The sequence below is a fragment of the Streptomyces radicis genome (assembly GCF_003626575.1).
Lineage (GTDB): Bacteria > Actinomycetota > Actinomycetes > Streptomycetales > Streptomycetaceae > Streptomyces > Streptomyces radicis.
The window spans coordinates 227,598-451,595 of sequence record NZ_RBDY01000002.1 but is presented as its reverse complement, the minus strand read 5'-3'; the positions used below and the strand labels follow the sequence as shown (position 1 = coordinate 451,595).

The window sequence follows — 223,998 nt, the reverse complement described above, 5'->3', positions numbered from 1 at the left end:
TCCCCGGGTCCGACGTCCTCACCTCCCTCGACAGCTCCGTCCAGCAGGCCAACGAGAAGCTCCGCACGATGGTCGCGGACGACCCGCGCCTCGACGGCATGGGCACGACGTTGACCGCCCTGCTCTGGACCGGCCAGCGCCTCGGCCTCGTGCACGTCGGCGACTCCCGCGCGTATCTGCTGCGCGGCGGCGAGCTGACCCAGATCACCCAGGACCACACGTGGGTGCAGCGCCTGGTCGACGAGGGCAGGATCACCGAGGAGGAGGCCACCACCCACCCGCAGCGCTCGCTGCTGATGCGGGCGCTCGGCAGCGCCGACCACATCGACGCCGACCTCTCCATCCGCGAGGTCCGCGCGGGCGACCGTTACCTCCTGTGCTCGGACGGCCTGTCCGGCGTGGTCAGCGCCGACACCCTGCGCGACACGCTCGGCGCGTTCGCCGCCCCCGACGACACCGTTCGCGAGCTGATCGAGCTGGCCCTGCGCGGCGGCGGCCCCGACAACATCACGTGCATCGTCGCCGACGTCCTCGACGTGGACACGCAGGAGGGCGACACCCTCGCCCGCCAGCTCTACGACGCCCCCCAGGTCGTCGGCGCGGTCGCCGAGCCCCAGAACCAACGCTTCGGCAACACCCCGGAGACGCCCGCGTCGCGCGCCGCCGAGCTGGGCCGTCCCCAGGCCCCCGGCGGCCCCACGCCCGGCGTCGCGGGCCCGCCCACCGGCGTCTTCGGCTCGTTCTCCGACGGCGAGTACGTCCAGCGGCCCGCCCCGCGCCACCGCGGCCTGAAGCGCACCGCCCTCATCGTGCTGGCCCTCGCCGTCGTGGGCGGCGGCCTCTACGCCGGGTACCGCTGGACGCAGACGCAGTACTACGTCGCGGCCAACGGCGACCATGTCGCGCTCTACCAGGGCGTCAGCCAGGACCTCGGCCCGCTGAGCCTGAGCAGCGTCGAGCGCGACCACCCCGAGATCCCCCTCGAGTACCTGCCCGCCTACCAGCGCTCCCAGGTCGAGGGCACGATCTCCGCGGGCAGCCGGGACGAGGCCGAGACCCGCATCAGGGACCTGGCCGAGCAGGCCGAGGCGTGCGAGCTGCTCGCCGGCCAGCGCGAGGCCCCCGAGCAGGAGGAGCCCGACCCCACCGAGAACATGCCCGACGCCCCGCCGCTCGAGGACGGGCAGGAGCCGGGCCAGGAGAGCGAGCAGCCCGCCGAAGAGGACGGGAGCAACGCCGACGTCCCGCCCATGACGGACCGCCAGAAGGAGTTGGCCCAGCAGTGCGCGACGTGACGCGCCGCGCGCGCCCCTGACCGCCGACCAGCCAGCAGCGAGCGACCAGCGAGCAGAGACCCGGATATGAGCAGCACCAGCACCACCACCGTCTCCACCGGAGGGCTCCCGAGCCGCCGGAACACCGAGCTGGCGATGCTCGTGTTCGCCGTGGTCATCCCGATCCTCGCGTATGCCAACGTCGGGCTCGCCAAGGACGAGACGATCCCCGCGGGCATGCTCGGCTACGGGCTCGGGCTCGGCCTGATGGCGGGCGCCGCGCACCTCGTGGTCCGCCGCTGGGCGCCATACGCCGACCCGTTGATGCTGCCGATCGCGACCCTGCTCAACGGCCTCGGCCTCGTGCTGATCTGGCGCCTCGACCAGGAGCCTGAGATCACCACCTCCGCGCTCGGCGGCCCGATGGCCGCGGACCAGCTGATCTGGTCCACCGTGGGCGTCGCGCTCTTCCTCGCCGTGCTGATCTTCCTCAAGGACCACCGGATCCTCCAGCGTTACACCTATATCTCGATGGTCGTCGCGCTGATCCTGCTCGCCTCCCCGATCTTCATCGGCGAATCGGTCAACGGCGCCAGGATCTGGGTGCAGATCCCCGGCGTCGGCTCCCTCCAGCCCGGCGAGTTCGCCAAGATCGTCATCGCGGTGTTCTTCGCCGGGTATCTGATGGTCAAGCGCGACGCCCTCGCCCTGGCCAGCCGCCGCGTGATGGGCGTCTACCTGCCGCGGGGGCGCGACCTCGGGCCCATCCTGGTCATCTGGGCGATCAGTCTGATGATCCTGATCTTCGAGACCGACCTGGGCACGTCGCTGCTGTTCTTCGGCATCTTCGTCGTGATGCTCTACGTCGCCACCGAGCGCACCAGCTGGATCATCTTCGGCCTGCTGCTCTCCGCGAGCGGCGCGGTGTTCGTCGCCAGCACCAACGCCCACGTCGGACAGCGCGTCGACAACTGGCTCAACCCCCTCGCCCTGGAGAACGACGGCGTCACCGAGACCGCGCAGTCCATGTACGCGTTCGGCTCGGGCGGCCTGTTCGGCTCGGGCCTCGGCCAGGGGTACTCCCGGCTCATCGGCGGCATCGCGGCCAAGAGCGACTACATCCTGGCCACCGTCGGCGAGGAGCTGGGCCTGGCCGGGCTGATGGCCGTCATCCTCCTGTACGCCCTGCTGATCGAGCGCGGCATGCGCACCGCGCTCGCCGCGCGCGACCCGTTCGGCAAGCTGCTCGCGGTCGGCCTGTCCGGCATCTTCGCCATCCAGGTCTTCGTGGTCGCCGGCGGCGTCACGGGCCTGATCCCGCTGACCGGCATGACGATGCCGTTCCTCGCGCAGGGTGGCTCGTCCGTCATCGCGAACTGGGCCCTTATCGCCCTCCTACTGCGCATCAGTGACACTGCTCGCAGGCCCGCGCCCGCGCCCGCACCGTCCCCCGACGCAGAACAGACTCAGGTGGTCCGCGTATGAACAAGCCGATGCGCCGGGTGGCGGTCTTCTGCGGCCTGCTCGTCCTGGCCCTGCTCCTCCGGGTGAACTGGGTGCAGTTCGTCCAGGCCGACGACCTCCAGAACGACGAGCACAACCGCCGGGTGAACATCGAGCGGTACGCCAACCCCCGCGGCGACATCATCGTGGACGGCGAGCCCATCACCGGCTCGGAGGAGACGGACAACTCCGACTACCGGTACCAGCGCACCTGGGTCGACGGCCCGATGTGGGCTCCGGTCACCGGGTACTCGTCGCAGGCGTTCGGCACGACCCAGCTCGAGCACCTGAACGACTCGATCCTCACCGGCGACGACGACCGCCTCTTCTTCAACAACACGATCGACATGTTCACCGGCGAGGACCAGCGCGGCGGGAACGTCGTGACGACGCTCAACGCCGACGCCCAGCGCGCCGCGTTCGAGGGCCTCGGCGACTCCAAGGGCGCGGTGGCCGCGATCGACCCGCGCACGGGCGAGATCCTGGCGATGGCCTCCACCCCGTCCTACGACCCCTCGTCCTTCGCCGGGAACGGCGGGGAGGACGAGGATGCCTGGGTGGCGCTCAACCAGGACGAGGACAAGCCCCTGGTGAACAGGGCGCTCCGCGAGACCTACCCCCCTGGCTCCACGTTCAAGGTCGTGACCGCCGCCGCCGCCCTCGAGGCCGGTGTGGTGGACGACGTGGACACCGAGACCGACAGCCCCGAGCCGTACTACCTCCCCGAGACGGAGAACGTCGAGCTGGGGAACCAGGTGAACGACGGCCGGTGCGAGGACGCGACCATCCGCACCGCGATCCAGCTCTCCTGCAACAGCGTGTTCGCCAACCTCAGCGACCGCCTGGGGAATGAGGAGATGCGCGAGACGGCCGAGGCGTTCGGCTACAACGAAGAGCAGTTCATCCCGGTCCGCGCCGACGCCAGCGCCTACCCCGAGGACAACCGCCCGCAGAACGCCCAGGCGGGCATCGGCCAGGCGTCGAACCGAGCGACCCCCCTCCAGATGGCGATGGTCGCCGCGGCCGTGGCGAACGACGGCACGCTCATGCAGCCCTACATGGTGGACCAGCTCATCGCCCCCAGCCTGAACGTGATCGAGCAGCACGAGCCGGAGGAGATGAGCGAGCCGATGTCGTCGGACACGGCTCAGCAGCTCCAGTCCGCCATGGAGACCATGGTCGACGAGAGCGTCATCGACACCGGCGAGCTCAGCGACGTCCGGGTCGGCGGCAAGACCGGCACCGCCCAGCACGGCGAGAACAACGAGGAAACCCCCTACGCCTGGTTCATCTCCTACGCGATGACCGACGAGGGCTCGCCCGTGGCCGTGGCCGTGGTGGTCGAGGACGCGGGCGTGGCCAGGGACGACGTCTCGGGCAGCGGCCTGGCCGCCCCGATCGCGGTCGACGTGATGGAGGCCGTTCTCGCCGGCGAGAACGAGGGGTAAACGGCCGGGGAAGCAACCGGCCCTCGGTGCTCACACGTCATACACAGGACCGGCCTCCGATGACCGGTCGCGGTACGCAGGGATACCGGTTGGATATCGGCCGGACACCGCCGTCCGGTGGCCCTTGTGGCGCCAGGTACCGTAAGCCAGGGCTTGGACCCTTGGCCCACGGGCCGACCAGGGGGTGTGGCCCGGGACCGAAGGAGAGGGCTGGATAGATGGATGAGCCGCGTCGCCTCGGCGGGCGGTACGAGCTGGGCCAAGTGCTTGGCCGCGGGGGGATGGCGGAGGTCTACCTCGCCCATGACACACGCCTCGGCCGCACCGTCGCCGTCAAGACGCTCCGTGCCGACCTGGCCCGCGACCCCACGTTCCAGGCCCGCTTCCGCCGCGAGGCGCAGTCCGCCGCCTCGCTGAACCACCCCGCGATCGTCGCCGTGTACGACACCGGCGAGGACTACGTCGACGGCATCTCCATCCCCTACATCGTGATGGAGTACGTGGACGGCTCGACCCTCCGCGAGCTGCTGCACTCGGGCCGCAAGCTCCTGCCCGAGCGCGCCCTCGAGATGTGCATCGGCATCCTCCAGGCCCTGGAGTACTCCCACCGGAACGGGATCGTCCACCGCGACATCAAGCCCGCCAACGTCATGCTGACGCGCACCGGCCAGGTCAAGGTGATGGACTTCGGCATCGCCCGCGCCATGGGTGACTCCGGCATGACGATGACGCAGACCGCGGCCGTGATCGGCACCGCGCAGTACCTCTCGCCCGAGCAGGCCAAGGGCGAGACGGTGGACGCGCGTTCCGACCTCTACTCCACGGGCTGCCTGCTCTACGAGCTGCTGACCGTGCGGCCGCCGTTCATCGGGGACTCGCCGGTCGCCGTCGCGTACCAGCACGTCCGCGAGGAGCCGCAGTCGCCGAGCGTCTTCGACCCCGAGATCACGCCCGACACCGACGCCATCGTGCTCAAGGCGCTGGTGAAGGACCCCGACTACCGGTACCAGTCCGCGGACGAGATGCGCGCCGACATCGAGGCGACGCTCGACGGCCGCCCCGTGGGCGCGATGGCCGCGATGGGCGCCGCCGCCTACGGGTACGACGACCGGCCGACGACCGCGCTGCGCCCGACCGACCCGGCGACGACGATGCTGCCCCCGGCGTCCGACCCCGACGGGTACGACGACTACCCCTCGCGCGCCGACCGCCGCCAGCGCAACCGGAACACCTCGACGATCCTGCTGGTGCTCGCCGGGGTGCTCGTGCTCGTGGGCGCGATCTTCATCGGCCGCGCCCTGTTCGCGAGCGACCCGCCCGCGGGCGAGCTCACCGTCCCCGACGTGGCGGGCGAGACGCTGGAGGAGGCGCAGGACAGCCTGGTCAACGCGGGCTTCCAGCCCGTCGAGAGCGGCGAGACCGCGCCGTGCGAGCAGGAGGCGGACACCGTCTGCCGGACGGACCCCCCGGCGGGCGAGGAGCACCCGCGGGACACCGAGGTCTCGATCATCATGTCCGAGGGCCCCGAGCCCGTCGAGGTGCCCGACGTCGTGGGCGACCCGTTCGACGAGGCGGAGGCCGAGCTCGAGGAGGCGGGCTTCGAGGTCGAGCGGGAGGAAGAGGTCACCGCCGACGAGACGCCCGAGACCGTCCTCGACCAGAGCCCGGGCGCGGGCGAGGAGGCCGACCCCGAGTCCGTGGTCACGCTGACCGTGGCCGTGGAGCCCGACGGTGTGCAGGTCCCCGACGTCATCGGCGACCACATCGACCAAGCGCGGGCCGAGCTGGAGGCGGCGGACTTCATCGTCGTCACCCAGAACCAGACGGACGACTCACGCGACGAGGGCGAGGTCATCAGCCAGGACCCGACGGCGGGAAGCACCCAGGCCCCGGGGACGACGGTCACGCTGACCGTGGCGATCCGCTCGGAGACGCAGCCGCCGCCGGTCACGCTGCCGAACGACATGGTCAACAGGCCGCTGGCCGAGATCAGGCCGCAGCTCCAGGGCATGGGCCTGAACGTCGTGGTGAACGGCCCCGACACCGTGACGGCCATCGTCACGGCGACCGACCCGCCGCCCGGCTCGCAGGTCCAGCCGCAGTCCACCGTGACCCTCACCACCCAGGAGCTGGGCGGCGGTCCGGGGGGCCCGGGCGGCGGGGACCAGGGCGGGGACAACGGCGGCCCGCTCGGGTTCCGCGAGGACGACTAGAGGACGGCCAGCGTCCGCGACCGGGGTCCGCCCCCTCCGGCGTGCTCAGCCCTTCGAGCCCTCCTCCGCCTCCGGGTTCACCTCGGTGGCGGGGGAGGGCTCCATCGTCCAGTCCTGGTCGTTCTGCCCGCTCCACCACTTCCAGGCGGCATAGGCGCCACCCGCGGCGAGCCCGAGCATCCCCAGGCGCCTGACCATCCGGCCGGCGCGCTGGCGCCTGGCCTTGCGGCGCAGGGCGCCCCTGATCTCCCGGGCCGAGATGTCGCCGCGCAGCGCGGCCATCGCGGCCTGCGAACGCGCCGCCGCCTGCTCCTTGGCCGGACCCGCCGCGGCCACCGCCCGCCCCATGCGGGGCGCGACCTGGGTCGCGTATCCGGTGCGGGCCTTGACCGCCGCCCTGCGGGCCCTTGGCCCGAAGTAGGCGCCGGCCTGCTGCGCGTACTGCACGGCGTTGTCCTTGGCGCTCATCGCGTACGGCGTCACCATGTCCGCGGCGTGCCGCACGCCCGACTTCCCGTTGTGGCTCACTGATTACCCTCCTTGTGGTTCGGTGGCGGCGTTGCTCCGCTGCAATCTCGGTTGTCCATTCGCGGGTGAATCATGCGCAAATCATGCCGGTTGCGGAGGGGTACGGCGCGGTAAAGGGCCATCCGGGGGCACGTCGTCCGGGGCACCCGTGGCAGGATCGTGAACCGTCACTGACGTAGACGGAAGGTACATCGTGGCCGAGCAGCTCTATGCCACCCTGAAGACCAACCGAGGCGACATCGAGGTCCGGCTCTTCCCGAACCACGCGCCGAAGACGGTCAAGAACTTTGTCGAGCTCGCGGAGGGCTCCCGCGAGTGGACGCACCCGTCGACGGGCCAGAGGTCCTCCGAGCGGCTGTACGACGGCACCGTGTTCCACCGGGTGATCAGCGGCTTCATGATCCAGGGCGGTGACCCCCTGGGCAACGGCACCGGCGGACCCGGGTACAAGTTCGAGGACGAGATCCACCCCGATCTCGCCTTCACCCGCCCCTACCTGCTGGCGATGGCGAACGCGGGCCCCGGCACCAACGGCTCGCAGTTCTTCATCACGGTCGCCCCGACCACGTGGCTGACCGGGAAGCACACCATCTTCGGCGAGGTCAGCACGCCCGTGGGGCAGCAGACGGTGGACCAGATCGCGAACGCCGCGACCGACGGCCGCACCGACCGCCCGGTGCAGGACGTGGTGATCGAGTCGGTCACCATCGAGACCCGCAACGCCTGAAGGCCCTCCCCTTTCGGGAACCATTCCGGCACCCTGTCCGTAGGACCAGGGGGCCGGAATGGGCCCGGGAGAGCACGAGCGGCGTCGAACGCCGGGGAAGGGACGCCATGACGGAGCAGCAGGGACCGCCGCAGCCGCAGTCGGGCCTGGCGCACTGCTATCGCCACCCCGACCGGGAGACCGGCATCCGCTGCACCCGCTGCGCCCGGCCCATCTGCCCCTCGTGCATGATCTCGGCGCCCGTGGGTCACCAGTGCCCCGAGTGCGTCCAGGGCGGCGCCGCCGCGGCGCGGGCCGCGCGGCCGAGGACGGTGGCCGGTGGCGTGGTCGCCGGGGGGAATCCCCGGCTCGTCACCGTCGTCCTGCTGTCGCTCAACGTCGCGGTGTTCCTCGGCGTCCTGCTGGCGATCGACGCCTTCGGGATCGTCGACGACCAGCTCGAGGTCCGCACCCACTTCGCGATGCTCGGGTACGCGTTCGACGTCGAGTCGTTCACCTGGGTCGGCGTCGCGGACGGCGAGTGGTATCGGATGCTCACGGCCGCGTTCCTCCACGAGGAGCTGTGGCACCTGGCGTTCAACATGCTGGGGCTCTGGTTCCTCGGGCCCGCCCTGGAGGCGGCGCTCGGCCGGGCCCGTTTCCTGGCGCTCTACCTGATCTCCGCGCTGGCGGGCAGCACCCTGTCGTATCTGCTGGCCGCGCAGAACCAACCGTCGCTCGGCGCCTCGGGCGCGATCTTCGGCCTCTTCGGCGCGACGGCCGTGCTCGCGCGCCGGACGCGGACCGACATGCGGTCGATCGGCGTGCTCCTGGGGATCAATCTGCTGATCACGTTCGCCTGGGCTGACCAGATCGCGTGGCAGGCGCACCTCGGTGGCCTGGCGGCGGGCGCGGCCGTGGCGTACGCCATGGTCAACGCGCCGCGCGAGCGCAGGACCACGGTCCAGGTGGCGACCTGCGTCGGGCTGCTCGTGGTGATGGCCGTCGCGTGCGCGATACGGACCGCGCAGCTTCTCGGCTGACGCGGCCGCCCCGGCCGTCGCGGTCGCCCGCCGGGGCGGGTTATCCACAGCCGGTGGTGGATCTTGTGCGGGTTGTGGATGACCCGTCCCTGACCTGCGTCGACCGGCGTTTCCGCAGGCGAGCAGGGGTTCGAGGGCATGCGCGGCTCGGACGGACGTTCCCGTGTTCGCTCAGTTATCCACAGATCTTGTGATGTTCGGGCGAGCTGTGGATAACGTGCGCGACGACCCGGGCGCGGGCCCTACTTCCACTGGGTCGAGACGACGAACCCCACGGCGATGAAGCCGAAGCCGACCACGATGTTCCAGTCCTCGAGGGACTCGATCGGCAGATCGGCCTGGGTGACGTAGTACACCACGATCCAGGCGAGGCCGATGACGAACATCGACAGCATCAGCGGCGCCACCCAGCGGCGCCCGGAGCCCATGTCGATCTTCGTCGTCGTCCGCTTCTCTGGCTGGGCGTACGAGTCGTCCTTCTTCTTCCGGATCCTGGACTTCGGCACGAGGAGGTCTCCTGTCGATCGCGCTGCCTGTATCGCGCTGGACAGCGCGTAGCTGTGGGATCGTCCGTTAGCGTAATGCTTCCCGCGCCAGGAAAGGAGACCAGGGGTACGGTGAACGGTTTCGGATCGCGCCCCGCGCGGCTGTGCACCCTCGCCGTCTTCGCCCTCGCGGGTCTCATCTTCTGGCTGAGCTCGGACGTCTCCGGGGGCAACAACATACGCACCGACGACTCCCTGCTTCAGATGTCCGACCTGATCCGCGAGCGGGCCCGGGACAACGCCGCCCTCGAGGCCGCCACCGCCGAGCTGCGGGCCGAGGTCGACGCCCTGGCCCGGGAGGACGCGCCCGCCGACGAGGAAGGCGACGGCCGCCTCGAAGCCCTCGAGGCCCAGGCGGGCCTGACCGACCTCACGGGCCCCGGGCTCACGGTCACCCTGACCGACGCGCCGCCCGACGCGACGGCCCTGGTCCCCGGCGTTCCCGACCCCTCGCCCAACGACCTCGTCATCCACCAGCAGGACCTCCAGGCCGTGGTGAACGCCCTGTGGGCGGGCGGCGCCGACGGCGTCCGCGTCATGGACCAGCGGCTCATCTCCACGAGCGCGGTCCGCTGCGTGGGCAACTCCCTGATCCTCCAGGGCCGCCTCTACTCCCCGCCCTACACCGTCACCGCCGTCGGCGACCGCGACGCGCTGCGCGCCGCCCTCGACGCCTCGCCAGGCCTCGCGAGCTACCGGCAGTATGTGACGGCGTACGGCCTCGGCTGGGACGTCGCGGAGCACCGCTCGGTGACCCTGCCCGGCTGGTCGGGATCCACGGCACTCGGCCAGGCCGAGCCGGTCGCGCCCACGAGAACCCGCCAATGACTCTGACCCCCTCCGACCCCCTGCCCCCGCGTCGTACGCTTGGGGCACGCGGCGTCGCATGAAGGGGAGAAAGCAGAAGCCATGTACGGGTGGATCTGGCGTCACCTGCCGGGCAACGTGCTGGTGCGCTCGCTGATCTCGCTGGTGCTGGTGCTGGGCGTGGTGTACCTCCTCTTCCAGTACATCTTCCCGTGGGCCGAGCCCATCCTGCCGTTCAACGACGTCACGGTGGACGAAGGGGGAGAGGAGACCGGCGGATGAGCCGCACCCGGGTACTGGTCGTCGACAACTACGACAGCTTTGTCTACAACCTGGTCCAGTACCTCTACCAACTCGGCGCCGAGTGCGAGGTCCTGCGCAACGACGCGGTGCGCCCCGAGCGCGTCCAGCAGGGCGGCTTCGCGGGCGTGCTGCTGTCCCCCGGCCCCGGTACCCCCGAACGGGCGGGCGTCAGCGTGGAGATGGTCACCCACTGCGCCGCGACGCGCACGCCCGTCTTCGGCGTGTGCCTCGGGATGCAGGCCATGGCCGTCGCGTACGGCGGCGTCGTCGGCCGCGCGCCCGAGCTGCTGCACGGCAAGACCTCGGACATCCGCCACACCGGCGAGGGCGTCTTCGATGGCCTGCCGACGCCGTTGACCGTGACGCGTTACCACTCGCTCGCGGCCGAGGAGCCCACGCTGCCCGAGGAGTTGAGGGTGACGGCCTGGGCGGGCGAGGTGCCGATGGCGCTGCGCCACCGCGAGCTGCCGGTCGAGGGCGTGCAGTTCCACCCGGAGTCGGTCCTCACCCGCGGGGGCCACCGGATGCTGGCCAACTGGCTCGCGGTCTGCGGCGACCCCGACGCCGTGGCCCGCTCGCACGGACTCGCCCCCGTCGTGGAGTCGGCGGCGTGACCGCGGGGCCCCGCGAGGGCGACGCGTACTACGAGCCCGGGGCCTACCAGGCGGCGGTCGAGGCGCTCCACGACCCGCTCAACGACCCGCTGCCCGGCCAGTCCCCCGACCCCGGCGGGCTCGGCGGCGGCTACGACGAGGCGTACCACGGCCATCCCGCGCCCGACGCGGGCGCCCAGCGCCCCGACCCCGAGACGGTGGGCCTGCGCCGCCCGCACGACCTCGGCACCACGCCCCCGGCCACCGGCGGCAGGGCGGCCAGGCGCAGGGCCGCACAGGCGGCGGCCCAGGCGCAGGCGGCTCAAGGGGAGTCCTACGCAGGGGAGTTGACGGAGGGCGCCGAGCCCGCCGCCATCCCCGCCCCGACGGGCGGGCGCGCCGCGCGGCGCAGGGCGGCCCAGGGCAGGCCCCCGGAGGACGGGCCGTCCGAGGCCGACGCCGTTCCTGGCGGCCGCGCGGCCCGCCGCAGGGCGGCGCAGGGCAGGGGCGGCGGCCGCAGGCCCGCCGCGCCGACGCCCGCGCCCGGCCCCGATGAGCTGTCGGGCGGCAGGGCGGCCCGCCGCAAGGCGGCGAAGACCGCCGCGCGGGCGGCCCGCCAGACCGGGACGGCCATCAGCAACGTCATCGGCGAGCTGTTCATCACCACGGGCGCGTTGCTGCTCCTCTTCGTCGTCTACCAGCTGTGGTGGACCAACGTGGAGGCCAGGGCGCACGCCAACGGCGAGGCCGACCGCCTCACCGAGCAGTGGGACGGGTCGGGCGGCGAGGACGGCGAGAGCCGCGACCCCGGCGTCTTCTCCGCGGGCCAGGGCTTCGCCATCCTCTACATCCCCACCCTCGACGTCCGCGTCCCCGTGGCCGAGACGGTCGACCCCGCCACCGTGCTCGACAACGGCATGGTCGGCCACTACTCGGAGGCGGACCGGCTGCCGACCGCGATGCCCTGGGACGACGAGGGGAACTTCGGGATCGCGGGGCACCGCAACACCCATGGGGAGCCGTTCCGTTACATCAACCAGCTCGACCCCGGCGACCCGATCGTCATCGAGACGGCTGACGCGTTCTACACGTACGAGATGACCAGCCGCCTGGACGAGACCTCACCGTCCAACACCGAGGTCCTCGACCCCGTTCCCGAGCAGGGCGGCTTCACCGAGCCGGGGCGTTACATCACCCTGACCACGTGCACCCCCGAGTTCACCTCGACCTACCGTCTGATTGTCTGGGGCCAGATGATTGAGGAGCGTCCCCGGAGCGAAGGGAAGCCGGATGCCCTCGTCGACTGATCGGAGACCCCCGCCGGTGCCCAGGAAGAGCAGCAACGCGTCCCCCGCCGACGACGCCGAAGTGACCGCCGACGAGCGCGAGGACGAGCGCGAGGACGACGAGGAGAGCGGCGCGGAGAAGGCCGAGGAGAAGGACGGGGAGAAGGACGAGGCCCCCAGGCCCGCCCCCTCGCGCGGCCGCCGCCGTCTGGCCGCCACCGTCAGCGTCTTCGGCGAGCTGCTCATCACCGCGGGCCTCGTCCTCGGCCTCTTCGTCGTCTACTCCCTCTGGTGGACCAACGTCGTCGCCAACCAGGAGGCCAAGCGCGACAGCGACGCCGTCCGCGAGCAGTGGGCCGCGTCGGACGACGACGCGACGGGCGGCGACGACGCCGCGGTCCCGCCGGAGTACGACCCGGAGGACGGCATCGGCTTCCTCCACGTCCCGACGATGTCGGGGGACGAGATCCTGGTGAAGAAGGGCATCGACCTCGACATACTGAACGGCGGCGTCGCCGGGTACTACGACGAGCCCGTCGAGTCGGCCCTCCCCTGGGACGACGAGGGGAACTTCTCGCTGGCCGCCCACCGGGACGGCCACGGCGCCAAGTTCCACGACATCCAGCGCATCGAGGAAGGCGACCCGATCGTCTTCGAGACCGAGAACACCTGGTACATCTACCGCGCCTACGCGATCCTCCCCGAGACCTCGAAGTTCAACACCGAGGTCCTCGACCCCATCCCCGAGGAGTCGGGCGCGACCGAGGCGGGCCGCTACATCACGCTCACCACCTGCACCCCGCTCTACACCTCGCGCCACCGTTACATCGTGTGGGGCGAGCTCGAGCGCACCGAGCACGTCAACGCCGAGCGCACGCCGCCCGAGGAGCTACGGGCGAATTGACCGCATTGCGAGTACCCTGCCACTCATCTCCAGTGGGGGTGTTCCCATGCACGCACCGACCGGCCCAGCCACCCGCTCCACCCCGTGGTCCCCTGATCACCCGGTGCTCGCGGCGCTGCGCAACCGCCGGGCCAAGGGGCACCGCCCCGACGCCCCGGCGGACGACCTGAAGATCGGACTCGCCGTCGAGGGCGGCGGCATCAGGGGCGTCGTCTCCGCGGCGATGCTCACGGCGATCGAGGACCTCGACCTCATCCGCGCGTTCGACGCCGTCTACTCGGCCTCGTCCGGCGCGATCAACAGCGCGTACTTCCTCAACGGCGACACGTGGTACCCCCTGTCGATCTACTACGACGACCTCGCCACGCGCCGCTTCGTCGACTTCCGCAGGGCGCTGCGCGGTCAGATCCTCGACCTCGACTACGCGTTCGACGTCGTGGACCACGTCAAGCCGCTCAACTACCAGTGCGTCCTCGACTCCCCCACCCGGCTGCACGTCGCCGTGACCCTGGTCGACGAGATGCGCACCGTGTCCGTCTCCGACTTCACGACGCGCGCCGATCTGCGCGCCGCGCTCGTCGCCAGCGCCTGGCTGCCCGTCGCGCTGCGCGGCACGACGGACTTCCGCGGCGAGCGGGCCGTGGACGGCGGCGTGCTGACCCCGCACCCCTACCGGCTCGCGCTCCAGGACGGCTGCACGCACGTACTGTCGCTCAGCACCCGGCCCATCAGCCCGCCGAGCCCCAAGCTGACGCTCTCGCAGCGCTATGCCATCCGCCACCTGAACCGCATCCGCGAGGGCCTCGGCACCGCGTACGCCGCGGCCATCGCCCGCTACCGGACCGAACGCCGCACGCTCCAGCGGCGGATGGCCGAGCCGGGGCGCGCGCCGTTCGTGCTCGACCTGGCGCCGCTGCCGTGGATGCCGCGGGTGAAGCGGCACGAGGTGGACCCGGGGCGCATCCTGACGGGCGCGCGCGGGGCGTACGAGGTGTTGTACTGCGCCATCGAGGGGCGCGACCCGGAGCTGATCCGCGCCGGGCGGCTCCGCGCCGTTCCCCAGCTGACGATGGTCGCCAGGGACTGAACCGCGCCAGGGACTGAACGGTGCCCGGGCCCGGGCACCCGCTACTTCCCGAACACCCCGTCGAGCACGGCCAGATCGGTCGGCACGATCGTCGTGGACATCAGCAGCTCGCGGATCAGGTTGTCGTTGAGCGCGTTGCCCACCGGCTGCTGGACCTCAGCCGCGGTCAGGCCGCGCACGCCATCGGCCGACAGCCGCCGCCGCACGTCCTCGACCATGTGCTGAAGGATCGGCACCGTCCACCCCGCGCCCGGCTGAAGGGCGTTGAGCTCGTGGAACGCCTGGAGCCAGGTGAGCGGCTGGGGGTTGGCCTCGTGCAGCAGATAGCGCCGCGCCAGGATGATCAACGCCAGCCGCTCGTCGGCCTCCAGGTGCCACGTCCTCGGCGGCTGCGTCGGGTCGTCGGGCTCGGGCCCCGGGCGCGCGGAGTCCTCGCCCGTCACATAGAGCTCGAGCAGGTGCTCACGGCCGCTCGAGCCGCGCAGGAAGACGGGCGTGTAGCCGGTGCCCAGCGGGACGGGGTCCTCGCGCGTGAACAACAGCATCGAGTCGGGCAGCCGGATCGGCAGCCTGCCGAGGTTCGTGAGCCACCAGCGGCGTTCGCCGTGGGTCAGCGTGCCCTGGCGGCGGCTGACGCGGCGGTCGTCGCCGCCGATGCAGACCTGGACGTCGCCGCTGTTCCTGCCGAAGGTGATCCGCCGCCCCTCGCGCGGCAGGAAGGCGATGTCGCTGCCGATGGTGCGCGCGTGGATGGTGCCCGAGGGCGAGGGGGGCACGCCCCGGGCCAGGCTGCGGTGGTTCGTCGTGATCGCCATGCCGACTCCCGTCTCCTCGACGTCTCCCGCCCATGGTCCCCCCGCGGCCCGTGACCGGTCCCGAGCGGCGCCGCCTAGGAACGCCCTGGGGGCGGCGGCAGGACCGCGGACGCGGTCGTCATCAGCGCGCCCGCCGCGGCGCACGCGGCGTCCTCGCCGTCCGGGCTGCCCACCACGAGGAACAGCTTCTCCACCGCGGGGTTGCCCTCCTCGTCCGTGTAGTGCCGGTACTCCAGGATCACCCGGCACGTGCCGGGGCCCTCGACCTCGGGGCCCACGGCGGCGTCGTAGCCGTTGAACTGCGTGGCGTGCCCGTGCTCCGCCGTCAGCGGCTCGGCGCGGTCGAAGCGGAGCATCACCGTGGCGTCGTCGGCCATCCCGTACCACTCGCACTGCCACTCGGCGAACCCGGTGTTGGGGCTCCCCGTGTCGAGCCCGGGCACGGCCGCGGTCAGCGTCGCGGTGTCGAGCAGCGCGCAGGCGCTGTACCGGGCCAGCGACCCCGGCGGGAACTCGGCGGGGCGGCGCGGCAGCGTGCCGTGCTCGTTGACGACGTCGGCCGCGTGGCGGGCGCCCGCGTCGGCGATCGCGCACAGGTCGGGGGCGCCGTCGTCCCAGTACTTGGCCGCGACGGTGAGCCAGTTGCCGTCGGGGAGCAGCACGAAGCGCGTGCAGTCCTCGCCGGTGGACGGGTGGGACACCACGCGGACGTCGCCGACCTGCTCGGAAGGGGACGAGATCTCGGGCGCGGGCGCGTTGTTGAGGTCCACCATCAGGACGACCTCACCGCCCTCCGGCGGCAGGAGGCGGATGTCGCAACGGTCGAAGTTGCCGTAGTCGCGGTCGAGTTCGGTGTCGCCGAACGCCGCGAGCCCCGCCGGGTCCACCAGCGCGCACGGGTCGGCGCTCGGGGCGTGGCCCACCACCTCGCCCACCGCGCGGTCCTGGGGCCGCAGGGCGTCGGGGACGGGCGGGGGATCGGCGGGCGGCGCGTTCCCGTTTCCTTCGCCCTCGAAAATCCGGAGCCCGACCACCACTGTGGCGGCCAGCGCGACCAGCCCCACCCCGGCCCACGCGGCCCACGCGAGGCGGCGCGAACGAGGCGGCGCGGAGGGCGCGTTCACCGCGTCGACCGGCTCGGGTCCCGAACGCGCCCCCGCGGCCGTGGAGTCGGCCGCCGGGGTGGGCAGCAGCCCGCGCAGCAGCGCGACCGCCTCGGCCGCGTCGGGCCGGTCCTCGGGGCGCGGCTCGAGCAGCCGGTCGAGCACAGGACCGAGGCGCCCGGCGCGCTCCGCCCCGACGAACGCCCCCGCGCGCGCCCGCATCTCCATCTCCGCCTCGGTGGCGCGCGGGCCGTACAGGGAGTGGCCCTCGACGACGCGGAAGAGCGTGGCGCCGAGCGAGAACACGTCGGAGGCGCGGCTCGGCACCCCGCCCCTGTGCACCTCGGGCGCGGCATACGCGGGGGTGCGGGGGATCGGCCCTTCGCCCTGGGTCTCCTCGGGGTCGCCCGCCCCGCAGTTCCCGAAGTCGCCGAGCTTGACGAACCAGTTGTCGGCGACCAGCACATTCCCCGGCTTGACGTCGCGGTGCACCACGCCCTTGGCGTGCACGGCCCGCAGCGCCTCGGCGAGCTGCACGCCGATCTCCGCCGCCCGCCGCCAGGCCTCGACCCCGTCCTCGTCGGCGAGCCTGCGCCCGGGAAGGGCGTTGACGAGCCCCGCGAGGCTGCGCGACGTGACGTACTCCATCACCAGCCAGTGGTCGCCGCCGCCCGCGCCCCCGGGGATCACGTCGTGCAGCGTCACCACGTGCGGGTGCTGCGTCTCGGCCAGAATCGCGGCCTCCTGGAGCACCGCGCGCTGCCCGCGCTCGCCGTCGATGAGCGTGCGCTTGAGCACCACGGTGCGCGGCACCAACTCGTCGGTGGCCCGCCAGACCTGGCCCACCGCGCCCTCGGCGAAGCGCTCCCGCAGCCGGTAACGCCCTCCGACCAGGTCGCCCACATCCATGGGGCACGCCTCCCTCATCGCGTCGCTGCGTAACCGCACCCTTGACTATCAGCGACGCGACGGGGAGCGAGTGCCCCTCACAAAGACTTCACGTGTGGAGCCTAGGAGAGTCGAACTCCTGACATCTGCCATGCAAAGACAGCGCTCTACCAACTGAGCTAAGGCCCCTGGCGACTCCCGTGAGGAGCCAAGGTCAAGGTTACCCAATCTTCTCCCCGGATACCGACCGGGTATCGCCCAGGGCACCGGTCGCTCCGTAGGATGACGCGCAACTTCGCTCACGTGAAGCGATCAGGGGAGAACAGGGGAGAGACGATGGACGCAGCACAGCAGGAGTCCACCGAAAAAGCGAGAGAACAACAGACGACCTGGTACGGGGAACCGCTGGGGACGCTCTTTCGCCGCCTCATCGCGGACCTCGGGCTGAACCAGGCCCGCCTGGCGGTCGTCCTCGGCCTTTCGGCACCGATGCTGTCCCAGCTCATGAGCGGGCAACGCGCGAAGATCGGCAATCCCGCGGTCGTCCAACGGGTCAGGTCTCTCCAGGAGTTGGCCGCCGAGGTGCGCGGGGGCCGCATCAGCGCCGCCGAGGCCACCTCGGCGATGGAGGAGATCCGCCGCACGTCCGGGGGGAACGTGCTCGGCACCCACTCGACCGCCGCCAGGTCAAGCTCCATCGGGGTCCCCGCGAACCCCACCAAGCGGGTCGTGCGCGAGATCCAGGCGCTGCTCCGCTCGGTCTCGGACGCCACCGAGATCCAGAGCGCCTCGCGGCTGCTCGCGGACACCCACCCGGAACTGGCCGAATTCCTCAGGGTGTACGGCATCGCGCGCACCCGCGAGGCGGTCGAGCACTACGAGAGCCACCAGGGCTGAGCGCCGCCCGAAGCGTTCGCATCCGCACATCGGAACAGCACACGGGCCCCCGGCCGCGCATCGCGGCCGGGGGCCCGGAACACAGTCTGTCGCGCCGTCCGGCGTCGGGTCAGGCGCCCGAGGAACCACTCGGAACGGCGTCCGTGGCCTCCGTCCACAGGTCCTGCTCAGCCTTGTCCGCCTGGATCTGGCGGTACACGAGGAGGCCACCGATGGCGGCCAGGGCGACCAGGAGGAGCTTCTTCACCGCGCTACCTCGTCCTTCTTGCAGATACGTGATCGGACCATCTGGCGCCCGATGATACCCATGATGTCAGCCGCGGATGTCAAACGCCCCCGGCCATCTCGGGCCGGGGGCGATGCGACCGGTGGGGCTAACAGGACTTGAACCTGTGGCCTCATCCTTATCAGGTCGATTCACCGGAAAATCTCGCCCCGGGTGACCAGCCGTAACCGTTGCGCACCTTGATCGGAGCGCCTTCCGTTGGCCCCTGGGCGTATTCCGCTGTCCGCCGCTGTTGATGTCAAAGATGGCTGTCAATGGATGTCAGGGCGTCCGCGAGCGGAAGCAGCGATTCGACCACCGCGACGGCCCCTGCGGCGGTCAGCTTGGCTGCCTTCCCCGGCTTGTTGGCGTAGCCGATGGTGGGCACTCCGGCCGCGTGCCCCGCCTCCACATCGCGCACGGCATCACCGATGAACACACACCGCGCGGCCACCGTTTCCCCCATCGCGTCGAGCAGCAGCCGCGGGCTCGGCTTCATGGATGCGGGCTCCCCCGGCACGCGCCCGACGACCCGCTCCACCTGGCCTGTCAGCCCCTCGCGCCGCAGGTAGAGGTCTATGGCCTGCCCGGAGTTGTTGCTGACCACCAGAACGGTCCGCCCTGTGCCGACGCAGGCGTCGAGGACGGGCTTGATGTCGGGGTTGGCCCGCGCCAGCCGCGCGGCGTCCGTCTCCAACTCGGTGAGCACCGCGTCGGCTTGCTCGGCCAGCCCCGGCAGCGCCCTGCTGATCCGGCTCAGCAGCGCGAGCGGATCGTTCTCCTCTTCCCACTCCGGCGTGATCGACTGCCCCGCGTCCCGAAGCCGCTGCCGCATCCGGTCGGCCACTTCGGCGGCGGACAACCCCGCGAAGACCGAGCAGACCGGCCCGTCGAAGTCGAGCAGCACGTGCGTCCTCCCGCGCAGCGCGGGCTCAAGTGCGGCGTTCACGGCTGCCGCTCGAAGGCGATGCTGTTCCACGCGCTCTCGAACCACATCTGGGACTGGCGCACATACTGCGACCCGAGCGACGTCTCATCCGGCCCGGCCGAGTGGTGGAAAAGGGTCGTGTCCTTGCCGGTGATGTCGAAGAACGTCTTCTCCGCCCCGGCGACTTTCATCGTCCGCTGACGCAGGGGGTAATAGCCGAAGAACGCCTCTTCCCCGTTGATGATGTAGAGCTTGAACAGCGGCGACGCCCGGTAGAAGCGCGTTTCCACGCGGGCGGATTCGACCAGGCCGAGCTCGGCGAGCACCTGCACGGAGTGGGTGATCCCCCCGGCGTTCGTCGCCCCGATCTGCCCCGCCCGCTGCCTCAGGTCGGCGTCGTCCCGCAGCTCGTCCACCAGCACCGGCACCGCCATGGGCGCCGTGCTGTCCGGCAGCAGCAGCCGCACGGCGATCGACTGCGGAGTCAGGCGGCCTGACCGCACCTTGTCGAGGGGCTCCTGAATGGCGTTGTGCAGCGTCTCACTGGAGAAGCCCGCGAAGTCGATGGTGACCTGAGCTTCCTCGAACGCCGCCTCGAGGTGCGGGCGCAGGCCCACGGGACGTTCGGTCCGCTGCCGGACGAAGGACCCCTTGCCCTTGCGCGTGACGATCAGCCCTTCGTCGCGAAGCTGGTCGAGCGCCTTTTGGACGGTCGCCTTTGCGACGCCGTACCGCTTCACCAGCTCGGGGCCGGACGGAAGCTGATCTCCCGGCACGTACTTCCCGGTCAGGATGTCGGCCCGCAATGCACTGCTGACCTGCTGGAACGCCGGTCGCGTGTCGTCAGGGTCAAGGCTCATCCCGCCATCGTACGGCCACCTCCCCACCAATCCCAGGATGGCCATCCTTCCCAGCCTGGTTGACCTACCTAGGAAGGATGGGTACGTTAGGCATGTCGAACCGAGCGAAAGCGAGGGGAGACCGGAGGGCCTTCTTCGGGCTGCTCCGAGCTGAGGGCGGGGACGCTGCGATCCCGCCAAAGGCCAGGTGGAACAGGGTTTCGGCCCGTACTGGCGAGGTGGCCCGGCGACCGCGAGCAACGGCCGGAGAGTGGGACCACGAGAGCCCCTTGCAGTGCACAGCCCTTGCCCGCCGACCTGAGAGGAGCCCCTGTTGATCCGCCGACGAAGACTCAAGGCGCGCACCTGAGCAGGACCAGCACAGGTCGCGAAGCCAACGCGTCACCTCGGGCCACACGAACTCGCAGACGCCTGAGCTGCTCGTCGTCGCCCCCGGCCAGCCTCCACGGAGGAACGGCTCCGGGGGCGGCGCGCGAGGGGCGCCAGGCCCCACAACGCCGGACCCGAACCGAGGGAGAACGTCGTGCCGAAGTACAGGTTCACCGCCGAGACGCTCGTCGACACCCTCTACCCCGGGGAGACCGCGAGCGCGAGCGGCACGCTGACCGCCGCCTCACCGCAGGCCGCCAAGGCGATGGTCGAGGACGCATCGCACGACAGGGGATACGAGCCGACCGGCAACATCACGATCACCCAGATCACCGAGAAGTAGGCGTACCTGTCCGCCTCGACGAGGACTTCGATGCTTCGACGACATACCGGGGCGTAGAGCTGCTGGCACTGGACCGGTACGGCAGCCCATGCCCATCGCGTCACCCCGCGCGCCGCGCACCCGAGCCCACGGGCCCGAGGTGGTGCCGCTCGGGAGAAGCCACCCTGCGCTGCCCGTCACCGCCGCGCCCGCCCCCACGAGAGGGCGGGCGCGGCGGTGCGCGGGGAGCCCGGCAGGGCTCCGAACGAGTCGTGACCCGGGGGTGCGACCCCGGGCCACGACCACCGGACCTCGGCATGAGGCCGGAAGCGATCAACACCTACCTGCATAGGAGTGATCCCGTGGATCGTATCGACTTCGCGGCGTCCCGACCGTGGGAGTGCCGTACGTGCGGCACCTGCAACGGCTGGGGGACCTGCACGGACCGGACGAACGGCGGTTACAAGACCTGCCCGACCTGCAACGGGAACGGCCAGTGACCGCGAGCGTGATTGCCGCGCTGCGCACCGCTGCGGCGCGCCACCTCTACCACCGCTGAGCGGCCCTGACGGCTGCCCCCGCCCTGAGCTGCGGCACTCCGGCCAAGAGATCCCGCAGCTCAGGGTCCTTCCCTCATCCCCTTGCGAGAGAGAACAGGACTTGATCATGCGATCGTTCATCGGCGCCCATGAGGTGCTGGACGACACCGACTTCGTCGACTTGGCGCTCGGGTTGGGCACACCGCCCGAGTTGTGGCTCGGTGAGTCCGGCGAGAGCGGGGAGGAGCGGGCGGCCCGCCTGGACGCGGGCGCCGACATCCTCGCCTACGACCCCGACCTGACCGCTTCGGTCACCGTGCTGGCCGTGCTGGCCATCGAGGAGTACGCCCACCACCTCGCCACCACCCGCCACCTGGCCGCCGCCCGCCGCGTCGGCGCGGGGGGTGTGCGGTGAGCTTCGGAGAGCACACCCACGGGCCGAACTTCGGCAAGAAGGTCGACGGCTGCCCGCGGTGCGAGGAGCTGAAGGCGGGCGCGGAGCCGGTCCGCCAGGAGTGGCGCAGCAAGGCCGCCCGTGACGAGGAGATGCGGCGGCGCTCCCACGAGGCGCACTTCGCGCCCGGCGGCCCGCACGCCACCGGCCGGTGCGGCCCGGTCTGCACGGTCGGGGACTGGTGACCATGGCGACGACGAGTCCCGGGCCCCGGGCCCGGCAGATCACCCGTGACGTGGATGCGGCGTTGGGTGAGGCGTTCGGTGAGGTTCAGGGGCAGATCGCCCGGACGGACACCAAGGCCAGCATTCTGCTGGCGGTGATCGGGGCGAGTCTGGCGGTGCTGGGCAGCGCGGGGAGCGCGGTCACCCTGCCGCTCGTGGGCGGGATCGCCGCGGGGCTGGGCACGGCGCTGCTCGTCGCGGCGGCCGGGCTGCTGCTGGCGGTCATCCGCCCCCGCCTGCTGCCCGCCGCCCCCGGCACCCTCACGCACTGGGCCACCCTTGACGCGGAGGCGTTCCGCGCCGAAGTCGTGGTCGACCACCGCGCGGCGGCCGTTCCGGCGCTGGCCCGCATGGCGGTGGCGAAGTACCGGGCGCTTCAGCGGGCGATCGACTGCATCCGTGCTGGTGGCGCGCTGCTGGCCATCGCGGCCCTGACCGCGGTCGGAGGTGCGCTGTGAGTCTGGCGCCTTTGCCCGCGGACGTCCGCGCGCTGCTGACGGCGCTCATCGAGGCGCTTGACGTGCCGCTGTCCGCGGACCCCGGTGACGACGGCCGGGCGGTCGAAGGGCTGCTGCGGTCGCGGGCCGCGTGGCTGTCCGGCTACCTCTCTGGGGCCGCCCAGGGCGGGGAGACCCTGCCGCTGGAGCGGCTGGCCACCGGGGTGCGGGACGTGATCGAGCACTTCCCCGTCACCTACACCCCCTACGAGAGCCCCGAGGGCTCGATGCGCGGCGGGAGCGGGCGGTGTGCGTCGGCGCACCCCGAGGACGCCTCGCCGTGCGTCGGTCCCCACGAAGCCGTCACCGTGCTGGACCCCAGCGGCACCCGGGTCACCGGCTGCGAACACCACGCCACCCGCCTGCTCGCCTCACTGGAACGGGCACAGGTCGTCTCCGGAAGCGTCCCTGGCGCGGCGATCCGCGTGTTCAAGGCCGCCTCTTCGCTGCCCCCGTTCGCCTGGCGCGAGGGGGACACCCCGCCCCGGACCGCCGTTCACGCCTCCCCCGACCGTGTTCACGGCGACGCTCCGGATGTTCACGGCCGGGGTTCGGGTGTTCACGGCGCCCCGCAGGGGGGTGGCCGGGATGGATGAGCGGACGTTGCGGCAGGTCGACCGGACGCTGTCGGCGGGGACGTGGCTGATCGTGGCCGGGGCGGTGGTCTTCTCCGTCCTGACCGTCACGCCGCTGGTGCGCGGGGTGACCCCGGCCGGGTGGGAGTGGACCGCGCCGATCCTGCCGGTCGTGGTGGACGCCGCGGTCGTCATCGTGGTCCGCCTGGACGCCGCCCTGGCCCGCGTCGGCGGCCGTGCAGGCGGCTGGCCTGTGCTTCTGCGGTGGATGACCGGCCTGATGACCCTCGGCCTGAACACCGCTGGATCAGCCCTGACGGGCGACATGGTGGGCGTGGCGGTCCACGCGGTCGCGCCGCTCCTGCTGATCGTCAGCTCCGAGGCCAGCCTGGCCTACCGCCGCGCCCTGGCCGACGCCCTCACCGCACGCGAAGCCCGCGAGCAGGCCGCCCGTGCGGCCCGTGAACAGGCCGCGCGGGAGCGTGAACAGCGTGAGCGCGCCGACCGCGAAGCCCTCGCGGACCGCGAGGAGCGCCGCGAACGCGAGCGCCGCGAGCACGAGGCACGCCTCGCCCGGGAGGAGCGTGAGCACGCCGCCGCGCTGGCCCGTGAACAGCGGGAGACCGCCCGTGAACAAGAACGCCTGCGCCTTGAACACGCCGACCGCGAGCGTGAACGCGAGCACCGCGCCCGTGAACAAGCCGAGCAGGCCCGCGCCCAGGCCGCGCGGGAACGCGAGGCCGAACAGGCCCGGGAGCGGGCCCGGAAGGAAGCCGCCGCCCGAGCCGCGCGGGACCAGGCCGCGCGGCGGCGCGCGGCACTGCTGACCGCCGAACCCGCCACCGAGAAGCAGCCCGAGCCCACCGCGCGCGAGACCGTGGCCGCCGCGTACGAGGCCGACCTGACCATCCGGCAGGCCGCCGAGCTGTGCGGCTGGTCCGTCGGATGGGTCACCGCCCGCTACGCCGAACACCGCCAGCAGGAGGTGAGGGTGTGAGCCTGACGATCGTGCCGTTGACGCTCGCGGACGCTGCCGAGGTGGTGGACCGCTGGCACCGGCACCACAAGCGCCCGCAGGGGCACCGATTCAGTCTCGGGGTGCTCGACATGGACGGGCACTTGCGCGGTGTGGCGATCACCGGACGGCCCGTCGCCCGTGCCCTGGACAACGGCTGGACTGTGGAGGTCACCCGCGTCGCCACCGACGGCACCCCGAACGCCTGTAGCGCGCTGTACGGCGCGGCCTGGCGCACGGCGCGCGAGTGGGGATTCACCAGGATCATCACTTACACGCAGGACGGGGAGTCCGGCGCGTCCCTGCGGGCGGTGCAGTGGCGCCAGGTCGCCGAACTGCGCCCGCGAACCGGCTGGGACACCCCGTCCCGGCCGCGGGCCGGACGCGGCACAGACAGGGTGGCGCGAACGCTGTGGGAGCAGACCACCAAGGACGCCCCACCGCTGCCACCGATCTCCGTACTCCGTGACGAAATCCGTGACGAAATTCGGTGCGCGTGCGGGCGCCCCATCCCCCTGCCACGCGGCCGTGGCCGCCCGCCCCGCTACTGCACCCGCGCCTGCCAGCAACGCGCCTACCGCGGCCGCACTGCTGAGGCGGCCAGGGAGGTGGCCCCGTGACCACCGCCTACGCCGAGGTCTACGACCCGACCGGCGCCGTGCACGGCATTCCCACCTACCCGTGGCGCTGGGCGCCCGAAGGGCTCGCCACGCGACGGCAGTTACGCGCCCTGGGATTGCGCCCTGGCGGTCAGGAGCCGGTCGCGCAGGTCATGCGCCTGCGTCGCCGGGGCCGGGCCCCGCTGGTCGGCTACCTCTACCGCACCGCGTCCGCGCTCCCCGTCAGGCCGATGACGGCCGCACGGTGGCGCGCGATCGAGGCCGCCCTGAGGGCCCGCCGCACCTGCCCCGACTGCGGGCGGGAGCAGGCGTACTGCATCCCCCGCTCCCTGGGCTGCTGCCTCACCTGCCACCACCGCCACGAGCACGGACACGGCGGTGGCCGGTGACCTCTGGCCGGGCCCCAACTTCCCGGGCCTGCGGGTAAGGGCCCCGGCCAACCCCAACAACCCCTATTCACCGAGGCCGTTGGAGACCCCGCAGGGCGCCTACTGGTGCCGCTGCGGGGCCCACCGCGCCACCACAGGCCACCACGCCGTGGCCGAACTCGTCGCCGAATGGCAGGCCCACCAGCCACAATGCCCCGCACGCGCCCCGCGCCCGTGCCAGCACTGCGGCCAGCCCACCACCGAACGGGCACCCGGCAACTGGCCCGCACACAACGCCTGCCACCACGCCTGGGCCGCGCGCCCGGTCGAACAACGCCGCCGCCAACAGGCCGCCGACCGCATCCAGGCCCGGCAGGCACAACGCCGCAAAGCCGCGGTCCTCCGCGCCCAGCTGCGCCGCGACGGCACCCCCGAGCACGTCATCAACGCCATCGTCAGCGGCGGCATCACCGCCGCCCCCGAATGACCCGACCCCGAGCAGACCAGCTTGTCCGACCGTGACTTCGAGGAGGAGAAGCCGGATGGATGACGACTTCGAGTGCTACGCGGAGTTCATCGACGGGTCGTGGACCTACTGCGGCTGCCCCGACTGTGACCAGCGCGAGTACGACGACATCGAGCGCGACATCGAGATGGGCTGCGGCCCCGACCTGTTCTGACACACCCCCAGGGCCCGGCCGCTTGCTTGGCGGTCGGGCCGCCCTCACAGGAGGAGATCAGTGAGTACCCCACCTCGCACCCGGCCGGTCGTCGTCCCGCCGCCTCCGTCGTCCCCGCCGAGGATCGAGCCGTCCGCGAAGCGGTCGGTCCCGGTGGACCGGGGCGCGGCTGCCGCGCTGCGGGCGGAGCGCAGGCGGGTGGCCTTGCAGCCGTTCGTGCAGCAGCGGTCGCGGTCCACCCACCGCACGCGGCAGAAGAACCGCAGCCTGACGATCAACATCAACAAGAACTCCGGGCGTCCGGCCGGTACGGCGATCGGCCAGAAGTCCTCGGGTGAGACGACCGGCACGCCGGGGGCGGAGTTCATGACGAACGAGGACATCCGCGCGTTCTCCGAGCACCTGCGCAAGCAGGGCCGGAACAGGGCCGTGGAGCGGTCGATGGACTACGAGCACCTGGTGCAGGTGCTGCGCCACATCCCCGCGTCGGACGGCTCGCTGTCGGGGGCACGGATGCGTGCGCGTCGGGTGGCCAAGCACCTGAAGGCCATCGCGTCGGCCGAGAAGGTCATCGCGAAGCAGGCCGCCGCGCTCTACGCGAGCTTCGAGCGCGAGTTCGAGTCCGACCTTCGGAAGGTCGGCAAGGCCCGCCCCACGCAGGCCCCGCGCGCCCCGTTCACTTTCAACTGACAGGAGCACCTCGGTGACCGACACTCCCAAGATCGCGAAACTGTTTCTCACCCCGCACACCCGGCCTTGGGCGGCGCTGGCCGCCGAGGTCCCCGCCAGCGTCGCCACGCACATCGTGTGGGGCGACTCCCCGGCCGCCGCGGCGGCGATGACGCTGGCGGCGGGCGGCTTGACGGTGGCCACCTGGGTGGCCAGCAAGGGCACCGCGGCGGTCCGCCGGGCCCTTGCGACGCTCTCCACTGGCGCCGGTACCGGCTACCTGCTGGTGGCCACCGTCACCGACCCGTTCGACCCCGCCTTGATCTCCACGCTCGGTATCGGCGGCGCCGCGCTCGCCGGGACGTGGAACGTGGTCACCGCCCTGAAGGTCCGCGACGCCGCGTCCGGTGGCCCCAGCGAGACCGGCGTGCTGGTCAAGTCGATCGGCCAGGCCCGCGCCAAGCTCCGCAAGAAGCCCGAGGTGGAGCCCAACAAGGTCACCGCGCCGCTCCAGTTGGACGGCATCACCCCGGGCGAGTTGGGCAACCGGATCGAGGCCATGGCCGTGGAGCTGGGCATCTCGCCCACCAGCATCCGTATCCTGCCCGACCCGGAGCGGGCCGACCGGCCCGAGCTGGTGATCGTGCCGACCGACATGCTCAAGGAGTCCACCCCGTGGCCGGGCCCCTCCAACCTCGGTGGCTCGATCACGGACGCGATCCCGATCGGCCCCTACGAGGACGGCCAGATCGCCGAACTGTGGCTGCCCGCCGACCCGGCCACCGGCCGCAACGCCACGCACTTCGGCGTGTTCGGCATGAACGGCTCGGGGAAGTCGGCCGGGTGGTCGGTCGTGGTGACCGAGGTGCTGACCAGGCGGGATGTCATCGTCTGGGGCGCCGACCCGAGCAAGGGGCAGCAGACCTTCGGTCCGTTCATGCCGTACATGGACTGGTGCGAGACCACGATGGCCGGGGCCGAGGCCATGGCCGCCGCGCTCCCGCAGGTGATCACCGCGCGGGCCGACCTGATGGGCCGCCACGGCTTCAAGAACTGGACCCCCGAGGTCTACGAGAAGCTCGGCATGCCCTACATGGTCGCCTGGTTCGAGGAGTCCGCGAAGCTCTTCCGCGCAGGCGACGTCGAGATGGAGGGCATCGTCCAAGAGGCCCGCTCCGCTGGGATCACCGTCGAGCTGAGCCAGCAGCGCCCCTCCAGCACCTCGATGCCGACCGACGTCCGCGAGCAGCTGGGCGGAATCCTCTGCTTCGGCGTCAAGGGCTCGACCACGGCGGACATGGCGCTGCCCGAGGACGTCCGCGACGCCGGAGCCCGCCCGGAAGCCTGGGAGAACCGGCGCCCGGGCTACGCCTACCTCGTGGCCCCGGGCGTGCCGGAGGAGCGCTACGTCATGCCCCTGCGCACCTACAACATCACCGACGAGCAGATCGCCGGAACGCTCGCCATCGCCCCACGCCCGGTCGCCGACCAGGTCACCGCCCGCGCGGCCGGTGAGGCATACGCCAACCGCCCCCGCCACACCGCCGACACCACCACCATCCGGCAGGAGGGGCACACCGTGCGCACCCGCGACGACGAAGAGGAGGAGCGCGAAGCCGCCCTGGACCGACACGTCGAGCGGACCATCATGGAGGCCGCCGGCATCACCCACGACGGCACCCCGGACCCCGACGTCGACCCCGACAAGGAGATCCCCGCCGTCCCCACCGACCGGGTCTGGTCGCTCGGGCAGCCGCCCACCGGACGCACCCCCCAGCGGCGCCTGACCCCCGGCGAAGCCGAGGCCGAACTGCTGGCGATCCTCGAGGAGTTCCGCGAGGAGAACCGCGAGCTGATCGGCCCGCGGGACTTCTCCCCGTTCTGGGGCAAGGACGGCCGCCTCAACCGGAGCAGGGCCTGGCTCAGCGAACAGCTCGGCGAGCTGGCCGACGCCGGACTCCACCTCGCCGAGACCGGCGACGAAGGCACCTACCGCCTGCTCCACCCCGAGCCCGCCAACGCCTGACACCCCCACTGACCTGCACTGACACCTTCTGACACCCACCTGGGGTGCCGGAAGGTGTCAGAACGGGGCGTCAGCGGTGTCAGAACGGGTGTCAGAAGTTCTGACACCCCCATCCACCTATAGCAACGCGTGTGCGCGCACGAAGCCGCGCACGTTCTGACACCCCGTTCTGACACCGCCCGGCCGGAGAGGAACGGAACCCCCGTGAAACCCCGCGCGGCGCGCGTCCTGGCCGCCGCCCTGCATGCCTGGACCACCCCCACCCCCCACCCCGACAAGGCCGCCGCCCGGCTCGACATCCGGGAACCCTCCCGGTGGGAGCACACGGCCACGATCAACCTCACCCACGGCCACACCGACCGGCTCATCGGACTCATCCGCGCCGACGTCGCCGACCGGCTGCCGCGCCACTGCTCGCCCGAGCAGACAGCACAGGCCATCGAGCAGCACCTCGCACACCGGACCGCCGCCGGACACCGCACCGTGAACCACCGCGACCTGCTCGACATCGCCCGCCGCACAGGCCAGACCACCCACTGGCTCGCCCACCACCTCATCGCACTCCTCGACACCGGACGGCTGCGCGAGACCTGGTGGCGCCCCCACACCTACCGCATCACCACCCCACCCCCCTGGGCCATCCGCCCCGGCATCACCGCAAGGAGCACACACCGGTGAACCACCCCACACCCTTCCACCCCCAGCACGAGCCAGACCGCCACGACCAAGCGCCGCCGCACGACCTCCCGGTCAACCCAGGCGCCATCGAACTGGCCACCGAGCGCCGCGTCGTGTGGGTCCCCGACGCCTACGGCACCGGCATGGTCCCCATCACCCGCGACCTCGCCCCCGCCATGCCCCAGCCCACCGAGCCCCGCGACCTCACCCCCCGCCCGGTCATCGACCCCCGCGCCCAAGTCCTCGTCGCCGCAGGCGCCGGAGCCGGACTCGCGGGCGCCGGACTCGCCCAGCTCGTCAACGCCCTCGCCGCGTTCGGCACCGCCGGACTCCTCGCCATCGGCCTCATCCTCGCCGCCGCCAAGATGCCCAGCCGCCAAGCCCCCACGAGCGACACCCACGTCCACATCACCAACCACAACCGGCTCTGGGGCCGGTCCGCCACCCACACCAACCTCTGAAGAGAAAAGAGACCCGATGACGAACCACACCCCCAGGCCCAACCTGCCGCCCTGGACCACGGTCCCTCTGGACACCCGCGAACACCTGGCCGAACAGACCCCGGCCCGGCTCCAGCGAGTCATGTACGGCACCGACACGGACATCCCGCCTGAACACTTCGCGCGAGACGTCGCCTGGGCAGACGCCCGACTCCGCGAGCTCTGCTCCGACCAGCCCACTGCGGCAACTTGGTTCGGCGATCTCACGTTCGCCGGGGTTGCGCAGGAGCCGGACCGAATGCTGGCCGCCGAACGCGAGTACTACCTCTGCGACGCGCTGATCGAGTACGCCGCCAAGTACTACACGCACGTATGGGTCGACTTCCCCGTGATCGACCCCGAGTGGTTCGGGAAGTTCACCGACTGACACACCCCGGGGCGACGGCACTCCGGCCAGAGATCCCGCCGCCCCGGGGCCCTTGCCCATCCCCTTGCGAGAGAAGGACACCCCCAAGCATGGCACCTGACGTGCGAACGGCGCTGCTGAACGCCGCACTTCACGCCACCGAACACCAGTGGCCCGTCTTCCCCCTGCGCCCTGGCGGGAAGCGCCCGGCCGGGCACGGCGCGGACGACTGCCCCGGCACCGGCCGTTGCTCCAACGGCCACCTCAAGCCCGAGCAGCGCGCCACCACCGACCCCAGCCTGATCCGGGCATGCTGGCAGCACCGCCCCTACAACGTCGGCCTCGCGACCGGCCCGGCCGGACTCCTCGTGGTCGACCTCGACACGCTCAAGCCCACGGACGAAGAAGGAACGCCTGACGGCGTGACCGCCTTCACGGCGCTCTGCGAGCGCGCCGGACAGCCCGCCCCCACCACCCGCCGCATCCGGACCCCCAGCGGCGGGGAGCACCTGTACTTCGCCACCCCGGACGGCGCGCGACTGCCCAGCAGCAAAGGCAAGCTGGCCAGGAAGATCGACACCCGGGCCTGGGGCGGCTACGTCGTCGCCCCCGGCAGCACCGTGGACGGCCAGGTGTACGAGGTCATCGACCCCGCGCCCGTCGCACCGCTGCCCGACTGGCTCAGGCAGACGCTCACACCCCCGCCCCCGCCCCGCCGAACCACCATCCCCACGGCGACCGGCGCCAGCCGCGCCGGACGGTACGCCCAGGCCGCGCTCGACAACGAGACCGCCACCGTCGCCGCGACGACCGAGGGCGGGCGCGACGAAGCCCTGCTGCGCGGCGCCCGCGCCCTGGGGCGCTTCATCGCCTGGGGCGACCTCCCCCGCCACGTGGTCGAACAGGCTCTTCAGGAGGCGGGGGAGACGGCCGGACTGCCACCGAGCCAGTGCCGCAGCACCATCCGATCCGCCCTGAACTGGTCCATCGCCAACAACCCGCGCAGGGGAGTGACCGCATGACCTCCCCACCCCCACCCCGCCTGAAGAGCAACACCACCCCCACCGACCCGAACACCGCCGACGCACCCCAGCCCCTGGCGGCCGAGGGCGACCCGAAGGGCGCCGCCCGACAGGGCGTCCCCTCTGCTGTTCGCCCTGACCCGCAGGCCGAGAACGGCGCCACCCTGCTCAACGAAGTCGAGCACTTCCACCGCCGCTTCAACGCCTTCCCCTCCGAAGCCGCCTACGTCGCGGTGGTGCTGTGGGAGGCACACACCCACCTGCTCGATGCCTTCGACAGCACGCCGCGCCTGGCGTTCCTCTCCCCTGAGCCCGGGAGCGGAAAGACGCGTGCGTTGGAGGTGGTCAGCACGCTGGTGCGGCGCCCCATGCACGCCATCAGCGCGAGCCCGGCCGCGTTGTTCCGCACCGTCGCCGACCAGGAAGGGCGGCCGGTCGTTCTCTTCGACGAGATCGACACGGTGTTCGGCCCCAAGGCAAAGGATCACGAGGACCTGCGGGGCCTGATCAACGCAGGGCATCGCAGGGGCGCCACGATCCCCCGCTGTGTCGGGGACGGTGGGGCACAGACAGTGGTGGAGTTCGCCACCTACTGCGCGGTGGCCGTCGCCGGACTCGGGGGACTGCCCGACACCATCAGGGCGCGGTCGGTCATCATCCGGATGCGCCGCCGGGCTCGCAACGAGAAGGTCGAGCCCTACCGGTACCGCGTCCACGAGCCCGAGGGGCACGCGCTGCGCGACCGGCTCGCCGAGTGGGCGGACAGCGTCCGTGCGCAAGTGGAAGGCGTCTGGCCAACCATGCCCGAGGGCATCACCGACCGCCCGGCCGACATCTGGGAGCCGCTGCTCGCCGTCGCCGACGCGGCCGGTGGTGACTGGCCGGAACGGGCTCGAACCGCCTGCGTCCACCTGGTGAATGCCGCGGCCGACGACGACCGCGCATCCCTTGGCGTTCGGCTGCTGACCGACCTGCGTGACACGGTGTTCTGCGGCGCCGACCGTATGCCCACCGCCGTCATTCTCGAACGTCTCAACGCCATGGACGACTCTCCCTGGGGAGACCTCGACGGGCAACCACTCAATGCCCGCCGACTCTCCCGCCTGCTGCGCGAGTACGTCACTGCGGACAACAAGCCCATCGCGGCGCGGAACATCCGCACGGGCTCCGGGGTCATCAAGGGCTACTGCGCCGCCGACCTCGACGACGCGTGGAACCGGTACTGCCCCCCACCCCCCGAGAATTCCGCTACATCCGCTACATCGGCCACTGAACCGCTCCTGACCAGCGCATAGGCCGTAGCGGAAAAGCACACCGCCAGCCGCTACACACCCGCTACACGCGCCACAGCCGCTACACCGGTCAACGGCGCGTGTAGCGGAACCAATCCGCTACACGCGAGCAATCCGCTACACCCGGCAGACCCGTGACCTGGGCTGTAGCGGATGTAGCGGAAGTAGCGGACCTGACAGGACCCCGGCACCGCATGCCCGAAGGGACTTCCGCATGCCCGCCCCCAGAACCACCACCGCCGCGCCCGGCCCGATCGAGGTTCTGACCGTTCCCGAGGCCATGGCCGCGCTCCGCATCAAGCGGGGCAAGGTCTACGACCTCATCCGCACCAAGCAGTTGACCAGCTTCACCATCGGCCGCGCCCGCCGCATCACCGCCGACTCGGTGCGCGCCTTCATCCGCAGGCAGATCGAGGAGAACGACTGAATGGCCAAGCGTCGCCCCAACGGCCAGGGCACCATCACCCAACGCACCGACGGCCGTTACCAGGGTGCCGCGTACGTGACCGACACCGATGGGTGCCGCGTCCGCAGGTACCGGTACGGCGACACCTATGACGAGGTGGCGGAGAAGCTGGCCAAGCTCCAGGAGCAGGAGCGGAACGGCGTCCCCGTCCCCTCCAAGGCGTGGAAGGTCGGCGAGTGGCTGACCTACTGGCTCGACGAGATCGTCAAGCCGAGCACCGAACACAACACCTACGCCAAGTACGAGGGGAAGGTGCGGCTCTACCTGATCCCTCACCTGGGGAAGAAGTCGATGGTCCGCCTCACACCGACCCAGGTCCGCACCGCCCTCGCCACGATGAAGAGGGAGGAGGTCCCCCCGCCGACCCGGGCCGAGACCCTGCGCGTCCTGCGGAACGCGCTCAACCGAGCCCGCCGCGAGGAGCTGCTGACGCGGAACGTCGCCGAGCTGGTGGACATGCCCAGGGTGGACAAGCAGGAGAGGAAGCCCTGGTCGGCGAAGGAAGCGATCACTTTCCTCAGCGCGGTGCGACAGCACCGGCTCTACGCCGCCCTCGTTCTGCTGCTGACGCTGGGCCTGCGGCGCGGGGAGCTACTGGGCCTGCGCTGGCAGGACATCGACTTCGAGAACGAGCAGTTCACCCCGGTCAGGCAGGTGCAACGGGAGAAGGGGGAGCTGATTCTTAAGAAGCTTAAGACGGACTCCTCCCAGGCCGCGTTGCCCCTGCCCGCCTTCTGCGCCGACGCCCTTCGTGAGCGGAAGCGCGTCCAGAACGAGGAGAGGGCGAAGGCCGGACCGCGCTGGCACCAGGAGCCGGGGGAGGATCTAGTCTTCACCGAGCGGCACGGCGGGCCGATCGAGCCGCGCGGCTTCTCCCGGACGTTCGAGACGCTGGTGTCGAACGCGAAGCCGATCCGCCGGATCACGGTCCGGCTGGCCCGGCACACCTGCGGGACCCTGCTCGCCTTCCTCAAGGTGCACCCCAAGGCGGCGCAGGCGATCCTTCGGCACAGTCAGATCAGCATGACGATGGACATCTACACACACGTGGTGGATGACGACCAGCGGGCCGCCGCCGCGCTGCTCGCGAAGCTCTTGGAGGGCGGAATCCACACCGGTTGATGTCAAAGATGGATGTCAAACGCCCCTGGTCGCAGATGACCGGGGGCGTTTTGGCTGGTGGGGCTAACAGGACTTGAACCTGTGGCCTCATCCTTATCAGGGATGCGCTCTAACCATCTGAGCTATAGCCCCGCTGTGCACGGAAAGGCTAGCGCATGGGCGCCCCGCCGCCCAAATCGCTATGGCCGCTCCGCCTATTCGTCCTCCGCCAGGGTCACCTCGACGCCGCCGACGAATCCCGCCGACAGGTTGTACATGAACGCCCCGAGCGTCGCCAGCGCGGTGGCCAGCACCACGTCGATCACGGCGATCACCGATGTGAAGATCAGCACCCGCGGCAGCGACAGGAACGCCTCGAGGTCGAACCCGCTCTCGGAGTCCGTCTCGGTCGCCTCGGTGATGGTCTCGCCGATGGTCGAGAAGACGCCCATCGCGTCCATCACCATCCACAGCACCGACACCGCGATGATCGTGCAGATCCCCAGGGCGATGGAGAGCAGAAAGCTGACCTTCATCACCGACCACGGGTCCGCCTTCGCCACCCGCAGCCGCGCCTTGCGGGTGCGCGGAACGGTACGCGCGCCGGTGCGCGCGACCCGCACGCCGCTTCCCTGCGTCCCAGGGGACTGCGAGGCCGACGGCGGGGGCGACTGGGGCGGCGGCGGGCCCTGCTGCGGCTGTGGGTACGCCTGCGGGGGGTGGTAATGCTGCGCGTCCTGCCCGTACGGGTCGACGGGTCTGGCACTGGTCATCGTGGTCCCCCCACGCGTCGGGTCATTCGGGGTGTCACCCCGGGGGCCGGTGCCCCCGGGGCCTTGGCCAGGGGCGGCCGCGCCCTGCGGCGGGCCCGAGGGTGAACGGCCGGGCGGCTGCCCATCGTTCCCCGGGACATCCCCGGGAGCTCCCCTGGAACCGCTCACGCCCTACTCCTCATCGCCCGGGGCCGCCGCCTCTTCCACGGACTCGGCCTCGACTTCCTCGGCCTCGCGGCCCGCCTCGGCGTTGCGGGCGATGCCGACCACGGCGTCCCGCTTACCGAGGTTGATCAACTGGACGCCCATGGTGTCACGGCCCGTCTCCCTGACCTCGTTGACCCGCGTACGGATCACCCCGCCGCCGAGCGTGATGGCCAGGATCTCATCAGTGTCCTCGACAACCAGCGCGCCCACCAGTGAGCCCCGGTCCTCCACGATCTTCGCGGCCTTGATCCCGAGGCCGCCGCGCCCCTGGACGCGGTATTCGTCCACCGGCGTCCGCTTGGCGTACCCGCCGTCCGTGGCGGTAAACACATACGTGCCCGCGCGCACGACGTTCATCGAGAGCAGCTCGTCGCCCTCGCGGAAGCTCATCCCCTTGACCCCCGACGTCGCCCGGCCCATGGGCCGCAGCGCGTCGTCGGTCGCGGTGAAACGGATCGACTGCGCCTTCTTGCTGATCAACAGCAGGTCGTCGGACGCGGAGACCAGCTCGGCGCCGATGAGCTCGTCGTCCTGGCCCTGCTCGGTCTGGCGGAGGTTGATCGCGATCACGCCGCCCGAGCGCGGGGAGTCGTAGTCCTTGAGCGCGGTCTTCTTCACCAGGCCCGACTTGGTCGCCAGCACCAGGTAAGGCGCCGCCTCGTAGTCCCTGATGGCCAGGATCTCCGCGATCCGCTCGTCGGGCTGGAACGCCAGGAGGTTCGCCACGTGCTGGCCGCGGGCGTCGCGCCCCGCGTCCGGCAGCTCGTACGCCTTGGCGCGGTAGACGCGGCCCTTGTTGGTGAAGAACAGCAGCCAGTGGTGGGTGGTGGAGACGAAGAAGTGGTCGACGATGTCGTCCTCCTTCAGCTTGGTGCCCCGCACCCCCTTCCCGCCGCGCTTCTGGGCGCGGTAGTCGTCCGTCCTGGTGCGCTTGACATAGCCGCCGCGGCTGATCGTGACGACGATGTCCTCCTCGGCGATCAGGTCCTCGATGGACATGTCGCCCTCGAACGGGATCAGCGCCGTCCGCCGGTCGTCGGCGAACTTGTCGACGATCGCCGTCAGCTCGTCGCCGATGATGGTGCGCTGGCGCTCGGGCGAGGCGAGGATGGCGTTGTACTGCTCGATCTTGGCCTGGAGGTCGTCGTGCTCGGCGGTGATCTTCTGCCGCTCCAGGGCGGCGAGCCGCCGCAGCTGCATCTCCAGGATCGCGTTGGCCTGGATCTCGTCGATCGAGAGCAGCGCGATCAGGCCCTCGCGCGCGACGTCGACCGTGGCGCTGCGCCGGATCAGCGCGATGACCTCGTCGATCGCGTCGAGCGCGGCGAGCAGGCCGCGCAGGATGTGGGCGCGCTCCTCGGCCTTCCGCAGCCGGTAGCGGGTGCGGCGGACGATGACGTCGATCTGGTGCGCGACCCAGTTGCGGATGAACGCGTCGAGCGAGAGCGTGCGCGGCACCCCGTCGACGAGCGCCAGCATGTTGGCGCCGAAGTTCGTCTGGAGGTCGGTGTGCTTGTACAGGTTGTTGAGGACGACCTTGGCGACCGCGTCGCGCTTGAGGACGATCACCAGGCGCTGCCCGGTGCGCGACGAGGTCTCGTCCCGCACGTCGGCGATGCCGCTGACCCGGCCGTCCTTGACCAGCTCGGCGATCTTCTGCGCGAGGTTGTCGGGGTTGACCTGGTAGGGCAGCTCGGTGACCACGAGGCACTGGCGGCCCTGGATCTCCTCGACCTCGACGACCGCGCGCATCGTGATCGAGCCGCGGCCCGTGCGGTACGCCTCCTCGATGCCGGTGCGGCCCACGATCAGCGCGCCCGTCGGGAAGTCGGGGCCCTTGATCCGCTCGATCAACGCGTCGAGCAGCTCGTCCGGGGTGGCTTCGGGGTGCTCCAGGTACCAGCGGGCGCCGGCGGCCACCTCGCGGAGGTTGTGCGGCGGGATGTTGGTGGCCATGCCGACCGCGATCCCGGCCGAGCCGTTGATCAGGAGGTTCGGGAAGCGGGCGGGCAGGACCGTCGGCTCCTGGTTGCGGCCGTCGTAGTTGTCCTGGAAGTCGACGGTCTCCTCGTCGATGTCCCGCAGCATCTCCATCGCGAGCGACGCCATCCGGCACTCGGTGTACCGCATGGCGGCGGCCGGGTCGTTGCCGGGCGAGCCGAAGTTGCCGTTGGAGTCCACGAGCGGCATGCGCATCGCCCAGGGCTGGGCCAGGCGCACCAGGGCGTCGTAGATCGAGGTGTCGCCGTGGGGGTGGTAGGTCCCCATGACGTCGCCGACGACGCGCGCGCACTTGTAGTACCCGCGCTCGGGCCGGTACCCGCCGTCGTACATCGCGTAGAGCACGCGGCGGTGCACGGGCTTGAGCCCGTCGCGCACGTCGGGCAGGGCGCGCGAGACGATGACGCTCATCGCGTAGTCCAGGTAGGACCGCTGCATCTCCGTCTCGAGCGTCACCGGCTCGATGCGCAGGGCACCCGACGAGTTCAGCGGGGAGTTCTCGCCGCCGGGGAGATTGGGGTTGTCGTCGGCCATGACGTTCGTCCGATTCCTTTCGAGCCGCTGTGGGGGTGACCGGGGGGCCGGTCGGCCTTCAGATGTCCAGGAACCTGACGTCCTTGGCGTTGCGCTGGATGAACGACCGCCTGGCCTCGACGTCTTCGCCCATCAGGATGGAGAACAGGTCGTCGGCCGCGGCCGCGTCGTCCAGGGTCACCAGGCGCAGCACGCGGTGCGCCCGGTCCATCGTGGTCACCCGCAGCTCCTCGGCGTTCATCTCGCCCAGGCCCTTGAAGCGCTGGATCGAGTCCTCCCTGATCCGCTTGCCGCGCTCGCGGCCGAGGCGGATCAGGCTGTCGCGCTCGCGGTCCGAGTAGGCGTACTCGAACTCGTCGCGGCCCCACTTGATCTTGTAGAGCGGGGGCTGGGAGAGGTAGACGTGGCCCGCCTCGACCAGCGGGCGCATGAAGCGGAAGAGCAGGGTCAGCAGCAGGGTGTTGATGTGCTGGCCGTCGACGTCGGCGTCGGCCATGAGGATGATCTTGTGGTACCGCAGCCGCGAGATGTCGAAGTCCTCGTGGATGCCCGTGCCGAACGCCGAGATCAGCGCCTGGACCTCGGTGTTCTGGAGGACCTTGTCGATGCGGGCCTTCTCGACGTTCAGGATCTTGCCGCGGATGGGCAGGATGGCCTGGTACTGCGGGTCGCGGCCCGACTTGGCGCTGCCGCCGGCCGAGTCGCCCTCGACGATGAAGATCTCGCACTGCGCCGCGTCGTTGGACTGGCAGTCGCTGAGCTTGCCCGGCAGCGACGCCGTCTCGAGCAGGCCCTTGCGGCGCGTGAGGTCGCGGGCCTTGCGGGCGGCGACGCGCGCGGTGGCGGCCTGGATGCCCTTGCGGATGATGTCGGCGGCCTCCGCGGGGTTGCGGTCGAGCCAGTCCGACAGGTGCTCGTAGACGATCCGCTGGACGAACGTCTTGGCCTCGGTGTTCCCGAGCTTGGTCTTGGTCTGGCCCTCGAACTGCGGCTCGCCCAGCTTGACGGAGATGATCGCCGTCAGGCCCTCGCGGATGTCCTCGCCCGTGAGGTTGTCGTCCTTCTCGCGCAGCAGCTTCTTCTCGCGCGCGTACTTGTTGACCAGCTGGGTCATCGCCGCGCGGAAGCCCTCCTCGTGGGTGCCGCCCTCGTGCGTGTGGATCGTGTTGGCGAAGCTGTAGACGCCCTCGCTGTACTGGTTGTTCCACTGCATCGCGATCTCGACCGAGATGTGGCGCTCGGTGTCCTCGGCCTCGATCTCGATCACGGAGGGGTGCACCAGCTCGCCCTTGCGGGAGTTCAGGTGGCGCACAAAGTCCGAGATGCCGCCCTCGTAGTGGTATGTCACGGAACGCGGCTGATGATCGCCGTCGCCCGCGGCCGTGTCGGCGCCCGAGGTCTGCTTGGCCGCCTCCCGCTCGTCGGTGACGGAGATCGTCAGGCCTCGGTTGAGGAACGCCATCTCCTGGAAGCGGCGCGAGAGCGTCTCGAACGAGTAGTCCGTCGTCTCGAAGATGTCGCCGTCCGCCCAGAACGTCACGGACGTGCCGGTCTCCTCCGTCGGCTCGTTGCGCTTCAGGGGCGCGTCAGGAACGCCGAGGGTGTAGGACTGCGTCCAGCGGTACCCGTCGCGGCGCACCTCGACGGCGACCCTGCGGGAGAGGGCGTTGACGACGGAGACGCCCACGCCGTGCAGGCCACCGGACACGGAGTACCCGCCGCCGCCGAACTTACCGCCCGCGTGCAGGACCGTGAGCACCACCTCGACGGCCGGCTTGCCCTCCGACTCGACCATGTCCACCGGGATACCGCGGCCGTTGTCGATCACCCGGACCCCGCCGTCGGCCAGCACCGTCACGTTGATCGTGTCCGCGTGCCCGGCGAGCGCCTCGTCCACGGAGTTGTCGACGACTTCGGTGACAAGGTGATGCAGGCCACGTTCGCCCGTGGACCCGATGTACATGCCCGGGCGCTTGCGGACCGCGTCAAGACCCTCGAGCACCGTGATCGCGCTGGCGTCGTAGGAGGGCAGCCCGTCCGTGGGCGCGGAGGGGGTGGGAATGTTGTTGTTGGCATCGCCGGAATCGGCCACGAAGCGCCCTTTCTGGCACAGCACGAGCCTGCTCCCGCTGGCTGGGAGCGGCTGTGTCGTTCGACATGGTCCGCAACGGGGCGGTTGCCTCCCAGTCTACCGGTAGCGCCGACCGTAATGACGGTTTGCTGGGCTCTCAGTCCGCATGTGCCGCCCTGAACTGCCATCCGGTGACTCCCTATATGCGGGCCGGGTCCCTGATCCGCTCACAACGGCGCTCAGCGCTTCTGTCTGTCAACCTCTGCGAAAGTGACCGGCATCACTCCCGCACCGCCCGTCCCACCCACTCACCCGTAGGTGTCGCCCGGCCCCCTGCTGCCGGGAGCGCGCAGCCGCCCGGCGCCACGGCCAGGGCCCGCGGGCCCGAACACCTTGAGCGAACGCACCGTGCCCTGGCCGAGATCGGCGTTCAGCCTGCGCAGCAGCTGGGGCGCGAGCAGCCGCAACTGCGTCGCCCACGCCGTCGAGTCGCACCGCACGGTCAGCACCCGCGACTCCTCGTCGTAGCTCTCGGGCACCGCGTGCTGCGCCACCTCGGGACCCACCAACTCCGGCCAGCGGCCCAGCACCCCGCCCACCGCGAGCGGCATCTCCCAGCCCCGCTCGACCGAGAGCCGCTCCACCGCGGCGCCGAGCGGCAGCGGATCGCGCCCGCCGGGGCGCGCGCCGGAGCGCAGACCACCGCGCCGCGCCTGCTTGCGCTGCTGCGCCACCGCGCCGCGCGCCCGCGCCTGCTCCTTGGCCGCCCGCAGCGCGACGCGCGCCAGGTCGACGCCCGAGGGCTCGGCGCCGGGGGCGTCGCCGCTGTCAGCCATCGACGGTCACCCGCCCCTCCGCCACCGTGAACCGCGCCCCGGCCAGCACCTCGGGCACATCCTGCTCCACCGCCGCGGTCACCAGCACCTGCTCGCCGCCGGCCACGAGCTCCGCCAGCCGCTCCCGCCGCCGCGCGTCGAGCTCGGCGAACACGTCGTCCAGGACCAGCACCGGCTCGGGACCCTCCTCCTTGAGCAGCTCGTACGACGCGAGCCGCAGCGCGAGCGCCAGCGACCACGCCTCGCCATGGCTCGCGTAGCCCTTGGCGGGCAACGCGCCGAGCCGCAGCACCAGATCGTCCCGATGCGGGCCGACCAGCGTCACCCCGCGTTCGATCTCCTGGGTCCGCACGGCGGCCAACGCGCCGAGCAGCGCCTCGTACCACTCCTCGCGCGACGCCCCTGGCGCGACCTCGGCCGGGCCTCGGTACTCGAGGCCGACGGGGCCGCCGCCAGGCGCCAGGCGCTCGTACGCCTTGTCGGCCAACGGGCCGAGCGCCACGATCAACGCGAGCCGCCGCGTCAGCAACTCCGCGCCTGAGCGCGCCAGATGCTGGTCCCACACGTCGAGCGTGGACAGGTCGACGCCGCGCCCGCCGTGCCGCCTGGCCATCGCCGCGGACTTCAACAGGGTGTTCCGCTGCTTGAGCACCCGCTCGTAGTCCGCCCTGACCCCCGCGAGCCTGGGGGCGCGCGCCGTCACCAGGTCGTCGAGGAACCCACGCCGCTCACCCGGGTCGCCCTTGACCAGGCGCAGGTCCTCGGGCGCGAACAGCACCGTCCGCACCACGCCGAGCACGTCGCGAGGGCGCACGTGGGTGGAGCGGTTGAGGCGCGCTCGGTTGGCCCGGCCAGGGTTGAGCTCCAGCTCGACCAGCTGCTCACGGCCGCCCTCGGTCACCGCGGCCCTGATCACCGCGCGGTCGGCGCCCATCCGCACCAGCGGCGCGTCCGACGAGACGCGGTGGCTGCCGAGCGTCGCCAGGTAGCCGATGGCCTCCACGAGGTTCGTCTTGCCCTGGCCGTTGGGGCCGATGAACGCCGTCACCCCGGGGGTCAGCGCGACCTCGGCCGTGGCGTAGGACCGGAAGTCGGCCAGCGACAGGCGTGTGACGTGCAACGAAGCCGACCCTCCCCGACCGTGTGACGCGTCCTACTCGGAGCCCTCGACCGCGTGGCCGCCGAACTGGTTCCGCAGGGCGGCCACCATCTTCATCTGCGGGGAGTCGTCCTGCCGCGACGAGAACCGCGCGAACAGCGACGCGGTGATCGCGGGCAGCGGCACGGCGTTGTCGATCGCGGCCTCGACCGTCCAGCGGCCCTCGCCCGAGTCGGCGGCGTACCCGCGCAGCTGGTCCAGGTGCTCGTCCTGGTCGAGCGCCCTGACCGCCAGGTCGAGCAGCCAGGACCTGATGACCGTGCCCTCCTGCCAGGAGCGGAAGACCTCGCGCACGTCGGTGACCTCGTCGGCCGCCTCGAGCAGCTCCCAGCCCTCGGCGAACGCCTGCATCATCGCGTACTCGATGCCGTTGTGGACCATCTTCGCGAAGTGCCCCGCGCCGACCCTGCCCGCGTGGACCGAGCCGAACTCGCCCTCGGGCTTGAGGGCTTCGAAGATCGGCTTCACCTTGGCGACGTGCTCGTCGTCGCCGCCGTACATGAGCGCGTAGCCGTTCTCCAGGCCCCAGACGCCGCCGGAGACGCCGCAGTCCACGAAGCCGATGCCCAGCTCGGCCAGCTGCTCGGCGTGCTTGGCGTCGTCGGTCCAGCGGGAGTTCCCGCCGTCGACGATCACATCGCCAGGGGCGAGGAGCCCGGACAGCTCGTCCACGACCGACTGCGTGACCGCACCGGCCGGGACCATCAGCCAGACCACGCGCGGGGCGGCGAGCGCGTCCACCAGATCCCGCAGGCTGTGGACATCGGCGCCCGGGGTGTCGGGCGCGTAACCCACGACCGTGTGCCCGGCGCGGCGGATGCGTTCACGCATGTTCCCGCCCATCCTGCCGAGACCGACGAGACCGAGCTCCATGGGGACTCCTTTGTGACGAAAGACCTGGAGCCGAGCCTAGCGACCGCCCTCAGCCACTCAGCCTGACGGGCATGATCAGGTACTTGTACGCCTCGTCGGGCTCCGCGTCGACCGCCGGACGGCCGCTCAGCAGCGCGGGCTTGGTCGAGGTGGTGAACGACAGCTGCGCGGCGGGGGAGTCGATCGCGCTCAGCCCCTCGAGCAGGAAGCCGGGGTTGAACGCGATCGAGATGTCGTCGCCCTCGAGCTGCGCGTCCACGCGCTCCACAGCCTGTGCGTCGTCGCTCGACCCGGCCTCCAGGATCAGCACGCCCTGCTCGAAGCTCAGCCTGACCGGGGTGTTCCGCTCGGCGACCAGGGCCACGCGCTTGACGGCCTCGACGAACGGCGCGGTCTCGATCACGGCCACGGAGTTGAACTCGGTCGGGAACAGCGTCCGGTACTTCGGGAGGTCGCCCTCGAGCAGCCGCGTCGTGGTCCGCCGCCCCGCGCCCTCGAAGCCGATCAGGCCCTCGCCCGCGCCCGCGCCGGAGAGCGCGAGCGACACCGTGTCGCCGCCGCTCAGCGACTTCGCGGTGTCGAGCAGCGTCTTGGCCGGGACGAGCGCCACCGCGGACAGGTCGGCCGTCTCCGGCTTCCACAGGAACTCCCGCACCGCGAAGCGGTATCGGTCGGTCGAGGCGAGCGTCACCAGGTCGCCCTCGATCTCGATGCGCACGCCCGTCAGCACCGGCAGCGTGTCGTCGCGCCCCGCGGCGATGGCCACCTGGGAGACGGCGGCCGCGAACACCTCGGCGGAGACCGTCCCCGTCGCGGTCGGCATCTGCGGCAGCGCGGGGTACTCCTCGACGGGCAGCGTGTGGAGCGTGAAGCGGGAGGAGCCGCAGAGAACGGTGACCCGCACGCCGTCGGACGAGATCTCCACCGGGCGGTTCGGCAGGGCGCGGCAGATGTCGGCGAGCAGGCGCCCCGAGACGAGGACCGTGCCGCCCTCCTCCACGTCCACCTCGACCGACACCCGGGCCGAGACCTCGTAGTCGAAGCCGGAGAGGCTCAACGTCCCCTCATCGGCCTTCAGCAGCAGCCCCGCGAGGACCGGCACCGGCGGCCGGGCCGGCAGGCTGCGGGCAGCCCAGGCCACCGCCTCGGCGAGCACGTCGCGTTCCACCCGGATCTTCACTTCAGCCGCCTCCCGCTGTCGCTGGCTGCCCTGCCTGCTGGCCTCTTGAGGGCCACCAGTCTGACGCACGGCACTGACACTAGGCGCTTCCGCGAGTCAAATCGACGCGGAGCGGGTAGATCGCCGAGAGGCCCGGTTGTGCACAGCCCCCGCTTTTGAACGGATCGGCCCTGTTCTCTAGGTAGTGGTAGTAGTAGGGCCTGTGGAAACGGTGGAAAAGTGCGTTTGCGCAGGTCAGACCCCGTTTTTTATACACAGGGCCTGTGGGTGGAGCGGTGGATGAACAGGGGGGTCCTGTGGACAGCCGAAAGTTGTGCACAGCTCATCCCCAGGTGAGGGCCAGTTCTCCCCAGGTCTGTCCCCAGTTTCCGCGAGGTTCTCAACAGGCTCAGTGGCACGCCACTGTGACCTGATTCACTCGTCCCGGTGAGAGGGCGCGTTGCGTTGCCGAACAGTGGACAACCCTGTGGATTACCTGTGCACAACGGCCCTTTGCCTGTGGGCGAGCGGTGGACAACCGCTCGGCGGCCCCTGGGCACCCCCTCGGCGTCCACAGGGTGTGGATCGCGTTCCTCCACATATCCACACCCACCTGACCTGCGGCAACACCCTTTCCCGCGGGGCCCTGTGGATCAAGATCTGGACAACTTCCGCTTCCCACAGGGTGTGGACGCGAAAAAGTCGGCGGATCTGTGGAGAACGCCCGATGGCGCGGGGGTAATCGAACGGCGCCCCCGAGGTGTCCTCGGGGGCGCCGGATGCTCGAAGAGCGGGGAGAGGGGCCGGGGAAGGGCTGCCGGGGCCAGCGGGGGCCGCTCAGCCCGCCTTGATGCGGTTGGTGAGCTCGGTGACCTGGTTGTAGATGGAGCGCCGCTCGGCCATCAGCGCGCGGATCTTGCGGTCCGCGTGCATGACGGTCGTGTGGTCGCGCCCCCCGAAGTGCTGCCCGATCTTGGGCAGCGACAGATCGGTGAGCTCCCTGCACAGATACATGGCGATCTGGCGGGCCGTGACGAGGATGCGGCTGCGTGACGTGCCCGCGAGGTCGTCCACGGTCAGGCCGAAGTAGTCGGCGACGGCCGACGTGATGGCGTCGGCGGTGATCTCGGGGGTCGCGTGCTCGCCGCCGGGGATCAGGTCCTTGAGGACGATCTCGGTGAGCCCCAGGTCCACCGGCTGCCGGTTGAGGCTGGCGAACGCGGTGACCCTGATCAACGCGCCCTCGAGCTCCCTGATGTTGCGCGAGATCCGCGAGGCGATGAACTCGAGCACCTCGGGAGGCGCGTTGAGCTGCTCCTGCACGGCCTTCTTGCGCAGGATCGCGATGCGCGTCTCGAGCTCGGGCGGCTGGACATCGGTGATCAGGCCCCACTCGAAGCGGTTCCGCAGCCGGTCCTCCAGCGTGATCAGCTGCTTCGGCGGCCGGTCGGAGGAGAGCACGATCTGCTTGTTCGCGTTGTGCAGGGTGTTGAACGTGTGGAAGAACTCCTCCTGCGTCGACTCCTTGCTCGCCAGGAACTGGACGTCGTCGACCAGCAGGATGTCCATGTCCCGGTAGCGCTTGCGGAACGCGTCCGCCTTGCCGTCGCGGATCGAGTTGATGAACTCGTTCGTGAACTCCTCCGAGCTCACGTACCGCACCCGGGTCCCCGGGTAGAGGCTGCGGGCGTAGTGCCCGATGGCGTGCAGGAGATGCGTCTTGCCCAGGCCCGACTCCCCGTAGATGAAGAGGGGGTTGTACGCCTTGGCCGGGGCCTCGGCCACCGCGACCGCCGCCGCGTGGGCGAAGCGGTTGGAGGCGCCGATGACGAACGTGTCGAAGAGGTACTTGGGGTTGAGCCGCGCCGTGGGCTCGGCGGGACCCTGCCCCTGACCCTGCCCCGGCACGGTCGGCAGCGGGCCGCCGCCGCGCTGGTCGTAGGACTCGGGCAGCCGCTCCGGCACCCCGTAGGTCGGGTAATCGCCGTGCGGCTGCTGCCAGTTCACCGGCGGGGGCACCTGCCGCTGCCCGGCCTCGGCGTGCTCGGGGTAGGCGGCGCGCGCGGTCGGGAGCATCCCGTTGCCCGAGCGGTGGCTCTCGTCCCTGGCGTAGAACGGCGCCGAGCCGTCGCCGTTCAGCTGGCCGTGCTGGCCGTGCTGGCCGTGTTGCGGGTGCTGCGGGTGCTGCGGGTGCTGTCCGTGCTGGTCATGCCGCTCGTGCGAGGGCGGCGGTCCCGGCTGGCGCTGCCGCGGCGGCCCCTGCTGCGCCGGGGCCGGGAGGGGCGGCGGCTCGGCGACCGGCGCCGTGACCGTGATCGCCAGCCGGATGGGCTGCCCGCACTCGCGGCTGAGCACGTCGCTGATCAGCGGGGCGAGCCTGCCCTCGAGCACGCTCTTGGCGTACTCGTTGGAGACGCCGAGCAGCGCCGTCCCCGAGACGAGGGCCAGCGGCTGGCAGTCCTGGAGCCATCGGTGGTCCTTGGCCTCGAGGCGTTGGCCGTCCGACAGCATGGAGGTCAGCGCGCGTGGCCAGACCGCGGAAAGGTCTGCTGGAAGGTCAGCCACGAGGCACGCTTCTCTCACTCGCAGGGGTTGGTGCTGGCTTCGGTGACCCCCCGGTGGTGTGACGGCGAAGGGGTCGGGAAAGGATTCCGAGTTCAGCAACGGTAGTCAGCGCGGCGTCTGCGCATCAAGTCATTGTCCACAGGGTGTGTACAACGCTGCGCCGTCCGGGTTTGACCCGGGGTGCGCCTCGCGCGTACCGTTGCGAGGTCGAGTCGTCGACGGCTGCTGCCGCCTGCCTCCGATGGTCCACCTCGAAAGGCGGCTGACTCGGGCGCCGCGGGCTCCTCGTGGGTGCACGGTGACAGCTGTCGGCGGTCCACGCCCCTGTCCCGACCACCCCGTGGCGGAACACCGAAGACCCCTGGAGCCTCCGAGTGAGCAAGCGCACTTTCCAGCCGAACAACCGGCGTCGGGCCAAGACCCACGGCTTCCGTCTGCGGATGCGGACGCGTGCCGGCCGCGCCGTCATCGCGAACCGCCGCAGCAAGGGCCGCGCACGCCTTTCGGCCTGACCGAGCGCGACCAGGTCCATGCGGTGCTGCCCTCCGAGAACCGGCTGAGGCGGCGCGAGGACTTCGCGACGGCGATGCGCCGAGGGCGCAGGGCCGGACGCCCGCACCTCGTCGTCCATCTGAGCAGCGGAACGGACCCGCACCCGGCGGGAGAGCCTGGCTCTCCGCCGCGTGCGGGTTTCGTCGTGAGCAAGGCCGTGGGCAACGCCGTCGCCCGCAATCGTGTGCAGCGTCGGCTGCGCCACCTGATACGGGACCGGCTGTCCCGGCTGCCCGCCGGTAGCCTGGTTGTCGTACGGGCTCTGCCCGGCGCGGACGGCGCCGCCTACGAGCAGCTGGCCCGGGATCTCGACGCCGCCCTGGAGCGGCTGCTGGGAGGGGTACGGACATGAAGTACCCACTGCTGCTGCTGATCAAGCTGTACCAGTGGACCATCAGTCCGCTGCTGGGGCCGGTCTGTCGTTACTATCCGTCGTGTTCCCACTACGGATACGGTGCGATCGACCGGCACGGCGCCCTCAAGGGGACGGTCCTGACCGCCTGGCGCATCCTGCGCTGCAACCCCTGGTCGCGCGGCGGTGTCGATCATGTGCCGCCTCGGAAGCACCCGGTCTGGCACCAGCGTCTGCGCGCCCGTCTGCGGCCACGGACCCTCTCCCCCGCCTCGCCCGGTGGTGCCCACAACAATGCCCAAGGAGCCTGATCCGTGGACACGATCAACTCGATCCTCAGTCCCCTGTACTGGGTGGTCACTCAAATCATCATCTTGTTCCACAGGGCGTACAGCCTCGTCTTCCACGAGGACAGCGGCTGGGCGTGGGGCCTGTCGATCGTCTCCCTGGTGGTCGTGATCCGGATCGCCCTGATCCCCCTCTTCGTGCGCCAGATCAAGGCCACGAGGAATATGCAGGCGCTCCAGCCACGGATGAAGAAGATCCAGGAGCGCTACAAGAACGACCGGCAGCGTCAGTCCGAAGAGATGATGAAGCTGTACCGGGAGACGGGCACCAACCCGCTCGCCAGCTGTCTGCCGATCCTGGCGCAGTCGCCGTTCTTCATCGCGCTCTTCCAGGTGCTGAACCACATCGCCAACCGGGACACCGTCGGCACCCTCACGCAGGATCAGGTCGACAGCGCCCGTGAGGCCACGATCTTCGGGGCACCGATCGCGGCCCGCTTCCTCGACAGCGCCAGCCATCTCGCGGACCTCGGCGCCTCGGTGGGCACCGTCAGGACCGTCACCGTCATCATGATCGTCCTGATGTCGGCGTCGCAGTTCTACACCCAGCGCCAGCTGATGACGAAGAACGTCGACCTCACGGTCAAGACGCCGTTCATGAATCAGCAGAAGATGCTGATGTATATCTTCCCGATCATGTTCGCCGTCTTCGGCATCAACTTCCCGGTCGGTGTCCTCATCTACTGGCTGACCACCAACGTCTGGTCCATGGGCCAGCAGCTCTATGTGATCAACCGCAACCCCACCCCCGGCAGCCTCGCCTACAAGCAGCGCCAGGAGAAGCTGCGGAAGAAGGGCAAGCTCACGGAGGAGCAGCCGGTCGAGACGGAGGCCAAGAAGGCCACCGACGCCGCCCGCGCCAACCGGACGCAGCCCAAGCGGCAGAGCAAGTCCCAGCGGCAGAGCCCCCGCCAGGCGCAGCAGCGCCAGACCTCGCAGCAGGCGAAGAAGCAGACCCCTCCGCGGAACCGGCTTGAGAAGCAGGACTCGTCGGACGGGCCCTCCGACACCGCCGACGGCAGCCGGAACGGCACCCGGCCCGCCTCGGGCCAGGGCGGCGGGGGCCAGGGCGGCGGGAAGTCCGCAGGGGCGAAGAAGGCCCAGCCCCGCAGGCCCAAGCCCTCCGCCAAGAGCAAGAAGTAGGAACTCAGAAGGAGCCCGACCTGTGACGGACACCACCTCAACCGCCACCAAGGACACCGACGTCTTCTCTCGTCTGGAGCAGGAAGGCGAGATCGCGGCCGACTACCTTGAGGGGCTCCTCGACATCGCGGACCTCGATGGCGACATCGACATGGACGTGGAGGGCGACCGGGCGGCGGTGTCGATCGTCTCCGACGGCCCCTCGCGCGACCTCCAGAAGCTGGTCGGCCGCGACGGTGAGGTCCTGGAGGCGCTCCAGGAGCTCACCCGCCTCGCGGTGCACCGGGAGACGGGCGAACGCAGCAGGCTGATGCTGGACATCGCCGGTCACCGGGCCCGCAAGCGGGAGAAGCTCACCGCTCTCGCCATCGAGGCCGTGCAGCAGGTCAAGGACTCGGGTGAGCCGGTCAAGCTCAAGCCGATGACCCCGTTCGAGCGCAAGGTCGTGCACGACGCCGTCGCGGCCGCCGGTCTGCGCAGCGAGTCCGAGGGCGAGGAGCCGCAGCGCCGCGTGGTCGTCCTGCCGTGACGCGAGGTGTGACGCCCGAGGGGCCGCCGGCGGAGCTTCCCGAGCCTCCGCCGGCGGCCCGCGAGATCTTCGGCGACCGGCTGCCGGACGCCGTGCGCTATGCCGAGCTGCTCGCCGAGGTCGGCGTCGGCCGCGGCCTCATCGGACCGCGTGAGGTGCCCAGGCTCTGGGAGCGCCACCTCCTGAACTGCGCGGTGCTCGCCGAGGTCGTCCCCGAGCAGGTGACCGTCTGCGATGTGGGCTCGGGGGCCGGACTGCCCGGCATCCCCCTGGCGTTGGTCCGCCCGGATCTGCGGATCACGCTGCTCGAGCCGCTGCTCCGCCGCACCAACTTCCTCAACGAGGTCGTCGAGCTGCTGGGGCTCGACCAGGTGACCGTGGTGCGGGGCAGGGCCGAGGAAGTGATGAGCGAGCTGACCCCCGTCCATGTGGTGACGGCCCGGGCCGTCGCCCCGCTGGACCGGCTCGCAGGCTGGGGCGTTCCCCTGCTGCGTCCCTATGGGGAGATGCTCGCGCTCAAGGGCGACACCGCGGAGCAGGAGCTCAAGGGGGCACGAGCCGCCCTGGCGAAGCTCGGCGTGGTGAGCAGCTCGGTGCTCCAGGTCGGCAAGGAGCTGCTCGACCCGCCCTCCACGGTGGTCAGGGTGGAGGTTGGCGAGAGCCCCGGCGGTGTGCGGTTCGCGGCCAAGCGCGCCAAGGCCGCCCGACGCGGCGGGCGGGGCAGCCGACGCTCGCCCTGAGCGCCGGGCTCGGCTGACCCGTTCATCCGGTTCGCCGGTCTGATACGTCGTTACTGGCCAAAAGAGCCGAATATATCCCCGATGCGGAGTGTCGGTCCGTTCGTCGACCGCGCCAGTGGGCATCGTGTTTCACGTGAAACGCCGCTCACTGCTCCAGGGAATCATCAGTCGGGGACGCGCGGCCGCCGAGCCGCGCGACCGTCGTTCTCGAGCTACCCCCGAAAGTGTGTCGCCGGTATCCACAGAGGGCCCTCTCTCCACAAGTAGGGGGTCTTCGCTGGTTCGTGACCCCCAGGGCATGGCAGGCTTTGAGGCGACGAAGGCTGCACATGTCGAGGAGAGTGAACCATTGCGGTCCGACGCCAATATCGCTGGGCCGACGGCTGATCCGGTGCCCGGCCCTCGGTCCGAATCCACCGATGCCCCCGGCGGTGCCGTGGACATCGCCCCCGCGGCCCCGGCGCCCTCAGGCGATTCGCCAAGTCGCGCCGCACAGCAGGCGGTTGAGGCGATGTACCGCACCGGGGGGAGTCTCCCCAGGCCGGAGGAGACCCGGGTCATGATCGTCGCCAATCAGAAGGGCGGCGTCGGAAAGACCACCACCACCGTCAACCTCGCCGCGTCGCTGGCCCTGCATGGCGCCCGCGTGCTGGTGATCGACCTCGACCCCCAGGGCAACGCCTCCACGGCGCTCGGCATCGACCACCATGCCGAGGTGCCCTCCATCTATGACGTCCTCATCGAGAGCAGGCCGCTCTCCGAGGTGGTGCAGCCGGTTCGTGACATCGAGGGACTTTTCTGCGCCCCCGCGACGATCGACTTGGCGGGCGCCGAGATCGAGCTGGTCTCGGTGGTGGCCAGGGAGAGCAGGTTGCAGCGGGCCATCACCGCGTATGAGCAGCCGCTCGACTATGTCTTCATCGACTGCCCGCCCTCCCTGGGACTGCTCACCGTCAACGCCCTGGTGGCCGGGGCCGAGGTCGTCATTCCGATTCAGTGCGAGTACTACGCCCTTGAGGGCCTGGGCCAGCTCCTGCGGAATGTCGAGCTGGTCCGGGGCCATCTCAATCCCCGGCTCCATGTCTCCACCATCCTGCTGACGATGTATGACGGACGGACCAGGCTCGCCTCGCAGGTGGCCGACGAGGTGCGCAGCCACTTCGGCAAGGAGGTGCTGCGGACCAACATCCCGCGTTCGGTCCGCATCTCCGAGGCACCGAGCTATGGGCAGACGGTCCTCACCTATGACCCGGGCTCCAGCGGATCGCTGTCGTATCTGGAGGCGGCCCGAGAGATCGCGCTGCGCGGCGCCGGTACCCAGCAGGGGCTCCCGCAGCAGGAACAGCACAGCCCGGTGAAGGGGGCATAGTGAGTGAACGACGGAGAGGGCTCGGCCGAGGGCTTGGCGCGCTGATCCCGGCCGCGCCGACAAGCTCCGACGAGTCCAGTGCGGCGACGGATCGCGGGGTATCGGTATCGCCCGCCGCGGTTCCGGTGCTGGCACCGGACCGGGGGGTCGTGATCCCCACGGGACCGGGATCTCCGGAGGACGGCGGCTCCAACGGCGTTTCACGTGAAACGGCTCCGGTCGAGGAGCCGCCCGCCGCGGTGCAGGGGGGCGAGGTGGCGGGGGCCCACTTCGCGGAGCTTCCGCTGGACTCCATCACCCCCAACCCCCGGCAGCCGCGTGAGGTCTTCGACGATGACGCGCTGGCGGAGCTGGTCACCTCCATCAAGGAGGTGGGGCTGCTCCAGCCCATCGTGGTACGGAAGTTGGGGTCGGAGCGCTATGAGCTCATCATGGGGGAGCGCCGCTGGCGCGCCTGCCGTGAGGCGGGTCTTGAGCTCATCCCCGCGATCGTCCGGGCCACCGAGGACGACAAGATGCTCCTGGACGCGCTCCTGGAGAATCTGCACCGTGCTCAGCTGAACCCCCTGGAAGAGGCGGCTGCCTACGACCAGCTGCTCCGCGACTTCAAGTGCACGCACGATGAGTTGGCGGACCGGATCGGCCGCTCCCGGCCCCAGGTCTCCAATACGCTGCGGCTGCTGAAGCTCTCCCCCGCGGTGCAGCGCCGGGTGGCGGCGGGCGTGCTGTCCGCCGGACACGCTCGGGCGCTGCTGTCGGTCGAGGACCCCGAGGAGCAGAACCGGCTGGCCCATCGGATCGTGGCCGAGGTGCTCTCGGTCCGTGCGGTGGAGGAGATTGTCGCGCTTCAGAGCGCTCCCGCGAAGAAGAGCACCGCGCGGGGCAAGGGCCCCCGGGCCGGGCGGCGGATCGCTCCCGCGCTGGATCATCTGGCGGGTCGGCTCTCGGACCGCTTCGAGACCCGGGTGAAGGTCGATCTCGGCCAGAAGAAGGGGAAGATCGTCGTCGAGTTCGCCTCGATAGAGGATCTGGAGCGGATCCTGGGCCAGTTGGCGCCGGGCGAGGGTCCGGTGCTCGACCAGCAGGGCCAGCAGTCCGAGGACGAGGACGCCTCCGAGGACTGAGCGTCGGCGGCGTTCCGCGGTCAGGGCGGCGCAGGCCAAGGAGAAGGGGCCCGGCTCGTTTCACGTGAAACGAGCCGGGCCCCTCGTCGTTCTCGGGATTGCTGTCGTTCTCCGAGGTGGGGTCAGCCCTTGTACGAGTCGGCGATGAAGTCCGCGAGGTCGCGCTCGATGGCGGCCTTCGGCTTGGCGCCGACGATCGTCTTCACGACGTCGCCGCCCTGGTAGACGTTCATCGTCGGGATCGAGAGGATGCCGTACTTCGCGGCGGTCGCGGGGTTCTCGTCGATGTTGAGCTTGACGACGGTCAGCTTGTCCGCGTGCTCGGCGGCGATGGCCTCGAGCGCCGGGGCGACCTGACGGCAGGGGCCGCACCACTCGGCCCAGAAGTCGACCAGGACCGGCTTCTCGCTCTGGAGGACCTTCTCCTCGAAGTCAGCGTCGGTGGCGGTCACGGTGGCACCGGCCATGGTGTTCTCCTTCACTTGCGATGGGGTTGAGACGGTGGGACGGGATGGTCAGGCGGAGACGTCGGAGGCGATGGACTCCGCGTCGGAGAGGGCGGCGAGATAGCGCTCGGCGTCCAGGGCGGCCGCACAGCCGGTGCCCGCGGCGGTGATGGCCTGGCGGTAGGTGTGGTCGACCACGTCACCGGCGGCGAAGACGCCGGGCACATTGGTCCGCGTCGTCGGGGAGGCCACCTGGAGGTAGCCCTCGTCGTCCAGGTCCAGCTGGCCCTTGAAGAGCTCGACGCGGGGATCGTGGCCGATGGCGACAAAGAGCCCGGTGACCGGCAGCGCCGAGGTCTCCCCGGTCTTCCTGTTACTGAGGGTCAGCCCCGAGAGCTTGCCGTCGGTGCCATGGATCTCGGCGACCTCGCTGTCCCAGACGAACCTGATCTTCGGGTCGGCGAAGGCGCGCTCCTGCATCGCCTTGGAGGCGCGCAGGGCGTCGCGGCGGTGAACGATGGTCACGGTCTTGGCGAACCGGCTGAGGAAGGTGGCCTCCTCCATGGCGGTGTCGCCGCCGCCGATCACGGCGATGTCCTGCTCGCGGAAGAAGAAGCCATCACACGTCGCGCAGTAGGAGACGCCGCGCCCGGAGAGCTCGTCCTCCTGGGGGAGGCCGAGCCTGCGGTGCTGGGAGCCGGTGGCCACGATGACGGCCTTGGCCTGGTGCACCACGCCCGCGGTGTCGGTGACCGTCTTGATCTCCCCGCTGAGATCGACCGAGACGATGTCGTCCGCGACGAGCTCGGCACCGAAGCGCTCGGCCTGGGCCCTCATGTTGTCCATGAGGTCCGGGCCCATGATGCCCTCCTTGAAACCAGGAAAGTTCTCGACCTCGGTGGTGTTCATCAAAGCGCCGCCCGCGGTGACGGCACCTTCGAAGACCAACGGGTTGAGCGAGGCGCGTGCGGTGTAGAGCGCGGAGGTGTAGCCCGCGGGTCCGGAGCCGATGATGATCACGTTGCGGACGTCGCTCACGGGAATCTTCCTTGTCTCGGGGTGTCTCCCCCGGTGGGGGCCCATAGTCCAGTAACGGATCCTAGGGTCCCAGACATTCCCGGCCCGGTAGCGCCTCAGCCGCGCGGGTAGCTCTCCTGGAGGAGGACCTCTCCCGTGGCCGCGGGCGAGGCGGTCGCACAGCTCGCGGCGACCATGTAGGCGTCCACCTGATCGGGGTCGACCTCGTGCTGGAAGACGACCAGATAAGCCTCGATGCCCTCGTAGTCCTCTTCACCGGCGGCCAGCGGGTCCTCGCCCCGGCCGATCGCCGCCTCGACACACGCGGGCACCTCGTCGACCGGCTCCACATCGGGCTCGGCATCGCCGCCACCGGCCTCGGGCTCCGCGCCCTCCGGGGCGTCGGAGCTCTCCGGCGCCGCGGTGTCCTCGACCCCCGCGTCGGACTCGGCGGACTCGCTGGATCCGCTGCCGCTGCTGTCCCCGGTGATGAACGGGTCGACGCTCTCGACCTCGTCCAGCAGCTCCTGGACCTGGGTCGCCACGGGCTCCTCGACCGCGGCCTCGGCGCTGCCGTTGGCCGGTGCCGAGGAGTCCGCGCTCTCGGCCAGGTCCTGATCGCCGTCCCCGCCGAGCGAGGAGAGCGTCATCACGCCCAGGCCGAGCACCACCATGGCCCCGACGGCGGCCAGGCCCAGCCGGAGTGGCCGCACCCAACGGGGTCCGGGCACCGGTCGACGGACGGCCCCCTTGTCGGAGGAGGCCGTGGCGGAGGCATCGGCTCGCGGGGGGGCGTTCTTGGGGAGGTCCGTCGCTGTTTCACGTGAAACAGTGATCGCCGCCGCCTCGGCGGCGAGTGCCGCGTCGATGCGGGCGGCGATGTCATCGGGGAGAGGACCCGGATCGGGGACGCGGGCCAGCTCGTCCGAGAGCGCGGCCAGATCGGCCTGGATCGCTGCGCAGGAGACGCATCCGGCGAGATGCTCGCGCAGGGCGGCCGCCTCGGCGGGCGGCAGCAGGTCCACATCGAGCGCCGCGATCTCGGCGGCCTCTGGGTGGTTCTCCCTCATGAGTGCGTACCTCCTCCCCGCACGGCCCCGGCATCTCCCGAATCTCTTGGTGGTGGGACGGGAGTACCGGGTGCCCGGTTCCTTACGGGGGCGTCCCCGGGAGGCACGGGACGCAAATGCCGGAGGAGGGGCAGGAGGCGTGCGCGTGCGCGGGCGCAGCGGCTTTTCACGGTGCCCACCGGGGTTTCGAGGATGGAGGCGGCCTCGGCCACGGGATAGCCCTGCATGTCCACGAGGACAAGGGCCGCGCGCTGCTCGGCGGGGAGCTTGTCCAGCGCCTCGCGCAACTCACGGCGCAGATCCGTCCGTTCGGCGGGGGCCTCGGCGGACTCATGTGGGTCGAGCAGGGTCTCCAGACGTTCCTGCTCGGGCATGGGGTAGGTCCTGCGGCTCTTGGCCTTGCGGGCCCGGTCGAGGCAGGCGTTCACGGTGATGCGGTGCAGCCAGGTGGTGACGGCGGCCTGGCCGCGGAAGGTATGGGCGGCGCGGTAGGCCGATATCAGCGCGTCCTGAAGGGCGTCGGAGGCCTCCTCCCGATCGCCCAGCGTCCGCAGCGCGACGGCCCACAGCCGGTCGCGATGCCGGTGGACCAGCTCGGTGAAGGCATCGGGATCGCCGTCCACATGTCGCTCGAGGAGCTCCTTGTCGGTGTAGACGACAGGCTCGCGTGGCACACCACTGCCCACGACGGGACCTCTCCTCCTCTGCGCCTCTACTGGACGACGCCGATGTCGGCGATGGCGCCACGGTAGTTGCCATCGTCGCCCTGTGGCAGCTCAGTAAGCCACAGAAGCACGAACTGTGTCTCGATCGACTCCTCCGCCTCCAGCGTGAGGGCGGTGCCGGTGTCGGAATCGAGCGTGGTGAACGCGTCCAGATCGTTGGGCATGGCGCCGGCGTCGGCGGGGGCCGCGCGGAACTCGACCGTGGTGTCGCCGAAGGCCTGCACGGAGAGGGACGAGATCTCCCTGACCTCGCCCAGGTCGAGGATGAGGCCGACGCCGCTCTTGAGGTTCCCGAACGAGGGGCCGAAGTAGTTCTTGGTCTGCCAGGCGGACTCCATGTCGCCGTCGATGGCCCGGGGCGCCATCTCGGGGTTCTGGCCGCCTCCCGTGCCCTCGGGGTCGAACTCGGTGATGTCGACGACCTCGACGGGCGCCGGCGGGGGCGCCTCCTCCTCTTCCCCGGCGGGCGGGCCGCTGGGCGAGGGCTGGTCGGTGGGGGCGTCGCCCTTGAGGAGGGCGTCGGCCAGCTGCCAACTGCCCAGGCCGAGCGCGGCGATGAGCAGCGCCGAGACCCCCCACTTGAGCGCGGTGCCGGTGCGACCCGGCAGGGCGGGCGGTGCGGGGGAGCCGGGGGCGGGGCGCGTGGGCGGCGCGGCCGGGGGCTGCCGCCCGGTGGCCAGGGTGCCGCGCTGGAAGGTGGTGTGCTGGAACCCGACCATGGCGCTCGGCGTCGGGTCGGGCGGGGGGATGCGCGGCAGGGCGGCAAGCGCCTTGCCCAGCTCCTCGGGCGTGGTGAACGGCGGGTCCTGACTCGCGGCGGTGGCGCCGTTGTTGTCGAGGGCGCGCATGGTGAGCTCGGACAGCCCGCGGTGAATGCCCGCCCGCACCTGCTCGGGAGTGGCCAGGGAGTCCCTGTAGCCCTTGCTGAGGCCCGCTACTCCATTCAGGCCATACGCGCCATCGCCGTAGGGCCAACGCTGCGTCAGAGCGGCGTACAGCAGCGCTCCGATGGCCTCGGTGTCGGCCCGCCTCGGGGCATCCGCCGTGATGCCGCGCAGCGCCGCGTCGACGGCGAGGCCGCGGATGCGGAACTGGCAAGGGCCGGTGCGGAGCACGGTGGCGGGGGTGAGCCTCAGATGGGCCAGGTCCTTGCGGTGCGCGGCCGCCATCGCCTGGGACACCTGGCTTGCCAGGGCGTACGCCTCGTGCGGGTCCAGGGGCCCGGTGTGCAGCACGGTGCTCAGGGGCACGGCGTCGGGCAGCCACTCGTGGATGACGTGGACGAGCCCGTTCTCCTCGGCGGCGTCGAGGACTTGGACGAAGCGCAGGTCGCCGAGCAGCGCGGTGGCGCGGGCCGCGGACAGCACGGCCCTGGCCCGTTCGTGGTCGGCGGGCAGCACATGGATGCCCACGGCCCGGCGCAGCTTCTCGTCGACGGCACGCCAGCTGCTGAAGCCGTCCAGCCGGGTGATGCACTCCTCGAGGCGGTACCGCTTGGTGAGTCTGTGGCCGCTGTGCAACTCGTGGTGGGCGGAGGGCTGCTTGGCGCCCCCGGTGGCCGGGGCCACCGGCTTGTCCGCCCGGGACACCGGCTCGGGGTCCGTGGCCTCCTGGGCGCTCGTCGGATGCTGCGAAGAACTCGTCGCCGTGCTCCGTTCGGCCACCGTCGTTCCCGCCTCCCCGTTCTCGGCTCTCGGGTGCTTGACACTGCCAGACTCATTGTGCCGGTAGTCCGTCACCCTGCACGACATGTGAGTACGGCCTCAGGTTGTACGGCGTGTGGCGCGACGGTGTCGGGTGCGCGCGCGTCATGGGTCGATTCCCGGCCAGGGGCGGATCTCAGCGTCCGAGGCGCGCCCTGACCATGCCGACGAGCGCGGTGAGCTCCTCGACGCGCATCCTGCGAGCGGCCACGTAGAACACCGCGAGCAGCAGCAGGCCGCCGACGGCGAGCGCGGCCACCGAGCCGATCGCGCCCTCCCCCAGGGCCCGCAGGACGAGGAAGCCCGTCCCGCCGCCGATCACCGCGGCGGGGATGCTCGCCCCGGCCAGCCTGATGTAGGTCCGCACGACGCGGGCGCCGTCCAGGTCGACCCGCATCCGGCCCTTGAGTCGCCGCCACGCGACGCGGACGCCCACGGCGTAGGCGACGCCGTAGCCGAACGCGATGCCCGCGACGACCCAGCGCTCGGGCAGCAGCACGAAGCTGAGCGCGGAGAGCAGGATCCAGGTGGCCGAGACGATCACCGTGTTGTAGAAGGGCGTGCGGGTGTCCTCGTAGGCGTAGAACGCGCGCAGCACGACGTACTGCGCGGAGTACGGGATCAGGCCGACGCCGAACGCCATGAGGACGTAGCCGAACGAACGGGCGCCGCTCTCGCCCGCCGTGCCGAACAGCAGGGTGCACATCGGCACGCCCAGGGCCACGAAGGCGAAGGCGATGGGCACGATCGCGACGGCCGATGTGCGCAGCCCGTGCGAGAGGTCGTCGCGCACGGCCGCGGTGTCGCCGTCGGCGGCGGAGCGGGAGAGCCGGGGGAGCAGCGCCGCCATGAGCGAGACGGTGATGATGGCCTGCGGCATCTGCCAGATCAGCAGGGCGCTGCTGTAGGCGATGAAGCCGGCGCCGCTGTGGCCGTCCTCCAGGGCGTTGGCCCCGGCCCAGGTGGCGATCTGGGTGACGACGATCAGGCCGACCTGGTTGGCCAGGACGAAGAGCACGGTCCACTTGGCCATGGTGGCGGCCTTGCCGAGGCCCTTGCCGCGCCAGTCGAAGCGGAGCCTGACGCGGAAGCCCGCGGCGCGCAGATAGGGAAGCAGGGCGACGGCCTGGACCACCAGGCCGAGCAGGGTGCCGGCGCCGAGCAGGCGCAGCCCCTCGTCGCTGATGGTGGTGACGCCCATCCCCGAGGTGGCCTGGGTGCCGTAGACCCACAGGAACATGCCGAAGGTGAAGATGACGACAATGTTGTTGAGGACCGGGGTCCACATCATCGGGCCGAAGCTGCCGCGGGCGTTGAGGATCTGGCCGAGCACCACATGGACGCCCATGAAGAAGATGGTCGGCAGGAAGTAGCGGGTGAAGGTCACGGTGACCTCGTTGGCCGCCGGGTCGTCCGCGAACGTCGGGGACATCAGGCGGACCAGGAGGGGCGCGGCGAGCACGGCGGCGACGACGAGCGCGCCGAGCAGGACCATGACCAGGGTCAGCAGACGGTTGGCGTAGGCCTCGCCGCCGTCGCTGTCGTTCTTCATGGCCCGGACGAGTTGGGGCACGAAAACGGAGTTCAGGCCGCCGCCGATGATCAGGATGTAGATCATGTTGGGGAGGTTCCAGGCGACGGTGTAGCTGTCGCCGAGGACGGCGGCGCCCAGCGCGGCCACCAGGACCAGCTGGCGGACGAAGCCGGTGACGCGGGAGACCAGGGTGCCGGCGGCCATTATGGCGCTGGACTTCAGCAGCCCCGCGGCCTTGCTCGTCTTGCCCGATGGGGCGGCGGCCTGAGGCTCGGGGCGCGCGGCGGGTCCCGGCTCCGGCGTCTGCCTCGGCGGCTGGTCGCCGCCCCCGGCCGGGGGCTGACCCGGGCCGGCCTGCTGGTCGCGGAAGAGGTGGGCGAAGGCGTCGTCGGGGCCGGGTCTCTGGCCCTGGGGCCCCGAACCCGCCGTCTCGCCCGCCCGGTTCATCAGGCCGTCGATGCCGGTGAACTCGGTGGTCGCGGCGCGGTCCCCGTGCGGCAGATGGCGCGAAAGGGCGTCCGGCTCGGGCGCGGGCGTGGGCGCCCAGCGCTGCGCGTCGGGGGCGTGCGGCCCTGGCGGCGGCTGCTGGTAGAGGCCCTGGGGGTCGGGAACGCCGCTGGCGGGCGGTGGTGGGTGCGCGGCGCGGTCGTAGAGGGCGTCGCCGACCGGGTCCTGTGCGAGGGGGTCACGCCCGGCGTACGGGTCGTGGTGGTAGCTGTCGGCGAGGTAGGGGTCGTCGGGGCCCTGGTAGCCCGCCGAGTCGTAGGCGCCGGGGTCATAGGCCGGCGGGTGGTACTCCGGCGGTCCGGCGTAGCCCTGGCCTCCCGCGGGCGGGCCTGGGTGGCCGGGGCCGTAGCCGGGCGGGGGGTAGGGCTGGCCCGGGTAGCCGCCGGGGGCCTGGCCGTGCGCGGGGCCATAGGGGTCGGGCGCCCCGGGGTCGTGGCCGCCGGGCTCGTACGGGTACGGCTGCTGACCGGCGTACGGGTCGTAGCCGGGGGGGTAAGGGCCCTGCTGCTCGGGATGCCCGTGCTGGTCCCCCTGCCAACCGGATTGGTCGCCACCACCCGGCGCCCGGCCGCGTTCACGGTCGTACGGCGCTTCCATCGCTACAACCCCACCTTATGTACGGGCCGGCGGTGCCCCTCCGGCTGGCGGCTCACTCGTCGGGGTCCAGCCTCTCACTCCCCGAGGGGGTGCCGTGGGTGTCGCCGCCGGTGTCGGAAGCCCTCTCACCCACCAAGGCGTCCGCCTTCTCGCCCGGCTCGGCGCCCTGCCTGGCGGCCCTCTTGCGCTGGGTGTACATGCGGATCCCGGCGAGGACGACCAGCAGCAGGCCGCCGGCGATCACCATCATGACGGCCGAGGTGATCGAGGTGACGTCCGCCCTGAAGTGCATGGGCTCGCCGAAGGGCTTGCCGTCGGCGGTGTAGAGCTGGGCCTCGAGGAACGTGATGCCGTTGGCGCGGGCGTCGGCCGAGAACTTCACCGACTGGCTGTGTCCCCCGCTGACGACGATCTCCTGTGGATCGCTGACCTCGAGGCCGAGCGTCCGGCTGGACTTGAGGTGCAGCGTGAGGCCCTCGACGTCCTGCACCAGGTTGTTCTGCACGGTGACCGGGATGGTGGCGCTGCGTCCTGAGAGGGTGATCTCCGACTTCTGGATCAGGTGCACTCGTTCGGTGAGAGCGACCAGGCCGTCCTGGACGGCCGTGCGGTACTCGGCGGCGTCGGCCGCGAGGCCGCGCCACGACGTGGACATCTCGCGGCGGATCGCGTTCCCGAAGGGGGTCACCACGCGGTCGTCCTGGGTCAGGATCACCTGGAAGTCGTCCAGCGTCCGCTGGGTCTCGCGCATCGACTGGAACGCGCTGGTGGGCATCTCCTGCTCGCGCAGGTCCTGGGGGTAGGCGTCGGCGTCAGGGACGCGCTGGTTCGCCGCGGGGTCGGGCTCGGCGGCGGCGGTCTCGGAGAGCTGGGCGAAGTCGATCCAGCCGCCCTCGTCCCTGAGCGCGGTCACGGCCTGGGCCATCGCCCGCGCCTGGTCGGCGGTGGGCATCCGCTGGGGGGCCAGCAGGAGGTCGCGCTCGGCGGGGGCGTCCTGCCGGGCGATCGCGTAGGTCTGCGCCAGCAGCTGCTGCTGGGCCAGCGACGCGTCCTTGGTGCGGGACATGTCGCCCTCGAAGAGGGTGGACAGCCGGGCGTCGGCGACGAGCGCCGTCGTGCCGCCGCCGATGGGGCGGACGGCCCCTGGCGTGTAGGACAGGGAGTCGCCGGGGCGGAGGCTGTCGCTGCGGGCGATGACGTGGTGGGCGCCGGCCGAGGTGGCCACCGACACGATGGACGGGTCGATCGCCCCCTCGACGGGCCACGCGAAGTCGGTGGTGGGCGGCTCGTTCAGGATGGTCTCCACGGTCATGCCCGCGGTCTCGGTGGCCGTCGCCAGCTGGCCGAGCGCGCCGGGGACATCCTTGCCGTGGTGGGCCAGCGACGCCAGGTCGGGGTCGCCGAAGGGGAGGGCGACCACCTCGTTACCGCGCACCGCCTCCTGGAGCTTGGCGAGCCACGCCCTGGCGACGTCCTGGTCCTGCCCGTTGACCAGCTCGTCGCCCTCGTAGACCTGGTACTCCTCGGTCATGGCGTCCACCGAAGCCAACAGGTCGGGGTCGACGACCCAGGTGACCGGGAGGTCGGCGCCGAGCGTCACGAGCTGGTCGAGCCGGCCGCCGGGGGAGATCTCGGTGAGCAGGGTGTCGTCCTGGAACGCGGGCGTCTGCTCCTCGTCCGCGCCCGTCTGCGCGGTCAGATGCGTCGTGGAGATCAGCGGCCACAGCACCGTCAGGCGCGTCGCGGGGCCGTCCACGCCGCCTCCCGCCGGCTGCCACGGCAGGACGGTCCTGCCCATGCCGAGCACCTGGTCCCAGCGGGCGTCCTCGCGCTGGCCGGTGAGGCCGACGGCCAGCTGGTAGACGCCGTCGGCGCCGAGCGCCAGCTCGGAGACCGGCACCTCGAGCGAGAAGGTGCGGGACATGCCGGGGTCGATCGTGCCGATGTCCTGGCCGTGGCCGCGCACTATCTCGCCGTCGGCGGCCTGGTCCCAGCCGGTGCGGGCCAGGGACTCGTCGATGGCGGTGCGCCCCGGCAGCGGGACGCCGCGGCGGGCGTCCACCGAGCCGTCGACGATGGGGGAGCCGCCCTTGTTGGTGACGGTGCCGCGCAGCACGACGGTGTCGTCCTCGCCTGGCACGGTGGGGTCGATCTCGGTGATGGAGACGGCCGCGGAGCGGCTGCCGGTCCCCGCGTCCTCGCCGGGGGCGGCCGCAGCCCCGCCCTGGGGCGCCGCGGTCGCCTGCGTCGGTACCAGCCCGGTGAGCAGGGGGAAGCCCATGACCACGGCAAGCAGAGGACCCACCCGCCGCCCGTGGCGGCGGGATGCCACCCGTCCCCGGATCCCGGACACTGCCACGCCTCGCCCCGTTCCCTCGTCCTCAACCCGCCTTCATGGTAACGATGATCGCTCTGTCCCCGTGCCGGGGACCGGGCGCCCCCGGGGGAACCCCCGGCCCCCCTGTGGCACGTACGCTGTGCTGTTGTGCCGAACGACAGGAAAGACACTCAGCCTCGCCAGCCCGCCACCGATGTGAGCCGGGTCCAACGGCAGGCCGTGGGGGAGTTGCTGCGGGTCTCCCCCATCGCCGACGACCTCGCCCGACGCTTCGAGCACGCGGGATTCTCCCTCGCCCTGGTCGGCGGCTCCGTGCGGGACGCGCTCCTGGGGCGCCTGGGCAATGACCTGGACTTCACCACGGACGCCAGGCCCGAGGACATCCTGCGGATCGTCCGGCCCTGGGCGGACGCCGTGTGGGACGTCGGCATCGCGTTCGGCACCGTCGGCTGTCTCAAGGCCGCACCCGCGGAGGTGGGCAGCGCGACGGGCGCCAAGGACTACCAGCTGGAGATCACCACCTACCGCTCCGAGGCGTACGACCGCAGCTCGCGCAAGCCCGACGTGAGGTATGGCGACTCGCTCGAGGACGACCTGCGCCGCCGTGACTTCACGGTGAACGCGATGGCCGTCGCGCTCCCCCGGCGCGAGTTCGTCGATCCCCATCAGGGGCTCGAGGACCTCGGGCGGCGGGTGCTGCGCACGCCCGGCACCCCCGAGGAGTCCTTCTCCGACGACCCGCTGCGCATGATGCGCGCCGCGCGCTTCACCGCCCAGCTCGACTTCTCGGTGGCCGAGCCGGTCCGGAAGGCCATGGTGGACATGGCCGACCGGATCGAGATCGTCTCCGCCGAGCGCGTTCGGGACGAGCTGAACAAGCTGCTCCTCGGCGACCACCCTCGCAAGGGGATCTCGCTGCTGGTCGAGACGGGCCTGGCGGACCGCGTGCTGCCCGAGGTCCCGGCGCTGCGGCTGGAGCGGGACGAGCACCACCGGCACAAGGACGTGTACGAGCACAGCATCACGGTGCTGGAGCAGGCGATCGACCTCGAGGAGGGCGGCGAGCGGGACCTGATCCTGCGGCTGGCCGCCCTGCTGCACGACATCGGCAAGCCGAGGACGCGGCGGTTCGAGGACGACGGCCGGGTCTCCTTCCACCACCACGAGGTGGTGGGCGCCAAGATGACCAAGCAGCGGCTGAGCAAGCTGAAGTACCCCAACGAGATCATCAAGGATGTGTCGCGGCTCGTCGAACTGCATCTCCGCTTCCACGGCTATGGCACCGGCGAGTGGACCGACTCCGCCGTGCGTCGCTATGTCCGTGACGCGGGCTCTCTGCTGGGGCGGCTGCACAAGCTCACCCGCTCCGACTGCACCACGCGGAACAAGCGGAAGGCGCAGGCGCTGTCCCGGGCGTACGACAGCCTGGAGGAGCGGATCGAGCGGCTCAAGGAGCAGGAGGAGCTGGACGCCATCCGCCCGGATCTCAACGGCAACGAGATCATGGAGATCCTGGGCATCGGCCCCGGCCCCGAGATCGGCAAGGCATACCGCTACCTCCTCGAGCTCCGTCTGGAAGAGGGCCCCCAGGACCGCGACACCGCCGCCGCCGCCCTCAAGGAGTGGTGGTCCCGTCAGGGGCGATGATCTTCCTCCGTTTCACGTGAAACATCGCCCGGCGCGGACTTCGGGTGCCGTGCCTCGCCGGAGGCGGTGTATCGCCGCGGCTGTGAGGGCGTAGAGGGCGGCGATGATGAGGAGGAGGGGGGCCGACCTGCCGTCGGGGGGCAGTATCAGCGCCGCGAGTCCGGCGGCGCTGACGAAGGCCACGTTGAACAGCATGTCGTAGAGCGCGAAGACGCGTCCCCGGAAGGCGTCGTCCACGGATGACTGCACCACGGTGTCGGTCACGATCTTCGACCCCTGGGTGACCAGGCCGAGCAGGAACGCCGCGACCATCACCGGCACCGGCTCGAACGACAGGCCAAGCGCGGGCACCAGCGGGGCCGCCAGCGCGGCGCAGGCGGTGAACCAGCCCAGCGGGGTGAGCCGGGCCACCGTCCAGGGGCTGATGACCGCCGCGACGAAGAAGCCCGCTCCCGAGACGCCGATGGCCACGCCCAGCCAGGCGAGCCCGTCCTCGTTGTCCGAGCCGCCCCAGGCGTGGCGGCAGAGCATCAGCACCGTCACCAGCAGGGCGCCGTAGCAGAAGCGCATCATCGCGAGCCCGCCGAGCGTCCAGGCCGCCGTTCGGCGCTCGCCAAGGTGGTGGAAGCCCGCCACCAGACCCCGGACCGTGCTGGCGATCGCCTCGCCGAGCCGGGGCACCACCGCGTCCTCGTCGGGGCCGAGCATGCCGCGGTCCATCGGAAGGGCGGAGAGCCCCGCCAGCAGATAGAGGAGGGCGGCGAGGCCGAGCGCCACCGCGTTCTCCGCGCCCTGTGAGGTCGCGAGGAGTTGGACGACGAACGCCGCTCCCCCGCCCAGGGTGGCCGCGAGGGTGCCCGCGGTGGGGGAGAGCGCGTTCGCCACGACGAGCCGCTCCCGGTCCACGACGCGGGGCAGCCCGGCGGAGAGCCCGGCGAGGATGAAGCGGTTGACCGCGGTCACCGAGAGCGCGGAGAGATAGAAGAGCCAGTCGGGCACGTCGGCCACGACGAGGAGGCACGTTCCGGCGGCGAGGACGCTCCGCAGGGCGTTGCCATGGAGCAGGACCTGGCGGCGGCGCCAGCGGTCGAGGAGGACGCCGGCGAACGGGCCGAGCAGGGAGTAGGGGAGAAGGAGCACGGCCATGGCCGCGGCGATGTCGGTGGCCGAGGTCTGCTGCTCCGGGGAGAAGACCACATAGGTGGCCAGCCCTACCTGGAAGACACCATCCGTGAACTGGGAGAGCAGGCGGACGGTGAGCAGCTTGCGGAAGCCGGGGAAGCGGAGCAGGGTCCGTAGATCGCCGACGACCGAACTGCGCGGGGGCGTGGCGTCGGATGGGGGTGCCTCAGGGGTGGGCGTCTCACGTTTCACGTGAAACATCATCCGGTGGCGTCGGCAGCGTGCCGCCGGGGAGTCCCCAGTCGACGAACGCGGTGGCCGTCGGCTGCGGGGTCTGCGCGCGGCGGCGCAGGGTGAAGACATCGGGGGCGCCATCCAGTACGCCGCCCCCGGGGTCGTCGGAGCCGTCGCGCCGGACGGGGTCGTACTCGGGGCGCAGCACATCGCGGATGACCACGCAGCAGAGATAGAAGGTCCCCAACAGGTGAAGGATGATGGCCAGTTGGTATCCGCCGGTGGGGAGGCCCTGCTGGTTCTCGCTGTTGAGGAACGCCAGATACATCCAGATGCCCAGGAAGTAGAGCACCTCGCAGCACTGCCAGACGAGGAAGTCGCGCCAGCGGGGGCGGGCGAGGACGGCCAGCGGGATCAGCCAGAGCACATACTGCGGGGAGTAGACCTTGTTGGTGAGGATGAACAGCGCGACCACGAGAAAGGCGAGCTGGGCCAGCCGGGGGCGGCGCGGGGCGGCGAAGCCGAGCAGGGCGATCCCGGCGCAGCCGAGGACCACCAGGCCCGTGGCGTAGGTGTTGACCGACTCGAGCTGCGCGTCGGTGCGCTGGGCGATGATCAGCCAGAGGGAGCCGAAGTCGACCGGGCGTTCCTCGCTGAAGGTGTAGAACTTCGCCCATCCCTCCCGCGCCGCGATCAGCACGGGGAGGTTGACCGCGAGCCACGCGATGACGGCGCCCGCCGTGGCGGTGAGGAACGCGCGCCACCGCCCGGCCCGCCAGCACAGCACGAGCAGGGGGCCGAGCAGGAGGACGGGGTAGAGCTTGGCCGCGGTGGCCAGGCCCAGCAGGATGCCCGCGCCGAACGAGCGGCCGCGGGACCAGAACAGCAGCGCGGCGCAGGTGAGGGCACCGGCGAGCAGGTCCCAGTTGATGGTGGCCGTCAGGGCCAGCGCCGGGGCGAGGGCGACCAGGAGGCCGTCCCAGGGGCGATGGCGGTGGATGCGGGTGACGCAGACGGCGATGATCACCGCGCAGATCATGAGGAGCGCGGCGTTGACCAGCCAGTAGATCTGGGCGGGGCTGGGGTCGGTGGTGCCGCCCGGGGTGAGCCAGGCGGCGACCTCCATGAAGAGACCGGTGAGCACCGGGTATTCGAGGTACTCCATCCCGCCGGACACCTCGGCGGGGATGCGGTCGAAGTAGGGGACGAGTCCGTCGGCGAAGCCGCGGCCCTCGTAGAGGTGGGGGATGTCCGAGTAACACGCGTGGGTGTACTGGGCGGCCGGGCCCCGGAACCAGCCGCTCTCGTAGCAGGACACCTTCTGGGCCATGCCCAGGGCGAACATCCCGATCATCACCAGGGCGATGACCCGCGCCGGCGACCACCAGGGGTGGCCCGAGGCGGCCCGGCGCCCGGCGGGGCCGCCGATCAGCTCGCTGCCGGCGGCGGCCACTTCGTCCTGGGCGGTGGGCCGTACGGCCGCTCGCGGAGGGGGATGCGCCATGGGAACATCCTGCCGCACGGGCCCACCGCCGGGGCCTCAGGGCGCGGCTAGAACGCCCAGGCGGTGTCCCCCTCGGGGTCGCCCTGCTCGCCGTCCGCGCCCTCGGGATCGCCGGGCTCACCCGTGGTTCCCTGGGGATTGCCCGGATCGGGGTCGCCGCCCTGCGGGTCGCCGTTCTGTCCGCCCGGGTCCTCGCACATAGGGTCAAGCGGCGAGCAGGGATCGGTCGGGTCGTCGGTCGGGTCCTCGGAGGGCGGCGGCGAGCTCTCGGTCGGCTCCTCGGTCGGCTCCTCGGTCTCCGGGGCCTCGGGCTCCTCGGTCTCCACCGGCGGCGGGGGCGGGCTCTCGGCGCCGCCACCCCAGATGGTCTCGCCGAGCGAGCCGGGCGGGTCGGGGAACTCCTCGACCGACTCGCCTTCCAGGGCCGCCTCCATGAAGGCGATCCATGCCTCGAGGGGCAGGGAGCTACCGTTGATCCGCTCCGAGCCCGCCGTGTTGAACATGGAGAGGAAGCCCATCTCCTCGTCGCCGACCAGCTCCTCCTCGGAGTCGGCCGAGCGCCACATGCCGATGGCGGTGGACAGCTGGGGGGTGTAGCCGACGAACCACGCGCTCTTGTTGTCGTCGGTGGTACCGGTCTTGCCGGCCACGGGGCGCTCCAGGACCTGGGCGTCCTGGCCGCTGCCCTCGTCGCCCTCGACCACCTCGGTCAGCACGTCGGTGACGGTGTCCGCCACCGAGGATTCGAACGCCTGTGTGGTCTCGCTCTCGTGCTCCCAGGGGAGGCTCTCCTTGGCGCCCTCGACCCGGGTGACCGAGTAGGGCTCGGCCTGCTCGCCGCTCGCGGCGAAGGTGGCGTAGGCGGAGGCCATCCGGATCGGGCCGGGGTTGGAGACGCCGAGCGCGAAGGCGGGCACGGTGTCGTTGGCCGGGCCGAGGCTGTCCTCGTGCAGGCCGGCGTCCATGGCCGCCTGGGCGACCGTCGCAGGGCCGACGTCCATGCCGAGCTGCACGAAGGGCACGTTGGCCGAGACCTCCATGGCCTCCCGCAGCGTGATGTCGCCGTGGTCCCTCTGGAGGAAGTTCTCCTGGTGCCACTCCCCCTCGTCGCCCGAGCCCTCCTCCTCGATGACGACGGGATCGCCGTTGTAGTTGTTGATGCGCTGGCCGTTCTCGGAGTGGTACACGCTCTCGGGGGAGAGCTGCGTCCGCTCCTCGCGGTCCTGCTCGGCGTCGCCCTCGGGGTCGCGGACGCCGTCCCGCATCGCGGCCGCCAGCACGAACGGCTTGAAGGTGGAGCCCACCTGGGCGCGGGGGTTGTCGGCGTTGTTCAGGAAGTGCTCGGTGAAGTCCGCGCCGCCGTAGATGGCCCGGATCGCGCCGTCGCCCGGCTCCACCGCGGCCCCGCCGAACTGGACGTGCCGGTCCTCGGCGCGCTCCTCGGGGTCGATGTTCGCCTCGATGACGTCCGAGACGGCGGCCTCCATCTGGTCGACCATGGTCTCGTCGAACGTCGTGTGGATCTGGTACCCGCCCTTGGCCAGCTCCTCCTCGGTGAGGATCCCCTGGTTGATGACGTATGCCTCGGCCAGGTTGGTGAGGTAGCCGATCTGGCCCGCCATCTCCATGGCCGGGGTCGGGGGGTCGGGGGTGGGGAAGCCTTCGGCGATGATCGCCTCGTGGGCGTCGGGGGCGAGGGTCCCCGTCTCGACGCGGCGGTTGAGGACGTACTCCCAGCGCTCCGTCGCGCGCTGGACGTTCTCCTCGGTGACGATGTCGACCTCGCCGCTGCCGCCCTGGAACGGGTCGTGCAGCGCGGGCCCGTTGAGCAGCGTGGTCAGGAAGGCGCACTCGCTGTCGGTCAGCTCGCTCGCGTCCTTGCCGTAGTACGCCTGGGCGGCGGCCTGGATGCCGATGGCGCCGCGGCCGAAGTCGGAGGTGTTGAGGTAGCCCTCGAGGATCTCCTCCTTGTCGAACTGGGCCCCGACCTTGACCGAGAGCAGCAGCTCGCGCGCCTTGCGCTCCAGCGTCTGCTCCTGGGTCAGATACATGTTCTTGACGTACTGCTGGGTGATGGTCGAGCCCGACTGGGTGTCACCTCCCCTCGCCATGTTGAGCACGGCGCGGCCGATGCCCATCAGGTCGATGCCGGGGTCGTCGTAGAACGTCTCGTTCTCGGCGGCGATCACGGAGTTCTGCATTTCCATGGGGATGTCCGCCAGCCCGAGCTCCTGCCGGTTCACCCGGGACTCGCCCGAGACGACCATCCGCTCGCCGCTCGCCCAGTAGAAGACGTTCGACTGCTGGTTGGCGATGTCGGCCTGGTCGGGGATCTCCGTCATGGCGTAGGCCAGGCCGACGAGGCCGAGCATGAGGGCGAAGAAGGTGAGCACCGAGCCCAGCATCTGCCGCCACGACGGCAGCCAGCGGCGCACGCCTCGGTACCCCGACCGGGGGTAGTCGATGAAACGCTTCTTGCCCGCCGTCGTGTCCCGGCGGCGCCGTGCCGCCCTGCCGCCTTCCTCGGCCGCCGCCGAGGCACTCGCGGCCCGTCGGTGGCCTCCGCGCTGCGCGGCCCGTCGAGCCTCGGCGCGGCTGCCGTAGGGCCGGTCCGGCGTCGCTCCCGGTGGGCCCTCCGCGCCGGCGGGCGGCACCGGCGGCGGCGCGGCGCGATGGCCGGAGGACCCCGCGGCTCGGCGGCCCCGGGACTGCGGCTGCTTGCGACGGTGCTCGCTCATGGGACAGCTACTCCTCGGACAGACACAATCGCCTGGTGACGGAAGGGACTTCTGAATGACTCCGGTCCCCCGATGTGCGATCCGTCCACGCGTCCGGGCGCACCTCACCTAGAACGAGGACGCCGTTCGGCGTCCCAAGGTTCCCGGTCGCGGTCGTCTGCACGGGCCAAGACTACGCAGCCCTCAATAGCCATCCTTCGCCCCATGATTCACAATTGGTGCATTACGGCTCGGGCGAAGTGAAGATGTGACCCCCTTCACCGAACCCCCGCTTGCCCGGCCCGGCGGCCCGTTCTATCGTGGCGATGTATCGGACTGATACATCGGTCCAATGCATCGCGGCGGTATGGCGTCGCGGCGGCAGAGCAAAGGGACGGAGGTGGCTTCGGGATGAGCAGGCGCTCGGGTGTCCTGGAGTTCGCCGTCCTCGGCCTGCTGCGCGAGGCTCCCATGCACGGGTATGAGCTGCGCAAGCGGCTCAACAGCTCCCTGGGCGTCTTCAGGGCGTTCAGCTACGGCTCCCTCTACCCCTGCCTCAAGACCCTGGTCGCCCAGGGCTGGCTGGCCGAGGAGCAGGGCGGCGGCGGTGCCGACGATCCGCGCACCCCGCTGACCAACCGCCGGGCGAAGATCGTCTATCGGCTCACCGCCGAGGGCAAGGAGCGCTTCGAGGAGCTGCTGGGCCAGACCGGCCCCGACGCGTGGGAGGACGAGCACTTCGGCGTCCGCTTCGCGTTCTTCGGGCAGACCTCGCGCGATGTGCGGATGCGGGTGCTCGAGGGGCGCCGCAGCCGCCTCGAGGAGCGGCTCGCCAAGATGCGCGGCTCCATGGCCCGCACGCGCGAGAAGCTGGACGCCTACACCCTCGAACTCCAGCGCCACGGAATGGAGTCCGTGGAGCGCGAGGTCCGCTGGCTCAACGAGCTGATCGAGAGCGAGCGGGAGGGCAGGGACCGCGGGGAGCGCTCCGATCCCGAGGGCACACAAAAGCGCCACGGGGCCGATCCGTCCGACGGCATCACCACCTGATCACCTCAATCGATCACCCCAATTCACCCCGCGATGGTGCGGGGTCACGTCGAGAACACACACAGGGAGCAACCGGAATGGGTTCGGTTCGTGTAGCCATCGCCGGCGTGGGCAACTGCGCCGCATCGCTGGTACAGGGCGTCGAGTACTACAAGGACGCCGCCCCGGACAGCCGGGTTCCGGGTCTCATGCACGTCCAGTTCGGTGACTACCACGTCTCCGACATCGAGTTCGTGGCCGCGTTCGACGTCGACGCCAAGAAGGTCGGCATCGACCTGGCCGACGCGATCGGCGCGAGCGAGAACAACACCGTCAAGATCTGCGACGTGCCCCCCTCCGGCGTGACCGTCCAGCGCGGCGAGACCCACGACGGCCTCGGCAAGTACTACCGGGAGACCATCGTCGAGTCCGACGAGGACCCGGTGGATGTCGTCCAGGTCCTCAGGGACACCCGCGCCGACGTCCTCGTCTGCTACATGCCGGTGGGCTCGGAGGCGGCGGCGAAGTTCTACGCGCAGTGCGCCATCGACGCCGGGGTCGGCTTCGTCAACGCCCTCCCCGTCTTCATCGCGGGCACCAAGGAGTGGGCCGACAAGTTCACCGCGGCGGGCGTCCCGATCGTCGGCGACGACATCAAGTCCCAGGTGGGCGCGACGATCACGCACCGCGTGATGGCCAAGCTGTTCGAGGACCGCGGCGTCATCCTCGACCGCACCATGCAGCTGAACGTCGGCGGCAACATGGACTTCAAGAACATGCTGGAGCGCGACCGCCTGGAGTCCAAGAAGATCTCCAAGACCCAGGCCGTCACCTCCCAGATCCCCGACCGCGAGCTCGGCGAGAAGAACGTCCACATCGGCCCGTCCGACTACGTCGCCTGGCTTGACGACCGCAAGTGGGCCTATGTCCGCCTCGAGGGCCGCGCGTTCGGCGACGTGCCGCTCAACCTCGAGTACAAGCTGGAGGTCTGGGACTCGCCCAACTCCGCCGGCGTGATCATCGACGCCCTGCGCGCCGCCAAGATCGCCAAGGACCGCGGCATCGGCGGCCCGATCCTCTCCGCCTCGTCGTACTTCATGAAGTCCCCCCCCGTGCAGTACTTCGACGACGTCGCCCGCGACAACGTCGAGAAGTTCATCCGCGGCGAGGTCGAGCGCTGAGACCGCCTCCGGGCACGGCGCGCGCACTCCACGTACGACGCACAACTCCACACAGCACAGCGGCGGCAGCCCCGGTCCGGTCCCGGGGCTGCCGCCGTTCCATGATCTCCTGGCGGGGCCTCAGTGATGATCTCCTGGCAGGCCTCAGTGATCCACCAGGCGGTCCACCTGCGTCGTGGTGTGCCGCAGGATCGCCTTGAACTCGTCGCCCACCTTGGGCCCCTTGGACTCCGCGGGCACGAACAGGATCGACACCTGCATGTGCGGAGGCTCGGCGAACCAGCGCTGCTTGCCGTCCCAGACGAACGGCGAGAGGTTGCGGTTGACCGTGGCCAGGCTCGCCCGCGCCATCCCCTTGGCTCGCGACGTCATCCCGTGCAGCGCCTTGGGCGCCTCAAGGCCCACGCCGTGCGACGTGCCCCCGGCCACCACCGCCAACCAGCCGTCGCCCGGCGCCTTCTGCTGCCGGTACCCGAAGCGGTCGCCCTTGCCCACCGGCGTCACGTCGAGCACCGCGCCCCGGTACTCCGTCGCCCCGTGGTCCCCGAGCCACAGCCGCGTCCCGATCCGCGCCCTGAACGTCGTCTGCGGGAACTGCTGCCGCAGCCGCAGGAGTTGCTCCGACGTCAGATGGCTCACGAACATCGTGTCCAGCGGCAGCCGCGCCGCGCGCAGCCGGTCCATCCACTCGATGACCTCCTCCACCGCGTCCGTCCCGTCCGTGCGGTCGAGCGGCAGATGGATCGCGAACCCCTCGAGGCGCACGTCGTCGAGCGCGGCGTGCAGCTTTCCCAGGTCCTGCGGGGCGACGCCGTGGCGGCGCATCGAGCTCATCACCTCGACCACGACGCGCGAGCCCACGAGCCCGTAGACGCCGTCCACCGACGAGGCGGAGCGCACGACGCGGTCGGGCAGCGGAACGGGCTCCTCCGTGCGCCGGTACGGCGTCAGCACCAGGATGTCCCCGCTGAAGCGGTCCTTCATGGCCTGGGCCTCGTAGGTCGTGCCCACCGCCAGCATCTCCATGCCCAGCAGCGACACCTCCTCCGCCAGCCGGTCATGGCCGAAGCCGTAGCCGTTGCCCTTGCAGACGGGGACCAGTCCGGGGAAGTCGGCGACGATCGACCGCTGGTGCGCCCGCCAGCGGTCGGTGTCGACGTAAAGGGTGAGCGCCATGGCCGGGGAGAGCCTTTCTGTTGTGAACCCTGGTATGTCCGGAGGAGGGTCAGCGACGTGACATGTAAATGTCGAGCGCCTTGTGCAGCAGCTTGTTGAGCGGGAAGTCCCACTCGCCGAGATACTCTGCCGCCTCGCCGCCCGTTCCCACCTTGAACTGGATCAGGCCGAAGAGATGATCGGTCTCCTCCAGCGAGTCACCGATGCCCCGCAGGTCGTACACGTCCGCCTTGAGGGCGTGGGCGTCCTGGAGCATGCGCCACTGCATCGCGTTGGACGGGCGGACCTCGCGCTTGTGATTGGCGGAGGCACCGTACGAATACCACACATGGCCGCCCACGATCAGCATCGTCGCCGCGGCCACCGCCTCGCCCTCGTGCGTGGCGAAGTACAGGCGCATGCGGTCGGGGTCCTCCGCGTTCAGAACGCGCCACATCCGTTCGAAATACATGAGCGGACGCGGACGGAACTTGTCACGTTCCGCCGTGATCTCATACAGGCGCTGCCACTCCGGCAGATCGTCGAACCCCCCTCTCACCACCTCGACGCCGGCCTTCTCCGCCTTCTTGATGTTGCGCCGCCACAGCTGGTTGAAGCCCTTGTGGACCTCGTCGAGCGACCGGCCGCGCAGCGGGATCTGGAAGACGTAACGCGGCTGCACGTCGCCGAACCCGGCGCCCTCGTCCTCGCCCTGCTGCCAGCCCATGCGGCGCAGCCGGTCCGCGACCTCGAAGGCGCGCGGCTCGATGAACGTCGCCTCCACGTCGCGCAGCCGCTTGGCGTCCTGGCTCTGGATCCCGGCCTTGACCGCGGCGGCGTCCCACCGCCTGATCACGACGGGCGGGCCCATCTTCACGGAGAACGCGCCCTGCCGCTTGAGGTGGTCGAGCATCGGCTTGAGCCACTCGTCGAGGTTGGGCGCGTACCAGTTGATGACCGGGCCCTCTGGAAGGTACGCCAAGTAGCGCTTGAGCCGCGGCAGCTGACGGTAGAGCACCAGGCCCACGCCGACGAGCTGGTCCGTGCGGTCGAACCAGCCGAGCGACTCGGAGCGCCACTCCGCCTTGACGTCGCCCCAGGCAGGCACCTGCATATGGCTGGCCGATGGCAGCGAGCCGATGTACGCCACATGCTGCTCGCGACTGATGGTCCTCAGGGTCAGGCTCATTCGGGGGGCTCCTCCGGCATCCGTCGCGGGGTATGGCCGGAAGCCTAACGGCGCGGCCGGTCCCCCGGGACGCCGCGGTGCCGCCGCGGGCCGCGCGCCGCCGGGGCCCCGGGGTGCCCCCGGGGGGTCGGCGCTAGCCGAGCCAGCCGCCGAAGAGGCCGCCGTGGGCCATCCCGAGGTAGAAGCCGGGGCCCGCCGCGCCCAGGCCGAGGACGGTGACGATGCGCTGACCCGTGGTGGCGGAGATCATCTGCGACCAGCCGCCGATCAGCAGGGCGACCAGGCCGACCCAGCTGCTGGTCAGGTAAAGACCGGGCGAGATCGAGGTGGCCGCGGAGACCAGGCCGAGCACGAAGGTGACGACGGCCGCCGTGTTCTGCACCGGGTGCGGCCGCCCGTTGGTGTTCAGCAGACTGATGGGGTTCGTCGTGAGTGCCATGGGTACACCTCCGGCCGCCGAGTACCCGAGGTGTCCGGGTTGCTACCTCATCGGCCCGGATCCACCCGGATTTCAACGCGGCGGGCCGGTGCGGGTACGGTGTACTCTCCGCGCCCCGTGCAGGCGTACCGCCCGTACGGCCCCCGCGGAAAGCGCATCACGACCCTCCTGCCACGGATCGCCCGTGGCCGCCGAGTCCAGAGGAGGTGGGTTCTCGCATGCGTCACTACGAGGTGATGGTGATCCTCGACCCCGACCTGGAGGAGCGCGCCGTCGCTCCGCTGATCGAGAGCTTCATGTCCGTCGTCCGCGAGGGCGACGGCAAGGTCGAGAAGATCGACACCTGGGGTCGCCGCCGTCTGGCCTACGAGATCAACAAGAAGCCCGAGGGCATCTACTCCGTGATCGACCTCCAGGCGGCGCCCGACGTCGTCAAGGAGCTCGACCGGCAGATGAACCTGAACGAGTCGGTCATGCGGACGAAGGTCCTCCGCCCGGCCACCCACTGAGCCCGGGGGCCGGTCCGGTCCCGGGACACCGAGTAGCACTGTCAGTGCCATGCGTCATCATCGCAGCAACAGCAGTTAACCCCCGCCGAGGAGTTCCCCAATGGCAGGCGAGACCGTCATCACGGTCGTCGGCAACCTTGTCGACGATCCCGAGCTGCGCTTCACCCCGTCAGGCGCGGCCGTCGCGAAGTTCCGCGTCGCGTCCACCCCGAGGATCTTCGACCGCCAGACGAACGAGTGGCGGGACGGCGAGAGCCTGTTCCTGACCTGCTCGATCTGGCGCCAGGCGGCGGAGAACGTCGCCGAGTCGCTGACCAAGGGCACCCGCGTCGTCGTGCAGGGCCGCCTCAAGCAGCGCTCGTACGAGGACAGGGACGGCGTCAAGCGCACGGTCTTCGAGCTCGACGTCGAAGAGGTCGGCCCGAGCCTGCGCAACGCGACCGCCAAGGTCACCCGCGCCGCCGGTCGCGGCGGCCAGGGCGGCGGCGGTGGCGGCTGGGGTGGCGGCGGCGGCCAGGGTGGTGGCGGTCCGCAGGGCGGAGCCCCGGCGGGCGACCCCTGGGCGACCAGCGCCCCCGCCGGTGGCGGCGGCGGCGGGTCGCAGGGCGGCGGCGGTGGCGGCGGTGGCGGCTGGGGCGGAGGCTCCGGCGGCGGCTACTCGGACGAGCCGCCCTTCTGACGGGCGCGCTCGGCACAGCACGCACTTCTTTGTGAATCATCGAGAGAGACAGACACCATGGCGAAGCCGCCTGCGCGCAAGCCGAAGAAGAAGGTTTGCGTCTTCTGCAAGGAGAAGATCTCCTACGTCGACTACAAGGACACGAACCTGCTGCGGAAGTTCATTTCCGACCGCGGCAAGATCCGTGCCCGCCGGGTCACCGGCAACTGCACCCAGCACCAGCGTGATGTCGCGACGGCCGTGAAGAACAGCCGTGAGATGGCGCTGCTGCCCTACACCTCGACCGCTCGCTAGGAGAGGGTGACCACAGCGTCATGAAGATCATCCTGACCGGTGAGGTCGCCGGCCTCGGCACGGCCGGTGACGTCGTCGAGGTGAAGGACGGGTACGCCCGCAACTATCTGCTGCCCCGCGGTGCCGCGATCCGCTGGACCAAGGGCGGCCAGAAGGACGTCGAGCAGATCCGCCGCGGCCGCAAGATCCGCGAGATCGCCACGATCGAGCAGGCCAACGACGTCAAGTCCCAGATCGAGGGCGTGACCGTGCGCCTGAAGGTCCGCGCCGGCACCGGCGGTCGCCTCTTCGGCTCCGTCACCCCGGCCGACATCGTCTCCGCGGTGAAGACCGCGGGCGGGCCCGATGTGGACAAGCGCCGCATCGAGCTGACCACCCCGATCAAGAGCCTGGGCACGCACCGGATCTCCGTCCGGCTGCACCCCGAGGTCGTGGCCAACGTCGGCGTCCACGTCGAGTCGGCCAAGTGACGGCCGGTAACGTTCGGTAAAGGGTCGCGCGTCGAGCGCGTCCCGCACCGGGCCGTTCCGCGTCCTCACGGTCCCTCTCGGTCCCGTCAGGCGCGGACGGCCCCGGTGACGACCCAGCGGCCCGTCCTGGCCCGCAGTCCCAGGGTCGCCAGGCGGGTGGCCATCATCAGCCCGGCGATCGCCCACCACAGCGCGGTGACGCCGCCCCCGAGCGTCGGCACGAGCAGCGCGACGGGCGCGAACATCGCGAGCGTCAGCAGCATCGCCCAGGCCAGATAGGGGCCGTCGCCCGCGCCCATCAGCACCCCGTCGAGCACGAACACCACGCCCGCGATCGGCTGCGTCACGGCGATCACCCAGAGCACGGGCAGGAGTTGGTCGCGCACCTCGGGGTCCCCGGTGAACAGCCGCAGGATCAGCGGCCCGGCCGCGACCACGAGCACGGCGAGCACCGCGCCCGAGGCCACGCCCCAGAACACCATGCGGCGGCAGGCGGCCCGCGCCCCTTCGGCGTCGTTCGCGCCGAGGCGGCGGCCGATGATGGCCTGGCCCGCTATCGCGATGGCGTCGAGGCCGAAGGCCAGCAGCGTCCACAGGGTGAGCGCGATCTGGTGGGCCGCGATGTCGGCGTCCCCGAGGCGGGCGGCGACGGCGGTGGCGATCAGCAGGACCCCGCGCAGCGACAGGGTGCGCACGAGCAGGGGCACTCCGGCCCGCGCGTTGGCGACGATCCCCGCCCTGCTGGGGCGGAGCACCGCGCCATGGGTCCTGGCGCCGCGGACGACGACCACGAGGTAGACGGCGGCCATGCCCCACTGGGCCAGCACCGTGCCCCAGGCCGAGCCGGCGATCCCGGCGTCGAGGCCGTAGATGAAGAGGGCGTTCAGCGCGACGTTGGCGGTGAAGCCGCCGATGGCGACGGCGAGCGGGGTGCGGGTGTCCTGGAGGCCCCTGAGCACGCCGGTCGCCGCGAGGACGACGAGCATCGCGGGGATGCCGAGGGTGCTGATCCGCAGATAGGTGACGGCGTGCGGGGCAGCGGTGGCCGAGGCGCCGAACGCGTCCACCAGCGCGGGCGCGGTGGGGACGACGGTGACGACCAGGGCGGCGCCGAGCAGGATCGCGAGCCATATGCCGTCCATGCCCTGCCGGATGGCGGCGGCGTGGTCGCGGGCTCCGACGCTGCGGGCGACCGCGGCGGTGGTGGCGTAGGCGAGGAAGACGAAGACGTTGACGAACGTGGTCAGCAGCGCGGCGGCCACCCCGAGCCCCGCGAGCTGCGGGGTGCCGAGGTGGCCGATCATCGCGCTGTCGGCCATCAGGAACAGCGGCTCGGCGACGAGCGAGCCGAGGGCGGGGAGGGCCAGGACGAGGATCTCGCGGTCCTGCGCGCGCCGGGCCCGCCTGCGCGCGCCCCGGTCGTCGGCGGGCTCGGCGGGACCTTCGCGGCCTGTCGGCGCGGTGGCTGGTGACGCTGGGGACATGGCTCGATCCAAACATCCACAGGTAATGGACGCAAGGCCTTATGGGCCCTTACTCGACGCGGGGTGCGGTGTGATGTTCTGCGGGCGTTGTCGTGATCTCGGCGAGGGGGAACGGCGGCTGTCGCTCCGTCATATGCGCGGGGAAAACGGCAGGTCAGCGCGGGTGTGAGCGGACCGGTGGCGAGGGGTCACGGGGTGTGTCCCGACGTTCGTCCACAGATGGGCCCCGGTCATCCACAGGGTGTGATCTGAAATCCACATAGCCTGTGGATAACTTGGGTTGGTCCTCCCTCCGCGGACCCGTACCGTAGGCCCCGCCCGGTGCGGAATGTCAGAGCTGTGGCGTAGGAAAGAGACGGAGCACGGCGGTTGGAGCCGGGAGGAGGCGGGGTCGGTGTCCGATCTCGACGAGCACGCTGGACCCTGGGACGGACCGGGCGAGGACGACCGGCTGCCGGTCTCGAGGCCCCGCCGGGAGATGGAGCCGAGTGACCCCGAGCGGGCGGCGTTCGAGCGGCTGCCCCCGCAGGACCTGGCCGCCGAGCAGTCCGTGCTCGGGGGCATGCTGCTCTCCAAGGACGCCATCGCCGACGTGGTCGAGGTGCTGCGCGGGGCCGACTTCTACAAGCCCGCGCACGAGACGATCTACGGCGCGATCATCGACCTCTACGCCAAGGGTGAGCCCGCCGACCCGATCACCATCTCGGCCGAGCTGACCAAGCGCGGTGAGCTCGCCAAGGTGGGCGGCGCGGGCTATGTGCACTCGCTGGTCCACATGGTCCCGACCGCGGCCAACGCCGAGTACTACGCGGAGATCGTGCACGACCGCGCGGTGCTGCGCCGCCTGGTCCAGGCGGGCACCAGGATCACGCAGATGGGATACGCGTCGGACGGCGACGTCGACGACATCGTCAACACCGCGCAGGCCGAGATCTACGCCGTCACCGAGCAGCGCACGACCGAGGACTACCTGCCGCTCGGCGAGATCATGGAGGGCACGCTCGACGAGATCGAGGCCATCAGCAACCGCAGCGGCGAGATGACCGGCGTGCCCACGGGGTTCACCGACCTGGACTCGCTGACCAACGGTCTGCACCCCGGCCAGATGGTGGTGATCGCCGCCCGCCCCGCGATGGGCAAGGCGCTGGCGCTCGACACCCCGCTGCCCACCCCGACCGGGTGGACCACCATGGGGGAGGTGCGTCCCGGCGACCACCTGCTCGACGCGTCGGGTAAGCCGACGCGGGTCGTGGCCGCCACCGACGTGATGACGGGGCGACCGTGCTACGAGGTCGTGTTCGACGACGGCACGACGGTCATCGCGGACGCGGATCACCAGTGGCTCACCGACACGCGCGCTTCGCGCAGGGCGGCCAAGGCGGCCGTCGTCGATCGCGAGGAGCAAGGGCGCCAGGGCGTCCTCGCCTCGGTGAAGACCACCAAGGAGATCGCCGAGACGCTGCACTGCCACACGGCCGACGCGCGCCGGAACCACTCCGTGCGGACCGCGGCTCCGCTCGACCTTCCGCACCGGGATCTCCCCATCGCGCCGTTCGTCCTGGGTAGCTGGCTCGGCGACAGCCACAGCGACGCCGCCAGGATCACCTCGGCCGATCCGGAGATCGTCCGGCGCATCGCCGACGACGGCTTCGAGGTCCGCCGGGCCGGGGGAACGTCGATCACCCACGCCGTCGGGCTCTCCGTCGCCGAGCGAGAGCTGACCGAGCGGCCCCGCGTCGTCTGTTCCAGGAGACACGACGGTCTCCTCGCGCGGCTGGAGGACTTGGGTGTGCTGGGGAACAAGCACATTCCCCAGGTCTACCTGCGCGGCTCCATCGCCCAGCGGAGGGAGCTGCTCGCTGGGCTGCTGGACACCGATGGCACGGTCACGAGCACCGGCTCTGTGCGGTTCGCGGTCACCGACAAGGCTCTTGCCGACGGGTTCCGCGAGCTGGTCACCAGCCTCGGCTATCGCTCCGGCGTGCGGACGAAGCCGGTCAAAGGGCGTTCCGGGCGGTCGTCCACCGCGTACCTCGTCACATTCACGCCGACTGACGAGGTGTTCGGGCTCGAGCGCAAGCGGCGCGCGCTCGCGGAGCGCGGGCGCCCCGCCACTCCCGGGCTGCGGCAGCGGTTCATCACCGACGTTCGCGAGGTCGCGAGCGTCCCGGTCCGCTGTGTCCAGGTGGACAACCCCGACCACCTGTACCTGGCCACCCGATCGATGATCCCCACGCACAACTCCACCCTCGCCCTGGACTTCGCGCGCGCCTGCTCGATCAAGCACAAGCTGCCGAGCGTCATCTTCTCGCTGGAGATGGGCCGGAACGAAATCGCGATGCGACTGCTCTCGGCCGAGGCGCGGGTGGCGCTGCACCACATGCGGTCGGGCAGCATGACGGACGAGGACTGGAACCGACTGGCCCGCCAGATGGCCGAGGTGAACGAGGCGCCGCTCTACATCGACGACTCGCCCAACCTGTCGATGATGGAGATCCGCGCCAAGTGCCGTCGGCTGCGCCAGCGCAACGCGTTGCAGCTCGTCATCATCGACTACCTCCAGCTGATGCAGACCGGCGGCAGTCGGCGCCCCGAGTCCAGGCAGCAGGAGGTCTCGGAGATGTCGCGGAACCTGAAGCTGCTGGCCAAGGAGCTCGAGGTGCCGGTGGTGGCGCTCTCCCAGCTGAACCGAGGCCCGGAGCAGCGGACCGACAAGAAGCCGATGATCTCCGATCTCCGTGAGTCGGGTTCGATCGAGCAGGATGCCGACATGGTCATCCTGTTGCACCGGGAGGACGCGTACGAGAAGGAGTCGCCCCGGGCCGGCGAGGCGGACCTGATCGTGGCCAAGCACCGCAACGGCCCGACGGCCACGATCACCGTGGCGTTCCAGGGCCACTACTCACGCTTCGTCAACATGGAGGGCGGCTTCTGACCTCGTCGGCCTGCTGACCTGGCCATCTCGCCCCGGCGCCAGGGTTGTTAGGGTCGGGGCATGGGTTCGGCGGATGATCGTGTTCCGGTTCGCCTGCTGGAGGCGCCGAGCTGGCTCCTGGCGCAGGTCGCGACGCACGCGGGCCGGGTGGTGGGTGAGGCGTTCGCCGGGGTGGGCGGTCGCAGGTACCACTACGCGCTGCTGGCGGCGCTGGTGGAGTTCGGCCCGGCGAGTCAGGCCGCGCTGGCGCGCCGGTGCGGCATCGACCGGAGCGACGTGGTGGCCGCGCTGAACGAGCTGTCCGCCGCGGGCCTGGTGATCCGCGCCCCCGACAGCGGCGACCGCAGGCGCAACGTCATCACCCCGACCGACGAGGGCAGGGCGTCCCTGGCCCGGGCCGACGCGGCCCTCGCCATGGCCCATGGCGCGCTGCTCGACCCTCTGACGGAGGAGGAACGGGCGACACTCGTCCGGCTGTTGGGCCGCCTGGTGGCGTCGTGAGGGGTGAACGGGCCGCGGCGGTACGGGAGATGGCCGCGCGGCTCGGGGTGGCGGCGGACGCGGTGCGGCCCGCGGCGTTCCAGGGGGTGGCAGGGGAGGTGCACCTGCTGGGCGCCGACCTGGTGCTCAAGGTCGCCAGGACCGGCTTCGCGGCCGATCTCCGCAAGGAGGCGCTGGTCGTCCCGCACGCGGTGGCCGCCGGGGTGCGGACGCCCGAGGTCGTGGAGTTCGGGGCGGGCGGGCCACCGTTCGGCGCGCCCTACCTGGTGCTGCGCAGGGCGCCAGGGGTCGCGGTGGCCGAGCCGGGGCCGCGGGCGCGGCGCGAGCTGGGGCGTGAGCTGGCGCTGCTGCACGCGGCGCCCGTTCCTCCGGAGGTGCGGGCGGGCGTCCCCGCGGATCCGGTGGGGGACCCGGGGCCCGGCGTGGAGCGTTTGGTGGCCGAGGGGTGGCTGAGCGCGGACCTGGCCCGCTGGCTGCTCGGCTGGCTCGGGGCGCTGGCCGCGCTGGCGCCGCCGTTCGACGCGCCCGTGCTCATCCACGGCGATGTGTCGGCGGCGAACCTGCTGGTGGATCCGGGCCCTGACGGGCGGCTCGTGGCGCTGCTCGACTGGGGGGACGCGGCGTTGACCGAGCCCGCGGTGGAGTTCGCGAAGGTGCCGATGCGGGCGCTGCCCGAGGTGCTCGACGGCTATCTGGAGGGCCGCGGCGAGAGCGGGGCGGCGGCGTGGGCGGCGCGGGCGCTGTGGCACCACGTGGTGTGGGCGGTCGGCGCGGTGGCCAGGGGCCCCGAGCCGGAGGCGCGGCACTGGTCGGCGCAGCCCGTGAACCGGCTGCTCGAGCTCGTGCGGGCGTGCGCGGAGGGGCTTCCCGAGGGGTGGCAGGCGCTGCGCCCGCCGCGGTGATGAGGGGTGAACGGCTTGGCCTGGGGCGGGGGGTCGGGGGCATGCTGGGGGTGTGTATCGGGAGCGGGGATCGCGGCTCGGCGGTGGGGCCGTCGTATGGGGTGTGCGTTCCGAGGCGGCCGGGGTGGGCCTTGTGCTGCCCGACGGGTGCATGGATCTGCTGTGGTTCGACGGGACGTTGCAGGTGGCGGGCCCCGACACGCGCGCGTATGCCGTCGAGCGGGTGCCGGGGACGCTGACGGTGGGGGTGAGGTTCGCGCCGGGGACCGGGCCCCGCGTGTTCGGGGTGCCCGCGTGCGAGCTGACGGATCGGCGGGTGCCGCTGGCCGATCTGTGGCCCGCGTCGGCGCGGGTGGCCGAGCTGGGCGAACGCGTCGCGGCGGCCGCGGACCCGGGCGCGGCGCTCGAGGCGGTGGCGGCGGCGCGGCTGGCCGAGGGTGAGCCGGACTCGGCGTGGCGCCGGGGCGCGGTGGCGGCGTTGGCGCGCGGGACGGGCGTGCGGGAGACGGCCGAGCGGCTGGGGCTGAGCGAGCGGCAGCTGCGGCGGCGGAGCCTGGCGGCGTTCGGCTATGGGCCGAAGACGCTGGCCAGGGTGTTGCGGATGCAGCGGGCGCTGGCCCTGGCCAGGGGCGGGAGGCCGCTGGCCGAGGTGGCCGCGGTCGCGGGGTACGCGGACCAGGCCCATCTGGCGCGGGAGGTGAAGGGCCTGGCCGGGGTGCCGATCTCGGCGCTGTGAGGCGGGGGGGCGGCGCGGTGGGGCCGACGGTCGGCGTCGGCCCAGGGTCAGCCGAGGGGCGCGAAGAGGTCGACGGAGTTGCCGTCGGGGTCGTGGACGACGGCGTAGCGCTGGCCCCAGTACGCGTCCCACGGCTCCTTCTCGCCCGCGTAGCCGGCCTGGACGAGGTCGGCGTACTGGTGGTCCACATCGGCCGCGTCCTCGCAGCGGAACGCCAGGCTCAGTCGGCTGCCCTCGGGCTTGGGGGACCACTCAGGGTCGATGGCCGAGGCGGTCTCCGCGGTGTCCCAGGCCAGCCTGATGCCGCCGGGCAGCACGGCCTCGACGTGCGGGTCGCCCTCCACGCCGGTCGGGATGTCGAGGCCGAGGCGGCGGTAGAAGGCGAGGGAGGCGGCCATGTCGTCGGTGATGATGCCGATCAGGTCGAGTCGAGGTGTCATGTCCCGCAGCCTAGGCAGCGGTGCCCGCCGCGGGCTTGAACGAATCGGACGCGTCCGAACGCCCTGTGGTCCGGCCGTCGATGACGTGGGGGGTCATGCGCGGTCATGGGCGATCGTCGTCGGTCACCGACGGCCGGAGGTGATCAGGGGACGGTCAGGCGCGGAGTGCCTTCAGGACCCGCCAGAGGCGGACCTGTTCGTCCTCGACGACGGTGACCCGCCGCAGCAGCTCCCCCGTGGTCTCGTGGGAGGCGTTGAGGAGGGGGAGCACGGCGCGGCCGATGACCTCCCGCACGGCGTCGCGCGCCAGTGCGATCGTGTGGGCGTCGGAGAACCGCGCCGTGCGCCGGTCGACCTCGGAGACGATCCGGTCGGTGACCCACTCGGCGAAGCCGCGGACAAAGTTGTCCACAGGGGCGTTCAGCGGGTCGTGGGAGTTATCCACAGGCGGATCTGTGGCCCCCGCGCGGCTCGCCTCCTCGGTGTCGAGGAGGTAGGTACGCACCTGACGTGCGACAACGCTGTCGCGGAGCAGCATTCCGACGTTCAGCACGGCCCGCCGGGTGAACAGCGCGAGCGCCGACGCACGCGACGAGATCCCACTGACTCGCTTGAAGTGACTCAGTGGGGCGCCGGTCAGGACGAGATATCCACAGGCCTCCATCTCCTCCCGGTGGTCCTCGATCAGCGAGGTGAGCACGGTGATCCCCACCTCGTAGTACTCGGCCACCATGGCCGTCGTCAGGTGCAGGTCGTCGGGCAGCATGCGCAGCGCCTTGACCTTGTCGAGCGCGTGGACCCGATCCCCGTAGTGGTCGCGCAGGGCGCGCGACTCCAGGAGATCGGCTTCGTGGTTCGGTGTCATCCTTCGTTCCTTCGATCGTTCGCGGACTCGGGTTCGAGTTCCGCTGATCGGGTTAACGATGGATATTCCGTGAAGATACGGATGGATATCTGATGTCCGGACGTGTCATCCCATGGCGACCGAGTACGGGGCGAAGCGGCGGGTGATGTCGCCGGGGAGATCGGGGGAGCCGGTGACCATCAGGGCGCAGCGGCCGCGGTCGGCGAGGCCGCGTTTCCGCAGCCAGTCGGCCAGGTCGGGGTGGCGGTCGTCCGCGTCGAAGCGGATCGGCAGGGGCGCGGCGGCGCCGAGGCGGGCGAGCAGGGCGCGGGCGGTGGCCTCGTCATCGGCGAGCAGGGGGCCGATGACCGTCGTGGTCACGTTCGGCCAGGAAGCGCCATACCCGATCAGGCGGCCCGCCCGCTCGGCGACCAGGAAGCGGTCGGCGAACGACGGGAGGCGGGCGAGCAGCTCGGTGCGGTCGGCGCCGAAGACGGGCCGGTCATAGGAGAGGACCGCGGGCAGGTCGCCCGCGGTGGCGGGGCGGACGGTCACGGCGGGCCCCGCGTCCTCGGGGCCGCCGGTGAACCGGCCGGTCAGCGTCGTGAACGCGCCCACCGCCTTGAAGCCGAGCTGCTCGTAGAGCGGGCGCCCGTTGTCCGTGGCGCTGAGGAAGACCGCCGCGGTCCCGCACTCGGCCAGCGCGTGCCGCATGAGCGCGCGCCCGATGCCCTGGCGCTCCCTGCGCTCGGCGACGACCATCATGCCGATGGCGCGGTGCGTGTCCGCGTACGGCGTCACCACCACCGAGGCGATCAGCCCGCCGCCCTCTCCCGGCGGTGCGTCGACGCCATAGCCCTGGCCCGCGGTCAGGAGCAGGCGCCACTTGTGCGCCTCGCGGGGCCAGCCGCGGTCCACGGCGAGGTCGAGGCAGGCGGGCAGGTCATGGACGGTGAGGCGGCGGATGGGGGGCACCGGCGGCGTTGAGGTCACCGGCTCAGACTGGCTGACGCGCCGGACGCGCGGCGACCGCTTTTCCGCCGCGCGCGCTGCCCCGCTCACCACCGTGCTCACCACCCCGCTCACCACCATGGCGCCGCGCCGCCGCCTCCTGTCGCGCCCGCCGCCCCCAGCGGGTCGTGCCCCAGGGCTTGAGCACCGAGATCGCGGTCATGAAGAGGTAGCACGCGAGCGCCACGGAGGGCGGGACGACCAGCCCCGCGCCGTCGGTCACCCGCCGCCCCGCGGCGACCTCGCCCGCGGCGTCGTCGATCCCGCTCCGCAGCGCGAACAGCGACGCGGCCGTCGTGATCAGGGTCAGCACGAACTTGATCAGCACCCAGCGGTGGCGGACGAGCCCCCAGTGGGTGCCCAGCGAGAGCACGACGCCCGTGCCCAGGGTGAGCAGCGCGAGTGGCGCGAGCAGCCAGTCGCCGAAGATCTTCATCGAGCGGTAGGCGGCCTCCGCGGTCGCCTCCGAGCCGCTGACCGCTCCGGTGACGCCCAGGACCAGCAGGCACAGCGTGAGCCCGAGCCAGCCGACCGATACGACGACGTGTGTGACGAGGAGGCCCCGGCGAACGGGGCGGGCGAGTGGTTTCATGCCCCTCACGGTCCCGTCGGGAGACCGCCGCGGCGTCTGACGGGGGGAGTATCCGAGGCTACTCGCGCCCGAGTACGCCGGGGGCGCGCGTGGTATGAGTGGGCGCCATGACGGATCCTGAACGGCGGCCTGCCGCCGAGGCGTTCCCCACCGCCGAGACGTTCCCCGCCGACGAGGCGCTTCCCACCCCCGAGGTGCTTCCCGCGACCGCACGCGCCCTGGGCCACCGCCTGGCCGTGGCCCAGTCCGAGAGGCGCGCGCCCTCGGTGGTGGCCGGGCTGGTGCGCGACGGGCGGCGCGTATGGGCCGGGGGCCGGGGCGAGGTGGGCCCGGGGGGCGCCGGGGCCACCCGGTACCGCATCGGCTCGATCACCAAGACCGTGACCGCCGTGCAGGTCATGCGGCTGCGCGACGAGGGGCTCATCGACCTGGGCGACCCGCTGGGCGCGCACCTGTCGACCCCGCACGGCGGCGGCGCCACCATCGCGCAGCTGCTCGCGCACACCGGGGGGCTCGCGGCGGAGGCGCGCGGGCCGTGGTGGGAGCGCACGCCCGGCTCGTTGCGCCCCGAACTGGCCGATGTGTTCGGTGAGTCGCCCCGCAAGCACCCCGAAGGGCGCCGCTTCCACTACTCCAACCCCGGCTACGCGCTGCTCGGCGCGCTCATCGAGAAGCTGCGCGGCGCGCCCTGGTTCGACGTGCTCCGGGCGGAGGTGCTCGGCCCGCTGGGGATGACGCGGACGACCGCGCTGCCGGTCGAGCCGTACGCGCGCGGCTGGGCGGTGCATCCGTTCGCGGATGTGCGGCAGCCCGAGCCCATGGTGGACACCGGGCGGATGGCCCCGGCCGGGCAGCTGTGGTCCACGGTGGACGACCTGTGCGCGTTCGCGGCGTTCCTGCTCGCGGGGGACGACCGGGTTCTCGGCGCGGAGAGCCTCGCCGAGATGCGGCGGGCCGCCTCGGGCCCCGAGGCCGCGTCGTGGGAGACGGCGTACGGCCTGGGAACGCAGCTGGTGCGGCACGAGGGGCGGCTGCTCGTCGGGCACGGCGGCTCGATGCCGGGCTTCGTCGCCGGGCTGTGGGCGAGCCCGGACGAGGGGATGGCCGCCGTCACGCTGGCCAACGCCACCTCGGGGACCGGGCCGCTCGCGTGGGACCTGCTCGCCCTGCTCGCCGAGCACGAGCCGTCGGAGCCGCCCGCGTGGCGCCCGCTGGCCGAGGCGGACCCGGATCTTGTGGCGTTGACCGGGCACTGGTACTGGGGGACGTCGGACGACGTGCTGCGGCTGCACGAGGACGGGTATCTGTCGCTGCGGCCCGTGGGGAACGCCGGGCGCGGGTCGCGCTTCAGGCCCGAGGCGGACGGGACATGGACCGGGCTCGACGGGTACTACGCGGGTGAGACGCTGCGGGTGGGCCGCCGCGACGACGGCACGGTGACCCATCTCGACCTGGGCACCTTCGTCTTCACACGGCGGCCGTACGACCCGGAGGCACCGGTGCCCGGCGGGGCCGACCCCGAGGGCTGGCGCTGAGCGGGCGGCGGCGGGCGGGAGGCGCCGTGCGCGTCGTCGGCGAGGAGCGCGCCGATCCGCGGGATGTCTGCCGATGTTGCGGTGCGCATGGCGATATGGGCGGAAGACATCCGAGAAAGCGGGAAGAACCGCGCGAACTTCACGTTTCCGGAAGGGGCTTGTGTCTCAGCCGCGTAACGGTAGGGTCAGTCGAGCATCCGAGCGGTGTGAAACCGTTGTGCCAGTGGGATGCGGGGGGCTCGGTGGCCGGGTCCCGGTGTGATCGCCGGGAGTTGATCGAGGCGAGGCAGAGTCATGACCGCGATATCCGCCGACGACGGCGCCACCACCACGGGGGGCGTACCCGCCCCCCGGGAGAAGACTGAGGTGCCATCCCCCGACGCGGTCGTGATCAGACGGACTCTCGCCGAGATCGAGCCGATCGCCGACGAGGTCACCTCCTATTTCTACGCGCTGCTGTTCGTCCAGAACCCCTGGCTGCGGGACATGTTCCCGCCCGCGATGGACGCCCAGCGCGACCGCCTCTTCGGCGCGCTGCTCACCGCGGCCGAGCACATCGACGACACGGTGACGCTCACCGACTACCTGGCCCATCTGGGCCGGGGCCACCGCAAGTACGGCACCAGGTCCGAGCACTACCCGGCGGTGGGCGAGGCGTTGATGTACGCGCTGGAACGTTACGCCCCGGGCACGTGGGGCCCCGAGGCCGAGGCGGCGTGGGTGCGGGCGTACACCGCGATCTCGCAGACCATGATCGACGCGGCCGCCGCCGACGAGCTGCGCGCCCCGGCGTGGTGGGACGCGGAGATCGTCGGGCACGAACGCCGCACGAGCGAGGTCGCCGTGGTGACCGTCAGGCCCGAGCACCCCTACCCCTACCGGGCCGGGCAGTACGCCAGCCTGGAGACGCCCTGGTGGCCGCGGGTGTGGCGGCACTACTCGTTCGCGTCGAGCCCGCGCAGCGACGGGCTGCTGTCGTTCCATGTCAAGGCCGTGCCCGCGGGCTGGGTTTCGCGGGCGCTCGTGCACAGGGCGCGGCGCGGTGACGTCATCAGGCTGGGGCCGCCGGGCGGCTCGATGACCGTGGACCACGCCTCCGACCGGGGCCTGATCTGCGTGGGCGGCAGCACCGGGATCGCGCCCATCAAGGCGCTGGTCGAGGACGTGGCGCAGCACGGCAGGCGCCGCCCCGTCGAGGTGTTCTTCGGCGCCAACCGCGACGCCGACCTCTACGACCTGGACTCCTTCCTCGACCTGGAGCGCCGCCACCCGTGGCTCGCGGTGCGGCCCGTCGTCGAGCACTTCGCGACGCGCGGTCTCACGGGCCGACTGCCCGAGGCCGTCCGGCAGTTCGGGCCATGGCAGGAGTTCGACGGCTATCTGTCCGGGCCGCCGCAGATGATCCGCAAGAGCGTGGACGCGCTGGTGTCGTGCGGCATCCCGGCCGACCGGATCCGGCACGACTTCACGGGAACGCTCGTGCCGCCGAAATAGCCCACGCCCCCGCCGTACCCCCGAGCACATCCGACGACGACGATCTGACGCACGACACCGAGAAGTGAAGCGACGCATGACAGGGATGCCAGGCACAGGAAGTGAAGGGAACGGCCCGCTGCCGGTCAGGCCCGTCCGCCCGGAGCGGCCGCCGCTGCCGGTGCGGACCGAGCGGACGGACAGGGGCGTGGTCGCCCCGTTGCCTCCCGCGCGCCCGCCGGTCGCACCGAGCGCCCCCGCCATACCACCCGCGCCCCCGCTCGCGCCCCCGCCCCAGGCCGAGTGGCAGGCCGCGCCGGACCGCTCGGGCCGCCCGGGCAGCGACGGCGAGCACGCGTGGCAGCGGAGGCTCGGCACCGAGCAGCGCGCCGACCGGTTCTACGACGAGCAGGTGCTCGACCATCTCAACGAGCGCATGCGGGAGTTCGTCGCCAGGCAGGAGATGTTCTTCCTGGCCACGGCCGACCGCGACGGCGAGTGCGACAGCTCCTTCCGCGCCGGGCCGCCCGGCTTCCTGCACGTGCTCGACCCGCGCTCCCTCGCGTATCCCGAGTACCGGGGCAACGGCGTGCACGCCTCCCTCGGCAACATCTCGGAGAACCCCCACGCGGGCCTGCTGCTGATGGACTTCGACCGGGCGAGGATCGGCCTGCACATCAACGGCCGCGCCCGCGTCGTCCCCGACGCCGAGCTGCGCGCGATCCACCCCGAGCTGCCGCGGGAGACGGTGCCGGGGCGGCGGGCCGAGCTGTGGGTGCGCATCGACGTGGTCGAGGCGTACATCCACTGCGCCAAGCACATCCCGCAGCTGGTCAAGGCGGCACGGCGCACCGCGCGCGACTGGGGGACCGACGACTACAAGCGCAAGGGCGGCGACTTCTTCGGCGCGGCCAGGGACGCGCAGGTGCGGCGCACGCGGGAGCTCAACGGGCGTTCCGCGCCGGCGCGCGCGCTCCCCCCGGCGGGGGCGCCCGCGGTCGAGCCGCCGCCCCCGCCGGACGCGGAGGCGTGGCGCGAGGAGGCGCGCCGCGCCCTGGAGCGCGCCCAGCGCACGACGCCGGGCGGCGGGGGGCGCGCGGGCGGCTGGTTCGGCTGAGCGCGGGGCGCACGCCGGGCGGCGCGTTCACGCCTCGCGGCGCGTTCAGACCAGGTCGCGCGCCAGCAGCGTGTGGATGCCGGGGATGTTCCGCGTGAGGTAGGAGCGCAGCGAGAGCGGCACCAGGTCGACGGAGTCGAGGCCCTCGGGCGTGAACGGCAGCCGCACGATCTCGTAGGTGCCGCACGGCGCTTCCACCTCGGGCCCGTGCCGCAGCGACGGGTCCATCGACAGCAGGCGGCACACGAAGAAGTGCTGCACCTTGAGCCCGGGGGGACAGCCGTCGCCCGGCTCGGGGACGTGCGGCACGGTGTCCACGAACGCGGGCACCACATCGGTGATCTCCGCGCCGAGCTCCTCGGACACCTCGCGGTGCAGGGCGTCGAGCACGGTGGCGTCCTCGGGCTCGACGCCGCCGCCCGGGGTGATCCAGTACGGCGGGCGGCCCGGCTTGGTGCGCTTGATGACGATCAGGTCGTACCCGTCGAGCAGGATGGCGCGGGCCGTGCGCTTGACCACCGGTTGTGCGTGGGCCATGGAGAGACTTGTGGCCCGGGGGCCGCCCCGTGAAACCTCACGGGCGCGCTTCACTCGCCGTGTCGAGGGCGGCACACAGGTCGGCGATCAGGTCATCGGCGTCCTCCACGCCGACCGAGAGCCTGATGAACCCCTCCGCCACCGGGTCCCCGCCCCACCGCGCGCGCCGCTCCGCCGTGGAGCGGACGCCGCCGAAGCTCGTGGCGTCGCCCACGAGCGAGAGCGCGGCGAGGAAGCGCTCGGCGCGCTCCCGGTCGGGCAGCGTGAACGACACCACACAGCCGTAACGCCGCATCTGCGCCGCCGCGGTGGCGTGCGCGGGGTCGTCGGGCAGGCCCGGGTAGCGCAGCCCGGTCACCTCGGGCCGCTCGCGCAGGGCGGCGGCGACGGCGAGCGCGTTGGCCTGCTGCCGGTCGGTGCGCAGGTGCAGCGTGGCCAGGCCGCGGTGCGCGAGCCACGCCTCCATGGGGCCGAGGATGGCGCCCGTGGTGGTGCGCCACGCGCGGATCTCGTCGGCCAGGCGGTCGTCGCGCGTCGCGACATAGCCGAGGAGGACGTCGCCGTGGCCGTTGAACGCCTTGGTGCCGCTGGCCACGGACAGGTCGGCGCCCAGGTCGAGGGGGCGCTGGCCGAGGGGGGTTGCGAGGGTGTTGTCCACGGCGACGAGCGCGCCCCCGGCGTGCGCTGCGGCGCAGAGGCGGCGGATGTCGCACACGTCGAGCCCGGGGTTGGACGGGGTCTCCAGCCAGAGCAGCCGCACCCCGCCGTCCAGCGCGGCGAGTTGGGCGTCGCCGCCGGTGGGCGCGGTGCGGAAGGTCACGCCGAACGCCTCGAGGCGCGCGCGGACCCGCGGCAGCAACTGGTAGCCGTCGGACGGGAGCACGGCGGTGTCGCCTGGGCGGAGCAGGGCGAACAGCACGGCCGCGGTCGCCGCGATCCCCGAGGGGAAGACGGTCGCGTGGGCGGGCGCGGTGGGCGACTCGAGATCGGCGACGGCCCGTTCGAGCAGGGTCCAGGTGGGATTGGCCTCGCGGCCGTAGCCGTAGGGGGCGGCGGCCGGGTCGCCCGGCAGGTGGTAGTGCGCGGCGAGCACGGGGCCCGGCATCGGCGGCCTGTACGGCTCGGCGTCGGGCAGCCCGGCCCGCACGGCCCGCGTCCCCTCGCCGACCCCGTCGAGTCCGCCGAGGCCACCGACCCCGTCGATTTCCGCCCCGTTGTGCCCGATCATGCGCGTGCGCCCCTTTCCACGCCCCCAGGGTAGGGCGCGGCTCAGGAGGTCCCCGCGGCGGCCAGCGCCGCCCGGGCCGCCGCCGCGCTCTGCGGGCCGTAGGAGCCGCCGAACAGCGCGGCGTGGATGAGGATGTGGTGCAGGCTGTGCAGCGGCGCGCGGCCCGCGCGGCCCGGCAGGGGGCGGATCTCCTCGTAGGCCGCGAGCAGCCGGTCGATGTGCGGGCAGCGGGACAGCTCGAGGAACGCCAGGTCCTGCTCCGGGTGCCCGCCCTGCGCGGCCGGGTCGATCAGGTGCGAAAGGGTCTCGCCCCACAGGACGTTCCCGGCCCACAGGTCGCCATGGATCACCGCGGGCGGCTGGGCCTCGCCCGCCACCTCGTCGATCGCGGCGCAGAGGCGTTCCACCACCGCCGCGTCCCCCGGCGCGATCCCGCCGCTGTCCCTGGCGAGACGCAGCAGCGGCAGCAGCCTGAACTCCGCGTGGAACGCGGGCCAGCCACCAGGGTCGGCGACCGGAGGCACCGGGGTCTCGAGGGGCACGGGTCCCAGATACAGCGGCCCGCGCGTTCCGTAGTGCGGCGCGGGCGTGGCGTGCAGCGCGGCCAGCTCGCGCCCCAGGCGCTCGGCGCGCGCCGGCGTCGGCTCCTCGGCCGTCACCCACTCCAGCACCAGCAGGTCGGGAACGGCCGCGAGCACGCCGGGGATCGCCACCGCGCCCGTGGTGCGCAGCAGGTCGAGCCCGGCGGCCTCGGCGGCGAAGAAGTCGGGCGCGGCGTCGGCCAGCGTCTTGGCGAACACCGTTCTGCCGTCGTCCAGTTCGACCCGGTAGGCCGCGCAGATCTCGCCGCCGCCGACCGGGTGCGCGGCCCCTGAGCCCGCGCCGGTCAGGGCGGCGACGCGGCGGGCGAGACCGTTCGCGTTCACGTCGGACCCACCCGCCCCGCCAGCCCCCGGTCGATCGCCTCGAGCACGTCCGGCATGCCGCCCTCGATGATCGCGAGGCAGGCCGCGAAGCCCGCGTCGTCGCCGTAGTACGGGTCGGGCACGTCGGGGGCGCCCGCGTGCGCGGGCCCGGCCAGCAGCAGCCTGACCTTCGCCGCGTCGGCCGCGGTCGGGGCGAGCCGCCGCAGGGCGCGTTCGTGGCCGCGGTCGAGCGCCACGACCAGGTCGTAGCGCCCGAACCAGCCGGGGTCGAAGCAGCGCGCCGCGTGGTCGTCGGGACCCACGGCGTAACCGGCCTCGTCCAACGCCGCCCACGCGCGCGCGTCCGCGGGGTCGCCCGCGTGCCAGTCGCCCGTGCCCGCGCTGTCCACGGCGACCCGCCCGCCCAGGCCGCGCTCGTCGAGCCGCGCCCGCAGGACGACCTCGGCCATGGGCGAGCGGCAGATGTTCCCGCTGCACACGAAGCACACGCGGTAGGTGCCTGGGCGGGGCTCAGTCGTCATCGGTCACCAATCGTTCGTCATCAGTCGTCGTCGTCGCGGTCCAGGACCATGTTGACCGCCCACGAGACGATCGAGATGATCAGACCGCCAAGCACGGCGGCGCCGAAGCCGTCGACCTCGAAGGAGTCCCCCACGATCCAGTCGGTGAGCAGGAGCATCAGGGCGTTGATCACCAGCGTGAACAGGCCCAGGGTCAGGATCAGCAGGGGCATGGAGAAGAACTTCACGATGGGCTTGACGATGAGGTTCACCAGCCCGAAGATCAGCGCGACGAAGAGCAGCGTGCCCGTCTTGCTTGCCGTGCTGGCGTCTTCCTCGCCGAGGGAGATGTCGCCCAGCAGCCATACGGCGACGCCGAGGGCCACCGCGTTGGCGACGAACCGGATCAGGATGCTTGTCATACAGGAGATCGTTTCAGATGGCACCGGTGGCGCAAGGGGGATGAGCCGATGAAGGAGTTCCGGCTGGATCGCCTGGAGGCGGAAAGGCTCGCCCACAATGGCGCGTACCTGCGCTTTCTTCGCGAACGCAACCTGTCCGTCGGCCTCTACGCGCTCGACGCCGGGGCGCAGGACACCCAGCGCCCGCAGCGCCAGGACGTGCTCAACTTCGTGGTCAGCGGCCGGGCGTCGATGACCGTGGGCGAGGAGACGACCATGGTGGCGCGCGGCAGCGTGGTCTATGTCCCGGCCGGGACCCCGGCCCGCTTCCACCACATCACCGAGGACCTGCGGGTGATGGTGGTCTTCTCGCCGCCCGAGGGCTGATCCGGGCGCCGGCCCGAGGGTCGAGGGGGCCGCTTCTCAGGGTCGTGTCAGGGAACGGTCAGGGGCCGACGGGGGCCGGTGGGGCTCCCGGCGGGGCTCCCGCGCGCTTAAGCTCAAGGTGTCGGGTACGTGTGGAACAGGAGCCGTGGCAATGAAGGAAGCCTTTATGACACTGCCGTGGTGGGTGCGGTGGATCGCCATCCCCACCATCGCGCTCGCGGTCTTCGGCACCCTGCTGATCGGCGTGATCACCTGGCTCATCGGGATGCTCTTCCGCGTGCTGCTGTTCGCGGCCCTGGTCGCGATCCTGATCTTCGTGGTGCGGAAGTTCACCTCTTCCTCCTCCTCCGGTGGCGGTTGGTAGCGGCCCGCCCCGCCCCGGCCGCCGCCACCTGGGCCGTCGCCTCCCGCCCCACCCGTTCCCGCTGTCCCCGGTCGGCGCTCACCACGAGCGCGGCCAGCACCGTCGTCACCGGCACCGAGGCCACCAGGCCGATCGAGCCCACCAGCGTCCTGACGATCTCCTCGGCCACCAGCTCGCTGAACGCCACGGTTTCCACCCCGCTCTGTGCGATGGTGAACAACAGCAGCAAAGGCAGCGCCGCCCCCGCGTACGCGAGCACCAGCGTGTTCACCACCGACGCGATGTGGTCCCTGCCGATCCGCATCCCCGCCCGGTAGAGCTTGAGCCAACTCGCGCCCGGCTCCGCCAGCTTCAGCTCCCACACCGCCGATGTCTGCGTCACGGTCACGTCGTCGAGCACGCCGAGCGAGCCGATCAGGATCCCGGCGAGCAGCAGCCCCTTGATCTCGATCCCCGGATAGAGGCTGTGCACGAGGCCCGTCTGCTCGTCGGTGTTCCCCGTCAGGTGCGCCCAGCCCATGAACGCCGAGCCCAACAGCCCGATCAGCAGCAGCGACACCAGCGTGCCGAGGACGGCGACCGAGGTGCGGGCGTTGATCCCGTGGCACAGGTACAGCGTCACCAGCATGATCACGCTGCCCCCGATCACCGCCACGATCAAGGGATTCGAGCCGCGCAGGATCGCGGGCAGGATGAACAGCGTCAGCACCGCGAAGCTCACCCCGAGGCCCGCGAGCGCGAGCAGCCCCCGCAGCCGCCCCACCGCGACCACGGCCAGCGCGAACACCGCGGCCAGCACGAGCATCGGCACGGTGCGTTTCACATCCGTGACGCGGTACTGCAACTCCGTGGGGGCGTCCGGCGCGTGGGCGACGACCACGTCCTGGCCCGTCTCGTAGCGCCGCGTCGCGTCGGGCGGCACCAGCTCGGTGAACGTCCGCCCCGCGTCGGGCCCCGACGTCACCTCGACCGTCGCCTGCTCGCACGTCCCGCCCAGCCCCTCGGGCACCACGACGCCGACCTCGTCGCACGCGACCTCGGTGACGCCCGTCACCCTGGCCTCCTCCAACTGCTGGTCGAAGCCCACCCCGGTGTGCTCGTGCCCCTCGGGCGCACCGTCGGGCCACAGCAGCGCGACGCCCGCCACCATGGCGACCGCGAACGGGATCAGCACCGCGGCGATCAGCCGCCGCAGCTGTCCCGAGACGGGAGCGACGGGGCCGTGCGCATGGCCGTGCGCGGGCTCGTGCGCCGGGGCGCGTGGCGGGGGCGGACCGTCCGGCGGGGCGTGGTGTTCGGGTGCCGTCACGCTCCGATCATCGCGTAAGAATCACGGCCCTCTGTTCAGCCCGCCCGGTGTGCCGTTAGCGTGGAAGGGCGAGTTTGCACATCGCGGGAGCTCCGAGCACGGGGCTGAGAGGGCGCTGGGGCTGCGCCGACCGCCGAACCTGTTACCGGGTAATGCCGGCGTAGGGAGTAGGTCACATGACCACGCACGACAGCACACGCATGCCGGTCATCGGCTCACACAAGGCATATGTCACCGGATCCCGCCCCGATCTGCGCGTCCCCGTGCGGCGGGTCCACCTCACCGACGGGAGCGCGGTGACGCTCTACGACACCTCGGGCCCGTACACCGACCCCGGGGTCACCACGGATGTCACGCGCGGCCTGCCGCCGCTGCGGAGCGGGTGGATCGCGGAGCGCCGCCGCGACGGGACGCCCGCGGTCACACAACTGGCGTACGCCAGGCGCGGGGTGGTCACCCCCGAGATGGAGTTCGCCGCGCTCAGGGAGAACGTCGACCCCGCCTTCGTGCGCGACGAGATCGCCGCGGGCCGCGCCGTTCTGCCCGCCAACGTCCACCACCCCGAGTCCGAGCCGATGGTCATCGGCAAGCACTTCCTGGTCAAGGTGAACGCCAACATCGGCAATTCCGCCGTCACCTCGTCCATCGACGAGGAGGTGGAGAAGATGACATGGGCCACGCGCTGGGGCGCCGACACGATCATGGACCTCTCCACCGGGCGCGACATCCACACGACGCGCGAGTGGGTGCTGCGCAACTCCCCGGTCCCGGTGGGCACCGTGCCGATCTACCAGGCGCTGGAGAAGACCGGCGGCAGGGCGGAGGAGCTGAGCTGGGAGATCTACCGCGACACGGTGATCGAACAGGCCGAGCAGGGCGTGGACTACATGACCGTGCACGCCGGCGTGCTCCTGCGCTACATCCCGCTGACCGCGCGCCGCAAGACGGGCATCGTCTCGCGCGGCGGCTCGATCATGGCGGCCTGGTGCCTGGCGCACCACCGGGAGAGCTTCCTGTACACGCGCTTCGAGGAGCTCTGCGAGATCTTCCGCGCGTACGACATCACGTTCTCCCTTGGCGACGGGCTGCGCCCCGGGTCGATCGCGGACGCCAACGACGCGGCGCAGTTCGCGGAGTTGCGCACGCTCGCCGAGCTGACCCGCACGGCCAAGGCGCACGATGTGCAGACGATGGTCGAGGGCCCCGGGCATGTCCCGATGCACAAGATCAAGGAGAACGTGGACCTTCAGCAGGAGCTGTGCGATGAGGCCCCGTTCTACACGCTCGGCCCGCTGACCACCGATGTCGCGCCCGGGTACGACCACATCACGTCGGGCATCGGCGCGGCGATGATCGCGTGGTGGGGCACGGCGATGCTGTGCTACGTCACGCCCAAGGAGCACCTGGGCCTGCCCGACCGCGACGACGTCAAGACGGGTGTGATCACCTACAAGATCGCCGCCCACGCGGCCGACCTCGCCAAGGGCCACCCGGGCGCACAGGTGTGGGACGACGCGCTGTCGGACGCGCGCTTCGCGTTCCGGTGGGAGGACCAGTTCAACCTGGCCCTCGACCCGGACACGGCCCGCGCGTTCCACGACGAGACGCTCCCGGCCGAGCCCGCGAAGACGGCCCACTTCTGCTCGATGTGCGGCCCGAAGTTCTGCTCGATGAAGATCAGTCGGACGGTCATGGACACCTATGGGCCCGAGGGGGCCGAGGCGTTGGGGGACGCGGAGATCGAGGCCGGGATGCTGGCGAAGTCCCGTGAGTTCGCGGAGGCGGGGAACCGCGTCTATCTGCCGCTCGCCGACTGACCCGGTGCGACGCGGGCCCCGCCGTTCGCCCGGGGTGCTAAGCATCCGCCCGGCGCGGCGGGGCCCAGCCGGGGTGGCGGCCGCTGAGGCCCACCGCGCGGTCGAGGGGCGAGGCGCCGTCGGGGACCGGCACGACGCGGCCGAATCCCGTGCCCTCGCGGGCGGCGTCGTCCGCGTCGGCGGCGAGCAGCGCGATCGACACCTCGGCGCTCGCCTCGTCGGCCGCGTAGGGCTGCCCCGTGGCTCTCGCCAAGTCCCAGCCGTGCAGCAGGACTTCGTTCAACGCGACCTGTCCGGCGATCGCCCCTGGCAGCGTGATGCCGCCCGCCTGGGTCTCGCCCTCCCACGCGCCCGGGTCGCGCCACGCCTCGGCCAGCTCGGTCAGCTGGGCGCGCAGCCGCTCGCGCCAGTCGGGGCCGAGGGAAGGCACGGGGGCGTCGGGGGACGCGGGGTCGGTGGCGGTCAGCGGCCCGAGGTCCTTGCGGGCGGCGTCGCGGAAGGCGAGCGTCAGGCCCATCAGGTGGTGCAGCAGGTCGGCGACGCGGTAGTCCTCGCAGGGCGTGGGGTCGGCGAAACGGGAGTCGTCCACGCCTTCGAGCAGCGCGGCGACGGCGCGGGTGGCCGGGCCCAGGTCGGGGAGCGGTGCGGGTGAGTTCGTCATACCGGTGCTGACCGCGCCCGGCGGGTCAACTCATCGGTTCCCGGCCGGCGCGTTCCCGGCCAGGGCGGCGCGGAAGACGGCGGACGCGCCGGGGTTCGCGCCGCAGTGCCACACGCCGTGCGGGCAGTAGTCGCTGATCGTGTGGTAGAGCGGCTGGTGCTCCTCGATCCACGCCAGCATGCGGCGCATGTAGGCGGGGTTGTCGCCGTTGCGGAAGAGCCCCCACTCGGGGAACGACATCGGCTTGCCGTGCGCCGCCGCGAACTCCGCGTGGAAGGCCAGGCCGTACGGCTGGGTGACATGGTCCTCGAAGTCGTGGCCCGGGGGCTGGTCGTAGGAGTCCATGCCGACGATGTCGACCACGTCGTCGCCGGGGTAGCAGCGGTCCCAGCCGATCGCGTCCCTGCCGCGGCTCGGCGCGAAGTCGAACCGGAGGCGCTGCCCCTCCACGTCGCGCATCGTCTCCACGATCCGCCGCCAGTACGCCTTCCACGCGTCCGGGTCGGGGGCGCAGCGGTGGCTGTAGGTGGTGCCGTTCATCTCCCAGCCGAGCACCAGGATCGTGTCGGCGAGCCCGTGCCCCACCAGGTTCTCGGCCAGGGCGCGGAAGTGGTGGTCGAACTGCCCTTCCGCGCCCCTGGCCAGCTGGCGGGCGACCTCGCGGTCGCTCAGCCCGGCCTCGTTGCGCTCCAGCATGGGGACGTTGAGGACGAACAGCCGGTCGGCGTCGGCCCGGCGCCACTCGGCCCACGGGCCGAGGAAGCCGGGCCCGCCGCGGATGTTGGACCACAGGTCGCCGGGGAGATAGGTGTGGCCGACGGTCGGCTCGGCGCCGCCGAGCCAGTGCGTGAGCCCGGTGGCGCGGTGCACGCCCTCGGGGCCCGAGCCGAGGAACGCGCCGAACGCCGGGACGACGCTCGGGGCCGAGGGCGGCGCCGGGTCGGGGGCGAGCGTGGCGGCCGTGGAGACCGAGGCCGCGAGCAGCAGGCCGGCCGCGGCCGTGCCGAGTCCGAACGGCATCGGGCTCTCCTCTCGCCGGTGCCCTCCGTGGGCACCGTGATCCGAGATTAAGCACACGATCATCTGAATGAGCTGGGCGAACGCTTTCCGCTGGGCCGATCGAGGACCGCGCTCGCCGTTCCGGGGGACCGCGCGCCTCGCCGTTGAAGATCGTTCCATGTCATCGCTGGACACCCGGGTGCCCGCGCTGCTGCTGCGGCTCGATCGGAACCCGTTCCACCATGGCTCGCTGGGCGCCGTACGGTCGCTCGGGCGGGCGGGCGTCGAAGTGCACGCCTTTGTGGAGACGGCGCGCACGCCCCTCGCGCGCTCCCGCTATCTGCGCCGGGCGCATCTCTTCGACGGCGACCCCTGGTCCCCCGCCGAGGTGGAACGCGCCCTCGTCGCCGCGGCCGAGCGCATCGGGCGCCCCGCCGTGTTGATCCCCATGGACGACGTCGGCGCCATCACGGCCGCCGCGCTCGCCGACCGGCTCGCCGGTCGCTTCCTGCTGCCCGCGCTCCCCGAAGGGCTGGCCGAGCGCGCCGCCGACAAGGCCGAACTGGCCGCGCTCTGCGCCAGGTTGGGGGTGCCCCACCCGCCGACCGCCGTTCCGACGAGCGAGCAGGAGGCGGCCGACGCGGTGCGCGCGCTCGGCCTGCCCCTGGTGGCCAAGTGGAGCCGCCCCTGGCTGCTGCCGAGGGACGGCGCGGGCCTGCGCAGCACCACCGTGGTGACGAGCCAGGCGCAGGCGCGGCGGCTGTTCGCGGCCGCGCCCCGCGCGGGCAGCAGGCTGCTGCTCCAGCGCCTGGTGCCGGGGCGCCCTGGCGCCGACTGGTTCTTCCACGGCTGCTTCGGCGCGGACGGCGCGTGCCTGCTCGGCGGCACCGGGCGCAAGGAGCTGTCCTGGCCGGTGCCCGCGGGGCTCACCGCGGTGGGCAGCTGGCTCCCCAACCCGGTGCTCGGGCGCCTCGCGCGCCGGGTGGCCGAGGGGCTCGGCTACCGCGGCGTGCTCGACATGGACTTCCGGTTCGACGCCGCGACCGGCGCGTACCACCTGCTCGACTTCAACCCCAGGCCGGGCGCGCAGTTCCGGCTGTTCACCGACCGCTCGGGCCTCGACGTGATCCGCGCGCTGCACCTTGACCTGACGGGGCGCGCCGTGCCGGGGCCGCGCTCGACGCGCCCCGGGCGGGTGTTCGTGGCGGAGAACTACGGGGTGCTCGCCGCACTCGCCGCGCGGCGGCGCTGGCGCGCGGGCGGCAGGGGCGTCGAGTGGGCCTGGTTCGCGGCGGACGACCCGGCGCCGTTCCGGGCGATGGCGGGGGGAGCGCTGCGGCGCGGGCTGCGGACAGCACAGCGGGGGCGAGAGAAGAGAGCGGTGGCGTGATGCGCGATTTCGTACACGACCTGGCGGTGGTGGGCGCGGGCCCCTACGGCCTCTCGATCGCGGCGCACGCCGCGGCGGCCGGGCTCGACACCCGGGTGTTCGGGCGGCCTATGGCGTCCTGGCGTGACCATATGCCCGAGGGCATGTTCCTCAAGTCCGAGCCCGGCGCGTCCAACCTGTCGGACCCGGCGCGCCGCGACACCCTGGCCGCCTTCTGCGCGGGGCGTGGCCTGGTCGCCGAGCACGGTGGCGCGCTGCCGCTCGACACCTTCACCGACTACGGCCTGTGGTTCGCCGAACGGCTGCCGCTGCCCGTCGAGGAGCGCACGGTCACCGGCGTCGCGCCCGCGGGCCTCGGCTTCGTGGTGACGCTCGAGGGCGGGGAGACGCTGTGCTGCCGGGCCGTCGCGCTCGCGGTGGGCGTGCTCCCGTTCGCCCGCCGTCCCGCGCCGCTGCGCGGCCTGCCGCCCGAGCTGGCCAGCCACAGCAGCGACCACCGTGACCTGAGCCGTTTCCTCGACACCGAGGTGGCGGTCGTGGGCGCGGGGCAGGCGGCGCTCGAGACCGCCGCGCTGCTCGCCGAGGCGGGCGCCCGCCCGACGGTGGTCGCGCGCGCGGGCGCGTTGCGTTGGAACGCGCCCCCGAGCCCGCTCCGGCGCGCGCCCTGGGCGTCGCTGACGGCCCCGCACAGCGCGCTCGGCACCGGGTGGCCGAGCTGGGTCTGGTCCGAGCTGCCCTGGGCGGTGCGCCACCTGCCGGAGTCGGCCCGCGTGCGCGTCGTCGGGCGCGCGCTCGGTCCCGCGGGCGCGTGGTGGCTCAGGGAGCGCTTCGAGTCAGCCGTCCCTGTCCGGCTCGGCCGACGCCTGCTGCGCGCCGTGCCCGCCCCCGGCGGCGGGCTGCGGATGGAGCTCGCGAAGGGCGCGGGCGCGGGCGGCGTCGAGGTGGTGGAGGCGGGTCATGTGATCGCCGCCACCGGGTTCGAGCCCGATCTGCGGCGCCTGACCCTGCTCGACCCGGCGCTGCGCGAGCGGGTCACGACCGTGCGCGGCACGTGGGCCCCCGCGCTCGGCGCGGGCTTCGGGGCGAGCGTGCCCGGGCTGTTCTTCGCGGGGCTGCCGACGGCGCCGTCGTTCGGCCCCGCGATGCGCTTCGTCGCCGGTGCGCCCTTCACCGCGGAGCGGCTGGTGCGGGGCGTGTGCCGGTGGCTCGAACAGGGCGCGCGCCCGGCGCGCGGCACCATGCCGCGTCCCGGGCGCGTGCGCTCGGCTCGGGCCGTGATCCGGCGCTGACTCCGCCGTTGATCAGGCGCTCAGCTGGGTGGCCAGCGTCTTCGCCCGGTTCTTGGCGTCCTCGTGGGCCCTGTCCCGCGAGTCGTCCGAGAGGCCGATGAGGTCCTTCATCGCGGGCACGGACCTGGCCAGCGTCAGCTCGGGAACGATGCAGTGCAGGTCGGTCTTGAGCTGGTCGCGCAGCACCCAGGCCAGGTAGGGCTCGATGTAGTCGTGCCCCTCGTTGGGCGTGCCCGGCGCGTACGAGCCGCCGCGGCTGGCGATCACGGTCACCGGCTTGCCCGCGACGGTGTCCCCGCCCATGGTGCGCCCGCCGAGGATCACATGGTCGAGCCACGCCTTGAGCGTCGAGGGGATCGCCCAGTTGTACATGGGGGCGCCGATCAGCACGGCGTCGGCCGTCTCGAACTCCTCGATCAGCTTCTCGCGCCGCGCCCACGCCTCCCGCTGCTCCGGGGTGCGGTCGCCCTCAGGCGCGAAGCCCGCGCCATTGGTGACGACATCCAGGTGCGGAATGGGGTCGGTGGCCAGGTCGCGGTGGATGACCGTGCCGTCGGGATGCTGCTGCTCCCACGCCGCGCGGAAGGTGACGCCGACGGCCCTGGAGACCGAGTTGTCGCCGTTCAGCGAGGAGTCGATGTGCAGAAGCGTTGCCATGAGGGTGTCCTCCGGTGATTGAATAAGGGACTAGAACTTCGTCTGTAGCTATTGATACCACACCCACTTACTTTTCTGCACCAGCTTCCTCGGGCGGATGTTCCAGTAAGGTGGAGACATGCTGGAAGCACAGGGAAACCAGGACAAGTCGCTCCTGGGCGCCGCCGGGAAGCACGGTGACGGCGGCCTGTGCACCGAGCCCGACGCCGCGGTGACCCGGGTCTTCGAGCTGCTCGGCAAGCGCTGGACGGGCCTGCTGATCGCGGCCCTGATGGGCGGCCCAGGGCACTTCACCGAGCTGAAGCGGGCCGTTCCCGGCATCAGCGAGCGCATGCTGTCCGACCGGCTGAGCGAGCTGGTCGCCGAGGGCCTGGTCAGCCGCCATGTCCAGGAGGGCCCGCCGCTGCGGGTCTCCTACCGCCTCACGCGCGCGGGCGAGGAGCTGCGGCCCGCGCTGACCGCGCTGTCGAGCTGGGCCGAGGCCAACCTGGACGGCGCGGCTGGCCGGTGCCCCGAGGAGTTCCACGCGCCCCCGGCGCGGAAGCCTCCGGCAGAGCCCGACGCCTGACGAGGGCCTGCCCGGCGGAACCGGGCGCGGAGCGAGGAGCCGGTGGACGGGCCGCTCCGCCGCTTCGCTCCTTGGCTGCTGAGCCCGCCCTGGCAGGGCCTAAGCTGTCCGGGTGGCCGACGACCAGGATGTGACGGAGCGGCTCGAACGGGCGGTGCGCGCCGCCGAGACCGCCTTGATCGAGTTCGAGATCGCCGTGGAGACCTTCCGCATCGAGGTCGAGAACTTCTCGCGGCTCCACGAGCAGCGCCTCGGCCCCCTCTACGCCCGCCTCGAGGAGCTGGACGCCCGGATCGCCGAGGCGGTCGCCGCCCGCACCGGCGACCCCGATGACGAGCGCAGGGCCGCCGAGGCGCGGGCGGCGATCGCGCCGATGCCGCAGGTCTCCGACCTGTTCCAGGGGTGGCTCGACTCCGAGGGCTTCAGCCCCGAGGGGTACGCGATGCTCACCGGGCAGACCGTCCAGGAGCCACCCCGGGTGCGGCCCGGCGAGGAGGCGCGCAAGGTCTACCGCGAGCTGGTCCGCCTGTGCCACCCCGACCTCGCCGTGGACGCGTCGGAGCGCGACCGGCGCGACGCGTTCCTCTCCCGCGTGAACCAGGCGTACGCCCGCGGCGACGCCGACGCCCTGCGCGCCCTGGCCGACGAGTGGGAGCGCGGCGGCCAGGGGCCCGAGAGCGCCGTGGGGCGCGGCGAGGAGCTGTATGCCCGCCTGGAGTGGCTGGCCAGCCGCAAGGAGCTGCTCGCGGACGCGGCCAAGGCGCTCGAGGACAGCGCGATCGGCTCGATGCTGCGGATGGCGGGCGACGACCCCGACGGGATGCTCGCCGAGATCGCCGAGGGGCTGCGCCGCCGCGTGGCCGAGCGCGAGGCGGAGCTGGCCGGGCTGCTCGCGGGTTAGCCGGCGGGGGTCGGCGGCGCGCGGCGGCCCGTTAGGGTCGGGGGCATGAGCTTCTCACTTCCGAGCGTGACCCCCGACGGGGTCCCCGCCGCCGCTCCGCTCCTCGACGTCAGGGAGCCCGACGAGTGGGCCGCGGGCCATGTGGAGGGCGCGCTGCACATCCCGATCGGCCAGGTCGTGGAGCGCGTCGGCGAGATCAGCGAGCACGCGGGCGGCCAGCCGCTCTATGTCCTGTGCAAGGTCGGCGGCCGCTCCGCGCAGGTCACCGCGTATCTGACCCAGCAGGGCATGAACGCCGTGAACGTGGACGGCGGCGTCCTGGCGTGGCAGTCCTCGGGCCGCCCGCTGACCAGCGACAACGGCGAGCCGTTCGTCCTCTGAGCGCGCTCGCCCCCCGGACGCCCCCGGACGCCCTCACCCGGCGAGCGCGGAGAGGCGCGCGACCGCCTCGGTGAGCGAGTCCTCGCGCTTGCAGAAGGAGAAGCGGACCAGCCAGGGCGTGGTGTCGACGCCCTGCTGGAACGCGGAGGTCGGGATGGCGACCACGCCGGCGCGCCCCGGCAGCTCGCGGCAGAAGCGCAGCCCGTCGGTGAAGCCCCAGGGGCGGATGTCGGCCTGGAGGAAGTACCCGGCGTCGGCGCGGTAGGGGCTGAGGCCCGCCGCGCGCAGCCCCGTGGCCAGCATGTCCCTGTGGGTGGTCAGGGTGGCCCGCAGCTCGGCCGCCCAGTCCTCCACCGCGTCGAGCGCGTGGGCCAGCGCCTCCTGGTAGGGCGCGCCCGACGTGTAGGTCAGCCACTGCTTGACGGAGTTCGCGGCGGCGATCAGGTGTGCCGGGCCGCAGGCCCAACCGACCTTCCAGCCGGTCACGTTGAACGTCTTGCCCGCCGACGAGATCATCAGCGTCCGCTCGCGCATCCCGGGCAGCGTCGCGATCGGCACGTGCCGCGCGCCGTCGTACACTAGGTGCTCGTACACCTCGTCGGTCACCACCGTGAGGTCGCGCTCGACGCACAGCTCGGCGATCCGCTCCAACTCGTCCGGGGTGAAGACCTTTCCGGTCGGATTGTGCGGCGAGTTCAGCAGAAGAAGGCGCGTGCGATCGGTCATCGCCGAGCGCAACGCGTCGGAATCCAGCACGAATCCATCGCCGTCGATCGCCAGCGGGACGGTCACCAGCGTCGCGCCCGACAGGCGCGCCCCCGCGGGGTAGGCGTCGTAGCACGGGTCGAACGTCACGATCTCGTCGCCGGGACCGGTCAGGCCGAGACAGGCCGAGGCCAGCGCCTCGGTCGCCCCCGTGGTCACGAGCACCTCACCGTCGGGGGCGTACTCCAGGCCGTAACGCGCCCGCGCGTGCGCCGCGACCGCCGCGCGCAGCGCCGGGACGCCGACGGCGGGCGGGTACTGGTTCCGCCCGGCGAGCACCGCGTCGGCGACCTCGGCGAGCAGCGCGGGCGGGGAGTCCAACTCGGGAACGCCCTGGCCGAGGTTGACCGCGCCGGTGCGGTGGGCCAGCTCGGTCATCTCGGTGAAGATGGAGACTTCGGTCGCGCGGCTCATGGCCCAAGCCTAGGGGCCCCTCCCGGGGACCCGCAGGGCGATCACGCCATCGGGGTCCGGGTCACGCGTCGAAGTCCAGGTCCACCCGGTCGGTCAACGGGCGTGCCTGGCAGGCCAGGACGTATCCCGCGGCCAGCTCGGGCTCCTCGAGGGCGTAGTTCCGGTCCATCCGCACCCTGCCGTCGGTCAGCCGCGCGCGGCACGTGCCGCAGACCCCGCCGCGGCAGGCCCAGGGCGCGTCGGGGCGGTTGCGCAGCACCGCGCTCAGCAGCGTCTCGCCGGGGACCACGGGCCATGAGGCGCGGCGCCCCTCGAGCGTCGCGGTGAGCGTGGCGCCGGTGTCCCCCGCGGCCGCGGGTGCCCCGGCGGCGACGGGGGGCGCGTCGCCCACGTGGAACAGCTCGGTGTGCACCCGCTCCCGGCGCACGCCGAGGGCGCGCAACGCCGCGCGCCCCGCGCCGGTCAGCCCGAGGGGCCCGCACAGATACCAGCCGTCGACGTCGGCGACGTTCAGCAGGGCGGGCAGCAGCTCCTTCAGCCGCGCCTCGTCGAGCCGCCCGGTCGGCAGCCCGGCGTGCCGCTCCTCGCGCGTGAGCGCGTGCAGCGCCTGGAACCGCCCCGGGTGCCGGTCCTTCAGGTCGGCCACCTCGTCGAGGAACATCGCGCTCGCCGCGCTGCGGTCGCTGCGCAGCAGCGTGAAGCGGGCCCCGGGCTCGGTGGCGAGCAGCGTCGCGGCCATGGAGAGCACGGGCGTGATGCCGCTGCCCCCGGTGATCGCGGCGAAGTGCCCGGGGCGGGGGCGCAGCGTGAACCGCCCGGCGGGCGGCAGCACATCGAGGGCGTGGCCCGCGGCCAACGCGCGGGTCGCGTGCGTGGAGAACGCGCCCCCAGGGACATGCCGCACTCCCACCGTGAGCGCCTCCGCGCCGACCGGGCTCGCGATCGAGTAGGTGCGGCGGATGTCGCCGTGCCGCACGGTCACGTGCTGCCCCGGCACGTGCGCGAACGCGGCCCGCAGCGCGTCGGGCAGTGCGAGCGTCACGGCCACCGCGTCTTCGGCGGCGGGCGCGACCCGGGCCACGGCCAGCCGGTGGAAGCGGGCCATCAGCGCTCCTTGACGTGGTGGAACGGCTCGCGGCACGCCTCGCAGCGGCGCAGCGCCATGCAGGCGGCGCCCGCGAACCGGCTGAGCAGCGTGGTCTCGTCCGCGCCGCAGCGCGGACACGGCACGGGCCGGGACTCAGGCGCGGGCGCCGCGCGGCCCAGCTCGACGAACACCGGCCCGCGCGCCCCGGCGCGCGGGGGCGCGATGCCCGCGTCGGCGAGCTTGCGGCGGCCATCGGCGCTGATGTCGTCGGTGGACCAGGGCGGGGACAGCACGGTGGTGACCACCGCGTCGGCGACGCCGCGCCCGGCGAGCGCCGCGCGGATGTCCTCACGCATGACCTCGACGGCCGGGCATCCGACATAGGTGGGCGTGAGCTCCACCTCGACCCGGCCTTCCGCGCCCCGCCGCACCGCGCGCAGCACGCCCAGGTCGGCGAGCGTGACCACCGGGAGCTCGGGGTCGGGCACCGCCCCCGCCACGGCGGTCAGCTCGTCGAGGGACGGCGCGCGCGACGCCCCGTCCACGCCACTCACCCCGCCCACGCCACTCACCCCGCCCACGCCACTCACCTCGCTCACCAGCTCGCCGCCGGGTGCGCGCGGTGCAGGGACTGCATCTCGTCGAGCAGCGCGGCGAGATGGGGCGTGTGCTCGCCCGCGCGCCCCGACCCGGGGAGCCGCGCGCCCCCCGGCACGGGCACGGTCGCCCGGGTCAGGACGTCGGAGACGCGGGCGCGCCACCTGCGTTCCAGCGCGCCCAGGTCCACCTCGTCCAGGCCCTCGACGGGGTCGAACAGCTCGCCGGTGTACGGCCACAGCGCCTCGGCCGCCGCCCGCGTGCGGGCGTGGCTCTCGGCGGTGCCGTCGCCGAGGCGCAGCGTCCAGGTCACCGCGTGGTCGCGGTGGTAGGCCGTCTCGGGCAGCGCGGCCGCGGCGATCGGGGCGAGCGGCGAGGCGCCGGTGGCCAGCCGTTCGTAGAGCAGCTCCTGCCACGTGGCGACGCACAGCTGGCGGACGACCGTGTGCGCGAAGTCGCCGCGCGGCAGCTCGACCAGCCGGACATGGGTGAACGCCTCGGGCCCGCGCGTGAACGCCAGCGCGTCCTCGTCGCCGACGAGCGACAGCAGGGCGCGGGCCTGGCCGAGCAGGTCGAGGGCGAGGTTGGCCAGGGCCACCTCCTCCTCGAGCACCGGGGCGTTCCCGGCCCACTCCGCGAGGCGGTGGGACAGGATCAGCGCGTCGTCGCCGAGCGCGAGGGCGGCCGTGGCCCAGGGGGCGCCGCCCGGCGCGTGCTCCGGCGCGCTCACAGGTGCCGCACCCCCTCGGGGACCTCGTAGAACGTGGGGTGCCGGTAGGGCTTGTCGGCGGCAGGGCGGAAGAACGGGTCGCGCTCGTCGGGCGAGGACGCGGACACCGCGGCGGCCGGGACGACCCAGATCGAGACGCCTTCGCCGCGCCGGGTGAACAGGTCCCTGGCGTTGCGCAGCGCCAGCTCCGCGTCGGGGGCGTGCAGGCTCCCCGCGTGCGTGTGGGCGAGCCCGCGCCGGGGGCGCACGAAGACCTCCCACAGGGGCCAGCCGCGCTCGGCCTCGCTCATGCCGCGGCCCCCACGCCGGCGCGCTTGTCCGCGTAGGCCGCCGCGGCCTCGCGCACCCACGCGCCCTCGTCGTGCGCCCGGCGCCGACGCGTGAGCCGTTCCTCGTTGCACGGGCCCTCGCCCCGCAGCACCGCGTGGAACTCGTCCCAGTCGATCGCGCCGAAGTCCCAGTGGCCGCGCTCCTCGTTCCACCGCAGGTCGGGGTCGGGGAGGGTGAGGCCGAGGGCGGCGGCCTGGTCGACGCAGATGTCGACGAAGCGCTGGCGCAGCTCGTCGTTGGAGTGCCGCTTGATCTTCCAGGCCATCGACCGCGCGCTGCGCGGCGACGCGTCGTCCGGCGGGCCGAACATCATGAGCGAAGGCCACCACCAGCGGTCCACCGCGTCCTGCGCCATCGCGTGCTGCTCGGGGGTGCCCCTGCTCAGGGTCAGCAGCAGCTCGTATCCCTGCCGCTGGTGGAACGACTCCTCTTTGCAGATGCGCACCATCGCGCGGGCGTAGGGGCCGTAGGAGCAGCGGCACAGCGGGACCTGGTTGGTGATCGCGGCGCCGTCGACCAACCAGCCGATCGCGCCCACATCGGCCCACGTGGGCGTCGGGTAGTTGAAGATGGATGAGTACTTGTGGCGCCCGCTGTGCAGCTTGTCGAGCAGCTCATCCCTGTCGACGCCCAACGTCTCGGCGGCGCCGTAGAGATAGAGGCCGTGGCCCGCCTCGTCCTGCACCTTGGCGATGAGGATCGCCTTGCGCCGCAGTGAGGGCGCCCGGGTGATCCAACTCCCCTCGGGCTGCATGCCGATGATCTCGGAGTGCGCGTGCTGCGCGATCTGCCGCACCAGCGTGGCGCGGTACGCGTCCGGCATCCAGTCCCGTGGCTCGATCCGCTCGTCAGCGGCGATGGTCCGCTCGAAACGCTCGCGTCCAGGCTCCACCGTCCCGCCCTCCGCTCCCGATCACGTGCCGACCGGCTCCCGACCGATCGTTCGGTTCGTCGCTTCGATGGTCGTCCTGCGGCACCGGCGTGTCAAGGCGGCGGGGGGACAGGTACGGTGCTCGGGTCACAGCGGAAGCAGTCCAGGGGGAACGGGCCGAGCATGCTGCCACACGACACGGCACCGGAAGACGGGGAGCGCGACGAGGGTCAACGCGCCGAGGGCAAGCGGGCGCTCACGGCGCACGCCGTCGACGCGGTGACGGTGACCGAGACGGTCAGCCTGCGCGCGCTCTCGCTGCCCGCCCGCGCGATCATCGCCGTGGCCGTCGGCGCGCTCGCGGCGTTCTTCACCTGGCACATGGCCGCGGTCTTCCTCTTCGTCTCCCCTTCCAACACGGTCCGCGAGGAGAACTTCGATCGCATCCGGGGCTATATCTACCCGGAGTTCGAGCAGAACTGGAAGCTCTTCGCCCCCAACCCGCTCCAGCGCGACGAGGCCGTGCACGTTCGCGCCCAGGTCACGGAGCCCGACGGCTCACTCCGCACGACCGACTGGATCAACCTCACCGCCACCGACATCGACAACATCAGGCACCACCTGCTGCCGAGCCACTCCGCGCAGAACCTCCTGCGCCGCGGCTGGGACTTCTACGACGGCGCGCACGACGACGAGGGCCGCCCGATCGGCGAGCGCGGGCGGCTCTCCGAGCTGTATGTGCACCGCATCGCGCTCCAACGCCTCCAGGACGAGCACGACATGGACCTCGACACGGTGCGCCGCGTCCAGCTGCGCTCCGCGGTCTCCCGCGTCCCCGCGCCCGAATGGCGCGAGGAGGAGATCGACACGTCGACGTACTACGACGAGATCGACTGGTGGGTGGTCACGTCGGACGACCTGGAAGGAATCGCCCGATGAGCATCCCCTCCCAGCGCACGGGCAACGCGCCCGCGCCCGGCGCGAGTCCTGGCGCCCCCGCGCCCGCCCCCTCCTCCCCCTTCCGCGGCCTCGGCCGCTCCTTCGACGCGGCGCTCGCGCGCGGCCTCGGCCATGTCACGCGCCGCGCGCTCGGCCCGTACCAGACGGCGATCGTCCGCATCGGCTTCGCGGTCACCGTGCTCGGCTTCCTGCTGCACGAGTGGCCCAACCGCCACCTCATGTACGGCCAGGACAGCGCGTGGAGCTTCGACATGGCCTCGCGGTTCGCCGAGAACAGCGGGGCGTTCACGCTGCTGCTCTGGTCGGACTCGGGGCTGTGGTTCGAGCTGGTCTACCACCTCACCATCGCCGCCGCCGTGGCGATGCTGCTCGGCTGGCGGACGCGCGCCGCCACGATGCTGTTCATGATCGGCGTCCTGTCCGTGCAGAACCGAAGCATCTTCATGGGCGACGGCGGCGACAACGTCATCCACCTGATGTCGATGTACCTGGTCCTCACGCGCTGCGGCCAGGTGTGGTCGCTCGACGCGCGCCGGCGCGCGCGCCGCCCCGATCTGGAGCCCACCGAGGACCGGGTCGGCATCGCGCTGTGGGCGGTCCTCGGCGTCGCGCTGCTCGCCGCGCTCGTCACCGGGAGCGTCGACAGCTGGATCTGGAGCCTCTTCCTCGGCGGGATGTGGCTCGTGCACGGCTACTGGTGGCTGATCCGCCGCTACGCGCCGGGCGAGCCGCGCGTCGTCTCGGACATCGTCGCCAACCTCGTGCACAACGCCGCCCTCCTGGTGATCATGGCCGAGGTGTGCGTCATCTACGCCACCGCGGGCTGGTACAAGATCCAGGGCAGCCGCTGGCAGGACGGCACCGCCGTCTACTACCCGATGAACCTGGACTACTTCAACGTCTGGCCCGAGGTCAGCGAGCTGCTGTCGAGCAGCGGCATGGTGATCATGGCCCTCAGCTACGGAACGGTCATCGTGCAGGTGGCGTTCCCGTTCGCGCTGCTCAACCGCCGCGCCAAGAACATCCTGCTGGTGCTGATGATGGGCGAACACATCGGCATCGCGCTGCTGATGGGCCTGCCGTTCTTCTCGCTCGCCATGATCGCGATGGACGCCGTCTTCCTGCCCACCGCGTTCCTGCTCTGGATGGGCGCCAGGGCGACCGGACTGCGCGCCCGGCTCACGCGGCGCAGGCCCGCGCCCCCCGAGGCGCCGCCCGCGCCGGCGCCCGCCGAGCAACGGTCCCCCGCGTGGGCGGCCAAGGGGTGACCGGCGCGTGAGCGAGCGCGTGGGCGAGGACCGGGGCGCGGCCGAAGTCGCCGCGCGCTGGCGGGCGTCGGCCGCGGGGGACACCGTGCTCCTCGACGGCTTCCACGCCATCAAGCACGCCCTGCGCTTCGGCGCCGACATCCCGCTCGCGCTCGCCGCCGACCGGGACGCCGCGCTCGGCCTGGCCGAGCGCCTCGCGCCCGACCTCGCCGAGCGGCTCGCCGCGTTGCTCACCCCGGTCCCCGCCGCGACGCTCGCCGCGCTCGTCGCGCGCCCCCACCCCACCGGGGTCGCCGCCCTCGCCGTCCCCGCGCGCCGCGCGCCCGCGCACGGACCGGCGCCCGCCGTTCTGCTGGACAACCCCCGGCACCTCGGCAACATCGGCGCGGTCATCCGGGTCGCCGCGGGCGCCGGGGCGCGCGGCGTGCTCACCACGGGCACGGTGGACCCCTGGCACCCGTCCGTGGTGCGCGCCGCCGCCGGGCTGCACTGGGCGACCGCGGTGCACCACGTCGAACCCGGCGAACTCCCGTCGCACGGGCCGTTGTTGGCCCTCGACCCCGAGGGCGCCGACCTGCGCGACATGACCGTCGACGACGGCGCCCTGCTGGCGTTCGGCTCCGAACGCGCGGGGCTCTCCCCCGGGACGAGACAACGCGCCGACGCGCTGGTGGCGTTGCCCATGCGCCCCGGCGTCTCCAGCTACAACCTCGCCACCAGCGTGGCCATGACCCTCTACCACTGGCTGGCGAAAGGCCGTTGAGCCGTGGCAGGACCGCCACGGCTCAACGGCCTCCCGCCCGGCCCTCACCCGCGGAACGACGTCGCGGAGCCGAATCCCACCTGCGTCGCGATGCGCTCGATCGAGTGACCCGTGGTCTCGAGCAGGTGCTGCGCCCTGCGCACCCGCGCCCGGTGCGGCCACCGCAGCGGCGTGGTGCCCGTTTGCTCCCGAAAACGGCGATTCAGGGTGCGCGTGGAGAGGTGGGCGTGCCCGGCCGAGCGCCCGAAGACCTCCACGGGCGTCACCGGGGCGAAGGGGATGACCCCTTCGAGTGCCAGTACGGCGACGGTGTGCATCGGCGCTCCCCCCGGCGGAGACCTGCGGACCGCCCCGCGGATCCGGCCACGTCCGCCCGGTCTCGCACCCGCGCCCACCCACCCGGAGGGTGACTTTCGTTGCGCAATGCGGTGCATATGTGTATCGAGCTGAGACGTCCGCCCGGCACAGTGGAACCCGAGGATGGCGAGAGCACTGCGAGGGAGCCGTGATGTCCTGGGCAGACGGCGCGTGTGTGGTCGACAAACGAACCGGCAGGATCGGTCGCGTCACCGGTCGGGTCGGCACTCGCCTGCGCCTGCGCCCGCTGCACGGCGGCCGCGCGTGGGAGTGCCCGCCCGGGTCCGTCCGCGCGGCCACCGAGTGGGAGCAGCGCAACGCCGATGTCCTGGACGCCTCATGGCGCTTCTGGCGGCCCGCGTCGCCCGGCGCCCCTGGACCCGTGCGATTCGACCACTGACCTTCGACCACTGACCGGGGACACGGCCCGGCGCCTACGCGGGGTCGGAAGGGCGCGGCTCCACCTGTGTGTCGATACCGCGGCCTGTGACGGAATCCGGGGTGGGATCTCCCGGACGGGGTCTGGGGTGTGGGACCGTGCGCGTGGCCGGTTGGTCCCCCGTCACGCGGGGCGCCTGATCTCCACCGTGCGGAAGCGTGGGGTGATGAACGCCCCGTCCACCAGCGCGGAGTTGGCCGAGGGGTTGCCCCCGGTGCCGTGGAAGTCGGAGAACGCCGCGGTCTGGTTGACGAAGACGCCGCCCGTCAGGTTGAGCGACAGGGCGGCGCACGTGTCCAGGCACGCCTCGACCAGCGCGGCCTCGACCGCGGCTGATGTCGTGTGCCCGAGCACGGTCATCGCGCCCCGCTCGCGCACCGTCCGCCGCAGCAGCGCGAGCGCGTCGTCCGTGGAGTCCACCGCGACGGCGAAGCTCACCGGGCCGAAGCACTCGGCCAGGCACGCCTCCACGGCCCTTGGGTCCCCGCCGTCGAGCCTGACGATCACCGGGGTGCGGACGGTCGCGTCGGGGAAGTCGGGGTGGGTCAGCGCGCGCGAGGCCAGCGCGACCTCGCCCCACTCCCCGGCGTCCGCCGCCGCGAGGCGCTCGCGCACCCCGGGGTTGACCAGCGCGCCCAGCAGGCCGACGGCCCGCTTGTCGTCGTCGAGCAGTCGGCTCACCGCGGCGGCCAGGTCGGCGACCACGTCGTCGAACGCCTTGTGCCCGCCGTCCGTCGCGATCCCGCCGCGGGGGATCAGGACGTTCTGCGGGGTGGTGCACATCTGGCCGCTGTAGAGGGCGAGGGAGAACGCGAGGTTGCCCAGCATGCCCCGGTAGTCGGCGGTCGAGTCGACCACGACGGTGTTGACCCCGGCCTTCTCGGTGAAGACCTGCGCGTGCGTGGCGTTGGCCTCGAGCCACTCGCCGAACGCGCTCGAGCCGGTGTAGTCGATGATCCTGACCTCGTCGCGCAGCGCGAGCGTCCGTGCGACGCCCTCGTCCTCGCGCTCCACGGCGAGCGTCACCAGGTTGGGGTCGAACCCCGCCTCGGCCAGGGTCTCGCGCGCGACGCGGACCGCGAGCGCGAGCGGCAGGACCGCGCGCGGATGGGGCTTGACCAGCACGGGGTTCCCGGTGGCCAGGGACGCGAAGAGGCCGGGGAAGCCGTTCCAGGTGGGGAAGGTGTTGCACCCGATGACCAGCGCGATCCCGCGCGGCACCGGGACGAACTCCTTGGCCAGCTCGAGCGCCGGGCGCCTGCCCTGGGGCTTGACCCAGCCCGCGCGCGCCGGCGTGCGCGTCTGCTCCTCGTAGGCGTACGCGACCGCTTCGAGCCCCCGGTCCTGCGCGTGCGGGCCGCCCGCCTGGAACGCCATCCCGTACGCCTGCCCCGTGGTGTGCATCACCGCCTGCGCGAACTCCTGGCTGCGGGCGTTGATCCGCGCCAGGATGTCCACGCACAGCACCGCGCGCGCCTCGGGCCCCGCGTCCCGCCAGGCGGGCAGGGCGTCCCGCATGGCGGGCAGCAGCACGTCGGGGTCGGTGTGCGGATAGGTGATCCCCAGCGGGAAGCCGTACGGCGACACCTCGCCGCCCACCCAGCCGTCCGTGCCGGGCAGGTCGAGCTCGAACGGCGCGTCGCGCAGCGCCCCGAACGCCGCGGCGCCGTCGCCCTCGTACGCCTTGGGGTGCTCGGGGTGGGGCGTCCAGAACGCCCGGCTGCGCAGGGTCTCGACGGCGGTGTCGAGCGTGGCGCGGTGGGCCGTGACGGGGGAGGAAGAGGCCATGGCACGATAGTGCTACCGAACGATCGGTCGGGGCAAGGGCGCGGCCGCCGCGGCAACGCACCGCCCCCCGCCGCACGACCAGGCCGAAGAAGCCAAGGAAGCCCAGGAAGACCGATGCCCGCTCGCCGCGACGCCACCGCACCCCACACCCCTTACACCCCCGAGACGCTGCTCGAGGTGGCGGTCGGGGTGTTCATCGAACGCGGCTACGACGGCACGTCGATGGAGCACCTCGCCAGGGCCGCCGGGATCTCCAAGTCGTCGATCTACCACCATGTCCCTGGCAAGGAGGAGCTGTTGCGCCGCGCGGTCAGCCAGGCGCTCGACGGCCTCGACGCGGTGCTTGACGAGCCGGGCGCGCGCGCCGGGCGCTCGGTCGAGCGACTCGAGCACGTCGTGCGCCGCACGACCGAGGTGCTGATGGAACGCCTGCCCTATGTGACGCTCCTGCTGCGCGTCCGCGGGAACACCGCGACCGAGCGCTGGGCCCTGGAGCGCCGCAGGAAGTTCGACCACCGGGTGGCCGAGCTGGTGCGGAGGGCCGAGGCGGAGGGCGATCTGCGGCCCGGCGTTGACCCGCGCCTGGAGACGCGGCTGCTGTTCGGCATGATCAACTCGATCGTGGAGTGGTATCGACCACAGCGCGGCGGCCCCCAGGTGTCCCCGAGGGTGGTCGAAGCCGTCATATCGACCGCTTTCAACGGCCTTCGCGCGCCCGGGCGTTCATGACCCCGCGCCGATCCCGTCACGCGCGGTCGCCGATTGCGCCGCATCAACTACCCTGACCCCGGCGGGGGGTGACGCAGCAGTCACACCAGACGCACGCGAACCCGGGAAGCCCATGAACTCCGATCGTCCTCGCGGCCCCCTCGCGCCCGCCCCCCGCCGCCCCACGCCCGCCAGGCGGCTCGTGTCCGACTGGAAGGTCCCGGACTGGACCGAGGCCGAGGACTTCCTGCGGCTCTTCCACTCCGAGCACCCCGACCAGCCGATCCCGCTGGCCATGCGGCTGCGGCAGATCCGCGAGCACCTTGAGCAGACCGGCACCTACCGGCACACGCGCGCCGAGCTGGAGTTCGGCGCCCGCGTGGCCTGGCGCAACTCGAGCCGCTGCATCGGCCGCCTGTACTGGAAGAGCCTGCGGGTCCTCGACCGCCGCGACGCGACGACCCCCGACGAGATCCACACCCACCTGCTCGACCATCTGCGCCAGGCGACCAACCAGGGCCGCGTCCGCCCCATGATCTCGGTGTTCGCGCCGCCGACGCCGTACCGCGAGGCGCCCCGGGTGTGGAACGGCCAGCTGGTCAAGTACGCCGGGTACCGCGCGGCCGACGGCGGATTCGTGGGCGACCAGGGGCAGGTGGCGTTCACCGACGCCGTGCGCCGCCTCGGCTGGCAGGCGCCGGGCGGCTGGTTCGACGTGCTGCCGCTGGTCATCGAGGTGCACGGCGACAAGCCGCAGCTCTACGACGTGCCGCGCGACCTCATCCTCGAGGTGCCCCTCAAGCACCCCGACCACCCGCGCTTCGGCGGGCTCGGCCTGCGCTGGTACGCCGTCCCCGCCATCTCGAACATGCGTCTGTCGATCGGCGGCGTCGACTACCCGCTCGCGCCGTTCAACGGCTGGTACATGGGCACCGAGATAGGCGCCCGCAACCTCGTCGACCCCGACCGCTACAACCTGCTGCCGCTGGTCGCCGAGGTGCTCGGCCTCGACACGGACGACGACACGCTGCTGTGGCGTGACCGGGCGCTGGTCGAGCTGAACGTCGCCGTGCTGCACAGCTTCCGCGCGGCCGGGGTCAAGATCACCGACCACCACACCGAGTCCGAGCGCTTCCTGACCCATCTCGCGCGCGAGGAGGGCGAGGGCCGGATGGTGCCCACCGACTGGAGCTGGATCGTTCCGCCCGTCTCGGGTGGCCTGACCCCGGTGTTCCACCGCTACTACGAGGACGCGGACCTGCGCCCGAACTTCTACCTGGACGACGAGGCCCGCGCCCGCGCCACGGGCGGCTGCCCGTTCCCGCATTGAGTCCCCCGTTGAGTCCCCCGGGGAACGGACTCCCGGGCCGACTCAGTCCGGCGCCGGGAACGCGCCGTACCGCGGCGTGCCGAGCGGCTCGTAGGTGTGCAGCACGACGCCCGAGCCCGTCGTCGCCGTGCCCGTGAGCTTCAGCGCCGCCGGGGTCACCCCGCCGTCGCGGGTGTCGAACAGCCGGAGGCCCTCGCCGAGCACGACCGGGTGGATCAGCAGCCGCAGCTCGTCCACCAGGCCGAGCCCGAGGAGCGAGCGCGCCAGGGTGGCGCTGCCCCAGATCTGGAGCTCGCGCCCAGGGCGCCGCCGCAGCGCGCCGACCTCGTCGGCGAGGTCGCCCGTCAGCGCGGTGGCGCCCTCCCACCCGGTGGTGAGCGGCGTGCCGGTGACCACATACTTCGGCAGGCCGTTCAGCGCGGACGCCACCGGGTCGTCGGGGTCGGTCATCCGCGGCCAGTGCCCCGCGAAGATGTCATACGTCCAGCGCCCCAGCAGGAACGCGTCGGCCCGCCCGAACCACCCCGCCACAAGGCGCCCGAAGTCCTCGTCGGCGTAAGGGAACTGCCAGCCGCCGTGCCGGAAGCCGCCGCGCGTGTCCTCGTCCGGCATGCCGGGGCTCTGCACGACGCCGTCGAGCGTCAGGAACTCCGTCAACGTGACCCTCATGGCCGTCTCTCCTCGTGTCGCCGCTCACCGGCCGCTCCCGGCGGCCGCTCACGAGGGGTGGACCGCGATCCCGCCCAGGACTCATCGCTCGGACGGACTCATCGCTCGGACGGACTCATCGCTCGGGCAGCAGGTCACGCTCCTCGAAGACCAGCAGCGTGCGCGTCGAGAGCACCTCGGGGATGCCCTGGAGCCGCGTCAGCACCAGCTCGCGCAGCGCTCTGTTGTCCTCGGTGTGCACCAGGAGCAGCACGTCGAAGTCCCCGCTGACCAGCGCGATGTGCGCCGCGCCGGGCAGCTCCTCCAGCTTGGCCCGCACGGTGCGCCAGCTGTCCTGGACGATCTTCAACGTGATGTACGCCGACGCGCCACGCCCCGCCCGCTCGTGGTCCACCCGGGCCGAGAACCCCCGGATGACCCCCTCGTCGATCAGCCGGTTGATCCGGGCGTAGGCGTTCGCCCGCGATATGTGCACCTGGTCGGCGACCGACCGCACCGAGGCCCGCCCGTCCGTCCGCAGCAACCGCAGGATCGCGTCGTCGATCGGGTCGAGCGGGCGCACCGGGTGCGACGGCGCCGAAGTCAACTGGTCCTCCCGCATGCCGAGAAGCCTCCCCTTTCTGGACATCCTGCGCCCATACCACGCCACATCGGGCCAGTTGTCCACAGCGCATGAGGGGCCGTAGCCAAGCTGCGTCATCGACCGAACAATCGGTAGGGAGGCGAAGCTCGCCGCGAGGAGGTGCCCGCCGTGACCGTGTCGGAGCTGCCCGCCCATCCCCTGTCCCGCACCGCCGTCCCGCCGCCGCCCGACCCCGAGCCCTACCGCGTGCTCGGCACGGGGCGCCCCGACCCCGAGCTGTGGCCGCTGCTGTACCGGGAGCTGGTGCGTGGGCGGCGTTACAACACCCAGGCCACCGCGCTCACCCGGCAGGGCAGGCTCGCCGTCTACCCGTCGTCGACCGGGCAGGAGGCGTGCCAGGTGGCCGCAGGCCTCGCGCTCGGCCCACGCGACTGGCTCTTCCCCAGCTACCGCGACACCCTCGCCGCCGTCGTCCGCGGCCTCGACCCGGCCGTCGCGCTGACGCTGCTGCGCGGCGACTGGCACACGGGCCATGACCCGCGCGTCCACCGCGTCGCCCCGCTGTGCACCCCGCTGGCCACCCAGCTCCCGCACGCCGTCGGCCTCGCCCACGCGGCCAGGCTGCGCCGCGACGACCTCGCCGTGCTCGCGCTGGTCGGCGACGGCGGCACGTCGGAGGGCGACTTCCACGAGGCCCTCAACTTCGCCGCGGTGTGGCGCGCCCCCGTGGTCTTCCTGGTGCAGAACAACGGCTACGCCATCTCCGTCCCGCTCGCCAAGCAGACCGCCGCCCCCTCCATCGCCCACAAGGCCGTCGGCTACGGCATGCCGGGGCGGCTCGTGGACGGCAACGACGCGCCCGCCGTGCACGACGCGCTCACCGGCGCGCTCGCCCGCGCCCGCGCCGGGGAGGGCCCGACGCTCATCGAGGCCGTGACCTACCGCCTCGACGCGCACACCAACGCGGACGACGCGACCCGCTACCGCACCGAGGCCGAGGTGGCCGCGTGGCGGGCGCGCGACCCGTTGACCCTGATGGAACGCGAGCTGCGCGCGCACGGCCTGCTCGACGACGCGGGCGCGGCCGAGGCCCACGAGGCGGCGGAGCGGACCGCGGCGGCGCTGCGCGAGGCGCTGTCGGGCGATCCCGAGCTGACGCCGGACGACCTGTTCACCCACGTCTACGCGGAGCCGACGTCCCAGCTGCGCGAACAGGCCGAGCGGCTGCGGGAGTTCTCATGACGACCGCGACCCGGGGCCGGAGTGGCACCGCCGAGGTGTCACTCGCCAAGGCGCTCAACCGGGCGCTGCGCGACGCGATGGCCGACGACCCCACCGTTCACCTGCTGGGCGAGGACATAGGGGCGCTCGGCGGCGTGTTCCGCGTCACCGAAGGGCTCGCGGCCGAGTTCGGCGAGGACCGCTGCACCGACACGCCGCTCGCCGAGGCGGGCATCCTCGGCGCCGCGACCGGCATGGCGATGTACGGGCTGCGGCCCGTGGTGGAGATGCAGTTCGACGCGTTCGCCTACCCGGCGTTCGAGCAGCTCGTCTCGCACGTCTCCCGCATGCGCAACCGCACGCGCGGCGCCATGCCCCTGCCGCTGACCGTCCGCATCCCCTACGGCGGCGGCATCGGCGGCGTCGAGCACCACAGCGACTCGTCCGAGACGTACTACATGGCGACGCCTGGCCTGCACGTCGTCACCCCCGCGACCGTCGCCGACGCCTACGGGCTGCTGCGGCGGGCCATCGCGTCCGACGACCCCGTGGTCTTCCTCGAGCCCAAGCGCCTCTACTGGGCCAAGGAGCCCCTGCCCGAACGGCCCGCCGATGTCCCGCCGTTCGGCCGCGCCGTCATCAGGCGCCGCGGCGACTCGGCCACCCTCATCACCTATGGCCCCTCGCTCCCCGTGTGCCTCGCGGCGGCCGAGGCGGCGCGCGCCGATGGCTGGGACCTGGGCGTGATCGACCTGCGGACGCTCGTGCCGTTCGACGACGAGACGGTGTGCGCCGAGGTGCGGCGCACCGGGCGCGCGGTGGTGGTGCACGAGGCGGCGGGGTTCGCGGGGCCAGGCGCGGAGATCGCCGCGCGCGTCACCGAGCGCTGCTTCCACCACCTGGCGGCGCCCGTGCTGCGCGTGACCGGCTTCGACATCCCGTACCCGCCACCGCTGCTCGAACGCCACCACCTCCCGGACGTCGACCGCGTGCTCGACGCCGTCGCCCGCCTCCAGTGGGACCTCGGATGAGCGGCGAGACACGGGAGTTCCTGCTGCCCGACCTCGGCGAGGGCCTGACCGGGGCCGAGATCGTCCGCTGGCTGGTCGAGGTCGGCGACGAGATCGCCGTGGACCAGCCGGTGGTGGAGGTCGAGACGGCCAAGGCGCGGGTCGAGGTCCCCTGTCCCTACGCGGGCACGGTCACCGCCCGCTTCGGCGAGCCGGGGGCGGAGATCCCGGTCGGCGACCCGCTGATCCGCGTCGGCGCGGCGGCGCCCGCCACCTCGTCGGGGGCGGGGCCCGTGCTGGTCGGATACGGCCCCGAGCACCGGTCCCCGGCGCCTACCCCCACCCGCGCCCGCCGCGGAGGCCCGGGGACCGGACCCCCCGCCGCGCCCAACGGCGTCGCGTCGCCACTCGTGCGGCGGCTCGCCAGGGAGCGCGGCATCGACCTGCGGAGCGTCGACGGCTCGGGCCCCGGCGGCCTGATCGTCCGCTCCGACATCGAGCGTGTGGGTGCTCAACGCGTGGGTGCTCAACGCGCGGGCGGCGAACGCGTGGACGGCGAACGCGTTCCGCTGCGGGGCGTGCGGGGCGCGACGGCCGACAAGCTGACCCGCTCGCACGCGGAGATCCCCGCCGTCACCTGCTGGGTCGACGCCGACGCCACCGAACTCCTGGCCGCGCGCCGCGCCACGGACCTGCCGCTGCTCGCGCTGCTCGCCAGGATCAGCGTGGCGGTCCTCGCCGAACACCCCGCGCTCAACGCGTCCTTCGACGCCGCGACCCGCGAGATCGTCACGCACGAGGCGGTGCACCTGGGCTTCGCGGCCCAGACGGAACGCGGCACGCTCGTCCCCGTCGTGCGCGACGCGCAGGCGCTGACGACGCGGCGCCTTGGCGAGGAGCTGGGGCGGCTGACCGCCGAGGCACGGGCGGGCACGCTTCCGCCCGCGGCGCTGAGGGGGTCGACGTTCACCCTGAACAACTACGGTGTCTTCGGCGTCGACGGCTCCACCCCCCTCCTGAACCACCCCGAGGCCGCGATGCTCGGCATCGGCCGCGTCACGGAGAAACCCTGGGCGCACAACGGGCAGTTGGCGCTGCGCCATGTGGTGCAGCTGACCCTGACGTTCGACCACAGGGTGTGCGACGGCGCGACGGCGGGCGGCGCGCTGCGGCGGGCGGCGGACATCGTCGAGAGTCCCGTCCGCCTGTTGGCGGACGTATAGCGGCATGCTCTGCGAGCAGCCCGGCCGCCCCCGCGCCTGCGGCGCGGGGGTGTGCGCGCTCGCGCGCGACGGCGTGCGCCTGCGGCGGGCTTTCGCACTGCCGCGCGGGGCGCGCTCCGCGCGGGGGGCGGTTGTGGTCAACGGTGGCTGTCGGGTGGGGCGTTGCCTGCGCCAGGCGCTCCGCGCTGCCGCGCGGCGGGTGTTCCGTGCGGGGGTTGGGGCAACGGTGACCGTGCGGTGGGTTGTGCCTGCGGCGAGCGATGCGCGCTGGCGCGCTGCTGGCGCTCCGCGCCGGGGCCTCGGGGCCTCGGGGGACGCCGCCCTTGGCGGCTGGGCGGTGTGCGCTGCCGCGCGGCGCGCGGCGACCGCTCCGCGCCGGGGCGTTCGTCGTAGGGGTGGCTCAATGCCCGGTGTGCCGGGCTCCGTTGGTGCCTGCCTGCGGCGCGCGTAGCGCTGGGTTTCGTCGGTGTCCGTCCGCCGCGCGCGCAGCGCCCGGCTTCGCCGGGGCTTGCGGTCCTCGGGCGCTGGGCGTCGTTGCTCAATGCCCGGTGCGCCGGGCTCTGTTGGTGTCCGTCCGCCGCGCGCGCAGCGCCCGGCTCCGTGCCGGGGGGGGCCACAGTCGTCGTTCCTCCCCGGAGGGGAGCCTCGCTCCCTCCCCCGAGGGGGAACGGTAGCGTAGTGGGCATGGCACTCTACGACGCCGTCGTGCTGGCCGGGGGTGGGGCGCGACGGTTGGGGGGCGCCGACAAGCCCGCCGTGCGCGTCGGGGCCCGCACGTTGCTCGATCGTGTCCTCGCCGCCTGCCGCGACGCGGACCGCACCGTGGTCGTCGGGCCCGAGCGCCCCACCGCGCGGACGGTCCTGTGGGCGAGCGAGGACCCGCCGGGCGGCGGCCCGCTCACCGCCCTGCACGCCGGGCTCGCCCACACCACCAGGCCGCTCGTCGCCGTGCTCGCCGCCGATCTGCCGTTCCTCGGGCCCGCGACCGTCCACCGGCTGCTCGCCGTTCCCCCCAGGGCCGAGGGCCAGCTGCTCCGCGACGGCGAGGACCGCGACCAGCCGCTCACCGCCGTCTACCGCGCCGCGCCGCTGCGGCGCGAACTCTCCGCGTTGGACGCCGAGTTCGGCACCCTCGCCGGGATGCCGCTCAAGCTGCTGCTCCAGGGCCTGACCCTGCACCGGCTCAGGGCGCCCGGCAGCCTCGACTGCGACACCTGGGCGGACATCGCCGCGGCCCGCGCCCGGATCAGGGACCATGGGACGGTGCTGGACGAATGGATTGCCGCCGTGAAGACCGAGCTCGGCATCGACCCCGACGTGGACACCGCCGCGCTGCTCGACACCGCCCGCGACGCCGCCCACGGCGTGGCCCGCCCCGCGGCCCCGCTGACGACGTTCCTCATCGGATACGCCGCGGCGCTGCACGGCATCTCGCCCGCCGAGGCGGCCCGCAAGGTCTCCGCGCTCGCCGAGGTGTGGGAGCAGGAGCAGCGCCACCAGGAGCAGGCGCAGGCAGAGCAGCGCACATGATCGATGAGTTCGACGACGCGCTCGCCCTCGCCAACGACCCGCGGCTCGCCCCGCCGCGCCCCGCCCCCCGCGCCGAGGCCGACCCCGCGTGGGAGGCCGCCCGCGCCACCGCGCACCGGGCCGTCGCGCCCCTGCCGCCCCGCAGGCTGCCGCTCGACCTGGCCCTCGGCCACACCCTCGCCGCGCCGCTGACCGCGCTCACCGACCTGCCCGCGTTCGACACCTCGGCCATGGACGGCTGGGCCGTCGCGGGGCCCGGGCCCTGGACGCTGACGTGCGCCACCGGCGCGCTCGCCGGGGCGCCCGCCGCGGGGGCGCTCACCGACGGCGAGGCCGTGCCCATCGCGACAGGGGCCCGCATCCCCGATGGCGCCACCGCCGTGCTGCGCGCCGAGCACGGCAGCGCGCGGGCCGGGCGCCTCACCGGGGCGACGCCCCAGCCGGGGGCCGACGTCAGGGCCAGGGGCCAGGAGTGCCGCACCGGGGCCGAGCTGCTGCCCGCGCGCACCCCGTTGACCCCGGCCGCCCTCGGCCTCGCCGCCGCGGCCGGGTACGACCAGCTCGCCGTCCGCCCACGCCCGCGCGCCGAGGTGCTGGTGCTCGGCGACGAGCTGCTGTTCCGCGGGCTCCCGCACGACGGCCGCATCCGCGACGCGCTCGGCCCGATGACCGGGCCCTGGCTGACCGCGCTCGGCGCGCAGGTGCTGGTCACGCGCCGCCTCGGCGACGACGCCGACGCGCTGCGCGAGGCGCTTGCCACCAGCCGCGCCGACCTGATCGTCACCACGGGGTCCACCGCCAAGGGGCCCATGGACCACCTGCGCGGCGTCCTCGCGGCGCTGGGCGCCGAGCTGCTGATCAGCGGCGTCGCCGTGCGCCCAGGGCATCCGATGCTGCTGGCCGAGCTGCCGGGCGGCGTTCCCCTCGTCGGCCTCCCGGGCAACCCACTGGCCGCCGTCTCCGGGCTGCTCACCCTGGCCGAGCCCCTGCTGCGCGCCCTGGCCGACCGGCCGCCCGTGCCCGAGCGGGCCGCCGCGCTCACCGGGCCCGTCACGGGCCACCCCAGGGACACCAGGCTGGTGCCCGTGGAGACTCCGGATCCCGGCGGCGCCAGGCCGTTGAGCTACGCTGGCCCCGCCATGCTGCGTGGCATCGCCGCCGCTTCGGCGCTGGCGGTCATCCCGCCCGGAGGCGCGGAGGCCCGTCAACGGGTCCGCCTCCTCGACCTTCCGCACCCATGAGATTTCCCGCCTCCCACCCCGCACGAGCCCGGGCCGACGACCTGTCGCACGGCGCCAGCCTGCCGCGTTACGCCCCTGGGCCGCTGGCCCAGGTGATCCGGCGCCTCCTCATGGCGCTCGCGGTGCTCGCCACCGCCGTCGTCCTCGTCTACTTCGACCGCGCCGGGTACCACGACAACCAGGGTGGCGAGGTCGGGTTCATCGACTCCCTCTACTACGTCACCGTCTCGCTCTCCACCACCGGCTACGGCGACGTCGTCCCGGCCACGGACACCGCGCGCCTGATCACGACGTTCCTGATCACGCCGCTCCGCGTGCTGTTCCTGATCATCCTGGTCGGCACCACACTCGAAGTGCTGACCGAGCGCACCCGCGATCAGTGGCGGCTGTCCCACTGGAGGAAGAACTTGCGTGATCACACCGTCATCGTCGGCTTCGGCACCAAGGGCAGGTCGGCGGCCGAGACGCTGATGAGCGCGGGGCTCGCCCGCGACCAGATCGTCGTCGTGGACCCCAGCACCAAGGTCGTCGAGCTGGCCAACGTCGACGGCTACGCCGGGGTCGTCGGCGACGCGACCCGCAGCGACGTCCTGATCAGGGCCCGCGCCGACCGCGCCAAGCAGGTCGTGATCTCCACCCAGCGCGACGACACGGCCGTGCTGGTGGCGCTCACCGTGCGGCAGTTGAGCACGACCGTGCGGATCGTGGCGTCCGTGCGCGAGGAGGAGAACGTCCCGCTGCTGCGCCAGTCGGGCGCGGACGCCGTCATCACGAGCGCGAGCGCGGTCGGCCGCATGCTCGGCCTGTCCGTGATCAGCCCGAGCTCGGGCGCGGTCATGGAGGACCTGATCCAGCACAGCAAGGGCCTGAGCCTGCGCGAGCGGCCCGTCACCAAGGCGGAGGCGGGCCGTTCGCCGCGCGAGACGGATGACCTGGTCGTGTCCGTCATACGGGGTCACCAGCTGCTGCCGTTCGACGCCCCCGACGCGGCCACGCTCGAGCTGACCGACCGCCTCGTGGTCATCCAGCGGGCCAGGCCCGAGGACGCCAAGGTCCTCGCGGACAAGGAGAAGCGCGAGCGCGGCCCCGGCTCGTGGCGCATCCCGCGCCGCTGACGACGATGCGCCTCGACCGGCCCGGCCCCGACCAGCTCGGCTTTGACCAGCTCGCCGCCGGGCTCGCGCCCTCGGCCGCCGCCGCCGAGCCCGTGGTGCTGGCCGACCGGCCCACCGGCACGGTGATCCGCGTGGGCGACGCGGTCGCCAAGGCCCACCCGGAGACGGCGGACGTCGAGGCGCTCGCCGCGCGCGTCGCGACCGCCGCCCACCCCGCGCTCGCCGGGATCCTGCTGCCGCCGCTGCCCCCCGCCACCGTCGCGCGCCTCGCCGACGGGCGCGCGGCGACCCTGTGGCCCTACGGCACCCCCGTCGATCCCGACGACGTGCCATGGGAGGCGGTCGGCACCCTGCTGGCCCGGCTGCACGCCACCGACCTCGGCCCGCTCGGGCCGCTGCCCCCTGCGGGATGGCCCGCGCGGGCGGCCGAGGCGCTCGCTCGGTTGCGCGCCACCGAGACCGACCCGGCGCACGCGCCAGCGCGTTCCGCCGTGGAACGCATCCTGTGCGCGCCGCCGCCCCCCTTTCCCGCGCCGGGCGCCGCCGTGCTGTGCCATGGCGACTTCCACCTGGGGCAGCTGGTCAGCCACCCGGCGGGGAGCGGGAGTTGGCGCCTCATCGACGTGGACGAGCTGGGGCTCGGCGACCCGGCCTGGGACCTGGCGCGGCCCGCCGCCTGGTTCGCCGCCGGGCTGCTCCCGCCCGCCGACTGGCACCGGCTGCTCGGCGCGTACCGCGCGGCGGCGCCCGGGTGGGGCGGGGCGGACCCCTGGGCGCTGCTCGACGGCCCCGCCCGGGTGATGACCGCTCAGGCGGCGGCCCGCGCCCTGGTACGCGCGGCGGAGTCGGGACGTTCCCCCTCGGACGAAGATGAGGCTCTTCTCATCTCCTGTCTCCGGATCGTGGCGCTGCCGTAGGGTGAGAAGGCCACGCGATTCGACCATGGAGCCGATATGCAGTGTCCCAAGTGCCGTGCGCCGATGCACACGTTCACCCGTAGCGGGGTCCAGATAGAGCAGTGCAGCGGCTGCCGGGGGCTCTTCCTCGACTACGGGGAGCTCGAGCACATCACGCAGCTGGAGTCCCAGTGGGCGCCGCAGCAGCACGCCGCCCCGCCGCCGCCCCCCGCGGGGCAGCCCTACCCCGCGGGTGGCCCGGCCTGGGGCGCTCCGCATGGCGGTCACCACGGCGGTCACCACGGGCACCACGGCCACCACCGCAGGGGCGGCCTGTCGGGGCTGTTCTTCTCCTCCTGAGCCGTCTCCTCCTGAGCCGTCTCCTCCTGAGCCGTCTCCTCCTGAGCCGTCTCCTCCTGAGCCGTCTCCTCCTGAGCCGTCTCCGCCCGAGCCGCCGGTCCTCAGCCGCCGATCCGCGGGCTCGCGCCGACTTCCGTGCGTCGCCCCGCCGTTGCCAGCACGGTGGGGTGGCGCCGCTCCCCGGTTCGCCCTTCCCGAGGAGGGACCACCGCCGTGGAGGCCCGCGTCCAGCGGCACATCCGCGCCCTCGCCGCCCGCTCGCCAGGCCCTGTGCGGGTGGGTCCCTTCACCGTGCGCCACAGGCCCGACTGGTCGAGCCCTTACGCCAACTACGCCATTCCCGACGATGGCGCCGAGCCGTCCGCGGCCGATGTGCTGGCGCTGATCGAGGCGTTCGAGGCGCGCGACCGGCTTCCGCGCTGTGAGTTCCTGCCGGCGTGCGCCCCCTCCGTCGAACGGGCCCTGCGCGCCGCGGGGTTCGCGCCCGAGAGCCGCGCCCCCGTCATGGTGGGCACCCCCGACACGCTGCGCGCGCCCCCGCCCGTGCCGGGGCTGACGATCGGCACCCCCGACGGCGAGGCCGGGCTGCGCTGGGCGGCCGAGATCCAGCACGAGGCGTACGGGCGGGCCGGGGCGGTGGGCGAGGGCGCGATCGCCGCGCTGCGCCGGACCCTGGCCGAGGGGGGCGTGGTGGCGCTCGCCGCCTTCGGCACCCCCGGCGTGCCCGCGGGTTCAGGCGCCTGCACGCCGCCCGCCGAGGGGCTCTCCGAGCTGATCGGGCTCGGCGTCGTGCCCGCGCTGCGCCGCCGCGGCATCGGCGCCGCCGTCACCGCGCACCTCGCGGCGGGCGCGCTGCGGCGCGGCGCCGATGCGGTGTGGCTCGAGCCCGCCGACGGTGGGGCGGCCAGGCTCTATGCCGCGCTCGGCTTCCTCGCGGCGGGGGAGAAGGTCGCCTACACCCGGTCAACGGGCCGTGTGCCCGCGCTTCCCTGACCTCACGTCCGAAACGGCCGCCGCTCGGCGCGTTCGCGCGCCGGTCCCCTGAGTTCGCGCCGCCCGGGGGCGCGTTGCCCCGGCCCCGCGCGTGGTCCCATGGCGATGGGCGCGGGCGGCGGCGGGCGGTCGCGCCCTGATCCCCGCGCCGACCGAAGGGCTGACGTGAGTGTCGAGGTGCACATGACCCTGGAAGGCATCGTCTTCTCCGGCATCAGCGGCTGGCCGGTGCCGAGGAGCGCGCCCGAGGGCAACCCCTGGGTGCCGGGCCGCTGTTGGCTCTGGTGCCGCAGGGAGAACGTCAGCGTGCTGTGGATCGGCCCGGTGCGGACGCCGTCCGTCGCGGGCGAGCTGTACGCGTGCGGGCAGTGCATCGCCGAGCTGGTGCACCTCGTGCGCGAGGAGCAGCGCCGCCGCAGCCTGCCGCCCGAACGGATCTGTGAGCACCGGGAGTTGGAGCGGCGCGCCGGGGGAACGTTCTGCGCGGGGTGCCAGCGGCCCATCCACCTGTGAGGCGTGTCCCCCGGGCCCGAGGCGTACCGTGCTGGTCATGCGTGCGATCACGATTTCCGAGCCCGGCGGACCCGAGACATTGACCTGGGCGGAGGTGCCGGACCCGGTCGCGGGGCCCGGCGAGGTGCTGGTCGAGGTGGCGGCGGCCGGGGTGAACCGAGCCGATGTCCTCCAGCGCCAGGGCAACTACAGCCCCCCGCCCGGCGCTTCGCCCTATCCGGGGCTCGAGTGCGGGGGCCGGATCGCGGCGCTCGGCGAGGGCGTGACCGGCTGGGCGGTGGGTGACGAGGTGTGCGCCCTGCTGAGCGGCGGCGGCTACGCGGAGCGGGTCGCGGTGCCCGCGGGCCAGCTGCTGCCGATCCCCGCGGGCTGCGACACGGTGACGGCGGCGGCGCTGCCCGAGGTGGTGTGCACCGTCTGGTCCACGGTGTTCATGGGCGCGGGGCTGCGCGCCGGGGAGACGCTGCTCGTGCACGGCGGCGCGAGCGGCATCGGCACGGTGGCGATCCAGCTGGCCAAGGCGTTCGGGGCGCGGGTCGCGGTCACGGCGGGCAGCGCGGAGAAGCTGGAGCGCTGCGCCGAGCTGGGCGCGGACGTGCTGATCAACTACCGCGAGCGGGACTTCGCCGAGGAGCTCGCGGACGGCGCCGACGTCGTGCTCGACATCATGGGCGCGAAGTATCTCGCCAGGAACATCAGGGCGTTGGCCACCGATGGGCGCCTGGTGATCATCGGCTTCCAGGGCGGGGTCAAGGCCGAGCTCGACCTGCGCTCCCTGCTGGTGAAGCGCGCCACGATCACGTCGGCGTCCCTGCGGGCGCGCCCGCCCGAGGGCAAGGCGGAGATCGTCGCCGCGGTGCGCGAGCACGTGTGGCCGCTGCTCGCCGACTCCCGCCTGAGCCCGGTCATCGACCGCACCCTCCCCCTCGCCGACGCGGCCGAGGCCCATCGCGCGCTGGAGTCGAGCGCGCACACCGGCAAGATCCTGCTGACGCGCTGAGGCCGCCCGGCGCGTGACGCCCCCCGCCCGAGATGCCCCCTTTGTGGATATGTGTGACGCTGGTTACGTCGTCGGAGCAGCGTGTGTGCGAAGGGTCGGGACCGTGAGGGTGTGGGTGGGAATCGCGTTGGCCGTGGCGGCTGTCATAGCCCTGTTCGTCCCGGCAGCCGTGGCGAACGGAGAGCCGGATGACGGGCGCGCGGACGCCGTGGTCGAGGAGCGGCGGGAGCGCAGGGACGCGGAGTCCCACGCCGCCCGCCCCGGAGGCGAGGTGCTGCCCGTGCTGCCGCTCGGCGCCGGGCTCGCCTGCCTCGGCCTCGGCATCGGGGCGTTGGGGCTGAGGCTCCGCAACAGTTGAACGGCGCCCCCGCGGCGTCGGTTGCCCGAAGCGGACATATCGGTACGCATACTCGGTATGTCCATCCGCTTCGGGCTTCTCGCCCTCCTCGAGAGCGGGCCACGCCACGGCTCGCGGCTCCGCGCTGGACAGGTCTATACGACGCTCGGCCGTCTCGAGAGGGACGGCCTGATCGTCCCCGAGGGCGGCGGCGACGCCAAGCGGCAGCTCTACGCGATCACGCCCGAGGGCCGCGCCCAGCTCGCCGAGTGGTACGCGCGCCCCGCCGACCGCACCCAGCCCTCGCGCCTGCGGCAGCAGCCGGTCGGTCCGGCGTCCGTTGAATAGGGCCAGTTCAACGGCGCGACGGCCCGAGGGGGGACCTCGGCACGACCGCGGCCACCCCTGCCCCCGCCACCACGCCCGTGGTCGCCGCCGCCAGCAGGACCTCCCTGGGCACCCGGGCCGCGACCCCCTCGCGCGGCGGGCGGGGTGAGGGGCGTTGCATGATGGGGGTATGACTCAGCCGAGGAATGAACCACCGCAAGAGAACGCGCAGATCCTCGTCGTGGGCCCCGACGGGATGGCGCTCAGCAGCCCAGGGGGGCGCGGCAAGGGCGAGGGCGACGAGGAGCAGTCCGAGACGCCCGTGACCGAGATGGTGGAGCAACCGGCGAAGGTCATGCGGATCGGCAGCATGATCAAGCAGCTGCTCGAGGAGGTCAAGGCCGCGCCGCTCGACGAGGCGTCCAGGGCGCGGCTGCGCGAGATCCACGCCAGCTCCGTCAAGGAGCTGGAGGAGGGCCTCGCCCCCGAGCTCGTGGCCGAGCTCGGCCGCCTCTCCCTGCCGTTCACCGAGGACTCCGTGCCGACGGACGCGGAGCTGCGGATCGCCCAGGCACAGCTCGTGGGGTGGCTCGAGGGTCTCTTCCACGGCATCCAGACCGCGCTGTTCGCGCAGCAGATGGCGGCGCGGGCGCAGCTCGAGCAGATGCGCAGGGCGTTGCCGCCTGGCGCGCTCGCCGACGAGGGCCCAGACCAGGACGACTCCCGCGGCGGGGCGCGCTCGGGGCCCTATCTGTGACGCTCCGCTCGGTGACGCTCCGCTCGGTGACGCTCCGCCTCACGACCGACGGCGGGGACGGGCACCTGGCCCGTCCCCGCCGTCGTGCGTGTCACCCGTTCAGCCCCAGGTGAACAGCCTCTTCGGGTGCTCGAGGACGGCCGCCACGTCCGCCAGCACGCGCGAGCCGAGCTCGCCGTCCACCAGCCGGTGGTCGAACGACAGGGCGAGCGTCGTCACCTGGCGGATCTTGATCCTGCCCTTGTGCACCCAGGGCTGCTCCCTGACGGCGCCGAGGGCGAGGATCGCGGACTCGCCGGGGGTCAGGATCGGCGTTCCCGTGTCGATGCCGAAGACCCCGATGTTGGTGATGGTGACCGTGCCGTCCCGCATGTCGGCCAGGGACGTCCTGCCCTCCCGCGCCGTGGTCACGAGATCGCCGAGCGCGCGGGACAGCTCGGCGAGCGTCCTGGCGCCCGCGTCCTTGATGTTGGGCACGATCAGGCCGCGCGGGGTGGCCGCGGCGATGCCCAGGTTCACATAGTCCTTGATGACGATCTCCTGGCGCTCCTCGTCCCACGAGGCGTTCACCTCGGGGTGGCGCCGGATCGCGATCAGGAACGCCCTGGCGACCAGCAGCAGGGTGTTGATCCGCAGGCCCGCCAGGTCGGGGTCCGCACGCATCCGCTCGACCATGCGCACCGTGCGGGTCACGTCCACCGTGACGAACTCGGTCGCGTGCGGGGCCGTGAACGCGCTGGCCACCATCGCCTGCGCGGTCGCCTTCCGCACCCCCTTGATCGGCACGCGCCGCTCGCGCGACGCGTCGGGCGCGGGGGAGGGCGCCGCGGCGGGCTCGTCGAAGGACACCGGCGCGGGCGCGGGCGCCGCGGCGGCGTGCACGTCGTCGCGGGTGACCACGCCGTTCGCCCCCGAGGGGATCACCGTCGTCAGGTCCACGCCCAGGTCCTTGGCCAGCTTGCGCACCGGCGGCTTGGCCAGCGGCCGCGCCTGCGCGGGCGCGGGTGCCGGGGCGGCGGCCTGCGGGGGAACGGCGGCGCTGGCGGCGTTCTTCCGTGGCCGCCGCCGCGTCGCGCCCGTCGCGACGCCGTACCCGACGAGCACGGGCTCCCTGCGCTCGGCCGCCTCGGCCCGCCCGCCGCCCGCGGAGGCCTCGGCGGCGCCGTCGCCGCCCTCGTCCCCCCCGTCGCCCGAGGGATCCGTGTCGATCCTGATGATCGTCGTGCCGACGTCCACCGTCGTGCCCTCGTCGAACAGGATCTCGCGCACCCGGCCGTCGTAAGGGATGGGCAGCTCGACCGCGGCCTTGGCGGTCTCGACCTCGACCACCACCTGCCCGTCGCAGACCGTGTCGCCCGCCTTGACCAGCCACTTCAGGATCTCGGCCTCCGTGAGCCCCTCGCCCACGTCAGGCATTCTGAACTCGCGGTAGCGCTGTGCCTCAGCAGTCATCGTCACGGCTCTCCTCAGCCTCTGCCATCACTCAGTACGCCAAGGCGCGGTCGACACTGTCCAGCACCCTGTCGAGCCCGGGGAGGTACTCCTCCTCCAGGCGCGCCGGCGGATACGGCGCGTGGAAGCCACCGACCCGCAGGACCGGGGCTTCCAGATGGTAGAAGCAGCGTTCCGTGATACGGGCGGCCACCTCCGCCCCCGAGCCGAAGAAGACCGGCGCCTCGTGCACCACCACAAGACGGCGGGTCCTCTCCACCGACCGCTGGATCGCGTCGAAGTCGATCGGCGAGACCGACCGCAGGTCGAGCACCTCGAGCGACGTCCCGTCCTCCTCGGCCGCCGCGGCGGCGGCCAGGCACGTCTTCACGCTCGGCCCGTACGCGGCGAGCGTCAGGTCGCGGCCCTCGCGCACCACGCGCGCGGCGTGCAGCGGCCCCGGGATGCCCGAGGGGTCCACCTCGCCCTTCTCCCAGTAACGGGCCTTGGGCTCGAGGAAGATCACCGGGTCGTCGCACTCGATCGCCTGGCGCAGCATCCAGAACGCGTCCGACGCGTCCGAAGGCGTCACGATCTTCAGGCCCGCGACATGCGCGAACAGCGACTCGGGCGACTCGCTGTGGTGCTCGACCGCGCCGATGCCGCCGCCGTAGGGGATGCGGATGACGACCGGCAGCTTGACCGTGCCGAGCGACCGCGCGTGCATCTTCGCCAGCTGCGTCACGATCTGGTCGTACGCGGGGAAGACGAAGCCGTCGAACTGGATCTCCGCGACCGGCCGGTACCCGCGCAGGGCCAGGCCGATCGCCGTGCCGATGATGCCCGACTCGGCCAGCGGCGTGTCGATCACGCGCTCCTCGCCGAAGTCCTTCTGGAGCCCGTCCGTGACCCGGAAGACCCCCCCGAGCTTGCCCACGTCCTCGCCCATCACCAGGACCTTGGGGTCGCTGTCCAACGCCGTGCGCAGCGAGGACGTCAGCGCCTTGGCGAGCGCCATCTTCTCCGCGGCCATGTCAGTTCCCCTCGTGATCGGCGAAGGACGCCAGATAGGTCGCGTACTGGGCGCGCTCCTCGTCCACCAGCGTGTGGCCGTCGGCGTAGGTGTGCTCGAACATGGCCATGCCATCAGGGTCGGGCATGGTGCGGATGGACTCCCGCACGCGCTTGGCGAGCGCGTCGCTCTCCGCGTCGAGGTCGGCGAAGAACGCCTCGTCCGCCGCGCTCTCCCGCTCGAGCAGCCGCCGCAGACGCAATATCGGGTCCTTGCCCTCCCACGCCGCCAGCTCCTCCTTGTCGCGGTAGCGCGTGGGGTCGTCCGACGTGGTGTGCGCGCCCATCCGGTAGGTGAACGCCTCCACCAGCGTCGGCCCCTGCCCCGTGCGGGCGTGCTCGGCGGCGGCGCGCGTCACGGCGAGGACGGCGAGGACGTCGTTCCCGTCCACGCGGATACCGGGGAAGCCGTAGCCCGCGGCGCGCTGGTAGAGCGGCACCCGGGTCTGGCGCTCGATGGGCTCGGAGATGGCCCACTGGTTGTTCTGGCAGAAGAAGACCACGGGGGCGTTGTACACGGCGGCGAACGTGAACGCCTCCGCCACGTCGCCCTGGCTCGACGCGCCGTCGCCGAAGTACGCGACCACGGCCGTGTCCGCGCCGTCCTTGGCCACGCCCATCGCGTAGCCCGTGGCGTGCAGGGTCTGGGCGCCGATGACGATGGTGTAGAGGTGGAAGTTGTTGCTGTTGGGGTCCCAGCCGCCGTGGTTCACGCCGCGGAACATCCCGAGCAGCAGCGTCGGGTCCACCCCGCGGCACCAGGCGACGCCGTGCTCGCGGTAGGTCGGGAAGACGTAGTCGGAGTCGCGCAGCGCGCGCCCCGAGCCGATCTGCGCGGCCTCCTGGCCGAGCAGCGAGGGCCACAGGCCGAGCTCGCCCTGGCGCTGCAACGCCGTGGCCTCCGCGTCGAAACGGCGGGTGAGGACCATGTCCCGGTAGAGATCGCGCAGTTGCCCCGGGGTGGTCTCCACGGCGTAGTCCGGGTGCTCGACCCGCTCGCCCTCGGGCGTCAGCAGCTGCACCATCTCGGGCGCCTGCGCCGACTGTCCCGCCTGTGCCGTCCCGGGGGCCGCGGCCGTCTTCGCGGCCTGCTTGGTGCCCGTCTTCTTCGCGGCCGTCCTCTGTGCCGCGGCGCGGCGTGGCTTCCCGCGCGCGGCGGTGCTTTCCACGGTCACTCGTGCTCCTCCGTCGGTCCGGCCCCCGGGGTCCACCGGGTGACCAGTGCGGCCGGTCCGGTCACGTGCGGCGCACGGGGGTGTGTGCGCCGCGGAGGTGACCGGTCGGTCATGGCTCCCGCTCTCGTCCCTGTCGACGGCCCCATAAGAGCACGGTACCCAGTGGGTCCACAAGCCGTGAAAGCGCCCCTGACCTGCGGATTTACCTGGAAATCCAAGTACTTGGGGACGGCGTGCCTCGTGGTGCTTGTCCCAGCCTCGCAGGGCCCGAGAACACCTGCACGTTAACCCGGCCAACCAGGGCACGGGAAGAGTGCGGCAGCGCGCGGAAGCCGCTCCTGTGTGAGACTGACCCCGTGTCCGAAGAGGGAAAAATCACCGTATTCCTCCTCGATGACCACGAGGTCGTCCGCCGCGGAGTGCGCGAACTCCTCGTCGGGGAGCCGGACATCGAGGTCGTCGGCGAGGCCGGGACCGCGGCGGACGGCATCGCCCGCATCCCCCCGGCCCGCCCCGACGTCGCCGTGCTCGACGTCAGGCTCCCCGACGGCAACGGCGTCGAGGTGTGCCGCGACATCCGTGCGCGGGACGAGTCGATCAAGTGTCTGATGCTGACGTCGTACGCCGACGACGAGGCGCTGTTCGACGCGATCGTCGCGGGCGCGTCCGGCTATGTCCTCAAGGCGATCCGCGGCACCGAGCTCCTCTCCGCCGTGCGGGACGTGGCCGCGGGCAGGTCGCTGCTCGACCCCGACGCCACGCGGCGCGTGCTGGCCAGGCTGCGCGGCGGCCCGGGCGAGGGCGACGAGCGGCTGTCCCAGCTCACCGACCAGGAGCGCCGCATCCTCGACCTCATCGGGGACGGCCTGACCAACCGCGCGATCGGCGAGCGGCTGCACCTCGCCGAGAAGACCGTCAAGAACTATGTGTCGAGCGTGCTGGCCAAGCTGGGCATGGAACGCCGCTCGCAGGCCGCCGCGTACGTGGCCCGCCACCAGGCCGAACGCCGCCGCTTCTCCGCGTAGCGCCTGTCCGGCGCGTCGTCCGGGAGGTGCCCCCAGGGAGGTGCGCCCGGTCCGCGAGCTGCTGTCCGGCTCCCCGAAGTCCGCCCGGACGGGGCTACTCGCAGAACGCATCCGTGACCGCGCGGGCGTTGCGCGTCCACCACACCACCAGGGCGGCCGCGGCGGGGAACTGCGGGTCGGGGCGGAGGTCGCCGCGTTCGTAGTGCCAGCGCAGCATCCAGAAGTCGTTCAGCCGCTCCCACCACACCCGGCGCACGGCCGCGGCCAGTTCGGCGGGGGACGCGCCCGTCGCCTCGCGGTACGCGCGGGCGTACGCCCGGATCTTCGCCAGCTCGAGGCTGCCGTCGGGGAGCAGATAGAAGATCACGGCGGCGCGCACCGTCTCCTCCGCGCGGGGGCGCACGCCCAGGCGGTCCCAGTCCACGATGGCCACGGGCTCCACGGGCCCCTCGGCGCGGTAAAGCAGGTTGAGCGGGTGGAAGTCGCCGTGCACCCAGCCGCGCGCGGGCACCTCCTCGGCCCCTGGCCGCAGATGGGCGAGGTCCCGCAGCAGCGCGCGGCGTTCGAGCAGCCGGTGCTCGGCCAGCTCGTCGAAGCAGCTGCGCCGCGCCAGGCCGCGGACGCGGGAGAGCAGCAGGTCGATCACGGCGTCGGTGTGCGTGGGCGTCGCCGCGTCATACGCGGGCGCGCGCCGCATGGGCGAGCGCGCTATCACGATCTCGAGCGCCCGGTGCACGCGCCCGAGGAGCGCGCCGAGGCGGCGGCTCTGGCCCCCGTTGAGCTGGCGGCCGTCACGGTGGCGGCCCTCGACCCAGGGGTGCAGGGCGTAGCAGCGCCCGCCGTGGACGGCGACGGTGCGGCCCTCGCGGTCGGCGAGCGGCGGCGCGACGGGCAGGCCGAGCGCCGCGAGCTCGGCGGTGGCGCGGTGCTGGGCGACCAGGGGTATCACGGTCTCGGGGTCGCCGCCGATGTGGTGCTTGAGGAAGAAGTGGCCGCGTGTGGTGGCCAGCCGGTAGCCGTGGTTGAGCAGCCCCTCGGCGACGCGCGCGCACGCGACGGGCTCGCCCACGCCGTAGCGGCGCAGCAGGTGGTGCAGCGTACGCGGGGAGAGCGCGGTCGCCGGGTCAGCCACCCAGCCCCGTCGTGGTGTCGATGCCGCCCTCGGGCCCCTCGATGTCGCCGCCGGGGCCGCCCGGGTCGCCCGGGTCCTCCGGGTCGGTCGGCTCGGTGGGCTCCTCGGGCTCGGTGGGCTCCTCCGGGTCGGTCGGCTCGGTGGGCTCCTCGGGCTCCGTGGGCTCCTCGGGCGAGCTCGGCTCCTCCGACTCGCTCTCGGACGGCGTCTCCGAGCCCGTCTCGGTCGGGTCGCCGTCGTCGTCGTGCGGCGGGGACCAGTCGTCGTCCTCGTCGGTCGGCGCCTCGCTGCCCTCGGTCTCGCTCGGCTCGGGCCGCGACGCGTCGTCGCTCGGCTCCACGCTCTCGCTCGTCTCCGAGCCGCCGGGCGACTGGTCGTCCGTGTCGCCGCCGCCGAGGTTCGCGGCGATGAGCACGCCGGTGCCGATGGCGACCACCGCGAGCAGGGCCACGAGCAGCATCCGGCCGCGCCGCCCCCTGCCCTCGGCCCTGTAACCGTCGTCGGGGTCGCCGCCGCCCGGGCCGCCCAGCGTCATCGGCGCGGGGTACTGGCCCGTCGCGCCCATCCGGGTCGCCGCGGTGACGCCCGCGCCCGCCGTGCCCGCGGTGCCCATGGGCGGCGTGGCGCCACCGGTGACCGAGCCGGTGTTCCACAGGCCCGCGGTGTGGCCGCCGTGCTCCTCCAGCATCCGCAGCGCGTACTGGACGAGCCCGCGCATCTCCTCGGCCGACTGGAAGCGGTCGTCCGGGTCCTTGGCCAGCGAACGCATCACCAGCCCGTCGAGCTCGGGCGGCGCGCTCGGCGACAGCTCGGACGGCAGCCGCGGCATGTCCTGGACATGCTGGTACACCACGGCGAGCGGGCTCTCGCCGATGAACGGCGGGCGCAGCGTCAGCAGCTCGAACAGCAGGCAGCCCACGGCGTACAGGTCGGACCTGGTGTCGATCGGCTTGCCCAGCGCCTGCTCGGGGGAGAGGTACTGCGGGGTGCCCATCACCATGCCGGTCTGGGTCATGGTCTGCGCGGCGCCGTGCAGCGCGCGGGCGATGCCGAAGTCCATCACCTTGACCGTGCCGGTGTCGGTGATGATGACGTTCGCGGGCTTGATGTCCCGGTGCACGATGCCGTGGTGGTGGCTGTAGGCCAGGGCCTCCAGGACGCCCGAGACGATGATCAACGCCTGGGTCGCGGGCGGGCCTTCGGCGTCGATCAGCAGGTCCCTGATCGTCTTGCCGTCGACCAGCTCCATCACGATGTAGGGGACGAGGCTCGTGCCGACGGGCTCCTCGCCCGAGTCGTAGACCGCGACGACCGCGTGGTGGTTGAGCCCGGCGACCGACTGGGCCTCGCGCGTGAAGCGGGCCTTGGAGACGGGGTCCTGCGCCAGGTCGGAGCGGAGCAGCTTGACCGCGACGGTCCGCCCGAGGCGGACGTCCTCGGCGGCGAAGACCTCGGCCATGCCGCCGCGGCCCAGGCGGTGGGTCAGCCGGTAACGGCCGTCGCCGACCAGGCCGTTGTTCCCCCAGCGCTCCGGGGAGTCGGGCCCTTCGCCGCCGGCTCCGGACTCCTCGTCGCCGGGGCCCCTGGGGCCCTGGTCCTGTGCCATCGATCCTCGCCGGTAGTCGCCTGCTCCCCCGGCCATCAAACCCGTTCGGAGGGCACACTGACAAGTTGGGCCCTCGGGGGCCGGTCACGGAAAGGACAACGTGCTTGACGTGCCTGGACGCTGCGGCAGACTTGAGGCGGACAACCGGGTCCGTATTATGCGCGGCGTGGACCTGTGCTCGGGACCGGCGCACAGGCAGGACGTCGCCTAGGGGGAACAGTCGGATGAGTGACCACGCGCGGCCGCCTGGTGACCACAGCGGGCGCTCCGTGGGGGGCGGCCGTTACGTCTTGCAGGATCTGCTCGGGACGGGCGGCATGGCGTCGGTCCACCTGGCCTACGACACCGTTCTCGAGCGGCACGTCGCGATCAAGACGATGCACTCGGAGCTGGGGCGCGAGGACGCGTTCCGCGACCGCTTCAAGCGCGAGGCGCAGTCGGTCGCGAAGCTCTCCCACACCAACATCGTCTCCGTCTTCGACACGGGCGAGGACCGGATAGGCGACGGGCCCGTGCCGTACATCGTCATGGAGTACGTCGAGGGTCGGCCGCTGCGCGACGAGTTGGAGCGCGACATCGCCCAGTTCGGCGCGATGCCCGCCGACAAGGCGCTGACGATCACCGCCGATGTGCTGGCCGCGCTCGACATCAGCCACGAGATGGGCCTGGTCCACCGGGACATCAAGCCCGGCAACGTCATGCTGAACCGCAGGAACGTCGTCAAGGTCATGGACTTCGGCATCGCCCGCGCGATGCAGTCGGGCGTCACGGCGATGACCCAGACCGGCATGGTGGTCGGCACCCCGCAGTACCTCTCCCCCGAACAGGCCCTGGGCCGCGGCGTCGACGCCCGCTCCGACCTGTACTCGGTGGGCGTCATGCTCTTCGAGCTGCTGACCGGGCGGCTCCCGTTCGACGCGGACTCCCCGCTCGCCATCGCCTACGCGCATGTGCAGGAGGAGCCGCCCGCGCCCTCGTCGATCAACGCCGCCGTGCCGCCCGCCGTGGACGCCCTGGTGGCCACCGCGCTCAAGAAGAACCCCAACGAGCGCTTCCCCTCCGCCGAAACGTTCCGCGCCGAGTGCCTGCGCGTCGCCGGGTCCCTCACGGGCACCGCGCCGCGGATCGTGCCGGGCGCGCAGACGCCGACGAACAGCGGGGCGGCCGTTTCGCACGCCGTCTTCCCCGAGTTCGGCGGCCCGACGCCGCCGGGTGCCGCGCCAGGCACCGCCCCCGGGGCGCCGATCGCGTCGCCGTACGCGCCCACCCCGCCCGCGGGCGGCTACGGCTATCCGCAGAGCGGGGCGCCGAGCACCCCGCCGCCGTTCGGCCCGGGGCACGCGACGGTGACCTCGAACGGCGGCGGGCAGGGCGGCGGCGAGGGCCGCAGCGCGTGGATGGTGGTGACCGCCGCGGTGGTGGCGATCGCGCTGGTCGCCGCGGTGGCGATCGTCGTGGTGCTCAGCCAGGGCGGCGACGACGGAGGCGCGGAGGCCGGGGAGAGCACGGGCGGGACTGTCGGCACCGAGGATCCCGAGGGGGGTTCGGGCGGCGACGCGCCGACCGACGCGCCGACGCGCCGCCATGTCGACGGCGACCCCGAGCAGGTCATCAACCCGGACATGTGCGTCAACGCCCCGCAGCACTGGAACCAGGACGAGTACCCGGGCGCGATCTCGATGCCCGACTTCTACGACGTCCACATCGACTCGGTCAAGGCGTGCATCCAGGCGGCCGGTTGGTACTACGACGAGCAGGTCCAGTACAAGGACGAGGTCATCAAGGGCGAGGGCATGGTCGTCGAGCAGAGCCCGCCGAGCAACGAGCCCTACAACCCCGACGACGAGGAGCAGGAGGACATCGTCCTCACCGTCTCCACCGGCGACGAGCCGCTGGCCGACTGACGACGCCGACCGACGACAGGGCTTGACCGGCGACCGGCCGGGGGTGCGGGCCCCGCGCGTCCGGCCGGCGCGCTCAGTGCGCGGGGGTGAAGCTGGCGAGGATCCGCTCGGCCAGCGCGGCGTCGCCCTCGATCTTGACCTTGTCACCGATCCGCCGGGCCTTCGCGCGCCCCGCGGCCAGCCGTGTGAACGTCTCCCAGTCCATGGTGAAGGTCACGATCGGGCCGAGCGAAGGGCTGCTGTCCACCGTGCCGTTGCCGTTCTCGTCGACGCGGACGGTCCTCAGGAACTCGATCGGGCCGCCGACGTCGAAGACCACGGCCGACTTCTTGGGCGCGCCCGCGTCCTCGGCGATCACCTTGGGCAGCCGCTTGAGCAGCACGTCGCGCGCCACGTGGGCGGCGGGGCTGTCGAGGCCGCCCGGCTTGCGCAGCGCGCGGCGGATGTCCTGCTCGTGGGTCCAGATGTCGAAGACGCGGGTGTCGAGGAACGCGTGCAACGGCAGCTGCCCGTAGAGCGGATGGGAGACGTTGTCCTCGGGCTTGCGCCGCTCGTTCCGCAGCTGGCGGGCGCGGCGGATGATCGTGTACTCGAGCTCGCTCGTCATCTCGGGCCCGGTGTGGTGGCGCCTGACGTCGACCTGGACCTCGAGGTAGCGGGTGGTCTCGTCGATGACGTGGTACAGGTCGCGGGGCAGGGTGTGGATCGGGCGCGGGTCGCCGAGTGCCTCGCACTCGCCGCCGATCACATGGGAGACCACGTCCCTGATCGACCAGCCCGGGCACTCGGTCGGGCGGTTCCATTCGCCGTCCACCAGCGAGGAGACGAGCTCGGATATCGCCTCGATGGTGTGGGTCCAGGCATCGATGGACGGCTGAAGGCTCGGGTGCACGGTCACGGGACCCCTCGTGGCGGTTCGTCGCTGGGTGGGAGTTCACACGTTACGCCGCGCGGGCGTGGCCGGTGAATCCTTCTGGAGACGAATCCTAGGGGGCCGGTGCGGTCCCCAGCCACCAGCGGTGCGGTTGACGGGGCCGGTCGGCACCGCCGTGCAGTGCGGTGCCGACCGCCCCCGTGAACTCCACGATGGCGTACGGGTTTCACGGGAGCGTGACAGGCTGTCGTCGGATCGGCGACAGAGAGAGCGACGGAGACGGCCGAGGAGAGGGCGAGGAGAGAGGGCCCGACGCCGCGTCAGGGCAGCAGGAACGCCGTCATCGCGTTGGCGAGCAGATACGGGTCGGCCGCCCCGCACAGCTCGCGCGCCGAGTGCATCGAGAGGATCGCGGCGCCGACGTCGACGGTGGCGATGCCGTGCCGGGCGGCGGTGATGGGCCCGATGGTGGTGCCGCACGGCATGGCGTTGTTGGACACGAACGACTGCCAGGGCACGCCAGCCCGTTCACACGCGGCGGCGAACTCGGCGCGGCCCCGCCCTTCGGTGGCATAGCGCTGGTTGACGTTGACCTTGAGGATCGGGCCGCCGCCCGCCCTGGGGTGGTGGTCGGGGTCGTGCCGCTCGGGGTAGTTGGGGTGGACGGCGTGGCCGGTGTCCGATGACAGGCAGAACGACCCGGCAAGGGCGCGGGTCCGCTCCTCGTAGCCGCCGCCGCGCGCGTGCACGGAGCGGTGCAGCACGGTGCCGAGCAGGGGCCCTTCGGCGCCGGTGTCGGACGTGCTGCCGTTCTCCTCGTGGTCGAACGCGGCGAGCACCGGGATGTGGCGTGGCTCGCCCGCCGCGGCGGCGGTCAGCGCGGCGGTGGCGGCGTGCACGGACATGAGGTTGTCCATGCGCGGGCCCGCGAGCAGCTCACGCCCCCGGCCCAGATAGGCGGGCGGCTCGACGCTGTGCGCCATGAGGTCCCAGCCGAGGACGTCGCGCGCCTCGAGCCCCGCCTCGGCGGCCAGGAACTCGATCAACTCGCCCTCGCGCGGCGTTCCCAGGCCCCAGATGGGCGTCATGTGGCGCTGGCGGTCCAGGGTGAGCCCGTCGTTGACCCCGCGGTCGAGGTGGATGGCGAGCTGCGGGACGCGCAGCAGGGGGCGGTCGATGTGGATGAGGACGTCGGAGCCGTCGCGCAGGGCGAGCCGCCCCGAGAGGCCGAGGTCGCGGTCGAGCCAGGTGTTGAGCAGGGTGCCGCCGTAGATCTCGACGGCCAGCTGCTTCCAGCCGAGGCGGCCCGTGTCGGGCACCGGCTTGATCCGGAGGTTGGGGGAGTCGGTGTGGGCGCCCAGGACGCGGAACGGGGTGGCGGGCTCGGCGCCCTCGGGGACGAACCAGGCGATCAGCGCCCCGCCGCGCAGCACGAACCTGCCGCCCGCCGCACCGTCCCACGCGGCCGTCTCGTCGACCTGCCGGAACCCCGCCTTCTCCAGCCGCCCCGCGGCGTTGGCCACCGCGTGGTACGGCGACGGCGAGCCGGAGAGGAAACCCATGAGGTCATCCGTGTGGGCACGGTCGAACGGTGCAGTCATGTCTTCAGCATACGAACGTGCGCCAGAGCCCCACCCGTGCCCACGCGCCGCCGCGGCCCCGCCCGGGGGGGTGTGGGCGGGGCCGCGGCACCGGGGGGTGGGGGGAACGGGTCAGAAGGCGGCTTCGTCCAGGTCCATCAGGGAGAGGTCGGTCGTCTGCGCGACGGTCCTCGCCACCGCGACGGCGGGCAGCACGGTGGCCGCGAAGTGCCGGGCCGCGGCGATCTTCCCCTGGTAGAACGCCGTGTCCTTCGGGCTCGCGCCCGGCAGCTTGGCGGCGGCCACGGCGGCGCCGCGCAGCAGCAGGTAGCCGACGACGACATCGCCAGAGGCCAGGAGGAACGACGTGGTGTTGAGGCCCACCTTGTAGAGGGCGCGGACGTCCTTCTCGGTGGCGGCCAGGTCGGTCAGCAGCACGCCGACGGTGGCCTCGAGCTCGCCCACGGCCTTGCTGAGCTGGTCCCGCGCGGCGGCCAGCTCCTCGCCGCCTGGCGCCTCGGCCAGGAACTTCTTGATCTCCTCGGCGAGCGCGGTGAGGGCGGCGCCCTCGTTCCGCACGATCTTGCGGAAGAAGAAGTCCTGGCCCTGGATCGCGGTGGTGCCCTCGTAGAGGGTGTCGATCTTGGCGTCCCTGATGTACTGCTCGACGGGGTACTCCTGGAGATACCCCGAGCCGCCGAACGTCTGGAGGGAGTGCGCCAGCTGCTCGTAGGAGCGCTCGGAGCCGTAGCCCTTGACGATGGGGAGCAGCAGATCGTTCAGCGCCTCGGCGGCGGCGGCGTCCTCGCCCGCGGCGCGCTTGAGCAGGATCTCGTCCTGGACGCTCGCGGTGTACAGCGCGAGGGCGCGCATGCCCTCGGCGTACGCCTTCTGCGTCATGAGCGAGCGGCGCACATCGGGGTGGTGCGTGATCGTGACGCGCGGGGCGGTCTTGTCCGCGAACTGCGTGAGGTCGGGGCCCTGGACGCGCTCCTTGGCGTAGGCCAGGGCGTTCAGGTAGCCGGTGGAGAGGGTGGCGATCGCCTTGGTGCCGACCATCATCCGCGCGAACTCGATGATCTTGAACATCTGGCGGATGCCGTCGTGCTTCTCGCCGAGCAGCCAGCCCTTGGCCGGGCGGCCATGGGCGCCGAAGGTCATCTCGCACGTGTTGGACACCTTGAGGCCCATCTTGTGCTCGATGTTCGTGGCGTACACGCCGTTCCGCTCGCCGAGGGCGCCGGTGTCCCAGTCGAAGTCGAACTTCGGGACGATGAAGAGCGAGAGCCCCTTGGTGCCGGGGCCGTGGCCCTCGGGGCGGGCCAGCACGTAATGCACGATGTTCTCCGTCAGGTCGTGCTCGCCCGACGTGATGAAGCGCTTGACGCCCTCGATGTGCCAGGTGCCGTCCTCCTGGCGGATCGCCTTGGCCCGGCCCGCGCCCACGTCGGAGCCCGCGTCGGGCTCGGTGAGCACCATCGTGGAGCCCCACCGGCGGTCCACCATGAGCCGCGCGATCTTCCGCTGCTCCTCGGTGCCCTCGTCGTACAGCACGCGCCCGAACGTCGGCCCCGACGCATACATCCAGATGGCCGGATTCGCACCCAGGACCTGCTCGCCCGCGGCCCAGATCAGCGAGCGCGGCGCGGTGAGGCCGCCCAGCTCCTCGCCGATGGACATGCGCCACCACTCGGCGTCCATGTACGCGCGGAAGCTCTTCCTGAACGCCTCGGGCACGGGCGCGGTGTGCGTCTCGGGGTCGAAGACGGGCGGCGTGCGGTCCGACTCGGCGTACGAGGCCGCGAGCTCGCCCTCGGCCAGGCGCGCGATCTCCGTGAGCATGCTCTTGGCGGTGTCGGTGTCGAGGTCGCCGAAGGGACCCGTCCCGTACACCGCGTCGCGGCCGAGGACCTCGAACAGGTTGAACTCGATGTCGCGGAGATTCGACTTGTAGTGCCCCATGGCGACGACTCCGTACGTGTCGGGTACCGGCTGGTAACACCATGATGCTACCCATCGGTAATAAGAAGCAAGCTGAATCAGGCCACCTGTGGGTCAGTACTCTTTCTCACATGTACGGCTACGACCAGTCCGGGTACGCCGGACAGCAGCCCTACGGGGGCCAGCAGCAGCCCGCGGCGGCCGGATACGGCGGCCAGCAGCTCTATCCCGAGCAGTCGGCGCCCTCGGCTCCGCCCGCGCCCCCCTCGCTGGCGGACGCGCTCAGGGCGTACACCTCGGGCGCGATGGCGAGCGACGAGTTCCACGACATCTTCCTGGGCGCCAAGATCTACTGCCCGCGCGGCGAGAACCCCGGATTCCTCGCGCTGCACAACACCCAGCAGCCGGTGATCCCGCTGTTCACGTCGCTCAAGGAGCTGCGCCGCTACGCGGGCAAGGAGTCGCGCTACTTCACGGTGACCGGCGGCGAGGTGCTCGACCTGCTGCCGACGGGCTACGGCTTCGCGCTCGACATGGAGGGCGAGCACCGGATCGTGCTCGACGCCAAGTCCGTGGAGGAGATGGTCGACTACACGATGCGACGGCTGTACGGGTAGCCCGCGGGGCGGCCCTGGGGCGGGGCGGGGAATGCGGGCCCCTCGACCACTGTTCACCGTTCAACTATCCTGTTGGCATCCGCCGAGGAGGACGCCATGCCCGCGATCACCGTCGAGAACCCCCTGACCCTGCCGCGCGTCACCACGCCCGCGCTCACCACGGCGGCCAGGCCGGTGCGCGCCGTGACCACCGCGCCCTCCGGCTACGAGGGCGAGGGCTTCCCCGTGCGCAGGGCGTTCGCGGGGATCAACCACCGCGTGCTCGACCCGTTCATCATGATGGACCAGATGGGCGAGGTGGAGTACGCGCCGGGCGAGCCCAAGGGCACTCCGTGGCATCCGCACCGCGGCTTCGAGACCGTCACCTATCTGATGGACGGGACGTTCGTGCACCAGGACTCCCAGGGCGGCGGCGGCGTCATCGGCGACGGCGACACCCAGTGGATGACGGCGGGCTCGGGGCTGCTGCACATCGAGGCGCCGCCGGAGTCGCTCGTCATGTCGGGCGGCCTGTTCCACGGCGTGCAGCTGTGGGTGAACCTGCCGTCCGCCGACAAGATGACCAGCCCCCGCTACCAGGACATCGGCGGCGGCAACATCACGCTGCTGACCAACGAGGACGGCGGCGCGCTCCTGCGGCTCATCGCGGGTGAGCTCGACGGCCACGGTGGGCCCGGCATCACGCACACGCCGATCACGATGATCCACGCGACGGTCGCCCCTGGCGCCGAGGTCACGCTGCCGTGGCGGCAGGACTTCAACGCCCTCGGCTACGTGCTCGCGGGCCGCGGCGGGGTCGGCCCCGACCGCCGCCCGATCGCCACGGGTCAGACGGCGGTCTTCGGGTCCGGCGGGTCGGTGACGTTCAGGGCGGACCCGAGCCAGGACGCGCACACGCCGTCGCTCGAGCTGCTGCTGCTCGGCGGCCGCCCCATCGGCGAACCGGTCGCGCACTACGGGCCGTTCGTGATGAACACGCACGCGGAGCTTGTGCAGGCCTTCGAGGACTTCCAGGCGGGGCGCCTCGGGCGTGTCCCGGAGTGACCCATCTCTGCGAGTAGCCTGCGCGCGGCGCTTCGCGCCGGGTTCTTTTCCCCACCCACCCACCCTTCCCGGACGCTCCGCGTCGGAACACGGGGTCGCGGGGCTGCGCCCCGCTCCCCGGGAGCCCTCGCCCCCTCGGCGCTCCGCGCCTCGGCGCGAGCCCGGCGCGGCGAAGCGCGTGTTCCGGTGGCGGGCGTAGCTCGCGCACGGGCGGTCCGGCGGGCGCGCGCCGGGCCCTCGGCCCTCGCGCGCTCGGCGCGAACCTCTCCGGGCGCGCCCCCCGGCGCGGGAGCGCCTCATCGCACCGCCCGGCGCGGCGAAGCTCGTGTTCCGGCGCCGAGGCGCGGAGCGCCGATAGGCGCACGTCCCGGCGCGGAGCGCTCGGGAAGGGCGGGTGGGTGGGGAAGAAACCCGGCGCGAAGCGCCGCGGCTCAACCGCCGGAGGCCGCCTCGTGGAGTTCGAACCACGTCGTCTTGCCCGCGCCCCTCGGCGCATAGCCCCACGCGTCGGACAGCGAGTCCATCAGCAGCAGGCCCCGCCCCGACGAGGCGAGCTCGCCGGGGTCGCGGCGGTGCGGGGGCTCGTCGCTCGGGTCGCTGACCTCGACCCGTAGCAGGCGGTCGCCCGTCGACCCGCTCAGCTCGGCGACGAGCAGCGCGTCGCCGTCCGTGTGCGTCAGCACGTTCGTCACGACCTCCGACAGCATCAGCACCGCGTCCGAGAGCCGTTCCTGATGCGTCCAGTCGTGCAGCAGCGCCGCGAGCTGGTCGCGCGCCTCCGCGATCCGCGCGGGCTCCGACTGCGCGATCGTCAGCACCACGCGCCGCACCGGCGCGCCCCCGGGGGGTCCCGCCCGCGCCGCCGAAGTCCGGCGCAACAGCACCAGCGCGATGTCGTCCAGGTCCCGCTCCCCCGACGGCGCCGCGTCGCCGGGCCGTGGCGCGCGCCCGCCCTGCACCGTTTCGACGAGCGTGTCGGCCAGGTCGTCGAGCTTGAGCCCGCCCGCGCCTTCGACCGCCTTGCGCAGCCGCGCCCAGCCGGTCTCCATGTCGTGCTTGCCCGTCTCGATCAGCCCGTCCGTGCACAGCAGCAGCGTCTCGCCCGGCTGGAGGATCAGCCGCGTCGTGGGGTAGTCCTCCTGGCCCGTGACGCCCAACGGCAGCCCGCCCGCCGTCGGCCGCGTCACCATCGTGCCGTCCTCGAGCACCATCGCCGGGTCCAGGTGCCCGGCGCGCGCGATCTCCAGCGTTCCCGTCGAAGGATCGACCTCCGCGTACAGGCACGTCGCGAACCTCGACTCCCCGAACGCCGGATCCGGCTCCGCCGTCAGCCCCGAAAGGAACCGCGACGCGCGCGACAGCACCGCGTCCGGGTGGTGGCCCTCCGACGCGTACGCCCGCAGCACGATCCTCAGCTGCGCCATCACCGCCGCCGCCCGCACGTCGTGCCCCTGCACGTCGCCGATGATCAGCGCCACCCGCCCCGAGGGCAGCGGGATCACGTCGTACCAGTCGCCGCCGACCCGCAGCCCCCCGCCGGTCGGCACATACCGCGTCGCGATCTGCATCCCCGGCACGCCGGGCGCGGGCCCGGGCCGCATCGTGTGCTGGAGGTCCGCCGCCAGCTCGCGCTCGGTGTCCTGGAGGAACGCGCGCGACAGGGCCTGCGCCAGCAGCCGGGCGATCGTCGACAGGAGCGACCTGTCCTCGATCGTGAACCCCACGGGCGTCGAGAACGCCACCAGCCACACCCCGGTCACCCGGCCCGCCACCACGAGCGGCAGATACGCCCACGAGCAGCGTTCGAAGTGCCTCACCCACTGAAATGTCTCGGGGTACTGCCGCTCGTACTCGTCGGGCGTGGCCAGATACACCGCGCGCCCCGTGCGCAGCACGTCGGCCGCCGGGTAGGAGCGGTCGATCGGCATGGGGTAGCGGTCCTCCATGCCGTCCAGGTACGCGCCGTGGTAGTCGGCGAGCTGGATCTCGTCGCCCTCCTGCACGAACACGGCGACCCCGTCGGGCGTGAAGCCCGGCATCGCGAGCGAGCCCGCGACCCGCATCACGTCCTTGCTCGTGTGCGCCTCCGACAGGGCCTGGCCCGCGTCGAGGACGAACGCCTCCCGCGCGCGCCGCCAGTCCCACTCCATCGAGGCGGGGCGCCCAGGGGCGGCCGGGACCTCCGCCATCGTGCCCACCATGCCGTTGGTGATGCCGTCCACCGCGGGCCGACCGTCGCGGATCGGCCGCAGCCGCGACCTGATGGTCCGCAGGACCGTGCCGTCCTCGCCGATGACCCGCTGTCTGACCTCGGTCACCCGCCCCTCCGACTCGGCCACCGCGAGCACGCGCTCGGTCTCGATGATGTCCTCGGTGGCCAGCCGGGCGCGCACCGCCGACTCGGGGAGCGTCACCGCCTCCTCCGGCAGCCCGAGGAGCCCGGCCGCGACCGCGTCCAAGGCGATCACCCCGCGGGCGCCGTCCCATGTCCACACGCCGGTCTCGGAGGTCGCGAGCACATCCTCGGTGCGCATATTCAGCGACTTTAGGGCGATATGTCGCCGCGCGGCCAGCGGGGTTGGGCCGGGACGGTGGGGAAGGGCGGCGACGGTACCCTGAAAGGCCCGTTGACACGACTCGACCGACGACTTGGATGAACGATGCATCGGTACCGGTCCCACACCTGCGGCGAGCTGCGCTCCGCGGACATCGGCGAGGAGGTGCGGCTCTCCGGCTGGCTGCACAACCGCCGGAATCTGGGCGGCATCCTCTTCGTCGACCTGCGTGACCACCACGGCATCACCCAGCTCGTCGTGCGCCCCGAGACGCCGGGCGGCGCGGCCGTGGACGAGCGGCTCGGCTCGCTGGCGAAGGAGACGGTGATCCGGGTCGACGGCCGCGTGGTCGGCCGCGGCGCGGAGAACGTCAACGCCGAGCTGCCCACGGGCGAGATCGAGGTCGAGGTCGCCGAGGTCGAGGTGCTCGGCGGCGCCGAGCAGGTGCCGTTCACCATCAACACCGAGGACGGCGTGAACGAGGAGCGCCGCCTCGAGTACCGCTTCCTCGACCTGCGCCGGGAGCGCATGCACCGGAACATCATGCTGCGCTCCGCCGTCATCGCCGCCGTCCGGCACAAGATGACGGCCCTGGGGTTCAACGAGCTGGCCACCCCGATCCTGTCCGCGACCTCGCCCGAGGGCGCGCGCGACTTCCTCGTGCCCTCGCGGCTGCACCCGGGCCATTTCTACGCGTTGCCGCAGGCGCCGCAGCAGTTCAAGCAGCTGCTGATGATCGCGGGCTTCGACCGGTACTTCCAGATCGCGCCGTGCTTCCGCGACGAGGACGCGCGCGCCGACCGTTCGCCGGGCGAGTTCTACCAGCTCGACGTCGAGATGAGCTTTGTCGAGCAGGAGGACGTCTTCGGGGTCATCGAGAAGGTGATGACCGAGCTGTTCGAGGAGTTCGGCGGGGGGCGGCACGTCACGTCGCCGTTCCCGCGGATCCCGTTCCGCGAGGCGATGGAGAAGTACGGCTCGGACAAGCCGGATCTGCGGGCCACGCTCGAACTCACCGATGTCTCCGACGTGTTCGCGGGCTCCGGCTTCAAGGCGTTCGCGGGCAAGCACGTGCGCGCGCTGGCCGTGCCCGACACGGCGGGGCAGCCGCGGCGTTTCTTCGACCAGCTGGGCGAGTTCGCGGTGTCGCTCGGCGCGGCCGGGCTCGCGTGGGTGCGGGTGGGCGAGGACCGGGCGCTGACCGGGCCGATCGCCAAGTTCCTCACCGAGGACGACGTGGCCGCGCTGCTGGCCCGCCTGGACGCGGGCCCCGGCACGGCGGTGTTCTTCGGCGCGGGCGCGTACGACGAGGTGTCGCGCGTCATGGGCGCGGTGCGGGTCGAGGCGGCCAGGCGCGCGGGGCACTTCGAGGAGAACGTCTTCCGCTTCTGCTGGATCGTCGACTTCCCGATGTTCGAGCGGAACGACGAGACCGGCGCGATCGAGTTCTCCCACAACCCCTTCTCGATGCCGCAGGGCGGCATCGAGGCGCTCGAGGGCAAGGACCCGCTCGACGTGCTGGCGTGGCAGTACGACATCGTGTGCAACGGCACGGAGCTGTCGTCCGGCGCCATCAGGAACCACGAGCCCGACATCATGTACAAGGCGTTCGGCATCGCCGGGTACAGCAGGGAGCAGGTGGAGCGTGAGTTCGGCGGGATGCTGCGGGCGTTCCGCTACGGCGCCCCGCCGCACGGCGGGATCGCCCCCGGCATCGACCGGATCGTGATGCTGCTCGCGGACGAGCCGAACATCCGCGAGACGATCGCGTTCCCCCTCAACGGCAACGCGCAGGACCTCCTGATGGGCGCCCCGAGCGCGGTGGACGAGGCGAGGCTGCGCGAGCTGCACATCGGCTTGCGCCGCAAGTAGGCCCTCCGGGCGGGTACCGGAGCGCCCTCCGGGCGCGCGGGGTGGTGTTGTTCGGCGTGTGGCGGGGTGTTTGTCGGGCGTGGGGCGGAGCGCCCTCCGGGCGCGCGGCGTTGCCCTTCGGGCAAGTAGCCCTTCGGGCCGGTTGCTCTTCGCGCGGGTTGCCCCTTGGGTGGGTTGCCCTCCGGGCGGGTACCGGACTGCCCTCCGGGCGCGTGGCGTTGCCCTTCGGGCGGACTGCGCTCCGGGCGGGTGCCGGGGACGGCCGAGGCCGGGGTGAAGTGCCCCTCTGCGAGGGGACCTTCACCCCGGCCTCGTGGCCGTGAGCCCACCGGTCGGTGCTCTCGACACCCGGCCCCGGCCCTTTCCCCGGCCGGGCGGCCGGTATGTGCCGGGCGCGGCACGGGCGTTGGCCGCCACGTGGCCGGTGGGCGTTGCCCGCCTTTGGCCCTTTCTCGGCCGGTGAGGCCGGGACGCACGACGTGTGCGTTGTCCGGCCTCCGGCCGTCAGGCCGGGCCGCGTCGAATCGCCGGAGGCCGGAGGCCGGAGGCGCGCGCTACAGGTTGAACTCCGTCGGGGAGATGCCCAGCGTCGCGCACACCTCGCGGATCACCTGCTGCTCGCTCTGCGAGAAGTACCCGTCGGCGCCCGCGATCACGATGCCGGTCTGGATGACGGCGCGCGCCTCCATCGGCTTCTTCTGCACCTTGGCGATCTCCTGCATCACGGTGCCCTTGCCGACCGGGAAGTTCGACACGAGCTGGTCCACGTGCTTGTTGAACCGCTGACGCAGCGAGTCCGCCGGGAAGTTCTGGAGGACTTCGTTGCTCACGATGAGCGACTCGACGCGCTGCCGCTCCGCCGCGTCCACCGTCCCGTCGGCGGCGGCGACCAGCGCGCACATCGCCATGCTGGCGTCCCGGAAGCCGCCGCTCTTCAACTCGGTCTTCATGGACGCCAGCTGGTTCTTGAAGGCGCTCACGAGCTGTGAACCCCCGCCGCCGCCCCCGCCGGAGCCGGGGCGCGAGCCCGAGCCGCCCAGACCGCCGGGGCGTGAGCCGGTCCGACTCTTCGCGGAGTCCTTGATCCTGTCCCACATGGACATCGGTGTCACCTCGGCTTGTCGTCATTCAGTGCACACGGTCAACGTATCCGGTCCACGTCGAGGTTCCGCGTGGCACGCCCCGGCTCAACGCCCCGTGTCGGCCCTGAAGGTGCGCAGCCGCAAACTGTTGGCGACGACCGAGACCGAGGAGAACGCCATGGCCGCCCCGGCCAGCATGGGGTTCAACAGCCCGGCCGCGGCGAGCGGCAGGGCCGCGACGTTGTAGCCGAAGGCCCACACCAGGTTCCCCTGGATGGTGTGCAGCGTGCGGCGCGAGAGCCGGATCGCGTCGGCCGCGGCGCGCAGGTCGCCGCGGACCAGCGTGAGGTCCGCGGCCTCGATGGCCGCGTCGGTGCCCGTCCCCATGGCCAGGCCCAGGTCGGCGGTGGCGAGCGCGGCCGCGTCGTTGACGCCGTCGCCCACCATGGCGACCGTGCGGCCCTCGGCCTTCAGGCGTTTGACGACCTCGACCTTCTCCTCGGGCAGCACCTCGGCGATGACCTCGTCGATGCCCACCTCGTCGGCGACCGCGCGCGCGGCCGCGGCGTTGTCCCCGGTCAGCAGGATCGGCGTCAGGCCGAGCGCGCGCAGCCTGCGCACCGCCTCGGGGCTGGTCGCCTTGACCGCGTCCGCCACCTCGAGAACGGCCCTGGCCTCGCCGTCCCAGGCCACCGCGACGGCGGTGCGCCCGCGCGCCTCGGCCGCCGCCCGCGCCTCGGCGAGCGGCTCGGGCAGGGTCAGCGCCCAGTCGTTCAGCAGCCGCTCGCGGCCCGCGACGACCGCGTGGCCCTCGACGACGCCGGTGACGCCGAGGCCCGGGACGTTGGTGAAGTCCTCCGTGGCGGGCAGCGCGCCGCCGAGCCGCTCGGCCGCGGCCTCGGCCACCGCGCGCGCCACAGGGTGCTCCGACGCGTGCTCGAGCGCGCCCGCGAGGCGCAGCACCTCGGCCTCGGTGGTGCCCGGCGCCGTGGTGACGCCGATGAGGGTCATGCGGCCCTCGGTGACCGTGCCGGTCTTGTCGAGGACGACGGTGTCGGCGCGCCGGGTGTTCTCCAGGGCCTCGGGGCCCTTGATCAGGATGCCGAGCTGCGCCCCGCGCCCGGTGCCGACGAGCAGCGCGGTGGGCGTGGCCAGGCCGAGCGCGCACGGGCAGGCGATGATCAGCACGGCGACGGCGGCGGTGAACGCGGCGGTGAGCTCCGCGCCGTTCCCCAGCCAGAAGCCGAGCGTGGCGACGGCGAGGGCGAGCACGATCGGCACGAAGACGGCGGAGACGCGGTCGGCGAGGCGCTGGGCGGCGGCCTTGCCGCTCTGCGCGTCCTCGACCAGCTTGGCCATGCGGGCCAGCTGCGTGTCGGCGCCGACGCGGGTGGCCTCGACGACCAGGCGGCCCCCGGCGTTCAGCGTCGCGCCCGTGACGGCGTCGCCCACGGTGACCTCGGCGGGCACGGACTCGCCGGTCAGCAGCGCCGCGTCCACGGCCGACGCGCCCTCGACGACGACGCCGTCGGTGGCGATCTTCTCGCCGGGGCGCACGACGAAGCGGTCGCCCACCGCGAGGTCGGCGATCGGCACCCGGGTCTCGGCGCCGCCGCGCAGCACGGTGGCCTCCTTGGCGCCCAGGTCGAGCAGGGCGCGCAGCGCGGCGCCCGCCTGCCGCTTGGCGCGGGCCTCGAAGTACCGCCCGGCCAGCAGGAACGCGGTCACGCCCGCCGCGGCCTCCAGATAGATGGCGTCGGCACCGCCGCCGCGCTCGATCGAGAGCGAGAACGGGTGCGTCATGCCCGGCATGCCCGCCTCGCCGAAGAACAGCGCCCAGCCCGACCACAGGAGCGCGGCCAGCGTGCCGAGCGAGATGAGCGTGTCCATGGTGGCGGCGCCGTGGCGGGCGTTCGTCCAGGCGGCGCGGTGGAACTGCCAGCCGCCCCACACCACGGCGGGCGCGGCCAGGACCAGCGAGAGCCACTGCCAGTGGTCGAACTGCCAGGCGGGCACCATCGCCAGAACGATCACGGGAACGGCGAGCGCGAGGGTGACGAGCAGCCGGTGGAGCAGCGGGTCGGGCCCGTGGTCCTTCGCCGCCTCTTCGGTGGCCCGCGCCACGGGCGGGGGCGGCGGCTCGGCGGTGTACCCGGTGGCCTCGACGGTGGCGACGAGGTCGCCCACGGTGACGCTCTCGGCGTGGGAGACGCGGGCCTTCTCGGTCGCGTAGTTCACCGTGGCGGTCACGCCGTCCATGCGGTTGAGCTTCTTCTCGACGCGGGCGGCGCACGAGGCGCAGGTCATCCCGCCGATGACCAGCTCGGTCTCGGTGATCCCGGTGGTGTCCCCGGAAGTTGTCGCTGTCATGGCGGTGCTCTCTCCTCCTGGCCAACCATACCCTAGGGAGGTATATCCGACCCCCTGTATACCCCGGCCGACCGGTGCCGGTCAAATACCCCCGGGGGGTATAGAGAACACGCGTCCGCGCGCCTCCTCCGGGGCACGGGCGTTCTGCACCAAGCTGCCCCTATGCAGAGCAACCGCCGCAAACTGACCGTCGACCGCGCGAGCGTCGTGCACAAGGCCCGTTACGCGGCCAGGAATCCGCGCCGCGTCGCGCCGTTCCTGCGCCGCACCGCCAGGGACACCTGGCTGCGGCTGAGGCACCCGGGGGACCACGTGGCCTACTACCGCGCCGTGATGGCCTCCGACGCGGGCCGCGACCCGGACTTCGCGGTCGGCAGCGCCACCCGCAAGCGGTGGCTTGCCCTCGGCCGCATGCAGTTCGACTACCTCAGGGGGCACGGGCTGCGCCCCGACCACCGGATGCTGGAGATCGGCTGCGGCAACCTCCGCGCGGGCTGGCGCTTCATCGAGTACCTCGACACCGGGCACTACTACGGCATCGACATCTCGCCCGACATCCTGGTCAGCGCGAAGAAGACGCTGGTCACCTACGAGTTGCAGGACAAGCTGCCGTATCTCACGCCGACGCGCGACCTGACGTTCGACTTCCTCCCCGAGGCGCACTTCGACGTGGTGCACGCGCACAGCGTGTTCTCGCACTCCCCGCCGCACGTCATCGACCAGTGCCTGGCCCACGTCGGCCGGATCCTGGCCCCCGACGGCTTCTTCGACTTCACCTTCGACCGCACGGAGGGCCGCGAACACCACGTGCTGCGCGAGGACTTCTACTACCGCACGGAAACGCTTGTCTCCCTGGCGGAACGCCACGGCCTGCACGCGGAGTTCATGGACGACTGGGAACAACTTCCCCACGGCCAGTCGAAACTCCGCGTCACGGCACCACACGAGGAGGCATGACGGCGCGCCCGTACCACCAGGTGATCCCCCGGTGACGCCGTGCCGGAGTACCATCCGGCGCGCTTTCGGCGGGAGGTGGGCGGCGCGTGGGTGGTGGTCCCCAGGAACTCACCGAGGACATCCGGCTGTTGCTGCGGCCGCGGGCCAGTCGTCCGGTGATGGATCGGCGTGGCTCGTCCGTCTGGCGGGTCACCGACGACGAGGGCGGCCGACATGCCGTGAAGCTGGGCTATGCCGCCGCGCCCACCCATGCCTGGACCGCACTCGCACCGGCCAGGGAAGCCGCCGTTCTCCGCCACCTCGGGCGCGAGGGCGTGCACTGGGGTGACTGGGAGCGCGGCACATGGAGCGTGCAGCCGTGGCGGGAAGGCGAAAGCCTCTGGAGCCGGTGGGAGGGCCACCGGAGCGGCGACCGCGGCACGGACGCGCAGGTGGCCGAGGCCCGCTCGTGCGCCGGGGCGCTCGCGGAGCTGCACGACGCGGGCTGGGTGCACGGTGACGTGCAGCCGCACCACTTCATCATCGGCGGGCGGCGCACCCACCTGATCGATCTCGGCCTGGCGCGCGGGGGCGACATTCCCCCGGCTCATGACTTCCCGTTCCGCGGCTGCCTGGTCATGTACGAGAGCCCCGAGATCTCCCGGAGTGTCCTCGCGCACGGTCACGCGGTCCCCACCCGGGAGGGCGACGTCTTCGCGCTCGGCGCGAGCCTCTTCATCAGCGTGACCGGGCTCAGGGCGGTGGACTTCCCGCCCGACGCCGCACGCGACGAGCAGCGGCGGGTGATCGCACGGGGGCGGCACCGGGAGGTCACGATCCCCGGGGTGCTGGGCGGGCTCATCGAGGCCATGCTGAGCCCCGCCCCCGTCGATCGGCCGACGCTCGCCGAGGTGTGCCGGGCGTTGGCCTGACAACGCGGCCCCGCGCGCGCGGCGTTCAGGCGGGCTCGGACGTTCAGGTGGCCTTGGTCAGGGTCATGGACCTGTCCCACAGGGCCGCGGCCAGGTCGCGGTCGTTCGCCTGCTTGTTGGCCCGGGCGACCTTGCGGCGCACGACGTACTCGCCCGAGGGGAAGTCGGCGTCCCGCGCGCTCTTCGCGAGGTGGACCAGGGTGTCGGCGCCCTCCTCCGGGCTGCGGAGGTTGAGGAACGGGCGGATCACGGGCCAGTGGGCCCACCGCAGCGCGGCGCCCGGGTTCGTCGCGAAGCTGGTCCGGATGTTCCCGGGGTTGAACGCCACGGCCGCCAACCCCTCGGCGCCGTAACGGCGGTCCAGCTCCTTGGCGTGCAGGATCCGCGCCGCGCCGCCTCGACGCGGACCCCCACGGCGCGGACCCCCACGGCGCGGCCGATCCCCGCCCGACAGCACGAGGAGCGGCTACCACTTCAGAGGCAACCACAGGGCCGACGCGGTGCTCGACGGCTCGGAGTTCGTGCTCGGCACCCTGACGCACACGGCGCTCCTGGAGGACGCCGACGGCTCCATGGTGTCGGCGTTCCCGTACAGCGGCTGACGACGTCGGTGCGCGCCCCGGCCGGACCGGGTCAATTCGGTGTCGGCCCCGGGCCCACCGGTGGCAGGATGGAGGCGCCACCACCCACGAGGCGTGCCACGGGGAGGGACCATGGCGATCGGGGCCATCGACGCACAGCGCCGGTCGGCCGACCGGCTCGCGCATCTCGGACGGCTCGACGAGCTTCTGCACCACCTCAGGCGGCAGGCGTCCCGGTCCGCCGAGGCGGATGTCCAGGAGGTGCTCGACTGGCTGCGCCGCCGGATCGGCGTGGACGTCGCGCTGGTCGTCGGCGCCGGGACCGTGGAGGCGGCCACCGCGGGCTTCCCCCGCGACATCCTGGGCCCCGAGGGTCCCACCTCGCTCCTCGCACGCCTGGCCCGCGGCTCCGTGGCCGCCGCCGCCACACAGGTCGGCGAGGTCCGATTACGCCTCGAGGCCCTCGGCCCCGGAGCCCCGCACCCGGTGCTGGTCGTGGCAGGCCCGCGCCAGGTGACGCGGGAAGCGGCCTCGCTGATCTCGCACACCGGCAGCGTCCTCGATGTCCTGCGCCGCGTCAGGAGGGCCGACGCCACCGCGCGCGGCTACGACCGCAAGGCGCTCCAGCTGCGTTTCGCCGTGTTCCAGGCCCTGATGGCGGGGGATCCGGTGCTGGCCCGCAGCATGACCGTCGGGGCCGTCCCGCCGCTGCTCGACGCCGACCGCGTGCGCGTCCACCTCCTGTACTGCGGGCCCGACAACCGCGAACGGATCGCGGCGACCTACCAGGACGCCCGCGGCTACCACGGACCTGGCCTGTTGGTGCCCTGCCCCGTCTTCAACGGGCACCTCATCTGCCCCATCGCCGAGGACCCGAACGCGCCCGACGCCACCCGCCAGGCGGAGCTGCTGCGCCGCCTGGTCCGCGACAACCCCCGCTACGCCCTCGGCATCAGCGACGCGCACGCGCTGCGCGCGACGGCCGACGCCTACGGGCAGGCCGTCCACGCCCTGGCCGTCGCCCGCCACACCCCAGGCCGTGTGCTCACCTACCGAGGCCGGACGCCGTTGGCCCGCGTCCTGCCCCGCCCGCAGGCCCTCGCCTGGGCCGCCGCCTTCCTGCGGCCCCTGGCCGCCGCGCCGAAGACCACGGTCGACCTCACGCGTCTCGCCGTGTCGTTCCACCACACCGGCGTGGCCCGCTTGCGGGGCGTCAGCCGCAACACCGTCACCGCCCACGTCCAACGCGTCGAGGCGCTCCTCGGCCTCGACCTGCGCGACGTCCGCTCCCGCGCCGCCCTCGACCTGGCCCTCTCCCTGGCCGACCCCGGCGACGACGCGGCGGCGGACCGGCGGCAGGCCCCCACGCTCGACGCGCTGCTGCGCACCCCGGCGGCCACGGCCTGGGCCCGGGCGTTCCTCGGCCCCTTGCGGGACGTCGGCAGGGCGCACACCACGGCCCGCACCTGGATCGAGGCCAACGCCGACGCCCAGCGGACCGCTCGGCGCCTCGGCGTCAGCCGCAACACCGTCCGCTCCCACCTGCGCACCGCCGAGCGCCTCCTCAACCGCGACCTCCTCACCACCCGCGCCGGTCTCCACGACCTCGTCCACGCCCTGCACGCCCTCCGCGCCATCGACGCCATCGACGCCATCGACGAGCCGCCCGCCTGACAAGGGCGTTGCGCGAACCCGGGTCCCATGGCAGCGTTCGGGCGGTGGTTGCACCCCCACCCGCGTGCCTGGCGTGGGCTATCGACGTATGGCGACCTGACGCCACGGTGACAGGTGTGCGCGATCTCCATGAGGGCCAGGGCCCATGGCTGATCGAGGCCACCGCGCACGGTTCGACGGACCACGCCGTCCTCAGAGTGGAGTCACCGGGCAAGCCCGCCGACTACCTGCGGATCGAGGCGGCGGCGCTGACCCGGGCCGCGCGTCACGGAGCCGGGGCACCGCGACCGATCGGCATCGACGACCGGCGGCACACCGGTCAGGTCGCCACGCTCCAGACGGTGCTGGCCGGGCGCACCGTGGCGTCGCAGCCGTACGACGGCGAACGCCTCAGGTCCGTCGGCGAACAACTCGCCCGGATCCATCGGCTCCGGGTGGATCCAGGGCCCGATCTCCCGGAACGCCGACGCCCGTTGGAGCCCGACGGCGGCTACACCGAGGAGAAGCGGCGCGGCGCCGAGCACCCGACCCGGCGCTCCAGGGACGGCGCGCGCCTGCTGGCGCACGCCGAGCGCGAGTTGGCCCGGCACCCACGGCCCGACGGCGAGCGCGGCCTGGTCCACGGCGACACCTGGCTCGGGAACATCATGTCCGACGGCGTTCGCGTCACGGGCCTGATCGACTGGGGCTGCGCGGGCGTCGGGCATCCGGGCATCGACCTCGGCCATGCCAGGCTCAGCGCGGCGTTCGGCTACGGCCTTGACGCGGCCGACGACATCCTCACCGGCTGGCGAAGGGAAACCGGCCTCGGGGCCCCCGCCCTGCCGTACTGGGATGTGATCGCCGCGCTCGAGACCGCCCCGGACATGGGCAAGGGCACCGATGTCCGCGACGCGTTCCTGCGCAGGGCCTTGGCCGCCCTCGGCCAGGTCCCGTCCGGTTGATCACGGTGGCGCGCACCCTTCGGGCCTGCTCCGGCCGCCGCTGTCGTCGTTCGCTGCGGGCTCGTCGAGCTCATGGGACGGGTCCCGAGGCGCAGCGCCGTCATGCTGGCCCACGGGCGCTGGTTGCCAGCCCGACTACGACGAGGAGGATCGTGTTCGTCGACCGCGTTCGTGTGCCGGAGGGGTTGCTGCCGGAGGGCGCCGAGCGGGAGCGTTGGCCGTTCAACGTGCCAGGGGTGGCCGAAGTGGTCGCGCAGGGGCTGGCGTTCGGCCGCCCGGTCACGTTTCTGGTCGGGGAGAACGGCTCAGGGAAGTCCACGCTGGCCGAGGCGATCGCGGAGAGCTTCTCGCTCGACGCGTACGGGGGCAGGCTCGGCGCGTTGCGGGGGCGCCCGGATCGGGTGCGCACGCCGTTGGGTGAGGTCCTGCGCGCGGACACGACGGTTGCCGGGGCCCGGATGCTGGCGGGGCCGCGTCGCAGGAAGAAGGGCTTCTTCCTGCGGGCCGAGACGGCGTTCCAGATGACGGAGAACCTGGGCGGGGTGCCGGGGTACTGGGAGCAGGACACCAGCGCCATGAGCCATGGCGAGGGCTTCCTCACGATGTTCGAGGCGATGTTCGCCGCGCCCGGCTTCTACGTCATGGACGAGCCGGAGGCGGCGCTTTCGTTCACGTCTTCGCTCCGCCTGGTCGCGTTGCTGTACGAGCTGGGCCGGACCGGATCACAGGTTGTCTGCGCCACCCACTCTCCGGTCCTGGCCAGCACCCCGGGCGCCGAGATCATCGAGCTGGGCGAGCACGGGCTCCGGCGCGCGGAGTGGCACGACCTCGAACTGACCGACCACTGGCGCCGCTTCCTGGCGGAGCCGAACGCCTACCTCCGCCACATCACGTCGTGACCGCGCGGTCCGCGCGCAACGGCCGTAGCTGACGCCCGCGAGGGGGAGTGGCGGCGGCAGCGAGCGGAAGTCTCGGCGACCACCCGAACCTGGTGCGGCCGCTGAGGAGGCACGCCTACCAGGTGAGGCGTTGCCCCTCCGGCCCGACGTGCAGCCGTAGGCGCTCGGCGGGCGGCATGTCGGCCTCGCGCCATCGGATGATCTGGTCCGTGATTGCGTCCCAGAGCCGGGCGGGACCCCCCTGCCGGACCTTCCATTGCCCGCCGTCTTGGAATGTGGCGGCCCACGCTCCGGCTTCCACGTCGATCACCACGTATTCGTTTCTCCCCTTTCGCGGCATCGTGAACTGCTGGGCTCGTGGCGCTGCGAACTGTGCGACGAATCGTGCTGTCCAGTCATCCAGCACGTCGCCCCCGATGTTTGCGGGCATGGCTTCCGCCGAATCGAAGTCGGGCAGCATTCCCAGCGCGGGGGGCTGGTGAGGCCGCGCGAGCATGAACGAGACGTGCCCGCCCAGAACCGGGCCGCTTGCCGTTCCGTCTTCCGCCACGGTCAGTCGTACGAGTTCGGAAGCGTTCATCCATCCGCAGACTGTGACCAGGATTTCGCCCCTGGGGCGATTCTGGGTGATCCATTCATGCGGGACCGTGTGAACTCCGCACGTGGCGATGACGCGGTCATATGGACCGCTGTCCTTGTGCCCCGCCAGTCCGTCACCGACTACAAGGTCAGGCCAGTAGTTCAAGCTGCCGAGAGCCGCGCGAGCGCGAGAGGAAACGTCGGCGTCGATTTCGATTGACGTCACGTTGTCGTCGCCGACCACATGGGAGAGAAGGGCAGTCGAATAGCCTGTTCCCGTGCCGATTTCGAGAACCCTTGTCCCTTCAGAGGCCTTCAGCGCTTCGAGCATGCGCACCACGAGCCCTGGCAGAGTGGACGATGAAGAGGGGCGATGGGCAATGCGCCCTTCAACCTGGCGCGGGAAGACAGACTCGGCTACTTGCGTAACCAACGTGTCATCCTCGTACACGCGCCTGAGCCCTTCGGGCCCGTCAGCAAATGCGGGGCGATACCAGCCCACGTCCTCGTACTCGTACCACCCGTCGGACAGGAAAGCCTCACGGGGCACGGCCACAACGGCAGCTTTCCATTCAGGGCTTCGTAGCGATCCGGCTTCCGAGAGGCGCCGTGCGAGGTCTGCGCGTAGCCCTTCGGAAGAAACGTCGTCAGTCACTTGTACTCTCTCCGTTCTCCAACAGGTCAGCGACAGCCGCTGTGAGGGGAAGCCCGGCCGCATCTTCGAGCCACGCCCATTGCCCATTGGGGTTGCATTCGAGGAACCACCAGGTTTCGTCTGTGGACAGCGCAAAGTCGAACGCGCCGAAGTTGAGTCCGAAATCAGCGAGGAAGAGCAGGAGTGCTCGCCGAATCTCGTCCGGGCAGGGGATCGGCTCATACCTCAGATTCCGGTATTCAGCGCGCCAGTCCACCACACCGGGCGGTGCGGTGATCCTGGCGCAGAAAACCCGTTCGCCCACGACAATCGCGCGCACGTCGGAAGTCTTGGGAACCAGCGCTTGAAACAGGTGGGCGCAGTGGCTCACAGCGTTGTTCAATTCCTCAGGAGCAACCGGGGCAGCCCAGATACCGGCAGGCTCCCCTTCGATTTGGTAGGCGCCAGCGTGCAATGGCTTGTAGATGGTCACCTGTTCTGAGGCAAAGGACTTGGCTTCCGCTGGATCGCTCGTGATGAGCGTGGCGGGAACCCTGAGCCCTTGGCGGGTCGCTGACGCCAACTGCGCGGGTTTGTACTCAGCGCGGGCAATTGCGAGCGGATGGCTCAGATAGAGGCAACCAGGAAGGGCGGCCAACACTCCGCCGAGTCCGCGCCGGTTCTCCTGAGCGATGAACCGTGCTGCCTGATCATCCCCATTCGGGGTGTAGCTGCTTGGACGACGGTGGTACAGGGCACGTACATGTGCGAGATCTGCCGATCGTTCGCCCACCGTGAGCCGTCCGCTCCAACCGTCATGCCCGATTCGAGCGGAGAGCGCAGCGAGGCCAGGGAAATCACGGCCGGGGTCAAAACGTAGAACGGGCACCCGGCGACGGTTCAGTTCCGCGATGACCACATCGGCGGTCGGGTCCTCGAATCCGGTGGAAACCAGCACCGGGCGCCTGTTCATCTGTTACGGCTGCCCTTCGTCCTGCTCGGCATCATGCCCAGTGTCGGCGTCCATCTTGCCGTCTTTCCCAACCTGGGTGGCTGGATAGGTGTTGACCGACGTTCCGTGCTTACCGAGCTCTGCGGGCCTGGGAAGCCCGTCACTTCCGACCCACCGGCCAGTCTGTTACCAGGGCACCAATCTGCCCGTTGGTCGTGTCCCGAGCGAGGATGCCAACCTTCGGCGCTCTGGCACTCGCTGTGGACCCTCGGCCACATGACGTCGTGACCGCGCGCCTGTGTGGGTGGGGCGGCTACGACGCCTGGCCTACGTGGCCCGCGCTCTGCCGGGTGCGTCGCCACGTGCGGCCAGGGCAGGCCCGAAGGGTGTGCGTCACCTCAGCCGATCGCCGCACATCGGCCGCCGCAGAGTCAGTTCTTGGTCATGTCGATGAACGCGCGCCACGCGTTGTGGCCGATCGTGATCACCGGCCCCGTGCCGCGCTGCTTCGTGTCCCGGACCGGTATGGCGTCGGGCACGCCGTCGCGGACCTCGACGCATTCGCCGCCCTGGGCAGTGCTGTAGGAAGACGTGCGCCAACCGCTGTCAGTTGCTTCTCGCCGCATCGCGATCTCTCCGTCTCTCCGTCCGAGCGTGGTCCGGGTGTTCGCGGGGCGCAAGACCGCAGCTCCGCCCGTCGGGGTTTATGTCCCGCTTACGCGAGGACGGGTGCTCTTCTGAAACGGGGCACGCTTTGTGTTGAACAGAACGTGCGCCGTTTCAAAAGGGCATGTGCCCCGGCGTAAGGGGCGGATAAGCACGGCCCGCTACCTGAGCTCAACGGGCGCGAGGAATGAAAACGCCACGTGCGGCCAGGGCAGGCCCGAAGGGTGCGCGCCACCGCAACCGACCACCGGCAGATCGGCCGCCAACTATCCTTCGCGGCTGCGCCCGTTCGGCGAACGGCCCCCGCCACCCACAGACCGACCGGTGACCGCGACGACCGCCACCCACCACCCTCCCTCCCGTAGGTGCCTCTTACGTGCATTCGTACGAGACGGAACGTCGGGGTGCGGCGGGCCACGTAGGCCAGGCGTCGTAGCCGCCGCAGGGTCGGTCAGTCCTTGGCCATGTCGATGAACGCCCGCCACGCGTCGTGGCCGATCGTGATCACCGGCCCCGTGCCGCGCTGCTTCGTGTCCCGGACCGGTACGGCGCCGGGTACCCCGTCGCGGACCTCCACACAGTCGCCGCCCTGCGGGCTGCTGTAGGAGGAGGTGCGCCAACGGCTTTCAGTTGCTCCCCGCTGCATCTCGATACTCCCTCTCGATCTTTTCCACGAGCCTCAGAGACTCACCGGTACCAAGCGACTCCATGCGCAGCCGGTCGAAGGCCCTTGATGCATAGGTTACTTGTTGAGGTGAGTCGCTCATCTGTCCACCTGCGATGGTGTCCGAGTAGAGCGTGGTCCCGCCGTCCCGAAACCGCAAGGCAGTAAACGGCACGATGGCGGGGAGGCAACCTGCCCCGAACGGCAGGATCTGAAGGGTCACACGAGGCGTCCGGGCGGCCTCAGCCAACCGCGCCATCTGGTCCCGCATGACAGCGGCGTCTCCGATGACGGTGCGCAGCGCCGATTCGTGCAGTACGACCCAGAGCATGGGGGGTACGTCCCGGGTCAGGATCGTCTTCCGCGCCATCCGCTTGGCGACTCTCTGCCGGACTTCCTCGGCGCCGGGCTGCGGGTCGTCGACCCGAAAGATCGCTTCGGCGTAGGACTCGGTCTGTAGCAGCCCGGGGATGACGTTGAGCGAGTAGATCAGCATCTCGACCGCGCTGCCCTCCATCTTGGCGTAGGGCGCGAACCAGCTGGGGTGGCCGCGTTCCACGATGCGTTGGCGTAGGCGTTCGAACATGCCTGGTGTTCCGAATACCACATCGCATTTCCGTGCGAATTCGACGGAGGGGATGATCACACCCCCCTCAACCTTGCAGACATACGACTTCGAGTAGCCCGTTGCCTTCCCGAGCTGCACCTGCGACAGCTTGCGGCCCTCGCGGGCCACGCGCACCTCGCCGCCCAGGTATTCGAGATCATTCAACCCCTCGCTCGGTGACTCCCTGTCGGGCCCGGTGACCTGGAGATTCGCCATTCTGTTCGCTCCCACTCCCTGGTGACACGTTGAACCACGCTGGTTCTCCCCACCTCAACGCCCTTTCAATCTGCTTCCCTTGGGGCCCCGCGACAAGCGACTCGAGGAGGTTCCCTTGACGAACTCGCCCCGGCAGGACGCGGAAAGCGCGATGCGCGAATTGAGGGCTGCGTTGGAGGCCAGCGGAATCGCGTTTCCCATTCTGCGACTTCATGCGTGTGTGCCCGATGCGCCGCTTGTCGAGTTGGGCCGGATCAGGCCCGAGACGGCGCGGGCGCTCACCCGGGCGTTGGTCGGAGGGCCGAGTGGCGATGATCGTGTTCGCGGCTGAGCCGTCGCCCGTTGACCGGGCGTTGCTGCATCGTGACCGGTTGCGTGACCATCTGGCCGCGCGGGCGCTTCCGGCGCATCGGGTGCAGGTGATGGAGACGACGGAGGGGCGGGTGAGCGTGACGCTGGATCTGCCGGTGGAGGTCGCGGCGTTCGTCGCGGACCGGCTGGCGGCGCTGGTGTACGAGCCGGATCCGGGGACGTTGCTCTACAGCCCGGCCGCCGACGTGGTGGGGGCGGTGGCGCGGCGGGAGAGCGCGCACGCGGTGCGGTTGCGGGCGGTTGCCGGTCCTGACCGTGAGTGGTCGCACTGGCTGACCGATCTGCGTCCCGCCCGGCTGGGCGAGGTGTGCTCGGTCATGGAGAGGCCGACAGGGAAGCTGACAGGGAAGGTTCACCGGCTCACATCATGACCGAGACGATCACTTGGGGGCCGAAGGCCCTGCCCGTGCCGTACGCCGCCGCGTGGACGGGTGAAAGCACCCGCGTGGCCGTGGCGTTGGCCGTGCGGCCCGGCGGGAACGGGCTGGGATATCGCGACGAGGTGCCGGGTGACCGCGACCGGCATGGGGTGCTGTGGACGCGGATGGACGCCGAACCCGGTGCGGGGAGGCCGGACTTCAGGGCGCTGCACCCGGCCCGTCAGCGGCGGACGATGCTGGAGCGGCTGTGTCAGGTGTGCGGTGGTCCGGCCGACCGGACGTCGCGGGGGTGGCTGTTCCTGGTGCAGCGCGCCGAGGTCGCGGACTTCGGGGACGTGGAGGGGCTGCTGTCGACGAAGCCGCCGGTGTGTCGTCCGTGTGCGGCGCTGGCGGTTCGGCACTGTCCGCATCTGACCGATCCGTTGCTGATCCGCTCGCGCAAGCCGCGCACGTGGGGGGTGTTCGGGGGGTTCTTCACCCCCGACCCGGACAGCGACGGCATCGTCCCGCACCCGGAGGACCATCACCTCCCCTACGGCCACCCGGACGCGAGGTGGTTCCTTGCCGCCCAGCTGGTCATCGAGCTCACCCGCTGCACCGTCGAAAGCTGACGCGCGGGTTCACACGATCGCCGTCGGCCCCGCCGCGTCAAGGGAACGCTCGGCGACGCGGTTGAGGTGGTACTCGAAAACCTTCCGCGCGTCCGGGTTGATGGTCGCCAGCGACACCATGCTCGCGAGGATGACGTCGCACAGCTCCTTCTCCACATCGCCCCAGGTGTGGCTGGCGCCCTTCCGCGGATTCGAGCCCATGGCGCCGTGAATGGCCTCGGCGACCTCCCCCGCCTCCTCCTGGATCTTCAGCACGCGCAACAGACGTGTCAGCTCCGGGGAGTTGGTGTTGTGGGCGTCGAGCCATTCCACGAGGCGCGCGATCGTGGTCCAGGTCGCCGAGTCCATGTGCTCACCGATCCGCGATGGGGGTGGGGCACCGGCCGTCAGAAGAGAGTTTCCGCGGCTGGCGTGACGGACGGGTCGGACACTACCAAGGGGTCGGCGACGGGAAGGCGGAGTGCGGCCCGGCGCCCGCGCGCCGCGCTTCACCGTTGATCACGAGGGCGCTGGTCGGGTGCCCGCAGAGCGTGGACACGGGCTTTCTGGACGCTGGACGACGCTGGTTGCCTTGGAGACGACAGGCAACCGCGCCAAGCAATCGAACGACTACGGGAAGTCTCTCCATCGACCGGGGAGTGTGCACGCGGCGTGGTCGGTCTCCTCCATACTGGTAGCGCCAACAGCGATTCCGAGGAGTCGGTATGCCCGCGTCCGCTGCCGTGACCGTTGACTTGCGCACGGAGTCTGTTGATGCAGTGTTGGGCCGTGTTGAACGGTCTCTCGGGGTGCAGTTGGACAGAAGTACCGAGGTGCGTAAACGGCGGTCGATCGGGGCCCGGACAGATCGAGGCACTTGGGTGCGGATCGAACGGCGGGCACGGGAACGGATCGACGGACAAGGATGGAACGGTGTCGAGTGCGCGGCGGTGCTCCAGGGCGTTGCGATGCCGGAATGGTTCGCGGGTCTGGCTTGGAGTGACCCGGACGACGGTTCGATGTGGCGGGCCGATGAAACACAGCTGGTCACTGCCGAGCCCATGAAGCCCACTGACAGGGCGGAGCTGCCTGACGCGTGGTGGGCGACGCTGACCGAATCCCTCGATGCTCTGGCCGCGCAAACGACCACCCGCGTGGCGACACCGGACACCGTGACCATTTCTCGGGAAGTGGTGGCCGAGGTCATTCAGAAGGCGTTTCCCGAGGCCGGGATCGATATCAGCTTGGACGAGTGGGCAACCGCACACGCTGACCTGAGCTGGGCCAACCTGACCACGCCGGAGTGTTACCTGTTGGACTGGGAAGACTGGGGGATGGCTCCGCGAGGGTTGGACTCAGCCAAGTTGTGGGTCAGCTCCCTCGATGTCCCGGAAGTGGCCGAGCGAGTGCGGCACGAAAGGCGGGGCGATCTTGGGAGCCGAACCGGCAAACTCATGTCGTTGTTCTACTGCTCCAAGCTCGTTCCCTATGTCGATGAAGGGGCAGCAGTTCGAATGGAAGCGCTTCGGCTGCTTGAGGAGTTGGAGTCTCCGCGCTGACGCCTCAGCAGATCTCGGTATCTCGCCACGGTGCTTTCATTCACCTCGGCGCCAAGGGAGTCCAGCAGCTCCCTGAGGTGCCCGGGATCATCGGAACCCACCGCTACGGAACTGACGCGGGGCAGGTAGTACGCCGCTCGGAATGCTGCCTGGAGTCGCGAACAGACACGGGCGGAATCCCCACGGAGAAAGACCTTGGGGTTGATCTCTTCCCATATCGAGTCTGTGGCCCTGCCCCCGAAGGGGCTCATGCCCCAGACCGCAGCGGCGGGTAGGTGCCACCGCGCGGCCAGGGATTCGGAGGCGTCCAGGGTGTCAATGGCGACCAGCAACCCCGAACGGACCATGAGTACGTCAGGTCTCGGGGTGTCGCCGTCAACAAGGCACACGAGCGGACCCGGACGCCACGAAGCGATCCCCCAAGCGCCGCAGAGCCCTTCCCTGGCAGCGTTCGCCAGCACCCCGCAGGCGAGCGTCAGACAGTCTCGCGCCTCTTCCGGGGGAAGCCCTGAGACCGACTGTTCCGGGTTGTGCAGGAAGACGAGGTCAGGCGTTCGCCCGAGGTCTCGGTTCGTCTTCTCCAGTGCGTAGCGAAGTCGGCCGGGGTCGAGGGAGTGAACAGCGCCCGCCGCCCCAGGGAAGTAACCGACCTTGGTGGACACGCTGAAAGGGGCCAACAGGTCACCGAAGCTCGCCAACGTCTGGTGAGCGGCGAAACCGTGGTAGTTGAACGCTGTGTCGATCGCCCGTATGCCCATGTCCAGCGCGGCATTCAGTGAATGTCGCTGGTAACGAGACCGGTGTAGCCCGAGGACAATTCGGGAGTGAGGCTCGCGCACAATTCTTCCTCCGTCAGGATCTCCGCTACCCGGTTGACCACATTGCCGACCAAACCGGCCGCTTGGGACAGATTGACCGGGCGGCCGCTCAGAAGGAGCCGCAACGCGGGAAGTGCCTTGGCCGCGAGGGTCAGTTCCTTACCGGCTCCGACGACTTTCACGGTGCTCCCCCGTTCGATGATCTGGGGAGGGAACTCCGTAACGCACACGACGTTTTCCAGTGGCCCGAAGAGATCCACGAACGGCACGTGTCGGGAGGGCGCAACATCCTTCTTGCGCGCGGCAAGGAAGTCGGCCGGGCCGCGCGATTCGATGAGTTGGGCGGCGGCGTCCACCAGCTTGTTGCGCTGGGCCTCTTGCCGCTCAGGATCGGCCGACGTGTCCAGGTCACGACGGAAGAGTTCGACTTCCCGGGACCAGTCGGCCAGCCATGAAAGCCAACCCACACCGCTTGGGTTGGTGAATCCGAAGATCATATGGAGGCTGTGTCCTGAGTCCCGGCCACTACGGCTGGCCTTGTGCCAGTAGCCGCGCGGGATGTGTATTACGTCGCCTGGTTTCATCGTCCCATTCCAGATGACGTCTTGGCTCGGCTCGTCATTGCGGGCGGCGTCGCGGAACATCGGCGCAGCTCGTGAGGCGCCCCGTACCTCCCACTCCTTTTCGCCCGAGAGTTGGACCGCGATGACGTTGTGGTCGTCCCAATGCAGACCGAAACCGTGGTCCCCATTCGTGGTGAGATAGACGTTGATCGAAATCCGTTCGCCGGACCACCACTGAATCGCTCGGCAGACCACTTCCAGCGTGGGGTCGAAGACGTGTGCCTTGTCCAGGATCAGCGTTGCCCCGTCGCGAAGGTGACCCCGTAGACGGCGCATGTTCACCGTGCGAATGCCCTGCCCTCGGGCCGTCACCTCCTGACTCAGGTATGCGTCAGGGTGCAGTTCCGTGCCCTTGCGAAAGCATCGCACCTGCGGGTTCGCCAGGCTCCGACGCATCACGAGATCTAAGAGGCGAACGGGCGTGAGAACCCGCTCCATCAGCCCGGGGTCGGGAAGACTGCCCCGGGCAAACCGCTTGCCGAGCTGGTTGGGACCACCCCACCCGAGCGCACTTTCTATGTCGGTGACCACCCTGTGGTCCATCGCTGCTGGTCCTCTCGCGAAGTCCGTTGAGGGAGTGCGGGCAGAGGGCCGCGGTATGCCCGGCCCCACTGCCCTACTGCGGCCGTTGGCCCCGTTCAGTTCGCCTTCTCGGAGAGTGAGCGAAGCCCGACAGGCACCGAGTCCCGGCCGCGGGGCGTGCTGTTAGGCGGGGTCCCCGAACGTGTCACCTTCCGGCCACGGGGTATCACCCGTCGCATCGGTCGGTGGATCGGACATGCTGCTGTCGAACCGGTCGTGAACCCTGTCCAGGGCCGTGACGGCAACCAACAGTTCGTCTTCCATGCGTAACCTCCCTTCGAGCTCAGCTGACGTGAGGACGGTCGTCACAGAGCGGTCACTCCTGACAACTCTTCTCCGAACGGGCGTATATCCGCAAGAGCGCGCGGAACCGACAGATCGCTTTTCGCCGGGCCCCCGCATCGGCACGCTGGCAGCGCAGTTCCGCCGGTCTCCCCGGGGCTGTGGGGCGGCAGCTGCGCCACCCACCTGCACTCGTGTGGAGGAGCCTCTGGCTGGACCGGCTTGTCCTCCTCCTGCGGTGTGGCCCGCTCCCGGACCTCCTGGAAAAGCGTTGGTGCACCAGGTGGCCAATGCGGCGTCGGCGACGAGGGTCCCGCGAGATTCGATCTCGCGGACGCGCGTCGCCGTCTCGCGCCTCCCCTGTGAGGGAGGTGAACGGCATGGTCAACGGCCTGCGCGTCGCCGTGATCATCGGCTCGACCCGGCAGGGGCGCGCCGGGGGCGCGATCGGGCAGTGGTTCACCGCGCACGCGCGCCGGCGCGACGACGTCGAGGTCGCGGTGCTCGACCTGGTGGACTTCGCGTTCCCGGCCCGGTACCCCGACGAGCCGACGCCCGCCATGCGCCGCTTCGCCGCCGCCGTGGAGCGGGCCGAGGCGTTCGTCGTCGTCACGCCCGAGTACAACCGCAGCTTTCCCGCCTCCCTCAAGCAGGCCATCGACGCGGCCTACGACGAGTGGCACGCCAAGCCCGTCGGCTTCGTCTCCTACGGCCTGCACTCCTACGGCACCTGCGCGGTCGAGGCGTTGCGCGGCGTCTTCGCCGAGCTGCACACCGTGACCGTGCGCGACGTGGTGGGCATCGACCTGCTCGTCGACGCCGAACGCCGCACCGAGTCACAGGCCAGGGCCGCCACCGCGCTCCTTGATCAACTCGTCTGGTGGGGAATGGCGTTGCGGGAGGCGCGCGCCCGGCGGCCCTATGTGACCTGATGTGACCCGGCGAGTAAATCGCACTAGTGTGCGGACCGATGAGTTTTCGCGTCCCGCCCGGTCCACCCGGTGAACCGAGCGGACGGACATCACACAGCAGAGGATCGAGATGAGTGAACGCACGGGCGGGCCCGCGATCGAAACGACGGGGCTCGTCAAGGTTTTCGGCGAGAAGCGCGCGGTGGACGGCATCGACCTCACGGTCCCCGCCGGGACGGTCTACGGCGTCCTCGGGCCCAACGGCGCGGGCAAGACCACCGCCGTCCGGATGCTCGCGACCCTCCTCCGCCCCGACGGCGGCGAGGCGCGCGTCTTCGGGCACGACGTGGTGAAGGAGGCGGCCGCGGTGCGCGCCCGCGTGTCGCTGACCGGCCAGTACGCCTCGGTGGACGAGGACTTGACCGGCACGGAGAACCTGGTTCTGCTCGCCAGGCTGCTGGGCTACCGCAAGCCCGCCGCGCGCGAGCGGGCCGCGCGCCTGCTGGAGGCGTTCGGGCTCACCGAGGCCGCCGACAAGCAGGCGAAGAACTACTCGGGTGGCATGCGGCGCCGCCTCGACATCGCCGCCAGCATCCTCAACACCCCCGACCTGCTGTTCCTCGACGAGCCCACCACGGGCCTCGACCCCCGCAGCAGGAACCAGGTGTGGGACATCGTGCGCGCCGTCGTCGCCCAGGGCACCACGGTCCTGCTCACCACCCAGTACCTCGACGAGGCCGACCAGTTGGCGGGGCGGATCGCGGTCATCGACAACGGCAAGGTGATCGCCGAGGGCACCCCGGGGCAGCTCAAGTCCTCGGTCGGCTCGGGCTCGATCCACGTCAGGCTGCGCGACGCCGACCGGCGCGCGGAGGCCCAGGGCGTGCTGGCCCGCGTTCTCCAGACCTCCGTGACGCTTGACCACGACCCCGTCGCCCTGACCGCGCGCGTCATGGTCGACGGCGCGGCGGGCGGCCCCGCCGAGCGCGCCGCCCACGCGCTGGGGGAGTTGGCGGCCAGCGGCATCACGGTGGACGACTTCTCGCTCGGGCAGCCCAGCCTCGACGAGGTCTTCCTCGCCCTCACCGGCGACAAGCGCAACCGGCCTGGCGAGGCCGGGGACAAGAGCGGCACGAACGGCACGAACGGCACCACGAACGGCACCACCGACGGCACGGCGAAGCGGAAGCAGGAGGCCACGGCATGAGCACGGCGACCAACACGGAGGCCGTCACCGACGAGCGGTCGGACGAGGACGACGTCTACGTCCCGGCCACCGAGACCCTGGAGGCGGTGCTCTCCACGTCCGAACGCCCGCCGCGGCCCACCGCGTTGTCCGCGTCGGTCACCTTCGGCTGGCGCGCGATGCTCAAGATCAAGCACGTGCCCGAGCAGCTCTTCGACGTCACCGTCTTCCCGATCATGATGACGCTGATGTTCACCTACCTGTTCGGCGGCGCGCTCGCGGGCTCGACGAGCGAGTACCTCCAGTTCCTGCTGCCGGGCATCATGGTGATGAGCGTCGTGATGACCACGATGTACACCGGCGTCTCGGTCAACACCGACATCGCCAAGGGCGTCTTCGACCGCTTCAGGACGCTGCCGGTGTGGCGGCCTTCGGCGATGGTCGGATACCTGCTCGGCGACATGTTCCGCTACACCATGGCGTCCGTGGTGATCCTGGTCGTCGGCCTGATCCTGGGCTACCGGCCCGACGGCGGGGTGCTCGGCGTGGTCGCGGCGATCGCGCTGCTCGTGGCGTTCTCGTTCGCGTTCTCCTGGATCTGGACGATGTTCGGGCTGCTGATGCGGTCGGAGAAGTCGGTGATGGGCGTCAGCATGCTCGTGCTCATGCCGATGACGTTCATGTCCAACATCCTGGTCGAGCCCGACACGATGCCCGGCTGGCTCCAGGCGTTCGTGGACGTCAACCCCGTCGCCATCCTGACCGAGGCCGCGCGCGGCCTGATGGCGGGCGACGCCGACGCGGGCGAGATCGGCTGGGTGCTCATCGCGGGCGCCGGGCTGATAGCGGTGTTCGGCACGCTGACGATGCGCCTCTACAACAGGAAGTGATCACGTGCCTCTCGGGCGGTGGTCCCCGCCTCGGCGGGGCCACCGGCGGGCCGCGTGAGGTGCCAGACGCGCGCCGGGGGGAGGTTCGCCCACACCGTGCCGCTGGTCGCCGCGTAGTGGCCGCGGTAGTCCGCGAGGACCTGCTCGGCCGAGTGGTGCCGCAGCGCCTCGGCGCGCGACGCGAACAGGGCGCGGGCGCGGCGCGTGCCGCGGTAGGCGAAGTAGGTCAACGCGCCGCCGGGGCGCAGCAGATCCAGATAGCGGCTCATGATCGCCTCGACCTGGTGCGGAGGGAAGTTGGCGAACGGCAGCCCCGACACGATCACGTCGTAGCGGCGCCCCGTGTCCAGGTGCTCGACGAACGTCCGGTGCACGCACACCCGTTCGGCGCCCGCGGTCATCTCCCGCAGCCGGTCGGCGAACCTGGGGTTGGCCTCGACCACGTCGAGGCGGCTGCCCGCGGGGAGCTGGGGTATCAGCGCCCGGGTGACCGCGCCCGTTCCCGCGCCCGCCTCCAGGACGTTCAACGGGCGCCCCGCCGCCGCCCGCACCGGCGCCGTCAGCGCGCGGGCCAGCGCGCGCCCGCTGGGGGCTATCGCGCCCGTGGTGCGCATGTCACGGACCGCTTCGCGCAGGAACATCCAGCTCGCGGCCGCGGGGCGCCGGGCGCGGGGGGTCCTGGCGCGGGGGGTTCTGGCGCCGGGGGTGGTGCGTTCATCCATGGTCCCGACGCTAGGAATCCGCCCCCCACCTGCGGATCCGCCGTTCCGCCGCGGCGTTCACCGACGAAAGTAGGGGGTGGCCCCCGCGGATCGTCGGGGCGCCGACGCCGACCAACGGCCCGACCGTTGGCGGCCGATCCGCGCGGCTGACCCGCGCTGCTGATTCGCGCCGAGGAGCGGTTCGGTGAGCCTGATCACGCCAGGGCCGCGATGTCCTCGCGGTACTAGGATGCCCGCGTGGGCAGGAGAGAGAGCGCGACGTGGGGTCGGCGCGGGCGTCGCGTCGCGGTGGTGCTGCTGACGGGCCTGGCCGCGAAGCACGCCGTGTCGTCCGTGGACGGCGCGTTCCTCACGCCGGGCGTCGCCGCCGTGCTGCTGTGCGGCCTCGTCCTGTTCACGAGCCGCGGCCACTGGCTGATCGCGCCCGTGCTCACCACGGTGTCGGCCGGGATCTGGGGCTGGCCGCTGCTGCCGCTGCTGCTGGTCGTGCTGTTCGAGCTCGCCGCGCAGCGCCGCGCCGCCGCCGCCCTGGGCTTCGCCGCCACCGCGGCGGGGGCCAACACGCTGGTGGGGCCCGACGTCTCGCTGTGGGCGCCGCAGCAGTACGGCTCGTGCGTGCTCCTGACGATGGCCGTGGTGGGCGGCCTGTGGATGGGCAACCGCCGCCGCCTCGTCGAGGCCCTCAACACGCGCGTCGAGCACCTGCGCACCGAGCGGCGGCTGCGCGAGGAGGCCGCGCGCAGCGCCGAACGATCCGCGATCGCCGCGGAGATGCACGACGTCCTCGCCCACCGCCTGAGCCTGATCGCCCTGCACACGGGCGTGCTGATCACCAGGAAGGACGCCCTGCCCGACCCGGTCGTCGAACGCCTCACGCTGCTGCGCACCGCGTCCACCGAGGCGTTGGCCGACCTGCGCGACGTCCTGGGCGCGCTGCGCGAGCCGGGCGCCGTGTCCGACGACGCGGCGCCCGTTCCGGTGCTGCGCGACGTGCACGAGCTGGTCGCGCAGGCGCGGGCCGCGGGCCAGCCGGTTTCGATCACGGTGACGGGCGCGCCCGAACGGGCCCCGGCCGCCCACCGGTTGGCGGTCTACCGGGTGGTGCAGGAGGCGTTGACCAACGCCCGTAAGCACGCGCCGGGTTCGCCGGTGCGCGTCCGCATCGACCACGGGCCGCCCGCGACGCTCGTCGAGGTCGTCAACGAGCCGGGCGTCGGGGCGGCCGACGCGGTGCCCTCGGGGTTCGGCCTGGTGGGCCTGCGCGAACGCGTCGCCGCGCTCGGCGGCCACCTGCACGCCGGCGCGAGCGGCGCGGGCGCGTGGCGCGTGGCCGCCCATATCCCGCACCCGCCGACCCCGGCCCCGACCCCGGCCCCGACCCCGACGCCCGCCCCGGCCGTGGAACAGTCCTGTCACTCCGACAAGTCGTGCTCGGGCGAGCGGTACCGCGTCGCGTGGTGGAGCGGGGCGCGCGCATGATCCGCCCCGTGATCCGCGCCATGATCGTCGACGACGACGCGCTGGTCCGCCTCGGCCTCGCGGACCTCCTCGACGGCGACGACGGCATCGAGGTGGTGGCCCAGGCGGCCGACGGCCTGGGCGCGATCGAGCGGGCCACCGCCCACCGCGTCGACGTGGCGCTCGTCGATGTGCGCATGCCACGCATGGACGGCATCACGGCCACCGCGCGCCTGCGCGAACTCCCGCACGCGCCACGGGTGATCACGCTGACGACGTTCGACCTGGACGAGTACGTCTACAACGCGCTGGCCGCGGGGGCCGACGGGTTCCTGCTGAAGGACACCGACCCCGCCGAGATCCTGCGCGCCGTCCACCTCGTCGCCGCGGGCTCGGCGATGCTCCACCCGGCCGCGGCCCGCCGCCTGATCGACCGCTACCACCGCACGAACCCCCCGGGCGCGGCCACGGCCCGCGCCCGCCTCGAACGCCTCACGCCCCGCGAGCGCGACGTCCTGACGCTGCTGGCCAGGGGCGGCACGAACGCCGACATCGCGACGAGCCTCGGCATGCGCGAGAGCACGGTGAAGGCACATGTGAGCCGGATCCTCACGGCGTTGGAGGTCACCAACCGCGTCCAGGCGGCGCTGCTGGCCCACGACGCGGGGTCGTCTGCGACGGCTCCGACGTTGTACCGCGGCTGAGTGCGGCGGGCACCCCGCGTTGTGGGTGCGGCCCGGCTGCGCGCTGCCGCGCGGCTGTGCCGCTGCGCGGCGGGTACCCGCGTTGCGCCTGTGGTGCGGTTGTGCCGCTGTGCGGCGGGTTGTGGCTGCGCCGTTGTGCCTGCGGCGGGTGGCCGTTTGCGGTGGATCCGCACTTGTGTGCTGTCGTGCGGTGGGTACCCGCGTTGCGCCTGTGGTGCGGTTGTGCCGCTGTGCGGCGGGTTGTGGCTGCGCCGCTGTGCCTGCGGCGCGTGGCCGTTTGCGGCGGAGCCGCACTTGTGTGCTGCCGCGTGGCGGGTGCCCCGCGTTGGGCCTGCGGTGCGGCTGTGCGCTGGTGCGCTGGTGCGCGGCCGGAATCCGCGTTGTGCCTGCGGCGCGGCTGCGCCGGTGCGCGGTTGTCGCCGTTGGCCACGGGGCGGGGTGGTCTGCGACGGCTCCGACGTTGCCCCGCGGTTGAGAGCGGCGGGTGTCCCGCGTTGGGCCTGCCGCGCCGCCGTGCCGCTGCGCGGCGGGTGTTGCGCACGTTGTGCCGCTGTGTGGCGGGGGGCGGTTGCGCCGTTGGCCCACGGCACGTGACCGCCTGCGGGTGGGTGCTCAACGGCGTTGGCGGACGGTCCTCGTGGGGTCTCGTCGGCTCACGGCACGTGGCCGGGCGGGCACCGCCGTTGCCTCAACGCCCGCGCGCGGGCACCCGCCGCGGGGGACCGCGGTCCCGCTGATCACCGTCACACCGTGGAACGTGCGGGCCAGCGCAGCGTTGCCGCAGCGATCACCGCGTGAACGGCTGCTCGTCCGGTGCCGGGCGGTACGCGCACATCGTGCCCGTGGTCACCGTCGCGCGGAGGTGGGTGGCCAGCTCGGGGTGGCGGTCGTCCAGGCGGCGCAGGGTGTCGCGGATGCGGGCGGTGACCGTTTTCCTGGCGCGTTCGGCCTCGTCGCCCAGGCGTCGGCTCCGGCCGCCCAGGCCCGCCGCGGTGCGCAACTCGTCGAGCAGCGCCGCCCGTTCGCGGTCGAGCTCGGCGGCGCGTGGGTCGTCGCCGCGTTCCGTGGCGCGGTCGATCTCCGCGTCGAGCGCCGTGAGGTGTGCGCGGTAGCGGGCCTTCGCCTCGTCGTCGAGGACCGGGTCGCCGCCCAGGCGCTCGACCGCGCCCGCCTCGGGCGCGAGCAGCCGCACCGCCGGGATGTCGCCGCCGGGGTGGGCCAGCAGCTCGTGCAGGTCGCGCAGCCCCTTCGCGTCGGGCATGTGCACCGTGCGGCCCGCGTAGGTCAGGGTCCACACCGAGCCGTCGAAGCGGAACTCCGCCGCGGACGCGCGGGCTCGGGGCGCCCCGGTCAGCCGGGCGCGCGACGCCGCCACCCTGGCGGGCAGGTGGCGCAGGCCGAGCTCCGCGGCCTCGCGCTCCACCGCGTCGAGCGCCGCCAGCGCCGCCTCGTCGTCGCCGGGGCCGCCGCGCCCGATCAGCGCGTCGGCGAGGTGGGCGCGCGCCTCGGCGGCCCAGGGGCGCGACCGCATCACGTCGGCCGACTCCGCCGCGGCCCGCAGGCTCGCGACGGCCGCGTCCCAGCGTTCGACGGCCGCGTCGAGCAGCCCGGCCCACAGCGCGACGGGCCCGCTGATGTCGAAGCCGAACATCGACACCAGCCACTCACCGTCGCTCGGCCCGAGCGCCGCCTTGGCCGCCGCGCACCGCTCGGGGTCGCGCGACAGGGCCGCGGCCTGCGCCTGGAAGCGCAGCCACACGCTCTCGACGAAGCCGGGGTAACGCCGTGAACGCGCCGTCGCCCAGACGCGTTCGACCTCGTCGACGTCCCCGCGCTGCGCCGCCGCGACGCCCTCGAAGAGCTCGAGGTGGCTGTTGGGGAACGTTCCGCCCGCGCTCTCCTCGAGCGGCTCGTCGAGCTCGTCGAACCGCCCCTGGAGCAGGTGCTTCTGCCAGGTCAGCGCCGAGGCGAACTGCGCGTAGTGGTCGGTCGGGTCGCCGAGCGCGGTGATCTCCACGGCCCGCGACCAGTGGGCTTCGCCGTCCTCGAACCTGCCCTGGAACACGGCGGTGATCGACTGGTCGATCGACGCCGACATCCAGAACCTCGGCTGCCTCGACGCCTCCACGAGCGTCACATAGTCGCCGAGCGCCGCCAGATACGCCGGGTCGCCCAGCTCCACCAGCGTCACCCAGCGCAGCGACGCCGCGTAGTGCTCCATGTCGAGGTCGCCCGAGCGGCGGCCCACGGCGATCATCTCCTCGATCAGGGCCAGGCGTTCGCCCGCGGTGCCGGGGCCCCAGATCGCGTCGTGCCGCGCCCACAGGCTGAACGCCAGCGCGTCGTCGTCCTCCCCACGCCGGGCCAGCACCGCGATGCGCACGGCGAGCTCGCGCGCGATCCGGTCCAACTCGCCGCGCCCGCCGTCGCGTTCGCCGTCGTCCGCGGGGGCGTTCCGGCCGATGAGCCGCGCGTGCGCCTCCCGCAGCAGATCGGCGCGCAGCGGCCCGAGCCCGTCGGCGCGCACGGGGTCGTAGCTGCGGTGCAGCGTCAGCGCGACGCGCGTCAGGAGCGCCGGGTCGTCAAGACGCCGCGCCACCTCGGCCGCCTCCCGCATGACGGCCGCCGCCTCCCGGCTCGAACGGCCGTGGTGCAGCTCGAGGGCGTACTCGAGGCCGACAAGGACGCGCCGGCGCGCGCCCAGCGCGGCCGAGAGCGCGTAGGCGTCGCGGTAGTGCGCCGTTCCCTCCTCGAACGCCATGCGCCCCACCGCGTCCTCGCCCGCCGAGCGCAGCAGGTCGACGGCGCGCGCGGGGGTGAGCTCGGCGCCCGCGAGGCGCGCGTGCCGCGCCAGGTCGGCGGGTGGCACGCGGTCGGCGAGCGCCGCCGGGTCGAGCGCGGTGACGACGGCCGCGTGGCGGCGGCGCCGTTCCCCCTCGTCGAGCCCGGCGTAGAGCGTCTCGCGCACCAGGTCGTGGGCGAACGCGAACCGCCCGCCGCCGCGTTGCACCACGAGCCGCGCGGTCACCGCGTGGTCGAGCAGCCGGTCGGTCTCGGCCGCGGGCACGGCGGCGACCGCGCTCAGCACCTGCCGGTGGAACTCGCGGCCCAGCACCGCCGCGTCGGTCAGCAGCCGCATCACGCGCGCGGGCAGGAGCGCGAGCCGCCGCCGCACCACGTCGCCGACGCCGGGCGGGATCGCGGTGACCCCGCCGCCGCTGGCCCACAGGCGGGCGGTCTGCTCGACGAAGAAGGGGTTCCCGCCGGTGCGCCGGTACACCTCGGCGAGCAGCGCGGGCCCCGGCGCGTCGCCCACCGTGCGCGCGATCAACGCGCCCACCTCGTCGCGCGTCAGCCCCGCGAGCGCGAGCGTCGTCGCCTTGGCGACCAGCGGCATCATCAACGCGTGCAGCGGGTGGTCGGGCGGCTCGACCTCCGCGTCGCGGTAGGTGCAGAGCAGCAGCAGCCGCTCGAACCACGTGTGCTGCGCGGCGAATCGGAGCAGCCGCAGCGACGCGGTGTCGGCCCAGTGCAGGTCCTCGAAGACCACCACCAGGGGCCTGCGGTGCGACGCGGTCACGAGCGCGCTGGTCACCGCGTCGAACACCTCGAACCCCTCGGGCGCCGCCTCGGGCGAGGCCGCGGCCGAGGGGTTCGAGGCGATCGCGGGCCCGGGATCGGCCTGGGGGCGCGCCGCCTCGCCTGGCCGCGCCCCGAGCAGCACCCCGAGCGTGGGCCCCGCCGCCTCGGCGATCTCGGCCCACTCGTCCACCCCGACCGCGCGCCGCAGCGCGCGCAGGACCTGCACCCACGGCCAGTACCCCGGGGCGTTCTCGGCGTCCCAGCACGAGCCGCCGAGCACCAGCGCGCCCCGCGTCCTCGCCTCCTCCGCGGCCCCGGTGACCAGCGCGGTCTTGCCGATGCCCGCCTCGCCCGCGACGAGCACGAGGCCGCCGTGCCGCGAGGTCGACCGGTCGAGCTCGGCGCGCAGCACACCGGCGGCATGGTCCCGCCCGATGAGGTCACCGAACACCAGTGCGCCCCCGTCTTCCTTCGGAATGCCTGTTGTATGAGGATGACACAATGGATCAAACCACCCCGCGGTCCATCGCGGACGCCTTCGTGGAGACTCTCGCCGACCTCGATCCCCTGCTCGGCACGCGGCTGGGGATCAGGCCGGGCGTCGCCGACCTGCCCGACTTCTCCCCCGCGGGGCACGCCGCCCTCACCGACGCCCGCCGCGCCACCCTGGCGCGCCTCGACGCCGTCGAGGCCCGCGCGAACGGCGCGCTCCCCGCCGTCGAGCGCCGTGCCGCGCGCCTGTTGCGCGAGCGGCTGACCGCGCAGCTCGCGCTCGACGAGGCGGGCGAGCACCTCCGCGAGGTGTCCAACTTCTTCACCCCGATCCAGCGGCTCCGCGACGGCCTGATCCTCATGCCCAAGGCCACCGACGACGACTGGGCCACCCTCGGCCGCCGCCTGCGGAACGTCCCCGCCGCGCTCGACGGCTACCTCGAAGCCCTGGACACGGGCGCGGCCAAGGGCCTGCTCGCCGCCGCGCGCCAGGTGGAGACCGCGGCCGAGCAGCTCGACGCCCTGATCGACGCCGACTGGTGCCGCGAGCTGACCGCGCCAGCCCCCGAGTCGCTCCGCGCGGAGCTCGACGCGGCCGCGGGCCTGGCCACCGCCGCGCTCGACCGCGTGCGCGTCCACCTGCGCGAGACCTACCTCCCCGCCGCCGCTGGCACCCCGGACGGCGTGGGCCGCGAGCGTTACCGGCTGACCTCGCGCTACTGGACCGGCGCCGACCTCGACCTGGATGACGCGTACGCCTACGGCTGGGAGGAGTTCCACCGCGTGGCGCGCGAGATGCGCGAGGCCGCCGCGCTGATCCTGCCGGGCGGGACGCCACAGGCCGCCATGGCCCACCTCGACCGGCACGGCGAGGCGGTCGAGGGCGTCGAGGAGATCAGGGCGTGGCTCCAGGCGTTGATGGACGAGGCCATCGCGGAGCTCGACGGCACGCACCTGGACGTGGCCGAGCCGGTCCGCACCGTCGAGGCCATGATCGCCCCGCCGGGCAGCGCCGCCGCCCCCTACTACACGCGCCCCTCGCTGGACTTCTCGCGCCCGGGGCGCACCTGGCTGCCGACGATGGGCGCGACGCGCTTCCCCGTGTGGAGCCTGGTCTCGACGTGGTACCACGAGGGCGTTCCCGGGCACCACTTCCAGCTGGCGCAGTGGCTCGTGGCCGCGGACGACCTGTCGCGCTACCAGACCGGCGTCGGCTCGGTCAGCGCCACCACGGAGGGCTGGGCGCTCTACGCGGAGCGGCTCATGGACGAGCTGGGCCATCTCACCGACCCGGGACGGCGGTTGGGCTATCTGGTCGCCCAGATGACGCGCGCGATCCGCGTGATCATCGACATCGGCGTGCACCTGGGCCTGCGCGTCCCCGCGGGCGAGGCGTTCCACCCGGGCGAGGTCTGGACCCCGGCGCTCGCCGCGGAGTTCTTCCGCCTGCACACGGGGCGCGAGCCCGCCTATGTCACCTCCGAGCTGGTGCGCTACCTGGGCGCGCCGGGGCAGGCGATCAGCTACAAGCTGGGCGAACGCGCCTGGGTCGCGGGCCGCGAGGCCGCGAGGGCGGCGCGCGGGACGGCGTTCGACCTCAAGGCGTGGCACATGTCGGCCCTGTCCCTCGGCTCCCTCGGCCTCGACGACCTGACGGAGGAGCTGGCGGCGCTGTGAGGGCGCGCCGCGCGGTCACCTGAAGCCGCGCGGCTCACCCGGCCGCGCGGCTCACCGACAGCCGCGCGGGCAGCGGACCCGTTCGCGGCGTCCGTCGTTGTAGACCCACGTCCACCCGGTCCCGTCGCACTCCGAGCACTCACTCATAAGCCCTTGCCCCTCCCTGTGAACACCCGCGCGGCCGGTGCCGACGGGTCGTCGAGCCAGACGTACTGGCGGTCCGCCGTGACGGTGAAGCCGAGGCGGTCGAGCCCCGGGCCGCCCTCGGCCCGCCACGCGTCGTGGATCGCCTCGGCCTCGTCCCACAGGTCGCGCGGCCCGCTCTGGGTGACCCGCCCCCCGGCCACGACCGCCTTCGAGACCCCGTCGCTGAGCAACGCGCACCCCGGCTCGGTCGGCCAGGGGCTGTCGCCGATCAGCGCGTCGCACAGCAGGCGCAGCCCGGCCGGTGGGTCGATGAGCGCCGCGCGCCCGCCGTTCAGCTCCCGCTCGCGCGGCGGCGTGTGAACGATCCCCCCGGCCCGGCGCCGCTGCGAGCGCAGCGGCGTGAACGAGCACGCGTCGTGGAAGCGGCCCGTCGCCGTCCCGTCCTCGCCGACCGTCAGCCGCAACAGGCGCATTGTGGGGGCGTGCGGCAGCACGATCACGCCCCCGGGGCGCGTCTGCGCGACCCACGCGTAGGGCACGTCGGCGACGCCGCACGTGACGTGCACCCGGTCGAACGGGGCCGCCTCGGGGCAGCCCTTCTCGCCCTCGCCCACCACGACGCGCGGCGCGCGCCCGGCCGCGTGGAGGTTGGCCTCGGCCGCGACGGCGAGGGCCGGGTCGATCTCGACGGTGGTCACGCGTTCCCCGTCCCCGGTCAGGTCCCCGGTCAGGTCCCCGGTCAGATCGCCCGTCAGGTCGCACAGCAGCCCGGCCGTCCACCCGGTGCCCGTGCCGATCTCCAGCACCCGGTCCCCGGGGCCTGGCCCGAGCAGCCGCAGGAAGGTGAGGACGAGCAGGGGGTTGGACGCCGAGCTGGTCGGGGCGTAGGTCCGCGCCGCGCTCTCCGCGGTCAACGCGGTCCGCCCGTCGTCCAGCTGCGTGTAGATGACCGTCTCCGAGTACACCGCGTCCCACCACGCCCCCGGCGCTGCCCCCCGGTCGATCCAGTGCCCCGCGCCGCCCCTCGGCAGCGCCCACGCCCGCGCGGGCACGAAACGGTGCCGGGGTACCCGCACCAGCGCGTCGGCCAACGCGACGCAGGGGAAACGTTCACTTTCCAACGGCTCTCTCCTGTCAGCACTCAAACCTTGGCATTTCCTGGCCGGAGCCCGCGCACGCGGCGCCGCTGGGGCGCACTGAGGCATCCGTCGGCGCCCGGACGGAGCGTGGACGGCGTCCGGGCGGAGCGCGGAAGCGCCGTCCCGGGGAACCGAGTTGGCGCATTCACTGGACGTATGTACAGTCAACGTCGCGCGCACCCGTCATCCCGTCTTCCGACGAAAGGCCCATCCATGAAGGCCATCCGCCGCGTCCTCGGCGTCCTCGCCACCGCCACCGTGCTCGCGCTCTCCGCGGCCGGTGCCGCCCAGGCCCAGGTGCAGAAGGACTACAGCTGTGACGGCAACGTCAACCCGGCGGCCCACGGCTGGAACTACGTGAAGGCCTACGCCAGCACCTGCCCGAACGTCGGCGGCCCCGCGTAGTCCTCGCTCCCGCGCGACAATGGCCGGTGCCGGGCACGTCAGCCCGGCACCGGCCGGACCGCGAGCAGTGAGGTGAGCCAGGTGTCGCCACGATCGGCGCGGGTGAACGAAGGCATGCGCGAGCAGTCGCGCGAACGCATCCTCGCCGCCGCGCTCGAGGTCTTCGCCGCCAAGGGCTACCACAAGGCGACGATCTCGGACATCACCGCAAAGGCGGGCGTCTCACGAGGGCTGATCACCTATTACTTCCCCGGCAAGCAGGACCTCGTGACCGAGCTCCTCGACCGCTACCTCGAGGGCGTCGCGGGCATCCTCGACGTGAGCGGGACGCCCGACGAGCGGCTGGCCGCCATCATCGACGGCATCCTGAGCGCCGCCGTGTCCACGGTTCCGGTGCAGCGGATGGCGTTGAGCCTCATCGTCAACCCCGCGACCCACCCCCTCTTCGCCGCCGCCGAGGCGCGCAAGGAGATCCAGCTGACCAAGCTGGAGGACGGGCTGCGCGACCTGTTCGCGGCCAGGGGCGCCGAGGACCCCGCCCTCGAGGAGGTCATGCTCCGCAGCGTCCTGGAGGGCGTGATCTTCAAGGCCGCCGTCTACACCGACCAGTACCCCATGGAACGGGTGCGTGGCTGGCTCTACCGCGTGTACGGACTGCCCGCGCCCGATGGCCACCTCATCGAGGCCGATCCGCCCCCGATCGCCCGCATGCGCGCCACTCCGTGACGTGCGGGCTGGTAGCGTTCCGGGCCTTCGGTTCCTATGAGATTCACAGGGGATCCGCGCGGGGGCTCGTGCCGGATTCCCGTGAGATGGGGTGGGTTCATGAACGCTGGCACTCCGGCGATCAGTCTTGAGAAGGTGCGCGCCACGGCGGGCGACGCGCTGGCCGTGGCGTACGAGTCGGCGCGGGTCTCGCTCGAGAAGCTGGGGCTCGGCGGCCAACGGGCGGCCGTCTACCTGGTGTTGGACCGCTCGGGGTCGATGCGGCCCTACTACGAGGACGGCACGGTGCAGCACCTGGCCGAGCAGGCGCTCGCCCTGTCGGCCAACCTCGACGACGACGGCGTGGTGCCCGTCGTCTTCTTCTCGACCGACGTGCACGGCGTCGCCGACGTGTCGCTGGCCGACCACCGCGGCCGGGTCGCCGCCCTGCACGCCTCCTACGGGCACATGGGCCGGACCAACTACCACCTCGCGATGCGCGCCGTCATCGACCACCACGCCGCGTCGGGCGGCTCCGACCCCGCGTTCGTCATCTTCCAGACGGACGGCGGCCCGACGTCCCGCTCGGCGGCGGAGCGGCTGCTGTGCGAGGCGTCGCGGCTGCCGATCTTCTGGCAGTTCGTGGGGTTCGGGAAGCCGGACCACAAGCAGTTCGCGTTCCTGAGGAAGCTGGACGAGCTGCCCGTTCCCGCGCGCAGGGTGGTGGACAACGCCGGGTTCGTCCCGGCCGGGACCGATCCACGTTCGCTCTCCGACCGCGACCTCTACGACCGGCTCATGGCGGAGTTCCCCGACTGGCTCGCCTCGGCCCGCGCCGCGGGGATCATTCGCTGACGGGCCCGGCCCCGGTCTCGGTGCCGTCCCCGGTCTCGGTTCCGGCCGCGCGCCCCGCGCGGCCGAACCGCACGCCCCAGGCGCGGAGCTCGCCGAGCAGCTCGGGCGGGCCGAGGACGCGGAAGTCGGCGCGCAGCGAGCCGAGGGCCATGATCGGCCACTCGAGGGAGTCGGCGGTCATCCGCACCCGGCAGCGTCCAGGGCCCGTCTCCTCCACCGTGCTCCACCGGCCGATCCGCTCGCGCACGGCCGCGGCCCCGGCGTCGACCAGGACGTCGATCCGGTGCGGGCGCGGCTGCTCCCTCAGCCGCGTGCGGACGAACGCCGCCGCGTCGTCCGCGGGCAGCTCGCGCGGCCTGAACGCCGCCCCCGTGCCGTGCGGCGCCTCGATCCGGTCGACGCGGAAGATGCGCCAGTCGTGCCGGGCGAGGTCGTACGCGACCAGGTACCAGCGGCGGCCGAGGCAGACGAGGCGCAGCGGCTCGACATGCCGGTCGCCGCGGCGCCCGTCGGCTGCGGTGTAGGAGAAACGCAGCCCCTCGCCGTCCCGGCACGCCAGCGCCACCGCCGTGAGCACGTCCGCGTCGATGCCCGTCCCCGGCGCGCCGGGCGCCCCGCCGGGGCCGCCCCAGTCGGCGGGCACGGTCATCGCGCGCAGCGCCTCCACCCGGCGCCGCAGCCGGGCGGGCATCACCTGTGCCACCTTCGCGAGGACCCGCACCGAGGACTCGGCGATCCCCTCCACCGCGCCCGACGCCGCGGCCTGGAGGCCCACGGCAAGCGCGACCGCCTCCTCGTCGTCGATCACCAGCGGCGGCAGCACGGCGCCCGCGGCCAGCTGGTAGCCCCCGTCGGCGCCGCGCTGTGCCTCGACCGGGTAGCCGAGCTCGCGCAGCCGGTCGACGTCCCGGCGCAGCGTGCGCACCGAGACCCCGAGGCGCCCGGCCAGCTCGGCGCCCGGCCAGTACCGGTGGGTCTGGAGCAGGGAGAGCAGTCGCAGCGTCCTGGTGCTGGTGTTCGCCATGCCGTCGATTCTGGCCGTTATTCAGGTCAGAAAGTGGCCGCTTGGGCTTCTAGCGTGGTCATCGTTCGAGGGAAAACCACCACGAAAGGTGATGAACATGACCACCACCCACGACCTGACCGCCCCCGCGGCCCCCGTCGCCCCCGCCGTCTCCGCCGCGGACGAGCGCGCGGATCTGCTGGGGACGCTGGCCAATCACCGGCACTTCCTGCGCTTCACCACCCGCGACCTCACCGACGAGCAGGCCGGGCGGCGGACCACCGCGAGCGAGCTGTGCCTGGGCGGCCTGATCAAGCACGTCACATCGGTCGAACGGGGCTGGGCGGCCTTCATCGTCGAAGGCCCGTCCGCGATGGGGGACTTCGACGCCAAGACCGAGGAGGACTGGGCGCGGCGGGCCGACGAGTTCCGCATGCTGCCCGGCGAGACGCTGGCCGAGGTGCTCGCGGCCTATGCCGAGGTGGCCCGCGCGACCGACGAGCTGGTGGCGTCCCTGCCCGACCTGGGCGCGGCCCATCCGCTGCCGAAGGCGCCGTGGTTCGAGGCGGACACGCGGTGGTCGGCCCGCCGGGTGCTGCTGCACGTCATCGCGGAGACGGCCCAGCACGCGGGCCACGCCGACATCATCCGCGAGTCCCTGGACGGCGCGAAGAGCATGGGCTGACCGCCCGGGCCCACCCACGGCTCGGAATGCCCTGGCGCCCCGGTCCGGCAGACACCGAAGCGCGCCGGAAGCCACCAGCGCCGCCGCACGTCACGCCCCGCCGCGCGCGACGCGCGGCCAGGTCAGGGCGAGCTTGCCACCGGTGGGGATCGAGGAGACGAGGACGGCCAGGGCCGAGAGCAGAAGCGCCGACAACGCGGCCCCCTCCCTCACGACAACTCGCCTGGGCGGGGTGGGCCGATCCCGTGTTCTCCTACCGCGCCGAGGGCTGAACGCACGGCCGAGGGAACGGGCCTCCCGGGAGCGGGGCGTCGGGCGGCCAGACTGTGGCGGGTGCTCATCCGACGAGAGATCCCCGCCGACGTCGACGCCGTCCGCGCGGTCACCGCCGCCGCGTTCGCCACCGAGGAGAACGCGCCCGAGCCGTTCGAGGCGCCGCTGCTCGACGCGCTGCGCGCCGACCCCGGCTGGATCCCCGGCCTGTCGCTCGTCGCGACGGACGCGGTGGGCGACGTGATCGGCCATGTCGTGTGCACGCGGGGCCTCGTGGCGGCCACCGTCCCTGCGCTCGGCCTCGGCCCGCTGAGCGTGCACCCCGACCACCGCGGCAGGGGCGCGGGAACGGCCCTGGTGCACACGGCACTCGGCGCCGCCGACGCCCGCGCCGAGCCGCTGGTCGCCGCCCTGGGCGACCCCGACTGGTACGGCCGCTTCGGCTTCACGACGGCCACGGAGTACGCGATCACGCCACCCGACCCGGCGTGGACCGCGGCGTTCCAGGTCCGCCCGCTGAGCGCCTACACCCCGTCCTGCGCGGGCCCGTTCACGTGCCCCCGGCCGCTGATGTCCCTCTGACCTTCAGGTGGGACAGCAGGTGGGCCGTCGCCGCCGTCACCGCTTCCACCGCCTCGTCGAACGTCTCCTTGTTGTGAGCGGCCGGGGCGCGGAAGCCCGAGACCTTGCGGACGTACTGCAACGCCGCCGCCCTGATGTCCTCGTCGGAGACCTCGGGCGTGACGGGAGCGCGGAGTGTCTTGATGCTGCGGCACATGCTGCCCAGTGTGCACCCGCCCACTGACACGGGCACCGCGCGCCATAGTCCACACACGGCCCGTCATCGTCCACAGCGCCCGCCCTAGCATCGGAGCAGCCGCGCGGCACCTTCCAGCACCTCCACCCCTTCCGGACGGAGAATCCCATGCGCAGGACGAGCGCACGATTCGCGCTGGCCACCGTCGTCGCCCTCGGCGGCGTCACCGCTGCGAACGCCGCGGAGCCCTCCGACGCCCAGGCCCCCGCCACCCTGGCCGTCGGCACCCCCACCGGCTTCGGAGCCGGAACGACCGGCGGCGCGGGCGGCGGCGTGGTCACCGTGTCCGACGCGGACGCGTTCATCGACGCCGCCGACAGCGACGGGCCGCTCCAGATCCAGGTCAACGGCACGATCCAGCTCGACGACATGGCACGGGTGTCATCGGACAAGACGATCATCGGCGTCGGCACGTCAGGGCGCATCAACGGCAGCGGGCTCAACATCCGCGAGGCCGACAACGTGATCGTGCAGAACCTGACGTTCAGCAACTCCGACGACGACGGCATCAACGTCGAGTACTCGACGAACGTCTGGCTCGACCACAACGACTTCACCAACCCCAACGACGGCGCCCTGGACATCAAGCGCGCGTCGACGAACATCACCGTGTCGTGGAACCACACCTACGACTCGGACAAGAACATGCTCCTCGGCCACAGCGACAGCAACGCGGGCGAGGACTCGGGCCGCCTCAACGTCACCTACCACCACAACTGGTTCGACGGGGTCAACCAGCGCAACCCCCGGGTCCGCTTCGGCGACCCCGTCCACGTCTACAACAACTACTACAACGACATCGGCAGCTACGGCGTCGCCTCCACCGAGGACGCGGGCGTGCTCGTCGAGGCCAACTACTTCGAGAACACCGACGACCCGTTCCACCTCGGCGAGGGATCATCGGACGATGGCAGCATCGTCGCCAGGAACAACCACTTCGTGAACTCGGGATCCGGCCAGGCGGGCGGCTCCGTCGGCTCCATCCCCTACGGCTACAGCCCTGACCCGGCAGCCAGCGTCAAGTCGATCGTCACCGCGGGCGCGGGCGTCGGCAACATCTGACCCCGAAGCACCCCGAAGCACCCCGCGGCACCCGCGGCACGGCACACGGCACACCCTCGTAACGCCCGACGCCCCACGGGCCGGGCGCCCTTGCCGGGGCGCCCGGCCCCCGCTATCGTCCACGCCACCCGAGGCGCCCTGCGACGACGATGAGCGAGGTGGTCCCCTTGGGGGCTGCCCCACGCCCCGCCAAGGCCCGCCCCACCGTTGCGCTCCTGACCGCCAACATCCACCTGGGCGTGGGCGCCACCCTGTGGTCAGGCGTTCTCGACGCCGCCGAGCGCCAGGACGTCGACCTCGTCTGCCTGCCGGGCGACTCCGTGCCGCCGGGCCCTGGCGCCGCCCCCCGCAACGCCCTCTACGAGCTGCTCGACCCCGAGCGCGTGGACGGCGCGATCTGCTGGACCTCGACCCTGGGCCTGCCGCGCGGCGGCCCCGGCGCGACGCGCCTGCTCGAACGCCTCGCCCGCCTGGGCCATGTCGTCAGCCTCAACCGCGCGATCGAGGGCCATGAGACGCTGCTCCTCGACTCCCACATCGGCATGCGCGAGGCCGTCGGCCACCTCGTGCACCACCATGGCCGCCGCCGACTCGCGTGCCTGCGCGGCCCGTTGACCAACCCGGTGGCCCGCGACCGGTTCCGCGCCTACGCCGACGCGCTGGCCAGGCACCGCATCCCGCGCGACCGGTCGCTCGTGTCCGCGTCGTTCGACTACGCCGCGGGCGCGGGCGCCGCCGCGATGGGCGTGCTGCTCGACGTGCGCGGGCTGCGCCCAGGGCGCGACTTCGACGGCGTGGTGGCGTGCAGCGACGTGCTGGCCGCCGACGCGCTGCGGTTCCTGGCCGCGCGCGGGATCCGGGTGCCCGACGACGTCGCGCTGATCGGATTCAACGACTCGACCGAGGCCCGCATCAGCGATCCGCCGCTGACGTCGGTGGCGCTGCCGTTCGCCGAGCTGGGCGCGCTCGCGGTCGACACCGTGGTGGCCAGGCTGCGCGGCACGCGCCCGCCCGCCCGCCGCGTCGTGCCCGGCACGCTGGTCATCCGCCGCTCGTGCGGCTGCCACTCGCCGCTCGTGACGCAGGGCGGCGCCGTCCCCCACGAGCCGGGCGAGCCAGCCGTGGACGCCGTGGACGCCGCGTTGACGCGGGCGTTCAACGGCCAGGGGGCCGCGTTCCTCGACCTCCTCGAACGCCACATCGGCGAACGCGTCCACGCGCCCGATGACGCCGCCGCCCTCGACCGCGCGCTGCTGCGCCTCCGCGACGCCGAGCCGACCGACGCGCGCCGCGAACGGCTGGTCGGGCAGGGGAGGTTGATGGTCGCGGACAAGGCGCACCGGCTGCTCGAGTACGAGCGCTGGACGAGCGGGCAGCAGGCGCGGCGCCTGCGCGAGCTGGCCACCGCGCTGACCACCGTGACCGACACGGCCGCGCTGAGCCGGGCGCTCGAACGGCACCTGCCGGGACTCGGGGTGACCGCGCACCGCCTCGCGCTGGGCGCGGGCGCGAACCCCCTGCCCGAGCACCCCCGTTCATCGCGCACCACCACCGTGCTCGAACCCCTGCACATCGGCGACGAGCAGCTGGGGCACGCGGCGTTCGAGCCTGGCCCCGCCGCCGCGCGGGACGGGGCGCTCCACCGGGCGCTCGGGGACCAGATCAGCGCGGCGCTCAAGGGCGTCAGGCTCTTCACCGAGGTGCGGCACGCGCGCGACGCGGCCGAGCGCGCGAGCCGGTTCAAGACGCGGCTGCTCGACAACGCGTCCGACGAGCTGCGCACCCCCGTCGAGGCGATCCTCCGCCACACGCGCCCCGGCGACCCGGCGCGCGACGACGCGGCCAGGCTGCTGCGGATGATCGACGACCTTCTGGATCTGTCGGGTTCCGAAACGGACGCGCGCGCTCTCGACCGCCGCATGATCGATCCACGTCCGCTGCTGGCCGAGACATTTCGCGCCGCGACCGGAACCGCCCCGGGGGACGGGCGCCTCGACCTGCCGCGCCGCCTGCCCGCCCTGCTGGCCGACGAGGCGCGGCTGCGGCAGCTGGTCGTCCACCTGCTGACCGCCGCCGCCGGGCCAGGGGTGACGCTGGCCGCGCACCTCACCCCGCACCATCTCGCGGTGCGCGTCGCCAACCCCGAACTCGCCCTCGCCGAGGACGACGAGCTGTTCCAGCCGTTCGCCACGGGCCGCCCCGGCGCGCGCCTCGGCCTAGCCGTCGCCCGCCGCCTGGCCGCGCTGCACGGCGGAACGGTCGCCCCCCACCGCGCGCCAGGCCCGCCAGGGTTCCAGCTCGCGCTGCCGCTGCCCACCCCCGCCGACCCGGGAGGGCCACGCCCCACAGGCGACACGCTGCTGCTCGCCGCGCCTGGCGCCGCCGTGCCGCCCGACATCGCCGCGCTCGCCCGCCGCCACGACCTGCGCGTGCACCGCCTCCACCCCGACGACGACCTGGCCGCCCTCGCGGCGACCGGCCCCGCGGCCGTGGCCTGGGACGCCGCGCGCCCCACCGCGGACGCGTGGGCGGCCGTGCGCCACCTACACGACCAACCGGCCCTGCGCCACACGCCGTTCCTCCTCTTCGGCGGCCCCGACCGGATCGCGGGCGACGACCTCGACCGGGTACTCGCCGCGCTGCGCCCCGACGACCTGGCCGCCCCCGCCGTCATCGCCGACGGCTCGCGCGCCTCGCGCGAGCAGCTGCGCCGCCTCCTGCCGGGGCGCCAGGTGCGCGCGGCGGGCGACGGGACCGCCGCGCTCGCGCTCATCGCCGAGGAGCGCCCTGGGCTGCTCGTGGTGGCCCGCGTCCTGCCCGACATGGACGGCTTCGACCTGGTCGAACGGCTGCCGGGCACCCCGGCGTTGATGCTCTCCGACCAGGGCTTCACGGCGGCCGACGCGCGCCGCGCCGAGCCGCACCCCGGGCTTGTGCTGCTGGGCCGCGGCATCCTGACCGAGCCCGAACTGGCCAGGCTGCTCGCCTCGTTGACCGAACGCCGCCCCCAGCGCGCCGCCGACCCCGCGCCGGTCCGCCACGCGCTCGCGCACATCGAGCAGCACTACCGGCACCGGCTGAGCCGCTGGCAGATCGCGCGCGCGGCCGGGGTGAGCGAGGACCACCTGGGGCGGCTGTTCCACCGCGAACTCGGCCTGACGCTCTGGGAGTACCTCACCCGGCTGCGCATCGAGCGCGCCAAGGAGCGCCTCCAGCGCAGCGACGACAGCGTGCAGACGGTCGCGCGCGCCGTGGGATTCCACGACCGCGCCTACTTCAGCCGCGTCTTCCGCCGCCACACGGGGGTCGCGCCGCACGCCTACCGGGGCTGAGCACCGGGACCGGTCCCCGGAATCCGCCGTACCGTCCGTCGCGTCCGTGCCTGGGGCGATGAGGGAGGTGGCTCGTGCCGGAGATCGGCCCGGGAATGACGCCGGAGCAGGTCGAGTCCGTCCTCGGCCCGCCGTTCGACCGGCTGGCCTCGCGGACGTTCGCGGGGGACGACCCGGCCGCGGCGGCCGACGCGCGCTGGGACACATGGCTCTACACGGACTTCCCCGCCGATGGCAGCGACACGGTGGTCGTCTTCGCCGACGGCGCGGTGGACCACATCCTGTCCCGGCGCCGCGAGGCCCGTTGAACGGCCCGTTGAACGGCGTCAGGTCAACGGGCGGCGGGTGCGGAAGACGCCCTCGGGGTCGTGGTGGCGCTCAAGGGCCGCAAGGCGCCCGGCCGTTCGCGCGTCGTAGGAGCCGGTGGCGGCCTGGCCCGCGCCGAGGAAGTTGGTGAACGAGCCGAGGGCCCACGGCCGCAACGCCTCGTGCAGCGCGTCCTGTGAGGGGTCCGGGTCCGGGGCCACCGCCGTGAAGAGGGAGAACGCGGCCTCCCGGTGGCAGATCGCGTTGCGCGGGCCCTGCGGCCTGGCGAACGCGCCCCCGAAGTGGCGGAGCTCGCACACGAACGGCGCCCCCGCCGCCGGTCCCGCCAGGGCGAGCAGCGTCTCGACGGCCCGGGGCGGCAACGAGCCCAGCAGCGTCCCGCGGTCATGCGCGGACACGGGCTCGGTCGGCTCGGCGTGGATGGTGCCCACCTCGGCGTACGGCATGTCCCCCACCGTGTCGAGCACCCGGGGCGCGACGGCGCGCAGCGGCGCGACCAGGCGCTCGCCCTCATCGGCGCGCCCCGACCAGGCGATCCGCACATGCGCGGTGAACCGCCCGCGCAACGGCCCTGGCACGCCCGGCACATCGGGGGAGCGGGCCAGCTTGAGCGAGGAGGCCATCCCGTCGGGCACGTCGTCGGTCCAGGCGGCATAGGCCCGCGCCACGTCACCCACCGCGTCCGCCGCGAAGAACAGCCCGCCGCCGTAGAGGCGCGCCACGGGGAACAGGTCGATCTCCATCGCCGTCACCACCCCGAACCTCCCCTGCCCCGCCCCGCACAGCGCCCAGAAAAGGTCCCCGGCGGCGGCCGGTCCGAGCGAGACCGACTCGCCCGTGGCGGTGACCAGTTCGAAGCGCCGCACATGGTCGGCGGCATAGCCGTGGCGGCGGCCCAGCAGGCCCGCGCCACCGCCCAGCGTGTAGCCGACGGCGCCCACGGCGGGGCTCGACCCGTTGAGCGGGGCCAGGCCGTGGGGCGTGGTCGCCGCGAGCACGTCGCGCCAGCGCGCGCCCGCCTCGACGCGCGCCACGCGCGCCACCGGGTCGACGGTCACGCCGTTCATGCGGCGGGTGTTGACGAGCACGGTCCGCGCGTCGGCCGCAACCGAAGGGCCGTGCCCGGTCGCGAGCACGCCGACCCCGAGTCCCTCGGCGACGGCCCGCCCGACCGCCGTCGCCACGTCCCCCGCGCCCGTCGCGCCCACGACATACGCGGGCCGGTGGTCGACGGCGAGGTTGTGGCCCGCGCGCTCGGCGTCGTACCCGCCGTCGCCAGGCCGGTAGAGCTGTCCGGAGAAACCGTTCACGCGCCTCACGCTAGGCCCTGTCCCGGCGGACTTCGGGGAGCGGCCCGCGCCGTCGGACGGGTCACCTCGTCGTAAGGGCGGCGCCGGTCGAGCGCCCGTACGCGCGCGACGCGGCGGGCCGCTCGGCGCGCCCTTGAGCGAGAACGGCCATGTCCGCCGATTGAACGGATCGTTTGCTCGATCTCGTTGAATCAACTCCGTTGACAACGCCTCGTGTGCCTTGTCACGCTTGGGACATGACAATCGAAGCGCCCGGCGCCGATGCGGCCGGTACCGATCCCTTCGCCAGCCCCGACCCCGAGGCGGCGCGCGCCCAGCGCGCCTATGCCGCGCTGTTCCGGATCGCCGAGCGGCACGCGGCCGACGCCGCGCAGCGCGCGCGACAGACCCATCCGGCCGTGCTGGCGCCGCACGAGGCGGTCAGGCTGGTGGCGTTCCTGATGAGCGGCGCGGCCGAACGCGCCGATGGCGAGCCCGAGGTGGACCGCGCCGACATCACCGCGGCGCTCACGCTGGTGCCGCGCGTGCGGGGCGAGTGGGACGAGCTGGAGGCCGGGCTGCTGACGATGGCGCGGGGGCGCGGCCTGACGTGGCACGAGATCGCGTTCGGCCTCGGCCTGGGCACCCCCCAGGCGGCCCGCCAGCGCTACACCCGCCTGACCAGCCGCGTCCCCGGTCAGGAGACCGATCAGGGCCCCGGGATCGACTAGACCCCCAGCTCCTCGGGGGCCAGGGAGCCGGGTGGGCGGCCCGCGTGGGCCGCCGCCGTGGCGTGGCGTTGCAGGGCCTCGTTCACCGGCGTGGGCACGCCGAACCTCCGGCCGAGCAGCACCACTTCGCCGTTGAGCCAGTCCGCTTCAACGCTGCGGCCCCTGCGCAGGCTCTGCCACGTCGAGCTGCCGCGCTCGGCGCCCGGGATGTCGTGGTAGGTCATGCGGCCCTCGCGGGCCGCCGCCTGCTCCTCGGACGAGGTGAACGGGATGCCCGCCGCGTTCAGCGCCGCGACGCCCTCGTCGCGCGCCCGGTGGAAGAGGCTCGTGCGCGCCTCGCCCTCGACGGGGCCGCACAGCGCCTCCAGCGCGTTGCCCAGGTTGGACAGCAGCTTGGCGTACTTCCACCGCATCACGTCGGGCACCACGGGGGCCCCGAAGTGGGAGTCCTGAAGGTCCTCCGAGACGCGCCGCAGCGTCTCGTCGCCCTCGACCGGGCCCTCGACCGAACCCTCGGGGTAGCGGCCCAGGTGCAGGATCCCCGTCAGCGGGCCACAGGGCGCCACGACCGCGCCCGCCTCGAGGAACTGCGAGGGCAGCCACACGCACACCCCGTGGACGCGGCGGAAGTGGCGCAGCGCCATCGGCTCGTTGGCCACGCCGTTCTGCGCGGTGAACAGCGGCAGATCACCCGCCGCCTCCGCCCAGGTGGCGAGCGCGGCCTGGGTGTCCTGCGTCTTCACCGAGAGGATCAGCACATCGCCCTCGCGCGGCGCGACCTCCTCGGGGCTCTCGGCCACCGGGACGGGCAACGTCACCCTCCCCTCGGGGGTGGTGAGCCGCAGCCCGCCCGCGCGCAACGCGGCGGCGTGCGCCCCTCGGGCCACCAGGACGACATCCCTGCCGCTCTGGTGCAGCCGCCCGCCGATGGCGCCGCCGACCGCGCCCGCTCCGATCACGATGTACCGCATGGGGCTCATTGTCGCTCGTGGGGCGGAGCGCCGCATCACCAGTAGACGACGACCCTGTCACCCTCGACGACATCGTCGAACAGCCCCGCGATGGCGGCCTCGTCGCGGACGTTGACGCAGCCGTGGGACGCGCCGTTGTAGCCGTTGGCCGCGAAGTCCTCGGAGTAGTGCACCGCTTGGCCGCCGTCGAAGAACATCGCGTACGGCATCGGGGAGTCGTAGAGCGTCGAGTGGTGGTTCCGCGACTTCCAGTACACCTCGAACTCGCCCTCGCGCGTGGGCGTCTCCTCGGCGCCGAAGCGCACGTCGACGGTCAGCTCCACCTCGCCGTCGATCACCCACGCCAGGGTGTTGGTCGTCTTGGAGATGCACAGCACCCGCCCGGTCAGGCAGCGTTCGTCGAGCTCCTGCGCGGGCTCCACCTCGGGGATCTCGAGCGGCGGGAACATCTCCTCCTCGGTGGGCGTCGCGGTCTCGGCGACCAGCGCGTCCCATGTCTCCTGGAAGACCGTCCCCGTGGCCTCGACGCCGCGCGCCTGCTGATAGGCGACCACGGCCGAGGTCGTGACGTCGCCGTAGTACCCGGTGGGGTTCTCCGTGAAGTGGTCGAGCTGCCCGAGCCTGGCCTGGAGCTCGCGCACCTGGTCGGAGTTGTCCCCGTAGCCCATGAGCTGCTGCGGCGGGAAGAGCTCCTCCTGCGTCGGGTCCTCGGTCTCGCCGAGCAGCGCGTCCCACGTCGATCGGAAGACCGTCCCCGAGACGTCCATGCCCGCCGCGCGCTGGTACTCGGAGACCGCGCCCAGCGTGACGTCGCCGTAGTACCCGGTGGGCTGCGCGGCGAAGTGCTCGAGCTGGAGGAGGCGCGCCTGCAACTCCCTGACCTGGTCGGTCTCGTCGCCGAAGTCCATCAGGACCTCGTCCCGCGCCTCCTCGTCCCCGCCCTCCCCGCCCTCCCCGTCGGTCTCCTCCTGCGAGGACTCGTCGGACGGCCGCTCGGACGCCTCCGTCCCCTCGGCCGTACAGCCCGTCAGCAGCAGCGCGGCGACGGCCGTGCCCGCCACGGCCGTCAGCGCGGATTTACGAAGAAACGCGGAGCCCATCGGTGTTCCCCCTGGATGGTGCAGATCGAATCGGCCCGATCGATCCGTGCGTTCGCGGACGTGGACCTATGAGGACGTGAGTGGCCTCAGGGATAAGGATGCGCCAACGAGACGGAACGTTGAGGCTCCCCCCATAACGATGGAAACACGGTTCCGCTACTCATTCGTCCGCAAGGCGCGCACGGCGTCCAGGGAATCGGCCTGGTCAGGCGTCTTGTCCGGCCGGTAGCGCACGAGGCGCGCAAACCGTAGAGTGACGCCCGCGGGGTAGCGCGTCGAGCGTTGCACGCCGTCGAACGCAACCTCCACCACCAGCTCGGGCCGCACCGTGACCACCCCGCCGCTGTCGTCCACGGCCAACTCGCGCAGGCGTTCCGTCTGCCACGCGAGCACGGCGTCGGTCATGCCCTTGAACGTCTTGCCGAGCATCGCGAACGAGCCGTCAGCCGTGCGCGCCCCCAGGTGCAGGTTGGAGAGCGAGCCCGTGCGCCGCCCGTGCCCCCACTCGGCGGCGAGCACCACCAGGTCGAGGGTGTGCACCGGCTTGACCTTCAGCCACGACGCGCCGCGCCGCCCCGCGCTGTACGGGGTGCCGAGCGCCTTGAGCAGCAGCCCCTCCTGACCCCGCGCCAGGGTCTCCTCGCCGAACTCCCGTGCGGCGCGGCGCGTTTCCGCGCTGTCCGGCTCCCTGGCCATGAGGCGCCGCACCTGCCGCTCCTCGGGCGCGACGCGGGCGAGCTCGGCGTGGCGCTCCTCGATGGGCAGGTCGAGCAGGTCGCGGCCCTCGACCGTCAGCAGGTCGAAGAAGACGGGCGAGAGCGGCAGCGTCCCGCGCAGCGAGCCGACCCGCCCCGCCGTCTCCTGGAAGGCGCGCGGCCGCCCGCTCTCGTCGAGCGCGATGACCTCACCGTCGAGCACCGCGCGCCCGACGGACAGTTCGCGCGCGGCGGCCCGCACCTCGGGGAGGCGCTCGGTGATCTCGTCGAGCGTCCTGGTCCAGATCCGCACGTCGTCGCCGTCCCGGTGGACCTGGACGCGGATGCCGTCGAGCTTCTCCTCGATCACGCAAGGGCCGAGCCTGTCGAGCGCGTCGTCGAGGTTCTTGGCGCCGCGCGCCAGCATCGGCAGCACGGGCCGCCCCACCCGCAGCGCGAACTCGCCGAGCGCGGCCTCGCCCCGCGCCAGCAGCGCCCTGGCCACCGCGCCGAGCGAGCCGCCCAGCATGACCGCGCGCCGCACGTCGTCGGGCGCGGCGCCGACCGCGGCGGCCAGCCCTTCCACGGCTGGGGGTCCCCCCGCTTGCGGGGGAGCGTCGAGCGCGCCCTGCCGCAGCTCGCCGCCGATGAGCCGCACCAGGAAGTCCTGTTCCTCCTCGGTCGCCTCGGCGAGCAGGGCGCCCATCAGCCTGCGGCGTTCGGCGTCCGCGCCCACGCCCGAGACGGCGGCGACCCGGGTCAACGCCGCGTCCGCGTCCCGCACGGTCAGCCGGGGCGCGGTCAGCGGCGGCGGCCGCTCGGCCAGCGCGCGCCAGCCGACGCCGAGGCGGCGCTGCGGCAGCCGACCGGCGAGGTAGGTGATCACGACGGGCGCCTCTTCGGGCTCGGCGTCGCGGAAGAGGCGGGCCAGCGCGGCGACCTTCTCGGTCCGCGCCGCGGTGGCCGCGACCTCGCGCGAGGTCCGGGCGATTTCGGCGAGCAGCACCCCTCCATCGTGCGACCGATCGCGCGAACGTGCCTCCTCGCGCCCTCCGCGGCCGTACGATGTCGCGCGTCCCGCGCGTCCGATCGCGGGCGGTGTCTGTGCTGGGGGTGTCCGTGCCGGGGATGTCCGTGCTGGGAAGAGGGCTCACCGCGGGGCTTGCCGTGGCGTTGTCCCTGACGCTCGGCGGTTGTTCGGGGTCCGAGGGCCCGCCGCCCGCCGCGGGCGACGACGGCGCGGTGAACGGTACCGCTTCACCGAGCGCCGACGGCTACGACTTCGCCGCCGACCCCGCCAAGCTGCCGCGGGACGCGGCCGGGGCGCGGGCCCTTGCCGCCGTGATCGCGCCTGACCCGGCGGCGCTCGGCGACGGCTTCGTGGCCGCGACGCCGTACGAGAGCGACCCGGGGACCTGGGCCGTGCTCGACGACGCGTGCGCCTGGCAGCGCGAGCCGCTGCCCGACGGCGTGCTCAGCAGCCTCTCGCGCTACGCCGAGGCGCCTGGCGCCGACGGTGAGCCACCCGTTCGGGTGACGCTCGTGGTCACGGTGCACGCGAGCGTGGAGAGCGCCGACCGCGAGGTGACGACCACACTCGAGGAGGCGCTGCGCTGCCCCGACCAGCAGCTGGGGCGCGGCGAGTACGTCACGGGCCTGTCGTCGTTCGGCAGCGCCGCCGGGGTGCGCGGCCAGAACTCCGCGGACGACCACGTGGTCGAGACCGGGCAGTACACGAGCGACGCGGACGGAGGCCCGCACCCCTACACCTGGGCGGTGGACCGCATCGGCTCGGTGATCGTCGGCGTCTCCGTCCGCGGCCCGGCCGATGAGGCCCTGGCGACCGACGCGCTGGCCGGGATGCGGTCGCGCGTGGAGGAGGCGCTGGGGTGAACGGGCCGTTGACCGTGCCGGTGAATGGGCCGTTCAACGCAGGAGGTTGAGCGCGGACGCGGCAGTGAAGCCGAGCACCAGGCGTTCGAAACGCTTCTGGTTGAGGCGGTGCACGCTGGCCCGGCCGATGAAGGCGCCCACGGCCAGGGCGGGGAGCAGCAGGGCGTTGAGCGAGAGCGAGTCAACGGTGATCAGCCCCAGGCCCACGCTGAAGGGCACCTTGAAGACGTTGACGATCAGGAAGAACCACGCGCCGGTGCCGAGGAAGCGCAGCATCGGGAAGCCCGCGGCCAGCAGGTAGAGCGCCATGACCGCGCCGCCCGCGTTGGCCACCATCGTCGTGAACCCGGCCAGCAGGCCATAGCCGAACGCCAGCAACGGGCCGCCCCCGCCCACCCGTTGCTCCGCGGGCCGCTTCTCATCGGTCCGCCCTTCCTCGGCTCGCCCCTGCTCGGCCCGCCGCCCGCGGCGTCGGCGCTGCCACAGGTGGACGCTGACCACGGCGAGCAGCAGGGCACCGATCGTGCGGCGCATCACCGTGTCGTCGACCCGCGCGACGAACACCACCCCGACCAGGATCCCGACCGCCACCGAGGGGAACAGCCGCCACAGCACCGACCAGTCCGCGTGCCGCCGGTAGGCGCGCACGGCCAGCAGGTCGCCCACGATCAGCATCGGCAGGAGCGCGCCGCTGGACTCGCGCGCCGGGAGCGCGGTGGCGAAAAGCGCGACGCTGATGGCCGCGACGCCCCCGATCGCCGTCTTGGCGAACCCCACGAGCACCGCGCCGACCGCGAGCACCACCAGGTCGGCGGCGCTCAGCTCGAACCCGGTCACGGGGGCGGGGCCGCGGGACGGGGGCGTGAACGGCGCAAAGACATACCATCATCCCATCACGGCACGCGCCCCTCGGGGAACTCCGCATCGGCGTCGCACGTGTTCACGGTGTGCAACTCACCGAGTCTCCTTCGCGGGTACGGCGCGTCCTGGCCGCCGCCAGGCCCCGCATGCCGCGCACCGTTCGCGGCAAGCGCCGGGCGCTCCAGGCGTTCATGCTGCTCAGCGTCGCCGCGCTGCTGCCGTCCGCGTGGCTCCACGTGACCACCGACGGGCGCGTGCACACGGTGGGAAGCGCGCCCTCCGCGCCCGTGACCGTCGTCTTCGGCGCGGGCCTGCGCCCGGACGGCGAGCCCTCCCAGTGGCTCGCCCACCGCCTCGACACCGCCGCTGAGCTGTACCACTCGGGGCGCACCCAGGCCCTCCTCGTCACCGGCGACAACAGCACGGACGACTACAACGAGCCGGACGCCATGCGGCGTTACCTGATGGAGACCGGCGACATCCCCGCCGACCGCATCGTCACCGACCACGCGGGCTTCAACACATGGAACTCCTGCGCGCGCGCCCGCTCCGTCTTCGGCGTCACCGACGCGCTGCTCGTCTCCCAGGAGTTCCACATACGCAGGGCGCTCGCGCTGTGCGACGCCGCGGGGATCGACGCCCACGGGGTCGGCGTGCCCGAGCGCCTCAGCGGCGTCTGGATCTTCAGCACCCTGCGCGAGATGGCCGGTGCGGTCACGGCTGCGTTCCAAGCCGCGTTCACGCCGTCCCCTGACTTCCCCGGGCCCAGGGAGACCAGCTTGGATGAGATCCTGTCGGAAGCGTCCTGACGGAGGAAGGCCCGAAGGACACCGACCCGGCCTCGGCCCGCACCGGCCGGTTCCCAGGAGTTCACCCCGCGGATACCTCGACGCGGCGGCCTGTTGGCCCCAGGCGGCTAGAAGTGCCCGAGCAACGGACTCCGGAGCCAGGTCCGGCGCCGGCGCTGCCACGCCTGTACCGACCAGCGATCGGATCCCATGCCCACCAACAGCGCACCCCTAGCGACCCCGGAGACCGGCGCGCCCACCGACAAGGACACGCTCACCCCGGTCCCCGAGCCCCGCGCCGCCGCCGCCCCGGTCAACGAGCACCGGTTCGACATCGACCTGATGCGGCTCATCTGCTCGTGCGCCGTCATCCTCGGCCATGTCGCGGGCGCGTTCATCCTCGCCGTCGACCGCGAGGAGGAGAACGGTCCGAGCGCGTACTGGGCGGGCCACATAGCCGACGGGCTCAACCAGTTCGCGGTCCCGATGTTCTTCGCCATGGCGGGCTGGGCCGTGCTGATGGGCGCCCCGCCACGGGACAGCGCCCGCATGTGGCAGCGGATCATCCGCAACGGGCTCCCGCTGTACGTCTGGACGGCCGCCTATCTCGCCTGGGCCTGGCTGCGCGACACCAACGACCAGCCGATGACCGAGCTCGGCGTGGACGCGATCTTCGGCTCGGTGCGGCCCGCGTACCACCTGTGGTTCCTGTACGCGTACATCCCGATCATCATGGCCCTGGCGTTCATCGTCCTGATCCGCTCGGGCCAGCGCCCCTGGGGCCTGGGGGCCGCGCTGCTCGTCGTGGCGACGCTGCCGCACATCCTCGCCACCGTGAGCGAGTTCACCGACTGGTCCGCCCCGACGGTCGGCTGGGGCTTCGGCACCTACTCCGTGGTCTACGCCGTGATCGGCGCCATGCTGTTCGCGCTGCCGGGCGGCCTCTCCCGGCGCGGACGCTGGCTGATGGTCCCGCTGATGGTCGTCTCCGGCATCGGGGTCGTCTACTGGGACACCCAGGTCCACTACGTCATCCCCAACGCGCACCCGTTTGTCGCGATCCTCACCTTCAGCCTGCTGATGCTGGTCAGCCGCGTGCGCGTCCCCGAGCGGTGGCGCCCACGTCTGACGAAGCTCGCCGGTGCGGCGATGGGCGCGTACATGGTGCACGTGTTCTTCGTCGAGGAGCTGGTCAAGCGCTGGGTGGACGCCGACGGCGGCCCGCTCGTCTCGGGCGTGATGCTGCTCGCGATGTTCGCCATGACCGCCGTGCTGTCCTACGGCGTCAGCCTGCTGTGGGGGAAGCTGGGGCTGCGGCGCTGGCTGGGCTGAGGGAGGTCGCCGCGCGGCTGCGCGCCGCGGGCTGCGTCTTCGCCGATGAGGAGGCGCGGCTGCTGATCGAGGAGGCCCGCACGCCGGAGCGGCTCGCCACCATGGTCGAGCGGCGGGCGGCGGGCCACCCCCTGGAACAGGTCCTCGGCTGGGCCGCGTTCCACGGCCTGCGGATCGCCGTCGAGCCGGGGGTGTTCGTGCCGAGGCGCCGCACGGAGGCGCTCGTGGACCGCGCGATCGCGCTGGCCCCCGAGCGCCCGGTGATCGTGGACCTGTGCTGCGGCTCGGGCGCGATCGCCGCGGCCCTGGCCGCGGCGCTCACCCCCCGCGAGCTGCACGCGGCCGACCGCGACCCGGCCGCGGTCCGCTGCGCCCGCCGCAACCTCGCCGCCACCGGCGCCCAGGTCCACGAGGGCGACCTCTTCGCCGCCCTCCCCCGGACGCTGCGCGGCCGGATCGACATCCTGACGGCCAACGTCCCCTATGTCCCCACCGCGGAGATCCCCCTGCTCCCCGCCGAGGCCCGCGACCACGAGCCCCACCCCACCCTGGACGGCGGCCCCGACGGCCTGACGCTCCTGCGCCGCGTGATGGGAGAGGCGGCCACCTGGCTGTCCCCGACGGGCCACGCCCTGACCGAGACGACCCCGGCCCAGGCCCCCGCGGCGGAACGGGCGATCAGGACGGCGGGCCTGACCCCGACGGTGACCCTGGTGAGCGCGACGTCGACAACGGTGATCACAGCGAGACGTGACGCTGCGCTGGCCACCCCGTCCACCTGAGCGCCGCACGACAGCGCGCGGCAGCGTTACCCCGCACGTCGAATTGCCCGCCGACGCGGTGCCACACCAAGTGACGGGCCGCCGCAGAGTGCTCGGGCCGCTGACCCGGATTGCCACTGTGCGTGCGGAGCACGGGCCGCCGCCGTGCGGCGGTGAGCCGCGCGTTGTTCACCGGCGCGGAGCGCAGCGGGCACCGCGCCAAGCTGCGCCCTGCGGTGCGCGGTACCGGGCCGTTGGCCGGGTCCGCCGTGATGCGGCGACGGCTCGCGCGTTGTTCACTGCGCCCAAGGTGCGCCCTGCGGTGCGCAGCACCGCCAACTACCTGGCCAGCGCAGCGTTCTTGGTGCGCCCTGCGGTGCGCGGTACCGCCCGGGTTGGTTGCCCGGAGCGCCGTTGCCTGCTGGGTCAGGTGGCTTGCCACTGTGCGTGCGCAGCACCGGGCCGCCTTTGTTCACCGGCGCGGAGCGCAGCAGGCACCGCACCCAAGGTGCGCCCTGCCGTGCGCAGCACCGCCCACTACCTGCCCAGCGCAGCGTTACCTGTGGCCCGGCCAGCGCAGCGTTCCTCGTGCACCCTGCCGTGCGCAGCACCGTCCACTGCCTGTCCAGCGCAGCGTTACCCACTGCCAGGCCAGCGCAGCGACATCCGCCGCACCCCAACGGCCAGGCCAGCGCAGCGTCACTTGTTGCGGAGTGTTGCCTTCCTGACCTTTCGGGCGATTCTCAGGGCCGCGCTTCCGCCGGGGAGTTGGCGGGTGATTCCCGAGGCGAAGCCGCCGGGGAGGGCCAGGGCCGTCAGGCGGGCGCGTTTGAAGTAGCGGCGGGTGGCGTCGTTCAGGTTCGCGGTGAGCCATGCCTCGGCCTCGCCGCGCAGGCCGGGGTTCGTCTTGGCCTGCATGCAGAAGCCGACCGTTCGCACCAGCGGCTCCACCGACGCGGCGACGTCGGGCCGTCGCGTGACGACCTCCCCCGCCTTCTTCTTCTCCAGGTCGGGGACCAGCGCGTCGACGATGGTGAGCGGGATGCGGTTGCTGTTCTGGTAGGGCTTGATCTTCTCCAGCAGCTGCCCCGTCCCGACGCGCGCGATCGGCACCCCGTAGTACACCGAGGCCGTCAGCATCGCCGTCGAGAAGCAGCCCACCACAAGGCCGGGATCGAGGTGGTCGAAGACCGTCTCCGCCAGCATCGGGGTGTCGAGGACGGTCAGCCTGACGCCCGCCTCGGCCGCCGCCTTCTCCAGCACGCGCGAGTACTGCGCGGGCGCCGTCGGGTGCGGCTTGAACACCACCGTGCGGAACCCGGCCGCCGCCGCCCCGCGCAGCATCCGCTCGTGCAGGGCCTCCTCCTCGCGCACGCTGAGGATGTCGATCGCCGCGAGGTACTGGCCGAGGATCACCGCGGGCTTCCCCTCGGGGACCCCGTCCGCGTCGGGCGCCACCGCGGGCTCGTGCTGCGCGCTGATCTCGTCGAGGACCGCGCGGAAGGCGTCGTTCGGCACGACCTCGGCGGGCACCTGGTGCTCGGCGAGCAGCAAAGGGCGGAGGCCGGGCACCAGATCGAGGTGCAGCAGCCGCTGGATACGGATCGACGTGTCGGGGGACAGCCGGTCGCGCGTCGGCCCGTAGCTCATCAACCCGTCCGCGTACACGTGCACATCGGCGTTCGCGAAGATCGTCGCGAGCGCCGCCGCGGGCTTGGCGTGCACCGACTCGACGGCCAGCTCGACCGGCCCGTCGCCCAGCCCCCACCAGCGGCGCAGCAGCCGCTCCCACAGGGGCGAGTCACGGTCGGCGGGGCCCCAGTCGCTGGGGTGGTGCGGGCTGATGGTCTCGTTCCAGTCGACGACCTGGTCGAAACGTGCCGCGATCCGGCCCCAGCCGGTCATCTCGTCGATGCCGGAGGCGGTCTCGGGGATCGCGGCGTTGTTCGAGACCAGGAGCACGCGGTGCGCCGAGCCGCCGGGGCCGAACTGCCCGGCGTCGAGCGCCGCGGCCAGCGTGGCCGCGCCGTAGAGCGTGGAGACCTCGAAGATCTGGATCAGCTTGTCGTCGCGCGGGGTGTTCCGAACGTCCATGGATTCAGGCCGCCTTCCGTACCCGGCCGAGCAACCGCCTGAGCACTCTCCCGCGCTCGTCGCCCATGGCCACCAGTGTCCGCTCGAGCAGCTGCGGCGGGAAGCGCCGCAGCGCCGCCGTCGACTCCTGCTTCAACCGCCGTGCGGCGTCCGGCTCGTAGCGCTCGGCGTTCGCGGCGTGGAAGGCGATCATGGCACAGTACGTCCGGACGATCTTCGGCAGGAAGCGCTCCGACTCCCGGTCCCGCATGACCTCGTCGAGGATGAGGTCGTGCGCCGGGAGGAAGTCGAGCTGCCGGTCGTCCCGTATCTGGGTCAACGACGTGGTGACGCCGCGCCGGTAGAACATCCCGAGCAGCCCCACCGAGGCGAACGACGTCGCGCGCAGCTGGAGCTGCCAGCAGAACACCCGGTCCTCGGCGGTGCGCAGGTGCGTCTGGAAGCGCAGCCCGTCGTCGAACAGCGAGCGCCGGTACGCGCCCGCCCACACGAACGGGTAGTCCACCATCGTCTTGCGGTCGGCGGGCGCGATCGCGTCGCGCGGGCTCATCGCCACCCCGCGCCGGGGCGCGGGGGCGCGCACCACGGTGCGCCGCTTCCCGTTCGACTGCACATGGTCGGTGCGCACGTAGTCGCAGTCGATCGACTCGGCCGCCGCCGTCAGCTGGTCCAGATAGCCGGGCGCGTACCAGTCGTCACCGTCGAGGAACGTGACGTAGTCGCCGCTCGCGGCCTCGATCCCGGTGTTCCGCGCCTGGGAGATGCCCAGGTTGGTGTCGTGCCGGAGCACCCTGGCCTGCGGGAGCTTGCCCTCCGCCCGTCCGAGGATCTCGCCCGTGGCGTCCGTGGACCGGTCGTCGACCAGGATGAACTCCGTGTCGGGCCCCGCGTTTCTCTCCAGGCTCCGGAGGGTGGTGGGGACGAAGTCCTGAACGTTGTGGCAGGCGACGATGACTGAGAGCTTGGGCACCGGGTTTCCAGGGGCAGTGAGCAGGACAGGCACGACCGTAAACACGCGACCAGCGAGTCAGGATACGCGCGGGTGACCGCGTGGTAAACGCTGCCTTTACGCTCGGTGAGATCACGTCATCCAGCCGCTGACACGTCACTCTCCAGCATGCCGGACGACCCGCCGTTCCGACCATGGCCGCAACCCCCTGGCCGCCCGAGGAGTCAAACACGCCGTCGACGCGCCGACTCATGCGGGGGTGCACCCGCGCAACGCCATGGCCGCGCCGGGCGCGGCCATGGCTCAGTGCCCGCGGGCGATCCACGCGTCGAGGTGGGGGGCCTCGTCGCCGACCGTCGTGCCGTCCCCGTGACCGGGGCGGACCGCGGTGTCGGGGGCGAGGCTCAGCAGCCTCCCCTCGATCGACCGGATGATCGTGGGGAAGTCGGAGAACGAGCGCCCCGTGGCCCCGGGGCCGCCCGCGAAGAGCGTGTCCCCGGTGAACACCGTCCCGAGCGCGGGCGCGTACAGGCACACCGCGCCCGGCGCGTGCCCCGGCGTGTGCAGCACGGTGAGCGCCGTGCCCGCGACGGTGATCACCTGCCCGTCGGCCAGCTCCCCTTCGGGGGCCCGGTCCGGGTGCGTCAGCTTCCACAGCGGCAGGTCGTCCGGGTGCAGCAGGACGGGCGCGCCGGTGCGTTCGGCGAGCGCGGGCGCGGCGTTGACGTGGTCGTTGTGCGCGTGCGTGCTCACGATGGCGAGCAGCCGCCGCCCGCCCAGGGCCTCGGCGATGGCGTCGGCGTCGTGTGCGGCGTCGATGACGACGGCCTCGGTGTCGTCGCCGACGATCCACACGTTGTTGTCGACGTCCCACACGCCGCCGTCGAGCGCGAACGTGCCCGAGGTGACGACGCGTTCGATCCACGCGGCCATCACAGCACCACCACCGAGCGCAGCACGTCGCCCGCGTGCATGCGGTCGAACGCCGCCTCCACGTCGTCGAGCCCGACCGTCTCGCTGACGAACGCGTCCAGGTCGAGGCGCCCCTGGAGATAGAGGTCGATCAGCATCGGGAAGTCCCGCGACGGCAGGCAGTCGCCGTACCACGACGACGTGAGCGCGCCGCCACGCCCGAACACGTCGAGCAGCGGCAGCTCCAGCGTCATCTCGGGCGTCGGCACCCCGACGAGCACGACCGTTCCGGCCAGGTCGCGGGCGTAGAACGCCTGCCGGTACGTCTCGGGGCGGCCCACCGCCTCGATCACCACGTCGGCGCCGAAGCCCCCGGTCAGCTCGCGCACCGCCTCGACCGGGTCGGCGTCTGCCGCGTTGACCGTGTGGGTGGCGCCGAGGCGCAGCGCGGTCTCCAGCTTGCGCGGGTCGATGTCGATCCCGATGATCCGCGCCGCGCCCGCGAGCCTGGCGCCCATGATCGCCGCGTCGCCGACGCCGCCGCAGCCGATGACAGCGACGCTGTCGCCGCGCCCTACGCCCCCGGTGTTGATCGCGGCGCCGATGCCCGCCATGACGCCGCAGCCGAGCAGCCCGGCCGCGGCGGGGGACGCGGCGGGGTCCACCTTGGTGCACTGCCCCGCGGCGACCAGCGTCTTCTCGGCGAACGCGCCGATGCCCAGCGCGGGGGACAGCTCCGTCCCGTCGGTCAGGGTCATGCGCTGCGTGGCGTTGTGCGTGTTGAAGCAGTACTGCGGCCTGCCGCGCAGACACGCCCGGCACTGGCCGCACACCGCGCGCCAGTTGAGGATCACGAAGTCGCCCGGCGCGACGTCGGCCACGCCGTCGCCGACCGCCTCGACGACCCCGGCGGCCTCGTGGCCCAGGAGGAACGGGAACTCATCGTTGATCCCGCCCTGCTTGTAGTGCAGGTCGGTGTGGCACACGCCGCAGGTCTGCACCCGCACCAGCGCCTCGCCGGGGCCCGGGTCGGGGACCAGGACGGTCTCCACCCGCACCGGCTCGTTCTTGCCCGGTGCGATGACGCCACGTACCTCATGACGTACGTCGTGTGCCATGAACGCTCTCCTCGTGTCCTGTCCCGATCGGCCGGTCGCCATTCTCGGGCGTGACGGCACGAACCGTCCATATCCGGGTACTCGCGGGCCATGTCGACGCACAAGCCTTCGCGCGAGCCGTTCGGGTCCGCCGGGTCCGCCGAGCCCGCCGAGTCCGCCGTTGAACGGCCCGCGCGGCGGGTCGCGCAGGAGCGCGGTGGGCCGCTGCTGATCGAGGGGCCGGTGGAGTTCCGGCACGAGGACGGCACGACGACCCGTTCGGACCGCCCGGTCGTGGCGCTGTGCACGTGCCGCCGCAGCAAGCACTTCCCGTTCTGCGACACGAGCCACCGCCCGCGCCGGCGCGACGAGGGCTGAACGGGCGCGGCGTGCGCCCGTGGGCGCCGCGTGCGCCCGTGCGCCGGGGCGCGTCAAGACAAGGGGCGGCGCAGGGCGGACTCGCCGCGCTCCCACGCCCCGCGCACGGCCTCGGCGAAACGGTCCTCCAGCCACACCGTCGCGTCCACCCCGAACGCCACGTCCCTGGCGAGCCACGGCTCGTCCTCGAGCAGGCCCCCGACGACCTCGCGCCGCACGAGCTGCTCGTGCACCGCGTCCGCCTCGACGTGCTCCAGGTGGAAGCCGACCGCCGCCTCCCCGGCCCCGGCCCGCTCGAGCGCCTGCGCCATGCGCCGCGACCCCGGCGACGACATGGTCTCGAGCGCCGCGAAGTGCCCGACGAGGCCGCCGCGCAGCACCCGGTGGAGGCCGAGCATCGACATCAGGTTCACGGTGCACAGCGCCTCGGCCGTGCCCGCCTCCTCCAGATAACGGCCGTAGGCCGGGTTCAGCCCGAGGTCGGCCATCAGCTCCGCGTACAACCGCGCGTGCGCCCGCTCCGCGCGCCCCGCCCCGAACTCGTCGTACTCCACGGCCACGAGCCCCGCCTTGGCGCGCCCTGAGAGCCGGGGGATGGCCCACGCGTGCGGGTCGGCCTCCTTCAGGTGGTAGAGCGAGCGCAACGCCGCGTACTCGCGCAGGTGCCACAGCTCCCCCTCGTCCCGTAGGTAGAACGAGAGGCCGGTGCCGTTCACCGGCTCGACCAGCAGCGCGTCCAACGCCTCGGCGGGCGTCTCGTGCGTGGGGGCGTCCGTGCGCAGCGCGCCGAGGAAGCGCTCCTCGAGCGCCCCACGGAGCCGCAGCAGCTCCGGATCCCACTCCCACGCCGCGTCCACGCCATCGAGGCCGCGGTAGTGCAGCTCGTAACAGAGATAGAGCGCCAGCTGGAGGTCCTCCCCGTAGGGCTCGGCCCCCTCGACCGGCCCCCCGGCGCACACCTCGACAGCGCGCCCCGGCTCACGCCGGAGCGCGCCGATCAACGCCTCGGACACTCCCCCGCAAGCGGGAGGTACCCCCACCCCGCAAGCGGGAGGTACCCCCACCCCGCAAGCGGGAGGCACCCCCCGCGCGTCGGGCAACGCGGACACCTCTGGGACATTCATGCGCCCCCGAGTACCCCGCCGCCCCGCCCCTACGCGACCCGCGCCCTCGCGCGGCCGCGCGCCTCAGACGTCGCCGTACCCCTGCGGCCGCCGCACCGGCAGGTCGCTGATCCCCAGGTCCCGCCGCATCACCTGCCGCACCTCGTACAGCCACTCCGAGCCCCGCGCCAGCCGCTCGGGAACGCCGTCGAGATCGCCGGACTCGACGCTCCTGTTGGTCCGCTCCAGCAGGTGGAACAGCCGCCCCGCCGCCTCCATCACCTCGTCGGGAACGGTCATCTGCGCCTCGGCGTACACCTCACGCATCGCACGCCGGTCCGCCGCACGCCGCTCGGTCAGCTCGGGCTCGACCCGCCCGGCCGCCCGCGCCTGGTGATCGCGGTACACCGCCGCGTGGTACTGCCTGAGCGACTGGTTCAGCGCGATGTACACCGCCCGGCGCGCGGCCATCTCCTCGCGCCGGTCCTGCGCCTCGTGCTCCCGCCGCCACTGCCGCTCGGCGTGGGTCAGCTGCACCGACACGGCCCGCAGCGCGCCGCGGTGTGCCAGCAGGCCCGAGGCCAGCGTGCCGACCACGCCCGCCACCGCGACGATCAGCGCGCTCGTCGAGGCGTCCACCCCTCAACGCCCCCCGCGCTCAGACGCGTTCGAGGGGACGGTGCGGGGACGTGGGGAGCTGGGCCCTGATCGCGTCGCCGGGGCGGACGACGCCACCCCGGCGGACCACGCCCATGATCCCGGCCCGCCGCACGACGTTCCCCGCGGCGTCGCGGCTGATCACCTTCTTCAGCAGCCCGTCCTGGAAGGTGTCGATCTGCACACAGGGGTTCCGCAGGCCCGTGACCTCGACCACCGCGCTGCCGCCGAGGCGCAGCAGGGTGCCCACGGACAGGCCGAGGAGGTCGACGCCGGTCGTGGTGACGTTCTCGCCCAGCTCGCCCGGCGCGACGGGGAAGCCGTCGGCCGCGAGCTCGGTGAGCAGCTCCGCGTGGATGAGGTGGACCTGCCGCAGATTCGGCTGGGTCGGGTCCTGCGCCATGCGCGACCGGTGCTTGACCGTGACCCCCGCGTGGACGTCCCCCTCGACGCCGAGTCCCGCGAGCAGGGTGATGCTGTCCCGATTCGGCTTGGTGAACGAGTACTCGCCGCTGCTGCTGACCGCCGTCACCGTCCCGTCCATGCCGCGGAACTCCCCTCTTCCGTCAGACGATCGGCCCCCCAGTCTATCCGGGGGGCCGAACGGGGGAGCCTGGTCAGCGGGGGCCGGTCAGCAGCCGCCGCAGTTGTAGTAGGTGACGTCCCAGTGGTTGCCCTCGCGGGCGTAGACGTTGCCCGAGCCCGACTCGTACAGGGCGGCGCCGTCGCCGCGTTGGCCGATGTAGGTGAAGACGCCGGTGATGTAGCCGTCGATGCAGCCGTTGAGGCCGAAGTCGAGCTTGTAGCCGTTCCAGTGGCTGTAGGTGCCGCCCGCGTGGCCGGTCTCGGTGCCGCCGGTGATGTTGAGGGAGCAGCCGCTGGCGGACCTGAGCGTCTGGGCGCCCTGCGCGGACTCGAGGTTCAGCTGGTCGAACGACGTGCAGGTGGGGACGTTGCGGTCCGAACAGCCGCCGGAGGACGACCACGTGATGCCGGACGCCTGGAACATCGACGTGGCCTGGCTGTGGCTGATCTTGGTCACGAGCGGCGCGACGTCGGCGCTCTCCGCGGCCGCGACGCCGCCCGAGCCGAGGACGAGCGCACCGGCCGCACCGACGGCGCCGACCGCGGACAGAACAGATCGCATACGCATGTGGGGGGACCTCTCTTGAACGATGTGGGGGTTCGACGGGACAACGGAACGCCCGTGATCTACGCGGGTTGAGCCCCGTGCGCTGAAAATACCCGACCATGCACACGTCAACCCCACCGCGGGCCGCGCGGGCCCGCCGCGTCCCGGTCGCCCGCCGTCCCCAACGGCTCGCCCGCGCGGTGCGGCGGGCTCGGCCGACCGGCCAGGTGATCCGCCGCTACGGCCTCGAGCGCCCCCGGAACTCATCGCCCACCCCGGCGCTCACTCCGGCGCCCGCTCCGGCGTTCGCGCCGGCGCCCGCTCCGGCTCGCACCCGACGGCGCGTCGCCGCGCGGACCTCGGGGAGGCTCTCGGTGAGCAGCCCGGCGTACGCGGCGAGCAGCCCCGTCAGCCCGTCCACCTGGTCGCACAGCCGGTCGAACTCCTCCGCGTCCTCGCGCGTCCAGTCCTCCGCCTGGCTGTTCAGCTCCTCGACGCGCAGCTCGGCCCGCACCGCGCGCCCCACCGCCATCGCCCCGGAGTGGACGCGTTCCACGGTGTCGGGCGCCGCCCCGGCCAGCAGGTCGGCCAGCTCGTTCGGGCTCGGCAGGCGCGGGATCCGGTGCTCGGTCCAGAACTCACCCCACAGGCGCCGCCGCCTTGCCTCGGGCCACGGGTCGTCGATGACCTTGACGTCGCCGCCCTCGCGGTGGATCAACAGCCCGCTCCGGGACGCGAGTCCCAGCGCCTCGGCCATCAGGTCGTCGCGCTCGGGGCCGCCGTGCGCCGGGGTCGGGCCGAGCCACGCGGCCAGCTCGACCATCTGCCGGGTCTGGCGGTCGACCTCGGGGAGCTGCGCGACCTCCTTCTCGTCCATGGGGAGCGCGGGGTTGCCCGCGCCCAGGCGCACACTCGTTACGCGCGCGCCCTCGGCCGCCGCGGCGAGCGCCACCGCCGCCGCGTCGGCCCACCAGGACACGAACTCGCGGGCGGCGTTGCGGAACCGGGTCGCGGAGTCGACGGCGAGGCGTTCGCGCGTCGAGGAGATGGCCATCTCGCAGTCGACCAGCGGGTGACGCGTCCGGTCGCAACGCTCCAGGTGCGCCTCGCCCGCCTCCATCAGGCTGTCGCGGCGCCGCTGTTCGCCGTCGGACTCGCGAAGGAATTCGCGCACGGCCGCTCCAAGACCGGACAGGAATTGATCAATCGCCTCGTCCGACATGCCCACCATGGGCGAATCCCCGCCGGAACCGGAAATCAGCGCGAGAACAGGCACAGAATCCCTCCCACCATGTCGCGGCGCCACCACGGCGTCGGCTTGGCGAGCACCGTAGTGGCTGGGGGGACGGGTGGGGCCGGGACGCAAGTGCCGTCACCCCAATCGGGGATGGCCCGTTCACAGGTGCTGCGAAAGAGGCGTTGCGGAGGAGGCGTTGCGGAGGCGGGGGCGCGGGGGCGCGGGGGCCCGGGCGCGGGCGCGGGGGTGGCGCGCCCGTCGATTTCGCGGAGGGCGGAGGGCGGGGCCCTTCCCGGCGCCCGCCGCCTCCCTAGGCTGAGGAGGGTGAGCGACCAGCAGCCGGACCGGCAGCCCGACGAAGCCCGCGTCATCCCCCTCCGCCCGGCCACCGTGCCCGCCGCCGCCAGGGAGCCGCTGTGGCGGCACGTCCTCGGCGACGTGCTGCGCCGCGCCCGCCTCGACCAGGAGCGCACGCTCAAGGACGTGGCCGAGGCGGCCCGGATCTCCATGCCGTACCTGTCCGAGGTCGAACGCGGCCGCAAGGAGGCGTCGTCCGAGGTGCTCGCCGCCGCGGCCGGGGCGCTTGGCCTCGGCCTGGCCGACCTGCTGGCGCTCGCCCAGCGCGAGCTCGCCGAACGCGCCGTGCGCCGTTCCGCGCGCCGGAGCGAGGGTGGCATGAGCGCCTCCCGCCGGGCCGTGCACCCCGGTTCGCACCGGGGCGAGGTCAGGCTCGCGGCCTGAGCGCGCGCCCCCCGCGCACGCGCCCCGAGCTCCCCACGCCCGCCGCGCCGTCGGCGGCCCCGCTCAGGCCGCCACCGGCGCGCGCCTGCTCAGCACCTGGTCCGCGAGCCCGTAGGCCACCGCCTCCCGCGCGGTGAACACCTTGTCGCGGTCCATGTCCGCCCGCAGCGTCGCCACGTCGTGCCCGGTGTGCCGGGCCAGCACCTCCTCGACCTGCGACCTGATCCGCAGCATCTCCTTGGCCTGGAGGCTCAGATCGGACGCGGTCCCGCGCTGCCCCGGGCTGGCGGGCTGCCCGAGCAGCACGCGCGCGTGCTCGAGCACGGCCCGCCGCCCGGGGTCGCCGCCCGCCAGCAGAACGGCCGCGGTCGAGGCCGCCTGCCCGACGCAGAACGTCGAGATCGGCGCGTTGACAAAGGTCATCGTGTCGTAGATCGCCATGAGCGAAGTGAACGAGCCACCGGGGGAGTTGATGTAGATCGCGATCTCGCGCTCGGGGTTCGCCGCCTCCAGGTGGAGCAGCTGGGCGATGACGACGTTGGCGACGCCGTCGTCGATCTCGGTGCCGAGGAAGACGACGCGCTCGGACAGCAGCCTGCTGTAGACGTCGAAGGCGCGCTCGCCCTGCGGGGTGCGCTCGACCACCGTGGGAATCGTGTACTGACCCATCTCAGAACCCCGTCCTGCGGTACGCGTCCGCGGGCCGCACATCGGCCAGCGAGACGACGACGTGATCGACCATTCCGTACGCCTTGGCCTCATCGGCCGTGAACCACCGGTCGCGGTCGCCGTCGCGCGAGATCGTCTCAGGGGTCTGGCCCGTGTGCTCGGCGGTGATGCGCTCGATGGTCCGCTTGGTGAACTCGAGGTTCTCCGCCTGGATGGCGATGTCCGCCGTGGTCCCGCCGATGCCCGAGCTGATCTGGTGCATCATGATGCGGGCGTTCGGCAGCGCGTACCGCTTCCCCCGGGTGCCGACGGTGAGCAGGAACTGCCCCATGCTCGCGGCGAACCCCATGGCCAGCGTGGCCACGTCATTGGGTATGAGCCGCATCGTGTCATAGATCGCGAGACCGTCGTGCACGGAGCCGCCGGGGCTGTTGATGTACAGGCTGATGTCCGCCCGCGGGTCCTCGGCGGAGAGCAGCAGCATCTGCGCGCAGATCCGGTTGGCCGACACCTCGTCCACCTGGGTCCCCAGGACGACGATGCGCTGCCCGAGCAACCGCTCGGCGAGATGGTCGTCGAACCGCGACGGAGCCGTGTCCCCGTCCGCGGCCCGCGGCCTTTGGGTGAGCGCCACGATCGATCCTCCTCGTTCCACACCGCGGCGACCCTCACCACGGCCCACCCGAAGTCTCGACCGAAAACCCCCACTTCCTCACGATTCTCGGCCCCCAGCAGATTCGCCGACGGCAGAGCGAACCGGGCGCCCATCCGTCACGTACTGTCGGGCCATGGCCATAGGGGACATAGCCGGGGTCCATGTCGAGCGCGCCGTCGCGGAGTTCGACGAGCGCGGACGCGACGCGTTCCTCGCGCGGTACGGCTTCGGGCGCGCGGTGCGCTACCTGCTGTCGCACGGCGGAAGGCTCTATGACTCGAAGGCGATCATCGGCGTGGCCCATCGCTTTCTGCCGGGCCAACAGGCCCTGTCCCCTGACGACTTCAGCGGCGGCCAGGAGCACGCCGTCAAGCGGCTGCGCGAGTTGGGCTTCACCGTGGTCGACGTCCGCGAGCGGCGGCGCCTCGAAGGGCTCCGCGACCGGGTCGCCCGGCTCGAGGTCAGCCACGCGTCCGGCGGTCCCGCCCTGCATCAGCCCATCACGCTGCTGTGGGCCATCGGCCGGGCCCGCCGCGGCGAGGAGCGCCTCCTGCCCTGGACCGAGACCGAACGCGAGCTGCGGCGGCTCATCGAACGGCACGGCGCGCGCGGCGAGCGCCCCCACCCCGACCACCCGATCGCGGGGCTCACCCGCGCCGGCCTGTGGGAGCTGCCCGAGCACCCGGCCGAGGGGCCGAACGCCCACGGCGACGCGGGCCCGCACCGCTGGTTTGCCGAGCACCGGCCGGTCAGCGGCCTCGCCCGTGACGCGCACGACCTGCTGCGCGACTCGGGCGAGGCCCGGCTCACCGTGATCGCCGCCCTGCTCGACAGCTCCTTCGACGGCCTCGATCCCGAGCCCCTGCTGAAGGAGACGGGCCTGTACGACGAGGGGGCGACGGGCGACCCCGGCGATGCCACCGCCGGGTTCGACCCGCTGCGCTACGCCGAACAGTGCGCCGCCATCGAACGGTTGGAGCCGCGCGACCACGGCAGGCGCGTCGAGCGGACCTGGAACGCGCCCCTGCGATCGGGCGCCGCCCGCCGGTTGGCGCTGGCGCGGGCCAACGGCCGCTGCCGCAACCCCCGTTGCACCGGCCAGCCGGATGACGTCACCGACCACGGCGAGCCCCTGCTCGAGGTCGACCACGTCGCCGACCTCGCCCTCGGCGGGCGCGATCACCCCGGCCAGATGATCGCCCTGTGCCCCAACTGCCACGCGCTCAAGACGCGTGGCAGCCGCCGCGAGGAGCTGCGGCGCGTCCTGCTGGCCGTCGCCGCCGACGACCACGCCCGCGCGCTCGCCGCGGCGAGCACCGGCTGACCCGCCGACGGCCCTTGCTGACCCGCCGACGGCCCCTGCCCGCCCGCTCGCTCAGTCCTGGACCAGCCGGGCGCCACCCGGTGTTCGGGGGTCGCCGCGTTCGCGTTGGCGGCGGATCGTCCAGGTGCCGGGGGCGATGCCCGTGGCGCCGTGTTCGGGGTGGATCAGATAGGCCGGGGCGCTGTTGGTGACCAGGCAGAGGGTCAGGCCCTGCGCGTCCCTGACATACGGGGTCCACGCGCACGTGCCCCGGTCGGCGACCAGGGTGTGGGGGTTGCCGCCGTTCGCGCCGCGCAGCAGCTCGACGCCGTCGGCCCCGACGTCCTGCCAGTGGGCCAGGGGCGAACGGGTCACCCTGGGCAGCTCGGACCGCGGGACGACGATCAGGTCGCCCTGCGCCTGGATGCCGTCGATCACCGGGATCGACAGCGAACGCTCCAGATGCGCCAGGACGTCGAGGCCGGTCCGCTCGGTCAGCTCGGCCAGGGTCAGCGGGGTGGGATGGGTCATGGGCATCACCGTTGATGAAGAGGGCCGCTTCATGTGCGGCGCTGCAACTGGGCGTACTGCGGGCCCGTCAGGCCATAGGTCCAGCCCGCGGCGGCCACCGGGTCGTCGAAGTACCCGGGGACGGCCAGGCCGTAGCGGCGGCGCCTCCCGTCGGGCTCGACCGAGCCGTTGGTCGCGACGACGAGGCGGGCCGAGGCGCCCCACACCCGCGGGGGCACGTCGTACAGGGACAGGAACGAGCCGGGGTTGCCCGGGTCCGCCGCGGTGGAGACCAGGCGCAGCCCGGCCTCGTCGATGTAACGGTCCCAGCCCAGCCGTTCGATCGCGGTCCTGCGGACCTCGACGTTGGTCTCCCCGTGGATCAGCTCGGGCGTGGGACCGTCGACGACCCACCGCGGCACGGGCGTTCCGTGCAACGCGTACAGCTCCTCGCCGTCCCCGAACCGCACCGCGGGGCCGTCGTCCCGGTGCAGCCGCAGCCCGCCGAGCCCGCCGTCGCGCAGCGGCTCGGTGTGCGTCTCCACGGGCCGCTCGGCCATCACGCACAGCGCGGGGCCCGGCCACCACCAGCCCGTCGACCGCGCCAACTCGGCCCAGGGCCACACCTGTTCGGAGTCCGGCCACAGCTGGCGGCGCCCGCCGAGGCGCGCGGCCAGGTCCGCGCGGGCGATCCAGAACGCGTCGTGCTGGCCATGCCAGTTGAGGCCGGGCGGCGGCCCTTCCGCAGGCAGCAGCGCCATGCGCAGCGGGGCGCGCACCGCGTCCGCGAGCGAGGCCCGCAACGCCGTGTGGACCACCGTGTCCACCACGCCGAACAGTGGCGTTCCACGGCGCAGCGCGGCCTCGGGGTCGTCGACGTTCTCGCGGAACTCGCCGCGCCCGCCGCGCGGTTGGGAGCCGCGCCCGGCCCAGCCGCGCCCGGCCCAGCCGCGCAGCCGGTGTCTGAGGCCGGAGCAGAGCGAGGCAAGCCGCCCGGCGACCGGCAGGTCGGGCCCGCACACCGGCAGGGCACGCTGGCGCAGCCGGGAGGCGGGGGCGTCGTCGGGAAGGGAGCCACGGACCGCCGCGACGGCCGCCACGGGGGAGGCGGTCCAGAGGAAACGCGGCGGGGGCTGGCCAAGTCGGCGGTACAGCTCGGTGACGGCGGCCTCGGCCCGCGCGCGATCGGCGGGGAGCGTGGCGAGACCGTGTCCGAGCCACTCGTCGCGCACGGCGTGCGCCAGCGCGATGGCCTGCCGGGACGTGTCGGGAATCGGCGGCGCCACGGCGCTCACGCGAGGGAGGCGGAAGCCGCCTTTCGATCGGTCATGAACGGGAGTGTGTCATCCCCGGCGCGCCCTGGGCAACGGCGTTTTCACCGGCGGGTGTTGCCCGCGCGCGAAGGGACCCGCCGCGCGCCTGGCCGGGGCGGCGGGCGCGGCGGGTCCCCGGGGCGGAAGGCCCCTCGGGTGCGGCTTAGCGGGTCACCTGGCCGTTGCCACCGTCGAAGACGATGTCGGAGCAGGAGTAGAAGTTCTCCTGGCTGTCCGAACGGATCCAGTGGATCATCAACAGGTGGTCGCCGCTGCGGTCGGGCAGCTGGAGGTCCCAGTAGTAGGCACCGCCGTTCGAGCCCGCGCCACCGCGCTGCGGCGGGTCGGTCACCGTCTGGATCTCCTCCAGGTCGTCCCAGCCGAGCGGCTGGGTCGGGCTGTAGCCGTCCTTGGTGAGGTAGACGACGAAGTCACCCGGGTGAGCGGCCCAGTTGCTGTACTCGATCTCGATCGTCGAGCCCGCGGTGAGGTGCGTCTTCGGCCAGTCGTTGCGCGGCGCGTTGTACGCGGAGAAGTCGTACGGGCTCCTGTCGCCCGCGCTGCAAATCGTGCCGTCGGGCACATAACCCGGGCCCCGGCCACCGGCGTTGGAGTCAAGCACGGCGAACCAGTTGTAGAGCGGCGTGGTGCCGCTCTCCTGAACGGCGGCCGCGCAGGCGGGGTTGGACGGCATCTGGTTGCCGCTCGCGAGCATGTCCTCGTAGCAGAGGAACGTCCGCGATCCGGGCGACATGGCGACACCGTGGGCCGACGCGGGGGTCGGCAGACTCGTGACGACGAGCGCGAGCAGCGCGGCGCCCAGCAAACTCAGCAGGCGCGCGTCTCGGCGCTTGGCCGTCCTCCGGGCGGTGCGTCGGATGAACATGTGGGGGGATCTCCTTCGGAGAGTAAGCCGTGCGATGGGGCCGTGGGAGCGCTCCCGCAAAGCAACGTAGCGCCGATCGGATCGTTGCGTAACCGTCCGCGCAACACCTCTTGCGCGTCATCCGCGATTCGGCGAGATCTGCTGCCTGTGGGGGTGACCGCCTCGGGCGCCCCTTCCGCGCCCGGCGCGCGCTGCCGCGCACGTCGCACGCCCAAATCATGGGCGCGCTCCCATATGTGGGGGTGGGGCGCGTTTTCGGCCATGCGCCTCGGGCTTCGGCGCCCGCGCGGCGCGGCTGGCCCGCGCGGGGGCGTGAGGCGATAGGTTCCGCGTGCCGGGGAACGCGCATCCGGAGCGGCGGTGACGAGACGAGGAGCGGCATGGACGGCAACGGCGGCGTCACGGGCGCCAACGGCAACGGCGAGGGCAACGGCGAGGGTCTGGGCCCGGGCAGCGGCAACGCCCAGTACGGCAGGAAGAAGTTCCGCCGCTCGCGCAGCCACTTCACCGATCGCGTCACGGCGGACGGCGCGGACGGCTGGCCCGTGGAGGCCGGGCGGTACCGGCTCGTGGTGAGCCGGGCCTGCCCGTGGGCGAGCAGGGCGCTGATCTCGCGGCGGCTGCTCGGCCTCGAGGCGGCGCTGCCGGTCGCGGTGACCGATCCGATCCAGGACGACCGCAGTTGGCGCTTCACCCTCGACCCGGACGGGCGCGACCCGGTGCTGGGGATCCGCTACCTGGCGGAGGCGTACGACGCCCGCGAGACCGGCTATCCGGGCGGGGTCAGCGTTCCGGCGATCGTGGACGTTCCGAGTGGGCTTCTGGTCACCAACGACTATCTCCAGATCACACTTGATCTGGCCACCGAGTGGACGGCCCTGCACCGGCCTGGCGCGCCCGACCTCTATCCCGAGGCGCTGCGCGACGAGATCGACGACGTGGTGGAGAGCTTCTACGAGGACGTCAACAACGGTGTCTACCGGGCCGGATTCGCCACCGGGCAGGCGGAGTACGAGGCGGCGTACGGCGATGTGTTCCGCCGCCTCGACGCGCTCTCCGAGCGGCTGGCGGACCGCCGTTACCTGGTGGGCGACACGATCACCGAGGCGGACATCCGGCTGTTCACGACGCTGGTCCGCTTCGACGCCGTCTACCACAACCACTTCCGCTGCAACCGTTCGAAGATCGCCGAGGATCCGGTCCTGTGGGCCTATGCGCGTGATCTCTTCCAGACACCCGGCTTTGGTGACACGGTCGATTTCGATCACATCAAGCGGCATTACTATCTGGTCCACACCGGGATCAACCCCACCGGCATCGTCCCCGCCGGTCCCGACCTCTCCGGCTGGCTGACGCCGCACGGTCGCGAGGCGCTGGGTGGGCGGCCGTTCGGGGAGGGGACTCCTCCTGGGGCGCCTCCTGTTGGTGAGGAGATTCCCGTTGTGGGGCGGCCGTAGGGGTGTTGTTGTCCGTCGGCGGCTACGGGCTGGACGTCCTCCCGTTCGCCGTCTGCTGAGTGTCGGGTGTGCGGCCGTCTCGGTCAACGGTCGGTCTCGTTGTCGGCTGGGACCGTTCGCCGAACGGGCGCGGCCGCGAAGGGTTTGCGGGCGGCCGCTTTCCCGGTGGTCTGCTGGGGTAGCGCGCACCCTTCGGGCCTGCCCTGGCCGCCCGAAGCGTTTTCATTCCTGGCGCACGTTGAGCTCAGGTAGCGGGCCGGTGCTTATCCGCGGCTTATCCCGGGGCGGATGCTCTTGTGAAACGGCGCACACTTTGTGTTGAACAGAACGTGCCCCGTTTCAGAAGAGCATCCGTCCTCGCGTAAGCGGGGCATAAAGTCCGGCGGGCCCGCTGAACGAGGTGCGCCCCGGCCCTGGACCGGCCCGCTCCATAAGCTCAACGTGCGCGCGGTGAACGACGAGAGCGGCGGCCAGGGCAGGCCCGAAGGGTGCGCGCCACCGCAACCGACCACCGGGAAGACGGCCGCCAAGTACGGTCGCGGCCGCGCCCGTTCGGCGTACGGTCCCGGCCGACCGAACGGAGACCGTTTACCGAGACGGCCGGTCACCCGACGCCCCCTCCCCCGTAGGTGCCAGCCCTGACCCGCACCCACCACGAAACAAGCCACCGCGGCAGACGGCGAGCGGGAGGACGTCCAGCCCGTAGCCGCCCCGCCCGAGGCCGCCCCGCCTCACACTCAGCGCGCCACAAACTGCGTAAGAATCGCCTGCACCTCGTAAATGTCCACACCCTTGGTGAACGTCTTCTCGATCGGCGTCGGCGTCCCGGATATCCAGATCTTCAGCTCGGCGTCCAGGTCGAACGTGCCCGCCGTCTCCACCGAGAAGTGCGTGATGCTGCGATAGGGGACCGAGTGGTACTCCACCTTCTTGCCCGTGATCCCCTGCTTGTCCACCAGGATCAGCCGCCGGTCGGTGAGCAGGATGGTGTCCCTGATCAGCAGGAACGCCGCGTATATCTGCTCGCCCTGGCCCAGCAGCCTGGCGTAGTCCCGCTGGGCGGACGCCGGATCGATCGCGTGTGCGTTCCCGAAGAGTGCCATGCGAATGCCCCCGTTTCGCGACAGTTGTGCGCCTTCCTCACCCTCATAACGCGGCCGGTCGCGGCCGGGTTCCCGAGATCGCCGCCGTTCCTGGCTTGCCGTGTACATGGCCTGAAGTGGCCCGCGCGCGTGTGCTGCCGCGTTCGCCCCATGGTCAGGGGGACGCCGCGTCTTTACCATCTCGCCTGGAAGTGTTGGCACTTGGGGGGAATGTGCCAGTCTCCCGCGGTGGCCCGCGCGCCCCCGTGGGCCTCCGAGTGCCCAGCGCGGCACATCACATCGGAGGGGACCACGTTGAACGACTCGACCTCGTCACGCCCCGGGCGCGGGCGCGGCATCGCCGCGGCCATCGCCGGAGCCGTCCTCATCAGCCTGGTGGCGCTCCAGCCCGCCGCCGCCGACGCACGCACCCCCGACGCCCGCACCGCCGACACCCCCGCCGCCGCGTCCGCCGCCGCGGGCGGCACCACGGCGAGCCCGGCCGAGATCGCCAGGGCCGACACCTACTGGACCAAGGAGCGCATGGCCGCCGCCACGCCCGAACTCCCGCCGGACGTCGGCGAGAGAGCGCTGGCGGACGCCCTCGCCGACGCCGAGGCGGCGAACGCGCTCCCCGCGCGGTCCGCCCCCGGCGCCACACCGCGGCACGCCACCACCGCCACCGGCACAGACACCACCGCCACAGACGTCACCGACACCATCGGCACCGCCGCCGTCACCCAGGCCCAACGCTGGGGCGGCCAGGGCCAGATGCCCGCCACCACCACCGGCAAGGTGTACTTCACGCGCGGCGACGGCAGCGGCGGCTTCTGCTCCGGCAGCGTGGTCACCGCGGCCAACAACAACACCGTCTGGACCGCGGGCCACTGCATCCACCCCGGCGGCACGGGCCCCGGCACCTACCACACGAACATCGTCTTCGTGCCCGACGCCGACAACGGCCTCGAGCCGCACGGTCAGTGGAGCTACAAGTTCGCCAACACCACCATCGGCTGGCAGGACAACGGCGACTTCGCCTACGACCTCGCCGCCATCGCCGTCTGGCCGCAGGGCAGCAGGGGCGACCTCGCGGGCTGGGTGGGCTCGCAGGGCTACGCGTTCGGCTCGGGCCAGACATGGGCCTCGCTGCACGCCCTCGGCTTCCCGGCCGCGGGCTACCAGCGCGGCGACTTCTCGGGCAACGACCTGTGGTTCTGCGAGGGCCCGTCGACCGCCGCGGGCAGCGACATCAGGATGACGTGCGACATGCGCAACGGAACGAGCGGCGGCCCCTGGCTCGACGACCTCCAGACCGCGCGCGGCTGGGGCTACATCGTCGGCGCGTACAGCTACCACTACCTCGACGGCAACGGCAACTACGCCGACCAGTTCATGTACTCGGCCAACCACGGCGACGGCGCCATCAACGTCTACAACGACGTCTCCGTGCGCTGAGCCCGCCCGCCGAGCCCGCCCCGGCACCGGGGATCACCTCCCCGGTGCCGCTCCGGCGCACGTGTGCCGTTCGCCCCGGGTGCGCGCCCAGGCGAGCCCGGCGCACGCCAGCCACGCGCAGTGGGCGCCACCGCCCGCGCCCAGCGCTCGTCGTGCATCGCGTCGACCAGGTCGCGCAGCGAGCGCCCGTACCCCCTGAACCTGCCGGTGACGAGGTCGCCAGGGGGAACGCAGATGTCGTCGATGACGGTGGTCAGCGCGATGTACCGCGCGCCCGCCGCGCCGCGTCCGCCCTGCCGAGGACGTCGGTCGGCAGCGGCCACACGTTCACCCCGTGCGCCCGCGGCGTCCCCGGCGCGTATCCCGTCCCGCCCATGAGCCCGTACAGGTGGGCGGTGTGCTTGTTGTGACGCGACCTGACCGCGCGTGGCTCGCGCGGCCAGGTTCTGCCATTCGGTCCCGCTCGGGCCCGAACGGCGCGCCACGCGCCGTGGAACGCGCCCGGGATGCCTACCGTCCTCGCCATGACGACAACAGACGACTTCGTGCTCGACGTCACCCGCATCCGCGACCAGGCGAGGCAGCGGATGGAGAAGGGTCCGGTGACCGACACCTACGGCGTGGACAAGGACCGGGTGATCTCCATCCTCAACGACGTGATCGCCACCGAGGTGGTCTGCTGGCTCCGCTACACGCGCCACGCCATCGCCGCCACGGGCATCGACAGGGCACAGGTCTCGGCGGAGTTCACCGAGCACGCCAAGGAGGAGATGGACCACGCGCTGCGCGCCGCCGAACGCGTCTCCCAGCTCGGCGGCGACCCCGACTTCGACCCCACGACCCTGGCCGAGCGCGCCCACACCGACTACGCCACCCCGGCGGACCACGAGCTCAAGGCCATGCTGGAGAACAACCTCCTGGCCGAGCGCATCGTCATCTCGACCTACCAGGAGATCATCCGCTGGCTCGGCGACCACGACCCGACCACGCGCCGCCTGATGGAGTCGATCCTGGAGGAGGAAGAGGAGCACGCCGACGACCTGGTCGACCTGATCGGCACCTGAGAGCGCGGAGCCCCTGTCCGGCGGGGTGGGAGAGGCCCGCCGGACAGGGGCTCGTCAGTGCGAGGGTGGTGCGAAGTGGTGCGAGGGGGCGCGTTACCAGGGGAGGAGACTGAGGAGGCCCGCGCGCAGGGCCTCCTTCGTCGTCGCGGCGGGCGCCGCGGTGCCCGCCGCCGCGGGGGCGTGCTGGGCGTGGGAGGCGTGGCCCGCGTGCTCGGCCTGGGCCGTCGACGGGGCGGCCGACGGGGCGGCGTCGGCCGCGAGGGCCGCCTCGGCGACCTCATCGGCGGTCAGCGTCTGGCCGTTGCCGTAGGTGACCTCGCCGTTGCCGCCGTCGAAGACGACGTCGGAGCACGAGTAGAAGTTCTCCTGGCTGTCGGAACGCGTCCAGTGCACGTAGATGACGTGCTGGCCCGAGCGGCTCGGCAGGTTGACGTTCCAGTAGTAGTACCCGCCGTTGGAGCCCGCGCCGCCGCGCTGCGGCGGGTTGGTGACGGTGCTGATGCGCTCCAGGTCGCCCCAGCCGAGTGACTGGGTCGGGGACCAGCCGTTCCTCGTGATGTAGACGTCGAACCTGCCCGGGTGGTGGGCCCAGTTGCTGTGCTGGAGCTCGATCGTCCGGCCCGAGGTGAGGTGCGTCTTCGGCCAGTCGGCGCGGGCGGCGTTGTAGGGGGCGAAGTTGAACGGGCCCCTGTTGCCGCCGCTGCACAGCGTCCCGTCGGGGATGTAACCGGTCGTGCGGCCGCCGCCGTTGGAGTCGAGCACGGCGAACCAGTTGTAGAGCGGCCCGGTGCCGCTCTGCCGAACGGCGTTGGCGCAGGCCGGGTTGGTGGGCATCTGCGTGCTGCTGTTCCGCTGGAGGTCCAGGTAGCACAGGAACGTGCGCGAGCCCGGCAGCATCGTGGCGCCGTGTGCCTGCGCCTGGGTCGGCAGGGACGCCATCACGAGGGCGAGCAGGGCCGCTCCCAGGACGCTCAGGAGGCGGAATCTTCTGGCCGATGGCCTTCTTCGGCGGGTGGGTTGCGTGGACACAGGGTTCTCCTCGGGAAGAGTCATGGGAGCGCTCCCGCGAGCAAAGTAGCGCCGCTTCGCTCATCCGATGAGGGCGCGTTCACGCCAAAGGCAAGGATGTGCGCGGGGCGTGGTGGCCGATTCACGGCGCTTCCATGGGGAGGACACGGGCGGTGCGGGCCGAGGGGGCCCGCCGGGCTTCGCGCGCGCCCGGCGGGCCCACCCGGGGTCAGGAGACCCGGAACGGACGCATCATCGCGTGGTCCTCGTGCTCGAGCAGGTGGCAGTGCCACACGTAGTCCCCCGGCTCGTCGAACGTCGCCTTGACGCGGACGACATGGCCTGGCCGGACGCGCACGGTGTCCTTCGGGCCCAGCTCGGAGAGGTCGGGGGCCAACGGCTCGCCCAGATGGATGTCCGAGAGCGCGCCCGTGTGCGCGTCGGTGTCGGCGATGTACGGCGTCTCGT

At 72.4% G+C, this 223,998-nt stretch carries 220 protein-coding genes, 2 tRNA genes and 3 pseudogenes (2 of these 225 running past the window's edge); 121 read left to right on the top strand and 104 right to left on the bottom strand.

Going from position 1 to position 223,998, the window contains the following annotated elements:
* The 4 genes from D7318_RS05030 to pknB all read left to right on the top strand — a co-directional run.
* Positions 1 to 1,295, top strand: partial view of a PP2C family protein-serine/threonine phosphatase gene (locus D7318_RS05030; protein ID WP_120695732.1) — the 3' portion only. It extends 181 nt beyond the left edge of the window; the window shows 1,295 of its 1,476 coding nt (coding positions 182-1,476); its start codon lies off the left edge, out of view; its stop codon occupies positions 1,293 to 1,295.
* 66 nt (positions 1,296 to 1,361) lie between these two features.
* Complete coding sequence (locus D7318_RS05025; protein ID WP_120695595.1) at positions 1,362 to 2,759, top strand: FtsW/RodA/SpoVE family cell cycle protein; 1,398 nt, start codon at positions 1,362 to 1,364, stop codon at positions 2,757 to 2,759.
* Entirely contained in the window at positions 2,756 to 4,225 is a 1,470-nt protein-coding gene (locus D7318_RS05020) for a penicillin-binding transpeptidase domain-containing protein (protein ID WP_120695594.1), read from the top strand. The genes D7318_RS05025 and D7318_RS05020 overlap by 4 nt, the downstream gene beginning before the upstream one ends.
* Before the next feature lie 218 nt (positions 4,226 to 4,443).
* Positions 4,444 to 6,438, top strand: a complete 1,995-nt coding sequence (pknB, locus tag D7318_RS05015; protein WP_120695593.1) for a Stk1 family PASTA domain-containing Ser/Thr kinase — start codon at positions 4,444 to 4,446, stop codon at positions 6,436 to 6,438.
* Positions 6,439 to 6,483: 45 nt separating this feature from the next.
* Here the strand turns inward: pknB and D7318_RS05010 are convergent, their stop codons facing one another.
* Positions 6,484 to 6,966 (bottom strand): DUF5324 family protein, encoded by a 483-nt coding sequence (locus D7318_RS05010; RefSeq protein ID WP_120695592.1) that lies wholly within the window; start codon positions 6,964 to 6,966, stop codon positions 6,484 to 6,486.
* A 193-nt stretch (positions 6,967 to 7,159) separates the two neighbouring features.
* Here D7318_RS05010 and D7318_RS05005 point away from each other — a divergent pair, with 193 nt between their 5' ends.
* Both D7318_RS05005 and D7318_RS05000 read left to right on the top strand, forming a co-directional pair.
* Positions 7,160 to 7,693: a peptidylprolyl isomerase gene (locus D7318_RS05005; RefSeq protein WP_120695591.1), complete on the top strand. Its 534-nt coding sequence runs from the start codon at positions 7,160 to 7,162 to the stop codon at positions 7,691 to 7,693.
* Positions 7,694 to 7,800: 107 nt separating this feature from the next.
* Complete coding sequence (locus D7318_RS05000; protein WP_120695590.1) at positions 7,801 to 8,715, top strand: rhomboid family intramembrane serine protease; 915 nt, start codon at positions 7,801 to 7,803, stop codon at positions 8,713 to 8,715.
* Positions 8,716 to 8,957: 242 nt separating this feature from the next.
* On the opposite strand, the gene crgA is transcribed toward D7318_RS05000, so the two are convergent.
* Positions 8,958 to 9,221: a cell division protein CrgA gene (crgA, locus tag D7318_RS04995; protein ID WP_120695589.1), complete on the bottom strand. Its 264-nt coding sequence runs from the start codon at positions 9,219 to 9,221 to the stop codon at positions 8,958 to 8,960.
* A 75-nt stretch (positions 9,222 to 9,296) separates the two neighbouring features.
* Here crgA and D7318_RS04990 point away from each other — a divergent pair, with 75 nt between their 5' ends.
* The 6 genes from D7318_RS04990 to D7318_RS04965 all read left to right on the top strand — a co-directional run bounded on the left by D7318_RS04990 (position 9,297) and on the right by D7318_RS04965 (position 14,240).
* The gene (locus D7318_RS04990) at positions 9,297 to 10,088 is read left to right on the top strand and encodes a DUF881 domain-containing protein (protein WP_120695588.1); all 792 of its coding nucleotides are present in this window, start codon (positions 9,297 to 9,299) and stop codon (positions 10,086 to 10,088) included.
* 81 nt (positions 10,089 to 10,169) lie between these two features.
* A complete protein-coding gene (locus D7318_RS04985; protein WP_113689733.1) occupies positions 10,170 to 10,349 on the top strand; it encodes a hypothetical protein in 180 nt (59 codons plus the stop codon).
* Positions 10,346 to 10,984 (top strand): aminodeoxychorismate/anthranilate synthase component II, encoded by a 639-nt coding sequence (locus D7318_RS04980; protein ID WP_120695587.1) that lies wholly within the window; start codon positions 10,346 to 10,348, stop codon positions 10,982 to 10,984. The genes D7318_RS04985 and D7318_RS04980 overlap by 4 nt, the downstream gene beginning before the upstream one ends.
* A complete protein-coding gene (locus D7318_RS04975) occupies positions 10,981 to 12,270 on the top strand; it encodes a class E sortase (protein WP_230423357.1) in 1,290 nt (429 codons plus the stop codon). Before D7318_RS04980 ends, D7318_RS04975 begins: the two co-directional genes overlap by 4 nt.
* A 61-nt stretch (positions 12,271 to 12,331) precedes the next feature.
* The gene (locus tag D7318_RS04970; protein ID WP_408055446.1) at positions 12,332 to 13,153 is read left to right on the top strand and encodes a class E sortase; all 822 of its coding nucleotides are present in this window, start codon (positions 12,332 to 12,334) and stop codon (positions 13,151 to 13,153) included.
* A gap of 46 nt (positions 13,154 to 13,199) precedes the next feature.
* Positions 13,200 to 14,240 (top strand): patatin-like phospholipase family protein, encoded by a 1,041-nt coding sequence (locus tag D7318_RS04965; protein WP_120695585.1) that lies wholly within the window; start codon positions 13,200 to 13,202, stop codon positions 14,238 to 14,240.
* 41 nt (positions 14,241 to 14,281) lie between these two features.
* On the opposite strand, the gene D7318_RS04960 is transcribed toward D7318_RS04965, so the two are convergent.
* The 3 genes from D7318_RS04960 to D7318_RS04950 all read right to left on the bottom strand — a co-directional run bounded on the left by D7318_RS04960 (position 14,282) and on the right by D7318_RS04950 (position 17,235).
* A complete protein-coding gene (locus D7318_RS04960) occupies positions 14,282 to 15,055 on the bottom strand; it encodes an FHA domain-containing protein (RefSeq protein WP_120695584.1) in 774 nt (257 codons plus the stop codon).
* Positions 15,056 to 15,129: 74 nt separating this feature from the next.
* A complete protein-coding gene (locus tag D7318_RS04955; protein WP_183091503.1) occupies positions 15,130 to 17,067 on the bottom strand; it encodes a serine/threonine-protein kinase in 1,938 nt (645 codons plus the stop codon).
* A gap of 95 nt (positions 17,068 to 17,162) precedes the next feature.
* Positions 17,163 to 17,235, bottom strand: a tRNA-Ala gene (locus D7318_RS04950).
* A 147-nt stretch (positions 17,236 to 17,382) separates the two neighbouring features.
* Between D7318_RS04950 and D7318_RS04945 the strand changes: the two genes are divergently transcribed.
* Positions 17,383 to 17,943, top strand: coding sequence for a helix-turn-helix domain-containing protein (locus D7318_RS04945; RefSeq protein ID WP_113689727.1), 561 nt, complete (start codon positions 17,383 to 17,385; stop codon positions 17,941 to 17,943).
* 109 nt (positions 17,944 to 18,052) lie between these two features.
* Here D7318_RS04945 and D7318_RS32645 read toward each other — a convergent pair whose 3' ends face one another.
* The 3 genes from D7318_RS32645 to D7318_RS04935 all read right to left on the bottom strand — a co-directional run bounded on the left by D7318_RS32645 (position 18,053) and on the right by D7318_RS04935 (position 20,041).
* Entirely contained in the window at positions 18,053 to 18,190 is a 138-nt protein-coding gene (locus D7318_RS32645) for a DLW-39 family protein (protein ID WP_181727634.1), read from the bottom strand.
* Positions 18,191 to 18,467: 277 nt separating this feature from the next.
* Entirely contained in the window at positions 18,468 to 19,157 is a 690-nt protein-coding gene (locus D7318_RS04940) for an HAD family hydrolase (protein ID WP_120695582.1), read from the bottom strand.
* Positions 19,154 to 20,041, bottom strand: a complete 888-nt coding sequence (locus D7318_RS04935; RefSeq protein ID WP_408055444.1) for a GntR family transcriptional regulator — start codon at positions 20,039 to 20,041, stop codon at positions 19,154 to 19,156. Before D7318_RS04935 ends, D7318_RS04940 begins: the two co-directional genes overlap by 4 nt.
* A gap of 478 nt (positions 20,042 to 20,519) precedes the next feature.
* On the opposite strand from D7318_RS04935, the gene D7318_RS04930 reads away from it, so the two are divergent.
* From D7318_RS04930 to D7318_RS04845, 20 genes are all read left to right on the top strand, one after another.
* On the top strand, positions 20,520 to 20,708 hold the full coding sequence (locus D7318_RS04930; RefSeq protein WP_120695581.1) for a hypothetical protein: 189 nt from the start codon (positions 20,520 to 20,522) through the stop codon (positions 20,706 to 20,708).
* Between the two features lie 388 nt (positions 20,709 to 21,096).
* Complete coding sequence (locus D7318_RS32640; RefSeq protein ID WP_183091504.1) at positions 21,097 to 21,246, top strand: hypothetical protein; 150 nt, start codon at positions 21,097 to 21,099, stop codon at positions 21,244 to 21,246.
* Positions 21,247 to 21,353: 107 nt separating this feature from the next.
* On the top strand, positions 21,354 to 21,641 hold the full coding sequence (locus tag D7318_RS04925; RefSeq protein WP_120695580.1) for a hypothetical protein: 288 nt from the start codon (positions 21,354 to 21,356) through the stop codon (positions 21,639 to 21,641).
* A complete protein-coding gene (locus tag D7318_RS04920) occupies positions 21,638 to 21,865 on the top strand; it encodes a hypothetical protein (RefSeq protein WP_120695579.1) in 228 nt (75 codons plus the stop codon). The genes D7318_RS04925 and D7318_RS04920 overlap by 4 nt, the downstream gene beginning before the upstream one ends.
* 2 nt (positions 21,866 to 21,867) lie before the next feature.
* On the top strand, positions 21,868 to 22,362 hold the full coding sequence (locus tag D7318_RS04915) for a Pycsar system effector family protein (protein ID WP_220729504.1): 495 nt from the start codon (positions 21,868 to 21,870) through the stop codon (positions 22,360 to 22,362).
* On the top strand, positions 22,359 to 22,997 hold the full coding sequence (locus tag D7318_RS32635; protein WP_183091505.1) for a hypothetical protein: 639 nt from the start codon (positions 22,359 to 22,361) through the stop codon (positions 22,995 to 22,997). The genes D7318_RS04915 and D7318_RS32635 overlap by 4 nt, the downstream gene beginning before the upstream one ends.
* A complete protein-coding gene (locus D7318_RS04905; protein ID WP_120695728.1) occupies positions 22,990 to 23,973 on the top strand; it encodes a DUF2637 domain-containing protein in 984 nt (327 codons plus the stop codon). The genes D7318_RS32635 and D7318_RS04905 overlap by 8 nt, the downstream gene beginning before the upstream one ends.
* Positions 23,970 to 24,611, top strand: coding sequence for an XF1762 family protein (locus D7318_RS04900; RefSeq protein ID WP_220729502.1), 642 nt, complete (start codon positions 23,970 to 23,972; stop codon positions 24,609 to 24,611). The genes D7318_RS04905 and D7318_RS04900 overlap by 4 nt, the downstream gene beginning before the upstream one ends.
* Positions 24,608 to 25,000 (top strand): RRQRL motif-containing zinc-binding protein, encoded by a 393-nt coding sequence (locus D7318_RS04895; RefSeq protein ID WP_120695578.1) that lies wholly within the window; start codon positions 24,608 to 24,610, stop codon positions 24,998 to 25,000. The genes D7318_RS04900 and D7318_RS04895 overlap by 4 nt, the downstream gene beginning before the upstream one ends.
* Positions 24,990 to 25,466: a hypothetical protein gene (locus D7318_RS04890; RefSeq protein WP_120695577.1), complete on the top strand. Its 477-nt coding sequence runs from the start codon at positions 24,990 to 24,992 to the stop codon at positions 25,464 to 25,466. The genes D7318_RS04895 and D7318_RS04890 overlap by 11 nt, the downstream gene beginning before the upstream one ends.
* A gap of 55 nt (positions 25,467 to 25,521) precedes the next feature.
* Positions 25,522 to 25,659: a hypothetical protein gene (locus D7318_RS32630; protein ID WP_183091506.1), complete on the top strand. Its 138-nt coding sequence runs from the start codon at positions 25,522 to 25,524 to the stop codon at positions 25,657 to 25,659.
* A gap of 60 nt (positions 25,660 to 25,719) precedes the next feature.
* A complete protein-coding gene (gene traA / locus D7318_RS04885) occupies positions 25,720 to 26,349 on the top strand; it encodes a plasmid transfer protein TraA (RefSeq protein ID WP_147437619.1) in 630 nt (209 codons plus the stop codon).
* Between the two features lie 13 nt (positions 26,350 to 26,362).
* Positions 26,363 to 28,354: an FtsK/SpoIIIE domain-containing protein gene (locus D7318_RS04880; RefSeq protein WP_120695575.1), complete on the top strand. Its 1,992-nt coding sequence runs from the start codon at positions 26,363 to 26,365 to the stop codon at positions 28,352 to 28,354.
* A 204-nt stretch (positions 28,355 to 28,558) separates the two neighbouring features.
* A complete protein-coding gene (locus tag D7318_RS04875) occupies positions 28,559 to 29,032 on the top strand; it encodes a hypothetical protein (RefSeq protein WP_120695574.1) in 474 nt (157 codons plus the stop codon).
* Positions 29,029 to 29,493, top strand: a complete 465-nt coding sequence (locus D7318_RS04870) for a hypothetical protein (protein ID WP_120695573.1) — start codon at positions 29,029 to 29,031, stop codon at positions 29,491 to 29,493. The genes D7318_RS04875 and D7318_RS04870 overlap by 4 nt, the downstream gene beginning before the upstream one ends.
* Before the next feature lie 16 nt (positions 29,494 to 29,509).
* Positions 29,510 to 29,899, top strand: a complete 390-nt coding sequence (locus D7318_RS04865) for a hypothetical protein (RefSeq protein WP_120695572.1) — start codon at positions 29,510 to 29,512, stop codon at positions 29,897 to 29,899.
* 89 nt (positions 29,900 to 29,988) lie between these two features.
* Positions 29,989 to 30,900, top strand: coding sequence for a bifunctional DNA primase/polymerase (locus D7318_RS04860; protein WP_120695571.1), 912 nt, complete (start codon positions 29,989 to 29,991; stop codon positions 30,898 to 30,900).
* A complete protein-coding gene (locus D7318_RS04855) occupies positions 30,897 to 32,195 on the top strand; it encodes a DUF3631 domain-containing protein (RefSeq protein WP_120695570.1) in 1,299 nt (432 codons plus the stop codon). The genes D7318_RS04860 and D7318_RS04855 overlap by 4 nt, the downstream gene beginning before the upstream one ends.
* Positions 32,196 to 32,406: 211 nt before the next feature.
* The gene (locus D7318_RS04850) at positions 32,407 to 32,619 is read left to right on the top strand and encodes a helix-turn-helix domain-containing protein (RefSeq protein ID WP_120695569.1); all 213 of its coding nucleotides are present in this window, start codon (positions 32,407 to 32,409) and stop codon (positions 32,617 to 32,619) included.
* Positions 32,620 to 33,780 (top strand): tyrosine-type recombinase/integrase, encoded by a 1,161-nt coding sequence (locus D7318_RS04845; RefSeq protein WP_120695568.1) that lies wholly within the window; start codon positions 32,620 to 32,622, stop codon positions 33,778 to 33,780.
* A gap of 55 nt (positions 33,781 to 33,835) precedes the next feature.
* Here D7318_RS04845 and D7318_RS04840 read toward each other — a convergent pair.
* The 9 genes from D7318_RS04840 to dnaA form a co-directional block, all read right to left on the bottom strand.
* Positions 33,836 to 33,912: transfer RNA gene (locus D7318_RS04840), tRNA-Ile, on the bottom strand.
* A gap of 62 nt (positions 33,913 to 33,974) precedes the next feature.
* Positions 33,975 to 34,700 (bottom strand): DUF3566 domain-containing protein, encoded by a 726-nt coding sequence (locus D7318_RS04835; protein WP_408055443.1) that lies wholly within the window; start codon positions 34,698 to 34,700, stop codon positions 33,975 to 33,977.
* Between the two features lie 3 nt (positions 34,701 to 34,703).
* Positions 34,704 to 37,274: a DNA gyrase subunit A gene (gene gyrA / locus D7318_RS04830; RefSeq protein ID WP_183091507.1), complete on the bottom strand. Its 2,571-nt coding sequence runs from the start codon at positions 37,272 to 37,274 to the stop codon at positions 34,704 to 34,706.
* A gap of 58 nt (positions 37,275 to 37,332) precedes the next feature.
* A complete protein-coding gene (gene gyrB, locus D7318_RS04825; protein WP_120695566.1) occupies positions 37,333 to 39,390 on the bottom strand; it encodes a DNA topoisomerase (ATP-hydrolyzing) subunit B in 2,058 nt (685 codons plus the stop codon).
* Positions 39,391 to 39,653: 263 nt separating this feature from the next.
* Complete coding sequence (locus D7318_RS04820) at positions 39,654 to 40,181, bottom strand: DUF721 domain-containing protein (protein ID WP_120695565.1); 528 nt, start codon at positions 40,179 to 40,181, stop codon at positions 39,654 to 39,656.
* Positions 40,174 to 41,301, bottom strand: a complete 1,128-nt coding sequence (gene recF / locus D7318_RS04815) for a DNA replication/repair protein RecF (protein ID WP_120695564.1) — start codon at positions 41,299 to 41,301, stop codon at positions 40,174 to 40,176. The genes D7318_RS04820 and recF overlap by 8 nt, the downstream gene beginning before the upstream one ends.
* 33 nt (positions 41,302 to 41,334) lie before the next feature.
* Positions 41,335 to 42,213: a phosphogluconate dehydrogenase (NAD(+)-dependent, decarboxylating) gene (gene gnd / locus D7318_RS04810; RefSeq protein ID WP_120695563.1), complete on the bottom strand. Its 879-nt coding sequence runs from the start codon at positions 42,211 to 42,213 to the stop codon at positions 41,335 to 41,337.
* A gap of 49 nt (positions 42,214 to 42,262) precedes the next feature.
* Positions 42,263 to 43,393 (bottom strand): DNA polymerase III subunit beta, encoded by a 1,131-nt coding sequence (gene dnaN / locus D7318_RS04805; RefSeq protein WP_120695562.1) that lies wholly within the window; start codon positions 43,391 to 43,393, stop codon positions 42,263 to 42,265.
* Between the two features lie 816 nt (positions 43,394 to 44,209).
* Positions 44,210 to 45,937, bottom strand: coding sequence for a chromosomal replication initiator protein DnaA (gene dnaA, locus D7318_RS04800; protein WP_120695561.1), 1,728 nt, complete (start codon positions 45,935 to 45,937; stop codon positions 44,210 to 44,212).
* A 374-nt stretch (positions 45,938 to 46,311) separates the two neighbouring features.
* Here dnaA and rpmH point away from each other — a divergent pair, with 374 nt between their 5' ends.
* The 8 genes from rpmH (at position 46,312) to D7318_RS04760 (ending at position 52,093) form a co-directional block, all read left to right on the top strand.
* Entirely contained in the window at positions 46,312 to 46,449 is a 138-nt protein-coding gene (gene rpmH / locus D7318_RS04795) for a 50S ribosomal protein L34 (RefSeq protein WP_120695560.1), read from the top strand.
* A gap of 23 nt (positions 46,450 to 46,472) precedes the next feature.
* Positions 46,473 to 46,841, top strand: a complete 369-nt coding sequence (gene rnpA, locus D7318_RS04790; RefSeq protein ID WP_120695559.1) for a ribonuclease P protein component — start codon at positions 46,473 to 46,475, stop codon at positions 46,839 to 46,841.
* Entirely contained in the window at positions 46,838 to 47,152 is a 315-nt protein-coding gene (yidD, locus tag D7318_RS04785; RefSeq protein ID WP_120695558.1) for a membrane protein insertion efficiency factor YidD, read from the top strand. Before rnpA ends, yidD begins: the two co-directional genes overlap by 4 nt.
* Positions 47,153 to 47,164: 12 nt before the next feature.
* Entirely contained in the window at positions 47,165 to 48,331 is a 1,167-nt protein-coding gene (yidC, locus tag D7318_RS04780; RefSeq protein WP_120695726.1) for a membrane protein insertase YidC, read from the top strand.
* Between the two features lie 22 nt (positions 48,332 to 48,353).
* Positions 48,354 to 48,860, top strand: coding sequence for a Jag family protein (locus D7318_RS04775; RefSeq protein WP_120695557.1), 507 nt, complete (start codon positions 48,354 to 48,356; stop codon positions 48,858 to 48,860).
* Positions 48,857 to 49,600 (top strand): 16S rRNA (guanine(527)-N(7))-methyltransferase RsmG, encoded by a 744-nt coding sequence (rsmG, locus tag D7318_RS04770; protein WP_120695556.1) that lies wholly within the window; start codon positions 48,857 to 48,859, stop codon positions 49,598 to 49,600. The genes D7318_RS04775 and rsmG overlap by 4 nt, the downstream gene beginning before the upstream one ends.
* Before the next feature lie 298 nt (positions 49,601 to 49,898).
* Entirely contained in the window at positions 49,899 to 50,969 is a 1,071-nt protein-coding gene (locus tag D7318_RS04765; protein ID WP_120695555.1) for a ParA family protein, read from the top strand.
* Positions 50,969 to 52,093 (top strand): ParB/RepB/Spo0J family partition protein, encoded by a 1,125-nt coding sequence (locus tag D7318_RS04760; RefSeq protein ID WP_120695554.1) that lies wholly within the window; start codon positions 50,969 to 50,971, stop codon positions 52,091 to 52,093. Before D7318_RS04765 ends, D7318_RS04760 begins: the two co-directional genes overlap by 1 nt.
* A 122-nt stretch (positions 52,094 to 52,215) precedes the next feature.
* On the opposite strand, the gene trxA is transcribed toward D7318_RS04760, so the two are convergent.
* The 7 genes from trxA to D7318_RS04725 form a co-directional block, all read right to left on the bottom strand.
* Positions 52,216 to 52,560 carry a thioredoxin gene (gene trxA / locus D7318_RS04755; protein WP_120695553.1) on the bottom strand — a complete coding sequence of 115 codons (345 nt, stop codon included), beginning with the start codon at positions 52,558 to 52,560 and terminating at the stop codon, positions 52,216 to 52,218.
* Between the two features lie 48 nt (positions 52,561 to 52,608).
* Positions 52,609 to 53,577 (bottom strand): thioredoxin-disulfide reductase, encoded by a 969-nt coding sequence (trxB, locus tag D7318_RS04750; RefSeq protein WP_120695552.1) that lies wholly within the window; start codon positions 53,575 to 53,577, stop codon positions 52,609 to 52,611.
* A gap of 95 nt (positions 53,578 to 53,672) precedes the next feature.
* Complete coding sequence (locus D7318_RS04745) at positions 53,673 to 54,626, bottom strand: anti-sigma factor (RefSeq protein WP_120695551.1); 954 nt, start codon at positions 54,624 to 54,626, stop codon at positions 53,673 to 53,675.
* Positions 54,623 to 55,312, bottom strand: coding sequence for an RNA polymerase sigma factor SigM (sigM, locus tag D7318_RS04740; protein ID WP_230423355.1), 690 nt, complete (start codon positions 55,310 to 55,312; stop codon positions 54,623 to 54,625). The genes D7318_RS04745 and sigM overlap by 4 nt, the downstream gene beginning before the upstream one ends.
* Before the next feature lie 26 nt (positions 55,313 to 55,338).
* On the bottom strand, positions 55,339 to 57,015 hold the full coding sequence (locus tag D7318_RS04735) for a protein kinase family protein (RefSeq protein WP_230423354.1): 1,677 nt from the start codon (positions 57,013 to 57,015) through the stop codon (positions 55,339 to 55,341).
* A gap of 175 nt (positions 57,016 to 57,190) precedes the next feature.
* Positions 57,191 to 59,692, bottom strand: coding sequence for a murein biosynthesis integral membrane protein MurJ (murJ, locus tag D7318_RS04730; protein ID WP_120695549.1), 2,502 nt, complete (start codon positions 59,690 to 59,692; stop codon positions 57,191 to 57,193).
* A 52-nt stretch (positions 59,693 to 59,744) separates the two neighbouring features.
* Entirely contained in the window at positions 59,745 to 61,997 is a 2,253-nt protein-coding gene (locus D7318_RS04725) for a DUF6049 family protein (RefSeq protein ID WP_230423353.1), read from the bottom strand.
* 228 nt (positions 61,998 to 62,225) lie between these two features.
* Here D7318_RS04725 and D7318_RS04720 point away from each other — a divergent pair, with 228 nt between their 5' ends.
* The gene (locus D7318_RS04720) at positions 62,226 to 63,677 is read left to right on the top strand and encodes a CCA tRNA nucleotidyltransferase (protein WP_120695547.1); all 1,452 of its coding nucleotides are present in this window, start codon (positions 62,226 to 62,228) and stop codon (positions 63,675 to 63,677) included.
* A gap of 12 nt (positions 63,678 to 63,689) precedes the next feature.
* Here the strand turns inward: D7318_RS04720 and D7318_RS04715 are convergent, their stop codons facing one another.
* From D7318_RS04715 to D7318_RS04705, 3 genes are read right to left on the bottom strand one after another with little or no spacing between them, the layout of a single operon-like run.
* Positions 63,690 to 65,051, bottom strand: coding sequence for an MFS transporter (locus D7318_RS04715; protein ID WP_230423352.1), 1,362 nt, complete (start codon positions 65,049 to 65,051; stop codon positions 63,690 to 63,692).
* A complete protein-coding gene (locus D7318_RS04710; RefSeq protein ID WP_120695545.1) occupies positions 65,041 to 66,537 on the bottom strand; it encodes a glycosyltransferase family 87 protein in 1,497 nt (498 codons plus the stop codon). The genes D7318_RS04715 and D7318_RS04710 overlap by 11 nt, the downstream gene beginning before the upstream one ends.
* Positions 66,538 to 66,584: 47 nt before the next feature.
* Positions 66,585 to 69,275 (bottom strand): transglycosylase domain-containing protein, encoded by a 2,691-nt coding sequence (locus tag D7318_RS04705; RefSeq protein WP_120695544.1) that lies wholly within the window; start codon positions 69,273 to 69,275, stop codon positions 66,585 to 66,587.
* A gap of 390 nt (positions 69,276 to 69,665) precedes the next feature.
* On the opposite strand from D7318_RS04705, the gene D7318_RS04700 reads away from it, so the two are divergent.
* Together D7318_RS04700 and D7318_RS04695 are read left to right on the top strand one after the other, a co-directional pair.
* The gene (locus tag D7318_RS04700) at positions 69,666 to 70,304 is read left to right on the top strand and encodes a PadR family transcriptional regulator (RefSeq protein ID WP_120695543.1); all 639 of its coding nucleotides are present in this window, start codon (positions 69,666 to 69,668) and stop codon (positions 70,302 to 70,304) included.
* A 77-nt stretch (positions 70,305 to 70,381) separates the two neighbouring features.
* Entirely contained in the window at positions 70,382 to 71,464 is a 1,083-nt protein-coding gene (locus D7318_RS04695; RefSeq protein WP_120695542.1) for an inositol-3-phosphate synthase, read from the top strand.
* Positions 71,465 to 71,608: 144 nt separating this feature from the next.
* On the opposite strand, the gene D7318_RS04690 is transcribed toward D7318_RS04695, so the two are convergent.
* From D7318_RS04690 to D7318_RS04680, 3 genes are all read right to left on the bottom strand, one after another.
* Positions 71,609 to 72,640: an alanine racemase gene (locus tag D7318_RS04690; RefSeq protein WP_120695541.1), complete on the bottom strand. Its 1,032-nt coding sequence runs from the start codon at positions 72,638 to 72,640 to the stop codon at positions 71,609 to 71,611.
* A 49-nt stretch (positions 72,641 to 72,689) separates the two neighbouring features.
* Positions 72,690 to 73,808, bottom strand: a complete 1,119-nt coding sequence (locus tag D7318_RS04685; protein ID WP_120695540.1) for a lipid II:glycine glycyltransferase FemX — start codon at positions 73,806 to 73,808, stop codon at positions 72,690 to 72,692.
* A 133-nt stretch (positions 73,809 to 73,941) separates the two neighbouring features.
* Positions 73,942 to 74,247, bottom strand: coding sequence for a hypothetical protein (locus D7318_RS04680; protein WP_120695539.1), 306 nt, complete (start codon positions 74,245 to 74,247; stop codon positions 73,942 to 73,944).
* Positions 74,248 to 74,465: 218 nt separating this feature from the next.
* Here D7318_RS04680 and rpsF point away from each other — a divergent pair, with 218 nt between their 5' ends.
* The 4 genes from rpsF (at position 74,466) to rplI (ending at position 76,199) form a co-directional block, all read left to right on the top strand.
* Positions 74,466 to 74,756 (top strand): 30S ribosomal protein S6, encoded by a 291-nt coding sequence (gene rpsF / locus D7318_RS04675; RefSeq protein ID WP_113689698.1) that lies wholly within the window; start codon positions 74,466 to 74,468, stop codon positions 74,754 to 74,756.
* A 100-nt stretch (positions 74,757 to 74,856) separates the two neighbouring features.
* Positions 74,857 to 75,435, top strand: coding sequence for a single-stranded DNA-binding protein (locus tag D7318_RS04670; protein ID WP_120695538.1), 579 nt, complete (start codon positions 74,857 to 74,859; stop codon positions 75,433 to 75,435).
* A 57-nt stretch (positions 75,436 to 75,492) separates the two neighbouring features.
* The gene (gene rpsR / locus D7318_RS04665; RefSeq protein WP_003978893.1) at positions 75,493 to 75,729 is read left to right on the top strand and encodes a 30S ribosomal protein S18; all 237 of its coding nucleotides are present in this window, start codon (positions 75,493 to 75,495) and stop codon (positions 75,727 to 75,729) included.
* 20 nt (positions 75,730 to 75,749) lie between these two features.
* Positions 75,750 to 76,199, top strand: coding sequence for a 50S ribosomal protein L9 (rplI, locus tag D7318_RS04660; protein ID WP_120695537.1), 450 nt, complete (start codon positions 75,750 to 75,752; stop codon positions 76,197 to 76,199).
* Positions 76,200 to 76,285: 86 nt separating this feature from the next.
* Here the strand turns inward: rplI and D7318_RS04655 are convergent, their stop codons facing one another.
* Positions 76,286 to 77,683, bottom strand: a complete 1,398-nt coding sequence (locus D7318_RS04655) for an MATE family efflux transporter (protein WP_120695536.1) — start codon at positions 77,681 to 77,683, stop codon at positions 76,286 to 76,288.
* 328 nt (positions 77,684 to 78,011) lie between these two features.
* Between D7318_RS04655 and dnaB the strand changes: the two genes are divergently transcribed.
* The 4 genes from dnaB to D7318_RS04635 are packed head-to-tail and all read left to right on the top strand — an operon-like array spanning position 78,012 to position 82,757.
* Positions 78,012 to 80,618 carry a replicative DNA helicase gene (gene dnaB, locus D7318_RS04650; protein WP_408055442.1) on the top strand — a complete coding sequence of 869 codons (2,607 nt, stop codon included), beginning with the start codon at positions 78,012 to 78,014 and terminating at the stop codon, positions 80,616 to 80,618.
* 60 nt (positions 80,619 to 80,678) lie between these two features.
* The gene (locus tag D7318_RS04645) at positions 80,679 to 81,119 is read left to right on the top strand and encodes a MarR family winged helix-turn-helix transcriptional regulator (RefSeq protein WP_120695535.1); all 441 of its coding nucleotides are present in this window, start codon (positions 80,679 to 80,681) and stop codon (positions 81,117 to 81,119) included.
* A complete protein-coding gene (locus D7318_RS04640; RefSeq protein ID WP_147437618.1) occupies positions 81,116 to 82,021 on the top strand; it encodes a phosphotransferase family protein in 906 nt (301 codons plus the stop codon). The genes D7318_RS04645 and D7318_RS04640 overlap by 4 nt, the downstream gene beginning before the upstream one ends.
* Positions 82,022 to 82,073: 52 nt before the next feature.
* A complete protein-coding gene (locus D7318_RS04635) occupies positions 82,074 to 82,757 on the top strand; it encodes a helix-turn-helix transcriptional regulator (RefSeq protein WP_120695533.1) in 684 nt (227 codons plus the stop codon).
* A 47-nt stretch (positions 82,758 to 82,804) separates the two neighbouring features.
* On the opposite strand, the gene D7318_RS04630 is transcribed toward D7318_RS04635, so the two are convergent.
* The 4 genes from D7318_RS04630 to D7318_RS04615 form a co-directional block, all read right to left on the bottom strand.
* Positions 82,805 to 83,197, bottom strand: coding sequence for a VOC family protein (locus D7318_RS04630; RefSeq protein ID WP_120695532.1), 393 nt, complete (start codon positions 83,195 to 83,197; stop codon positions 82,805 to 82,807).
* A gap of 154 nt (positions 83,198 to 83,351) precedes the next feature.
* Complete coding sequence (locus D7318_RS04625) at positions 83,352 to 84,062, bottom strand: restriction endonuclease (RefSeq protein ID WP_120695531.1); 711 nt, start codon at positions 84,060 to 84,062, stop codon at positions 83,352 to 83,354.
* Positions 84,063 to 84,167: 105 nt separating this feature from the next.
* On the bottom strand, positions 84,168 to 85,034 hold the full coding sequence (locus tag D7318_RS04620; protein WP_230423349.1) for a GNAT family N-acetyltransferase: 867 nt from the start codon (positions 85,032 to 85,034) through the stop codon (positions 84,168 to 84,170).
* 4 nt (positions 85,035 to 85,038) lie between these two features.
* Positions 85,039 to 85,644, bottom strand: coding sequence for a DUF2269 domain-containing protein (locus D7318_RS04615; protein ID WP_230423348.1), 606 nt, complete (start codon positions 85,642 to 85,644; stop codon positions 85,039 to 85,041).
* Between the two features lie 107 nt (positions 85,645 to 85,751).
* Between D7318_RS04615 and D7318_RS04610 the strand changes: the two genes are divergently transcribed.
* The 3 genes from D7318_RS04610 to D7318_RS04600 all read left to right on the top strand — a co-directional run bounded on the left by D7318_RS04610 (position 85,752) and on the right by D7318_RS04600 (position 89,769).
* On the top strand, positions 85,752 to 87,179 hold the full coding sequence (locus D7318_RS04610; RefSeq protein WP_183091290.1) for a serine hydrolase domain-containing protein: 1,428 nt from the start codon (positions 85,752 to 85,754) through the stop codon (positions 87,177 to 87,179).
* A 294-nt stretch (positions 87,180 to 87,473) separates the two neighbouring features.
* The gene (locus D7318_RS04605) at positions 87,474 to 88,673 is read left to right on the top strand and encodes a globin domain-containing protein (RefSeq protein WP_120695529.1); all 1,200 of its coding nucleotides are present in this window, start codon (positions 87,474 to 87,476) and stop codon (positions 88,671 to 88,673) included.
* A gap of 76 nt (positions 88,674 to 88,749) precedes the next feature.
* Positions 88,750 to 89,769 (top strand): pyridoxamine 5'-phosphate oxidase family protein, encoded by a 1,020-nt coding sequence (locus D7318_RS04600; protein WP_329604551.1) that lies wholly within the window; start codon positions 88,750 to 88,752, stop codon positions 89,767 to 89,769.
* A gap of 45 nt (positions 89,770 to 89,814) precedes the next feature.
* On the opposite strand, the gene D7318_RS04595 is transcribed toward D7318_RS04600, so the two are convergent.
* The 5 genes from D7318_RS04595 to D7318_RS04575 are packed head-to-tail and all read right to left on the bottom strand — an operon-like array spanning position 89,815 to position 93,382.
* On the bottom strand, positions 89,815 to 90,306 hold the full coding sequence (locus tag D7318_RS04595; RefSeq protein WP_120695527.1) for an NUDIX domain-containing protein: 492 nt from the start codon (positions 90,304 to 90,306) through the stop codon (positions 89,815 to 89,817).
* A gap of 37 nt (positions 90,307 to 90,343) precedes the next feature.
* Complete coding sequence (locus tag D7318_RS04590; protein WP_120695526.1) at positions 90,344 to 91,534, bottom strand: cystathionine gamma-lyase; 1,191 nt, start codon at positions 91,532 to 91,534, stop codon at positions 90,344 to 90,346.
* A 41-nt stretch (positions 91,535 to 91,575) separates the two neighbouring features.
* Positions 91,576 to 92,460 (bottom strand): fructosamine kinase family protein, encoded by an 885-nt coding sequence (locus D7318_RS04585; protein WP_120695525.1) that lies wholly within the window; start codon positions 92,458 to 92,460, stop codon positions 91,576 to 91,578.
* On the bottom strand, positions 92,457 to 92,981 hold the full coding sequence (locus D7318_RS04580; protein WP_120695524.1) for a low molecular weight protein-tyrosine-phosphatase: 525 nt from the start codon (positions 92,979 to 92,981) through the stop codon (positions 92,457 to 92,459). Before D7318_RS04580 ends, D7318_RS04585 begins: the two co-directional genes overlap by 4 nt.
* A 20-nt stretch (positions 92,982 to 93,001) precedes the next feature.
* Positions 93,002 to 93,382: a phage holin family protein gene (locus D7318_RS04575; protein ID WP_120695523.1), complete on the bottom strand. Its 381-nt coding sequence runs from the start codon at positions 93,380 to 93,382 to the stop codon at positions 93,002 to 93,004.
* Between the two features lie 48 nt (positions 93,383 to 93,430).
* On the opposite strand from D7318_RS04575, the gene D7318_RS04570 reads away from it, so the two are divergent.
* Together D7318_RS04570 and D7318_RS04565 are read left to right on the top strand one after the other, a co-directional pair.
* Positions 93,431 to 93,748 (top strand): cupin domain-containing protein, encoded by a 318-nt coding sequence (locus tag D7318_RS04570; RefSeq protein ID WP_120695522.1) that lies wholly within the window; start codon positions 93,431 to 93,433, stop codon positions 93,746 to 93,748.
* A 151-nt stretch (positions 93,749 to 93,899) separates the two neighbouring features.
* Complete coding sequence (locus D7318_RS04565) at positions 93,900 to 94,112, top strand: DUF5326 family protein (RefSeq protein WP_120695521.1); 213 nt, start codon at positions 93,900 to 93,902, stop codon at positions 94,110 to 94,112.
* On the opposite strand, the gene D7318_RS04560 is transcribed toward D7318_RS04565, so the two are convergent.
* On the bottom strand, positions 94,078 to 95,421 hold the full coding sequence (locus D7318_RS04560; RefSeq protein ID WP_120695520.1) for a YibE/F family protein: 1,344 nt from the start codon (positions 95,419 to 95,421) through the stop codon (positions 94,078 to 94,080). The genes D7318_RS04565 and D7318_RS04560 overlap by 35 nt on opposite strands.
* A gap of 176 nt (positions 95,422 to 95,597) precedes the next feature.
* Here D7318_RS04560 and thiC point away from each other — a divergent pair, with 176 nt between their 5' ends.
* Complete coding sequence (thiC, locus tag D7318_RS04555; RefSeq protein ID WP_120695519.1) at positions 95,598 to 97,238, top strand: phosphomethylpyrimidine synthase ThiC; 1,641 nt, start codon at positions 95,598 to 95,600, stop codon at positions 97,236 to 97,238.
* 37 nt (positions 97,239 to 97,275) lie between these two features.
* Here thiC and D7318_RS04550 read toward each other — a convergent pair whose 3' ends face one another.
* Both D7318_RS04550 and D7318_RS04545 read right to left on the bottom strand, forming a co-directional pair.
* Positions 97,276 to 97,899, bottom strand: a complete 624-nt coding sequence (locus D7318_RS04550; protein ID WP_120695518.1) for a TIGR03086 family metal-binding protein — start codon at positions 97,897 to 97,899, stop codon at positions 97,276 to 97,278.
* 30 nt (positions 97,900 to 97,929) lie between these two features.
* Entirely contained in the window at positions 97,930 to 98,919 is a 990-nt protein-coding gene (locus D7318_RS04545; RefSeq protein ID WP_120695517.1) for a glycoside hydrolase family 26 protein, read from the bottom strand.
* Between the two features lie 157 nt (positions 98,920 to 99,076).
* Between D7318_RS04545 and D7318_RS04540 the strand changes: the two genes are divergently transcribed.
* A complete protein-coding gene (locus D7318_RS04540; RefSeq protein WP_120695516.1) occupies positions 99,077 to 100,288 on the top strand; it encodes a carboxylate--amine ligase in 1,212 nt (403 codons plus the stop codon).
* The gene (locus D7318_RS04535) at positions 100,288 to 101,577 is read left to right on the top strand and encodes an NAD(P)-binding domain-containing protein (RefSeq protein WP_120695515.1); all 1,290 of its coding nucleotides are present in this window, start codon (positions 100,288 to 100,290) and stop codon (positions 101,575 to 101,577) included. Before D7318_RS04540 ends, D7318_RS04535 begins: the two co-directional genes overlap by 1 nt.
* A 12-nt stretch (positions 101,578 to 101,589) precedes the next feature.
* On the opposite strand, the gene D7318_RS04530 is transcribed toward D7318_RS04535, so the two are convergent.
* On the bottom strand, positions 101,590 to 102,234 hold the full coding sequence (locus D7318_RS04530) for an FMN-dependent NADH-azoreductase (protein ID WP_120695514.1): 645 nt from the start codon (positions 102,232 to 102,234) through the stop codon (positions 101,590 to 101,592).
* A gap of 187 nt (positions 102,235 to 102,421) precedes the next feature.
* Here D7318_RS04530 and D7318_RS04525 point away from each other — a divergent pair, with 187 nt between their 5' ends.
* From D7318_RS04525 to D7318_RS04515, 3 genes are all read left to right on the top strand, one after another.
* Positions 102,422 to 102,802, top strand: a complete 381-nt coding sequence (locus tag D7318_RS04525) for a winged helix-turn-helix transcriptional regulator (RefSeq protein WP_230423389.1) — start codon at positions 102,422 to 102,424, stop codon at positions 102,800 to 102,802.
* Positions 102,803 to 102,914: 112 nt separating this feature from the next.
* Complete coding sequence (locus D7318_RS04520) at positions 102,915 to 103,703, top strand: J domain-containing protein (RefSeq protein ID WP_120695512.1); 789 nt, start codon at positions 102,915 to 102,917, stop codon at positions 103,701 to 103,703.
* 45 nt (positions 103,704 to 103,748) lie between these two features.
* The gene (locus D7318_RS04515) at positions 103,749 to 104,084 is read left to right on the top strand and encodes a rhodanese-like domain-containing protein (protein WP_120695511.1); all 336 of its coding nucleotides are present in this window, start codon (positions 103,749 to 103,751) and stop codon (positions 104,082 to 104,084) included.
* 33 nt (positions 104,085 to 104,117) lie between these two features.
* Here D7318_RS04515 and D7318_RS04510 read toward each other — a convergent pair whose 3' ends face one another.
* From D7318_RS04510 to paaA, 6 genes are all read right to left on the bottom strand, one after another.
* On the bottom strand, positions 104,118 to 105,263 hold the full coding sequence (locus D7318_RS04510) for an aminotransferase class I/II-fold pyridoxal phosphate-dependent enzyme (protein WP_183091291.1): 1,146 nt from the start codon (positions 105,261 to 105,263) through the stop codon (positions 104,118 to 104,120).
* A gap of 61 nt (positions 105,264 to 105,324) precedes the next feature.
* Positions 105,325 to 106,368 (bottom strand): 2Fe-2S iron-sulfur cluster-binding protein, encoded by a 1,044-nt coding sequence (locus D7318_RS04505; RefSeq protein WP_120695510.1) that lies wholly within the window; start codon positions 106,366 to 106,368, stop codon positions 105,325 to 105,327.
* Entirely contained in the window at positions 106,368 to 106,922 is a 555-nt protein-coding gene (gene paaD / locus D7318_RS04500) for a 1,2-phenylacetyl-CoA epoxidase subunit PaaD (RefSeq protein WP_230423388.1), read from the bottom strand. Before paaD ends, D7318_RS04505 begins: the two co-directional genes overlap by 1 nt.
* Positions 106,923 to 106,945: 23 nt before the next feature.
* Complete coding sequence (gene paaC / locus D7318_RS04495) at positions 106,946 to 107,677, bottom strand: 1,2-phenylacetyl-CoA epoxidase subunit PaaC (protein WP_120695509.1); 732 nt, start codon at positions 107,675 to 107,677, stop codon at positions 106,946 to 106,948.
* A complete protein-coding gene (gene paaB, locus D7318_RS04490; RefSeq protein WP_120695508.1) occupies positions 107,674 to 107,967 on the bottom strand; it encodes a 1,2-phenylacetyl-CoA epoxidase subunit PaaB in 294 nt (97 codons plus the stop codon). The genes paaC and paaB overlap by 4 nt, the downstream gene beginning before the upstream one ends.
* Entirely contained in the window at positions 107,964 to 108,899 is a 936-nt protein-coding gene (paaA, locus tag D7318_RS04485; RefSeq protein WP_120695507.1) for a 1,2-phenylacetyl-CoA epoxidase subunit PaaA, read from the bottom strand. The genes paaB and paaA overlap by 4 nt, the downstream gene beginning before the upstream one ends.
* 162 nt (positions 108,900 to 109,061) lie before the next feature.
* Here paaA and D7318_RS04480 point away from each other — a divergent pair, with 162 nt between their 5' ends.
* From D7318_RS04480 to D7318_RS04470, 3 genes are read left to right on the top strand one after another with little or no spacing between them, the layout of a single operon-like run.
* Positions 109,062 to 109,817 (top strand): DUF5819 family protein, encoded by a 756-nt coding sequence (locus D7318_RS04480; protein ID WP_220729497.1) that lies wholly within the window; start codon positions 109,062 to 109,064, stop codon positions 109,815 to 109,817.
* Positions 109,814 to 111,106, top strand: coding sequence for an HTTM domain-containing protein (locus D7318_RS04475; RefSeq protein ID WP_120695506.1), 1,293 nt, complete (start codon positions 109,814 to 109,816; stop codon positions 111,104 to 111,106). Before D7318_RS04480 ends, D7318_RS04475 begins: the two co-directional genes overlap by 4 nt.
* A gap of 7 nt (positions 111,107 to 111,113) precedes the next feature.
* On the top strand, positions 111,114 to 111,869 hold the full coding sequence (locus tag D7318_RS04470; RefSeq protein WP_120695505.1) for a TrmH family RNA methyltransferase: 756 nt from the start codon (positions 111,114 to 111,116) through the stop codon (positions 111,867 to 111,869).
* Between the two features lie 44 nt (positions 111,870 to 111,913).
* Here the strand turns inward: D7318_RS04470 and D7318_RS04465 are convergent.
* Positions 111,914 to 112,105 (bottom strand): annotated as a pseudogene (locus tag D7318_RS04465) (helix-turn-helix domain-containing protein); the annotation flags it as partial.
* A 272-nt stretch (positions 112,106 to 112,377) separates the two neighbouring features.
* On the opposite strand from D7318_RS04465, the gene D7318_RS04460 reads away from it, so the two are divergent.
* Complete coding sequence (locus tag D7318_RS04460) at positions 112,378 to 112,626, top strand: hypothetical protein (RefSeq protein WP_120695504.1); 249 nt, start codon at positions 112,378 to 112,380, stop codon at positions 112,624 to 112,626.
* Between the two features lie 162 nt (positions 112,627 to 112,788).
* On the opposite strand, the gene paaN is transcribed toward D7318_RS04460, so the two are convergent.
* Entirely contained in the window at positions 112,789 to 114,453 is a 1,665-nt protein-coding gene (paaN, locus tag D7318_RS04455; protein WP_120695503.1) for a phenylacetic acid degradation protein PaaN, read from the bottom strand.
* Positions 114,454 to 114,567: 114 nt separating this feature from the next.
* On the opposite strand from paaN, the gene D7318_RS04450 reads away from it, so the two are divergent.
* Entirely contained in the window at positions 114,568 to 115,182 is a 615-nt protein-coding gene (locus D7318_RS04450) for a TetR/AcrR family transcriptional regulator (RefSeq protein WP_120695502.1), read from the top strand.
* A gap of 112 nt (positions 115,183 to 115,294) precedes the next feature.
* The gene (locus D7318_RS04445) at positions 115,295 to 116,491 is read left to right on the top strand and encodes a nitric oxide synthase oxygenase (RefSeq protein ID WP_120695501.1); all 1,197 of its coding nucleotides are present in this window, start codon (positions 115,295 to 115,297) and stop codon (positions 116,489 to 116,491) included.
* A gap of 42 nt (positions 116,492 to 116,533) precedes the next feature.
* On the opposite strand, the gene D7318_RS04440 is transcribed toward D7318_RS04445, so the two are convergent.
* A complete protein-coding gene (locus D7318_RS04440; protein ID WP_120695500.1) occupies positions 116,534 to 117,160 on the bottom strand; it encodes a dihydrofolate reductase family protein in 627 nt (208 codons plus the stop codon).
* 115 nt (positions 117,161 to 117,275) lie between these two features.
* Positions 117,276 to 117,761: an Lrp/AsnC family transcriptional regulator gene (locus D7318_RS04435; RefSeq protein WP_120695499.1), complete on the bottom strand. Its 486-nt coding sequence runs from the start codon at positions 117,759 to 117,761 to the stop codon at positions 117,276 to 117,278.
* A gap of 150 nt (positions 117,762 to 117,911) precedes the next feature.
* Here D7318_RS04435 and pdhA (D7318_RS04430) point away from each other — a divergent pair, with 150 nt between their 5' ends.
* The 14 genes from pdhA (D7318_RS04430) to D7318_RS04365 all read left to right on the top strand — a co-directional run bounded on the left by pdhA (D7318_RS04430) (position 117,912) and on the right by D7318_RS04365 (position 130,266).
* Positions 117,912 to 118,985, top strand: coding sequence for a pyruvate dehydrogenase (acetyl-transferring) E1 component subunit alpha (gene pdhA / locus D7318_RS04430; protein WP_230423346.1), 1,074 nt, complete (start codon positions 117,912 to 117,914; stop codon positions 118,983 to 118,985).
* Positions 118,982 to 119,995, top strand: coding sequence for an alpha-ketoacid dehydrogenase subunit beta (locus D7318_RS04425; RefSeq protein ID WP_120695497.1), 1,014 nt, complete (start codon positions 118,982 to 118,984; stop codon positions 119,993 to 119,995). Before pdhA (D7318_RS04430) ends, D7318_RS04425 begins: the two co-directional genes overlap by 4 nt.
* A complete protein-coding gene (locus tag D7318_RS04420; protein WP_120695496.1) occupies positions 119,992 to 121,197 on the top strand; it encodes a dihydrolipoamide acetyltransferase family protein in 1,206 nt (401 codons plus the stop codon). Before D7318_RS04425 ends, D7318_RS04420 begins: the two co-directional genes overlap by 4 nt.
* A gap of 684 nt (positions 121,198 to 121,881) precedes the next feature.
* The gene (locus tag D7318_RS04415; RefSeq protein ID WP_120695719.1) at positions 121,882 to 122,727 is read left to right on the top strand and encodes an NTP transferase domain-containing protein; all 846 of its coding nucleotides are present in this window, start codon (positions 121,882 to 121,884) and stop codon (positions 122,725 to 122,727) included.
* Positions 122,673 to 123,968, top strand: coding sequence for a molybdopterin molybdotransferase MoeA (locus D7318_RS04410; RefSeq protein WP_408055441.1), 1,296 nt, complete (start codon positions 122,673 to 122,675; stop codon positions 123,966 to 123,968). Before D7318_RS04415 ends, D7318_RS04410 begins: the two co-directional genes overlap by 55 nt.
* On the top strand, positions 123,965 to 125,083 hold the full coding sequence (locus tag D7318_RS04405; protein WP_120695494.1) for a potassium channel family protein: 1,119 nt from the start codon (positions 123,965 to 123,967) through the stop codon (positions 125,081 to 125,083). Before D7318_RS04410 ends, D7318_RS04405 begins: the two co-directional genes overlap by 4 nt.
* A complete protein-coding gene (locus D7318_RS04400) occupies positions 125,062 to 126,000 on the top strand; it encodes a phosphotransferase family protein (protein ID WP_230423344.1) in 939 nt (312 codons plus the stop codon). The genes D7318_RS04405 and D7318_RS04400 overlap by 22 nt, the downstream gene beginning before the upstream one ends.
* A gap of 36 nt (positions 126,001 to 126,036) precedes the next feature.
* Positions 126,037 to 126,339 carry a TFIIB-type zinc ribbon-containing protein gene (locus tag D7318_RS04395; RefSeq protein ID WP_120695493.1) on the top strand — a complete coding sequence of 101 codons (303 nt, stop codon included), beginning with the start codon at positions 126,037 to 126,039 and terminating at the stop codon, positions 126,337 to 126,339.
* A 213-nt stretch (positions 126,340 to 126,552) separates the two neighbouring features.
* Complete coding sequence (locus D7318_RS04390; RefSeq protein ID WP_120695492.1) at positions 126,553 to 127,332, top strand: GNAT family N-acetyltransferase; 780 nt, start codon at positions 126,553 to 126,555, stop codon at positions 127,330 to 127,332.
* A 183-nt stretch (positions 127,333 to 127,515) separates the two neighbouring features.
* Positions 127,516 to 127,845, top strand: coding sequence for a hypothetical protein (locus D7318_RS04385; protein ID WP_230423342.1), 330 nt, complete (start codon positions 127,516 to 127,518; stop codon positions 127,843 to 127,845).
* Positions 127,846 to 127,882: 37 nt separating this feature from the next.
* Complete coding sequence (locus D7318_RS04380) at positions 127,883 to 128,845, top strand: NAD(P)H-quinone oxidoreductase (RefSeq protein WP_120695716.1); 963 nt, start codon at positions 127,883 to 127,885, stop codon at positions 128,843 to 128,845.
* 133 nt (positions 128,846 to 128,978) lie between these two features.
* A complete protein-coding gene (locus tag D7318_RS04375; protein ID WP_230423341.1) occupies positions 128,979 to 129,203 on the top strand; it encodes a hypothetical protein in 225 nt (74 codons plus the stop codon).
* Positions 129,204 to 129,260: 57 nt separating this feature from the next.
* Positions 129,261 to 129,530 (top strand): PadR family transcriptional regulator, encoded by a 270-nt coding sequence (locus D7318_RS04370; RefSeq protein ID WP_120695490.1) that lies wholly within the window; start codon positions 129,261 to 129,263, stop codon positions 129,528 to 129,530.
* Between the two features lie 169 nt (positions 129,531 to 129,699).
* Positions 129,700 to 130,266 carry a bacterial proteasome activator family protein gene (locus D7318_RS04365; RefSeq protein WP_120695489.1) on the top strand — a complete coding sequence of 189 codons (567 nt, stop codon included), beginning with the start codon at positions 129,700 to 129,702 and terminating at the stop codon, positions 130,264 to 130,266.
* Between the two features lie 99 nt (positions 130,267 to 130,365).
* On the opposite strand, the gene D7318_RS04360 is transcribed toward D7318_RS04365, so the two are convergent.
* From D7318_RS04360 to pdhA (D7318_RS04350), 3 genes are read right to left on the bottom strand one after another with little or no spacing between them, the layout of a single operon-like run.
* Entirely contained in the window at positions 130,366 to 131,718 is a 1,353-nt protein-coding gene (locus D7318_RS04360) for a dihydrolipoamide acetyltransferase family protein (RefSeq protein WP_120695715.1), read from the bottom strand.
* Positions 131,719 to 131,749: 31 nt separating this feature from the next.
* On the bottom strand, positions 131,750 to 132,730 hold the full coding sequence (locus tag D7318_RS04355; RefSeq protein ID WP_120695488.1) for an alpha-ketoacid dehydrogenase subunit beta: 981 nt from the start codon (positions 132,728 to 132,730) through the stop codon (positions 131,750 to 131,752).
* 1 nt (position 132,731) lies between these two features.
* On the bottom strand, positions 132,732 to 133,943 hold the full coding sequence (gene pdhA / locus D7318_RS04350; protein ID WP_120695487.1) for a pyruvate dehydrogenase (acetyl-transferring) E1 component subunit alpha: 1,212 nt from the start codon (positions 133,941 to 133,943) through the stop codon (positions 132,732 to 132,734).
* Positions 133,944 to 134,299: 356 nt separating this feature from the next.
* Here pdhA (D7318_RS04350) and D7318_RS04345 point away from each other — a divergent pair, with 356 nt between their 5' ends.
* Positions 134,300 to 134,968 carry a response regulator gene (locus D7318_RS04345; protein WP_120695486.1) on the top strand — a complete coding sequence of 223 codons (669 nt, stop codon included), beginning with the start codon at positions 134,300 to 134,302 and terminating at the stop codon, positions 134,966 to 134,968.
* A 94-nt stretch (positions 134,969 to 135,062) separates the two neighbouring features.
* Here D7318_RS04345 and D7318_RS04340 read toward each other — a convergent pair whose 3' ends face one another.
* Complete coding sequence (locus D7318_RS04340) at positions 135,063 to 136,100, bottom strand: phosphotransferase (protein WP_120695485.1); 1,038 nt, start codon at positions 136,098 to 136,100, stop codon at positions 135,063 to 135,065.
* Positions 136,093 to 137,706: a protein kinase domain-containing protein gene (locus tag D7318_RS04335; RefSeq protein ID WP_120695484.1), complete on the bottom strand. Its 1,614-nt coding sequence runs from the start codon at positions 137,704 to 137,706 to the stop codon at positions 136,093 to 136,095. Before D7318_RS04335 ends, D7318_RS04340 begins: the two co-directional genes overlap by 8 nt.
* Before the next feature lie 224 nt (positions 137,707 to 137,930).
* On the opposite strand from D7318_RS04335, the gene D7318_RS04330 reads away from it, so the two are divergent.
* Positions 137,931 to 139,610, top strand: coding sequence for a Stk1 family PASTA domain-containing Ser/Thr kinase (locus D7318_RS04330; protein WP_120695483.1), 1,680 nt, complete (start codon positions 137,931 to 137,933; stop codon positions 139,608 to 139,610).
* A gap of 73 nt (positions 139,611 to 139,683) precedes the next feature.
* Here the strand turns inward: D7318_RS04330 and D7318_RS04325 are convergent, their stop codons facing one another.
* The 3 genes from D7318_RS04325 to D7318_RS04315 form a co-directional block, all read right to left on the bottom strand.
* Positions 139,684 to 140,508 carry a maleylpyruvate isomerase family mycothiol-dependent enzyme gene (locus D7318_RS04325; protein ID WP_120695482.1) on the bottom strand — a complete coding sequence of 275 codons (825 nt, stop codon included), beginning with the start codon at positions 140,506 to 140,508 and terminating at the stop codon, positions 139,684 to 139,686.
* 296 nt (positions 140,509 to 140,804) lie between these two features.
* Positions 140,805 to 142,085 (bottom strand): M18 family aminopeptidase, encoded by a 1,281-nt coding sequence (locus D7318_RS04320; protein WP_120695481.1) that lies wholly within the window; start codon positions 142,083 to 142,085, stop codon positions 140,805 to 140,807.
* Between the two features lie 111 nt (positions 142,086 to 142,196).
* Positions 142,197 to 144,026 (bottom strand): acyl-CoA dehydrogenase, encoded by a 1,830-nt coding sequence (locus D7318_RS04315; RefSeq protein ID WP_120695480.1) that lies wholly within the window; start codon positions 144,024 to 144,026, stop codon positions 142,197 to 142,199.
* Between the two features lie 110 nt (positions 144,027 to 144,136).
* Here D7318_RS04315 and D7318_RS04310 point away from each other — a divergent pair, with 110 nt between their 5' ends.
* Both D7318_RS04310 and D7318_RS04305 read left to right on the top strand, forming a co-directional pair.
* Entirely contained in the window at positions 144,137 to 144,622 is a 486-nt protein-coding gene (locus D7318_RS04310) for an SseB family protein (protein ID WP_120695479.1), read from the top strand.
* Positions 144,623 to 144,718: 96 nt separating this feature from the next.
* Positions 144,719 to 145,666, top strand: a complete 948-nt coding sequence (locus tag D7318_RS04305; RefSeq protein ID WP_120695478.1) for a pirin family protein — start codon at positions 144,719 to 144,721, stop codon at positions 145,664 to 145,666.
* Between the two features lie 431 nt (positions 145,667 to 146,097).
* On the opposite strand, the gene D7318_RS04300 is transcribed toward D7318_RS04305, so the two are convergent.
* Positions 146,098 to 148,200: an ATP-binding SpoIIE family protein phosphatase gene (locus D7318_RS04300; RefSeq protein WP_120695477.1), complete on the bottom strand. Its 2,103-nt coding sequence runs from the start codon at positions 148,198 to 148,200 to the stop codon at positions 146,098 to 146,100.
* Between the two features lie 126 nt (positions 148,201 to 148,326).
* Between D7318_RS04300 and aspS the strand changes: the two genes are divergently transcribed.
* Complete coding sequence (aspS, locus tag D7318_RS04295) at positions 148,327 to 150,093, top strand: aspartate--tRNA ligase (RefSeq protein WP_120695476.1); 1,767 nt, start codon at positions 148,327 to 148,329, stop codon at positions 150,091 to 150,093.
* Between the two features lie 554 nt (positions 150,094 to 150,647).
* Here aspS and D7318_RS04290 read toward each other — a convergent pair.
* The gene (locus tag D7318_RS04290) at positions 150,648 to 151,196 is read right to left on the bottom strand and encodes a tellurite resistance TerB family protein (protein WP_120695475.1); all 549 of its coding nucleotides are present in this window, start codon (positions 151,194 to 151,196) and stop codon (positions 150,648 to 150,650) included.
* An 84-nt stretch (positions 151,197 to 151,280) separates the two neighbouring features.
* Complete coding sequence (locus D7318_RS04285; RefSeq protein WP_120695474.1) at positions 151,281 to 153,545, bottom strand: heavy metal translocating P-type ATPase; 2,265 nt, start codon at positions 153,543 to 153,545, stop codon at positions 151,281 to 151,283.
* A gap of 162 nt (positions 153,546 to 153,707) precedes the next feature.
* Here D7318_RS04285 and D7318_RS04280 point away from each other — a divergent pair, with 162 nt between their 5' ends.
* Positions 153,708 to 154,502 (top strand): class I SAM-dependent methyltransferase, encoded by a 795-nt coding sequence (locus D7318_RS04280; RefSeq protein WP_120695473.1) that lies wholly within the window; start codon positions 153,708 to 153,710, stop codon positions 154,500 to 154,502.
* Between the two features lie 86 nt (positions 154,503 to 154,588).
* Positions 154,589 to 155,413: a protein kinase family protein gene (locus D7318_RS04275; RefSeq protein WP_230423339.1), complete on the top strand. Its 825-nt coding sequence runs from the start codon at positions 154,589 to 154,591 to the stop codon at positions 155,411 to 155,413.
* 43 nt (positions 155,414 to 155,456) lie between these two features.
* On the opposite strand, the gene D7318_RS04270 is transcribed toward D7318_RS04275, so the two are convergent.
* Entirely contained in the window at positions 155,457 to 155,741 is a 285-nt protein-coding gene (locus tag D7318_RS04270) for a Rossmann-fold NAD(P)-binding domain-containing protein (RefSeq protein WP_147437617.1), read from the bottom strand.
* Positions 155,742 to 156,126: 385 nt separating this feature from the next.
* Here D7318_RS04270 and D7318_RS04265 point away from each other — a divergent pair, with 385 nt between their 5' ends.
* The 3 genes from D7318_RS04265 (at position 156,127) to D7318_RS04255 (ending at position 159,511) form a co-directional block, all read left to right on the top strand.
* Positions 156,127 to 157,668: a helix-turn-helix domain-containing protein gene (locus D7318_RS04265; RefSeq protein WP_120695471.1), complete on the top strand. Its 1,542-nt coding sequence runs from the start codon at positions 156,127 to 156,129 to the stop codon at positions 157,666 to 157,668.
* A 116-nt stretch (positions 157,669 to 157,784) separates the two neighbouring features.
* A complete protein-coding gene (locus D7318_RS04260; RefSeq protein WP_183091292.1) occupies positions 157,785 to 158,612 on the top strand; it encodes an aminoglycoside phosphotransferase family protein in 828 nt (275 codons plus the stop codon).
* Between the two features lie 152 nt (positions 158,613 to 158,764).
* The gene (locus D7318_RS04255) at positions 158,765 to 159,511 is read left to right on the top strand and encodes an AAA family ATPase (RefSeq protein WP_120695470.1); all 747 of its coding nucleotides are present in this window, start codon (positions 158,765 to 158,767) and stop codon (positions 159,509 to 159,511) included.
* 115 nt (positions 159,512 to 159,626) lie between these two features.
* Here the strand turns inward: D7318_RS04255 and tgmC are convergent, their stop codons facing one another.
* From tgmC to D7318_RS04225, 6 genes and pseudogenes are all read right to left on the bottom strand, one after another.
* Positions 159,627 to 160,745, bottom strand: coding sequence for an ATP-grasp peptide maturase system methyltransferase (gene tgmC, locus D7318_RS04250; protein WP_230423337.1), 1,119 nt, complete (start codon positions 160,743 to 160,745; stop codon positions 159,627 to 159,629).
* Positions 160,738 to 161,682, bottom strand: a complete 945-nt coding sequence (gene tgmB / locus D7318_RS04245; RefSeq protein WP_329604552.1) for an ATP-grasp ribosomal peptide maturase — start codon at positions 161,680 to 161,682, stop codon at positions 160,738 to 160,740. Before tgmB ends, tgmC begins: the two co-directional genes overlap by 8 nt.
* A gap of 18 nt (positions 161,683 to 161,700) precedes the next feature.
* Positions 161,701 to 161,850, bottom strand: a pseudogene (gene tgmA, locus D7318_RS33675) (putative ATP-grasp-modified RiPP); the annotation flags it as partial.
* A 257-nt stretch (positions 161,851 to 162,107) separates the two neighbouring features.
* Positions 162,108 to 162,302 carry a DUF397 domain-containing protein gene (locus D7318_RS04235; protein ID WP_183091293.1) on the bottom strand — a complete coding sequence of 65 codons (195 nt, stop codon included), beginning with the start codon at positions 162,300 to 162,302 and terminating at the stop codon, positions 162,108 to 162,110.
* A gap of 491 nt (positions 162,303 to 162,793) precedes the next feature.
* Positions 162,794 to 162,988: a DUF397 domain-containing protein gene (locus D7318_RS04230; protein ID WP_120695468.1), complete on the bottom strand. Its 195-nt coding sequence runs from the start codon at positions 162,986 to 162,988 to the stop codon at positions 162,794 to 162,796.
* Positions 162,969 to 163,829, bottom strand: a complete 861-nt coding sequence (locus D7318_RS04225; protein ID WP_120695467.1) for a helix-turn-helix domain-containing protein — start codon at positions 163,827 to 163,829, stop codon at positions 162,969 to 162,971. Before D7318_RS04225 ends, D7318_RS04230 begins: the two co-directional genes overlap by 20 nt.
* A gap of 305 nt (positions 163,830 to 164,134) precedes the next feature.
* Between D7318_RS04225 and D7318_RS04215 the strand changes: the two genes are divergently transcribed.
* Together D7318_RS04215 and D7318_RS04210 are read left to right on the top strand one after the other, a co-directional pair.
* Positions 164,135 to 164,572 (top strand): hypothetical protein, encoded by a 438-nt coding sequence (locus D7318_RS04215; protein ID WP_147437616.1) that lies wholly within the window; start codon positions 164,135 to 164,137, stop codon positions 164,570 to 164,572.
* Positions 164,569 to 165,192 (top strand): hypothetical protein, encoded by a 624-nt coding sequence (locus D7318_RS04210; protein ID WP_230423336.1) that lies wholly within the window; start codon positions 164,569 to 164,571, stop codon positions 165,190 to 165,192. Before D7318_RS04215 ends, D7318_RS04210 begins: the two co-directional genes overlap by 4 nt.
* Before the next feature lie 9 nt (positions 165,193 to 165,201).
* Here the strand turns inward: D7318_RS04210 and D7318_RS04205 are convergent, their stop codons facing one another.
* On the bottom strand, positions 165,202 to 165,540 hold the full coding sequence (locus D7318_RS04205; RefSeq protein WP_120695465.1) for a MazG-like family protein: 339 nt from the start codon (positions 165,538 to 165,540) through the stop codon (positions 165,202 to 165,204).
* 356 nt (positions 165,541 to 165,896) lie between these two features.
* On the opposite strand from D7318_RS04205, the gene D7318_RS04200 reads away from it, so the two are divergent.
* Positions 165,897 to 166,730 (top strand): hypothetical protein, encoded by an 834-nt coding sequence (locus D7318_RS04200; RefSeq protein WP_120695464.1) that lies wholly within the window; start codon positions 165,897 to 165,899, stop codon positions 166,728 to 166,730.
* Here the strand turns inward: D7318_RS04200 and D7318_RS04195 are convergent.
* The 3 genes from D7318_RS04195 to D7318_RS32625 form a co-directional block, all read right to left on the bottom strand.
* Complete coding sequence (locus D7318_RS04195) at positions 166,658 to 167,488, bottom strand: aldo/keto reductase (protein ID WP_329604553.1); 831 nt, start codon at positions 167,486 to 167,488, stop codon at positions 166,658 to 166,660. The genes D7318_RS04200 and D7318_RS04195 overlap by 73 nt on opposite strands.
* 14 nt (positions 167,489 to 167,502) lie before the next feature.
* Positions 167,503 to 168,714: a JmjC domain-containing protein gene (locus D7318_RS04190; RefSeq protein ID WP_120695462.1), complete on the bottom strand. Its 1,212-nt coding sequence runs from the start codon at positions 168,712 to 168,714 to the stop codon at positions 167,503 to 167,505.
* A gap of 162 nt (positions 168,715 to 168,876) precedes the next feature.
* Positions 168,877 to 169,017 carry a hypothetical protein gene (locus D7318_RS32625; protein ID WP_183091294.1) on the bottom strand — a complete coding sequence of 47 codons (141 nt, stop codon included), beginning with the start codon at positions 169,015 to 169,017 and terminating at the stop codon, positions 168,877 to 168,879.
* A 398-nt stretch (positions 169,018 to 169,415) separates the two neighbouring features.
* Between D7318_RS32625 and D7318_RS04180 the strand changes: the two genes are divergently transcribed.
* The 3 genes from D7318_RS04180 to D7318_RS04170 all read left to right on the top strand — a co-directional run bounded on the left by D7318_RS04180 (position 169,416) and on the right by D7318_RS04170 (position 172,022).
* Positions 169,416 to 169,967 carry an NADPH-dependent FMN reductase gene (locus D7318_RS04180; protein ID WP_120695460.1) on the top strand — a complete coding sequence of 184 codons (552 nt, stop codon included), beginning with the start codon at positions 169,416 to 169,418 and terminating at the stop codon, positions 169,965 to 169,967.
* A gap of 109 nt (positions 169,968 to 170,076) precedes the next feature.
* Positions 170,077 to 171,153: an ATP-binding cassette domain-containing protein gene (locus tag D7318_RS04175; RefSeq protein ID WP_120695459.1), complete on the top strand. Its 1,077-nt coding sequence runs from the start codon at positions 170,077 to 170,079 to the stop codon at positions 171,151 to 171,153.
* Positions 171,150 to 172,022, top strand: coding sequence for an ABC transporter permease (locus D7318_RS04170; RefSeq protein WP_120695458.1), 873 nt, complete (start codon positions 171,150 to 171,152; stop codon positions 172,020 to 172,022). Before D7318_RS04175 ends, D7318_RS04170 begins: the two co-directional genes overlap by 4 nt.
* On the opposite strand, the gene D7318_RS04165 is transcribed toward D7318_RS04170, so the two are convergent.
* Positions 172,007 to 172,744: a class I SAM-dependent methyltransferase gene (locus tag D7318_RS04165; protein WP_120695457.1), complete on the bottom strand. Its 738-nt coding sequence runs from the start codon at positions 172,742 to 172,744 to the stop codon at positions 172,007 to 172,009. The two genes, D7318_RS04170 and D7318_RS04165, sit on opposite strands and share 16 nt — an antisense overlap.
* Positions 172,745 to 172,981: 237 nt before the next feature.
* Between D7318_RS04165 and D7318_RS04160 the strand changes: the two genes are divergently transcribed.
* Together D7318_RS04160 and D7318_RS04155 are read left to right on the top strand one after the other, a co-directional pair.
* The gene (locus D7318_RS04160; protein ID WP_408055440.1) at positions 172,982 to 174,223 is read left to right on the top strand and encodes a sensor histidine kinase; all 1,242 of its coding nucleotides are present in this window, start codon (positions 172,982 to 172,984) and stop codon (positions 174,221 to 174,223) included.
* A gap of 8 nt (positions 174,224 to 174,231) precedes the next feature.
* Positions 174,232 to 174,906, top strand: a complete 675-nt coding sequence (locus D7318_RS04155) for a response regulator (protein ID WP_120695708.1) — start codon at positions 174,232 to 174,234, stop codon at positions 174,904 to 174,906.
* A gap of 787 nt (positions 174,907 to 175,693) precedes the next feature.
* On the opposite strand, the gene D7318_RS04150 is transcribed toward D7318_RS04155, so the two are convergent.
* Positions 175,694 to 178,939: an ATP-binding protein gene (locus D7318_RS04150; protein ID WP_120695455.1), complete on the bottom strand. Its 3,246-nt coding sequence runs from the start codon at positions 178,937 to 178,939 to the stop codon at positions 175,694 to 175,696.
* 50 nt (positions 178,940 to 178,989) lie between these two features.
* On the opposite strand from D7318_RS04150, the gene D7318_RS04145 reads away from it, so the two are divergent.
* Positions 178,990 to 180,657 carry a DUF885 domain-containing protein gene (locus D7318_RS04145; RefSeq protein WP_120695454.1) on the top strand — a complete coding sequence of 556 codons (1,668 nt, stop codon included), beginning with the start codon at positions 178,990 to 178,992 and terminating at the stop codon, positions 180,655 to 180,657.
* A gap of 143 nt (positions 180,658 to 180,800) precedes the next feature.
* Here D7318_RS04145 and D7318_RS04140 read toward each other — a convergent pair whose 3' ends face one another.
* Positions 180,801 to 181,925, bottom strand: a complete 1,125-nt coding sequence (locus D7318_RS04140; protein ID WP_183091295.1) for a methyltransferase domain-containing protein — start codon at positions 181,923 to 181,925, stop codon at positions 180,801 to 180,803.
* 231 nt (positions 181,926 to 182,156) lie between these two features.
* Here D7318_RS04140 and D7318_RS04135 point away from each other — a divergent pair, with 231 nt between their 5' ends.
* From D7318_RS04135 to D7318_RS04125, 3 genes are all read left to right on the top strand, one after another.
* Positions 182,157 to 182,348, top strand: coding sequence for a hypothetical protein (locus D7318_RS04135; protein WP_120695452.1), 192 nt, complete (start codon positions 182,157 to 182,159; stop codon positions 182,346 to 182,348).
* A gap of 102 nt (positions 182,349 to 182,450) precedes the next feature.
* On the top strand, positions 182,451 to 183,074 hold the full coding sequence (locus D7318_RS04130) for a TetR/AcrR family transcriptional regulator (protein WP_230423334.1): 624 nt from the start codon (positions 182,451 to 182,453) through the stop codon (positions 183,072 to 183,074).
* Positions 183,075 to 183,173: 99 nt separating this feature from the next.
* Positions 183,174 to 183,908 carry a vWA domain-containing protein gene (locus D7318_RS04125; RefSeq protein WP_120695450.1) on the top strand — a complete coding sequence of 245 codons (735 nt, stop codon included), beginning with the start codon at positions 183,174 to 183,176 and terminating at the stop codon, positions 183,906 to 183,908.
* Here the strand turns inward: D7318_RS04125 and D7318_RS04120 are convergent.
* Positions 183,898 to 184,932, bottom strand: coding sequence for a helix-turn-helix transcriptional regulator (locus D7318_RS04120; RefSeq protein WP_120695449.1), 1,035 nt, complete (start codon positions 184,930 to 184,932; stop codon positions 183,898 to 183,900). The genes D7318_RS04125 and D7318_RS04120 overlap by 11 nt on opposite strands.
* Before the next feature lie 97 nt (positions 184,933 to 185,029).
* On the opposite strand from D7318_RS04120, the gene D7318_RS04115 reads away from it, so the two are divergent.
* The gene (locus D7318_RS04115) at positions 185,030 to 185,596 is read left to right on the top strand and encodes a DinB family protein (protein WP_120695707.1); all 567 of its coding nucleotides are present in this window, start codon (positions 185,030 to 185,032) and stop codon (positions 185,594 to 185,596) included.
* A gap of 333 nt (positions 185,597 to 185,929) precedes the next feature.
* Complete coding sequence (locus D7318_RS04110; protein ID WP_120695448.1) at positions 185,930 to 186,451, top strand: GNAT family N-acetyltransferase; 522 nt, start codon at positions 185,930 to 185,932, stop codon at positions 186,449 to 186,451.
* Here D7318_RS04110 and D7318_RS04105 read toward each other — a convergent pair.
* Complete coding sequence (locus tag D7318_RS04105; RefSeq protein ID WP_120695706.1) at positions 186,420 to 186,647, bottom strand: DUF2277 domain-containing protein; 228 nt, start codon at positions 186,645 to 186,647, stop codon at positions 186,420 to 186,422. The two genes, D7318_RS04110 and D7318_RS04105, sit on opposite strands and share 32 nt — an antisense overlap.
* Before the next feature lie 147 nt (positions 186,648 to 186,794).
* Here D7318_RS04105 and D7318_RS04100 point away from each other — a divergent pair, with 147 nt between their 5' ends.
* From D7318_RS04100 to D7318_RS04090, 3 genes are all read left to right on the top strand, one after another.
* Positions 186,795 to 187,748, top strand: coding sequence for a pectate lyase family protein (locus D7318_RS04100; protein WP_120695447.1), 954 nt, complete (start codon positions 186,795 to 186,797; stop codon positions 187,746 to 187,748).
* 167 nt (positions 187,749 to 187,915) lie between these two features.
* Entirely contained in the window at positions 187,916 to 191,080 is a 3,165-nt protein-coding gene (locus tag D7318_RS04095) for a substrate-binding domain-containing protein (protein ID WP_183091296.1), read from the top strand.
* A gap of 74 nt (positions 191,081 to 191,154) precedes the next feature.
* Complete coding sequence (locus D7318_RS04090) at positions 191,155 to 191,388, top strand: outer membrane protein assembly factor BamE (protein WP_147437615.1); 234 nt, start codon at positions 191,155 to 191,157, stop codon at positions 191,386 to 191,388.
* An 18-nt stretch (positions 191,389 to 191,406) separates the two neighbouring features.
* Here the strand turns inward: D7318_RS04090 and D7318_RS04085 are convergent, their stop codons facing one another.
* A complete protein-coding gene (locus tag D7318_RS04085) occupies positions 191,407 to 192,717 on the bottom strand; it encodes an FAD-binding oxidoreductase (protein ID WP_220729495.1) in 1,311 nt (436 codons plus the stop codon).
* 236 nt (positions 192,718 to 192,953) lie between these two features.
* Between D7318_RS04085 and D7318_RS04080 the strand changes: the two genes are divergently transcribed.
* Positions 192,954 to 193,427 (top strand): DNA-binding protein, encoded by a 474-nt coding sequence (locus D7318_RS04080; RefSeq protein WP_120695443.1) that lies wholly within the window; start codon positions 192,954 to 192,956, stop codon positions 193,425 to 193,427.
* On the opposite strand, the gene D7318_RS04075 is transcribed toward D7318_RS04080, so the two are convergent.
* The 3 genes from D7318_RS04075 to D7318_RS04065 form a co-directional block, all read right to left on the bottom strand.
* Positions 193,424 to 194,398 carry a ketopantoate reductase family protein gene (locus tag D7318_RS04075; RefSeq protein WP_120695442.1) on the bottom strand — a complete coding sequence of 325 codons (975 nt, stop codon included), beginning with the start codon at positions 194,396 to 194,398 and terminating at the stop codon, positions 193,424 to 193,426. The genes D7318_RS04080 and D7318_RS04075 overlap by 4 nt on opposite strands.
* 35 nt (positions 194,399 to 194,433) lie before the next feature.
* The gene (locus D7318_RS04070; protein WP_120695441.1) at positions 194,434 to 195,498 is read right to left on the bottom strand and encodes a L,D-transpeptidase family protein; all 1,065 of its coding nucleotides are present in this window, start codon (positions 195,496 to 195,498) and stop codon (positions 194,434 to 194,436) included.
* 156 nt (positions 195,499 to 195,654) lie between these two features.
* The gene (locus tag D7318_RS04065) at positions 195,655 to 197,199 is read right to left on the bottom strand and encodes an ATP-dependent DNA ligase (RefSeq protein WP_120695440.1); all 1,545 of its coding nucleotides are present in this window, start codon (positions 197,197 to 197,199) and stop codon (positions 195,655 to 195,657) included.
* 92 nt (positions 197,200 to 197,291) lie between these two features.
* Between D7318_RS04065 and D7318_RS04060 the strand changes: the two genes are divergently transcribed.
* Positions 197,292 to 198,086 carry a hypothetical protein gene (locus D7318_RS04060; protein WP_147437614.1) on the top strand — a complete coding sequence of 265 codons (795 nt, stop codon included), beginning with the start codon at positions 197,292 to 197,294 and terminating at the stop codon, positions 198,084 to 198,086.
* Between the two features lie 33 nt (positions 198,087 to 198,119).
* Here the strand turns inward: D7318_RS04060 and D7318_RS04055 are convergent, their stop codons facing one another.
* Positions 198,120 to 198,923: a sulfite exporter TauE/SafE family protein gene (locus tag D7318_RS04055; protein WP_230423333.1), complete on the bottom strand. Its 804-nt coding sequence runs from the start codon at positions 198,921 to 198,923 to the stop codon at positions 198,120 to 198,122.
* A 170-nt stretch (positions 198,924 to 199,093) separates the two neighbouring features.
* On the opposite strand from D7318_RS04055, the gene D7318_RS04050 reads away from it, so the two are divergent.
* The 3 genes from D7318_RS04050 (at position 199,094) to D7318_RS04040 (ending at position 201,849) form a co-directional block, all read left to right on the top strand.
* The gene (locus D7318_RS04050) at positions 199,094 to 199,756 is read left to right on the top strand and encodes a SanA/YdcF family protein (RefSeq protein ID WP_120695438.1); all 663 of its coding nucleotides are present in this window, start codon (positions 199,094 to 199,096) and stop codon (positions 199,754 to 199,756) included.
* 189 nt (positions 199,757 to 199,945) lie between these two features.
* Positions 199,946 to 201,067, top strand: coding sequence for an acyltransferase (locus D7318_RS04045; protein ID WP_120695437.1), 1,122 nt, complete (start codon positions 199,946 to 199,948; stop codon positions 201,065 to 201,067).
* The gene (locus tag D7318_RS04040; protein WP_230423332.1) at positions 201,031 to 201,849 is read left to right on the top strand and encodes a putative protein N(5)-glutamine methyltransferase; all 819 of its coding nucleotides are present in this window, start codon (positions 201,031 to 201,033) and stop codon (positions 201,847 to 201,849) included. The genes D7318_RS04045 and D7318_RS04040 overlap by 37 nt, the downstream gene beginning before the upstream one ends.
* Positions 201,850 to 202,527: 678 nt before the next feature.
* Here D7318_RS04040 and D7318_RS04035 read toward each other — a convergent pair.
* The 4 genes from D7318_RS04035 to D7318_RS04020 form a co-directional block, all read right to left on the bottom strand.
* Positions 202,528 to 203,922: a polysialyltransferase family glycosyltransferase gene (locus tag D7318_RS04035; protein WP_120695436.1), complete on the bottom strand. Its 1,395-nt coding sequence runs from the start codon at positions 203,920 to 203,922 to the stop codon at positions 202,528 to 202,530.
* Positions 203,923 to 203,926: 4 nt separating this feature from the next.
* Entirely contained in the window at positions 203,927 to 204,892 is a 966-nt protein-coding gene (locus D7318_RS04030) for a glycosyltransferase family 2 protein (RefSeq protein WP_120695435.1), read from the bottom strand.
* Positions 204,893 to 205,174: 282 nt separating this feature from the next.
* Positions 205,175 to 205,804, bottom strand: a complete 630-nt coding sequence (locus tag D7318_RS04025) for an MBL fold metallo-hydrolase (RefSeq protein ID WP_120695434.1) — start codon at positions 205,802 to 205,804, stop codon at positions 205,175 to 205,177.
* On the bottom strand, positions 205,804 to 206,901 hold the full coding sequence (locus D7318_RS04020; RefSeq protein WP_120695433.1) for an S-(hydroxymethyl)mycothiol dehydrogenase: 1,098 nt from the start codon (positions 206,899 to 206,901) through the stop codon (positions 205,804 to 205,806). Before D7318_RS04020 ends, D7318_RS04025 begins: the two co-directional genes overlap by 1 nt.
* Positions 206,902 to 206,991: 90 nt before the next feature.
* On the opposite strand from D7318_RS04020, the gene D7318_RS04015 reads away from it, so the two are divergent.
* Positions 206,992 to 207,258 (top strand): CDGSH iron-sulfur domain-containing protein, encoded by a 267-nt coding sequence (locus tag D7318_RS04015; RefSeq protein ID WP_120695432.1) that lies wholly within the window; start codon positions 206,992 to 206,994, stop codon positions 207,256 to 207,258.
* 53 nt (positions 207,259 to 207,311) lie between these two features.
* Here the strand turns inward: D7318_RS04015 and D7318_RS04010 are convergent, their stop codons facing one another.
* The 5 genes from D7318_RS04010 to D7318_RS03990 form a co-directional block, all read right to left on the bottom strand.
* The gene (locus D7318_RS04010) at positions 207,312 to 208,259 is read right to left on the bottom strand and encodes an iron-containing redox enzyme family protein (RefSeq protein ID WP_230423331.1); all 948 of its coding nucleotides are present in this window, start codon (positions 208,257 to 208,259) and stop codon (positions 207,312 to 207,314) included.
* A gap of 186 nt (positions 208,260 to 208,445) precedes the next feature.
* Positions 208,446 to 209,000 (bottom strand): hypothetical protein, encoded by a 555-nt coding sequence (locus D7318_RS04005; protein WP_120695430.1) that lies wholly within the window; start codon positions 208,998 to 209,000, stop codon positions 208,446 to 208,448.
* A 19-nt stretch (positions 209,001 to 209,019) separates the two neighbouring features.
* Entirely contained in the window at positions 209,020 to 209,562 is a 543-nt protein-coding gene (locus D7318_RS04000) for an MOSC domain-containing protein (protein ID WP_120695429.1), read from the bottom strand.
* A gap of 87 nt (positions 209,563 to 209,649) precedes the next feature.
* Positions 209,650 to 210,171 (bottom strand): hypothetical protein, encoded by a 522-nt coding sequence (locus tag D7318_RS03995; RefSeq protein WP_120695428.1) that lies wholly within the window; start codon positions 210,169 to 210,171, stop codon positions 209,650 to 209,652.
* Positions 210,172 to 210,388: 217 nt separating this feature from the next.
* Positions 210,389 to 211,381, bottom strand: a complete 993-nt coding sequence (locus D7318_RS03990; protein ID WP_147437613.1) for a hypothetical protein — start codon at positions 211,379 to 211,381, stop codon at positions 210,389 to 210,391.
* 330 nt (positions 211,382 to 211,711) lie between these two features.
* Here D7318_RS03990 and D7318_RS03985 point away from each other — a divergent pair, with 330 nt between their 5' ends.
* A complete protein-coding gene (locus D7318_RS03985) occupies positions 211,712 to 212,128 on the top strand; it encodes a helix-turn-helix domain-containing protein (protein WP_408055439.1) in 417 nt (138 codons plus the stop codon).
* 63 nt (positions 212,129 to 212,191) lie between these two features.
* Here D7318_RS03985 and D7318_RS03980 read toward each other — a convergent pair whose 3' ends face one another.
* Both D7318_RS03980 and D7318_RS03975 read right to left on the bottom strand, forming a co-directional pair.
* A complete protein-coding gene (locus D7318_RS03980; RefSeq protein WP_120695425.1) occupies positions 212,192 to 212,797 on the bottom strand; it encodes a ClpP family protease in 606 nt (201 codons plus the stop codon).
* 1 nt (position 212,798) lies between these two features.
* Positions 212,799 to 213,431, bottom strand: coding sequence for a ClpP family protease (locus D7318_RS03975; protein ID WP_230423329.1), 633 nt, complete (start codon positions 213,429 to 213,431; stop codon positions 212,799 to 212,801).
* A gap of 154 nt (positions 213,432 to 213,585) precedes the next feature.
* On the opposite strand from D7318_RS03975, the gene D7318_RS33320 reads away from it, so the two are divergent.
* Positions 213,586 to 214,776, top strand: a complete 1,191-nt coding sequence (locus tag D7318_RS33320) for an HNH endonuclease signature motif containing protein (protein WP_230423327.1) — start codon at positions 213,586 to 213,588, stop codon at positions 214,774 to 214,776.
* Between the two features lie 51 nt (positions 214,777 to 214,827).
* On the opposite strand, the gene D7318_RS03965 is transcribed toward D7318_RS33320, so the two are convergent.
* From D7318_RS03965 to D7318_RS03955, 3 genes and pseudogenes are all read right to left on the bottom strand, one after another.
* The gene (locus D7318_RS03965) at positions 214,828 to 215,286 is read right to left on the bottom strand and encodes a hypothetical protein (protein WP_183091297.1); all 459 of its coding nucleotides are present in this window, start codon (positions 215,284 to 215,286) and stop codon (positions 214,828 to 214,830) included.
* A 29-nt stretch (positions 215,287 to 215,315) separates the two neighbouring features.
* Positions 215,316 to 216,560: a DUF6745 domain-containing protein gene (locus D7318_RS03960; protein WP_230423325.1), complete on the bottom strand. Its 1,245-nt coding sequence runs from the start codon at positions 216,558 to 216,560 to the stop codon at positions 215,316 to 215,318.
* 187 nt (positions 216,561 to 216,747) lie between these two features.
* Positions 216,748 to 217,464 (bottom strand): annotated as a pseudogene (locus D7318_RS03955) (lytic polysaccharide monooxygenase auxiliary activity family 9 protein); the annotation flags it as partial.
* A 380-nt stretch (positions 217,465 to 217,844) separates the two neighbouring features.
* Between D7318_RS03955 and D7318_RS03950 the strand changes: the two are divergent.
* Positions 217,845 to 218,921, top strand: coding sequence for a glutathione S-transferase family protein (locus D7318_RS03950; protein ID WP_120695421.1), 1,077 nt, complete (start codon positions 217,845 to 217,847; stop codon positions 218,919 to 218,921).
* A 737-nt stretch (positions 218,922 to 219,658) separates the two neighbouring features.
* Here the strand turns inward: D7318_RS03950 and D7318_RS03945 are convergent.
* The gene (locus tag D7318_RS03945) at positions 219,659 to 220,024 is read right to left on the bottom strand and encodes a PH domain-containing protein (RefSeq protein WP_113688265.1); all 366 of its coding nucleotides are present in this window, start codon (positions 220,022 to 220,024) and stop codon (positions 219,659 to 219,661) included.
* A gap of 294 nt (positions 220,025 to 220,318) precedes the next feature.
* On the opposite strand from D7318_RS03945, the gene D7318_RS03940 reads away from it, so the two are divergent.
* Positions 220,319 to 221,458, top strand: coding sequence for a trypsin-like serine peptidase (locus tag D7318_RS03940; RefSeq protein WP_147437612.1), 1,140 nt, complete (start codon positions 220,319 to 220,321; stop codon positions 221,456 to 221,458).
* Here D7318_RS03940 and D7318_RS32390 read toward each other — a convergent pair.
* Positions 221,434 to 221,781 carry a hypothetical protein gene (locus tag D7318_RS32390; protein WP_147437611.1) on the bottom strand — a complete coding sequence of 116 codons (348 nt, stop codon included), beginning with the start codon at positions 221,779 to 221,781 and terminating at the stop codon, positions 221,434 to 221,436. The genes D7318_RS03940 and D7318_RS32390 overlap by 25 nt on opposite strands.
* Before the next feature lie 201 nt (positions 221,782 to 221,982).
* On the opposite strand from D7318_RS32390, the gene D7318_RS03935 reads away from it, so the two are divergent.
* Positions 221,983 to 222,522 (top strand): ferritin-like domain-containing protein, encoded by a 540-nt coding sequence (locus D7318_RS03935; RefSeq protein WP_113688267.1) that lies wholly within the window; start codon positions 221,983 to 221,985, stop codon positions 222,520 to 222,522.
* 93 nt (positions 222,523 to 222,615) lie between these two features.
* Here D7318_RS03935 and D7318_RS03930 read toward each other — a convergent pair whose 3' ends face one another.
* Complete coding sequence (locus D7318_RS03930) at positions 222,616 to 223,461, bottom strand: lytic polysaccharide monooxygenase auxiliary activity family 9 protein (protein WP_230423324.1); 846 nt, start codon at positions 223,459 to 223,461, stop codon at positions 222,616 to 222,618.
* Between the two features lie 298 nt (positions 223,462 to 223,759).
* Positions 223,760 to 223,998, bottom strand: partial view of a multicopper oxidase family protein gene (locus D7318_RS03925; RefSeq protein WP_230423323.1) — the 3' end only. Its footprint extends 1,597 nt past the window's final position; the window shows 239 of its 1,836 coding nt (coding positions 1,598-1,836); the start codon falls outside the window, past its right edge — the gene reads right to left on this strand; the stop codon is at positions 223,760 to 223,762.

Excerpts from the sequence above, each read along its gene's own strand:
- D7318_RS05025 (WP_120695595.1), top strand. The coding sequence starts at position 1,362 with ATGAGCAGCACCAGCACCACCACCGTCTCCACCGGAGGGCTCCCGAGC.
- D7318_RS05020 (WP_120695594.1), top strand. The coding sequence starts at position 2,756 with ATGAACAAGCCGATGCGCCGGGTGGCGGTCTTCTGCGGCCTGCTCGTC.
- pknB (WP_120695593.1), top strand. The coding sequence starts at position 4,444 with ATGGATGAGCCGCGTCGCCTCGGCGGGCGGTACGAGCTGGGCCAAGTG.
- D7318_RS05000 (WP_120695590.1), top strand. The coding sequence starts at position 7,801 with ATGACGGAGCAGCAGGGACCGCCGCAGCCGCAGTCGGGCCTGGCGCAC.
- D7318_RS04990 (WP_120695588.1), top strand. The coding sequence starts at position 9,297 with ATGCTTCCCGCGCCAGGAAAGGAGACCAGGGGTACGGTGAACGGTTTC.
- D7318_RS04985 (WP_113689733.1), top strand. The coding sequence starts at position 10,170 with ATGTACGGGTGGATCTGGCGTCACCTGCCGGGCAACGTGCTGGTGCGC.
- D7318_RS04980 (WP_120695587.1), top strand. The coding sequence starts at position 10,346 with ATGAGCCGCACCCGGGTACTGGTCGTCGACAACTACGACAGCTTTGTC.
- D7318_RS04965 (WP_120695585.1), top strand. The coding sequence starts at position 13,200 with ATGCACGCACCGACCGGCCCAGCCACCCGCTCCACCCCGTGGTCCCCT.
- D7318_RS04960 (WP_120695584.1), bottom strand. The coding sequence starts at position 15,055 with ATGGCGATCACGACGAACCACCGCAGCCTGGCCCGGGGCGTGCCCCCC.
- D7318_RS04955 (WP_183091503.1), bottom strand. The coding sequence starts at position 17,067 with ATGGATGTGGGCGACCTGGTCGGAGGGCGTTACCGGCTGCGGGAGCGC.
- D7318_RS04945 (WP_113689727.1), top strand. The coding sequence starts at position 17,383 with ATGGACGCAGCACAGCAGGAGTCCACCGAAAAAGCGAGAGAACAACAG.
- D7318_RS04935 (WP_408055444.1), bottom strand. The coding sequence starts at position 20,041 with ATGGCCATCCTGGGATTGGTGGGGAGGTGGCCGTACGATGGCGGGATG.
- D7318_RS04925 (WP_120695580.1), top strand. The coding sequence starts at position 21,354 with ATGCGATCGTTCATCGGCGCCCATGAGGTGCTGGACGACACCGACTTC.
- D7318_RS04915 (WP_220729504.1), top strand. The coding sequence starts at position 21,868 with ATGGCGACGACGAGTCCCGGGCCCCGGGCCCGGCAGATCACCCGTGAC.
- D7318_RS04905 (WP_120695728.1), top strand. The coding sequence starts at position 22,990 with ATGGATGAGCGGACGTTGCGGCAGGTCGACCGGACGCTGTCGGCGGGG.
- D7318_RS32630 (WP_183091506.1), top strand. The coding sequence starts at position 25,522 with ATGGATGACGACTTCGAGTGCTACGCGGAGTTCATCGACGGGTCGTGG.
- D7318_RS04865 (WP_120695572.1), top strand. The coding sequence starts at position 29,510 with ATGACGAACCACACCCCCAGGCCCAACCTGCCGCCCTGGACCACGGTC.
- D7318_RS04860 (WP_120695571.1), top strand. The coding sequence starts at position 29,989 with ATGGCACCTGACGTGCGAACGGCGCTGCTGAACGCCGCACTTCACGCC.
- D7318_RS04855 (WP_120695570.1), top strand. The coding sequence starts at position 30,897 with ATGACCTCCCCACCCCCACCCCGCCTGAAGAGCAACACCACCCCCACC.
- D7318_RS04850 (WP_120695569.1), top strand. The coding sequence starts at position 32,407 with ATGCCCGCCCCCAGAACCACCACCGCCGCGCCCGGCCCGATCGAGGTT.
- D7318_RS04845 (WP_120695568.1), top strand. The coding sequence starts at position 32,620 with ATGGCCAAGCGTCGCCCCAACGGCCAGGGCACCATCACCCAACGCACC.
- gyrA (WP_183091507.1), bottom strand. The coding sequence starts at position 37,274 with ATGGCCGACGACAACCCCAATCTCCCCGGCGGCGAGAACTCCCCGCTG.
- D7318_RS04820 (WP_120695565.1), bottom strand. The coding sequence starts at position 40,181 with ATGGCTGACAGCGGCGACGCCCCCGGCGCCGAGCCCTCGGGCGTCGAC.
- gnd (WP_120695563.1), bottom strand. The coding sequence starts at position 42,213 with ATGGAGCTCGGTCTCGTCGGTCTCGGCAGGATGGGCGGGAACATGCGT.
- yidD (WP_120695558.1), top strand. The coding sequence starts at position 46,838 with ATGAAGTACCCACTGCTGCTGCTGATCAAGCTGTACCAGTGGACCATC.
- D7318_RS04765 (WP_120695555.1), top strand. The coding sequence starts at position 49,899 with ATGGCAGGCTTTGAGGCGACGAAGGCTGCACATGTCGAGGAGAGTGAA.
- trxA (WP_120695553.1), bottom strand. The coding sequence starts at position 52,560 with ATGGCCGGTGCCACCGTGACCGCCACCGACGCTGACTTCGAGGAGAAG.
- D7318_RS04745 (WP_120695551.1), bottom strand. The coding sequence starts at position 54,626 with ATGAGGGAGAACCACCCAGAGGCCGCCGAGATCGCGGCGCTCGATGTG.
- murJ (WP_120695549.1), bottom strand. The coding sequence starts at position 59,692 with ATGGAAGCGCCGTACGACCGTGAACGCGGCCGGGCGCCGGGTGGTGGC.
- D7318_RS04710 (WP_120695545.1), bottom strand. The coding sequence starts at position 66,537 with ATGGCGCATCCCCCTCCGCGAGCGGCCGTACGGCCCACCGCCCAGGAC.
- D7318_RS04705 (WP_120695544.1), bottom strand. The coding sequence starts at position 69,275 with ATGAGCGAGCACCGTCGCAAGCAGCCGCAGTCCCGGGGCCGCCGAGCC.
- D7318_RS04700 (WP_120695543.1), top strand. The coding sequence starts at position 69,666 with ATGAGCAGGCGCTCGGGTGTCCTGGAGTTCGCCGTCCTCGGCCTGCTG.
- D7318_RS04695 (WP_120695542.1), top strand. The coding sequence starts at position 70,382 with ATGGGTTCGGTTCGTGTAGCCATCGCCGGCGTGGGCAACTGCGCCGCA.
- D7318_RS04690 (WP_120695541.1), bottom strand. The coding sequence starts at position 72,640 with ATGGCGCTCACCCTTTACGTCGACACCGACCGCTGGCGGGCGCACCAG.
- D7318_RS04685 (WP_120695540.1), bottom strand. The coding sequence starts at position 73,808 with ATGAGCCTGACCCTGAGGACCATCAGTCGCGAGCAGCATGTGGCGTAC.
- D7318_RS04680 (WP_120695539.1), bottom strand. The coding sequence starts at position 74,247 with ATGGCACTCACGACGAACCCCATCAGTCTGCTGAACACCAACGGGCGG.
- rpsF (WP_113689698.1), top strand. The coding sequence starts at position 74,466 with ATGCGTCACTACGAGGTGATGGTGATCCTCGACCCCGACCTGGAGGAG.
- D7318_RS04670 (WP_120695538.1), top strand. The coding sequence starts at position 74,857 with ATGGCAGGCGAGACCGTCATCACGGTCGTCGGCAACCTTGTCGACGAT.
- rpsR (WP_003978893.1), top strand. The coding sequence starts at position 75,493 with ATGGCGAAGCCGCCTGCGCGCAAGCCGAAGAAGAAGGTTTGCGTCTTC.
- rplI (WP_120695537.1), top strand. The coding sequence starts at position 75,750 with ATGAAGATCATCCTGACCGGTGAGGTCGCCGGCCTCGGCACGGCCGGT.
- D7318_RS04655 (WP_120695536.1), bottom strand. The coding sequence starts at position 77,683 with ATGTCCCCAGCGTCACCAGCCACCGCGCCGACAGGCCGCGAAGGTCCC.
- dnaB (WP_408055442.1), top strand. The coding sequence starts at position 78,012 with ATGTCAGAGCTGTGGCGTAGGAAAGAGACGGAGCACGGCGGTTGGAGC.
- D7318_RS04645 (WP_120695535.1), top strand. The coding sequence starts at position 80,679 with ATGGGTTCGGCGGATGATCGTGTTCCGGTTCGCCTGCTGGAGGCGCCG.
- D7318_RS04630 (WP_120695532.1), bottom strand. The coding sequence starts at position 83,197 with ATGACACCTCGACTCGACCTGATCGGCATCATCACCGACGACATGGCC.
- D7318_RS04625 (WP_120695531.1), bottom strand. The coding sequence starts at position 84,062 with ATGACACCGAACCACGAAGCCGATCTCCTGGAGTCGCGCGCCCTGCGC.
- D7318_RS04615 (WP_230423348.1), bottom strand. The coding sequence starts at position 85,644 with ATGAAACCACTCGCCCGCCCCGTTCGCCGGGGCCTCCTCGTCACACAC.
- D7318_RS04610 (WP_183091290.1), top strand. The coding sequence starts at position 85,752 with ATGACGGATCCTGAACGGCGGCCTGCCGCCGAGGCGTTCCCCACCGCC.
- D7318_RS04605 (WP_120695529.1), top strand. The coding sequence starts at position 87,474 with ATGACCGCGATATCCGCCGACGACGGCGCCACCACCACGGGGGGCGTA.
- D7318_RS04600 (WP_329604551.1), top strand. The coding sequence starts at position 88,750 with ATGACAGGGATGCCAGGCACAGGAAGTGAAGGGAACGGCCCGCTGCCG.
- D7318_RS04595 (WP_120695527.1), bottom strand. The coding sequence starts at position 90,306 with ATGGCCCACGCACAACCGGTGGTCAAGCGCACGGCCCGCGCCATCCTG.
- D7318_RS04590 (WP_120695526.1), bottom strand. The coding sequence starts at position 91,534 with ATGATCGGGCACAACGGGGCGGAAATCGACGGGGTCGGTGGCCTCGGC.
- D7318_RS04580 (WP_120695524.1), bottom strand. The coding sequence starts at position 92,981 with ATGACGACTGAGCCCCGCCCAGGCACCTACCGCGTGTGCTTCGTGTGC.
- D7318_RS04575 (WP_120695523.1), bottom strand. The coding sequence starts at position 93,382 with ATGACAAGCATCCTGATCCGGTTCGTCGCCAACGCGGTGGCCCTCGGC.
- D7318_RS04570 (WP_120695522.1), top strand. The coding sequence starts at position 93,431 with ATGAAGGAGTTCCGGCTGGATCGCCTGGAGGCGGAAAGGCTCGCCCAC.
- D7318_RS04565 (WP_120695521.1), top strand. The coding sequence starts at position 93,900 with ATGAAGGAAGCCTTTATGACACTGCCGTGGTGGGTGCGGTGGATCGCC.
- thiC (WP_120695519.1), top strand. The coding sequence starts at position 95,598 with ATGACCACGCACGACAGCACACGCATGCCGGTCATCGGCTCACACAAG.
- D7318_RS04550 (WP_120695518.1), bottom strand. The coding sequence starts at position 97,899 with ATGACGAACTCACCCGCACCGCTCCCCGACCTGGGCCCGGCCACCCGC.
- D7318_RS04545 (WP_120695517.1), bottom strand. The coding sequence starts at position 98,919 with ATGCCGTTCGGACTCGGCACGGCCGCGGCCGGCCTGCTGCTCGCGGCC.
- D7318_RS04540 (WP_120695516.1), top strand. The coding sequence starts at position 99,077 with ATGTCATCGCTGGACACCCGGGTGCCCGCGCTGCTGCTGCGGCTCGAT.
- D7318_RS04535 (WP_120695515.1), top strand. The coding sequence starts at position 100,288 with ATGCGCGATTTCGTACACGACCTGGCGGTGGTGGGCGCGGGCCCCTAC.
- D7318_RS04530 (WP_120695514.1), bottom strand. The coding sequence starts at position 102,234 with ATGGCAACGCTTCTGCACATCGACTCCTCGCTGAACGGCGACAACTCG.
- D7318_RS04515 (WP_120695511.1), top strand. The coding sequence starts at position 103,749 with ATGAGCTTCTCACTTCCGAGCGTGACCCCCGACGGGGTCCCCGCCGCC.
- D7318_RS04510 (WP_183091291.1), bottom strand. The coding sequence starts at position 105,263 with ATGAGCCGCGCGACCGAAGTCTCCATCTTCACCGAGATGACCGAGCTG.
- D7318_RS04505 (WP_120695510.1), bottom strand. The coding sequence starts at position 106,368 with ATGGCCCGCTTCCACCGGCTGGCCGTGGCCCGGGTCGCGCCCGCCGCC.
- paaB (WP_120695508.1), bottom strand. The coding sequence starts at position 107,967 with ATGAGCGAGGCCGAGCGCGGCTGGCCCCTGTGGGAGGTCTTCGTGCGC.
- D7318_RS04480 (WP_220729497.1), top strand. The coding sequence starts at position 109,062 with ATGCTGCCACACGACACGGCACCGGAAGACGGGGAGCGCGACGAGGGT.
- D7318_RS04475 (WP_120695506.1), top strand. The coding sequence starts at position 109,814 with ATGAGCATCCCCTCCCAGCGCACGGGCAACGCGCCCGCGCCCGGCGCG.
- D7318_RS04460 (WP_120695504.1), top strand. The coding sequence starts at position 112,378 with ATGTCCTGGGCAGACGGCGCGTGTGTGGTCGACAAACGAACCGGCAGG.
- paaN (WP_120695503.1), bottom strand. The coding sequence starts at position 114,453 with ATGGCCTCTTCCTCCCCCGTCACGGCCCACCGCGCCACGCTCGACACC.
- D7318_RS04450 (WP_120695502.1), top strand. The coding sequence starts at position 114,568 with ATGCCCGCTCGCCGCGACGCCACCGCACCCCACACCCCTTACACCCCC.
- D7318_RS04445 (WP_120695501.1), top strand. The coding sequence starts at position 115,295 with ATGAACTCCGATCGTCCTCGCGGCCCCCTCGCGCCCGCCCCCCGCCGC.
- D7318_RS04440 (WP_120695500.1), bottom strand. The coding sequence starts at position 117,160 with ATGAGGGTCACGTTGACGGAGTTCCTGACGCTCGACGGCGTCGTGCAG.
- D7318_RS04435 (WP_120695499.1), bottom strand. The coding sequence starts at position 117,761 with ATGCGGGAGGACCAGTTGACTTCGGCGCCGTCGCACCCGGTGCGCCCG.
- D7318_RS04425 (WP_120695497.1), top strand. The coding sequence starts at position 118,982 with ATGACGACCGCGACCCGGGGCCGGAGTGGCACCGCCGAGGTGTCACTC.
- D7318_RS04420 (WP_120695496.1), top strand. The coding sequence starts at position 119,992 with ATGAGCGGCGAGACACGGGAGTTCCTGCTGCCCGACCTCGGCGAGGGC.
- D7318_RS04415 (WP_120695719.1), top strand. The coding sequence starts at position 121,882 with ATGGCACTCTACGACGCCGTCGTGCTGGCCGGGGGTGGGGCGCGACGG.
- D7318_RS04405 (WP_120695494.1), top strand. The coding sequence starts at position 123,965 with ATGAGATTTCCCGCCTCCCACCCCGCACGAGCCCGGGCCGACGACCTG.
- D7318_RS04395 (WP_120695493.1), top strand. The coding sequence starts at position 126,037 with ATGCAGTGTCCCAAGTGCCGTGCGCCGATGCACACGTTCACCCGTAGC.
- D7318_RS04385 (WP_230423342.1), top strand. The coding sequence starts at position 127,516 with ATGACCCTGGAAGGCATCGTCTTCTCCGGCATCAGCGGCTGGCCGGTG.
- D7318_RS04380 (WP_120695716.1), top strand. The coding sequence starts at position 127,883 with ATGCGTGCGATCACGATTTCCGAGCCCGGCGGACCCGAGACATTGACC.
- D7318_RS04370 (WP_120695490.1), top strand. The coding sequence starts at position 129,261 with ATGTCCATCCGCTTCGGGCTTCTCGCCCTCCTCGAGAGCGGGCCACGC.
- D7318_RS04365 (WP_120695489.1), top strand. The coding sequence starts at position 129,700 with ATGACTCAGCCGAGGAATGAACCACCGCAAGAGAACGCGCAGATCCTC.
- D7318_RS04360 (WP_120695715.1), bottom strand. The coding sequence starts at position 131,718 with ATGACTGCTGAGGCACAGCGCTACCGCGAGTTCAGAATGCCTGACGTG.
- D7318_RS04355 (WP_120695488.1), bottom strand. The coding sequence starts at position 132,730 with ATGGCCGCGGAGAAGATGGCGCTCGCCAAGGCGCTGACGTCCTCGCTG.
- D7318_RS04335 (WP_120695484.1), bottom strand. The coding sequence starts at position 137,706 with ATGGCACAGGACCAGGGCCCCAGGGGCCCCGGCGACGAGGAGTCCGGA.
- D7318_RS04330 (WP_120695483.1), top strand. The coding sequence starts at position 137,931 with ATGAGTGACCACGCGCGGCCGCCTGGTGACCACAGCGGGCGCTCCGTG.
- D7318_RS04320 (WP_120695481.1), bottom strand. The coding sequence starts at position 142,085 with ATGACTGCACCGTTCGACCGTGCCCACACGGATGACCTCATGGGTTTC.
- D7318_RS04315 (WP_120695480.1), bottom strand. The coding sequence starts at position 144,026 with ATGGGGCACTACAAGTCGAATCTCCGCGACATCGAGTTCAACCTGTTC.
- D7318_RS04310 (WP_120695479.1), top strand. The coding sequence starts at position 144,137 with ATGTACGGCTACGACCAGTCCGGGTACGCCGGACAGCAGCCCTACGGG.
- D7318_RS04305 (WP_120695478.1), top strand. The coding sequence starts at position 144,719 with ATGCCCGCGATCACCGTCGAGAACCCCCTGACCCTGCCGCGCGTCACC.
- D7318_RS04300 (WP_120695477.1), bottom strand. The coding sequence starts at position 148,200 with ATGCGCACCGAGGATGTGCTCGCGACCTCCGAGACCGGCGTGTGGACA.
- aspS (WP_120695476.1), top strand. The coding sequence starts at position 148,327 with ATGCATCGGTACCGGTCCCACACCTGCGGCGAGCTGCGCTCCGCGGAC.
- D7318_RS04290 (WP_120695475.1), bottom strand. The coding sequence starts at position 151,196 with ATGTCCATGTGGGACAGGATCAAGGACTCCGCGAAGAGTCGGACCGGC.
- D7318_RS04285 (WP_120695474.1), bottom strand. The coding sequence starts at position 153,545 with ATGACAGCGACAACTTCCGGGGACACCACCGGGATCACCGAGACCGAG.
- D7318_RS04280 (WP_120695473.1), top strand. The coding sequence starts at position 153,708 with ATGCAGAGCAACCGCCGCAAACTGACCGTCGACCGCGCGAGCGTCGTG.
- D7318_RS04265 (WP_120695471.1), top strand. The coding sequence starts at position 156,127 with ATGGCGATCGGGGCCATCGACGCACAGCGCCGGTCGGCCGACCGGCTC.
- D7318_RS04235 (WP_183091293.1), bottom strand. The coding sequence starts at position 162,302 with ATGCGGCGAGAAGCAACTGACAGCGGTTGGCGCACGTCTTCCTACAGC.
- D7318_RS04230 (WP_120695468.1), bottom strand. The coding sequence starts at position 162,988 with ATGCAGCGGGGAGCAACTGAAAGCCGTTGGCGCACCTCCTCCTACAGC.
- D7318_RS04225 (WP_120695467.1), bottom strand. The coding sequence starts at position 163,829 with ATGGCGAATCTCCAGGTCACCGGGCCCGACAGGGAGTCACCGAGCGAG.
- D7318_RS04210 (WP_230423336.1), top strand. The coding sequence starts at position 164,569 with ATGACCGAGACGATCACTTGGGGGCCGAAGGCCCTGCCCGTGCCGTAC.
- D7318_RS04205 (WP_120695465.1), bottom strand. The coding sequence starts at position 165,540 with ATGGACTCGGCGACCTGGACCACGATCGCGCGCCTCGTGGAATGGCTC.
- D7318_RS04200 (WP_120695464.1), top strand. The coding sequence starts at position 165,897 with ATGCCCGCGTCCGCTGCCGTGACCGTTGACTTGCGCACGGAGTCTGTT.
- D7318_RS04195 (WP_329604553.1), bottom strand. The coding sequence starts at position 167,488 with ATGGGCATACGGGCGATCGACACAGCGTTCAACTACCACGGTTTCGCC.
- D7318_RS04190 (WP_120695462.1), bottom strand. The coding sequence starts at position 168,714 with ATGGACCACAGGGTGGTCACCGACATAGAAAGTGCGCTCGGGTGGGGT.
- D7318_RS32625 (WP_183091294.1), bottom strand. The coding sequence starts at position 169,017 with ATGGAAGACGAACTGTTGGTTGCCGTCACGGCCCTGGACAGGGTTCAC.
- D7318_RS04180 (WP_120695460.1), top strand. The coding sequence starts at position 169,416 with ATGGTCAACGGCCTGCGCGTCGCCGTGATCATCGGCTCGACCCGGCAG.
- D7318_RS04175 (WP_120695459.1), top strand. The coding sequence starts at position 170,077 with ATGAGTGAACGCACGGGCGGGCCCGCGATCGAAACGACGGGGCTCGTC.
- D7318_RS04170 (WP_120695458.1), top strand. The coding sequence starts at position 171,150 with ATGAGCACGGCGACCAACACGGAGGCCGTCACCGACGAGCGGTCGGAC.
- D7318_RS04165 (WP_120695457.1), bottom strand. The coding sequence starts at position 172,744 with ATGGATGAACGCACCACCCCCGGCGCCAGAACCCCCCGCGCCAGGACC.
- D7318_RS04145 (WP_120695454.1), top strand. The coding sequence starts at position 178,990 with ATGGATCAAACCACCCCGCGGTCCATCGCGGACGCCTTCGTGGAGACT.
- D7318_RS04135 (WP_120695452.1), top strand. The coding sequence starts at position 182,157 with ATGAAGGCCATCCGCCGCGTCCTCGGCGTCCTCGCCACCGCCACCGTG.
- D7318_RS04125 (WP_120695450.1), top strand. The coding sequence starts at position 183,174 with ATGAACGCTGGCACTCCGGCGATCAGTCTTGAGAAGGTGCGCGCCACG.
- D7318_RS04120 (WP_120695449.1), bottom strand. The coding sequence starts at position 184,932 with ATGGCGAACACCAGCACCAGGACGCTGCGACTGCTCTCCCTGCTCCAG.
- D7318_RS04115 (WP_120695707.1), top strand. The coding sequence starts at position 185,030 with ATGACCACCACCCACGACCTGACCGCCCCCGCGGCCCCCGTCGCCCCC.
- D7318_RS04105 (WP_120695706.1), bottom strand. The coding sequence starts at position 186,647 with ATGTGCCGCAGCATCAAGACACTCCGCGCTCCCGTCACGCCCGAGGTC.
- D7318_RS04100 (WP_120695447.1), top strand. The coding sequence starts at position 186,795 with ATGCGCAGGACGAGCGCACGATTCGCGCTGGCCACCGTCGTCGCCCTC.
- D7318_RS04080 (WP_120695443.1), top strand. The coding sequence starts at position 192,954 with ATGACAATCGAAGCGCCCGGCGCCGATGCGGCCGGTACCGATCCCTTC.
- D7318_RS04075 (WP_120695442.1), bottom strand. The coding sequence starts at position 194,398 with ATGCGGTACATCGTGATCGGAGCGGGCGCGGTCGGCGGCGCCATCGGC.
- D7318_RS04070 (WP_120695441.1), bottom strand. The coding sequence starts at position 195,498 with ATGGGCTCCGCGTTTCTTCGTAAATCCGCGCTGACGGCCGTGGCGGGC.
- D7318_RS04050 (WP_120695438.1), top strand. The coding sequence starts at position 199,094 with ATGCCGCGCACCGTTCGCGGCAAGCGCCGGGCGCTCCAGGCGTTCATG.
- D7318_RS04045 (WP_120695437.1), top strand. The coding sequence starts at position 199,946 with ATGCCCACCAACAGCGCACCCCTAGCGACCCCGGAGACCGGCGCGCCC.
- D7318_RS04035 (WP_120695436.1), bottom strand. The coding sequence starts at position 203,922 with ATGGACGTTCGGAACACCCCGCGCGACGACAAGCTGATCCAGATCTTC.
- D7318_RS04025 (WP_120695434.1), bottom strand. The coding sequence starts at position 205,804 with ATGGCCGCGTGGATCGAACGCGTCGTCACCTCGGGCACGTTCGCGCTC.
- D7318_RS04020 (WP_120695433.1), bottom strand. The coding sequence starts at position 206,901 with ATGGCACACGACGTACGTCATGAGGTACGTGGCGTCATCGCACCGGGC.
- D7318_RS04015 (WP_120695432.1), top strand. The coding sequence starts at position 206,992 with ATGTCGACGCACAAGCCTTCGCGCGAGCCGTTCGGGTCCGCCGGGTCC.
- D7318_RS04000 (WP_120695429.1), bottom strand. The coding sequence starts at position 209,562 with ATGGACGGGACGGTGACGGCGGTCAGCAGCAGCGGCGAGTACTCGTTC.
- D7318_RS03995 (WP_120695428.1), bottom strand. The coding sequence starts at position 210,171 with ATGCGTATGCGATCTGTTCTGTCCGCGGTCGGCGCCGTCGGTGCGGCC.
- D7318_RS03990 (WP_147437613.1), bottom strand. The coding sequence starts at position 211,381 with ATGGTGGGCATGTCGGACGAGGCGATTGATCAATTCCTGTCCGGTCTT.
- D7318_RS03980 (WP_120695425.1), bottom strand. The coding sequence starts at position 212,797 with ATGGGTCAGTACACGATTCCCACGGTGGTCGAGCGCACCCCGCAGGGC.
- D7318_RS33320 (WP_230423327.1), top strand. The coding sequence starts at position 213,586 with ATGGCCATAGGGGACATAGCCGGGGTCCATGTCGAGCGCGCCGTCGCG.
- D7318_RS03965 (WP_183091297.1), bottom strand. The coding sequence starts at position 215,286 with ATGACCCATCCCACCCCGCTGACCCTGGCCGAGCTGACCGAGCGGACC.
- D7318_RS03950 (WP_120695421.1), top strand. The coding sequence starts at position 217,845 with ATGGACGGCAACGGCGGCGTCACGGGCGCCAACGGCAACGGCGAGGGC.
- D7318_RS03945 (WP_113688265.1), bottom strand. The coding sequence starts at position 220,024 with ATGGCACTCTTCGGGAACGCACACGCGATCGATCCGGCGTCCGCCCAG.
- D7318_RS03935 (WP_113688267.1), top strand. The coding sequence starts at position 221,983 with ATGACGACAACAGACGACTTCGTGCTCGACGTCACCCGCATCCGCGAC.
- D7318_RS03930 (WP_230423324.1), bottom strand. The coding sequence starts at position 223,461 with ATGGCGTCCCTGCCGACCCAGGCGCAGGCACACGGCGCCACGATGCTG.